Origin of the sequence: Burkholderia sp. AU31624, assembly GCF_020420065.1 — a bacterium.
In the GTDB taxonomy this organism is placed as follows: Bacteria; Pseudomonadota; Gammaproteobacteria; order Burkholderiales; family Burkholderiaceae; genus Burkholderia.
Window position 1 is genome coordinate 57,474 of record NZ_JAIZRT010000004.1, and the last position, 228,158, is coordinate 285,631.

Sequence of the window (228,158 nt, forward strand, 5' to 3'; positions counted from 1 at the left end):
GCCGGCTGATCTGCCAGAGCGAAAACATGCCGATCGCCAGCGTGCCGGCGAGCAGGATCGCGAAGGCGGCGCGCAACGTCGCCTTGACGGTCCACTGCCGGCGCTCGCGACGCGCCGCGCGCAGGCGCCGTGCGGCACGGCCGGCGGCAACGTCGGGGGCGGCGGCGGCCGCACCCGGCTGTGGATGCAAAGATGCTGCTTTCATCGAACTATCCCCGTATTGATCACGCGGCCGGAAAGGTCGGTCCCGGCATTCCCGCGATGGCTGGCCTTGCCGCGCGTCCTGCGCCCGCCCCGGCGGATAGCCGGTGCCGGGCGCGGCGCGCCTGTTGTCGTTGGGTCGTTCTACGGCCGCCATCGCCGTTTCTTGAGTCCGGGAAACCACGCACCGGCTCCGGGCGCGCCCTCCCATGACGGGCAGGCACGCCGCCAGCGTTATACCCGGTCAAAAAAACGCGCACCTGACGATCCATCAGATGAATGTCCGATTCACGATAAAAGTTGTCCGGACATTCTCGATACGCCACATTACACTTCTTTGACGCAGCAACGATTCAAGACGCGCCAATCCCCAGCAGAGCGCGCCCACCACCTCAACTCGTTCAGCTCTCACATGGAAACCAGCCTCGACTCCGGCTCCGCCGGCGCAGCCGCCGCCCAGCCATCCACGCCCCCCGTCGCCCGCACCGTGTACCCGGTGCTCGGCGCGATCAGCTTCTCGCACATGCTCAACGACATGATCCAGTCGTTGATCCTCGCGATCTATCCGATGCTCAAGAGCCAGTTCGCGCTGTCGTTCGCGCAGATCGGCCTGATCACCCTCACCTACCAGATCACCGCGTCGCTGCTGCAGCCGCTCATCGGCCTCTATACCGACAAGCGTCCGAAGCCGTATTCGCTGCCGGTCGGCATGGGCTTCACGCTCGCGGGGCTGCTGCTGATGTCGGTCGCGCCGAATTTCCCGATGCTGCTGGTGGCCGCCGCGCTGGTCGGCTGCGGCTCGTCGGTGTTCCATCCCGAATCGTCGCGCGTCGCGCGGATGGCGTCGGGCGGCCAGCACGGGCTCGCGCAGTCGGTGTTCCAGGTCGGCGGCAACGCGGGTTCCGCGCTCGGGCCGCTACTCGCCGCGCTCGTGATCATTCCGCACGGCCAGCACAGCATCGCGTGGTTCTCGGCGGCCGCGCTCGTCGCGATGATCGTGCTCACGCAGATCGGCCACTGGTACAAGAAGCATCCGTCGATGAAGAAGAAGGCCGCGGCGGCCGGCCACCCGACGCTGTCGCGCGGCCGCGTGATGAGTGCGATCGGCGTGCTGGTGCTGCTCGTGTTCTCGAAGTACTTCTACCTCGCGAGCATCAACAGCTATTTCACGTTCTACCTGATCGACAAGTTCCACCTGTCGGTGCAGGCCGCGCAGATCCACCTGTTCGTGTTCCTCGCGGCCGTGGCGGCCGGCACGCTGATCGGCGGGCCGGTGGGCGACCGGATCGGCCGCAAGTACGTGATCTGGGTGTCGATCCTCGGCGTCGCGCCGTTCACGATGCTGCTACCGTACGCAAACCTGTTCTGGACCAGCGTGCTGACCGTGATCATCGGCGTCGTGCTGGCATCGGCGTTCGCCGCGATCCTCGTCTATGCGACGGAGCTGATGCCCGGCAAGGTCGGGATGGTCGCGGGCCTGTTCTTCGGCTTCGCATTCGGCCTCGGCGGGGTCGGCGCGGCCGTGCTCGGCCAGCTCGCGGACGCGACGAGCATCCCGTTCGTCTACAAGGTGTGCTCGTTCCTGCCGCTGATCGGCGTACTCACCGTGTTCCTGCCGAACCTCGAAAGCAGCCGGCGCAAGCAGGCGTGACGCACCGGCCGCGGCGTGCGCGCCGCGGCCGGTCGAACGGCTCGAATGAAGGAATGAAGAAAACGGCGGCGGCTTCAGGCCGCCGTCGTCGCATGCAGCGTCAGGAAACGCTTGAGGATGCCCGACGAATAGCTGCTTGCGATCGCCGACAGGAAGTGCGAGAACGACTGCGTCGCATGATCGTCGGCCGTATCGGAGATCGTGCGCACGAGCGCGAACGGCACGTCGTGCTCCGCGCACACCTGCGCGATCGCGGCGCCTTCCATCTCGACCGCGAGCGCATCCGGCAGCGCATCGCGCAGCGCGACGACCTCGCGCTCGCTCGACACGAAGCGGTCGCCGCTGATGATGAGCCCCGCATGCAGCGTCGCACCGGCCAGGCCGAAACGCGCGGCGAACTGCGCGCCCTCTTCCTCGACGAACTGCGTGCACGCCGCCCGCAGGCCCGCGGTCAGCGCCGCGTCGGTCGCGAAACGCGTGATGCCGAGCAGCGGCACCTCGTAGCGCGGAAAGAGCGGCGACGCGTCGAGATCATGCTGCAGCAGCGTATCGGCCACGACGACATCGCCGACCCGCACCGTGCGCGACACGCCGCCCGCGACGCCGGTGAACACGACGCCCGCCACGCCGAACACGTGGATCAGCGCGCTGACCGTCGCGGCGGCCGCGACCTTGCCGACCCGTGCGAGCGTCACGACGCAGGCCGCGCCGTGCACGGTGCCGACGTGATAATCGCGACGGCCGAGCGTGACCGTCTTCATCGCGCCGTCGGCGCGCATCGCCGCGATCAGGTCGCCGAGTTCCTCGGGCAACGCGGCCAGAATACCGAGCGGACGAGCCGCAGGCGTCACATCCAGGTCGATGCCCATCATTCCACCGCCTGCAGTTTCGCGACCGCGAGCGCGAGCCACTTTTCGCCGTGCCGCTTGAATTTCACCTGCGCCTTCGCATCGGTGCCGTTGCCCTCGAGCGCGGTGACCGTGCCTTCGCCGAACTTGGTGTGGAACACCTGCTGGCCGACCCGGAAGCCGGCATCGGCGGCGCGCTGCTTGTCCGCGAACGCGGGCAGCGGCGCGGATACGGCCGGGTCGACGATCTGCTCGCGACTGCCGCCGCCCGGCCGCGCGAACCAGTCGCGCCCGTACCCGGCGTTGTCCGACCGGCCGCCCCAGCGCGAACCGGCCTCGACCTTCGGCGTCAGCCACTTCAACACGTGCTCGGGCAGTTCGTCGAAGAAGCGCGAGCGCACGTTGTAGCGCGTCTGGCCATGCAGCATCCGGCTCTGCGCGAACGACAGGTAGAGTCGCTCCTTCGCGCGCGTGATCGCGACGTACATCAGCCGCCGCTCTTCCTCGAGGCCGTCCGATTCGAGCACGCTGTTCTCGTGCGGGAACAGCCCTTCCTCGAGGCCCGTGATGAACACGGCCGAGAATTCGAGCCCCTTCGCCGCGTGCACCGTCATCAGCTGCACGGCGTCCTGCCCGGCCTGCGCCTGGTTGTCGCCGGCCTCCAGCGATGCATGCGACAGGAAGCCGGCGAGCGGCGTCATCGTGTCGGGGTTCTGCGCCGGATCGGCGGGCAATACCGGGTCGAGCACGTCGACCGCCGGATCGTCCGTCGCGGTGCCGAGCTCGGGCGCTGCGATCGCACCCGCGCGCAGCGGGATCGAACGGGCCGGCGTGTCGAGCCCGTAGCCTTCCTCGGCGATGAACGCGGTGGCCGCGTTCACGAGTTCCTGCAAGTTCTCGAGACGGTCCTGGCCTTCGCGCTCGCCCTGGTAGAAATCGGCGAGGCCGCTGGCGCGCACGATGTGCTCGACGGTGTCGGGCAGGTTCATGTGCTGCGTGTCGGCGCGCATCTTCGCGACCAGGTTCGCGAACCCGCCGAGGCTCGTGCCGGCCTTGCCCGTCACGTACGGAATCGCGGCGGCCATCGAGCAGCCGTACAGGCGCGCGGCGTCGGCCAGCTGCTCGATCGAGCGCGCGCCGATGCCGCGGGTCGGAAAGTTCACGACGCGCACGAACGCGGTGTCGTCGTTCGGGTTGTCGATCAGGCGCAGGTACGCGAGCGCATGCTTCACTTCCTGGCGCTCGAAGAAGCGCAGGCCGCCGTACACGCGGTACGGGATGCCCGACGACATCAGCGTGTGCTCGATCGAGCGCGACTGCGCGTTGCTGCGGTACAGGACGGCCACTTCGCTGCGCGCCATCCCGGTATTGATCAGCGAGCGGATCTCCTCGACGATCCAGCCGGCTTCCTGCGAATCGGTGCTCGCTTCGTACACGCGCACGGGCTCGCCGTGGCCCGCATCGGTGCGCAGGTTCTTGCCGAGGCGGTGCGCGTTGTTCGAGATCAGCTGGTTGGCCGCGTCGAGGATGTTGCCGTGCGACCGGTAGTTCTGCTCGAGCTTGATCAGGTTGCGCACGCGGAATTCGTCTTCGAAGTCGCGCATGTTGCCGACGTTCGCGCCGCGGAACGCGTAGATCGACTGGTCGTCGTCGCCGACCGCGAAGATCGCGTTCTCGCCGCCCGCGAGCATCTTGAGCCACGCGTACTGCAGCTTGTTGGTGTCCTGGAACTCGTCGACGAGGATGTGCTTGAAGCGCGCCTGATAGTGCGCGCGCAGCGGCGCGTTGTACGCGAGCAGTTCGTAGCAGCGCAGCAGCAGCTCGGGGAAATCGACGACGCCCTCGCGCTGGCACTGCTGGTCGTACGCCTGGTACAGCTCGACGAACTTGCGGTTGAAGTTGTCGGACGCGTCGACCTTGTCGGGACGCAGCCCCTGCTCCTTCGCGTTGTTGATGAAGTACTGGACGTTCTTCGGCGGGTACTTTTCATCATCGACGTTCGCCGCCTTCATCAGCCGCTTGATCGCGGACAGCTGGTCGGCCGTATCGAGGATCTGGAAGGTCTGCGGCAGGCCGGCATCGCGCCAGTGCGTGCGCAGCATCCGGTTGCACAGGCCGTGGAACGTGCCGATCCACATCCCGCGCGTGTCGATCGGCATCATCGCCGACAGGCGCGCCATCATCTCGCGCGCGGCCTTGTTCGTGAAGGTCACGGCGAGCACGGTGGGCGGCGACGCGTAGCCCTGCTGGATCAGCCACGCGATGCGGGTGATCAGCACGCGGGTCTTGCCGCTGCCCGCCCCTGCAAGGATCAGCGCCGGTTCGTTCGGCAACGTGACGGCGGCGAGTTGTTCGGGGTTCAGATTGGCGAGCAGGTCGGGCATGGAGCGGCAGCGGACGGGCGTGAGAAAAACGGACCCGCCATTATAAGTCCGACGGGAAGCTTGCCGTTCGCGATCGCTCGAACCTGCGGCAACGGCCGCAGCGCGCCGATGCGAGGACCGTCATGGCGAGCAAATATAGACGCGTCTATATCGCAAACTCGCCTTCGATATAGACGCGTCTATATAATTGTCAGATTCGGCATCCAATTCACGCATTTTTCGGCAGATTTCCAACATGAGCGACAACACGCTTGCGAAGAGCTTCGAGCCCCACACCATCGAGTCCCAATGGGGGCCGGAGTGGGAAAAGCGCGGCTACGCGGCCCCGGCCTTCGATCCGGCCCGCCCCGATTTCTCGATCCAGTTGCCGCCGCCGAACGTGACGGGCACGCTGCACATGGGCCACGCGTTCAACCAGACGATCATGGACGGCCTCACCCGCTACCACCGGATGCTCGGCGAGAACACGCTGTGGGTGCCCGGCACCGACCACGCGGGGATCGCAACCCAGATCGTCGTCGAGCGCCAGCTCGACGCGCAGGGTGTGTCGCGCCACGACCTCGGCCGCGAGAAGTTCGTCGAGCGCGTGTGGGAATGGAAGGAAAAATCGGGTTCGACGATCACCGGCCAGGTGCGCCGCCTCGGCGCATCGCCCGACTGGTCGCGCGAATACTTCACGATGGACGACAAGATGTCGGCCGCCGTGCGCGACGTGTTCGTCACGCTCTTCGAACAGGGCCTGATCTACCGCGGCAAGCGGCTCGTCAACTGGGATCCGGTGCTGCTGACCGCCGTGTCGGACCTCGAAGTCGTGAGCGAAGAGGAAAACGGCCACCTGTGGCACATCCGCTACCCGCTCGTCGACGGCTCGGGTTCGCTGACCGTGGCCACGACGCGCCCGGAAACGATGCTCGGCGACGTCGCGCTGATGGTCCATCCGGAAGACGAGCGCTACGCGCACCTGATCGGCAAGCTCGTCACGCTGCCGCTGACGGGCCGCGAGATCCCGGTGATCGCCGACGACTACGTCGACCGCGAATTCGGCACGGGCGTCGTGAAGGTCACGCCCGCGCACGACTTCAACGACTACCAGGTCGGCCAGCGCCACAAGCTCGCGCCGATCGAGATCCTGACGCTCGACGCGAAGATCAACGACAACGGCCCCGAGCAGTATCGCGGCCTCGACCGCTTCGACGCGCGCAAGGCGATCGTCGCCGACCTCGACGCGGAAGGCTTCCTCGACTCGGTGAAGCCGCACAAGCTGATGGTGCCGCGCGGCGACCGCACGGGCGTCGTGATCGAGCCGATGCTGACCGACCAGTGGTTCGTCGCGATGACGAAGCCGGCGCCGGAAGGCACGTTCAATCCGGGCAAGTCGATCACGGAAACGTCGCTCGACGTCGTGCGCAGCGGCCAGATCAAGTTCGTCCCCGAAAACTGGACGACCACCTACTACCAGTGGCTCGAGAACATCCAGGACTGGTGCATCTCGCGCCAGCTGTGGTGGGGCCACCAGATTCCCGCGTGGTATGGCGAGAACGGCGAGGTGTTCGTCGCGCGCAACGAGGAAGAAGCGCGCGCGCAGGCTGCCGCGAAGGGCTACACGGGTGCGCTGAAGCGCGACGAAGACGTGCTCGATACGTGGTTCTCGTCGGCGCTCGTGCCGTTCTCGTCGCTCGGCTGGCCGAACGAAACGCCTGAACTGAAGCACTTCCTGCCGTCGTCGGTGCTCGTCACGGGCTTCGACATCATCTTCTTCTGGGTCGCCCGGATGGTGATGATGACCACGCACTTCACGGGCAAGGTGCCGTTCCACACCGTCTACGTGCACGGCCTCGTGCGCGACGCGGAAGGCCAGAAGATGTCGAAGAGCAAGGGCAACACGCTCGACCCGATCGACATCGTCGACGGCATCGACCTCGACACGCTGGTCGCGAAGCGCACGACGGGCCTGATGAACCCGAAGCAGGCCGCGACGATCGAGAAGAAGACGCGCAAGGAATTCCCGGACGGCATCGCCGCGTTCGGCACCGACGCGCTGCGCTTCACGATGGCGTCGATGGCGACGCTCGGCCGCAACGTGAACTTCGACCTCGCGCGCTGCGAAGGCTATCGCAACTTCTGCAACAAGCTGTGGAACGCCACGCGCTTCGTGCTGATGAACTGCGAAGGCCACGACTGCGGCAGCGACAAGCCGGAAGTCTGCGGCGCGGGCGATTGCGGCCCGGGCGGCTACCTCGACTTCTCGGCGGCCGACCGCTGGATCGTGTCGCTGCTGCAGCGCACGGAGGCCGACATCGCGAAGGGCTTCGCCGATTACCGCTTCGACAACATCGCCAGCGGCATCTACAAGTTCGTGTGGGATGAGTACTGCGACTGGTATCTCGAACTCGCGAAAGTGCAGATCCAGAACGGCACGCCGGAACAGCAGCGCGCGACGCGCCGCACGCTGCTGCGCGTGCTCGAGACGGTGCTGCGCCTCGCGCATCCGATCATCCCGTTCATCACCGAAGCGCTCTGGCAGAAGGTCGCGCCGCTGGCGGGCCGTTATCCGCAAGGCAAGGCCGAAGGCGAAGCGTCGCTGATGACGCAGGCGTACCCGGTCGCGAACCTGCAGAAGATCGACGAGGTGTCCGAACAGTGGGCGGCCGACCTGAAGGCGATCGTCGACGCGTGCCGCAACCTGCGCGGCGAGATGAACCTGTCGCCGGCCACCAAGGTGCCGCTGCTCGCAGCCGGCGATGCCGAGCGCCTGCGCTCGTTCGCGCCGTACGTCCAGGCCCTCGCGCGCCTGTCGGAGGTGCAGATCCTCGCGGACGAAGCGACGCTCGACAAGGAAGCGCACGGCGCGCCGATCGCGATCGTCGGGCCGAACAAGCTGGTGCTGAAGGTCGAGATCGACGTCGCGGCCGAACGCGAGCGCCTGTCGAAGGAAATCACGCGCCTGACGAACGAGATCACGAAGTGCAATGCCAAGCTCGGCAACGAGGCGTTCGTCGCGAAAGCGCCGCCGGCCGTGGTCGAACAGGAGCAGAAGCGCGTCGCGGAATTCCAGAGCACGCTGGACAAACTGCGCGCGCAGCTCGATCGGTTGCCTGCGTAACAAAGGGTAAGGTCGTTTGCGTTCACTATAATAGGGACGTGAACATAGACTATCTGACAAGTCGATTACAGGAATAAAGGTTCGATCATGTTGAAAGTTACCAAGGCAGTGTTCCCCGTTGCTGGTCTCGGCACGCGGTTCCTCCCGGCAACGAAAGCGAGCCCCAAGGAAATGCTGCCGGTCGTCGACAAGCCGCTGATCCAGTACGCGGTCGAAGAAGCGATCGCCGCCGGCATCACCGAGATGATCTTCGTCACCGGGCGCAGCAAGCGCGCGATCGAGGACCACTTCGACAAGTCGTACGAGGTCGAGGCCGAACTCGAGGCGCGCGGCAAGGAAAAGCTGCTCGAACTGGTGCGCAGCATCAAGCCGAGCCATGTCGACTGCTTCTACGTGCGCCAGCCGGAAGCGCTCGGCCTCGGTCATGCGGTGCTGTGCGCGGAAAAGCTGGTGGCCGACAACCCGTTCGCGGTGATCCTCGCGGACGACCTGCTCGACGGCAACCCGCCCGTGATGAAACAGATGGTCGACGTGTTCGACCACTATCACAGCTCGGTGATCGGCGTCGAAGAGATCCCGCCGTCGGAGACGAAGTCGTACGGGATCGTCGACGGCAAGGAGTGGGAAGAGTCGATCGTCAAGATGTCGGCGATCGTCGAGAAGCCGGCGCCGGAAGTCGCGCCGTCGAACCTCGGCGTGGTCGGCCGCTACATCCTGAAGCCGCGGATCTTCGAGCACCTGCGTGCGCTGAAGCCCGGCGCGGGCGGCGAGCTGCAGCTCACCGACGCGATCCAGGCGCTGCTCGCCGACGAGCAAGTGCTGGCCTACAAGTACCAGGGCACGCGCTACGACTGCGGCAGCAAGCTCGGCTACCTGAAGGCGACGGTCGAATTCGCGCTGCGCCACGCGGAAGTCGGCGCGGAGTTCGACGCATACTTGCGCACACGCAACGGCGCACACCCGGCCGCCTGAACGCGGCAAGGGCACGACGGCCCGCTCCGGCGGGCCGGCCCTCACCTCACCGGCCGACGCTCAGCGCGCTTCGGCCGGCTTCACCGAGACGACGCCCGGCATCCCGCCCGCGTCGTCTTTTTTCGTCTTGACGAGCCAGCCGCCGCCGTCGCCGAACGGCAGCTTCGCGAGCGCGCTCTTCACGAGCGCCGGCGCGGCCTGCTGCGTGCCGGGATCGCGATCGCGCAGCGCGGCCGAAACCCGGTAGACGTCGGCGCCCGATTTCGCGTCGACGAAGCGCAACGTCAGCACATGGCGATACACGCGGCCCATGAACGGCAGCGCGAACGGCGCCGGCCCGTCGACCGTCACGCATGCGCTGCTCGCGGCCCCGCACCCGTCGGCGCGCGCCGCGACCGAGGCCGGCTGCGTCGCATACGCGATCGACAGCCGGTAGCGCGCGGCCGCGAGCGGCTTCGCATCGAAGCCGCGGTGCGCGAGTTCGTCACGCACGAGCGTCTCGATCTGCCGGTATTCGGCATCATCGGCCTGCGCGGCCGTCCGCACGAAATCGTAGCCGTGCGCACCGGATGCGAACGCGTTCGGCTGCCCGACCGCACTGACGCCGCTCGTCACGCCGGCGCAACCCGTCAACAGCGACGCCGCCAGCGCGGTCGCTGCCCATTCCTTTCTCATGGCTTTCCCCAAATGCCTGCCGTCGCGCCCGGCCCTGTCAGGCGGACGGCTCGTCGATCGCGGGCAGCGACACCGTCACCGCGGTGCCGACACCCACCTCGCTGTCGACCGACACGCTGCCCCCATGGCGCGTGACGACCGTCTTCACGAATGCCATGCCGAGCCCGGAGCCCGAGATTTCGGGCCGCTCGCCGGCATGGAATCGCTTGAAACGCTCGAACAGATGCCGCTGATCTTCCGGCGCAATGCCGTATCCCTGATCGCGAATCGTACAGAACATCCGTTTCGACGCGTGCTCGACCGCCAGCGTACACGTGATCACGGTATCGGACGGACTGTATTTGACTGCATTGTTCAGCAGGTTCACGAACGCGCGTGTGATCAGCGAGCGGTCCGCGCGCACCCAGCACATGTCGGTGCCGACGTCGGTATCGACGCGAATGTGCTTCGCCTGCGCCTGCGGCCACACCTCGTCGCTCGCATCGATCAGCACGTCGACGAGGCTCGTCACCTCGAGCTGGTACACCTGCGACTCCGCGCGCGCCAGCTGCACGAACTCGTCGGCCAGCGACAGCGCGCGGTGCGCATAGCGCTCGATCCGCGCGAGCAGCCCGCGCATCGCGTCGGTCTCGGCACGGTCACGCTCGATCTCGACGAGCGCGAGAATCGACGACTGCGGCGAGCGCATGTCGTGCGACAGCAAGTGCAGCGCTTCCTCGCGCTGCCGCTCGGCCGCGTGCAGTTCGGTCACGTCGACGAGGCCGGCGATCCAGCCCGTCACGCGGCCCTGCGCGTTCGTACACGCCGCGTAGCGTAGCAGATGGTCGAGCCCGTCACGATCGCGCACCTCGATGCCGCGCGCCATCGCGTCGTGCTCGGCCTCGAGCGTCGGGTCGAGTGCGGCCGGCCAGTGTTCGCGGATCGCCGCATCGTGTTCGGCGTTGCCGTCGACGGTCTTCATGAAGGTCAGCTCGCCGAGCGCGGTGCGCAGCGGCCGGCCTTCCGGCAGCGGCAGCGACAGGCGCGACCCGTAGCGCTTGGCCGCATGGTTCGCGATCAGCACGGTGCCGGCCAGGTCGGTCACGAAGATCGGCTCGGGCATGCTGTCGAGGCTGTCCCACACGAAGCGCTTCATGTCCTGCACGCGCTGCGCGGCTTGCGCCATCAGCGCCATCTGCCGCTCGAGCACGTCGCCGCCGACGCTGCGCGTGCGCGGCGCCTCGGGCAGCAGGTGCGGCTCGTCGGCGAGCCGCTGCAGCTCGCGGCGCAGATACGACATCGTCATTTCCAGACGCCGCCAGTTCCAGATCGGGTAGACGGCGATCAGCCCGAAGATCGCGGGCGCCGGCGACAGCCAGATGCGCGCCTCGAACAGCAGCGCCATGCTCGCGACGACGGCCAGCGCGGCCAGGCTCAGCGTCAGCAGCAGCGCGCGCCACGGCGACAGCATCAGGAAGCCGCCCAGCAGCACGGCGAGCGGCAGCAGCGACGCGACGAACAGCCCGGCGCGCGACGCCGGCGAGATCGCGCTGCCGGTCGCCAGCATGTCGAGCACGTTGGCATGGATATACACGCCGGCGAGCGGCCCGAACTCGCCGGATACGGGCGTGGCGAAGCGGTCGTACAGCCCCGACGCCGTCACGCCGACGACGACGATCTTGCCGCGCAGCGCGTCGGGTTTCACGCGCCCTTCGAGGACGTCGTCGAACGACAGCGTCGGATACGCGGGCGTGTTGCGGCTGAACGGGATCAGGTAGCGGCCCTCGCTGGTCGCGTCGCGCGACAGGTCGTGCGCATGCGCGCCGGGCGCACCGCCGACCGGATGCAGCTGGCCGCCCAGGATCGCGCGGTAGACGGGCACCATCAGCTGCGGCCAGCGCACGCGGCCGTCGCTTTCGTACAGCGCCACGCTGCGTACGATGCCGTCGCGGTCGACTTCGAGGTTGATGTGGCCGAGCCCGACCGCGCGCGCCGCGAGCGCGGCCACCGGCGGATCGACCGCGCGCGTGCCGTCCGCCTGCTCGGGGCTCAGCAGCACCGGCAGGAAGGTCGGCACGTGGGTCATGGCGTCCGCGAACGCGCGATCTTCCGGCGACGGTTCGGTAAACAGCACGTCGTAGACGACGGCGGCCGGCTGCGCGCGCGCCAGCGTGTCGAGCAGCCGTGCATGCACGTCGCGCGACCACGGCCAGCGGCCGAGCGCGGACACGCTCTGGTTGTCGATGTCGACGACGACCACGTCGGGTGACAGCGGCAGGCTGCGCAGCATCAGCAGCCGGTCGTAGATCAGACCGTCGACGCTCGCCGACAGCCGGCCGAGCGCGCACGCGAGGATCACCGCGATCCCGAGGCAGCCGATCGCGATCCATTCGATCAGGAAGCGGCGGCCGAGGCGCCGCCGCGGAGAAACGGAATCGGGTTTCATGCGCCGCGGATCAGCGCGACAGCGTGAACGCGCTGACCGGACTGGTCTTCTCGTAGAACTTGCCGCCCTCGAACTCCTCGACGGTCACGGCCCAGAAATAGTCGCCCGGCGGCAGGTGCGCGACGGTGATCTGGCGCGTATGCAGGCCGACCTGGTCGACGACCGGCGCGCTCAGGTCCTTCGAGCGCGACAGCACGAACCGGTAGCGCGCATTCTTGCCCGACCCGTTCGGCGACCAGCGGAACTCGTAGCCGCCGGCGCCGGGCGACGCGCTTGCGTCGAGCCCCATCACGCGGCGTTCGAACGCGTACGTCCGGGGCCGGCCCTCGAGACCGTTCGCGTCGATCGCGGCGACCCGCACGAAGTAGTTCCCGTTCGGGACGTCGCGGAAAACCGCGCGCGGCGAATCGGTGCGCGTTTCGCGGAACAGGTCGAGCAGCCCGGCGTCGTGCGCGAGTTGCACGCGGTACGCATGCGCGTCGGCGAGCGGCGCGACGTCAAAGGCGACCTCGGGCTCGTCCTGCACCTTGTCGGGATGCGCGAGCGCCGGCGCGGGCAGCAGCTCGACGGGCGCGCCGACCGCGCCGGACGACGTCGCGACGCTGCCGAAATTCGCATGCACGAGCGTCGGATCGGCGGGCTTCCGGCCGCCCGCGACGCCGACGGTGCCGTCGAGCACTTCGACGCGCGTCGACGCATTGCCGGCCGCGTCGTAGTTCACGCGAAAGTGCGTGCCGCGCACGCCGGCCACGACCGACGGCGACCGGATCTGGAAGCGGTCGTCGCGTTTCTTCAGATGGGTGACCTCGCTGTCGACCGAGCCGCGCGTGAGTTCGAACTCACGATCGAGCGTGCCGGTCAGCACCGTGCGGCGCAGCGCCTTCAGGTCGAGCTGGCTGTCGGGCGGCAGGCTCATGTGCGTGCCGTCGGCGAGCTCGAGCGTCACGAAGCCGTTCGGGCCCGTGCGCACGCGATCGCCCTCGGCGAGCGTCGCGTCGTTCGCGAGCGGCGCAAATGCATCGCCGGACGCGCGTTCGGCCGTGCCCTGCACCGCGATGACGCGCGCGGTCAGCTTTTCCTTGCGCAGGCGCGCCACCGGCAGCTTCAGCGCGATGCCGGGCTGCAGGTGCTTCGGCGCGGGCACGCCGTTGATCTGTTGCAGCAGTTGCCAGTCGTCCGCGCCCTGCAGATAGCGCGCGGCGACGTCGTACAGCGTGTCGCCCGCCTGCGTGCGGTAGACGACCATCTTGCCCGCCGCCGCGGGCGGCTGGGCCGCCGCATGCTGCGCGGCGAACGCAAACGCGACCGCGCAGGCTGCGCGCCGCGCGACCGTGCGCAGGTTCGCCGTGCGCTGCGTGATTCCCGTGGTCACTCCGGTTCTCCCTGCCCGACCCGTTCGAGCCGGTAGCCGTAGCCGTAGATCGGCGCGAGGCGATAACCGTTTTCGGGCCGCAGGCCGAGCTTGGTGCGCAGCATCGAGATGTGCGTATCCATCGTGCGCGACGGGATGTCGGTCGCCTGCTTCCACACCAGATCGAGAATGTGCGCGCGCGACAGCGGCCGGTCGAGGTGCTGGAACAGCAGCAGCGCGAGTTCGAATTCCTTCTGCGTGAGGCTCACGGCCTTGTCGCCGACGTAGGCCTGCTTCAGGTTCACGTCGAAACGGAATTGATCGAATTCGCGAACGGTGGCCTCGGCGTTGACCGGATACGCGCGACGCAGCAGCGAGCCGATGCGCGCGCGCAGGATCGGGCCCGACACCGGCTTGACCACGTAGTCGTCGGCGCCGGCGTTGAGGATCTGCGTGATCCCCGCCTCGTCGTCACGGCTCGTCATGAAGATGATCGGCAGGCTGTGCTCGGTCTGATTGGCGCGCACCCACTTCAGCACTTCCTCGCCGGACATGTCGGGCACGTTCCAGTCGAGCACCAGCAGATCGAACGTCTCGCGCTGCAGGCGCTTCTTCAGGGCCTTGCCTTCCTTGAACGCGTAGCACGTATGGCCAACGGCCGTCAGCGTTTGACTGACGAAATCCGTCTGGGCCGGATCGTCATCCAGTACAGCAATTCTCATAGCACCCCGCAAATCGAAATCGATTCGTCCTGTTCAGCTCCCCGCCCCACCCGGCCGCGCAGCACGTGCGCGGCTTCCGGATACCGGCCGGCGGGCCGTCGTTCGCCGCTCGCGTCACCTGCGCAAACCGGCGACCCCGGCAAATATCTCAAAAACGGGGCACGGACGAACCGGCGATTTCATCATAGTAGTATGAAATTCGCCAATAAATTGCGCGGACTACCGTCTTTTCTTCGAATAATCCTTCCTGCCGCGCAATCGAGCGTCTAATCGGCGCCCGCGATGCCCGCCACCGGCTCGGCGACGTCGTCGGCCGGCACGCGATGCGACAGCGGCTCCGGACGCGCCGGTTGTACAAGCATCCGCTGCAGCTGGCCGCGCACGCGCTCCCACGCGGCGGCCGCATAGTCCGGCTGGCTCGCTGCCCACGCCTGCGCCAGATCGAACACGCGCTCGATCGTCGCACCGCAGTAGGTCAGGCCCGAGCCGTCGTCCCGCGCGGCATCGCGCAGGCGTTCGTCGAGCCACTCGGCCAGCCACGGCATCTCGGCCGCGGCGGAATCCGCGTAGGCCTCCAGCGCGGCACGCGCGTGGCGATCCTGTTGCGGGTCGAGCTCGATACGGCTCAGTCCCGATACGCTGCGTTCCGCTCCGGACGGACTTCGAATGGTCCCTGGTCTGAAGGACATGTCCTCTCCCCGTTGTACGACGGTAGCATCAGGCATGGCCCCCGTGCCCGCCGTACGACGTACCGTGGCCGGCGCATCCGCTGGGAGCGGACGACCGGCCGGGTCAGTATACGCAGCCGATCACGCAGCGAGGTTTAAGAATTGTCAGAAAAGTGTGACCGGCGCCAGGCGCTGCCGGCACCGCGATACGGGCCGTCAGCGGCGGCGCATCAGGAACACGAAGGTCTTGTCCTGCGTCGTCGATTCGACGATCTCGTTGCCCGTCTGCTTCGCGAACGCGGCGAAATCGCGCTGCGAGCCGGGATCGGTCGCGAGCACCTTGAGGATCTGCCCGCTTTCCATATCGGCGAGCGCTTTCTTGGCACGCAGGATCGGCAACGGGCAATTGAGCCCGCGCGCGTCCACTTCCTTGTGAATCTGCATCGGCTGTCGACCTTCGAATGACGCGCCATTCAAGGCGCGGAAAGAAGCCGTGATTTTACCGCAGCGCCGCCGCGCCTGCCCGGGCCGCCAGCAGCCCGACGCCCGCGGACACCGGGCTCAGGTGCCCGAAAAGCCGCCCGCGAGCCGTTCGCGCAGGTGCCGCACGAGCGCGCGCACCGCGCTCGGCACGACCGGGCTGTACGGACGGATCGCGAAGATGTGGTCGCCGAACGCGCCCGACGGCCGCCAGCCGTCGAGCAGCGCGACCAGCCGGCCGGCGTCGAGATCGCGCTGCGCGCTGAAATCCGGCAGCAGCGCGATGCCGAGCCCGCCGAGCGCGGCCTCGCGCATCGCCTCGCTGTTGTTCGCCGCGAAGCTGCCGCGCACCGGCACGCTCACGCGCTCGCGCCGCCGGCCGTGCGGCTCGAAGCTCCAGGCGGCCGGCTCGTTGTCGCGCAGGTAGCACAGGCAGCTGTGCTCGACGAGTTCGCTCGGGTGCCGCGGCGCGCCGCGCGCGTCGAGATAGTCGCGGCTCGCGACGAGCAGCGAGCGCGTGTCGCACAGCTTCCACGCAACGTGGGTCTGCGGCGCGGTGGTCGTATGGCGGATCGCGAGGTCGAAACCCTCCTGCGTCAGCGAATGCAGCCGGTCCGACAGGTCGAGCTCGATCTGCACGCCCGGATGCTGCCGCAGGAAATCGGGCAGGTGCGGCACGACCTGCTGGCGCCCGAGCGCGACCGGCACCGTCAGGCGCAGCAGGCCGCGCGGCTCGCCGGCCAGGTCCTTCACGCGCGCGAAGTGCTGCCCGATCGACTCGAACGCATCGCGCGTGCTGTCGACGAGCGTCTGGCCCGCGTCGGTGAGCCGCACGCTGCGCGTCGTGCGCCGCACGAGCGGCACGCCGGCCGCCTTTTCGAGATCGGCAATGCGCTGGCTCATCGCGGCCTTGCTGATGCCGAGCCGCTGCGCGGCGGCCGTGAAACTGCCGGCCGCGGCCAGCACCGTCAGCGAATGGATATGCGGCCAGAGCGCCTGGACATTTTGCTGATTCATCCGGCGATTATTCAGAATTCTGAACAGTGAATCAAGCTGCGCGGCCTTCTCCCGCCCTGCCCGTTTGCCTAGACTGGGTGCTGTCCACCCTCACCCGATCCCCCAGGAGACACGATGAATCCGGTTCCCGCGTACACCTCCGACGCCGACGTCGGCCACTATGTCGACGGCGCGCCCGTCGCCGGCCGCAGCGGCCGCTTCCAGGACGTCCTCAACCCGGCGCTCGGCCGCGCGGTGCGCCGCGTGGCGCTCGCCGGCAACGACGAAGTCGAGCAGGCCGTCGCGTCCGCCCACGCCGCGTTCCCGGACTGGGCCGCGACGCCGCCGATCCGCCGCGCGCGCGTGCTGCACCGCTTCCTGCAACTGATGAACGAGCACCGCGACACCCTCGCGGCGATCATCACGGCCGAGCACGGCAAGGTGTTCTCCGATGCGCAAGGCGAAGTCGCCCGCGGCATCGACATCATCGAATTCGCGTGCGGCGTGCCGCAACTGCTGAAGGGCGACTTCACCGACCAGGTCAGCACCGGCATCGACAACTGGACGATGCGCCAGCCGCTCGGCGTCGTCGCGGGCATCACGCCGTTCAACTTCCCGTGCATGGTGCCGTGCTGGATGTTCCCGGTCGCGATCGCGACGGGCAACACGTTCGTGCTGAAGCCGAGCGAGCGCGACCCGTCGGCGGCCCTGTTCATCGCCGACCTGCTCACGCAGGCAGGTCTCCCGGCCGGCGTGTTCAACGTCGTGCAGGGCGACAAGGGCGCGGTCGACGCGCTGCTCGACCACCCCGACGTGCAGGCCGTCAGCTTCGTCGGCTCGACGCCGATCGCGGCCTACGTGCAGCAGCGTGCCGTGCAATCCGGCAAGCGCGTGCAGGCGCTCGGCGGCGCGAAGAACCACCTCGTCGTGATGCCCGACGCGAACCTCGAGCAGGCCGTCGACGCGCTGATCGGCGCCGCGTACGGCTCGGCCGGCGAACGCTGCATGGCGATCAGCGTCGCGGTGCTGGTGGGCGACATCGCGGACCAGATCGTGCCGCTGGTGGCCGAGCGCGCGCGCAAGCTGGTGATCGGCGACGGCATGTCGCCAGAAGTCGAGATGGGTCCGATCGTCACCGGCGAAGCACTCAAGCGCATCGAAGGCTATATCGAGCAAGGCGTGAACGAAGGCGCGCAACTGGTCGTCGACGGCCGCGGGCTGCGTGTGCCGGGCCGCGAGGCCGGCTTCTTCACCGGCGGCACGCTGTTCGATCACGTGACGCCCGACATGCGCATCTACCAGGAAGAAATCTTCGGGCCCGTGCTCGGCTGCGTGCGCGTGAAGGATTTCGGCGAAGCGGTCGACCTGATCAACGCGCACGAATTCGGTAACGGCGTATCGTGCTTCACGAGCGATGGCGGCATCGCGCGCGAGTTCGCGCGGCGCATCCAGGTCGGGATGGTCGGCATCAACGTGCCGATTCCGGTGCCGATGGCATGGCACGGCTTCGGCGGCTGGAAGAAGAGCCTGTTCGGCGACATGCACGCGTACGGCGAGGAAGGCGTGCGCTTCTACACGCGCCAGAAGTCGGTGATGCAGCGCTGGTCGTCGAGCATCGGCAAGGGTGCCGAATTCGCGATGCCGACCGCGAAGTAACCGCCTGACGGTACACCGCCCGCTGCGCTGTCGCGCGGGCGGCACACCAGCAACACCGGCAGGAGGCGTCAGCCGGCCTGCGTGCCGTGCGCGCCGTCGGCGGTCGGCAGGTACGACAGTTCGAGCCGGTACGCGAGCGCGACGAACAGGCTCTGCGCAAGGCCCATCGTGGCCGTCAGCGCGCGGAAGCCGAACGTCGCGCTGTCCTGCACCATCAGCGTCACCTCGGCCTCCCGCGCCAGCGGGCTCATCCGGCTGTCGGTGATCGCGATCAGCCGTGCGCCGCGCTGCACGGCCTGCTGCGCCACCTGCACGGTTTCCTCCGCATACGGCATGAACGAGATGACGATCATCACGTCGCCCTCGCGCACCGAACGGATCTGCCCGAGATGCATGCTGCCGAGCGCGCTGAACAGCCCGATGCGCTTGTCGGTGTGCTGCAGCGCATAGTCGAGATAGACCGCAATCGGAAACGCGCGCCGCGAGCCCGCGATCCAGATCGCCTGCGTCTCGGCGAGCAAGTCGACGGCCTGCGCGAGCGCCTGCGAATCGAGCGTCTGCCGCAGCTGCTGCATCCCGGCGATGCTGCCCTTGATGAATTCGTCGGCGATCTGCTCGGGCTGCAGGCTCGACGAGCCCGCTTCGATCACGTCACGTAGCCGCAGGTTGTACGCGCGCCCCGGCGCGATCTGCTGTGCGAGCCCTTCGCGGAACAGCTTCTGCATCTCGGAGAAGCCGGAAAAGCCGAAGTGCTTCGCGAAGCGCACGACGGCCGACGGCTGGACGCCGCACGCTTCCGCGAGCGACTGGATGCCCTCCAGGCCAAGCTGGTCCCGATGCGTTTCCACGTGGCGCGCAATCACCTTCAGGCGATTGCTGAGGCCGTCGTATTCCTGCGTCAGGTGCTGCAGGAACTGCTCGACGGTGGCGGGAGGTTTCTCGGATGAACTCATCGGATAGCGCGAAGTTGACGGCCCCGACGTGCGCGCGATGTTGACGAACGCGGCCCGGGGCTCACCTGGATACATGCATGAAGGGCGAATTTAATCACGTTTGCGGCACGGCCCGCGCCGCGTACTCGCTCCCACGCGCTCGATCATCACTTGCCTACGCTCCACGGCAACACTGGAAGCGATTGTCCAACGCGCTCGCGGCGTCGTAAAGATTAGGGTGTCTACCAACGCCGGCCGACGGCGCAAAGCCTTGCGCGACGGGCGCGCGGCGGCCGGCCCATGCCGCCGGTTCAACGATAGTCGACCCACACGCCGCCCGCATCGGCGGAGCGCACGCAGTTCTCGACCCAGCGCACGCCTTCCACGCCCGCATGGACGTCCGGATAGCGGATGTTCTTCAGTGCCGCGACGTCGCCGCGGTCGGCCGCATCCATCGCGAGCGCGAAGCGCGCATACAGATTCGACCAGGCCTCGAACAGCCCTTCCGGATGCCCGGCGCCGATGCGATCCTCGCGCAATGCATGCGGATGCAGATAACCCATCCCGCGATCGAGCACCTGCGCGGGCTGCCCCTGCACTTCGTAGCGCAGCTGGTTCGGATGCTCGTCCCACCACTCGACGCTCGCCTTCGAGCCGATCACGCGCACCTTCTGGCTGTGCATCGAGCCCGCGTTTACCGCGCTCGACCACACGTAGCCGACCGCACCCGTGTCGTATTCCATGATCGTGAACGCGTTGTCTTCCAGCGGCGCGCGGCTCTTCACGAAGCTCTGCCGCGAACACATCAGGCGCCGGATCTTCAGCTCGGGCGCCATCACCTCGGAGATGTACAGCGGATGCGTGCCGATGTCGCCGAGCACATAGCTCGGGCCCGCGAACTTCGGGTCGACGCGCCAGCGCGCGGCCGCGCTCGCGGCCTCGACACCCTCGCTGTGGAACCCGTGCGCGAACTGCATCTGCACGATGCGGATCTCGCCGAGATCGCCGCGCGCGATCATCTCGCGCGCCTGCTCGATCATCTGGTGTCCGGAATAACCGTACGCGACGCCGACGATCCGGTTCTTCTCGACCGACAGCCGCTGCAGCGCCTCGGCCTCCTCGGTCGTGAAGCACAGCGGCTTCTCGCAGACCACGTGCAGCCCCGCGTTCAGCGCGGCGCGGCAGATCTCGAAGTGCGTATTGTTCGGCGTCGCGATCGATACCGCGCGAATGCCGTCCGGGCGGCGCGCCTCGGCGTCGAACATCGTCGCGTAGTCGGGATAGCAGCGCTCGGCCGCGACGCCGAGTTTCACGCCGAACTGGCGGCCACGTTCGGGATCGATGTCGAACGCGCCGGCGACCAGCTGGAAGCTGCCGTCGCGCAGCGCGGCCGACCGGTGGCTGTAGCCGATCTGGCTGCCGAGCCCGCCGCCGACCATGCCCCAGCGAATCGAATGTCCAAGCAGAATCTGTCCGTCAATCATGATGAGGGTGTTCCTGGTCCGTGTTCAGTTCAGAGGGTGCGTGGTGCGGCGGATCACGCGAAGCCGGCCGATGCGAGAAACGCGCGGCTCGCGGCGACGTCGCGCAGGCTCGTGCCGGCATTGCGCGGGTCGCGCTCCTGCTCGATCGTGATGTATCCCGCGTAGCCGATGTCGTCGAGCGCCTGCCGGATCGACCGGTAGTCAAGCACGCCGGTGCCGATCGGGCACATCACGCCGCGCGCGCAGGCGGCGAAGAACGCGATGTGCTCGCCCATCACCGCGTCGTACACGGCCGCGTCGATGTCCTTGAAATGCACGTAGTCGAGGCGCGCCGCATGGCGGCGCAGCCAGGCTTCCGGATCCATGCCCGAGTAGTACAGGTGGCCCGTGTCGAGACAGAGGCCGGCCGTGTCGGCCGGAACGTCGGCGACGATCCGGTCGATCTCGTCCGCGAACTCGATGTAGCCGCCCGCATGCGGATGGATCACCGTGCGCACGCCGAATTCGTCGCGCGCGATCGTCGCAATCTGCCGGATGTGGTCGACCATCGCCGCCCAGCGTTCGTCCGACAGCCGCGGCGCGCGATCGCCGTGGCCCGCCGCGTAGTCGCGTTCGTCGTGGCCCCAGTCCATCACGACGAGGTACGGCGCCGCGTAGCGCTGGCCGTCCTGCGTGGGCAGCTTCGGCAGCCGCGTGATCAGCGCGCAGATCTCGCGCGTCTGGCGCAACAGGTTCGGCAGGTTCTCCGGCGACACCAGATCGTCGAAGATCGTGCCGGCGGTGATGCTCAGGCGCTGCCGCTCGAGCTCCGCGCTCACCACGTCGAGTTCGAGCGGGATGTAGCCGTACGGCCCGAGCTCGATGCCCGAGTAGCCGGCCTCGGCGGCTTCGGCAAGCACCTGCCGCCAGGGCGGCAGGTGCGGGTTCTTCACGTCGTCGACACCCCAGCAGCACGGTGCGCAACCCATCTTCATCGTCATGTCGGTCAGTCCGGCAGGTAGGCGGCTGCGGTTCAGCCGCGATAGAACGCAGGGCGTTCGGCCATCGCGATCGGCTCGACCGCCCCGCTCTTTTGCGCACGCACGCAGGCGTCGGCCGCGACCGCCGCCGCGTAGCCGTCCCACGCCGACGGCCCGGTGAGCGCATGCGCGCGCACGCCGTCGATGAACGCCTGCAGCTCGACGTCGTACGACGCGATGAAGCGCTCCTTCCAGTCGGTCATGATCTCGACCGACTGCCGCGCCGCATGCTTGAGCCCCACGGCCGGCGGATCGGGCAGCTTCGCGATGCCCTGCTCGCCCACCACCTCGCACTGGATGTCGTAGCCGTACTGGCAGTTCACGAAGATCTCGACGTCGATGCGCACGCCGCTCGCGGTTTCCAGCAGCACGATCTGCGGATCGGCGAGATGCGAGGACGCATGGCGCGTCTTCCTCGGATAGACGACCTGCGTGCTCACGTAGTCCTCGCCGAGCAGCCAGCGCAGCACGTCGAGCTCGTGGATCAGCGTGTCGGTGATCGCCATATCGGTCGTGTAGCGCTCGCCGACCGACTGGTTGCGGTGCGCGCAATGCAGCATCAGCGGCGCGCCGATCTCCCCGCTGTCGATCACGCGCTTCAGCGCGCGATAGCCTTCGTCGTACGGCCGCATGAAGCCGACCTGCACGAGCCGCTTGCCGTGCGCGACCTCGGCTTCGACGATCCGCATGCAGCCTTCGGCCGTCACGGCGAGCGGCTTCTCGCAGAACACCGGCTTGCCGTGCGCGATCGCGTCGAGCACGAACGCTTCATGCGTCGGCCCCCACGACGTGACGAGCACGGCCTGCACGTCGGCGGCGGCGACCACCTCGTGGCCGTCGCCGTAGATCTCCGCGTCGAGCCCATACTTCGCCACCGCGTCGCGCGCCTGCCGCGGATCGATGTCGTTGACGGCCACGACGCGCGCGCCGGACAGCGTGCGGGTCAGTCTGCGAATATGGTCCTGGCCGATCGCACCGCAGCCGATCACGCCGATTTGCAAGGTCATCTAACAGTCTCCAGTCGTTCATTGGCGGTGCGGCACGCGCCGCACCGGTCAGTCATCCGTCAGCGCGCGGTACGATCGAAATGACGATCGACGTAGCGCTGGATCGTGTCGCGCATGTAGCGCGACGATGCTTCCGCGCGGTCCTCCCACGCGAACACGCACGACGACATCACGCCGTCGAAGCCTGCCGCGCCGAGCGCGCGAAAGAACACGTCCCAGTCGATCTCGCCCTGCCCGATGTCGAGATGCTGGTGCACGCGAATCTGGTTCGAGCCCGGCGGGTTCACGATGTAGCGCTGCTGGCTGCTCTTGCGATGGTCGAAGGTGTCGGCCACGCGCACGTGCGCGAGGATCGGCGCGGCCTGCGCGATCATCGCGGCCATGTCGTCGCCGTAGTAGAACGTGTGCGGCGCGATGTACGACAGCTTCAGCGACGGCGAGCCGAGGTTCGTGACGATGTCGATCGCCGGCTGCAGCTGCTCGATCCAGTCCTCCGGATGCGGCTCGACCGACAGCACGATGCGTTCGCGCTCGAGGATCGGCAGCAACTCGTCCATCGACCGGAACCACGCGGCTTCGCACAACTCCTTCGGGTTCGCGCCCGGCCGTTCGCCGACCGAGCGCTCGGGCGATGCGCCGCGCCCGAACTCCGACACCATCAGCGCACACTCCATCTCGACCGCCACCTCGATCGCCTGCTTCCAGCAGCGCACCGCCCATTGCCGCTCGTCCTCGAACGGGCTCGCCCAGCGGTACATCGGCTGCAGCGATGCGAGGCCGACGCCGCTCGCGCGCATCGCCTGCCGGAACGCGGCCATCCGCTCGCGCGTGGCGCGGGGCATCACCCACCAGTCGAGAAAGTCGCTGCGCGGCGACAGCTCGATCTGGTCGTAGCCGAGCTCGACCACCGCGTGCGGCAGGCGGTCGAGCGGCAGGTGGCGAATCATGTAAGGGTCCAGCGCGATCTTCATCGAATATCCTCGACGATGGCGGGTAGCGGGTGCCGGACGCAGGCGACGGCACGTGCCGCCCTCGCCCGGCGATGCACGAAGGGTCAGCGGCGCTTCTTCTTGTTGCGGTACTGGTCGGCGATCACGGCCGCGACGATGATCGCGCCCTTGACCATCTCCTGGTAATACGCGTCGATGCGGATGAACGTGAAGCCCGACGTCATCACGCCGAGGATCAGCACGCCGATCACGGTGCCCGTCACGCGGCCGAGGCCACCCGACAGCGACGTGCCGCCGATCACGACCGCCGCGATCGCATCGAGCTCGTACATCACGCCCATGCCCGACTGGCCGGAGATCGCGCGCGCGGCCGTCACGGTGCCGGCGATCCCGCTCAGCAGACCCGCGATCGCATAGACGAAGATCAGGTGGCGCGTGACGTTGATGCCCGACACGACGGCCGCATGACGGTTCGCGCCGATCGCATACGTGTACTTGCCGAAGCGCGTGTAGCGCAGCACGACGTGGAAGATCGCGGCGATCACGAGAAAGATGATCACCGGGTTGGCACCGGCGCCGATGGCGGCGAACTGATCGGTCAGCATCGACACCGGCATCCCGTTGGTGAACCACTTCGCGAAGCCGCGCGCGGCGACCATCGTGCCGAGCGTCGCGATGAACGGCGGGATGCCCGTCATCGCGATCAGCGAGCCGTTCAGCAGGCCGACCAGCAGCCCGACGCACACACCGGCGAGCACGGGCCAGATGATCGGCAGGTCGGTCAGGTGCGGAAACACCGCGCGCGGGAAGTCGGACACCTGCGCGAGACTGGCCGACACGACCGCCGCGGCGGCCACGACCGAGCCCGAGGAGAGGTCGATCCCGCTGGTGATGATCACGAGGTTCACGCCGACCGCGATGATGCCGATCACGGCCATCTGCAGCACGATGATCTCGAGCCGCTCGGTGTTGAACAGGAAGCTCTGGCCGACGACGATCCAGCCGACGATCTCGAAGAACAGGCTGATGCCGACGAGCACGAGGAAGATGCTCAGCTCGGGCGGCCACTTCGTGTGCCGCGTCTTGAGGGTCATGGTCTGCGCATCCGCGACCGGGTTCAGGTTGCCCATTGCTTTGTCTCCAATCTTGGTTCGGCTCAGCGCGACGCGAGATCCATGATGCGGACCTGGTCGGCGTCCTTGCGATCGACGATGCCGGTCATGCGCCCTTCGTGCATCACCATCACGCGATCGCTCATTCCCAGCACTTCCGGCATCTCCGACGAGATCATCAGCACCGCGACGCCCTTGCCGGCGAGCGCGCTGACGAGCCGGTGGATCTCGGCCTTCGCGCCGACGTCGATGCCGCGCGTCGGCTCGTCGAGGATCAGGATGCGCGGCTGCGTGAGCAGCCACCGGCCGATCAGCACCTTCTGCTGGTTGCCGCCCGACAGGTTCTGGATTTCCTCGTGCAACCCGGGCGACTTCACGCGCAGCATGCGGCTCATTGCCTCGCAGTCGCGCTTCAGCTGCGCCTGCCGCACGAAATTGAACTTCACGTAGCGGTGGCTGAGCACCGCCGCTTCCATGTTCGCGAGCAGGTCGAGATTCAGGAAGCAGCCGGTGTCCTTGCGGTCTTCGGTGAGAAAGGCCATCCCGTGCTTCATCGCCTGCGCGGGCGTCGTGATGCGCACCGGCTTGCCGTCGATGCGGATCTCGCCCGACGTGGCCGGCACGACGCCGAACAGCGCCTCCGCGACGTTCGAGCGCCCCGAGCCGACGAGGCCGGCCACGCCGAGGATCTCGCCCGCGCGCAGCTCGAAGCTCACGTCGCGGAACACGCCGTCGACGCCGAGGTTCCGCACCGACAGCACGACGTCGCCGATCGGCACTTCCTCCTTCGGGAACATCTGCGTGATCTCGCGCCCGACCATCATGCGGATGATGTCGTCGCGCGTGACGTCGCTCGATGCATGCGTGCCGATGTACTTGCCGTCGCGGAACACCGAGAACTCGTCGGCGATCTCGAACAGCTCGTTCATCTTGTGCGTGATGTAGACGATGCCCTTGCCCTGCTCGCGCAGCTGGCGAATGATCCGGAACAGGTGCGTGACTTCCTTGTCGGTCAGCGCGGAAGTCGGCTCGTCCATGATCAGCACGTCGGAGTCGAACGACACGGCCTTCGCGATCTCGACCATCTGGCGGCTCGCGACCGTCAGCGTGCGCACGTCGGTTTCCGGGTCGATGTCGATCGACAGCCGCTCGAACAGCTCGGCCGTCTGGCGGCGCAACGCCGCGTGATCGATCAGGCCGAAGCGGTTCTTCGGTTCGCGGCGGATCCAGATGTTCTCCGCGACCGTCATGTACGGCATCAGGTTGAGTTCCTGGTGAATCATCGCGATGCCGCGGTCGAGCGCATCGAGCGGGCCGTTCAGCACGACCGGCTCGCCGTTGATCAGGATCTCGCCCTGGTCGGGCGTGTAGACGCCGGCAATGATCTTCATCAGCGTCGACTTGCCCGCGCCGTTCTCGCCCATCAGTGCGTGGACGGTGCCGCGGCGCACGCGGAACTGCACGCCGTCGAGCGCGACGACGCCGGGAAAGGACTTGCCGACACCGCGCACCTCGAGCACGCAGTCGGCCGCGGAAGAAGCCGGCGGGGCCGACGCGCCGGTCGAGCCGGCCGAAGCGGCCCGCGCATCGTCGCCGGCCATTGGGCGTGCGACTCTGGCTGTAAACATGGACGTTCCTCGACAAGTCGTGCGCGAACCCGGTCGTGCCGGGCCCGCGCCATTCAACGGATCACCGGTCAATGCTTCGCGTACTGGTTCATGTTCTCGGGCGTCACGAGCTCGAACGGCACGTTCACGTAGCGGTCGACGGGCTGTTTCTTCGCGAGCTTGAGCGCGGCCGCGACGGCCTGCTGCCCCTGCCCGGATGCGTTCTGGTACACCGACACCTTCAGCTCGCCGCTCTTCATCGACGCGAGGCCGTCCGGGGTCGCGTCGATGCCGGCGACGATCGTCTTCGGCGTCAGCTTGCGCGCGGCCTTCAGCGCGTTGATCGCGCCGATCGCCATCTCGTCGTTGTTGGAGATGATCGCGTCGAACTTCGTGCCGGAGCTGAGCCAGTTCATCGTGATGTCCTGGCCCTGCGTACGGCTCCACTTGCCTTCGCGCTTGTCGACGATCTTCATGCCCGCGCAATCCTTCGTCGCGATCACGTCCTCGATGTCTTTCGTGCGGGCGCGCGCCGATTCGTTGGACAACTCGCCCATCAGCACGAGAAGGTCGCCCTTGCCGCCGAGCAGCTTGCACACCTGGCGCGCCTGCAGCGTGCCCGACTGCTTCTCGTCGGACGCGACCACCGCGACGCCCGCCGGCAGCTTGTCGAAATCGACCGGCTTGCGGTTCACGTACACGAGCGGGATCTTCGCGGCCGTCACCATCTTGGTGATCTTCGGCGTCGCGTCGGTATCGACCGCGTTCACGATGATCGCGTCGACCTTCTGCGCGATCATGTTCTGGACCTGGCTCAACTGCTTGCCGACGTCGTTGCCGCCGTCCTCGATCTGCACCGTCGCGCCGTCCTTCTTCGCCGAATCGGCGATGCTGTTGCGCAGGATGGTCAGGAACGTGTCGTCGAACGACGCCATCGTCACGCCGATCTTCTCGGCATGCGCGAGCGGCGCAGCCAGGATCGCGGCGGCCGCGACGGCCATCAGCTTGGTCTTCATGATCAATCTGTCTCCTCATCTCCGGGGGGCGGAAGACGGCGCGTTGCGCGCCGCCGGGCCGAGTCCGATCGAATCCGATACGGACTGAAGCATCCGGATGAAACTGTAGATCACTTCCTCGAAAATTTGGAAATTTATTTCTACGTGATTTCACCTAGGGAACTGGATTTCCAAAAAGTCTAGACTCCGTTCCGTAGCCCGCTTCCTTGCGGCAGGCAGTCCCGCGTCGTGCCCCACACGGTGCGGATCGCCGCCGGAGGTTCGGTCCCCTAATCCGCCGGCATCGCCGAACGCCGGCCGCGAGCGTGACACGTGATATGAGCCTGCTGACCTTTCCGAGTGACCGCCCCATCGATCTCGCCTGCCTCGGCCGCGTGGCCGTGGATCTCTATGCGCAGCAGTACGGCAGCCGCCTGGAAGATGCGCGCAGTTTCCAGATGTATCTCGGCGGCTCGTCCGGCAACGTCGCGTTCGGCGTGGCCCGGCTCGGGCTGAAGACCGCGATGATCTCGCGCGTCGGCGACGAGCAGATGGGCCGCTTCCTGCGCGAGACGCTCGAGCGCGAAGGCTGCGACACGAGCCAGCTGCAGACCGACCGCGAGCGGCTCACCGCGCTGGTGCTGCTCGGGCTGAAGGACCGCGACACGTTCCCGCTGCTGTTCGTGCGCGAGAACTGCGCGGACATGGCCGTGCGCGCCGACGAGATCAGCGAGGACTTCATCGCCGGCTGCCGCGCGCTCGCGATCACCGGCACGCACCTGTCGACGCCGGGCACGCGCGAGGCGTCGCTGACCGCGCTCGGCTATGCGCGCCGCCATGGCGTCGTGCGGATACTCGACATCGACTACCGGCCGGTGCTGTGGGGGCTGACCGCGCGCGGCGCGGGCGAAAACCGCTACGTGCCGGACGCGCAGGTGACGCGGCAATTGCAGCAGGTGCTCGGCGAATTCGACCTGCTGGTCGGCACCGAAGAGGAATTCCTGATCGCCGGCGGCGTGCCGCACGACGTGATCGGCTCGTTGCAGGCGGTGCGCAAGATCACGAACGCGACGCTGGTCGTCAAGCGCGGCGCGCTCGGCTGCTGCGTGATCGAAGGCGACGTTCCCGAGCGCATCGACGATGCGCCGACCTATCTCGGCGAACGCGTCGAGGTGCTCAACGTGCTCGGCGCGGGTGATGCGTTCCTGTCGGGCCTGCTGTCGGGGCTGCTGCGCGGGCGCGACTGGGCCGAGTCGACGCGCATCGCGAACGCGTGCGGCGCGATCGTCGTGTCGCGCCATGCGTGCTCGGCCGCGATGCCGACGCCGGCTGAACTCGCGCACTGGTTCGACGGCAGCCGCAACCCGGTGGTCGACGCCGACCACACGCTCGCGCATCTGCATCGCGTGACGGTGCCGCGCCGCGAATGGGACGACCTGTGCGTGATGGCGTTCGACCATCGCAGCCAGTTCTACGAACTCGCGGTGCAGGCCGGCGCGGACGAATCCCGGATCAAGACGCTGAAGCGCCTGCTCGTGCGCGCGGTCGAACAGGTCGAGCGCGATCGTCAGATCGAAGGCCACGTGGGCGTGCTGATCGACGGCGGCGGCTACGGCAGCGACGCGCTGGCGTCGGCGACCGGACGCGGCTGGTGGGTCGGCCGCCCGGTCGAGCTGCCGGGCTCGCGGCCGCTGCGTTTCGACGAAACGCGCTCGGTCGGCTCGTCGCTCACGCACTGGCCGACCGAACAGGTCGTGAAGTGCCTCGTGCACTATCACCCGGACGATTCGGTCGACCTGCGCGTCGAACAGGAGCAGCGCGTGCTGGAGCTGTGGGAAGCCACGCGCGCCAGCGGCAACGAACTGCTGCTGGAAATGATTCCGCCGCGCGCGGTCACGCCGGCCGGCACCGAGGACGACGCGGTGCTGCGCACGATCGCGCGCTTCTACAACCTCGGCGTGAAGCCCGAATGGTGGAAGCTCACGCCGCTCACCGCCGACGGCTGGACGCGGCTCGCCGCGCTGATCGCCGAGCGCGACCCGCATTGCCGCGGCGCGGTGATCCTCGGGCTGAACCAGCCGCTGCAATACCTGGTCGACAGCTTCCGCTCGGCGACCAACCCGGTCGTCAAGGGCTTCATGGTCGGGCGCACGCTGTGGGCGGATGCGTCGCTGAACTGGTTCGCCGGCCGGATCGACGACCAGGCGCTGATCGACGAAGTCGCCGGCAACTTCGCGCAACTGGTCGACGCGTGGCTCGGCCGCCGTGCCGCGGCCGCCCGCGCCGCCGCGGCCTGACGCGACGCCTGCGATGACCCTTTCCTCTTCACCGACCGACATGACCTCTACCGTGAGACTGACCGTCAGCCAGGCGCTCGTGCGCTACCTGGCCGCCCTGCGCGCCGAAGTCGTCCAGCCCGACGGCCGCACCGAGATCCTGCCGTACTGCGGCGGCGTGTTCGCGATCTTCGGCCACGGCAACGTGGCCGGGCTCGGCGAGGCGCTACACGCGGAAAAGGACCGCCTGCCGACCTTCCGCGCGCACAACGAGCAAGGGATGGCCAATGCGGCCATCGCATTCGCGAAGGCGAACTTCCGCCAGCGGATGATGGCCGCGACGTCGAGCATCGGCCCCGGCGCGACCAACATGCTGACGTCGGCCGCGCTCGCGCACGTCGGCCGGCTGCCGCTGTTGCTGCTGCCCGGCGACGTGTTCGTGTCGCGGCTGCCCGACCCGGTGCTGCAGCAGGTCGAGGATTTCGAACAGGGCGACGTCAGCGCGAACGACTGCTTCCGGCCGGTGACGCGCTACTTCGACCGGATCACGTCGCCCGAGCAACTGCTCGTCGCGCTGCCGCGCGCGATCCAGGTGATGACCGACCCCGCGCAGTGCGGCCCCGTGTGCCTCGCGTTGCCGCAGGACGTGCAGACCTTCGCATACGACTGGCCCGAGGATTTCTTCGCGCCGCCGGTGATCCGGATGCGCCGGCCGCCGGCCGACGCGCTCGAACTCGCCGATGCGCTCGACGTGCTGAAGGCCGCGAAGAAGCCGCTGATCGTCGCGGGCGGCGGCGTGCTGTACAGCCAGGCGTGGGATGCGCTGCGCGCGTTCGCCGATACGCATGGCGTGCCGGTCGCCGAATCGCAGGCCGGCAAGGGCAGCCTCGCGTGGGACCATCCGCTGAATCTCGGGTCGATCGGCGTGACGGGCTCGCCGGCCGCGAATCGCGCGGCCGCGCAGGCCGACGTGGTGTTCGCGGTCGGTACGCGGCTGCAGGACTTCACGACCGGCTCGCATGCGCTCTACGGCCATGCGACGCTCTTGAGCCTGAACGTGCAGCCGTTCGACGCAGGCAAGAAACGCGGCCGTCAACTGGTGGCCGATGCGCGCACGGGCCTCGGCCAGCTGTCGGCCGCGCTGGCCGGCTGGCAAGCCGATCCGGCGTGGACCGCCAGCAACCGCGACCAGGCCGCCGCCTGGAACGCGCGCGTGACCGAGCTCACGACCCGCATTCCGAAGGACACGCTGCCGTACGACGCGGAAGTGATCGGCGCGGTGCGCGACTCCGCGGCCGACGCGGGCCGCGACAGCGCGCGCGACGACCTCGTCGTGTGCGCGGCCGGCACGCTGCCGGCCGAATTGCACAAGCTGTGGCGCAGCGGCGTGCCGGGCAACTACCACATGGACTACGCGTACTCGTGCATGGGCTACGAGGTCGCGGGCGGCCTCGGCGCGAAGCTCGCGCGGCCCGGACGCGAAGTGATCGTGATCGTCGGCGACGGCTCGTACATGATGCTCAACGCGGAACTCGCGACGTCGGTGATGCTCGGCCGCAAGCTCATCGTCGTGATCCTCGACAACCGCGGCTACGGCTGCATCGAGCGGCTGCAACTGAATTGCGGCGGCGCGAGCTTCAACAACATGCTCGACGACTGCGTGCCGGAGGGCGGCGAGCGCTCGACGATCGACTTCGCGATGCATGCGCGCGCGATGGGCGCCGAAGCCGTGCACGTGCGCGACATCGGCGAGCTGCGCAGCGAAATGAAGCGCGCCCGCGCGGCGACGAAGAGCCAGGTGCTCGTGATCGACACCACGCACCGCCGCACGACCGACGACGGCGGCGCATGGTGGGAAGTCGCGGTGCCGCAAGTATCCGAACGCGCCGGCGTCGATGCAGCGCACCGCGCGTATCTCGATGCGAAGACCCGGCAGCGGCGCTGATCGCGCGCGCTGCCCACGATCCCTCCCCGCGAAAAACACATTCGAACCAAGGAAGCACGTCATGAGCTGGAACGTCCGCATCGGTATCAATCCCCTGTCGTGGATGAACGACGACCTGCCGTCGCTCGGCGGCGAGACGCCGCTCGAAACGGCACTGAAGGAAGGCGCCGAAATCGGCTATGCGGGCTTCGAGCTCGGCAACAAGTTTCCGAAGACCGGCCCCGAGCTGAAGGCGAAGCTCGCCGAGTTCGGGCTCGTGTGCGTGTCCGGCTGGTATTCGGGCTTCCTCGCCGAGGTCGAGCCGGGCATGAGCGATGACGATGCGGTCGCCGCCGAGATCGAGCGCTGCCGCGCGCACCTGACGAAGCTGCAGGTCAACGACGTGAAAGTGGTGGTCTACGGCGAATGCGCGGGCACGATCCAGGGCAACATCGACACGCCGGTCGCGAAGCGGCCGCGCTTCGTCGACGACGCAGCCTGGCGGCGCTATGCGGCGCGCCTCGACGCGTTCGGCGCGCACCTGCTCGACACGTACGGCATCAAGCTTGCGTACCATCACCACATGGGCGCGTACGTCGAGTCGCCCGACGATGTCGACCGGCTGATGGCGCTCACCGACCCGGCGAAAGTGTTCCTGCTGTTCGACACCGGCCACGCGTATTTCGGCGGCGCGGCCGACCCGGTCACGCTGCTGAAGAAGCATGTGTCGCGCGTGGTCCACGTGCATTGCAAGGACGTGCGGCCGCAGGTCGTCACGCAGGCGCGCAACGACGGCTGGAGCTTCCTGAACGGCGTGATCAACGGCACCTTCACCGTGCCGGGCGACGGCGCGCTCGACTACGAGGCGACGCTGCGCACGCTGAAGGAGGCCGGCTACGAAGGCTGGCTCGTCGTCGAGGCCGAGCAGGATCCGGCCGTCGCGCCGAGCTATGCGTATGCGAAGAAGGGTTACGAATCGCTGCGCGCGATCGTCGACCGGTTGAGCGCGTGAACACATCAACGCGTGAACGCATGAGCCCTACCCTGTTGCGGAGCCCCACCCCATGACGATTTCTCCCCTGCTGATCAAGGCCTCGGCCGACCGCGAGATCTGCAACGTCACGCCCGAATCGGCCGGCTGGAAGCACGTCGGCTTCCGTGCGCTGCGCCTGAAGGCCGGCGACACCGAAACGCTCGACACCGGCGCGCGCGAGCTGTGCGTCGTCGTGCTCACGGGCACGGTGCGCGCGGAGGTCGACGGCAAATCCTACGACGCGCTCGGCAAGCGCGACAGCGTGTTCGAGGACATGTCGCCGGACGCGCTGTACGTGCCGGGCGGCAAGACGGTCACGCTGGTCGCGACGCGCGATGCGGAAGTCGCGCTGTGCACCGCGCCGTATGCGAGCGGCGACAAGCCCGTGCAACGCCTCGACGGCGAGCGGATGCGCCGCTCGGTACGCGGGCAAGGCACCAACACGCGCTACGTGTGCGACATCCTGATGGGCGACAACCCGGCGGCCGACCGGCTGCTCGTGGTCGAGGTCGTCACGCCGGCCAGCCATTCGAGCAGCTATCCGCCGCACAAGCACGACCGCGACGCGGCACCGGAAGAAACGTCGCTCGAGGAAACCTACTACCACCGGATCGATCCGCCGCAAGGCTTCGCGTTCCAGCGCGTGTACACGGACGACCGCAGCCTCGACGAAGCGTGCGCGGTCGAGGACCACGACGTCGTGATGGTGCCGCGCGGCTACCACCCGGTGGTCGCGCCGCACGGCTACAACCTGTACTACCTGAACGTGATGGCCGGGCCGAGCCGCGCGTGGGCGTTCAAGAACGATCCCGCGCACGAGTGGATGCTCGACGCCCCGAAGCGCTGATGGAAAGACGGGCCCGCGCGCGGCCCGCGACGATGCGACGCCCGGCACGCGCACCCAGCGCCGGCGACGCCACGGAGCCGCCATGGTGACGACCCTCTTTCGCCTCGAACCCCATCCCTTCGACGACGACGCGTCGAACCCGGCGCTGCCGCGCTTCGATGCGGCCGTCGCCCGCCGGATGGGTGAAATCGCTGTCAACCTTGCGTCGCGCCGCGGGCTGCCGATCGCGGTGAGCATCGTCGGCGAGCAGGCGCCGCTGTTCTACTGCGCGCTCGACGGCAGCGACGCCGGCGACAGCGACGCGATCCGCCGGCGGCAGAACACGGTGTTGCGCTTCGGCCTCAGTTCGCTCGCGGTCGGCGAGCGGTTTCGCCGCGCCGGCTGGTCGCTGCAGTCGCAGGGGCTGTCGGATCACGACTATGCGCTCGACGGCGGCGGCGTGCCGCTGCGGATCGCCGGAGCCGGCATCGTCGGCGCGATGACGATCGCGGGGCTCGACTCCGAGCACAATCACGCGCTCGTCGTCGAGAGCCTGCAGTGGCACGTCGGCGCGAACACGCTTGCGATGAGCACGTAGCCGCCGTTGCGCCATCACGCCGCCAGCCGTCACGAACGGCGCGGCGGCAACACGTCGAGCGAGCGCCCCGGCCGTTGCGCGACGGCGGCGTCGGCCGCCTCGTCCGGGATATCGTCGAGCGACCGGTTGTTGGTGCGCGGCCCGAACGCGCCGATCGACAGCATCACGATCAGCATGCTGCCGCCGATCAGCGCGAACACCGCCGACACGCCCGCGCGCTCGAGCAGCAGCGCGACGATGAAACTGCTGACGGCCCCGGTCAGTCGGCCGATCGAATGCACGAAACCGAGCGCGCGCCCGCGGATCGCGGTCGGAAACAGTTCCGACTGGTACGCGGTGCCGTTGCTCGCGAGCACCGTGCTCGACAGCGTGACGAGCAGGCCGAATGCAATCACGAACGGCGCTTGCGCCGACATCGCGAACGCACTGCCGAACAGCGCGACGCCGAACGCCGACGCGACGATCAGCCACTTCCGCTCGACCCGATCCGCGATCAGGCCGGCGACGAGCGGCGACACCGGATAGGCGAACGCGATCACGAACGCATAGCCGAGACTCTTCGCGACGGTTGCGCCCTGGGCGGCGAGCAGCGTCGGCAGCCATTGGCTGAAGCCGAAAAAGCCGATGCTCAGGAATCCGTTGAATGCAATCAGCATCGCGGTGCGACCGCGGTATCGCGCCCCCCACATCGACGGCGCACCCGGCGCAAGTGGCGTGGCGGCAGCCGGTAGCCGGACCGCGGGCAGCGGCCGGCCGGATTCGCGCTCCACCCTCTGCTCGAGTTGCCGCACGATGCGTTCGGCCTCGGCTTGCCGGCCCACGCCGACGAGCCAGCGCGGCGACTCCGGCAAGCGCGACTGCAGCCACCAGACGACCACCGCCCCGCTTCCGCCGAGCAGCACGACCCAGCGCCATCCGGACCAGCCGAGCGGATCGTGCGGCACCCAGAGCCACGACACGAGCGCCAGCACCGGCATCGCCACGTAGCCGACGGCGAAGCAGACGGCGAACGCCCGGCCCCGTACCGCCTTCGGCACCAGCTCGGTCAGGAACGCGCCGATCGTGATCAGCTCCGCGCCGACGCCGCAGCCTGCGACGAAGCGGCACACGAGCACGCCGAGCGCGCCCGACTGCACGCACATCATCAGGCTCGCCGCGGTATAGAGCAGCAGCGCACCGGTGAACAGCGCGCGGCGCCCGTAGCGGTCCGCCAGGCGCGACACGAACATTTCGCCGATGAACAGCCCGATGAACGTCGCCGCGCCGAGCGCGCCCTGGTCCGACATGCCGAGCACGCCGCGCGCGCCGGTGTGAAAGATGCCGTCGCGAATCAGCCCGGGCGGCAGATAGGTCATCTGGAACAGGTCGTAGACCTCGAAAAAGCCGCCGACGCTCAGGCACAGCACGAGCTTCCAGATACCGGCTGTCGCGGGCAGGCGATCGATGCGCGCGGCGAGCGATGCCGCAAGGGTGTCAGACATGGCGTGTCCTCGGTGGTCGCCCGCGCGGCGCGCGGGACGGCGGTGATGGCGCGGCGCCGGCCGCGCGGCGTGGCAATCACACGGTGGCAACCGGATTGACCGGCGAGCCGACGAGCCCGCGCAGATGCAGCGGCGGCGCGGTCAGCAGGAAGCGGCTGCGGTGATGTGCGTGCAGCCAGTCCGCGAGCGGCGTCAGGTGCCACAGTTCGCCGAGATGGATGCCGAGCTTGAACAGGCACAGCTCGTGCAGCGGCATCAGCGCACCTGGTTGAGCGAACGGCTGCGCGTCGCGCGGGCGCTCCTCGACCGCGTGGTTGTCGGCCGCGAGCGCCGCGAGCCCCGACGCGTCGATCCAGTTCAGCAGGCGCGCGTCGGCACCATCCAGCACGCAGCAGGCGTGCGGCGCACCGGTCTCGCCGCGCGCGGCCGCTTCCAGCAGACGGTCGGCGAAGCCCGTATGCACGCATACGATATCGCCGCGCTCGACGCTCACGTCATCCGCGCGCAGCACCGCCATCCAGTCGTCGAAGCCGACCTTGCGCCGCGCGTCGCCGAAGTGACGGCGCAGGTCGACCATCACGCCGCGCCCCTGCACGCCCGTTTGCGCCATCACCTCGATGCCGAGCGCCCGTGCGCCGCCTTCCGGCGCACCGGCCTCCGGCACGCGGATATGCTCGCCCATCCGGTAGCCGTTGTAGAACACCCGGGTCTTTTCACCGTCGCCCGCCGGATCGAACAGCGAGCCGACGTGCGACAGCGCGTCCCATTGCGTCGAGAACTGCGAATGCATGCAGAACGCGTCGTCGCACACGACATCGGTTGCGTTCGCAACCTGTTCGTCCGCGCGATAGCCGAAGTAAGGCTTGTCGCCCGCCAGCGCCGGCATGATCGCCGGCGGACGCCGCCGTGCGTTCAGTCCGCCGCCGCGCGGCACGTCGAGCGGCAGGCTCAGCGAAAAAACGCGGCCTTCGCGCACTTCCGCGACGCCGCGCAGCACGGCGTCGGGCGTCAGCCAGTTCAGGCGCCCTTTCTGGTCGTCCGGGCCGAAATCGCCCCAGTTCGAGCCGGGCGGCCGATGGGTCCAACGCGGATTCATGGTGTCTCCTCCATGCAATGTCCGGTGCATCCGGTTTCCGTCGTTGCGCGCTCCGCTTACCGCGAACGGATCACGCCCAGCGCAGCGAGCCGCGCGTACTCGAGCTCGCCGAGCAGCGGCTCGAGGATCTCGCGGTTGTGTTCGCCGAGCGCGGGCGCGGGCCGGCGGAACGCGCCGGGCGTGCCCGACAGGCGCGGCGTGACGTTGTGCATCGGCAGGCTGCCGACGTCGTCGTCGGGCAGCTCGACCAGCGCCTCCCGCTCGATCACGTAGCGATCCGCGACGATCTGCGCGATGTCCTGGATCGGCCCGACCGTCACGCCCGCTTCCTCGAAGAAGGCCAGATTGGCATCGAGATCGCGTGCGGCAATGAATTCGCCGACGATCGCGTCGAGCGCCTCCGCATGCCGCACGCGCAGCACGTTGGTGGCATAGCGCGGATCGTCGACCAGGTCCGCGCGGCCGATCGCGCGGAACAACCGTTCGGCCATCGCCTGCGTCGAACTCGACAGGCACAGCCATTTGCCGTCGCGGGTGCGATACGCATTGCGCGGCGCGGTGTTCGTCGAGCGGCTGCCGGTGCGCGGCTTGATCTCGCCGGTCATCACGTAGTTCGCCGCGGCCGGCCCGAGAATCGACAGCAGCGGCTCGAACAACGACACGTCGATCACCTGCCCCGCCGCATGCTGCGTCCCGCGCGCATGCAGCGCGACCAGCACGGCGAGCGCACCGGACATCCCGGCCGTCATGTCGGCAAGAAACATCGGCGGAAGGACCGGCTCGCGATCGGCGAACCCGTTGATCGCGGCGAAGCCCGCATAGCCTTCGGCGAGCGTGCCGAAGCCCGGCTTGTGGCGATACGGGCCGGTCTGCCCCCAGCCGGAAATCCGCGCGATCACCAGTTCCGGCCGGATCGCGAGCAGGTCGTCGGGCCCGAGCCCCATCCGCTCCGCGACGCCCGGCTTGAAGCTCTCGACGAACACGTCCGCGTCGCGCACCAGCCGGCGCACGATGTCGACGCCCTGCGGCGAACGCAGATCGACGCACACGCTGCGCTTGTTGCGTCCGTACACCTTCCAGTTCGTGCTGATTCCGCCCGCGCCGACCGCGCGCAGCGTATCCCCGCGCTCGCTTTCGACCTTCACGACGTCCGCGCCGAAGTCGGCGAGCTGCACGCTCAGCATGTTGCCGGCCATCAATCGCGACAGGTCGACCACGCGCACGCCGGACAGCGGCCCGCCCGCGCCTGCGTCGAACGATTTCTGACGGATCGGACCGGTGGGCGCGCGACGATGCGCGCCGGCCGCACGGGCGGCCTGCGTGTCGGGTACGGACATGACTGTCTCCTGGTAGGTGTCTGTCGGTGGGTCAGGGATGCGCGCGCCGCGCGCCTGCGCTATTCGAGCAGCGCGCCAAGCTGGTCGGCCGCCGGGAACGGCGCACCCGCCGCGGGCAGGTCGCCGCCGAGCGCATGCGTCAGCTCGGCAGCGGCGGCCTGCACGTACGGCAGGTAATCGGCCAGCACTTTCTTGTTGAAGCGATAGCGCGGCACGCCGAGCGAGATCGCCCCGCTCAGCACGCGGCCGACGCCGAACGCCGGACATGCGATCGCCGCGCTCTCCGGATCGCGCTCGGCAATCGACACCGTGTAGCCCTGCTCGGCCGTCTTCTCGTACTCGCCGCCGCGCGTGCCGGAAAACGCGAGCAGCACGCGCCCCGCCGCGCCGACGTCGAGTGGAAAGCGGTCGCCTTCGCGCAGATGCGTGCGCACCGCGCGCTGGGCCTGGATGCGGAACAGGCAGACGCGCTGGTCGCCCTCGCGCACGTAGAACGCGGCGGTTTCGCCGGTCTGCGCCGACAGCGTCGACAGGATCGGCATCACGTGCTCGCGCAGCTGGAACGACTCGCGGTACATCACGCCGAGCTGGAAGACGGCCGGTCCCAGCACGTAGCGCCCGTCGGGCAGACGCTTGATGAAGCGGAACTGTTCGAGCGATTCGAACATCCGCAGCAGCGTGCTCATGTTGAGCCCGGTCGCGTCGCTGACCTGCGCGAGCATCAGCCCGCCGGGTGCGCCGGAGAAAGCGAGAAGCGCGGTCAGCGCGCGATTGACCGCGGCCACGCCGCCTTCCGCCGGATTGTTCGTCTCCACCTTGCTCATGTCCGCCTCACGCTGTGCCGGGCGACCGGCGACCCGCCTCGCCCAGGATCATAAAAATGAAAGTCGCTTTCATTATACGCAGAGCGCCGATGACATCAACATGATTTCGCATGGCACAGATCGTTCATCTTCTTTCAATTCCCGTTATTTATAGGCGTTAACGATAATCTTGACGAATGCGCCAATCAGTCACAAAAATGAAAGTGGCTTTTATTTTATGAGAACGACGATGAATTCTGCTTCCCAACCGGTCTGGCGCTCGCTCCTCTACGTCCCCGCCCACGTCCCCCGTTTCGTCGCAAAAGCCGCGACCAGCGCAGCCGATGCGCTGATCCTCGACCTCGAGGACAGCGTCCCGTTCGCGTGCAAGCCCGACGCCCGCGCCGGCCTCGCCGACGCCGTGCCGATGCTGCGCGGCGCCGGCTGCGACGTGCTGGTCCGCGCCAACGGCCCGCTCGACCTGCTGGTGCCGGACCTGCGTGCGGCCGTGCGGGCCGGCGTGCACGGCGTCGTGCTGCCGAAGGTGCGTGGCGGCTCGCACGTCGAGGCGATCGACGAACTGCTGGGCACGCTCGAGGACGAAGCCGGTGCCGCGCCCGGCAGCACGCGTATCGTCGCGATCATCGAAACGCCGCGCGCGTTCCAGGCGATGGACCGAATCGCGCGCGCGTCGCCGCGCGTCGTCGCGATGATGCTCGGCGGCGGCGACTTCGCGCTGAACTGCGAAAGCGGCACCGGCGCCGACGTGCTGCGGGTGCCGAAGCAGTTGCTGATCATCGCCGCGCGAGCGGCCGGCATCCTGCCGCTCGGCCTGGTCGACGGTCTCGACGAACTGCGCGATCTCGATGCGTTCGAGCGCATCGCCCACGCGTCCGCGGCATTCGGCTATGCGGGCGCCACCTGCATCCATCCGCTGCAGGTCGATGCGCTGAACCGCGCGTTCCGCCCCGACGACGATGCGGTGCGCGACGCACGCGCCGTGCTCGCCGCCTACGACGACGCGCGTGCCAACGGCCGCGGCGCATTGCGCATCGACGGCCGGATGGTCGACGCCGCCGGCGTCGCCCAGGCGGCACGCGTGCTCGCGCGCGACGCCGCCGTACGCACGCGCGCACGCTGACCCGCGCGACGAGCCCGCGATGCGCCCGTCCCCCCGCGCGATCCCGCAGCCTGGCCTCGCCCGCGTACGTCGCCCGGCGCGCGCGAGCGGCCCGGCGCGGCACGCCCCGTTCGCCGTCCGCCCCGGATAGCGCTGCGGCGGTGCGCCTCTCGACCCGCGCGGCGCATGAAGAACAACAACCCCAAACAAGGAGACAGCCCCATGGGCAAGCGAATGTCCGCATTGTGCGGACTGGGCCTCGTATCGGCCGGCGCCTGCGCGCAAACCAGCCTCACGCTGTATGGCGTCGCCGACGTCTACACCGAATTCCTCACCGGGCAGGCCGCGCCGGACGGCAAATCATCGGCATCGCTCGTGCGGATGGCGTCGGGCGGCAAGAGCGGTTCGCGCTGGGGCCTGAAGGGCGTCGAGGATCTCGGCGGCGGCTGGCAGGCGGCGTTTCGCGTCGAAAGCAGCATCAACCTGACCAACGGCACCGGTGCCGGCTCGGGCGGCTTCGACCGCTCCGCGTGGGTCGCACTGCAGCACGACCGCTGGGGCGCGCTGCGGCTCGGCCGCCAGTACACGACGCTGTTCGACATCATGGAGCGCTATTCGCCGACGGGCGCCTATTCGACGCTGTACGAGCCGGACGGCGCGATCGTCGGCATCAACTATCGCGAGAACAACGTCGTCAAATATCTGGCGAAGCTCGGCGCGCTGACGCTCGAAACCCACTACGCACTCGGCGGCACGGCGGGCGCGTTCCAGTCGAACGCCGCGTACGGCGCGGGCTTCGACTATGCCGGCGACGCGTTCTCGTTCGCCGCGGCGTTCGACGACGTCCACACCCCGCAGCCCGGCGGCTTCGCGCATTTCCGCCGCTACGCCGCTTCCGCGCTCGTGCCGCTCGGCCGCGCCCAACTGCTGGCCGGTGTCGAACACGCGCGCAGCGACATCGCCGCGCCGTCGGTCGTGACGCACTTCACGTTCTGGTGGGCCGGCGTCCGTTACGCCGTCACCGATTTCCTGCAGGTGATCGGCGCGGTCTATTACGAACACATCCGTGCGCGGAATCCTGCCCATGCACCCGCGCCGGCGTCGCGTCCCGTCAGTCCGCAACAGGTCACGTTGCAGTTGAACTACTTCGTGTCGAAGACGGTGACGCTGTACCTGGCGGGCGGCTACGCGCATCGCGCCGCGCTCGATTTCGACAACGACAACTACAGCTTCCTGCACTACTCGCTCGCCGCCGATCGCTCGGGCAGCGCGGGCGTCGCGCTCGGCCTGCGCAAGGCGTTCTGACATCGCCGCCCCCCAACTTTCGGAGTCCAGAACCATGAACCGCCGCCATTTCCTTTCCGCCCTGACCGGCGCTGCGTTGACGCTGCCCGTGATGCGCGCCCGCGCCGACGCGTCACCTGCCGCCAGCGGCACCGTGCGTGCCGACCTGCGCGACACCGACCAGCCCGAACTCGCGCGGCAGCTCGCCGACTACGCAGCCGGGCTGCGGTATCGCGACCTCGACGCCGCGACCGTCGAGACGATCAAGGCGCATCTGATCGACGCACTCGGCTGCGCGATCGCCGCGTACGACGAGCCGCCCGTGCGCATCGCGCGCAATGCGGCGCTCGCCTCGCCCGGCGGCGTCGCGACCGTGATCGGGACGGACCGGCGCACGAACCCCGATCTCGCCGCATTCGCCACCGGCACGGCGCTGCGCTACTTCGATTTCAACGATGCGTATGCCGGCAAGGAGACCGGCCATCCAAGCGACAACGTCGCCGCGTGCCTCGCGGTCGCCGAAGCGCAGCACGCCACCGGCCGCGACCTGATCCTGTCGATCGCGATCGCGTACGAAATCGCGTGCCGGCTGATGGACGCCGCCGCCATCAGCCCGCGCGGCTGGGACCACACCTGCTACAGCCTGCCCGCCGTCGCGCTCGCCACGGGGAAACTGATGCGCCTGAGCGCGCCGCAACTCGTGCAGGCGGTCAACCTGTCGATCAACAGCCATCTCGCGCTGAACCAGACACGGGTGCAGCAGTTGTCCAACTGGAAGGCGCTCGCCGACGCGGACGCGGCGCGCAACGCGGTGTTTTCGACCGAACTCGCCCGCGCCGGCCTCACCGGCCCCGCGCCGATCTTCGAGGGGACGGCCGGGTTCTTCGAGCGGGTATCCGGGCCGTTCACGCTCGATACGGGCGAATTCGGCGGGCGCGGCGGCACGTTCCGGATCGGCCGATGCTTCGTGAAGCTCTATCCCGCGCAAGGGCTCACGCAAACGGCGATTCCGGCCGCGCTCGCGGTCGCCGCCCAGGTCGGCGACCTGCGGCGCATCCGCCGCATCGAGATCCACACGACCGAAGTCGGCTACGTGACGGCCGGCCGCGATCCGGAGAAATGGGCGCCGTCGACCCACGAGACCGCTGATCACAGCCTGCCTTACATCGTCGCGCGGGCGATGCTCGACGGCGACATCACGACCCGAAGCTATGCAAGCGCCGCGCTGCGCGATCCGGCCTTGCGCGCGCTGATCGGAGCCATCACGGTCAGTGCCGATCCGGCGCTGACGGCCCGCTATCCCGCGCATGCGCCGAATCGCGTGACGGCCGTGTGCAACGACGGCGCGATGCATGCGAAACAGGTGGACGACCTGCCGGGGTCGCCGACGCGACCGATGCAGCGCGACGACTACGAAGCGAAATTCATGAAGAATTGCCGGCCGCACTGGAGCGCGGCACGGATGCGTGCCGCGCTCGATTATCTGTGGCGGCTCGACGAACAGCCCGACGTCGCGACGCTGCCGCCGCTGCTCGTCATGGGCTGACCCGGGCACGGTCGGCACCACGCGGCTTCACGCTCAGCCGACGCTGAACGCGTCCGCCGCGACGTCGTCCTCGAGCGACTCCGCGACCGCGATGATCATGCGACGCATCCAGCCGTGCGCGTTGCTCGCATCGTACCGGTGATGCCAGTACAGCGACCACGTGACCGGCTCCATCGCGAGCGGCAGTTCGCGGATCACGAGGCGCGGATCGCCGAGGCTCAGCGCGTGCCGCTCCGACATGATCACCGCGTACGGCAGCGCATCGAGCATGTTCGGCACGACGAGCCAGTGCGGCACGTTGAGCACGATGCGGCGTTTGCAGCCCATGTTCGCGAGCAGGTTGTCGATCAGGCTGTGGTCGACCGGGTTGATCGATACGTTGAGGAAGTCGAGCGCGAGGAACCGTTCGAGCGTCAGCGGCTTGTCCGCGTCGGGATGGTTGCGGCTCAGCATGCAGACCAGCCGGTCGTGAAACACGGTTTCCGACGACAGCGTGCCGGAATGCTCGAGGCCCGCGCTGATCGCCATGTCGAGCCGCCCTGCCTCAAGCGCTTCGGCCGTCTTGGCCGCGCTCGGATGCACGACGTCCAGGCTGATATTCGGCGCCGCCGTGCGCATGCGCCGCAGCAATGCGGGCAGCAGAAGCAATTCGGTCAGATCCGACATGCGGACCGTGAAATGACGTTCCGATGTAAAAGGATGGAATTGATAATCCGATTCAAACAATTCTTCGATTTGTTGCATGATTTTCCGGACCGGCGAGATCAGCGCCTGCGCGCGCGGGGTCAGTTCCAGCCCTGTCGCGCCGCGCGCGAGGATCTCGTCGTTGAACAGATACCGCAGGCGCGACAGCGCATTGCTGACGGCCGGCTGCGTCAGGCCGACCTTCAGGCCGGCCCGTGTCACCTGTTTCTCGGTCAGCAGTGCATCGAGTATGACCAGCAGGTTCAGGTCGATCGAACGTAGATTCATGATTGTGACCATCCACTAAACGGGTTAATCGCCCTCCCCGGCTCACGATTATCGCAATGGGGAATTCCCCTGATATTTAGTGCAATAAACGAGAATAGTCCAATCTTGACGTTTCAATATTTTTTATATACCTGCCGCCATTGATTCGGTTTTTGATTTAAATGACCCGTTTTCCAGGAATTTTTCTGAAAAACGAGTCAATCGAAATCAGCCATCGATGGTGGAAACGGTTCGCTCCGGCCATCGTGCACGAGCCGCTGCCTGCCCGCGTATCAGACCGTCGCGACCGGATTCACCGGCGCACCGACCAGGCCCCGTATATGCAGCGGGGGCGCGGTCAGCAGGAACCGGTTGCGCCGATGCGCACGCAACCAGTTCGCGAGCGGCGTCAGATGCCACAGCTCGCCGAGGTGGATGCCGAGCTTGAACAGGCACAGCTCGTGCAGCGGCATCAGCGCACCCGGCTGCGCGAGCGGCTGCGCCTGCTGCGGCCGTTCCTCGATCGCATGGTTGTCGGCCACGAGCGCGGCGAGCCGCGACTCGTCGATCCACTGCAGCAGGCGGGCGTCGCTGCTGTCCAGCACGCACGCACTCGCGACGGTCGCGGGCGACCCGCTTTCGTCGTTCAGCAGCAGATCGGCGAAACCGGTGTGAATGCAGACGATGTCGCCCTGCTCGACACGCACGTCGTCTTCTTCCATCACGCGCATCAACTGCGCGTAGCCGACTTTCGTGCGGGCATCGCCGAAGTGATGCCGCAGGTCGATCAGCACGCCGCGCCCCTGCACGCCGGTCCGTGCCATCACCTCGATGCCGAGTGCGCGCGCGCCGCCGGTGGCGTCGCCTTCCTGCGGCACCCGCAGATGCTCGCCCATCCGGAAGCCGTTGTAGAACACGATCTCGGGCACGCCGTCGCCGTCCGCATCGAATACGCCGCCGACATGCGCGAGACCGTCCCATTGCGTCGAGAACTGCGAATGCATGCAGAAGGAATCGTCGCAGACCACGTCGGTTGCGTTTGCAACCTGTTCATCCGCGCGATAACCGAAGTACGGCTTGCCGCCCAGCAACGCCGGCATGATCGCCGGCGGCCGGCGGCGCGCGTTCAGGCCGCCGCCGCGCGGCACGTCGAGCGGCAGGCTCAGCGAGAACGACAGGCCTTCGCGCACCTCGGCGACGCCCTGCCGCACGTTGTCCGGGGTCAGCCAGTTCAGCCGCCCTTTCTGGTCGTCCGGACCGAAATCGCCCCAGTTCGAGCCGGGCGGCCGCTTGTTCCAGCGGGGTGTGCTCAAGATGGATCTCCTCCTTCCAGGTTCGCATGCGCGCCGGACGTCAACGCCGCCAGCCCGTCGAGCGGTGCGTCGTCGGCGAGCGCCTGCACCGCGTCGCGCAGTTCGAGCGCACGAGGCAGGCCGATCGTCGAACTCGCCGCGAGCACGAACTTCGCGACGAGTTCCTGTTCGGTCAGCGGCCGCGCATTGGTGCCCTTGCTCGACTCGACGCGCGCCTCGAGCACCTGTCCGTCGCGCCGTTCCACCCGCAGCACGGCGGGCAGGAAATGCGGGAACCGCTCGTCGCACCACGGATCGCCGACGCAACGCACCTTCGCGGCCAGCGCACGGCGCGCGGGATCCCGCACGAGCTTGTCGTCGAAATCGTCGAACCAGACCCCGAGCCCGCCGCCGCCGAGCAGCGCGGCCGCGACGGTGTACGGCCCCGAGAACGCCGCCGCGTACCCGTCCGGCGGGTTGGCCTTCAGCGCGGCGGGCTCGCCGATCGTGCGCAGCGTCGACGTCGCGACCCGCAGCTCGGCGGACACCACGTCGTCGGCCGTCACGCCCTGCGCCTTCAACTGCAATGCCGCGTCGATGCCCGGATGCGTGAAGTGGTTGCACGGATACGGCTTGAAGATGATCCGGCTCGTCTCCCAGTCGACACCGAGTTCGCGCAGCACCGCGTCGACGTCGGCCAGCTCGCCGCACCACGCGCGGAAGAAGCCGAAGCGGCCTTCGAGCGCGGTCGGCGGCGCGGTCACGCCCGCGCTCGCCAGTTCCGCCGCGCTCACGCCCGCATGCGCAGCCCAGCCGCAGTGGATCCGCTTCACGGAGCCGCCGGTGCGATTGGCTTCGAGCAGGCCCGCGCCCATGCTCGCGGCAATGCCGAGCGCGGCGGCGATTTGCGCGGCGTCGAGCCCGAGCAGCATCGCCGCGGCCGCGGCGGCGCCAACCGTCCCGCAGATCGACGTCGCATGCTGGCCGCGCTCGAAGAACACCGAATTGCCGATCTGCGGGTTGTAGGCGGCCACGCCCAGCCGGATGCAGATCTCGGTGCCGACCGTGATCGCATCGAGCAACGCCGTGCCCGATGCGCCGCTCGCCTGTGCGGCGGCAAGCGCGGCCGGAATCACCGACGCGCTCGGATGCAGCACCGACAGCATGTGCGAGTCGTCGAAATCCATCGCGTGCGCAAGCGTGCCGTTGACGAGCGCGGCGCTCGCGGCGGGCAGCCGGTCGGGCGCGCCGATCACGGTCGCCGGGCCGTTGCCGGCCCAGCGCCGCGCGACCTGCAGCACGGACTGTGCGACCGGTTCGTCGTGCGCGATCAGGCTGTTGCCGACCAGGTCGAGCACGCGCGCGGCGGCCTCGACGCGCAGCGTGCGGTCGAGCCCATCGTTGCGCACCGCCGCCGCGAAGCGACCGAGCGCGCCGACGATGCCGTCCGGACTCACGGGCCCGGCGGCCGCGGCCGGTGCGGAAAGCGTGTCGGGCGCGTTCATGCCGGTGCTCCGTCGCGCCGGAGATGGGTCGCCAGCGCGAGCGTCACGCGCGCGTTCGCGATCAGCGGCGGCGCCACCACGCGGCCGTCGGGCAGCACGAACACCGACGATTCGCCGTCCGCCGCAGCGACGGCCTCCAGCACCCGCTCGGCCGCGCGAATGTCTTCGTCCGACGGCGTGAACACCGCGTTGATGACCGGAATCTGCGAAGGATGAATCGCGAAGCGGCCGACGAACCCCATCGATTTCGCGCGCAACGTCGACTCCTTCAGACCGTCGAGATCGTTCAGCGTGTGATAAACCGTCTGAATCGGCCCGTTCAGCCCGGCCGCGCGCGACACCACCACGCAGCGCGCGCGACACACTTCGAGCGTGAAGTTGTCGACGCCGATCCGCAGGTCGGCGCGCAGGTCGCTTTCGCCGAGCCCGATCCGCTCCAGCCGCGGCGACGCGGTCGCGAGCTGGTAGGCCGTCTCCACGCCATACGCCGATTCGATCAGGATCTGGATCCCCGCGTCGCTGCCGAGCGCATCGAGCCAGCCCGCGACTTCCTGGATATGCGCGGGAAAATCGCACTTCGGCAGGCGCAGCGCCTGCAGCGCGGGCAGTGCGATCGCCTCGACGTCGTCGCGGCACCATGGACTCCCGATCGGGTTGACGCGCACGTAGGTCGGCTTCGGCGGGCGGCCCGCGAGGATCGCGGCGGCGGCCTTGCGGGCGTCGATCTTGTGGCTCGCCGGCACGGCGTCCTCGAGATCCAGCACGATCGCATCGGCGTCGCTCGCGTAGGCCTTCTCGACCACCTGCGTCTTGTGCGCAGGCACGTACAGATAGCTGCGGCAGGTTGCGCTCTGTTTCAAATCACACCTCGTTCGGTCAAATCGGCCAGGTCCTGCGGTTCCAGTCCCAATGCGCCGAATACTTCATCGTTGTGCGCGCCGCGCGACGGCCCGCCCCAGCGGATCGCGCCGGGGGTATCGGACAGCCGGAACGGCACGTTGTGCGTGCGGAACGCGCCCAGTTCGGCGTCGGCCACCGAGACGACCGAGCCGAGCGCCGCATACTGCGGATCGTCGAGCACGTCGGCCACGTCGTAGATCGGTGCGACAGCCGCCTCCGCGCGTTCGAACTCATCGAGCACCTCGGCGCGCGTGCGCTGCCCGATCCAGCCGCCCACCGCCGCGTCCAGCTCGTCCGCATGCTTCGCGCGCTCGACGCCGTTCGCGAACCACGGCTGGTCGATCAGGTCGGCGCGGCCGACGAGCCGCATCACGCGCTCGGCGATGCTGTGCGCCGAAGTCGACAGCGCGACCCACTTGCCATCCGACGTCCGATACACGCCGCGCGGCGAATTGTTCGGCGAGCGGTTGCCGGTGCGTTCGGGCACGCGCCCCGTCTGGTCGTAGCTCGCGACCTGCGCGCCCATCGCCGCGAGCATCGTCTCGATGATCGCGAGATCGACCACCTGCCCGCGTCCCGTGCGATCGCGCGCCTTCAGCGCCGTCATGATCGCGAACGCGGCGGTCAGCCCCGCCACCGTGTCCGCCAGCGGAAACGACGGCAACAGCGGCGGCCCGTCCGCCTCGCCGGTCGCCGCCGCCAGCCCGCTCATCGCCTCCGCGAGCGTGCCGAAGCCGGGGCGGCGGGCATACGGGCCGAACTGGCCGAAGCCCGTCACCCGCACGAGCACGAGCCGCGGATTGATCGCGGACAGCACGTCGTAGCCGAGCCCCCAGCGCTCCAGCGTGCCGGGCCGGAAATTCTCGACCACCACGTCGGCCTGCGCCGCCAGCTCGCGGAAGATCCGCTGGCCGTCGGCCGTGCCGAGATTCAGCGTGACCGCGCGCTTGTTGCGCGCGACCACTTTCCACCACAACGGGACGTCATCGCGGCGCGCGCCGTACTTGCGCGCCGGATCGCCCGTCGGATGCTCCACCTTGATCACGTCGGCACCGTAGTCGGCGAGCATCGTCGCCGCGAGCGGGCCGGCGAACAGCGTCGCGGCGTCGATCACGCGAATGCCGCCGAGCGGCGCGCGGCTGGCGCTGTCCGACGCCGTGTCGGCGTCGACTTCCCCGGTTTCCACAGAGGCCATGGCCTTCTCCTGCGAGATGGATTGCACGGGCGCGCCGTGCGCCGCCATCGTCTGCATGACTAATCATCGTGCGACGGGGCAGGCACGGCGCGCGACCCGCGGCTTAGACCGCGTTGATCCGATAGATCGGGAAGTACGTCTCGATCTTCCCGTTCAGGTAATCGGACGCCAGCTTCGGCACGTCGTCGAAATCGAAGATCTCGGTCGGTTCCTGGCCGATCCAGCCGGTCGACTCCTGGAAGTCGCGGATCGTGATGCTGTCGTCGTAACGCCACGCGTGCGTGTGGATGTGCAGGCGGCGGTTGATGCACTCCGTCGCGCGCAGGTTCCACAGGCGCATCCCGGTTTTCCAGCCGACGGTTGCGACGATGCCGGTGCGGCCCGTCACGCGCATCGTCGCGCGATACAGTGCGCCGCCGAGATTGTCGAGGAAGATCGAGACGCCGCGGCCGCCGCTCAGCTCGGCGATCGTGTCGGCGAACACGCGCTCCGACTCCCGGTAGCGTGCCTGATATTCCGGATCGGCCCGGTAGCGCGCCTCGTCATACGCGAGATCCGGAAACTTGCGGCGGTCGACCGGCGTGATGCCGAGCTTCGCGAGTTCCTCGAGCCGGCGATCGTTGCTCGCCGTCATCGCGACGCGAAAGCCCTCGCGCTTCGCCAGCTGCAGCTCGGCAAGCGTCGTGCCGCCGCCCCAGCCGAACACCAGGTTGTCGGCCGGATCGACGTCCGGCAGTTGCGAACGCCAGCACGCCGACGCGACCTTCCAGTTGTCCCATGCGGTGAAGTAGCGGCCGTAGGTCGCCCATTGCAGCAGCGAGTGGCGGCTGTCGGTCGGCACCGGCACCAGGTTGTCGGCGCGCATCTTGGTGCGCTGCGCCATCACGCCGATCGTGCCCGGCGCGTCGTACGCGTAGACGAGTTCGGCGAACCCGTATTCGTCGCGCTTGCCGAACGGCATCACCATGCAGATCTCGCCGTCTTTCAGCGCACTGACCGCGCTGCCGCGCTCGAGCACGCGCACCAGCGCGCCGTTGCCCAGCACGATCTTGTCCTCGCGGCGCTGGCGGCAGATATCGACCGGGTTGCGCGACAGCGCGTGGTCGAGGTTCGCTTCCCACGATCCGTACAGCGGCTCGACGAGCACCTCGTCGGCTTCGAGACTGGAAAATTCAAAGGTTTCGCGGCGCAGCTCGCCCGCGACGGGCGGCTGCTGTCGGGTCGGTTCCGGTCCCGCGTAGAGAACCCATGCATCGGTCTTGATCATCGTCATTCCTCGGTAAGCGATTGATGTTTGCAACAGCGCGCCGAACGATTCGCCGGCTTCAGCGCGATTGGGCCTGCTCGAGTGCCGCCTCCACGTCAGCCGCCGCGGCGACCTGCCCGAGCTTCGGGAAGATCTGGGTCAGCGCGAACGTCTGCGCATCGGCCGACGAGGTGCTGACCGCGTCGCTCACGATGACGACGTTGTAGTTGTTTTCGTATGCCTGGCGCGCCGTCGATTCGACGCCGATGTTGGTCGCGATCCCCGTCAGCACGATGTCGGTGATGCCGCGGCGGCGCAGCTGCACGTCCAGGTCGGTGCCGGTGAACGCGCCCCACTGATGCTTCGTCACGACGATGTCGGACGGCTGCACGCCGAGCGCCGGCGCGAACGCGCTCCATTCGGGATCGAGATTCGGCGGAGACGACGGCGCATCCGTCTTCACCTTCAGCGCGACGCCGCCGTCAGGCCGGTAGCTCGTGTGCACGTAGATCACGGGCAGCCCCAGCGCGCGGAAAGCCGCCGCAAGCTCGACCGTCTTCGCGACCACCTGCGCACCGGTATAGGGCGTGACCGGTAGCGAGACGATGCCGTTCTGCAGATCGATGGCGACGAGCGCGGCGGTGCGATTGAGCGTCGGAATGGACATGTAAAACCCTCACTTTTGTTGTGGAACGGAAGAAACGGCGGCGTCGAGGTGCCGGCTCGATACGGCATTGAGCAACAGCACCATGCTGATGACCGCCAGGACGACGGCAAGCTCGCGCAGGCCGTGATCGCTCGCCGGATGACCGAGCGCGAGACCGACGAGCGCGAACGACAGGCTGCCGCCGACGTACTGCGCGGTGCGGTACAGCCCCGAGGCCGTGCCGATCCGGTCGTGCGGCGTGCTCTGGTAGAGCGTGGCCTGGTTGCCGAGATTGTTGAAACCATTAGGAATACCGAACACGATGGACAGCAGGACGATCGCCGCGATCGGCAGACTGCTCGTCATCAGGCTCATCACGACGCTGCCGATGCAGAGCATCGCGGAACCGATGACCAGCACCGGGCGCGGGCCGTGACGGTGCACGATGCGGGTCGCGAGCATCGTCGTGACCGTGCCGATACCGGCGACCGGCAGCATCACGAGGCCGGCATCGGCGGCCGACAGCCCCCGCGCCTCCTGCAGCCACATCGGCAGCGCGTAGAAGATCGCGTAGAACACCGCATAGGTGCCGACGCAGCGCAGGTACGTGCCGAGCAGCGGACGGTTGTCCGCCAGCATGCGAATATCGATCAGCGGCGCCGCGGCCTGGCGCTCGCGGTGGATCAGGAGCGGCACCAGCACCAGCGTCGCGGCCAGCAGCAGCCAGTCGGGTTCGCGTGTCACCGATTGCAGGAACAGCAGCAGGCTCGCGAGTGTCAGCACGAACAGCACGACGCCCGGCAAGTCCAGCTCCTTCAGCGTGTCGCGTGCGTGCGCGCCGCGACGCACGGGGTCGGCCGGGATCCACAGCCACGCGAACAGGAAGGCGGCCAGCACGATCGGCACGTTGATCCAGAAGATCGCGCGCCAGCCGGCGAACTGCACGAGCGCGCCGCCGAGCGGCGGGCCGAACGCCACGGCCACCTGTGCCGCGATCGAGATCGCGCCGAGGCCGCCCGTCGGCGTCGCGCCGTTCGCGTGCCGCTGCGACCACGCACGAATCATCGCCATGCCGGCCGGATAGGCGGCGGACGTGCCGATGCCGAGCGCGACGCGCGAGGCGATCAGCCAGCCGAGCGTCGGCGCGAACGGCGCGAGCGACGACGCGACCAGCACGATCGCGAGGCCGATACAGAAGATCCGCTTCGCCCCGAAGCGATCGGCGAGTCGCCCCATCGTCGGCTGGCCGGCGGCCGTCGCCAGATAGAGACCCGACACGAGCCACAGCGTATCGATGCGCGCCTGCGCGGCGCCGTGCGGCGCGAATGCCTGCTGGATGCTCACGAGCGCGACCGCGATCATCGACGAGTTCAGCGCGTTGAGCAGCGTGCCGAGCACGATCGGACCGACCAGCTTCGCCGGCAGGCGCAGACCTGCGTTGCGTCGGTCGTCGCCGCCTTCGGGCGGACCACCGGCGGTCGGACGTGCCGCGTGCCCGGATCGATCGTGAGTCGTTTTCATGGCGCCTTCGCGTGGTGAATGTGCATCGGTCGATGAATGTCGAACGTGCGTTCACCATACCGCTCGGCGCGCCGCGGATGAAATGGATTGTTGCGATGCACACATTCGCAACTTGAATGGGTGGCATGCGCGGCGCGCACCGGACCGGCACCCGTCGATACGGCGGCGATGCACGAGAAACGCCCGTCAGCCTTGCGCGGCGGGCAGTCGAGGAGCATTCGGGGGGATGACTTCAGTCACGCGCGGCAGGCGGCATGCACCGTTGCCACGCACGTCGCATGACAGTTTTATGCCGCGGTGCGATGCGGGATCAGAGGGTGGCCTCTAGGAATCGTGTCCGTGCCGCATTCGTCCATCGAATGTCGTGGATCGCACGACAACCGGCGGCCCGCAGCGCGATCTGCCGAAGCAAGCTCGACGCGGCGTCCGCCGGATTTCACCACTTCAACACGCGTGCCGTCGGCGCGGCACGATCCGGTCAGTTCAACCCGCCGCTCACGACGACGTGCTCGCCGGTCATCCAGCGCGCATCGTCCGATGCGAGGAACACGGCGACCGACGCGATGTCGTCCGGCTCGCCGAGGCGGCCGAGCGGCGTCTGGCCGAGCACCTGCGCTTCGAGATCGGAACCGATGATGCCCGCGCTGTGCGTGCCCTCGGTCACGATCATCCCCGGGTTGATCGCGTTCACGCGGATCTTGCGCGGGCCGAGTTCCAGCGCGAGCACGCCGGTGATCGCGTCGACCGCGCCCTTGGTGCCGCTGTACACGGCGCTCGCGGGCGGCGTGATGCTGGTCACGACCGAGCTGATGTTGATGATGCTCGCGCCTTCGCCGAGGTGCTTGACCGCGGCCTGCGTGGTCAGCAGCACGCCGAACACGTTCGTGTCGAACTGCCGGCGGTAGTGCTCTTCGGTGATCGCTTCGATCGGCGCGAATTCGTACACGCCGGAATTGTTGACGAGCACGTCCAGACGCCCGTACGTGTCGATCGCGGTATCGACGATGCGCTGTGCGTCGGCTGCCTTCGACACGTCGCCGCCCACCGCGACCGCGCGGCCACCGGCTTCGACGATCGCGCTGACGACTGCGTCGGCGCCCGCCTTGCTGCTCGCGTAGTTGACGACGACCGACGCGCCTTCCGCGGCCAGTGCCTTCGCGATCGCCGCGCCGATGCCCTTCGAACCGCCCGTGACGATCGCTACCTTGTTTGCCAGCTTGCTCATGATCTCATTCCTCAGTCCAAGACTTTCGATGGAGGGTGCCGGTTGCCGCGTCGTTGCTCGTTGCGTCGATGTGCGACCGGTATGGCTGGCAATTTACTGTGCGGTACGGCGACGATAAAGCGGCTCGACACGAATTGACTGGCAGCGTTTTCCGAACAATCGCGCGCGCGCCGTCAGCCGGCGCTCAGCCATGCGTTCGCCACCTCGCCGCCCAGGCCGTCGAGCGCACCGTCGTAGACGATCCGTCCACGCCCCATGACCGCGACGCGCCGCGCGAGCCGCGGCGCGAACTGCAGCCGCTGCTCGATCAGCACGATCGCGACACCGTCGGCCTGCAGCGCGGCAAGGCATGCGCCGACTTCGTCGACGGCCAGCGGCGCGAGCCCTTCGGCCGGTTCGTCGACGATCAGCACGCGCGGTTGGCCGGCCAGCGCCCGTACCAGCGCGAGCACCTGCTGCTCGCCGCCCGACAGCCGCCCCGCTTTCACGTCCGCGCGCGCGGCCAGCAACGGGAAGCGGTCGAACAGCCGTTCGAGCGCCGCGCGTTCGGCCGCGCCGCTGGCGCCGCGCAGCCCGAGCCGCAGGTTGTCGCGTACCGTCAGCAGCGGGAACACGTCGCGGCTTTCGGCGACGTAAGCCACGCCGCGCCGCGCGATCTCGAACGTGCGTGCCCCCACGCATTCGGCACCGGCGATGCGCACCGAGCCGGCCGTGCGCACGAGCCCCATCACGGCCTTCGCAAGGGTCGAGCGCCCCGAGCCGTTGCGGCCGAGCAGCGCGAGCGTCTCGCCCGGCGCCAGCGCGAGATCGACGCCGTCGAGCACGGGTTGCAGCCCGTACCACGCGCGCAGATCGCGAATGTCGAGCAACGCGCTCATGGGCCGCCCTCGCCCAGATAGGCGGCCCGCACGGCCGGATCGGTGCGGATCGCATCGGGCGCGCCGGTCGCGACCACCGTGCCGCGCACGAGCACCGTGATGCGTTCGGCGAAACCGAACACCGCATCCATGTCGTGTTCGATCAGCAGGACCGTGCGCCCCTGCGTGGTCGCGCGAATCAGCGCGATCATCCGCGCTGCCTGCGCGCGGCTCATCCCGGCCGTCGGCTCGTCGAGCAGCAGCGTGCGCGCGCCGCTCGCGAGTGCAATCCCGAGATCGAGCGCACGCTGTTCCGCATAGCTCAGTTCGCCGGCCAGCGTGTCGCGGTGCGCATCGAGGCCGATGTCGTGCAGCACGCGAGCGGCCGCGAGATCGACCGACGCCGCTTCGCGCAGCCGGTTCCACCAGCGCCGCCGCTCAGCCGGCGCATGCAGCGCCGCGCAGCGCAGGTTGTCGAACACGGTCAGTCGCGCGAACGCGCTCGTCTGCTGGAAACTGCGGCCGATGCCGAGCCGGCTCGCGACGACCGGCCCGCGCCCGCGCAGCTCGACGCCGTGCAGCACGACGCGCCCGCGCGTGGGCCGCACCGCACCGGCGATCACGCCGAACAGCGTCGACTTGCCCGCGCCGTTCGGCCCGATCAGCGCGTGACGCTCGCCGGCCGCGATGCTCAGTTCGACGCCGTCGAGCACCGTCTGCGCGCCGAAGCGCTGCACCACGCCGTGAAGCGCGATCGCGTTGCCGTTCATCGCCCGTCCTCCCGCTGGCCGGCCTGCCGGCCCGGCGCGAGCCGCGCGCGCCAGCCCCACAGCAGCGTGCCGATGCCGAACGCCGAGCCCGCGACGGCCCAGCCGGCCGGCGTATCGGCGTCGATGCGCCAGGCGCCGAATGCAAAGCCCGCGCCGTCGTCCTGCGCGAAACGCCACGCGTAGCCGAGCTCGGCCGCGCAGACGACAGCGACGCCCCAGAACACGCACGCGCCGACCGCGCACAGCATGCGCCACCGCTCGGCCGCCGGCGCGCCGCGCCGCAATGCCTGCGCGAGCGCTGGCACGATCCCGGCGATCCCGCGCGGCGCGGCCACGACGACCGCGACGAACAGCACGCCGAGATACAGCGCCCACGCGCGCGACACGCCCGCGACGACGAGGCTCAGCACCGTGAGGACGGCCGCACCGGCCGCCGGCCCGAAGAACGCGCCGGTGCCGCCGATCACCGCGGCGATCAGCACGGTCGCCGAGCGCGCCATCGATACGCTGTCGGGCGTCGCGATCTCGACGTCGATCAGCGTCAGCGTGCCGGCGACGCCGGCGAAGAACGACGCGCAGGTGACCATCGCGAGCCGCACGCGGCGCGGATCGGACCCGAGCGCGGCGACGCGCACCGGGTTGTCGCGCACCGCATTCGCGAGCCGCGCGAGCGGCGTGCGCGTCAGCGCGTGCATCGCCCACGCCGACGCGAGGCACCACGCGGCGATCACCGCATACGCCTGGACCGGTGCGCCGAAATGCCAGCCGCCCCACGGCGTGCCGCTCGCGCGGTCGATCGGCACGCCGCCGATTCCGCCGAACCAGGCCGGCACGCTCCACGCGGCGGCCGCGACGCATTCGCCGAGCCCGAGCGTGATCATCGCGAACGCGGTGCCCGAGCGGCGCGTCGCGAGCAGCCCGGCGGCGAAGCCGAAAGCGGCGCCGGCCACGCCGCCGACGAGCGGCAACAGCGGCAGCGGGCCGCCAAAGTGGTTGAACCAGTGCGCGGCCGCGAACGCGCCGAGGCCCGCGAACGCCGCGTGCCCGAACGACAGCAGCCCGGTCGTGCCGAGCTGCAGGTTGTACGACAGGGCGAGCACGACGAGCGCGGCCGTCTGTGCGAGATAGCCGAGCACCGCGCCATGCGGCCACAGCCACGCGGGCAGCACGACGCATGCCGAGAACAGGGACCAGCGCATGACGCCGACGAGCATGCGGTTACGCATCGGCACGCTCGCCGAACAGCCCGCGCGGCCGCGCGACCAGCACCGCGACGAGCAGCAGGTACGGCACCAGCGGCGCCAGCTGCGCGATCGACACCGCGGCCACGCTGTCGGGCAGCGCGATGCCGGCCCATTCCGTGAGGTCGCGCAGCGACGTGTCGCTCGCGGCCGCGAAGGTCTGTGCGAAGCCGACCGCGAGCGACGCCGCGAACGCGCCGCCGAGCGAGCCGAGCCCGCCGATCACGACGACCGCGAACACGACCGACCCGACCGTTTCGGCCAGCGCGGGTTCGATCACCGCGAGCGGTGCGCCGATCACGCCGGCCAGCGCCGCGAGCGCGGTGCCCGCGCCGAACAGCGCCGTCATCACGCGCGGCACGTCATAGCCGAGCGCCTCGACGGCCGCACGGTGCGTGAGCGCCGCGCGCACGACGAGCCCGATGCGCGACGCGCGCAGCAGCGCGCCGAGCGCGACCAGCATCGCCGTGGACATCCCCATCATGAACAGCCGGTAGCGCGGCAGCGCGAGGCCGAATACGGTCACGGGCGCGCCGTCGAACAGCGCCGGCACGGGTGCCGGCAACGGCGCGAGGCCCCACACGAGTTTTGCGCCCTCGCCGATCAGGTACGCGAGGCCGAAGGTCAGCAGCAGTTCGCTCGTATGGCCGCGCGCCTGCACGCGGCGCAGCAGCACGCGTTCGCAGCCGGCGCCGAGCAGCCCGACCGCGAGCGGCGCGAGCACCAGCGCGGGCCAGAAACCCGCGCCGGCCGCGATGCTGTAGCCGACGTACGCGCCGAGCATGTAGAAGCTCGCATGCGCGAAGTTGAGCACGCCCTGCACGCTGAAGATCAGCGTGAGGCCGGCCGACAGCATGAACAGCAGCAAGCCGTAGCTGAGGCCGTTGAAGGCCTGGAGCACGAACGCGTGCACCGCGCCGTCAGGCCGCGAGCGGCTCGAGCGCGGCGCGCAGCGCATCGGGCAGCGGCACCGGCCGGCGCGTGCCGCGATCGACGTACACGTGCACGAAGTGCCCCTGCGCGGCGGGCGTGGCTTCGCCCTGCGCGAACAGCCCGACCTCGTAGCGCACGCTCGACGTGCCGAGCTTCACGACCCGCAACCCGGCGTCGACCGACTGCGGGAACACGAGCGGCGCGAAGTAGTTGCACTGCGTCTCGACCACGAGGCCGATCGTCTGGCCGTGCTCGACGTCGAGCACGCCGGCGCGGATCAGGTATTCGTTCACGACCGTGTCGAAGTAGCTGTAGTAGACGACGTTGTTCACGTGCCCGTAGACGTCGTTGTCCATCCAGCGGGTCGTGATCGGCAGGAAGTGGCGATAGGCGTCGCGCGGACGCGGTTGCGGCTTGTCGGACATGGCGATGGCGGTCAGGACGAGGGAAGCGAGGTGGACGACGCGCGGCGGCCGCGGGACACGGCGCACCGGCAAGAAGCGGAACGCCGCGCCGCGATCGCGCGCGGCACGGCGGAGGCAACGCGGCTGACGGGCCGGCCCGTCACTGCCCCGGCCGGTCGACGAACTCGAAGTCGAGGCCGCGCGCCCGCATCCAGTCGGCGAGCGCGACGCCCGTGCCGGCGCGCCACGGGCGCAGCAGCGGCGGATCGACGAGCTTGTATTCGAGCAGTTCCGGCGACAGCGCGACCGTGCCCGACGCCCGCACGTGGTACGCGATGATCAGCTCGTTCTTGCGGATGAATTCGTAGACGCCGACCAGCGACACGTGCTCGGCCTTCAGCGCCGTTTCCTCGAACACCTCGCGCGCGATGCCGTCCTCGGGCGTCTCGCCGTTCTCGAGGAAGCCGGTGATCAGCGCGAACATGCCTTCGGGCCAGGCCGCGTTGCGCGCGAGCAGGATCTTGCCGTCGAGCTCGACGATCGCCGCGACGACGGGCAGCGGGTTGTTCCAGTGCACATAGCCGCAGCTGTCGTCGGGGCACGCCTGGCGAATGCGGCCGCCTTCATGGTCGGGATCGGCGCGCTCAGTGAGCGGGCTCGCGCAGCGCGGGCAAAAGCGGTAATCGGCGGTGGTCATCGATGGGGATCTGGCAGGCGCCGGACGGCCGCCTGCCGGCTGCCCGCGCACCCGCTCGGCGCGGGAAAGGCTTCATTCTAGCGAGTTTGCCCGTGCCGCAGACGATCCGGCCCCGCCGACATCAGGGTTGCCGGCGCCCGCGCGCGGCGGTCGCCGCGAAACCGGCGGCGCCCAGCAGCAGCGCGGCCACCGCGACCCACAGCGCGGGGGAAAACGACCCGAAGCGCGCGGCCAGCGGCGCCGCGACGAGCGGGCCGAGAATCTGCCCGACCCCGTACGACGCGGTCGCATAGCCCATCAGCCCGGCAGCCCGTTCGCCGTGCAGACGCCGCGCCTCGCGCATCGCGAACAGCGTGATCGCGGTGAACGGCAGGCCGAGCAGCGCGCTGCCGACCGAGAAGCCGGCCGCGTTCGGCCACACGATCCCGGCGGCAATGCCGAGCGCCTGCGTCGCGCAACCGGCCGCCAGCAGCAGCCGGTTGTCCCAGTGCCCGGGCAGCCGCGCGGCGGTGATCGCGCCGACGATCAGCGCCGCGCCGAACATCGGCCAGAACAGGTCGGGCCACGGCGAGCCGGCCGGCAGCGCCGCGCGCGCGATCACCGGCAGGAACGTCGCGGTGATGATGTAGCCGAAGCCCGGCATCCCGTACAGCACGACGAGCCATGCGGCGTCCGCGCGATGGCGGCGCTGGTGCGCGTGGTGCGACGCGGTTGCGGCAGCCGCCTGCGGTGCGGCGCCGCCCGACGGCACGGCTTGCGCCGGGGTGGCCGCAAACGTGCGCCAGATCACGACCGACAGCACCGCGGACAGCGCGGCAAAACCGAGCCAGCCCGACGCCGCGCGCTGGCCGGCCAGTGCGCTGCCGATCAGCCCCGTCACGACGATGCCGACGCCGGGCCCCGCGTAGATCACCCCGCTCCACTCGGGCGCGTGCAGGTCGGCTAGCCGGCGCAGCCCCCATTGCGACACGAACACGAACGTCCATGCGCTGACGACGCCCGCGACGAAGCGCACCGCGAGCCACACCGGCAGCAGGTGGCCGACACCCATCGCGGCGGTAAGCAGCACGGTGGCCACGAGCCCGACGCGCACCATGCGCGCGGGCGCCACCCGCAGCGCCGCGCAACTGACCGCACCGACGAAGTAGCCCGCGTAGTTCGCCGACGCGAGCCAGCCGCCGGCCTTCAGGCCAATCGAGCCGTCCGCGAGCATCAGCGGCAACAAGGGCGTGAACGCGAAGCGGCCGACGCCGAGCACGACCGCGAGGCCGACCATGCAGGCCAGCGCGGCCGCGCGGGCGCGGCGGTCGGCATCATCGACGAAAGGCGCGCCGGCGGCGGCGGTCGGGGCATCGGAGCGGGACATGGCGGCAAGGACCGGCGTTCAATGCGCCGGCCGGATCGGAAATCGGAATGCTTCCATCCTAGCTTGACCAAACGTTCTCGAAAAATGAATAATTGAGAATCCAATCATCGCTCGGAGAGAATCATGGACCTGGCGGCGCTGGCGATTTTCCGGGCCGTGGTGCGCGAGAACGGCGTGACGCGCGCGGCGGCCAAGCTCAATCGCGTGCAATCGAACGTCACGACGCGCATCAAGCAGCTCGAGGAGGAACTCGGCGCGGCGCTGTTCGTGCGCGACGGCCGCCGGCTCGTGCTGACGCCGGCCGGGCATACGCTGCTGCCGTATGCGGAGCGCCTGCTCGCGCTCGCCGACGAGGCGCGCGACGCGGTGCGCGAGGACACGCCGCGCGGGCGGCTGCGGCTCGGCACGATGGAGAGCACGGCCGCGAGCCGATTGCCGACCATACTCGCGCGCTATCACCACGCGTGGCCCGACGTGTCGCTGGAGCTGCTGACGGGCACGACGGGCTGGCTGATCGACCGCGTGCGCGACTTCGAGATCGACGCCGCGCTGTTCGCCCGCCCGCCCGCGCCGGAGACGCTCCCCGATACGTTCGAGACGGTACCGGTCTTCCGCGAGGACCTGGTGCTGCTCACGCCGCGCGGCCACCCGCCGGTACGCACGCCGCGCGACGTGATCCTGCCGACGCTGATCGCGTTCGAGCGCGGCTGCACGTATCGCAAGTACGTCGAGCAGTGGTACGCGGGGCACGGCGTCAAGCCGGCGCGCGTGCTCGAGCTCGGGTCGTATCACGCGATCGTCGCGTGCGTCGCGGCGGGTGCCGGCATCGCGGTCGCGCCGCGTTCGGTGCTCGACCTGCAGCCCGAGACCGGCACCATCACCGCGCATGTGATCCCCGAACTGGAAGGCATCGATACGCTGCTCGCGTGGCGCCAGGGGTATGCGTCGGCCGCGTTGGCCGCGTTGCGCGATGCGCTCACCGAGGCCGCACGGCAGGCGGATGGTGCGGCGAAGCCGCCGGTCACCGTGCCGGCCTGAATCGTCGTGCGGCGGCCGGCACGCATCGTTCCGGCGTACCAACAAAAAGACCCGACCGGCGCACGCCGATCGGGTCTTTCTTGATTCAAGCGATGCCGTAACGAGACGGCATCGCATCGGTCGCGACGATCAGAGCCGCTCTTCGACCCAGCCCTTCACGCCGGCCAGCGCGCCCGGCAGGTTCGCCGGCTCGGTGCCGCCTGCCTGCGCCATGTCCGGACGGCCGCCCCCCTTGCCGCCGACCTGCTGCGCGACGAAGTTCACGAGCTCGCCGGCCTTGACCTTCTTGCTCGCGTCGGGCGTGACACCCGCGATCAGGCTGACCTTGCCGCCTTCGACGGCGGCCAGCACGATCGCCGCGCTCTTCAGCTTGTCCTTCAGCTTGTCGACCGTTTCGCGCAGCGTCTTCGCATCGGCGCCGTCGAGCGTCGCGGCCAGCACGAACACGCCGCCGATTTCGACCGCCTGCTGCGCGAGCTCGTCGCCCTGGCTCGACGCGAGCTTCGACTTCAGCGCGCCCAGCTCCTTCTCGAGCGACTTCACCTGGTCCTGCACCTGCGCGATCCGCTGCGTGAGCTCCGACGGCTGCGCCTTCAGCGCGGCCGCGGCTTCGTTCACGCGCGCGTCGAGTTCCTGCACGTAGCGCACCGCGTTATCGCCGGTGATCGCTTCGACGCGGCGGATGCCGGCCGCGACGCCGCCTTCGACGACGATCTTGAACAAGCCGATGTCGCCGGTGCGATGCACGTGCGTACCGCCGCACAGTTCGCGCGAGAAGCCGAGGTCGAGCACGCGCACTTCATCGCCGTACTTCTCGCCGAACAGCGCCATCGCGCCGCCCTTCACCGCTTCGTCGTACGGCATCACGCGCACGATGCCCGGCGCGTTGGCCAGGATTTCGTTGTTGACGATCTGCTCGACGCGACGGATTTCGTCGTCGGTCATCGGCGCGTTGTGCGCGAAGTCGAAACGGGTCTTTTCCGCGTCGACCAGCGAACCCTTCTGCTGCACGTGCGCGCCGAGCACTTCGCGCAGCGCCTTGTGCATCAGGTGGGTGGCCGAGTGGTTGCGCTGCGTGCGGGCGCGGCGATGCGCGTCGATTTCCGCGCGCAGCACGTCGCCGACCTTCAGCGTGCCCTGCTCCAGCGTGCCGTGGTGGCCGATCACGTCGGCCTGCACCTTCAGCGTGTCGGCCACCGCGAAGCGCGTCGCGGCGTTCGCGAGCACGCCCTGGTCGCCGACCTGGCCGCCCGATTCCGCGTAGAACGGCGTGTGGTCGAGCACGACGACCGCGTCCTGGCCCGTCTTCACTTCGTTGACCGACGAACCGTCGACGTACAGCGCGACGACCTTCGCGTCGTCGAACGCGATTTCTTCATAGCCGTGGAAGGTAGTCTTCGCGCCCGTGTATTCGAGGCCCTGCGCGGCCTTGAACTTGCCGGCCGCACGCGCCTGCTCGCGCTGGCGCGCCATCGCGTCGTCGAATGCCGGCTCGTCGACCGTCATCCCGCGCTCGCGGCACACGTCGGCCGTGAGGTCGAGCGGGAAGCCGTAGGTGTCGTGCAGCTTGAACGCGAGCTCGCCGTCGAGCACCTTGCCGCCTTTCGCCTCGACGTCGGCCAGCGCGGCTTCGAGGATCGACATGCCGTGCTCGATCGTCTCGAAGAAGCGCTCTTCCTCCTGGCGCAGCACGTCGGTCACGCGCTGTTCGGCTTCCTTCAGTTCCGGATAGGCCGTGCCCATCTCGGCGACGAGGTCGGCCACCAGCTTGTGGAAGAACGAGCCCTTGCGGCCGAGCTTGTAGCCGTGGCGGATCGCGCGGCGCACGATCCGGCGCAGCACGTAGCCGCGGCCTTCGTTGCCGGGAATCACGCCGTCGACGATCAGGAACGAGCACGCGCGGATGTGATCGGCGATCACCTTCAGCGAGTTGTTCGTGAGGTCGCTGATTTCGGTCACGCGCGCGGCGGCCTTGATCAGGTTCTGGAACAGGTCGATCTCGTAGTTGCTGTGCACGTGCTGCAGCACCGCGGCGAGACGCTCGAGGCCCATGCCGGTGTCCACCGACTGCTTCGGCAGGCGCGTCATGTTCCCCTGCGCATCGCGGTTGAACTGCATGAACACGAGGTTCCAGATCTCGATGTAGCGGTCGCCGTCTTCTTCAGGCGATCCCGGCGGGCCGCCCCACACGTCCGGGCCGTGGTCGTAGAAGATTTCGGTACACGGGCCGCACGGGCCGGTGTCGCCCATCGTCCAGAAGTTGTCCGACGCGTAGCGCGCGCCCTTGTTGTCGCCGATGCGGATGATGCGCTCGGTCGGCACGCCGACTTCCTTCGCCCAGATGTCGTACGCCTCGTCGTCTTCCTGGTAGACCGTGACCCACAGCTTCTCCTTCGGCAGCTGGTAGACCGTGGTCAGCAGTTCCCACGCGAACTTGATCGCGTCGTGCTTGAAGTAGTCGCCGAACGAGAAGTTGCCGAGCATCTCGAAGAACGTGTGGTGGCGCGCCGTGTAGCCGACGTTCTCGAGGTCGTTGTGCTTGCCGCCCGCGCGCACGCTGCGCTGCGCCGTCGTGGCGCGCGAGTACGGACGCGGATCCGTGCCGAGGAACACGTCCTTGAACTGGACCATGCCCGAGTTCGTGAACATCAGCGTGGGGTCGTTACCGGGCACGAGGCTCGACGAGCGGACGATCGTGTGGCCCTTCGATTCGAAGAATTTGAGGAATTTCTCGCGGATTTCGGCAGCTTTCATGGCGTGCGGGGACAGTCTGGCAAAGACGGCTTCAAACGCCGGCGCCCTTGTCGGGGCGCGCGGCGGCATGGATTCGGAAACGATCGATTATACGGGATCGGGGCCGGCTTCCGGGCAAAGCGCCGGAAAGCGGCTCGGCCCTCCCGCCGGGCCGGGTGGGCCACTCGCGCAGCCGATTCGCCTTAAGATGCTCGGCATGCCAACCGGCCTTGCCCGACCAGGCGAGCCATGAAAGGAGACGATTCGACGATGGGTGCCCTGAGCCATATCCGCGTGCTGGACCTCACCCGCGTGCTCGCGGGCCCGTGGTGCGCGCAGACGCTTGCCGATTTCGGCGCGGACGTGATCAAGGTCGAGCGCCCGCGCGCCGGCGACGACACGCGCCACTGGGGGCCGCCGTACCTGAAGGACGCGGACGGCGCGGATACCGCCGAGGCCGCGTACTACCTCGCGGCGAACCGCAACAAGCGCTCGGTGACGGTCGACATCGCGACGCCCGAGGGCCAGCAGATCGTGCGCGAGCTCGCCGCGCAGAGCGACGTCGTGCTCGAGAACTACAAGGTCGGCCAGCTGAAGAAATACGGGCTCGACTACGACGCGCTGCGCGCGGTGAAGCCCGACCTCGTCTACTGCTCGGTCACCGGGTTCGGCCAGACCGGCCCGTACGCGCACCGCGCGGGCTACGACTTCATCATCCAGGGCATCGGCGGCTTCATGAGCATCACCGGCGAGCGCGACGGCGCGCCGGGCGGCGGCCCGCAGAAAGCCGGCGTCGCGATCGCCGACCTCGCGACCGGCCTCTACTCGACGGTCGCGGTGCTCGCCGCGCTCGCGCACCGCGACCGGACCGGCGAAGGCCAGTACATCGACATGGCGCTGCTCGACGTGCAGGTCGCGCTGCTCGCGAACATGAACACCAACTTCCTCGCGAGCGGCAAGCCGCCGGTGCGCTGGGGCAACGCGCATCCGAACATCGTGCCGTACCAGACGTTCCAGACGCGCGACGGCTGGATCATCGTCGCGGTCGGCAACGACGGGCAGTTCCGCAAGTTCGTCGAGGCCGGCGGCCGGCCCGAGCTGGCGGATGACGAGCGTTTCGCGACGAATCCGTCGCGCGTGCGCCATCGCGACACGCTGGTGCCGATCCTCGCGGAGATGGTGAAGGCGCGCGACAAGGCCGACTGGATCGGTGCGCTCGAAGCCGCTGGCGTGCCGTGCGGCCCGATCAACGATCTCGACGAGGTGTTCGACAACGAGCAGGTGGTCGCGCGCGGGATGCAGGTGTCGCTGCCGCACCCGTGCGGCGCGGACGCGAAGCTCGTGCGCAACCCGATCCGGATGAGCGCGACGCCGCCGGAAGCACGCACGGCCCCGCCGCTGCTCGGCGCGCAGACCGACGACGTGCTGCGCGACATGCTCGGCTACGACGACGCGAAGATCGCCGCGCTGCGGGCGAAACAGGCGATCTGAACGCGGTGGGTGGTGCGGGTGCGGGTGCGGACGGCCGGCGTGGCAGCGGCCTCAACCGCCGCCTTGCCCCGCGCGATCAATCGAGCGGTCAATCATGACGGGCGAGCGCGTCGAGCCAGCCGCGCGCCTCGGGCCAGTCGCCGAGCCCGCTGTCCGCATTGATGTGGCCGCGTGGGCCGATGTCGTGGAATGCACTGCCCCATGCGTTCGCGCAGGTGCGGGCGAACGCGAGCGAGCCATACGGATCGTCGCTGCTGGCGACGACGCAGGTCGGAAACGGCAGCCGTTCATACGGCACGGGCCCGAAGCCGTGCGCGTCGGCCGGAAAGGCGGGACCGTCGGGATCGGGCAGCGCGACGAGCAGCGCGCCGCGCACTTTGGCGAGCGCGGCCGGGCGCGCATAGCGCGTCGCCCACCACGCGGTGGTGAGCGTACCGAGGCTGTGGCCGGCAATCAGCACCGGCCCGCGCGCGGCTTCAACCGCGCGATCGAGCGCGCGACACCAGCCGTTGCGGAACGCGCGGTCCCAGTCGGGCATCGCGACGCGCGAGAAGCGTGCATCGGCACGCTCCCAGCGGCTCTGCCAGTGAAGCGGGCCCGAATTGGCGTAGCCCGGCAGGACGAGAACGGGGAATCGGCTCATGGAAAGTGCGTCGACGAGTGAAATCGTTATATGGCGTCGGCGCAGTGTCGCACACCCGTTCCTCCCTGATGCTGCCTGTCTGATACCGGAAGGATGTGCGTGGGGTCGGGACGCGCTGAGCGCAGCGTCGCGACCGGACGTCAAGCCGCCGTTTTGCAGGCGGCTCGCGTCATGTCTGTCGGTCAGCGCACGTTCGCGCCGACGATACCGCCTGCCGCTGCGCCGGCGACCGTGCCGAGCGGGCCGCCCGTGACCAGGTAGCCGAGCGCGCCGCCCGCGGCTGCGCCGATACCGGCATTGCGCTGCGTATGCGTCATGGCGCACGCGCCGAGTTGCGACAGGGCCGCGACGATCACGGCGGTACGAACGATAAACGTGGTCTTCTTCATCATGATTTTTTTGTCCTCCCGCCGCGCGGCATCCCGAACGGCGGCATTGATTCGGTGAAGCCATCATAGGCAACGCCAAACGGCCCGGGCAATCCGATTTACGTCGTGTTACAGCCGACACAATATCGAGATAATCGGTCGAAACCCGCCCCCGTCATGCCGCAAGCCGCGCGGGACGGACCCCGGTCAGGTAGAATCACGGGATTAAACCGGCGCGACGCGCCGACACAACCTGACGCCATCCGCATGAGCACCGAACGCAACGACGCCCCCGCGGCTTCCAATTTCATCCGCAACATCATCGACGACGACAACCGCACCGGCAAATGGGGCGGCCGCGTCGAGACGCGCTTTCCGCCCGAGCCGAACGGCTATCTGCACATCGGCCATGCCAAGAGCATCTGCCTGAACTTCAGCGTCGCGCGCGACTACGGCGGCGTGTGCCACCTGCGCTTCGACGATACGAACCCGGAAAAGGAAAGCGTCGAGTACGTCGACTCGATCGTCGACGCGGTGCGCTGGCTCGGCTTCGACTGGCGCAAGGACGCGGTCGATCATCAGTACTTCGCGAGCGACTACTACGACAAGCTGTACGAGTTCGCCGAGCTGCTGATCCAGCGCGGCAAGGCCTATGTCGACAGCCAGAGCGCCGATGAAATGCGCGCGAACCGCGGCTCGCTGACGGAAGGCGGCAAGCCGTCGCCGTTCCGCGATCGCACGCCGGCAGAAAACCTCGACCTGTTCCGCCGCATGAAGGCCGGCGAGTTCAAGGAAGGCGAGCACGTGCTGCGCGCGAAGATCGACATGGCTTCGCCGAACATGAACATGCGCGACCCGGTGATCTACCGGATCCGCTACGCGCACCACTACCGCACCGGCGACGCATGGTGCGTGTACCCGATGTACGACTACACGCACTGCATCTCGGATGCGCTCGAAGGCATCACGCATTCGCTGTGCACGCTCGAATTCGAGGATCACCGCCCGCTGTACGACTGGGTGCTGAACGAACTCGCGGAAGCCGGCATGTTCACGCGTCCGCTGCCGCAACAGATCGAATTCTCGCGACTGAACCTCACGTACGCGATCACCAGCAAGCGCAAGCTGCTGCAGCTCGTGACCGAGGGCCACGTCGACGGCTGGGACGACCCGCGGATGCCGACGATCGTCGGCGTGCGCCGCCGCGGCTTCACGCCGGAGAGCATCCACCTGTTCTGCGAGCGGATCGGCGTGACGAAGATCGACTCGTGGATCGACATGAGCATCTTCGAAGGCGCGCTGCGCGACGACCTCGACGACAAGGCAGCGCGTACCGTCGCCGTGCTCGATCCGCTGAAGCTTGTGATCGACAACTATCCGGAAGATCTCGAGGAAGCATGCACGGCGCCCGTGCACCCGCACCACCCGGATCGCGGCGTGCGCACGTTCCCGATCTCGCGCGAGCTGTGGATCGAGCGCGAGGACTTCGTCGAGAACCCGCCGAAGGGCTATTTCCGCCTGTTCCCGGGCAACAAGGTGCGCCTGCGCTACGGCTACGTGATCGAATGCACGGGCTTCGACAAGGACGCCGACGGCAACGTGACGGCCGTGCACTGCAACTACTTCCCGGACAGCAAGTCGGGCACCGAAGGCGCGAACACGTACAAGGTCAAGGGCAACATCCACTGGGTCAGCGCGAAGCATGCGCAGCCGGCCGAAGTGCGGATCTACGACCGCCTGTTCAAGGAGCCGCATCCGGACGCGGGCGGCGCGAACTTCCTCGAGGCGCTGAATCCCGACTCGAAGAAGATCGTGCAGGCCTACATCGAACCGGGCAACGACGACATCGCACCGGAGACGCGCCTGCAGTTCGAGCGTCACGGCTACTTCGTCGCCGATCGGGTCGATTCGAAGCCGGGCAAGCCGGTGTTCAACCGGATCGTCGGGCTGCGCGACAGCTGGGGCAAGCCGGCGTAACGGCATGCTTCGCACGCGGCTCGCGGCTTCGCAAGCCGCCGCCGCGTGAACATAAAAAAACCGGCTCCAGGGCCGGTTTTTTGTTGCGTGCCTTGAAGCGAAGCCCGGTCACGGAGCAGCGGAAGCCGCCGCGCCCGTTCACCCACCCATCAACCGCCGATGCAAGTCCGCGAGCGACAGCTTCGTGCGAAACAGCCGCGCGAGGCTACGGCTCGCATACGCGTCGATGTCGGCGGGCACGGTCCAGCGATACGCATCCATCTCGGGGATCATCGAGCCGTCGCGACGGCTCGGAAACAGCGACGTGCACGTACAGTGCGCGAGATCGACTTCGTCGTCGGCCACGCGCACCGCGAACAGGTGCAGATCCTTGTCGTGCCGGTACGCGAAGCGGCCAAGATCGAGCAGCCGCTCGGCGCCGATCACGATGCCGGTTTCCTCGAGCAGTTCACGCAGCGCCGCGTCGGCCGGCGTCTCGCCCGGCTCGCCCTGCCCCTTCGGGATGTCCCAGTGCGTGGTATCGGTCGCGTGCGCGAGGAACACGCGGCCGGCCGCATCGAGGATCACGACGCCGCACGACACCGTGCGCGGCGCGGCGCCCCGCTTCATCACGCGCGTGCTCAGCGCTTCTGCAGCTGCCACTTGCCCGCGGCCGTCTTGCAATAGACGGGCTTGAGCGTCATCGTCTGGCCCTTCGCGGTGATCTCGGTCGCGATTTCGCGGCAGGTCTTGCCGTCCGTCTCGGTCGTGCTCGGCGTGAGCTTCGCATCGATCTGCGTGCCGCGGCCGCTGCTCTGCCACGTCGTGGTTTCGCCGTCCTTGCCTTCGTCGCGCACCTGCACGACCGCCTTGGACAGCGATGCGCGGTCGGTCTTGCTGAAGTAGCTGATCGGCGTGTCGTTCAGGAAGTTCAGGTTGTTCTGCGCATGGGCGGGCAGCATCGCGGCTGCGCACGCGGCGCCGGCCAGCACGCGCGTGACGATGGAAAGGGATGCACGCATCGACATGTTTTTTCTCCTTGGATGTTCGATCGAACGGCGCGGTGCATGCCGGCGAACCGGGGGCCGGCCATCCGGCACGCACCACGCCCGTCAGCGAGCGAGCATAGCATGCGTGCTGTAATGAATGCCTCTACGGCTTGGCCGGCGCGGCCGTTTGCTGATATCCGTCAGTCAGCGTGCCGAGGAACGCGATCACGTCCTTGATCTCGGCCGCGTTCAGCGCCGGCTGCTCGCCACGCTTGCGGTCGAACGGCGGCTCGCGGTTGATGTTCGGCCAGTAGCGCTTCGGCAAATCGTCGTAGATCTGCACCTTGCCGTGCACGACCGGATAGAACTTCTCCGGGTGGATGTCGCGTTCGACGTAGAAGCGCATCACGTCCTCGAGCGAGTGATACACGCCGTTGTGGAAGAACGTCTTGCGCAGCGCGACGTTGCGCAGCGACGGCGTGCGGAACAGCCCGCAGAATTCGTCGCGGCCCTTCAGGTCGGTCCGCTCGGGGCCGCAGGCGCCGAGATCGTGGAAACGCGGGTCGTGATTGACGGGCAGCGCACGATTGCGCGGCACCGCGATCGCGATCAGCCCGAAATCGCTGAACTGCGGCGGGCCACCTTCGAGCGTGCGCTGGCTGATGTGGCAGCTCGCGCAGTTGCCCTTCTTCTCGTCGTTGAACAGCTGCAGCCCGCGCAACTCCGCGGGCGTGAGCTGCGCATGGCCGGCCAGGTACGCGTCGTACTTGCTCGTGTACGGATCGAACAGCGCCGGCTGTTGCTGGAAGGCGTCGAGCGCGCGCAGCACCGCGTCGAAGGTCGCCTGGTCGTCGCCGAGCACCTGGTCGCCGAACGCCTGGCGGAACGCGTCCGCATAAGGTGCGGCGCGAACCGCCTGCGCGACCCTCGCCGGCGAGCTGCTCATCTCGAATGGCGACGTGAGCGGAATGCGCGCCTGCGCGTCGCGGGTATCGACACGACCGTCCCAGGTGAGCCCGCCAGTCGGACCCGCGTCGATGCTTTCGTCACCTTCGTCCGGCGAATCGTGGAAGTGCTCGCTGAACGGCGGAATGCCGCGCAGGTACTTCAACGACGGCACCGCGCGAAAGCCCGTGCGGTGCATGTCGTCGCCGCCGAGCTGCACCGACAGCGCGTTCGGCGGCCCGAACGCATGCTCGGCGCTATGGCACGACGCGCAGGCGAGCTTGCCGGAGCCCGACAGCGACGGATCGAAGAACAACTGCTTGCCGAGCGCCGTCATCTGCTTGACGCCCTCGAATACCTGCGCGCGCGTCTGCGGCTGGCTGGCCGGCGCCACCGCGGGCGCGGCCGGGGCCGCTTGCGCCGCCGGCACGACGGACGCGGCCGGCGTATTCGCGCCGGGCCGCGCATCGCAACCGGCGAGCGCCGCGAGCCCGGCGGCCAGCGCCAGCGCGGCCGCGGCAGGGGTCAACGATCGCGCGAACGCGCGGGGTTTCAGAAGGCTGTGCATCGTCGTTCTTCTTGTAGCGGTGGGCAATCGGCCGGAGCTTATGTCAGTTCCATGACCGTTGCATGACGTTCCACCGACAGTCAATTGAAAGCAGCCCTACACCCGCCTGTCAAATCGGTTCCAGATAATGCGCGCAACCGGTCGGTGCCTCGCAATGCCCGCACCGGCCGTACCTCAACCCGGTTCCCACACGCGACAAACGACGAAAGAGAGAACATCGCATGAAGAAGCACGCCTGGATTCGCTATACGCCGATCGCCCTCGCGGCCGCGCTCAGCCTGACCGCCTGCGGCGGCGACGATGTCACGCAGCAAGGCCTGTCGGCCGTCAAGAACGTGGTCGTGATCTACGCGGAAAACCGCAGCTTCGACAACCTGTATGGCAACTTCCCCGGCGCGAACGGCCTGCAGAACGCAACGGCCGCGAACTCGGTGCAAAAGGATCGCGACGGCTCGACGATGGCGACGCTGCCGAAGATCTGGGGCGGCCTGACCGCGACCGGCATCACGCCGGCGGTGACCGAGGCGATGACGGCGAACCTGCCGAACACGCCGTTCGCGATCGACGATCCGAAAGGCTTCAACCAGTCGATGAGCATCGCGACGCGCGACATCGTGCACCGTTTCTACCAGGACCAGATGCAGATCAACGGCGGCAAGAACGACATGTATGCCGCGTGGACCGATGCGGGCGGCCTGACGATGGGCCACTACACCGCCGATCCGTCGAAGCTGCCGCTGTGGAAGATCGCGCAGCAGTACGTGCTGGCCGACAATTTCTTCATGGGTGCGTTCGGCGGCTCGTTCCTGAACCACCAGTACCTGATCTGCGCGTGCGCGCCGTTCTATGCGAACGCGGACAAGAGCCCGGCGGCCGGCAAGATCGCAGTCCTGAACGCCGACGGCAAGTCGCTGAAGGTCGCCGCGAACTCGCCGGCCTCGGCGCTGAGCGGGCCGCCGAAGTTCGTCAACGACGGCGCGCTGACGCCTGACTTCTACGGCATCAACACGATGCAGCCGGCGTACCAGCCGAGCGGCAACAAGGCGGCCACGGGCGGCGATCCGCTGCTCGCCGACCCGGCCAATCCGTCGACGATGCCGCCGCAGACGGCGACCAACATCGGCGACCTGATGACCAACGCGGGCGTGTCGTGGGCGTGGTACAGCGGCGCGTGGGGCCAGGCGCTGCAGGCGAGCCAGAACGGCACGTCTAACGTGATCTACGGTGCCGATCTGTCGACGCCGAACTTCCAGCCGCACCACCAGCCGTTCAACTACTTCGCGAACCAGGCGCCGGGCACCGCAAGCCGCGCGCAGCACCTGCTCGACGGCGGCGCGAACGGCGCCGAGTTCATCAAGGCGATCGATGCAGGCACGCTGCCGCAGGTCACGTTCTACAAGCCGCAGGGCAACCTGAACGAGCACCCGGGCTACACCGACGTCACGTCCGGCGACCAGCACATCGCCGACGTGATCGCGCACCTGCAGGCAAGCCCGCAGTGGAAGAACATGGTCGTGGTCGTCACGTACGACGAAAACGGCGGCTTCTGGGATCATGCCGCGCCGCCGAATGCCGACCGCTGGGGCCCGGGCACCCGCATTCCGGCGCTGATCGTGTCGCCGTACGCGAAGAAGGGCTTCGTCGACCATACGCAATACGACACGGGCTCGATCCTGCGCTTCATCACGCGCCGCTTCTCGCTGCCGCGCCTCGCGGGCCTGCAACAGCGCGACGACGCGCTGAAGGCCAACGGCGCGCAGCCGATGGGCGACCTGACGAACGCGCTGCAACTGTCGCCGAACCTGTAACGGCATCGCCGTCACCGCGAACGGGCCGGCCACGCCGCCGCCCCGGACGAACGAAGGGCAGCCCCACGGGGCTGCCCTTTTTCACGTCGCGTGCGGCTGGCTGCGCGCCGCCGTCACCACCCATACTTCAGCTCGACGCCGACATAGTCGGCGTTGTGCCCGCCCGCCTGGCGGATCGCGTCGCCGACCTGGAAGTGCACGGCCTCGATCGCACCGATCAGGTTCGCGGCGATGGTCCAGTCCGCGCGCAGCTGCACGTACATCCCGGTCCACAACCCGCCCTTGCCCGCCGTGCCCGGCACCGGGATGTTCGGCTGCTGATAGACGGCGTCGCCGGTCGTCTCGCGCCACTGGAAGCCGAGCGCACCGAGCAGCGACAGGTTCGCCGACGGCTTCAGCGTCACGGACGGCTTCACGTGAATCAGGTTCGCATAGCTCGTATAGCCGGCCAGCGTGAAGTAATAGCCGTTCGGAAACAGCGGGTTGAAGGTGCTCACGCGGCCATCGTGCGGATGCCGGTCGCCCGACGCCGCGTCGACCTGCAGCGCGATGCGCGGCGACCACGGCGCGTCGAGCTTGTAGCCGGCGATCGACCCGACGGCCCACGCCCCGATCGTCGCGTTGCCGACCGTGCCGGTCTGCAGCATCGTTTCGAGGTCCCAGTCGAAGCGCCCCAGCGTGCCCGTGTAGCGCACGTCCCACACGTCGCGATGCTCGGGACCGCTCGCGTCGAGGAACCGCGCGTTGTTGCGGTTGTAGCGCGACCAATAGCCGGACAGGTCGCCCGGCCCGACCGACTGCCGCTCGACGCGCACGCCGCTGAACGTGAGATCGCGATTCGACACGTCGTCGAAATCGGACGCGTTGCGGTTCTGCACCGGCTGCGTCGCATAGCCGATGAAGCGCCACTTCTGGTACTCGTAGACGGCCCAGACCGCATCGAACGCCTGCCGTACGTTCGGGCCGTCGCGCGTGGCGATGAAACGCTGCAAGTCGAACGCCATCTCCTGCCGGCCCACGCGGAACTTGAACGTGCCGCCGCCGAGCGCACCCGTGTAGGTCGCGAACGCCTGCTCGAGATCGAGCGGGTTCTTGTCGACCGGCGACACGGTGTTCTTGCCGAACGCGCGGGCGTCCTGCAACTGCACGAAGAACTGCCAGTGCTGGCCGAGATGCGCATCGGCATGCACTTCGATGCGCTGGATCAGGTACGTATCCGATTGCGCGGAACCGATCCCGAACAGCGGCGCGTCATTGGTCTCGAGACGCTCGCGCAGGTTCACGCCGAGCGACAGATAGGAGGACGGATCGTTGCCGAGCGGAAGGTATTTCAGGCCGTCGAGGGGTGCGCGCGGCACGCACGGATTCGCGAGCACCGACCAGTCTTCCTGCCAGCGGTTGAACAGCACCACGGGGCGCTTGGCCGCGCAGGTCGATGCGGCAGCGGCGGTTGGCGTTACCGATGTCGTTGGCGTTGGCGTTGGCGTTGCCGTTGACGCGGCCGCCGCCGGCTCCTGCACCGGCGTGGAAGCCGGCGTCGATGCCGGCGCCGTTTGCGCGCATGCCGCGTCGGCGCCCGCGAACAGCAGCCCCGCGACGATCGACGCGCGCGCGGCCCGTGCGGCGTGCGGGCCGTGATGCCTTCCCCGTCCCCGCTCGATCATGCGCGCTCCTGTGTGGTCGTACCCGCCGTTTGTGCCGCGCACAGGGCAAGCGTCGCGAGCGCGCCGACCGGCGCGAGCAGCGCGAAAAACCCGACGAAGCGGAACCCGAGCGCGCCGCATGCGGCACCGAGCGCGAACGCGACGATCGCCGGCAGCATCTTGCCGAAGCGCGCCCGCGCCGCCGCGCGCGCGGCCTCGGCCGTGCCGGCGGACAGCATGTCGACGACGTCGAGGATCGCCTGCGTCACGTTGCCGGTCATCACCGTGTTCGGCACGCCGCCGGCGCGCGCAATCACGCGCGGATGCGCGTTCTGCACGCCCATCGCGAACGTGCCGACGATGCCGGCCACGAGTGCCGGCAGGCTGTCGGGCTGCGTGACGGGCGTCGCCCATACGCCGGCCGCGCAGAAGCCGAGCAGCAGCACGGCCTGCACCGCATGCAGCGTGCGCGCGCCCTGCCAGGCGGGGCGCCCGGACATCGACCGCGCGATCAGGCTGCTCGCGATCACGCCGCAGACGAACGCGGGAAACACGCTGAGCTTCAGCACGACACCCTGGCCGAAGCCCGCGATGCCCGCGCCGATCAGCACGAAGTTGCCGGTCACGTGCGCGGTGAACAGCCCGAACAGCGCGACGAAGCTCAGCGTGTCGACGAAGCCGGCCACCGCGGCAAGGATCGTATCCTCGTGCTTCATCGCGCCGCGCTCGCGTGGATTTCGGCGACGTAGCCACCCGGGAACTGCACGAGCGCCGCGTCACGGCCGTCCGACGTGAACGGCGGCACGAGCACGGTCACGCCGGCTGCCTTGGCTTTCTCCAGCGTCGCGGCGAGATCGTGCACTTCGTAACCGGTCATTTCGCGGCCGAACGGGTAAGGCAGGTGGCCGTCGGTCACGAGCACGGTCATCTTGCCGAAGCCCGATTCGATGCGGATGCGGCGATACGTGTCGTTCGGCCGGCCGATCTCGATCCCGGGCGCCTTGAGGGTGTCGGATACCACCTTGCCGTTCGAGAACTTCACGAAATCGTGCACCAGCTTGCGCACGCTTTCCGGCGACACGTACACGCGGTTCTCGGGCACCGTCTCCAGCGTGTCGTAGCGCGGCGCTTCGGTATGCCAATAGAGCTGCATGTTCAGGCCACCGGTCCAGCGGATGATCGCGTCGCGGCCGATCGGATCGGGGAACGTGTCGACGATCACGTCTGCACCGTGCGCGCGCGCCGTCTTCATCGCGACGTCCATGTCGGTGACGAGATAACCGGTGCGCTCCGCGCAGAACGGATACGGGATCGGCGTCTTGAAGCCGAACACCGAGATCGTGCCGACCGGCGTGAGCACGAGCTGCGACATCGTCTGGCTCGGCGTGGGCGTGACCTGGAACACGCCCTGCTTCGACTTCTTGCCGCCGAACGTCGCGACGAAGCTGTCGGTGAAGCGGTCGAAGTCTTCCGGCGCCACGCACACGTGTGTCGTGTCGTATTGCGGACCCACGGCCAGCACCGGCACCGGCGCGGGCGGCACCGGCGGTTTCGCGAACGTCGCCGGCGCCGCGACGCAGCCGGCCGCGATCGTCAGCGCGCACAGTGCGGATCGAATGGTCATCATGATCAGGTTTCCTTGTTGTGTCATCGAATAGTGCAATCGGTCACGCGCGGACATCGCCGTCCACGCGCTTCGCATCGGCGAGCACGGTCGCGAGCACGAGTGCGGCGATCAGCCCGAGATGCTCGAAAAAGCTGTTGAGCGCCATGAAATGCTCGGCGCCCGTACGGTTCCAGAAATCGTTGGCCACCCCCATCGCGACCAGCGTCAGCATACCGAGGCTGCCCGCGCCGAGCCACGTGAAGCGGCCCAGCACGATGCACAGCGAGCCGGCGATCTCGACTGCGATCGCGAGCGCCGCCCACAGCGCGGCCGGCTGCAGCCCGAAATGCGCCTGCTCGGCGACCGCGCCATGGAAGTCCAGCGCCTTCGCGATACCGCCGATCAGGTACGCGGACACCAGCGCCAGCCGCGCGAGCGGCAGGACCCACGGCTGCGCGAGCAGCGCGCGGACCCACGCCGGGTTGCCGGCGCCGACGTGTTGGGTCGGGGTCGCCATGTCAGACCGCCCAGCACGAACAGCCGAACGCGCCCCAGAAGCCCTTCGCGTCCGACGTCGGCAACGCGCGGCTCCACGCGTTCGCGTGTGCATGGCCGTGCAGGCCGCACGCGCTTGCGCAACCGCACTGCGCGGCGGCCGCCGCGGCCCGCTGCAGCGGCGCGCCGTTGCGCTGCGTCGCGCCCCAGCCGCCGTAGCCGCCGTACTCGCGCACCGGCGACCAGTCGGGCATCGCGGGCGGAATCGGCGCATCGTGCGACGCGAACGGCCCCGCGCCCCACACGATCCGGCCGCCGACCACCGTCAGCAGTGCAGTCGTATCGACGATATCGTCCTCCGCGCACGTGAAGAAATCGCGATCCGGGACCATCAGGTCGGCGAGCTGGCCCACCGCGATGCGCCCTTTCTTGCCTTCCTCGTTCGAGAACCACGTCACATACTCGGTCCACATGCGCAGCGCGGTCTCGCGATCGAGCAGGTTGCGCTGCGGATACATCCGCATCCCGCCGACCGTCTTGCCCGTCACCAGCCACGCGAGCGACACCCACGGGTTGTACGACGCGACCCGCGTCGCGTCGGTGCCGGCCGACACCTTGAGCCCCTTCTCGAGCATCTTCGCGACCGGCGGCGTCGCCTCGGCCGCCTGCGCGCCGTAACGCTCGACGAAGTATTCGCCCTGGTACGCCATCCGGTGCTGCACCGCGATGCCGCCGCCGAGCGCGGCGATGCGGTCCATCGAGCGTTCCGAGATCGTTTCCGCGTGATCGAAGAACCAGTTCAGCCCGTCGAGCGGGATGTCCTCGTTGACCTTCTCGAACACGTCGAGCGCGCGGCTGATCGTTTCGTCGTAGGTCGCATGCATGCGCCACGGCCAGCGGTTCTGCGCAAGCACGCGCACGACGCCTTCGAGATCGTCCTCCATCTGCGCCGGCAAGTCGGGGCGCGCGACGCGGAAATCCTCGAAATCGGCCGCCGAAAACACCAGCATCTCGCCCGCGCCGTTGTGGCGGAAGTAGTCGGTGCCATCGTGGTACTTGACGCTCTTCGTCCAGTTCACGAAGTCTTCCTTCTCCGCGTTCGGCTTCTGCGTGAACAGGTTGTACGCGATCCGCACCGTCATCTCGCCCGCGTCGTGCAGCTTGCGGATCACTTCGTAGTCGTCGGGATAATTCTGCGATCCGCCGCCCGCGTCGATCACGCCCGTCACGCCAAGACGATTGAGTTCGCGCATGAAGTGGCGCGTCGAGTTGTACTGGTACTCGAACGGCAGCTTCGGGCCTTTTGCGAGCGTCGCGTAGAGGATCGTCGCGTTCGGGTTCGCGAGCAGCAGGCCGGTCGGGTTGCCCGCGGCGTCGCGCAGGATCGTGCCGCCCGGCGGCTCGGGCGTGTCCTTCGTGTAGCCCACCACGCGCAGCGCGGCCGCGTTCAGCAGCGCGCGGTCGTACAGGTGCAGGATGAACACGGGCGTATCGGGCGCGACCGCATTGAGTTCGTCGATCGTCGGCAGGCGCTTCTCGGCGAACTGGTGTTCGGTGAAGCCGCCGACCACGCGCACCCATTGCGGCGCAGGCGTGATCGCGACCTGGTGCTTCAGCATCTCCATCGCGACCGCGAGCGAACGCACGCCATCCCAGCGCAGCTCGAGGTTGTAGTTCAGGCCGCCGCGAATCACGTGCGTATGGTTGTCGATCAGGCCAGGCAGCACGCTGCGGCAATCGAGATCGACGACCTTCGTCGCGCGGCCTGCGAGCGGCATCACGTCCGCGTCGGCGCCGACCGCGACGAAGCGGCCGTCCTTGATCGCCACGGCGGTGGCGACGGGGTTCGCACGATCGAGCGTCGTGATGCGCCCGTTGTGCAGGATCAGATCCGGTTGATTATCAGTTGAGCTCATTAATATGTCCTCGATGCGGTCAGAAGCCGAGCCAGTGACGGATGGAGCCGATGGCCTGCGAGCCGATCAGCATGCCGGCCAGCCCGATCAGCGCAATGAGTGGCGGCGCTGGCGAACGCACCTTGATCACGCTGTATACGACGCCGACCAGTACGCCGGCCGACAGCGACCATAGATAAGATTCCATAACGATTTTTCTCCCTGACCGGATTAGAATGAGTCGCTTCGCGCCGGCCGCATGCTGCGCGCCGTATCCACTTCGCTTCCCTGCCACTCTTTCCGACCATGCAACACCTTCCCGATCTCGAAGCCTGGGCCATCTTTGCGCGCGTCGCGGAGACGGGCTCGTTCGCGAAAGCCGCCGACCTGCTCGGCGTCACGCAGCCGACGGTGTCGAAAGCCATCGCGCGCCTCGAAAAGCGCCTTGGCGCGATGCTGCTGTACCGCACGTCGCGCAAGCTGTCGCTCACGCCGACCGGCGAACTGCTGCGCGACCGCGCGATCCGGCTGCTCGCCGATGCGGAACTGATCGAGAGCGAAGCGTCCGCGCAGGCGCTCGAACCGCATGGCCTCGTGCGCGTGAATGCGCCGATGTCGTTCGGGGTGCGCCACCTGTCGCCGGTGCTGCCCGCGTTTCTCGAGCGCTATCCGCGCGTCGACATCGACCTCGTGCTCTCCGATCACATCGTCGACATCGTGTCCGGCGGCTTCGACGTCGCGATCCGCATCGCCGAGCTGAGCGATTCGTCGCTGCGCTCGCGCCGCCTGTGCGCGGTGCGCCGCCCGCTCGTCGCGTCGCCGGCGTATCTGGACCGTCATGGCCGGCCCATGCATCCGCGCGACATCGAGAAGCACGTGTGCCTCACCTACACCAACCTGCCGACACCCGAGCACTGGCGCTTTCGCCACCCGGACTCGGGCGACGACTTCGGCGTGAACGTGCACGGACGCATCCGCACCAACAACGCCGACGTGATCGTCCCCTCGCTCATCGCCGGTCATGGCCTCGCCCTTCAGCCGGAGTTCCTGGTGTGGGAAGCCATGCAGAGCGGCGAGCTCGAGGAAGTGATGGCGGACTGGAAGATCGCCGACATCAACGTCAACCTCGTCACGCCGCCCGGCATGCTGCGCGCCGCGCGCGTGACGGTGCTGCTCGACTTCCTGGCGGAACACTTCGCGCACGCGCCGTGGGCACTGCCGGCAGCCTGAGCGGGCGACGGCCGGCGACAGCAGATCGCCGCGGCCGACCGTTGCCACGATCGCGGCCGGTCGCCCGTTACTTCGCCGGTACGGCCGGGATCGACTCGTGCGGCGTCGCGGTACGCTGCGCGGCCTTGTGAACCATCGTGTATGCGTAGTCGACGCCCATCCCGTACGCGCCCGAGTGCTCCTTCACGACCGCCATCACCGCGTCGTACGTGTCGCGACGCGCCCAGTCGCGCTGCCACTCGAGAATGACCTGCTGCCAGGTCACGGGCACCGCGCCGGCCTGCACCATCCGCTGCATCGCGAAATCGTGCGCGGCCTGCGACGTGCCGCCCGATGCGTCGGCCACCATGTAGATCTCGTAACCGCCTTCGAGCATCGCGCACAGCGCGAACGTCGTATTGCAGACTTCGGTCCACAGACCCGACACGATCACCTTCTTGCGGCCGTTCGCGGCCAGTGCGTCGCGCACCTTCTGGTCGTCCCACGAGTTCATCGACGTGCGTTCAAGCGTCTTCTGGTTCGGGAAGACGTCGAGCAGTTCGGGATAGGTATGACCGGAGAACGCCTCGGTCTCGACCGTCGTGATCGTGGTCGGGATATTGAACGCCTTCGCAGCCTTCGCAAGACCGACGACGTTGTTCTTCAGCGTCTGGCGATCGATCGACTGCACACCGAACGCCATCTGCGGCTGCTGGTCGATGAAGATCAGCTGGCTGTTCTGCGGAGTAAGTACTTCAAGCTTCGGGTTGCTCATGGCGTGATCATCCTTGGAACGGAAAGGGGAATCTTTCCTCGCCGCGAACGCGGGAGGATTCGAGTTGGGTACGACGCTTGATCTGCTTCGTCCGTCTCGATTCATTAAAACCGCAATCCTCTGACGCGAACACCCAAAAAATGGAATCACTCGGATTCCAGAATAGGTGGTCGCCCAAGGGCAATCCGCCCTTTTTTTCTTCACGTAAACCCGATACTCTTCGAGAGACCTCGACGATGCACTCGTCGCCACCCGTCGTTCGATCACGAGACCACGAGACGCCCATCATGAAAGCCTATGTCCTGTCGCTGCTCGCCGGCGTCCTCGCTGGCGCCATCTACGGCACGATCGGCGTGAATTCGCCGGCGCCGCCGATCATCGCGCTCACCGGCCTGCTCGGCATGCTCGCCGGCGAACAGATCCTGCCGGTCGCGCGGCGCATGCTCGCGGGCCACCGGCTGAACACCGCATGGCGCGACGCGAAGTGCAGCCAGCACATGTTCGGCGCGCTGCCCGGCGGCACCACGAACGACCGCAAGCCGTCGTGATGCAATCGCTCATCACCTATCACGCATGACCAACGTCGAGCTGTTTCATTACCTGCTGCTGTTGATCTGCGGGGCCGGCGCGCTCACGTGGCTCGCCGAACGGATTTCGATTCCCCCGGCCGTCGTGCTGCTGCTCGGCGGCTGTGTCGTCGCGGTCTTCGGCAAGCGCGTGCCCGACATGGACCCGGCGCTGCTGCTCGCGGCCGTGCTGCCGCCGCTGCTGATGTCGAGCGGGTTCTACACCGCGTGGAAGGAATTCCGGCAGGAGCTTGCGTCGATCGCGTCGCTCGCGCTCGGCGCGGTGGTGTTCACGACCGTCGCGGTCGCGTTCGCGGTGCATGCGGTGAACCCCGCGCTGCCATGGGCCGCGTGCTTCACGCTCGGTGCGATCGTGTCGCCGCCCGATGCGGTCGCCGCGAAGGCGATCCTGCAGCGCCACCCGCTGCCCGCGCGGCTCGTCGCGGTGCTCGAAGGCGAAAGTCTCGTCAACGATGCGTCGGGCCTGCTGCTGTACCAGATGGCCGTGTCGGCCGCGCTCGCCGTGTCGATCACGGCCGCGAGCGCCACCGGCCTGTTCTTCTCGCTCACGCTGATCGGCATCGCGGTCGGCCTCGCGTGCGGCCATGCGATGAGCTGGGTGCTGCCGCGCCTGCGCGATCCGATGCTCGGCATCGTCGTGACCTTCGCGATGGCATGGGGCAGCTACGGTGTCGCCGAAGCCGTCGACGGCTCGGGCGTGCTGTCGGTCGTCACCTGCGGCCTCGTGCTCGGCGTGCGCCAGCATCGCGTGTTCGACGCCGACATGCGGATCAAGGCGAAGGCGACCTGGGAAGCGATCGTGTTCGTGCTCGACGCGCTCGTGTTCATCCTGATCGGCCTCGCGCTGCATGCGATCCTCGCGCGCGTGAACCACGAAGGCGCGGTGCTGCTGGCCGGCCTGCGCGTCGCACTGCCCGCCACCGCCGCCGCGATCGCCGCGCGCATCGTCTGGGTGTTCGTCGCGATGTGGCTGCCGGGCCGCCTGCGCGCGCCGCGCGCCGGCCACGCACCGTGGTCGTGGCGTGAGGCCATCGTGCTCGGCTGGTCGGGCATGCGCGGCGTCGTGAGCCTCGCGGCCGCGATCGCGCTGCCCGCCAATTTCCCCGGCCGCGACCTGATCCTGTTCAGCACGTTCCTGCTGATCATCGCCACGCTCGTCGTGCAGGGCGGCACGCTCGCGCCGCTGATCCGCGTGCTGAAGCTGCGCCCGGCCGCGCGCCACACGATGTCCGAGCACGCGGTGCGCGCGCATGCGTTCGGCGCGGCGCTCGCCGAACTCGACGCGCTCGAACAGCGCGGCTCGACTCTCGAGCGGCCGTCGCTCGACCGCCTGCTCGCCGAATACCGGAACCGCGTCACCTTCAACGACCGCGCGCATCGCCAGGGCGCCGAGCCGGCCAACGTGCGCTCGCGCATGCTGCGCGTCGAACTCGACCTCGTCGGCGTGTCGCGCCGCGCGCTGCTCGACCTGCATCGCGACGGCAAGGTCGACGACGCCGTGCTGCACCGGATCGAATCGGAGCTCGATTTCGAGGAACTGCGGCTGCAGCGGCTGCTCGAACCGTAACGCCCGGCCCGGCCGCCGGCCTCCCTTTTTTTCACATGGAACTGCAATGAGCGAACTGTCTGTCGAAGCGAGCATCGGCTCGGTCGATTACCTCGTCCACTTCAGCGATGGCGTCCACCAGTGGCGCGCCGACGAACCGGCGTCGCTCGGCGGCGGCGATGCGGCGCCCGCGCCCGTCACGCTGCTGCTGTCGAGCCTCGGCGCGTGCACCGCGATCACGCTGAAAATGTACGCGCAGCGCAAGGGCTGGCCGCTCACCGAAGTGCACGTGAAGCTCGCGCACGAATCGGGCAGCGCGGGCAGCACGATCGTGCGCCGCATCACGCTCGAAGGCGACCTGTCCGGCGAACAGCGCGAACGGCTGCTGCAGATCGCGAACGCGTGCCCGGTGCACAAGATCCTCACGCATCCGATCGCCATCGACACGGCGATCGCCTGACGCGCCCCGCCTCGACTACAAGAGCCCCACCATGTCCGCCTCGATCAAGACCCTGCTCACGCCGCGCGAAAGCGACATCGGCAACCTCGTCGTGCGCCGCGTGCTGCCCGCGCGCGCCGCCCGCCTCGTCGGCCCGTTCATCTTCTTCGACGAGATGGGGCCGGCCGTGCTGCCGGCCGGCCGCGGCATCGACGTGCTGCCGCATCCGCACATCGGCCTCGCGACCGTCACCTACCTGTTCGACGGTTCGCTGATGCACCACGACAGCCTCGGCTTCCGGCAGAAAATCGTGCCGGGCGACGTGAACTGGATGACCGCCGGCCGCGGCATCGTGCATTCGGAGCGCTCGCCCGACGAAGACCGGCCGCGCGATCAGCCGGTCCACGGAATCCAGACCTGGGTCGCACTGCCGGTCGAGCATGAAGACACCGCGCCCGCGTTCGTCCATCATGCGGCCGACACGCTGCCGTCGTTCACGCGCGACGGTGCGAGCGTGCGCGTGATCGCGGGTACCGCGTTCGGGCTCACGTCGCCGGTCGCCGTGTTCTCGCCCACGCTCTATGCGTACGCGCAATTCACGGCAAACGGCACGCTGGCGCTCGATGCCGAACATGAGGAACGCGGCGTGTACCTCGTTGACGGCGACCTCTCGATCGACGGCACGCCGCTCGCCGCCGCGACGATGGCCGTGCTCGAACCGGGTGCGACCGTGACGCTCGCGAGCACGAACGGCGCCCGCGTGATGCTGCTCGGCGGTGCCCATCTGCCGGGCGAGCGGTTCATCGAATGGAATTTCGTATCGAGCGCACGTGCGAAGATCGATGCGGCCCGCGCGGCGTGGGCCGACCAGACCTTCGGCAAGGTGCCGGGCGAAGAAAACGAGTGGACGCGCCAGCCGGAACGCAAGGCGCACCAAGGTAACAACGCGCAGTAAGCAGGTTCGCCCGCAGGCACGCAACGCAACGGCCGGCACACATGCCGGCCGTCGTGCGTTTACCGCTTCAACCCCATCAGCTTCGCGAGCGTCGGCCACCGGTCGAGCGACTCGATGAACGCGCGGCGCGCCTGCTCGTCGACGTAACGCTCGGGATCGAGCGCGGGCAGATGCCGCGCGAGGCCGAGCACGTCGTTCGGTTGCGACAGGCGCGCATCGTCGCTGTCGGCGGGGAGCATTACTGTTCGTCGATCCATACGCCATCCGGAGTTTTCACCGCGTAGCCCGCGGCCGTCTGCATCGTCACCGTGCCCTCGTTCTCGCCCACCATCCGCGTGCGCGGCAGGTCGGCCGCGTACTGTGCGAGCGTCGTGCCCGGCTTGAACGGGCTGTTCGACACGAGGTTCGACAGCAGTTGCGCGAGCGCGAGGAAGCTGGTCGGCTGGTCGATCACGGTCGTCGCGCCGTGGTTGCCGGTAAAGCCGACGAGCCGCACGCCGACCGGCCCGTGCACGATGCGCGGCGTCGGGATCTCGCGCAGGCCCGCGACCTGGTACTTGTCGCCGCGCAGCGCGGCGCCGTGCTCGGGCACGAACACGATCACCGCGCGGCGGCCCGATTGCGCGATCAGGTCGGCCAGGTGATCGAAGTCGTCCATCAGCTTCGTCACGCGCTGCGGATACGAGTCGATGCTCGTCAGCGCACTGCCGACGACGCGGTTGCCGTCGTGCAGGCTGATCGTGTTGTAGTACAGCGCGACCGGGCCCGGCACCGACGCGCGCTGCGCGTACCAGTTCGCGAGCGTCGCGTAGTCGCTCTTGATCTCCGAGCCGTCGAACGCGTGCATCGCGACCGGCGCGGCCGCGTTCGACACGGGCGGCGCGTCGGGCACGCCGATGTTGTCGTGGATCACCTGCAGGAAGTTGTCGAAGTGGCCGTCGTGGTTCAGCAGCGACTGCACCTTGTAGCCCGCGCTCGCCAGTTGCGAGAACAGGTAGCACTGCTGCGGCGCCGGCTTGTACAGATCGGCGTGAGCCTCCTGCCCGCAGCTCGCGCGCAGCACGCGGATCGCGGCCGGGCCGCTGTAGCTCGCGGCCGTGCTGAAGTTATTGAACAGGTAGTCGAAGTGACTCAGCATCGGGTGGTTGCGTACCTTCGCGGCATCGAGGTCGTCCCACGACAGCGAGCAGATGTGCAGCACGATCACGTCGAACTGCGCGGATGGATCGTTGCCGAGGTGGCCGAACGCGACCTGCCGCTGCGATTCCTGCGTGCGAAACGTCGCGAGCGCGGCGTTGTGATCCTCCGGCTGGCCGGCGAGCGTCGTGCCCGTCGCGCTCGCCTGCTGCGGAAGCGGTGCGACGACGCGCGCCATCAGCCCGGTGCCGGCCTGCCACAGCGGCATCACGACCAGCACGGCCAGCACGAACGTCGCGACGCGCAGCCAGCGATTGACGATGAAGTAGACGATCAGCGCACCGGCCACCGTCAGCAGCAGCACCGGCGGCAGCAGGCGCGGCAGCAGCTCCATCCAGTAGTCGAAATTGAACGTGCTCACTTCACGCGCGGCCTCGACGAGACGGGCGAGCGGCGGCGCATGCATCTCGCGCGCGAGCAGCGGCACCGCGATCGCGATCGCCGCGACCTGCCGGACGATGCGCCACGCGCGTCGCCGGATCGGCGCGCTCGCCGCGAGCGCCACCGCGAACGCGAGGTTCGCGAGCCAGAACGGCTGCAGGTGCCCGGTCGCGAACAGCGCGAACTTCAGGATGAAATACAGATTCCAGAACGTCATCTAACCCACTCCATGATGAGCGCCGCGTCAGTCGCGCGCCCGATCGAGTTTCGGCGCCAGCATGGCCAGCAGGCCGCGCGCCGCACCCTTCCACATCCGTACGTTGCCGTCCAGGCCGATCCGCAACACTTCCTTCAGCCCGCCGAGCGGCGTGTCGACCCGCTGCCCTTCGTGCCAGTCGAGCCACGCGTCCGCGCGGCCGAACGTGCATTGCACGAGCTGGCGCTCCTGTTCGAGCGTGAGTTCGTCGAAGCTCACGCCGACATGGGTCGGCGTCACGCGGCTCACGCGCACCGGGAACGGGAACGGCCGGTCGCCGCGCGTCACGCACACCGTCAGCGTGTCGCCGACGGCAAGCGAGAGCCCCGGCACCGCTTCGAGGCCGAGGCCGCCGGTCGAGTAGTCGCTCGTGAAGCACGCGGCGGTCGAGCCGTCGGCGAGCAGCAGCATCGCCGGCACGCGCATCGCGATCCGGTGCGTGACGCGCACCTGCTTGGTCTCGCGCGCCACGGCCAGCGCCGCGCCGAGCATCGCGAGGTTGTACACGGTCCAGCCGAGCGTGATCAGGATCGTCGACGCCTCGTCGCCCTGGTCGGCCACGAGCCGCCACAGGCCGGCGAGGATCGCGAGCACGTTCATCCCGAACAGCACCAGATACGGCTTCGACGTCGACCAGTCGACGTAGCCTTCGTCGATCTTGCCGCCCTTGTCGGTCACGTTGAACTTGCCGTGCTTCGGGCTGAAGAACGCGACGGTGGTCGGCAGCGCGATGTACCACGCAAGCACCGATTCGTAGACCTCGGCCCAGAACGAATGGCGGTAGCGCCCCTGCATCCGCGAGTTCGCGACGTTCGCGAGCACGAGATACGGGATCACGTAGCTCGCGAGCGCGAGCGCCGACGCGTTGATGAAGTACAGGTGGAAGAACAGGTACGCGAGCGGGATCGTCAGGAACACCAGCCGCGGAATCCCGTAGAAGAAGTGCAGCATCGCGTTGCCGTAGCAGATCCGCTGGATGAGGCCGAGCCCGCGCCCGAGGAACGGGTTGTCGATGCGGAAGATCTGCGCCATCCCGCGCGCCCAGCGCGTGCGCTGCTTCACGTGGCCCGCGAGGCTTTCGGTCGCGAGGCCGGCCGCCTGCACGGTCGGCAGGTATGCCGACGTATAGCCGCGCCGGTGCAGCTTGAGCGCCGTGTGCGCATCCTCGGTCACGGTCTCGACCGCGACGCCGCCCACCTCTTCCAGCGCGCTGCGCTTGAGCACCGCGCACGAGCCGCAGAAGAACGTCGCGTTCCACAGGTCATTGCCCGACTGCACGAGGCCGTAGAACAGGTTGCCCTCGTTCGGGATCTCGCGGAACGTGCCGAGGTTGCGCTCGAACGGATCGGGCGAGAAGAAATGGTGCGGCGTCTGCACGAGCGCGCACTTCGGGTCGCGCAGGAACACGCCCATCGTCGTCTGCAAGAACGAGCGCGTCGGCACGTGATCGCAATCGAAGATCGCGATGTATTCGCCGTGCGTCTTCGGCAGCGCGCGGTTGATGTTGCCGGCCTTCGCGTGGCGGTTGTCGTCGCGCGTCACGTAGTCGATGCCGGCCTCGCGCGCGAACGCCTCGAATTCGGGGCGCTTGCCGTCGTCGAGCAGATACACGCGCAGCTTGGCCGTCGGCCAGTCGATGCTCTGCGCGGCGAAGACGGTCGGTTTCACGACCGACAGCGGCTCGTTGTAGGTCGGGATGTAGATGTCGACGGTCGGCCAGGTGTCGGGATCGTCGGGCAGCGGCACGATCGGCCGGTCGAGCGGCCAGGCGGTCTGCACGAAGCCGAGCAGCAGGATCATCCACGTGTAGGCTTCCGCGCCGTACAGCAGATAGCCGGCGACGGCCTCGATCGGGCTGCGGAAATCGAGCGTCTGCGTGGTGCGCCACCACATGTAGCGCACCGTCGCGAGCAGGGCGAGCGACGCGAGCGCGAGCGTCGGCAGATGGCCCGGCAGGCGGCGCAGCGCGAGCGCCAGCACCGCGACGATCGCGAAGAACGCGAACTGCGCGCCCGGCATCAGCGGCGACATCCCGGCCGCGGCCCACAGCAGCGCGCCGGCCACCAGCAGCAGCGGCGCGAGCCAGCGGTGTCGGCCGACGCCGTTCGCGCGCGCATCGAGCCAGCCGCCCCAGCGCACCCACGGCAGGCGCGCGAGCAGCGCGTCGATGCGCCGGCCGACCGCGCGCCCGGCCAGATAGACGGGCACGACATACTTGTCGAACCACGCGAGCGGATCGCGCGCGGGCCGGCTGTCCGCCGCACGCGGCGCCCGCACGATCGCGCGCCACAGCCATTCGCGCGGGCTGAGCGGCTGCAGCACGCCCCACTCCTGCGCGAGCCGAAGGGACGCGACGCGCACCCAGCGGCGCACGTGATCGGGCCGGCCCGGCGGCGGCGCGTGGAAGAGCAGCCGCACGATCCAGTCGACCCGCGTGCGCTGCGCCGGCAAACCGATGCCGCGTGCGAGCCAGTCGGCCGCACGACGGCCGAGCGCACGCAGGCGCAGCGCGAAGCCCGCGTTCATCGCGCCGCTCCGCGGCGACCGGCGGCGCCCGCCGCCAGCCACGTATCGACCCAGTTCGCGACGCCGTTCAGGTCGTGCGACGCCTGCGAATACGGCGCATCGTCGAAGATCCAGCTGCCGCGCGCGAGCGCTTCGGGCACGGCCGCATCGACGTGGATGCGCTGCTCGAGCATCGACGCCGGCCCCGCGACCGCGCGCAGCATGCCGAGCGCGTCGCGCTGCATGTCGCGCGCCGGATTCAGCCGGTTCACGACGATCTGCAGTTCGCCGCCGCCGGCCCGCAGCGCACCGAGCCGCGCGGCCGTCGTCGCGCACGCGGTCGGCTCGGGCGGCACGACGACGAGCGTCAGGTCCGCGCAGCGAATCGCCTGCTCGGTCTGCGTCGACGGATAGCGCGCGGTGTCGATCAGCACGACGCCGTCGGCCGGCAGCGCAATCTCGTCGAGCGCGCGCGACAGCCACGCGGGATCGGCCGCGAGCCGCGCATCGCACGCGGCGGCGCCGGCCGCGTCGACCTGCCCGTACGGGACGAACAGCACGCCGTCGGCGTTACGCCACGTATGGGCATGCCATGGCTCGCCGCCGCCGAGCAGGCTCTGCGCGAGGCCATGCTCGGCCAGCGAATCGAGGCCGAGCGTCGCGCCCATCAGGTTCTGTGCATCGAATTCGACGGCGACGACCGGCCGGCCGCGACGCGCGAGCAGCACCGCGAGCGCGGCCGTGAGCGTCGTGCGGCCCGCGCCGCCCGTCGTCGACGCAATGGCGATCGTCCTCATCGGGCCGCCTCGCCGCTATGCTCGCCGCGCGCCGCATCGGGCAGCAGCCGCCCGCGCAGCGCGACGGGCACGAGTTCGCACGGCACCGCATCGCGCCGGTCGATACCGCGCGGCGCATGAAAACCGCGGCCGATGCCGAGGTGCTGCGCGACGATCCACACCGGCACCGCGATCACGATGCCGACGATGAAACCGATGACGATTTCAGCAATCATGCGACTCCCTCCTTGCGCAGCGGCATCGCGCTGCGGACGGCGCTGCGCTTGCGCGCGGCGGGAATGACGGGCTCCGGCGCCGAGGCACCGACAGCCGCGGCCGCCGGTGTCGCACCAATCGCCTCGAGCGCGACGATCGTATCGATTGCGTCGATCGCGCCGCTCACTTCGCTCGCGTCGGGCAACGCCGCGCCGGGGTCGGTGCGAACGGACGGTTGGCGCGTCGCGCCCGCCGGCGGTGTGGCCGCGAACAGGTCACTGTAGTCGGCGATCGGCGCGCGCCGGTTCTCCGCCTTCAGCGCATTGAGCTCGGTGTCGATGCTGCCGTGGCCGAGGCATACGACGCGATCGGACAGCGTGTCGACCGGCACGTCGAAGATGCGCGCGAGCGCGTCCTCCGCATCGGCCGGTTCGCACGCGAACAGGAACACGTACAGGTGCGCGGCATCGGCCGTCACGACGTCGCCCGCGCGGCGCGGCTTGCAATGGCGCAGCGCGTCGACGTGCGACACGCCCGGCAGCAGCGTGATCTTCGCGAGCGTGTGCGGCAGCGCGAGCACGGCGCCGCGATCGAGCACCGCGCGAATCCGCAGGCAGAACGCGCCGACCGGCAGGTAGCCGAGCACCGAATCGCCGAGCGCGGCCGCGAGCGCCGCGCGATAGTCGGCCGCGACGGGCCGCGCATAGAGCTGGCCGCGCAACGCGTGCACGGCGGCCTGCATCCGCGAGACCGGCAGGTCGCGCGCGACGACGCGGCTCGCGCCGACGCTCAGCACGAGCATCTCGAACTGCTGGCGCAGCACTTCGCCGCGCTCGACGACCGCGATCTTCAGCGCACCGCCGCACTGGCGGCGCAGCGCGTGCACGTCCGCGCACAACGCTTCGAGCTGCGCATGCGAGCGGAACACGAGCACCGCGGTGGCGGCCTGCGCATGCGCGCAGGCGGCGACGACGGCCGCGTTGTCCTCGACGATCTCCCAGCCGTCCGGCACGCGGTTCGTGCCTTCGAGCACCGCGCGGCTGACGACGACGCGATCCTCGTCGCTCGCGAGCTTCATCCGGTGCGCGGGCTCGGTCGCGCCGCCGTCGACGTGCGCCGACAGCCGGCCGCCCGGCGCAAAGCGCAGCGGCCGCACCTCGCCAGCCGCGAGCGTGTCGCCCGCCCGCCAGAAATCGACGACCCACAGCAGCTCGCCGTGCGTGCGCTGCAACTGCGCGACGCCCGAGCAGATACCGTGGAAACCGCTGCGCGGCGTGCGATCCGCATCGCGCACGAGCGGCGCATCGTCGGTGCGCACGGCGCCGCCCGCACGGGTCGCTTCGGGATCGAGCAGCAGCACCAGCGCGATCCGGCGCATGCGGCACCAGTCGGCGAGTGCGTGCGCCTCGTCGGCGAGCGCGATCGGGTCGTCCCAGCTGAACCAGCGCTGCGCGCCTTCGACGAAATACAGCGAGCGCGCGCGAAAGCCGTAGCGCTTCAGCGCGCGCAGGCCGCCGGTCAGCCGTGCGAACGGGCCCGGTGGCGCGCGGCGCGGGGCGTCCGCGGTTGCGCCGGCGCCAGTGCCAGTGCCGGTGTGGTCACCGTCGGCCGGCTCGGCCGCGGGCGGCATCGCCAGCACGTTCAGGTTACGCGGCCAGCCGGCCGGCTGCGCGCCGCCCGCGAAGCCGCGCGCCTGCATCTGGTCGGCGACGTGCGCCGCGTCGCGCGCGAGCACCACCGTCACGTCGCGCGTGCGTGCCTGTCGCGCGCTCTCCCACACGAGCGCGTCGCACGCCGGCGTGCCGCCGGCCGCGTAGATCGCGTACAGGCCGCCGGCTTCCAGTTGCGTCCACGCATCGGGCAAGCCGTCGATCGCGAGCCGGCTCACCGTGCCGGCGCGGCCGCCGGCCGGCCCCACGTGCAGCAGCGCGCGCAGGCGATCCACCAGGCCGGTGGCGCCGAGCGCGGAGCGGGTGGCATCGAGTTCCGTATTCACGGCGCGTTCCCCTAGTAATCCGAATAAAGCCGCACCGGCGTCGGCGTGACGAGCCAGCTGCGTTGTGCGCGCGCGTCGAACGCATAGCGCAGGTACACGAGCGCCGAACTCGGCGCGTAGTCGTGCGACCGGTCGACCTTCAACTGCGCGCCCACGCTCAGGTGCGGGTTCACGCGGTACTCGACGATCCCGTTGATCCCGTACGAGAACGACACGCCGCGCGTCGAGCTGCCCGTGTACACGAAGCCGGCCGCCACCTGCGCGGCCCGCTGGTCCGACGACATCGGGTAATACAGCGAATCCTTCTCGTAGCTGTTCGAGATCCCGCCGGTGACGGTCAGGTCCCACGACAGCGCATCGTGCCGCCCCGCCCATTCGATCGGCACGCCGAGCGACAGGTAGCGTTGCGGGCTGTAGTAGCCGCCCTGCCCGTACGTGTAGTAGCGCAGGTTCTCCGCGTAGTGCCATGCATTGCCGACGAGCCCGGTGCTGAGCTTCATCGTCGCGCGCTCGTACACGGGCACCGTGAAGCCGGTGCGCAGCGTGACTTCCGCGTTGCGTTCGACGTTGCGGCCGGACAGCACGCCCGCGCCGAGTTCCGCGAACAGGTTCGTGCGGCCGACGTCGACCGACGCGCGCAGGGTCACGCCGTCGCGGCGCACGCCGCCCCAGACCGCGCCCGTCCACGGGTCGCGCATCCCCGAGTACGACAGCACGCTGCTCGTTTCCGGCCGCCGCGACGCATTCACCGAGAAACTGGCCGGACCGGCGTCGAAGCGATAGCGCACGCCGCCGACCAGGTAATGCACGGGGAAACCGAGCGGCGACGTGCCGAGATCGAAGCGCCATGCGTCCGTCAGGTAGCCGGCGCCGAGCGCGACGCCGGTGGCCGTCTGGTGCAGCGAACCCGGCGGATTCGCGATCGATGCGGGGGTCAGCGCGTTCTGCGCCTTGAGCGCCGCGTAGCTGCCGAACGTGCTGAGCGAATACGCGTTCGGGTTGCTCGTGTCGAGCGTGCCCGGGTCGAGATGCACGGTGTCGATCTGCGCGAACACGTGCCCGTCGTAGCGGATCGGCATCTGCATGTAGATCGGGACCTGCTGCGCGCGATACGACGAGATGCCTTCGTCGCCCGACTTGTACGCGGGCGTCCAGCCGGTTTCGATCTCGGGATTGCGCCGCTGCTGGAGATCCGCGAACGCGGCCTGCGCGGGCGTCAGCCCGTCACGGCCCGGGCTCACGCCCGTCGTGCGCTCCTGCGACTGCGACAACCGGTACAGCGACGCCGCATCGTCATAGCGCCCCTGCGCCTCGGCCACGCGGCCGGCCGCGACCGTCACGTCCGGGCGCGACGGATACGCGGCATGCAGCCGGTCGGTCACCTGCCCGGCTTCGTCCGGACGGCGCAGCGCATTCAGGCGGCGCACGGCCGACAGTTGCGTGTCGACGTCGTCGTCCGGCGTGCGGGCCAGCACCGCCTGCACGCGTGCAAGCGCCGCGGCCCGATTGCCGCTGTCCTCGTCGATGCGGGCCAGCGCGAGCTGCGTATCCGCATCGTCCGGCGTGCGCGCGACGGCCGGCGCAAGCGCGGTGCGCGCCGCATCGTAATGGCCTTGCGCGCGTTCGAGATCGGCCAGTTCGAGCGCATAACGCTTGTCCGCGCGGCCGGCCGGACTCGCGCGATCGAGCAGCTTGCGTGCCTGCGCGTAATCCTGCTGCGCGATCGCGTCGTCCGTCTGACGCAGCACGAGCCGCAGCGACTGGTCCTCGATCCTCGCCGTCTGTGCGGGCGTCAGCGACGGTTCCCGGCGCAGCGTGTCGAGCCATGCGGCGAGCGCGTCGTCGCGCCCCGCGCTGCCGAGCAGGTCGCCGTAGCGCAGCCGCACGTCCGCGTCGGCGTCGCGCGGGTGCGCGGCGATCCAGTCGTGCAACGGTGCGAGCCCGCGGTCGGGTTCGCCCGCGTCGATCCATTGCGCACCGATCGCAGCGAGCATGTCGGGATCGTCCGGCGCACTCGCCCGCGCCTGTGCGAGCGACGCGGCAAACGCCGTGCGGTCGCCGCGCGCGAGCGCGCCGCGTGCGTCGGCCAGCGCGCGTTGCGCATCGAGCTTGCGCGCAAGCGCGCGCATCCCGTCCGAACGGTGCGCGTCGTCGACCGGCGCAAGCGCGGCCTGCGCGCCCGCGACGTCGTCGAGCGAATTGCGGTACAGCGCGCTCGCGTAGCGCATCTCGGGCGTCGCGCTCTGCGCCAGCCCGTCGTCCATCACCGTGCGGCCGAGCTGCGGCAGCCCCATGTCGCGATAGAGGCGCGCGAGCGCGAAGCGCGTCCACGGCGCGTCGGGCGCCGCGCGCACGGCCGCCTCGTAACGCTGCGCGGCGGGCCCGCGTTCGCCCTTGTCCGCCAGCGCGCGCGCCTGGTTCGCGAGGAGGTCGGCACGCAGGCCGTCGAGCGCGCGTCGATCGTCACGGCCCGTCACGCGGCCTTGCAGCGCATCGAGCAGCGGGCCGATCTGGTCCGCGCGGCCGGTGTTCTCGTACAGCGTGGCCGTGCCGCGCACGGCCGCGAGGTCCGGCGAACGTGCGGCCAGCAACTCGCGCAGCAGCGGCTCCGCGCGCGTCCAGTCGCGCTGCGCGAGCAATGCGTCGGCAAGCTGCAGCTTCGCGTCCGGGCTGTCCGGCTGCATCGCGAGTGCCGCGCGTGCGGCACGCGCCTCGTCCTGCGGACGACCTGCCGCCGCCGCCGCGCGGCCTTGCGCGAGCAGCCCCCAGAACTGCGCGGTGCGCGCGAGGCCCTGCCATTTGCCGCGCTGGTCGGTCGACAGCGTCGCGGCACGCGTGAACAACGTGCGCGCTTCGTCGTGCCGCCCTTCGCGCAGGCGCAGCAGGCCGAGCCCGCCGACCGCGTCGGCGTCGTCCGCCCGCGTCCGCGCGGCACGCGTGAGCAGCGGATCGGCGCCGGCCAGGTCGCCGCGCGCGAGCGCCTGCAGGCCGCGCTGCTGCGCGATGTAGTCGGGATTGCGTTCGAGCTGGCGCTGCGCGTCGCGCTGGCGATCCAGTTCCGCGACGCGGTCGACGAACTCGGTATCGTCCGGCACGAGCACGAGGTACGCATGCAGTGCATCGAGATACGCGGGATCGCTGCCGGCCGACTGCAGCACGCGCCGCCACAGCGCCATCGCCTCCGTATGGTCGGCATCGGCGCGCTTCGCGAGCGCCCAGGCGATCCGGTTCGCCTCCGGCCGCGTCTCGGCGCGCTGGTTCAAAAGCCGCGCGAGCGCCATCGTCGCGCTCGTGTCCTGCGGATCGGCCGCGACCGCGCGGCGCAGCGCGGCGATCGCCGGCTCGCGTCCACCCGGCGCATTCGACACGATCTGGTAATACTCGGCGCCGAGCGCACCCGACGGCGCGCCGTTCGGAAACAGCGCGACGATCCGCCGGGCCGCTTCGTCCGCGCGGCCGCTGCGCGCGAGCAGGCGAATCTGCGCCATCTCGCCGCGCCCGCTCGTCGCGACACGATATTCGTCAGCCACCCGCCGCGTGGCAGGCGCATTCGGCGACTGCGCCTGCAGGCGCGCGAGCGACGCCTGCGCGCCTTTCGCATCGCCGAGCCGCAGCAGCACGCGCACTTGTTCAGCCAGCAGCTCGGGATCGCCCGGCGCGATCAGCAGCCCCTTGCGCAGCGCGTCGCGCGCGAGGTCGTCGCGATGCTTGACGCCCCACATCCGCGCGGTGTCGAGCTGACGCTGCGCGTCGGCGGACGCGGCAGTCGCCGGCGCTGCGGGGTTCGCCAGCGGCGCGTGCGCGGCGGTGCCCGGTGCCGCCGCGCACACCGACGACGCGAGCCATGCGAATCCCGCGACGTGCGGCGCGGCGCGCTTCAGCGGGCGGCGCACGAGCGGCCTCCCCAGCGGGTGTCGAGCGTGCCGTCCGCGCCGAACCGGTAGCGCCCGTCGCGCCAGCCGAGCCCGAACAGCGTCAGCACGCTCGTGTAGTAACCGGGCGGCGACTGGCGCGCGAGCGTATCGACACGCGCTGCCTGGGCATCGGCCAGCGCGCGCTGGCCGCGCGCGTCCAGGAACGGCACGGCCGCCGCCGAGAAGCCGCCGTTGCCGTCGTTCGGCCCGGCGACGCCGGTCGTCGTGTCGACCTTCTCCGGCGGCGCGCCATGCGCGGCGATATGGTCGGCGAACGGCGCAAAACGCGCGAGCATCGGCGCGGCGAGCGGATCGGCGCGATCGAGCATGCCGGCCCACAGATACACGCGGATCGCGTTGTACGCGCTCTCCGCCTGCGTGTCGCGATCGGGCCCGAAACCCGTGCCCGCGCGATACAGCGCCCAGTCGGGCGAAAAGCCTTTCGGTGCGGTGTCGAGCAGCACGCGGCCGGTGCTGGCGGCGAGCGCGGCCCAGCGCTTGTCGTCGGGCAGGCGCGCGCCGAGCGCACGGATCACCTGCGGCGGCGAATAGCTCGGGTTCACGCGCCACTGGCCGTCGGCGAGCTTGAACCCAGTCGGCCCGGGCAGCAGCGTGAGGCCGAGGCCCGGCACGGTCGCCGTCTCGACATCGAGCACGCGCTTCGCGAGCAGCGCGCCGCGCGCCGTGTAGCTGCGTTCGTGCCACAGCCGCCCGGCCTCGACGAGCGCATACGCGATCCACAGGTCGGCGTCCGACGCCGCGTTCGCGTCGAGCACGCGCCACGCGCCGTCGGGCGCGCGGCCCCACAGCCACGCGGGCAGGTGCGCGCTCAGGTCGCCCTGCGCGAGATTGTTCTCGGTCCATGCGAGGATCGTGTCGAACATGCGCCGGTCGTTCGCGACCAGCGCGAAGAAAAGTCCATACGCCTGCCCCTCCGATACCGTGCGTGAATCGGCCGAGCCGACGTCGATCACGCGGCCGTCGGCCGAGATGAAATCGCGCTTGAACGCGTCCCAGCGCGGCCACGACGCACTGCAGCCCGCGTCGGCCGCACCGGCTCCCGCGGCCTGCGCGCGCGTGGCCATGCCGGCCGCCGCGCACGTCATCGCCACCGCCAGCGCGAGGGCCGCGCCGACGCGCCGCGCCGGCCGCGTTGCCCGTCGCTTCGCCATTGCCCGCGCCATCCGTTACATCCCCCGTCGACGCGCGGCGATTCTCTGCAGCACGCTGAACACGCCGAGCGCGAGCAGCAGCCCCGCCACGACGCCGACCGCGCCCAGCACGACCGGATGCCGCGCCGCCTGCGTCCACACCCGCGCATACCACGGCACGAACCCGACCACGTAAGGCTCGCCGACGCGCAGGCTGTCGACCTGCCCCGGCCGCACGAGCGCCAGGTCGCCCTGCAGCTGCGACACGAGCCCGGCGTTCTCGAACACGTTGAGCAGATCGCCGAGGCGCGGCTGGTCGGTCGCCGTCAGCGCGACGACACTGCGCCCCCGGCTGCCCGGCAGCTCGAACCCGGCAAGCGCCGCGAGCGAGCCCGTCTGCTCGATGTGCGCGCCGCCTTCGGTCAGGCCGACGCCGTTGCGCCAGCGCTCCTTCACCGAGAAGGCGATGCGCGCGGCGCCCTCGCCGCCCGCGCTGCCCTGCTCGCCGATCACGAGCGGCAGCGCCGAGCGCCAGTGCGCGAGCAGCGGCGACGCGGGCGAGCCGTCGATCACGAGGAGATCCTTGCTGCCCGACAGCGCGGCGACGTCGCCGGGCCGCGCGACCTGCACGCGCAGCGCCGGGAAGCCGGTCCATTCGCCCATATGGCCGAGCATCGTCAGGTAGGCCTCGAGCTCCTGCGGCGACGGCCGGTCGGGCATCACGACGGCCGTCTGCGACAGGTCGGCGAAGCGCGTGAACGGGAAGCCGCTGTTCGCGAAGAACGCGAGGTTCGGCAACTGCGCGTAATGGACGAAGTGCGAGAAGTCGATCGTCGAATCGGGATCGATCGCCGCACGCTGCGGCTCGGTCGCCGTGCTCGAGCACAGGCCCGTCTTCTGCGAGTCGAGCGTGAAGCGGAACTGCAGCTGGTTGCCGCTGCCGACCCGGAATGCCGGGATGTCGACGTCGCTCGTCACGCGCCCTTCCGGCACCGACAGCAACGGCAGCTGCATGCGGCCGTGCGCGTCCTCGGCGTGGGCCGGCCCGAGCCGGTACGACTTCACGAGCTGGTCGTTGATCTCGACGGCAAGCGTCGAGTTGTCCTGCACCGTCGGCGCCGTGTAGCGGTAGCGCAGCGTGATCGGCACGCCCGCGCCGTTCCACGAATGCAGGTCGGACGGCACGCGCAGGTTCAGGCGAATGGCGTCGGGCGACGTGCCGCGCACTTCCAGCTCGCGCGTATCGGACACGAGCTCGCGGAACGTGATCGGCCGGTTCACCGGCAGCCAGCGCGGCGCGTCGTACGGTTTGCGCGGCGCGCCGAGATCGACGTGCGCGACCGTCGCCGACGGCCCCGACAGCGCCGCGCGGCCCAGCACGAGCGTCGCGACCGCATCGTCGACCTCGGCCGCCGTGCGGCCCGTGACGACGAGCAGCTTGCGCCCCGGCGCGGCCGGGTTGTCGGCCACCGCGAGCAGCGGGCCGTTGATCGACGGCAGCGCGAGGCCGGCCGGCAGCGTCGCGGCCGTGCCGATCACCACCGCCTGGTCGTCGGCCGGCAGCCCGGTCGATACCGGGAAGCGCGCATGCCGGTAGTCGGCCAGCGCGCCGAACCACGACGCGAGCACGCCCGCGCTGCGCAGCGTCGCCGAATCGGGCGACGCCGGCAGCACGAACGGCAGCCGCACGCGGCCGTTGTCGCGCCGGTCGAAGAACGGCGCGGGCAGCAGCGCGAGATCGTTCGGCAGGCGGACCGGCGATTCGTCGAGGATCAGCTCGCTCTTCGGGCTCACGTCGGCCCACAGCGCCGAGTTCGACGGATCCTCGCAATGGTCGAGCGTGTAGTGCGCGATCAGGCGCAGGCCGATCTGGTTGAAATCCGAGAAGTAGCGCGGATCGATCGCGATCTCTTGCGTGACCGTGCGGCCCGCCTGCGCGGCGTCGAACGGGACGGTCGCGATGACCTCGCCGTTCACCGACACCTTCAGGTGCGACATCGGGAACACCAGCGACGGCGAATACGCGTAGGTCAGGCGCAGCCGCGCGCCGGTGACCACGCGGTCGAGCCGCACGCCCGCATTGATCGTGCGTGCGTCGTCGGCGCCGCGCAGGCGCAGCGGATCGAACGCGCCGAGCGACGCGAACGGCAGGCGCACCGTCGTCACCGGCAGCCCGGCCGCGGTCGCGCTGACCGCCGCGGGCGCGGCCGCGAGCACCGGCGCCGGCGCAGCGCCGGACGCGGCCGCAACTGGCACGACCGGCACGGCCGGCATCGGCGCGGCCGACAGCGCGGCGGCATGAAAAGCGCCGGCCATCGCGGCCGAGAGGACGAGCAGCGACACGGCCGGCTTCATGCGGCACTCCGTTTCATCAGGATCATCCGGTCGTCCGTCGCATCGCAATCGATGCACGCAAAGCAGCTATGCCCGTGAGTGAACATCCCCACTGCTTCCCTCATATGTATCCAACTGGCCTGATTCATTTATCGAAACGATGCGGCGATTTCTTTAATCGCGCGGCATCGTGCTACGCGCGCCTGGCACCGGCACACGCCCATTCGTCACACTATCTCAAAAACAGGGCAAAACTCACCCCGATTCGCGACATTGAAGCGAAAAAACCTCAATCCGGTCGGAAATGCTGCGCGAGAGGGATGAATGGTAAGAATTGCGCCGTTGTCGCCCGGCAGGTCAAACGGCATACTGCCGGCGCGGATCGGCTGGCCGGCGGCGATCCGTTGCAGACCGCCCGGCCTGAACGCGCAGCCGCGAGGCGGCGCGTATGCTACCGCAATCCGACGCCGCCGGATGTGCTTTCTTTCACGGAAAACGGACTTGAATCAAATCGTCGACACTGCCACCCCGTCCCCCGATACGCTGCTGCGCATCATCACCGTGCAGACCGAGATCGCGAAGCTCGGCCTCGATCTCGGCAGCGTGATGGCCTATGTAACCGAGCAGGTGCCGCAGCTCACCGGCGCGAGCGCCGCCGCGGTCGAATTCGCCGAGGGCGACGACATGGTGTACCGCGCCGCGTCGGGCACGGCCGCCGGGATGCTCGGCCTGCGGTTGCGGCGCTCGGGCAGCCTGTCGGGCCTGTGCGTGCAGCAAGGCGCGTTGCTGCACTGCATCGATTCGGAAACCGACCCGCGCGTCGATCGCGACGCCTGCCGGCGGGTCGGCCTGCGCTCGATGCTCGTGATGCCGCTCACCCATGCCGACACGACCGTCGGCGTGCTGAAAGTGATGTCGCCGGAAGTCGACGGCTTTTCGCCAGCCGACGCGGCCACGCTGCGGCTGACGGCCGACCTGATCGCCGCCGCGATGTTCCACGCGGCGCGCAACGAGGCGAACGAACTGTACCTGCGCGCGACGCACGACGCGCTCACGGGCCTGCCCAACCGCGCGCTGTTCTACGACCGCCTGCGGCAGTCGATGCACACGACGCTGCGCGCGAACGGCCGGCTCGGCATCCTCAACATCGACATGGACGGGCTGAAGCCGATCAACGACGGGTTCGGCCATCGCGCGGGCGACGCGGCGCTGCGCGAGATCGCCACGCGGATGCAGGGGGCGGTGCGGCGCTCGGACACGGTCGCGCGCATCGGCGGCGACGAATTCGCGGTGATCCTGCCGAACATCGGCAATCGTGACGATGCGCATGCGCAAAGCACGCGGCTCGCGCGCCAGGTCAGTGAACCGTTCGAATTCGAGGGGCGCCCGATGCGGCTCGGCGTCAGCGTCGGGATCGCGCTGCTGCCCGACGACGGCACCGACATGAACGCGCTGATCGAGCATGCGGACCAGGCGATGTATGAAGTGAAACGCACGCGGTCGCAGCGGGTCGCTCACGCGTAACGCGGCTCGACCAGCCGGCGGCGGCTGCCCTGCGCGAGCGCTAGCCGATCTGCGGCACGGCGATCGCGAGCCCGACCACGAGCCACTGGACGATCGCGACGAGCACACCGGCCCGGCACAGCCCGACCGCACCGCGCACGCGTGCGTCGAGTGCGCGTCCGGCCTTCGACGCATCGATCCAGCCGAGATCGGCGAGGGCGCGGTCGAGCGCCGCGAGGCCGTCGTCGACCGATCCGTCGCCCGCGGCCGCACGCGCGAGCGCGGCGAACAGCCGGCGGTCGATCTCGATGCGCACCGCGTACCACAGCGCCGCGATCCCCGACCCGGTGCTGACCCCCGCCAGCAGCACGCGGGCGATCGTCGCCGGCGCCCAGCCCGACGCGATCCACCAGCCGGCACCGGCCGCGGCCAGCGCGGCCGCGATCGCCCACGCACCCGCATCGAGCGCGCCGCGCGCGGCGGCAATCCTGAATGGCGCGGACGGGTCGCGCATCACGCGCCTCCCGCGCCGCGACGGCGATCGATCCACTGCTGCAGCACGGCCACGCCGTCGTCCGACCACACCGCGTGCGGCCGCACCGCACGCACCGCGGCCAGCGCGTCGCGCGCATCGCCGAGCCCGCGTCGCGCCGCCAGCCACGCGGCCGCGCACAGTACGCTGCGCCCGTAGCCGAGCGCACAGCAGACCAGCACGTCGCGCCCTTCCCCATGCAGGCGTTCGAGCGCCGCGACGGCCTGCGCGAGTTGTCCGGCGGTCGGCGCGACGAGATCGAGCTGCGGCACCGTCGCATACGCGAGCGACGCATCCACCGACGCCCAGCGCGGCATCTCGGCGGTCAGGTCGACCAGTGCCGTGAAGCCGTGGCGGCGCACGTCGCGCGTGGTCGGCGTGCGCCCGATCGACACGCGTTCGTCGATCCGCACCGGCGCCGGCTGCCGGAACGTCCACAGCCGCGAATTGACGAACGCGCCCGCAATCGTCGGCGCGAGCAGCCAGCGCATGACGACCGGGAACCGCCCGAGCGCGTCCTTCTGGAAAGCGTCGGGCGCGCCGCGCCGGTAGATCCACGCGACACAGGCGAGCGCCAGCGCGACCCACCCTGCCGCCAGCGCCCAGCCGGGCGCGCGCGGCACGCACCCGAGCGCCACGAGCGCGAGCGCCGCCGCGCCAAGCGCATAGCGACGCGCGAGCGCACGGCCGGCCGCGCCCGGCGACGCATCGGCGCCCGGCAGCCGGCCCGCGGCGTCGCGCAGCGGAAACAGGAACAGCGCGAGACAGCCGACGGCCGCGCCGGTCGGCACGTCGATCGCGTGATGCTGGTAGGTGGTCAGCACCGACACGCCGATCGCCGCGAACCACAGGTGCAGCACGCCGCGCGCGAACGTGCCGCGCAGGTGCTGCGCATAGACGGCCCACAGCACGACGAGCAGCCCGATGTGCAGCGACGGCGCCTGGTTGAACGGCTTGTCGAAGCCCATCAGCAGCGTGAACAGCGCACCGGCCACGCCGCCGGCGTCGGGCCGCTCGAACCCGAAGCGCAGCGGCCACGCAATGAAGCACGCGACCGAGATCAGTTGCACGGTCAACAGCCGCTTCACGTGATCGAGCAGGTCGGCGCGGCGCGTCCAGAAGAAGAACGACAGCGCATACAGCAGGTCGATCGACCAGTACGGCACGATCGTCCACGGCACGAACGGGATCGCGTGTTCCCAGCCGAACGCGAAGGTCGGCACCGCCGCGCGGCGCGCGGCGAGCCAGTTCGCGAAGCCGTAGGTCGAGAAGAACACGGCCCCCATCACCGCGAGCCAGCCGAAACGCAGCGCGAGCGACGCGTCGCGCGCGTCGGCGCCGGCATCGGCCGCGGAGGCCGGTTCGGCGAGGTCGCTCGCGCCGCCGTCGAGCGCGCTCATGACGCGTCGACCCGCTGCGCGAGGCTGACCGTGAAGATGCCCATTTCGTCGATCCGCTGGTCGAGCTTGCGGAAGCCCGCGCGCGCGACGAGCTCGTCCATCTCGGCCTGCGAGCGGCGGCGCATCACCCAGGTCGCTTCGCCGCGGTGATTGTTCAGCGCACGGGCGATGAACTCGAGCTGCGGATGCCACGGCTGCCCCGTATAGACGAGATAGCCGCCCGGCGGCACGGCCTGCGCGAGCCCGCGCAGCGAGCGCTCGATCAGCGCGTTCTCGCCGAACAGTTCGTAGAGGCCCGACACGATCGCGAGCGTCGGACGCGGCTCGAGGGTCGCGAGCGACGCCTCGTCGAACGCATCGCCGCGCTCGAAGCGCGCGATCGACTCGAGGCCGCGCTGCGCGATCAGCACGCGCCCGGCCTCGACGTTCGGCGGGCTGTAGTCGCGCAGCGTGATGTCGTCGGGCGCCGCGCCGTCGCGCTCGGCGGCCGACGCGATCGCGTCGAGCACGTAGCGCCCGTGCCCGGCCGCGATGTCGACGATCCGCACCGGTGCGCCGTGGCCGCGCAGGCGGCCGATCGCCGCGCCGATCAGTTCCTGCAGATGCACCTTGCGCTGGCGGATGCCGACCCAGCCCGGCGAATCGAGATAGGTGCGGTCGATCAGCGCGCCGACGCCGAGCCGCCCTTGCGCGCGGTTGCGGTACACGTAGTCGAGCGTCGAGCCCGAATCGAAGCCGAGCCGCAGCCCGAGCGCGATGCCGTCCGACAACGCGCCGCCGGCCTTCAGGCCGGCGCGCGTCAGCGCCCAGTACGCCCGCGCGAACGCATTCGCGGGCGGCCGGCCGAGCGCCGCGTATTCGTCGTGGAACGCGCCGCGCCGGTCGGCGTCGGCGAGCGACACGCGCGGGCTCGGCGCATCGAATTCGCGCAGCACGAAGGCGCGCAGCGGAGCGAGCGCCTGCGCGCGGTCGCGTTCGCCGAGCGTGTCGTGATAGAAGCCCGGCAGCACGATGCGCTCCTTGCGCGCGGCGCCGAGGCGTTCGAAGAAGCGGTCCTGCGGGCCGCGATGCACGACCCAGTCGGCGCCGGAGATCAACAGTTGCGTCGGCACGGTGATCGCGGCCGCGTCGGCGACGATCCGCTGCGCGGTGTCGTGCAGGTCGAGCAGCATGTTGACCGCGATCGGCCGCGTGATCAGCGGATCGGACGCATAGCTCGCGATCCGCTCGGGATCGTGCGTGAGGAATTTCGGCTTCACGTAGCTGTTCACGTAGAACAGCCCGCGCAGCTTGTGCATCAGCCGCAGGCCCGGCCGCGCGAACGGCACGTAGAGCTTGATGTGGAACGCCGGCGACGCGACGACGAGCGCGCGGATCGGCGGCGCATAATCGTGCGCCCAGGTGGCCGCGAGCACCGCGCCGACGCTCTGGCCGACCACCGCCATGTCCTCGATCGCGATGCCGTGCGTGTCGCGGATATGTTCGACGAAGGTCTGCAGGTCACGCACCGACGCGGCCGCGCTCGGGCTGTAGCCGCGCGCGCCGGGCGAGCGGCCGTGGCCGCGCGCATCCCATGCGAAAAATGCGAAATCGGGTAGGTCGAGCTCGTCGACCAGGTGCGCGACGCGCGCCGAGTGTTCGTGGCCGCGATGCAGCAACACGATGGCGCCGCGGCAGCGCGGGCCCGTGGCGGGCCAGTGACGATAGAACAGCGTTTCGCCGTCGTGCGTGATGAAGTCGGCCTCGCGGGCCATGCGTGCGCTCATGCGTTTTTCTCTCGTTTCGTTATTCGAATCCTGGTGCGCCGCCCTCCGGCGCCCGATACCGCAACTGCGTTGACGACTGTTTCAACCGCCCTTTCAACCGCCCTTTTCCGCGATGCCGGCCTGCACGCGCCGCACCACGGTCACGATCGACAGCACGATCAGCAGCCGCCACAGCCAGGCTGCAACGCCGCCGACCGGAAAGCCGAACCCGATCCACAGCGCGAACGCCCCGAGCGCGAGCGCACGGTCGCTCTTGCCGAACGGGCCGTCGTAGCGGCGGCTCACGCCGACCAGCGGACCGATCAGCCCCGCGCATTCGACGATCACCGCCGTCAGCGCGAACAGCCAGACGTCTGCCGGAGCGAACGCGGAAATCGCGAGAAACGGCAGCACCAGCGCGACATCGGACACGACGTCGCCGAGCTCGTTCAGGTACGCGCCGAGCGTGCTCTTCTGGCCGTGCTCGCGCGCGAGCATCCCGTCGATCGCATTGAGCGCCATCCGTGCGAACAGCCACAGCGGGATCAGCAGGAACAGCGCGCGGGCAAACACGCCGAGCCCGGCGAGCGCGCCGACGACGATCGAGCCGCCGGCCGCGAACAGCGTGACCTGGTTGGCCGTCACGCCGCGTTCCGCGAGCGAGTTCGCGAACGGGCGCAGGGTGTTCTGGAATTTGGGTTTGAGTGCGTAGAGGCTCATCGTTTTATTTGCGCGGCACAGTCGGATACATTTCCCGCCGCCATGCCCCGGGCGGCGAAACGGCCTTGGACGGCCTTCCATGGACGGCCCTAATCGTCGCCGAGCGGCCCCGATGCGTCAAGCGCGCGCCCGGCCCGCACGCGCGGCGCCAATCTGGCGTTTTTGACGGAAACTCGCGATAATCCGCTGGCCCAATCGCGGCGAGATCCATTCGAACTGCAAACGGGCACGCGTGCAACAGCCGATTATCACGCCGCCGACCGGCGCATTCGCCGCGACGCAACAGCGTGTGACGGCGAATCGTCCGATTATCGCGGACCTGCGACAGGCAGCCACGAATTTGAAAAAATTTAAACAAGGGCCGTCCGGCGCGCATCCTGCCGCACCGGCATTCCGGGGTCCCGCCCGCCGCTCACGCGCAGCGGGCCATGCAGGCACGCAGGAGGCGCAGCGCCGATGAACATCCTCAACGTCTGGCAGCGCGATTTCCTGCTGTCCATCGTGCGGCTCGTGGCCGGTGCGTATCCGGTCTGGCATCAGGCGCCGCCGTCCCCGACGCAGAAGATCTACTTCTCGAACCACACGAGCCACATCGACACGCTCGCGATCCTCGCCGCGCTGCCGCGCAACGTGCGCGCGGTCGTGCGGCCGGTCGCCGCGCGCGACTACTGGGACAGCAGCGACATGAAGCGTCACATCGCGCAGAAGCTGCTGAACGTCGTGCTGATCGACCGCCACCGCGAATCCGGCGGCGACCCGCTGGACCCCGTGCGCGACGCGCTCAAGCAGGGCCATTCGATCATCATCTTCCCGGAAGGCACGCGCGGCGCCGAGATCCTGCCGCAGCCGTTCAAGAGCGGGCTGTTCCACCTCGCGACCGAGTTTCCGGACGTCGCGCTCGCGCCCGTCTATCTCGAGAACCTGCAGCGGATCATGCCGAAGGGCGCGATCTGGCCGGTGCCGCTGATCTGCAAGGTGCACTTCGGCGCGAACGAACAGCGCGGCGCCGACGAGGACAAGCCGACTTTCCTCGCCCGCATGCGCGACGCGGTCGTCGCGCTCGCACCGCCGCAGCGGCCGGCCGGCTGAACGCGGCGCCCTCTTCTCCCCTTTCCGGATATCGATAATGCGAACCATTTTCTGGGAACTGGTCGCGGGCGTCACGGGCGTGCTCGTCGTCGCGACCGTGATCGGCGCGATCCTCGGCGCACGCAGCGGCGGCACGAGCGCGACCATCGTCAACCTGAACCAGCGCATCCGTGCGTGGTGGGCGATGATCGCGATCATGGCCATCGCGATCGGCCTCGGCAACAACATCACCTATCTCGTGTTCGCGGTGCTGTCCTACCTGACGCTACGCGAATTCATCACGCTCACGCCCACCACGCCGAGCGACCACACGACGCTGTTCATCGCGTTCTTCGTCGCGATCCCCGTGCAATACCTGCTGCTCGGGATCAACTGGTACGGGATGTATTCGATCTTCGTGCCCGTGCACCTGTTCTTCGCGATGTCGCTCGTGTCGGCGCTCACGCAGGACACGCGCGACTTCCTGAGCCGCAACGCGAAGATCAACTGGGCGCTGATGGTGTGCGTGTACGGGCTGAGCCATGCGCCGGCCGTGCTGATCCTCGACATTCCGCACTACGCGGGGCAGAACGCGCTGCTGCTGTTCTTCTTCCTGTTCGTCGTGCAGATCAGCGACGTGCTGCAGTACGTGGTCGGCAAGCTGTTCGGCAAGCGCAAGATCGCGCCGCAGCTGTCGCCGTCGAAGACGATCGAGGGTTTCATCGGCGGCGGGCTGCTGGCCACGCTGTGCGGCGCATCGCTGTATCGCGTGACGCCGTTCAGCTTCGGGTCGGCGTTCGGCATCTCGCTCGCGATCGTGATCGCGGGCTTCGTCGGCGGCCTCGTGCTGTCGGCCGTCAAGCGCTCGCTCGGCACCAAGGACTGGGGCTCGATGATCGCGGGCCACGGCGGGATGCTCGATCGCGTCGACTCGATCTGCTTCGCCGCGCCGGTGTTCTTCCACCTCGTGCGGTATCTGTACGTGTGATGCGCGGGCGGCGCCACGCCGCCCGTTCCTGCGCGCGATGGATCAGTACCCTTCGCGCAATGCCTTCGGCACGACGTAGCGGCCACGCGCCGCGTCGAACTTCACCGTATGGCGCGCGCGGATCGTCTTGTCGCCGCGCGTGCCCGTTTCCGTGACCGTCAACGGATAGACGTCGCCGGCACCGGTCAGGTCCGGCGCGATCTCGAAGCGGCGTTCCTCGCAGCGCGCCCGCGCGTTCGCACATTCGGTCGACTCCGCGTTGTCGAGCGCCTCGTCGATGCGCGCCGCCGCCAGCACCAGTGCATTGCCGACCGGCAGCCAGATCGCGCGGAAGCGTTGCGAATAACCTTGCCGCGTGTCGCTTTCGCCGATGACGAACCCGAACAGATGCGGCCCGAGCCGCTCGATACGCACCGTGCCCGGCTCGCCGCGCCCGCCCGACGCGATCTCCGTTTTCTTCATGACCGGCTCGAGCGTCTTGCCGTCCGCCGCCGGTTTCAGCACGTACAGGTCGATCGTGCCGGTCGTCGCGTCCGTATCCATGCCAGGCATCCCGTTCTGCACGGCCGCCTCGGTCTCGCCGCACATCGCGAGCAACGTGCGCGGGCCCTCCGCGGTCGCGACGCGCAGCGAGCCGCATGGTGCATAGACAAGATCGCCGCCGTCCGCCTGCCAGCCCTTGCGGTCCGCGCGCCAGCTGCCGTATGTGTCGTGGATGAAGGTCTTCAACAGACGATCAGGCTGGACCGGCTCGGCCGCATGGACGGGCGACATCGCGGAAAGTGCGGTGAGCACCGCGAGCGCGCCAGGCGCGGCGAGCGAAGCCGCGAGCGGCTTCAGACGTGTGTTCCGGGGCGGGACTGTCATGACGTGGTTCGTTCTGGTCGAAAAGAAGTGTAGCGAATGGTGGCGGGCCTTCCCGATCACGGTTGCCGTGATGCGATGCCGGTGCCGTCCGGCTTCAGCCGCGCGGTTGGCACCCACCCTTCGGCGGTGACGCGCGTGCGCGGATTCAGGTAGACGACCGACGTGAAACGGCCATAGTCGGCACGCGCATCGACGTGGTCGTGCTCGACGATGAACCGCCCGTCGATCCGGCACGTGTCGTCCGGCGCGGAATAGAACGGCAGGCGCCCCTTGCCGGTGACGACGCGCCCGGCATCGCTGCCCATCACGTAATCGCCCTGCACCTGCGCGCGGCGGTTCAGCGCATCGCAATCGACGGCGTTGCGCACGGGTGTAGCCGGTGCGGCCGGTGCAACCGGCGCAACGCACGCCGACACGAAACGCGACAACGCGCGCCGGTCGATCTTCAGCACGTCCGGCCGGTCGGGATCGCGCGTGACGTCGAGCGCCCGCATCGCCTGCGTATCGAGCGTGACCCAGCCGATCGTCGCGTCGCGATTCGGCGTGCCCGGATGATCCGGCATCGTGAACAGCCTGACGCGGTAGACGTTGCCGTCACGCTCGTCCACGTCGGCATGAATGTCACGCCGGCTCATCTCGGTCTGCCGCAATGCCGGTACGATCAACCGGGTCAGTTGCTCATTGCACGACGCCGGCGGCATGGCGGCGGCCGTTTGCACGGCCATCGCGCCCAGGCATGCCATCGCAGCAGGCACGGCGACAGCCGCCGCGAACCGGCGGCGGCATCCGGCCTCGCCATTCGCGCCGGCCGGCGTTACGATCTCGTTCTTCACCCAGGCTCCGTTCGATGCGTGCGGGGATCGGCCCGCGAGCCCGTAGCGTACACGCACGGCGCGGCACCGCAAGCGCGCATCGCACCTGCCCGACATGGACCCACGCATGAACCTCACGTTGCAGGACGTCGCCTGGCACCGCTCGGTCGGGCGGCTCATCGAGTCGCTCGACCAGCCGGGCTTCTGGCTGGCGCTGATCCGGCTGATCGAGGAATACGTCGCGGTCGACAGCTGGGTCGCGCTGACGTTCGGCGACGGCCGCCCGCAGGTGTTCGCCGAATGCCCGTACGAAGGCGGCGGCCCCGACCCGCTGTTCCGCGACTACGTGCAGGGCCTGTACCAGCTCGACCCGTTCTACATCGCGAACCGCGACGCGCCGAAGAGCGGCCTGTTCCGGCTGTCCGACGTCGCGCCCGAATGCTTCCGCGATACCGAGTACTACACGCTCTATTTCACGCACAACGTCGTCGAGGACGAGGTGCAGTTCAACGTCGTGCTCGACGATGCGCGCACGCTGTGCCTGTCGCTCGGCAGCAAGCGGCGCTTCAGCCCCGAGCAGGTGGCGCTGCTCGACCTGATCCGGCCATGGGTGGCCGGGCTGATGCGGCAGCGGCTCGCGTTCGAGCCGGCCGCCGTCGAAGCCGCGGTGCCGCCGCGGGCCGGCAACCATGCGCAGGACGGCTTCGAGCGCGCGATGGCGCGGCTCGGCACGCCGCTCACCGCGCGCGAACTCGACGTGATCCGGCTGATCCTGAGCGGGCGCTCGAACAAGGAAGTCGCGAACAAGCTGGCGATCTCCGCCGAAACGGTCAAGGTCCATCGCCGCAACATCTACGGGAAGCTCGCCATCAACTCGCAATCGGAGCTGTTTTCGCTGTTCCTGAACGCGCAAGCCCGCACCTGACACGCATCGAGGGTCGCGCGTGCCGGTGCTCGCCGGCACCGGCGGCATCACGGATCAATACCCCCGAAGGGTTAACGCGCCGGCGGGATGGGCAATCCGCCGCTTCGGCGCATACTGGTGCCTCCCTACCCACCCTTCCGGCGCCATCGGCGACGGGCCCCTGCATACCGACATCGCCATGAAACTGAAGCTCGATATCGTCCAGCTCGCCGGTCGCGACGGCGACACGCCCTACAACCTGCAACGCACGCTCGACGCGATCGCCACCTGCGCACCGGGCACCGACATCGTGATGTTTCCTGAAGCGCAGCTCACCGGCTTCCTCGATTCGTCGAATCTCGCGGAATGCGCCGAGCCGCTCGACGGCCCGAGCGTCGGCGCGGTCATGGCAGCCGCTCGCGCACGCGAGGTGGCGGTCGTGGTCGGGCTGATCGAGAACGACGGCGGCCGCTTCTACAACACGACCGTCTTCGTCACGCCGGACGGCATCGCGCTGCGCTATCGCAAGACGCATCTGTGGGTGAGCGAGCACGGCGTCGTGCTGCCCGGCGACCGTTACGCGACGATCGAATGGCGCGGCGTGCGGATCGGCCTGCTGATCTGCTACGACAACGAATTCCCCGAAACCGGCCGCGCGCTCGCCGCGCTCGGCGCCGAGCTGATCCTCATCACCGACGGCAACATGGAGCCGTACCGCCCCGTCCACCGCACGTCGGCCACGGCGCGGGCGATGGAGAACCAGGTGTTCGCGGTGGTCGCCAACCGCGTCGGCGGCAGCGCGCACGACGTCGTGTTCGCGGGCGGCAGCCTCGCGGCCGATCCGTTCGGTAACCTGATCTTCGAGGCCGGCAATACCGAATCGCGTCATGCGGTCGAACTCGATTTCGACCAGCTCGCCGCGTCGCGCGCGGTCTACGACTATCGCCGCGATCAGCGCCTGCACGTCGCAGGCGAACGCATCGAGCATGCCAACGGCCTGCGCGAACTGCTGATTCCTTAAGCGGCTGCCCGCCTCCGGCGGCGACATCCGTCACGCCGGGGCGGGCACCTCGATCGCCAGCAGCGCCGAACTGACCGACTTGCCGTGCGCGTCGAGCGCGAGCGAGCGCGTGACGCCGCCGCCGAGCGCATCGCGCAGCACGAAATTGAATGCGCCGAGCGCCGGCAGTTCATAGCGCACGACGTCGCCGTGCACGATGCCCGCGAGCCACGCCTTCACGGCGTCGGCATCCAGATGCGTGCGCAGGTGATCGTAATGACGCGGATCGTGGCAGATCACCGACACGTTCAGCGTATTGCCCTTGTCACCGGTGCGCGCATGCGCGAGTTCACGCAGTTGCATCATGCCTCCACGAATGAAAACGACGGCGTCACGGCCGCGCGCGGCAGCAGCACCGACTGCACCGCGATCACCTCGCGCGTCGACTTGAACGCGCCGCCGCCGCCGGCCGGCCCGTTCGTATAGAGCGTCTCGACTTCGTTGCCGATGCGCGCGGCTTCGGCGGCGCTCGCCGCACGGCCGGCCACCCGCACGCGCACCTCGGCCGGTTCGCCGCGCACGGCCGGCGTCGCGTCGCCATACAGCGCATCGACACCGATCAGGTCGAAGCGCAACTCGGTCGCGGCGACGCCGGTCAATGCCAGCCGTTCCCGGACAATGTCGAGCGCGAGACGCGCGCGTTCGAGCGCGCCCGGCCCGCCGTACGAGATCTGGCCTTCACCGATCCAGCCGTCGACGTAAGCCACCGATACCTTCAGCGTGTCGGGCCGCGCGGCGCCGCGCCCGCCCGTCACGCGCACGCGATCGGTCGCCTCCTCGGCGACGGTAACCTGCGTGAAATCCGCGACGACATCGGGCTGCAGATAGCGCGCCGGGTCGTGAATCTCGTAGAGCAGCTGTTCCTTGCAGGTCGCCGCGCTCACGCGGCCGCCCGCGTGCGGCACCTTGGTGATCACGAGCGTGCCGTCGGCCGCCACTTCGCCGATCGGAAATCCGAGCCGCGCGAGGTTCGGCACGTCCTTGTAGCCGGGATCGGCGAAATAGCCGCCGGTCACCTGCCCCGCGCATTCGAGCAGGTGGCCGACGACCGTCGCGGCGCCAAGCGTGTCCCAGTCATCCATCCGCCAGCCGAACGCGTGAATCAGCGGCGCGGCGAACAGCGACGGATCGGCGACGCGCCCGGTCAGCACGACGTCCGCGCCGGCCGCGAGCGCATCGACGATCGGCGCGGCGCCGAGGTACGCGTTCGCGGACACGATGCGGTCGCGATACGCGGCGACGTCGTCGCCCGATTCCTCGAAGCGGAATGCGCCGCGCAGCACGACGTCGAGCACGTCGTCGCCCTCGACCGCCGCGACCTTCAGCTTCGCGAAACCCAGCGATTGCGCGATTTGCGCGGTGCGCCGCGCGGCCGCACGCGGATTCGCCGCGCCCATGTTCGACACGATGCGCACGCCCTTTGGTGCTGCAACCGGCAGCACCGCCTGCATCCGCGCGTCGAGCAGCGGGTCGTAGCCGAGTGCCGGATCCTGGCGCCGCGCCTGCTGCGCGGTCGCGATCGTGCGCTCGGCCAGGCATTCGAAGACGAGATAGTCGAGCTGCCCGTGTTCGGCCAGTTCGACCGCGGGCTCGATCCGGTCGCCCGAGTAGCCGGCGCCCGCGCCGATGCGCACGCGCCGTTCAGGTTGCTTTGCTGTCATGTCCTTACCGTCGTCCGGCGGCGGTCACCGCCGGGAAAGATCAAAAGATGCCCAGCACGACGCACGCGATCGTCATCACGATCGAGGCGCCGAACAGCAGCGGGAACGTGAATTTCTGGTGCTCGGCCAGCTCGATGCCGCACAGGCCGACGACGAGGAAGGTCGCGGGCGTCAGCGGGCTGACCGGGAACCCGGTCGTCATCTGGCCGAGCAGCGCAGCCTGCCCGACCTGCACGGCCGGCACGCCGAGCTGGCCTGCCACCTCCGCGATCACGGGCAGCACGCCGAAGTAGAACGAATCGGGATCGAACAGCATGCTGAGCGGCATCGACGCGAGGCCGAGCACCACCGGAATGTGGCCGGCCATCGACGGCGGCACGAAGCCGACCGCCGCCTGCGCCATCGCCTTCAGCATTCCGCTGCCCTGCATGATCCCCGTGAACACACCGGCCGCGAGCAGGATGCCGGCCATCATCAGCGCGGCGCGCGCATGCGCGTCGATGCGCTTTCTCTGCATGTCGACGTCCGGGTAGTTCACCATCAGCGCGATGCACAGCCCGACCATGAACATGATCGCGGGCGGAATCTTCTCGCCCATCACGACCATCGTGCCGAGCACGACGAGCGTCAGCACGAGGTTGAACCAGAACAGGTGCGGCCGGCGCAGCGCCTGCTCGTCGGGCGTCAGCTCGCGCTTCGGCAGCGGAATCGACGCGTCGTCGCGCGACAGGCCGAGCCGCTTCTCCTCGCGCCGCCCGAGCCAGTACGCGACGCCGAACACGAACACGAGCCCGATCGCCTGCACCGGGATCAGCGGATTGAACAGCGCGGACACCGGCAGGTGCAGCGACGCCGACGCGCGGATCATCGGCCCCGTCCACGGCAGGAAGTTGATGCCCGCGGCCATCGACACCGCGGCGGCCAGCACGCGCCGGTCCATCTTCAGCCGGTCGTACAGCGGCAGCACGGCCGGAATCGTCACGAGGAAGCAGACGGCGCCCGAGCCGTCGAGGTGAATCAGCAGCGCGAGCAGCGTCGTACCCATCACGATGCGCGTGGGCCGCGTGCCGACCGCGCGCAGGATGCGGTCGATGATCGGGTCGAGCGTGCCGGCGTCGGTGATCGTCCCGAAATAGAGGATCGCGAACACGAACATCCCGACGACGGGCGCGAGCCCCTTCAGCCCGTCGATGACGAACTTGCTGGTGTGCAGCCCGAAGCCGCCGATCAGCGACGCGGCGATCGGCACGATGATCAGCGCGACGAGCGGCGACATCCGCTTCGACAGAATCGCGGCCAGCAGCACGACGATCGTGCCCAGCCCGAGTAACGGCAGCATCCGTGTCTCCTACCTTGTCTTTTGTTGGAGACGAGCGTAAGGTCGGCGCAGCGATAGCACAATTGAAATGATTTGATCGCAGCAATCACGAACCGTTATGGATCTGAATCTTCGCGACATTCGCGCGTTCGTCACCGTCGCGCAGGCCGGCAACTTCACGCGTGCGGCCGCGCGCCTGCACCTGTCGCAGCCGGCGCTGACCGTGCAGATCCGCCGGCTCGAGGAGATCGTCGGCGCGCGCCTCTTTGACCGCAACAGCCGCAGCGTCGCGCTCACGCAGACCGGGCGCGAGCTGCTGCCGCTGCTGCAACGCTCGCTCGACGACATGGAGCGCGTGCTGCGCGACGCGCGTGCGCTCGGCGAAGGCACGAGCGGCACGGTGCGGCTCGCGTGCCTGCCGACCTTCGCGTCCAGCGTGCTGCCCGAGCTGATCCAGTCGTTCCGGCGCGAGGTGCCGCTTGCGGGCTTCGAGATCCGCGACGGCGTCGCGAGCCTCGTCACCGCGCTCGTGCGCAACGAGGAAGCCGATCTCGGCTTGACGGGCGGCGACACCTTCGATGCGTCGCTGGAGGTGCTGTATGCGGGCGCCGACCGGCTCGTCGCCGTGTGCCCGAAGGATCATCCGCTCGCGCGCAAGCGCCGCTTGACCACGGCGGACGTCGCGGCCGTGCCGCTCGTGCTCACCGCACAGGGCACGAGCGTGCGCAGCGTCGTCGATGCCGCGCTGGACGCGGCCGGCTGCACGCCCGCCATCGCGTGCGAACCCACCTACATGATGACGGCCGTCGCGATGGTGCGCGGCGGCCTCGGCGTGACGATCCTGCCCGCAACCGCGCGCGAGGTGCGCGCCGAGCCCGAGCTGGTCGCGAAGCCGATCGACGACCCTGCGTTCGTGCGGCCGATCGCGCTCGTCACGAAGCGCGACCGCACGCTGCCGCGCGTCGCGCAGGCGTTCGCAGAAACCATGCTGACGGAATTGAACAAGCGCGCATGAACCGCGCGCCCGGATCGGTGCTTACTTCGCGTCCGGATCGACGTGCAGCGATTCGCCGATCGCATAGAAATTGCCGCCCGCGATGTAGTGCAGGCTGCGCAGCGCCGGATCGGCCGATTCGAAATACCAGTGGCCGTCGCGGAACACGCGCGTGTCGGACCACGCCGCGACCACCTCGCCGATGAACAGGTCGTAGGTCTGCTGGTTGTGCGGCTCCGGAATCAGCTTGCACGCGAGCCAGCCCGAACAGCCGGCGACGAACGGCAGGTCGTGGCCTTCGACGTCGAACAGCGTGACGCCCGCTTCGCGCAGCTTGTCGGGCCGCTCCGCGAGACTGTGGCTGCCGACCGCATGCGTGAGCCGCAGCTGCGCGGCGGTCGGCACCTGGATCACGAACGTGCCGCTGCGCTCGACGAGCTCGCGCGTCTTCGCGGTCTTGTCGAGCACGACCGTCAGCTTCGGCGGCAGGAAATCCAGCGCGCACGCCCACGCGGCAGCCATCACGTTGTCGACGCCAGCGTGGCGGGCCGACACGAGCACGGTCGGGCCGTGGTTGAGGAGACGGTAGGCCTTCTTCAGCTCCACCGGAGCGATGTGACTGTCCATACGGGTTCCTTGGAGAACGGCTCGCACGGACGGATGCCGTGCGGCGCGGCGCCGGCCGGTGCGCAGGCGCGCAGCCGGGCCGGAGGCCGCATTCTCGCACCCAATGTCGATCGGTGCTGACCGCGCCGCCGGTCACTTCGCGAACAACTGGCCGATGTCGCGGAACGCCTTGAATTCGAGCGCGTTGCCGCACGGGTCGAACAGGAACATCGTCGCCTGTTCGCCGACCTGCCCCTGGAACCGCACATACGGCTCGATCACGAAGGTCACGCCGAACGACTTCAGCCGCTCGGCCAGCGCTTCCCAGCTCGGCCAGTCGAGCACGATCCCGAAATGCGGCACCGGCACGTCGTGACCGTCCACCGCGTTCGTATGCGCGCCTTCCTGCGACGCGGTCTTCGGATGTTCGTGGATCACGAGCTGGTGCCCGTAGAAGTCGAAGTCGACCCACTGCGCGCTCGAGCGCCCTTCTGCCAGCCCGAACACACGGCCGTAGAAATCGCGCGCGGCCGGCAGGTCGTAGACGGGAATCGCCAGGTGAAACGGGGAAAGACTCATGGTGGCCTCGTGATGGAACGCTCGCGTGGCGCGAGGACGGCACCATGGTAGTCAAGGTCAAGCAGAAATTAAATCAATATATAGTTGCGTCATTCACAAACAGAATTGATCAATGATCCGCGAACTGAAAACCCTCGTCGCCGTCGCCCGGGAAGGCACGTTCGCCGCGGCCGGCAACCGTATCGGGCTCACGCAGGCGGCTGTCAGCGCGCAGATGCAGCGGCTCGAAGCCGAGCTCGGCTTCGTGCTGTTCGACCGGCAAGGCCGCTCGGCGCGGCTCAACGAGATGGGTCATCACGTGCTCGACCAGGCGCAGGCGCTGATCGGCCTGTACGAGAACCTGAGTTCGACGTCGCCCGGCTCGCCCGCCGCCGTGCGCGTGACGATCGGCGCGATCGCGTCGGTGCAGAGCGCGCTGCTGCCGGCCGCGCTCGCCGATTTCCATCGCCGGCATCCCGCGTGCCGCACGCGCGTGATACCGGGGCTGTCGATCGAGCTGGTCAACCGGGTCGATGCGGGCGAGCTCGACATGGCCGCGATCATCCGGCCGCCGTTTTCGCTGCAGAGCGACCTGCACTGGACGACCCTCGTGCAGGAGCCGTTCCGGCTGATCGTGCCGCGCGGCGTGAAGGGCAAGGACTGGGCCGAGCTGCTCGCGCGCGAGCCGTTCGTGCGCTACGACCGCGCGTCGTTCGGCGGCCGCCAGGTCGACCGCTTCCTGAGGAAGATGCACATCGCGGTGCGCGACACGTGTGAGCTCGACGAGCTCGACGCGATCGTCAAGCTCGTCGAGAACGGCGTCGGCGTCGCGCTCGTCCCGCAGACGGCCGTGTATCGCCGCTGGCCGGCCGGCGTGCGCGCGCTCGACCTCGGGCATCACACGTTCCACCGCGACATCGGGCTCGTGCATCGCGCACGGCGCACGATGTCGGAGCCGGCGCAAATGCTCGCGCAACTGATCGAGGCGGCGGCGCGGCAGCCGGCCTAGCGCCGAGGCTGACGATCAGCGCCGCCCGGCCGCCCAGTCGACGGCCGCGTCGAACAGCGCGACACCGGCCGGCGACAGGTTCACGAACGTGTCGTTGTCGAGGAAGAACATCACACGACGCGCCGGCGCGAGCGCTTCGTAGTCCATCGTCGCGCCCTTCTCGTACGCGAAGATCGCGGCCTTGTCGGGCTGGCCGTACACGGTCGCGATCGTGATCGCGCCGAGCCCCGGCTTGCCCCAGCTCATCGGCGCCTGCTTGCCGTACACGTTCGTCGTGCCGGCCGGCAGCCCGGCCGAGATCGGGTGCGGTGCATTGACGAGCCACAGGTAGCGCTCCTTGCCCGTTTCGCCGAAGTCGACGTCATGACGCTTGCCCGTCATCGCGAAATCGTCGAGCAGGTCGTTTTCCCAGGTCACGAGCGGCTTGTCGAGCGTGCGCCAGCCCGGCCGCACGTTCTTCGACGACACCGTCGACGAAATCACGACCAGGTCGGCATCGCGCGCCGCATCGGGCGTCGACGACTCGTCGATCAGCCGCACCGCGTAGCCGCGTTCGCCGAGATGCTGGACGATGCGTTCATCGACCTTCAGGTTCGGGCCGCGCAACTGCACGAGCATCGCGACGCGCGTGACGGCCTGCTGCGGCGCATCGGCCGCCCACGCGGGGGCGACCACCCCCGCGCCGAGGCCCAGGCCCGCGCCGATCGCGAGCACCGAGCCCGCGATCGCACGCAAGGCGCGACGCCGCGCGCTCGCGGCCACGGCGCGCACGGCGCCGGTCTTCATGTTCCGGTTCATCTGGATCTTCTCCGAAGCCGCGCGCCGCCGTGACGGCCGCGCGGCGATTGCGTGGTCAGAACTGCAGCGTGGTGAGCAGCGACACCTGTCGTGCATCGCCGATCGCGACGAAGTAACGGTTCGCGCTCGACGGGTAGTACGTGCGATTGAAGAGGTTCTTCACGTTGAGCTGGAACGACAGCTTCTGCTTGCCGATCCGCGTGTCGTACGTGGCGAATGCATCGGCGAGCACGTACGACGGCAGTGTGAAGCTGTTCGCCGAATCGCCGGGCCGCGCGCCGACGTAGCGCACGTCCGCGCCGATGCGCAGGTCGTCGCCGCCGGCCACCGTGCCGAAGTCGTAGACGGCCGCGAGCGACGCGGTGTGGCGCGCGACGTTCCACAGCTGGTTGCCCGCGTACAGCGGATCCTCGGTCGTCTTCGCGTCGATGTACGCATAGCTCGCGATCACGTTCACGCGCTCGCCGAGCTTGCCCGACACGTCGAGCTCGATCCCGCGCGAGCGCGCCTTGCCCGACGTGCGCCAGTCGGTCAGCTTGGTCGCGTCGTTGTACTGCGAGACGAGCACGTTCTTCTTGTCGATATTGAAGAGCGCGAGCGTGCCCGTCATCCCGCCCGGCAGGTCGAGCTTGCCGCCCACTTCCCACGCGGTCGCTTCCTCGGGCGGCGTCGCGCCGTCGATGATGTAGCCCGTCATCGGCGCGATCGACGACGACGGCTTCAGCGATTGCGAATAGCTGCCGTACAGCGAGAACGTGTCGGTCCACTTGTAGACGACACCCGCGCGCGGCAGCCACTTCGAGCCGCTGAGATCGGTGTTCGCGACGAATGGCCGCCCGCGCCCCGCGACCTGGTTGTACGTGATGTAGCGCAACCCGCCCGACACGATCCACTTGTCGGTCAGGTGGATCGTGTCCTGCACGAACGCGGACGCATCGTGCAGCGTGTCGGTCTGGTCGCTGTCGCTCGCCGACACCGTGCTCGATGGCGGCAGCAGCCCGTAGACGGGGTTGAGATAGTTGAACGGCGTCTTCACGGCCTGCCGCAGCATGTCCTTGCGGTAGATGCGGCGGTATTCGGTATCGAAGCCGACCTGCACGTCGTGCCGCATCCCGCCCAGCACCAGCTTGCCGTTCACGTAGCCGATCCCGTAGCTGTCGGTGCTGAGCGAGCCGTGCGTCGCGTCGTTGCTGCGCGTCATCGTGCCCTTCACCGGATCGACACCTGTCGTGCGCAACTGGTTCGCGTCGTACGTCTCGCGGTTGTAGCTGTAGCCGAAATGCGCGCTCCAGTCGGCGTTGAACTGGTGATCGACGCTCACCTGCGCGAGGTGCGATTCGCCGTCCATGTTGTTGAACGGCTCGTCGATGCGCCGCCGCGCGGGAATGTCGAGCGGCGCGTTGGTGCGCGGATCGAGCGCGGTGCCGCGATCGAACGGCGAATGGAATGTGCGGTACTGGTAGGACACCGCGACCTGCGTATCGCGGCCGTACCACGCGAGCGACGGCGCGACGAAGGTCTGCCGGTATTCGCCGAAGTTGCGCCAGTACTGCTCGTTCGACTGGTCGACGATCAGCCGGTACGCGAGCCGCGAATCGCCGACCGGCCCGGTCGAGTCGAAGGTCGCGCTGCCGCCGTTCTTGCCGTGCCCGAACGTCGACGCGCCGAGCGAGATCGCGTTGTAGCGCTTGAGCTGCGGCTGCCTGGTGACGACGTTGACCACGCCGCCCGGGTCCATCAGCCCGTACAGCAGCGACGTCGGCCCCTTCAGCACCTCGACGCTGTCGACCGCCGCGTTGAACGCGCGCCCCTGCACGAGCGGCATCCCGTTCTGCATGATCGAGCCGTCGCGGTTGCCGCCGAAGCCGCGCTTCATGATCGTGTCCTGCGTGCCCGCGAGCGTGTTGCCCTGCGTGATGCCGCTGACGTTGCCGAGCGCGTCGTCCAGGTTGCGCGGGCGCTGGTCGCGCAGCACCTGCGCGGGAACGATGTTGACGGCCTGCGCGGTGTCGAGCAGCGGGATCTCGGAACGCAGCACACCCGCTTCCTTCGGCGCGCGATAGCTTTCGGCACGCAGCGCGCGGGTGCGTACATTGATCGCGGGCAACTCCGCGCCCGCCGCGACGCCGGCCGCCGCGGGCCGTGCGACCGAACCGTCCGCGCGCTTGAGCGTGTAACCGCCGCCCGATTGCCGCAACGCGACGAGCCCCGTGCCCGCGAGCAGGCGGTCGAGCGCGCCGTCGACGTCGAAGCGCCCCTGCACGCCGCCGCTCGTCAGGCCGGCGGTCAGCTCCGCCGGAAACGCGAGCAGGATCCCCGCGTCGCGGCCGAACCGGTTCAGCGCCGCTTCGAGCGGCCCGGCCGGAATGTCGAACGCACGGCGCGCCGCGCGCTGCGCGGCCGGCGCCGCATCGGTGTCGGTGTCGGCCAGCGCGGGCAGCGGCAGCAGCGCCGACACCAGGACGGCGCCGGCCAGCCGGCGCGCGAGGCGACCCGGCGCGGCGGATGCGGCGGATGCGGCCGGGTGCGATGCGCGCGGCAGAGGTCGGGCAGGCGCCGGACGGCGCCGATACGTGAGACGGATGGAAACCATGATCGGGAGGTCGGTGGACGATGGGCCAGTGCTGCTTTCATTACCCATGTCACGCGAACATCGAGAAACAGCTCAGGTCAGCGGAAAATTTTTTCGACGGGCTCACGAACGGGCCGGTACGACCGTCGCCCAGTAGCGCGTCAGGTAGTGAACGTCGATCGGCAGCGTCGCCTTCAACGTGTCGAGCACGCGCGCGGGATCGTCGAGCGGATAGGTGCCCGACACGCGCAGGTCGGCCACGGCCGCGTCGCAGCGCAGACTGCCGCGGCGGTAGCGGTCGAGTTCGGCGACGAGGTCGGCCAGCCGCATGCGCGATGCGACGAGCATGCCGCCCGTCCACGCGGACGCATACACATCGAGCGGCGCCGGCGCACCGATCATGTCGCGCGTGAAATCCGCGCCCTCTCCGGCCGCGATCACGCGCGCGTCGGCCGTCGCATCGTCGGGCTGCACGCGCACGGCCCCGGCGAACACCTCGACACGGGTCGCGCCGTCGCGCTGCCGCACCGCGAAGCGCGTGCCGAGCGGCCGCAGTTCGCCCTGTGCCGTCGCGACGACCAGCGGCCGCGCGGGCACGCGATCGTCATGGCCGCTCGTCACCATGATCGTGCCGCGCAACAGGCGCAGGCCGCGCGTCGTATCGTCGAAGCGCACGTCGAGCGCCGTGTCGGTATCGAGGACGACGACCGTGCGATCCGCGAGCGTCACCGTGCGCCGCTCGCCGACCGCCGTGCGCAGGTCCGCCGGCCAGATCGCCGCGCGCCGCGCGGGTTCGGCCATCCATGCGGCACCGCCCGCGCACAGCAGCACGGCCAGCGCCTTCACGGCCGCGCGACGGCGGCCCGCCCGCGGCGGCAGCAGCGCCGCCTGCGCGGCCTGCGGGTCGAGCCCGGCCGCCAGCCCGCCGAACCTGCGCTGCATCGTTTCGATATGACGCCATGCCGCGTCGTGCGCCGGATCCTCGGCGCGCCAGCGCGCGAGCGCGGCGTCGAACGCTTCGTCGGTGCGGCCGGCCTGCCGGTCGACCCACCATTCCACCGCGCGCCGCGCCACCTGCGGCGGCACCGCCGGCGCTCCCGGGGCGGCCATCGGTCAGGCCGCCATCGCGAAGAAGCACTGCGTGCCGGCCTTCACGAGATAGCGTTTCACCGTCGCCAGCGACACGCCGAGTTCGCGCGCGATCTCGGCCTGCGTGAGCCCGTCGAGCTGCGCGAGCAGGAACGCCCGCTTCGCCGCGAGCGGCAAGCCGTCGAGCAGCCGGTCAATTTCAAGCAGGGTCTCGAGCACGACGGCCCGCTCCTCCGGCGACGGCGCATGCGCTTCGGGGCGCAGCGCGAGCGCATCGAGATACGCGCGCTCGATCTGTTCGCGCCGCCAGTGATTGCTCAGCACGCGCTGCGCGACCGTCGTCAGGAATGCGCGCGGCTCATCGGCGCCGATCGGCTCGTCGCGCGCAAGCAGGCGCATGAACGTGTCATGCGCGAGATCGGCCGCGCGGTGCGCGCAACCGAGCTTCCGGCTCAACCAGCCGCGCAGCCACGCGTGGTGGCCGGTGTAGAGGGCGTCGATTTCTCGATGGAGAGACAGCTTGTCAGCAGACATGGCCGGGTTCCGGGAGGCGCAGGCGTCAACGATTTTGTAAATGAGAATGATTATTATATACAAAACCAGATCGGCGACCGGCGTTTCGGTGCGCGGGGGGTGGTGGCTGCGCTGGGGCGGGCGGCGTGGTGCTGTCGGTCACGCCGGCGTGACACACGCACGACGTTCCACACGCGCAGCACCCGTGATGATGAATCGGTCACCCAACCGTGAGGCCGTCGCCGGCCGCACGCGCCGCGTAATTAACACATTCATTACCCCCGGGCCAATTCGATTCATTCAATAATTATTTGACGGATCGATAACAATATCCCGGCCATCCCGATTCCTCCGCGAAATGCCCGAAATTATCGCGAGATATGCAAGCCGCAATGGCCAAATCGCGAAATGTCAATCGATTGATACGCAATTTTCAACAATTCAAATCCCTCGATCGCGGTAATCGGAGGACATCCCTGTCTGCGTCAGGCCACAAAAGAGAATTTCATTTTTGCCGTTTTAATCGGGCTCGGTAGTCTCCTGCCATTCCGGATCACGCACACAAGCCAATGCGCAAGGAGATGACAATGAAACGCACGACCCTCTCGCTGATTTCCGTCGCGTCATTCGCGGCGATACCCGTCGCGCAGGCGCAGTCGAGCGTCACGCTGTATGGCGTGATCGACACGTCGATCACCTACGTGAACCATGCGCAGGGCAAGGACAATGCGTGGATGCTCGGCAACAGCAGCGCGGGCAACCTGGCCGGCAGCCGCTGGGGCGTGAAAGGCACCGAGGATCTCGGCGGCGGGCTCAAGGCGCTGTTCCAGCTCGAGAACGGCTTCGACCCGAGCAACGGCCGGATGGGCCAGGGCGGCCGCCTGTTCGGCCGGCAGGCGTTCGTCGGCCTGACGAGCGACCGCTACGGCACGCTCACGTTCGGCCGTCAGTACGATCCGCTCGTCGATCTCGTGCAAGGCATCACCGCCGACAACTATCTGGGCAGCGTGTTCGCGACGGCGGGCGACGTCGACAACTACGACAACAGCTTCCGCGTCGACAACGCGGTGAAGTACACGTCGGCCGTCTATTCGGGCCTGCAGTTCTCGGCGATGTACTCGTTCGGCGGCATCGCCGGCAGCACCGGCGCCGCGAATTCGTATTCGGCCGCCGTGTCGTACAGCAACGGGCCGTTCAGCGTCGCGGGCGGCTACTTCCACACGACCAACAGCCCCGCGTCGAACACGCAGCGCACCGGCTGGACCAGCTCGTCGGACGGCACGTTCGACGGCCCGGTCAACAGCGGCTACGCGAGCGCGCATTCGATCGGCATCGCGCGCATCGCGGGCCAGTACGTCGCCGGCCCGTTCACGGTCGGCCTCGGCTACAGCAACGCGCAGTACCGCCGCGATGGCAGCTCGGTGTTCGGCTCGAACGAGCACTACAACACGGGGCAAGGCTTCGTGAACTACCAGGCAACGAACGCATTGCTTGTCGGCGTCGGCTACAGCTATACGCGCTCGGGCGGCGACACGTCGGCCACCTATCACCAGGTATCGGCCGGCGCGGACTACACCCTGTCGAAGCGCACCGATGTCTACCTGAGCGCCGCGTACCAGCACGCCAGCGGCCAGACCGGCGACGGCCAGGGCGGCTCGATGGCCGCGCAGGCGTCGATCGGTTCGTACGGCTATGCGGGCACGAGCTCGCAGACGATGGTCAACCTCGGCCTGCGGCACCGCTTCTGATGCGAGACGGCCGGCTGCGCGCCGCGCGGCCGGTCGGGTGCGCGTTCACCGATACGGCGGCTTCGGCCGCCGTTGCTTTTGAATCGCCCTTCCCTTTTCATCCCGGATATCGACTTCTGCGCGATTTCCATCCGGTTTGATTCAGCACCGATTTCCGCAAGTAAATGACGCGACGCGTCAGTATTCCGGCCCCGCCATTACGCTGGTATTCGCGCGAAAATCCGGCCATTTTTACCGATAATGCTTCGCCGAACCGCGTGATCCGACGCGATAAAAATGCGTGGCGAACGCATGGGCAAATGCAAAGGAAAGTTTGACGCGAGCCATTTGCGTGCGCGCTATGGCACACTTCGCGTCTGCGTAATTTCCTTGCACCGGGCGGCCGGTTTCCGCCCCATCCTGCCATGCCGCGTCAGACAACCCGTTCGATCAGCCGAGATACGCTGAAAATCGCCGCGACGATTGCGCTGTCGTGCGCGCTCGCCGGCGTCGCGCGGGCCGATTGCCTCGACGACGCGGCCGCGTTCCAGCACGTGAGCGTCAGCCTGATGCGCGGCATCGCGCAGGTCGAGTCGGGCATGAATCCGAGCGCCGTCAACACCAACACGAACGGCACGGTCGACATCGGCCTGATGCAGATCAACAGCACCTGGCTGCCGACGCTCGCGCGCGAAGGCATCACGCGGGAGAGCCTGTTCGATGCCTGCACGAACGCGTACGTCGGCGCGTGGATCCTGTCGCAGAACATTCGCCAGCTCGGCGCCAACTGGAACGCGATCGGCGCGTACAACTCCGCCTCGCCCGACAAGCGCCTCGCGTATGCGCGCAAGGTCTATGATGCAATCCGGACCATGCCGGATTCGCCGGATACTCCCATGCCCATCCTTCCACCGTCCTTTACGCCGCCGCAACAGGCCCAGGCGTACAACCCGTTCGCGAGCCTGAGCGTGTCCGCCCCGCAGCAGGTCACGCGTCCGCGCACGATTTCGTCGGCTCCGCCGCCTCCGCCGCCGCAGGGCGGCCCCGCCGGCCCGGCCGGCTCGTACAACTTCGGATGGACGGTCACGGGGGCGGACCAGGCGAAGCCGACCCAGGTCTTCGACGACGGCGCGCGGATCTACGTGCAGTTCAGCGACATGAAGCACGTGCCGGCGATCTTCACCGAGACGTCGTCCGGGCGCGTGCTGATGTCGTGGGAGCTGCAGTTTCCGTATGCCGTCCTGACGCGTCCCGCGCAAACGTTAATCTTCCAGCTCGGGCCGTTCGAGGCGCGCGCGCAGCGTAGCGCGGGCAATGGCGCCGGGATGACGGCGCAGGCCGGGACGGGGGGCGCGGCTGCGGCCGCCGGATCGAAAAAGTCGGCGAATACGGCGACGAGTACGGCAGCCAATCCGGCCGCAGCGACCGCGGCAAAACGCACGGCGTCGGCCGATGCGCTGTGGTACGTGAATACGCCTTCGACGTCGGGAACCGCGGCGGCCTCGCCATCGACCGCGAACATGCCGGCCACGCTGCCGACCGCGATCACGTCGAACACGCCGCCGCCCGCGCCGGCCCAGGTGCCGGCTGCAGCCGCTCAGCCGTCGCGCGCCAGCGCGGATGCGCTGTGGTACATCTCGAAGTAGCGCACCGCCGATCGCGCGCGTCGCGCGGCGATCATTACGCCACGGTCGGCGGCAGCTTGGGCGCGTTCATGTCGTCCACCCGGTCCGGATAGCGCGACGTCGACGGCGCGCGCTCGTGTACCCGCACGCACGCCGCCACCGGCCACCCCCTCACCCGCGCCGCACCCAGATCACCTTGCCGTCGCGAATGCCGAGATTGCGGCGTTCCTGCCGGTAATCCATCGTGCCCGGCAACGACTTGCCGTCACGCTCGAGCACGCGCCACAGGCAGCCGTCCAGTTGCGCCGCCGCATCGGCCTCGGTCTTGCCGACCAGCGCGTCGTCCGGCCCCGCGTCCGCCTTGCAGGCCTGCGACGTGCGTGCCGGCTCGCCATTCATCACCATGCCGCCCGCGGTCGCATTCTTCGTTTTCATGTCCGTGCATCCCGCAAACGTTGCGCCCGCAACCAGCGCCATCATCACCGCGATCGTCTTCTTCATCGGATACTCCCTGTTGCGCCCGGTGGAACCTGTGCGGGGTTTCCGCCGACCGGGCGTTGCATGCATGTTCGGTCCGCGCGCCCGGGCCACGCCGATTTCGCATGTCCGAGCCGCGGGTTCGGCCTGCCGCCGAAGCCGCCTGCATGTTACCGCACGCCGCGCGGCGTGACGGCACGTGCAGGCCGGCTGCGCCACACGATGCATGCCGCGACGATTCGCTCAGAACTTGTAGGTCGCGCCCGCGATGGCGTAGTAGTTGCTGCGCGACTGGACGATCGGGCTGTCGCCGTAGCGGCCGAGCAGCCGCGTCACACCGCCGGTCGCGAGCACCGACCAGTGCTGCGACAGCGTCCAGTTCCACGCGAGCGCCATCGACGCGCTGTCGATCCCGCCGCGCGTCGAATACGGGCGGAACCGGCTCGTCATCGACTGCGCATCGGTCACGCCGTAGAACGTCTGCGTGTAGCGCCCCGAGCCCGCGTGCACGGTGCCCGTCACGATGATCTCGTGCTGCGCGGTCTTGAACACCGGCACCGCGAGATCCATGTGCCCCGACACGCCGCGCGACGTGTGCGTCACGGGTGTGTCGATCGTGACGCTCAATTCTGCCGCGTTGAACAGCGTCACGCCCGCGCGCACGCCGACCAGCACCGAGCCCGGAACCCGGCCCATGCCCTTCAGGTAATCGGAGCCCGGCATGTCGAGGCGGTTCTCGTCGGCTCGACCCACGTCGTAGCTCACCGCCGCCGACACGAACGCGCCGTGCGGCAAGTCCAGCCGGTAACCGGCGCCCTGGGTGCTGTCGATGAAGAAGCCATTGCCGAACTTCGCGGCAAACCCCGGCGCGACGACGCCGCGAGACTGGTTGCTGCCCGGGTAGCGCGGCGCGATACCGCCACCCAGCGACAGCGAATACTGGTTTTCCGCGTGGGCGGCGGCGGCAAGGGTCAGGCCGGCGAGCGGCATGCAATAGCGGTAGCGGCGGAGTATTGGGCGCACAATATTGAGATAAAAGTGACGGAGCCCGCAGTCTAGGTGTCGCCCCGCGCCGCGACTGTCCTGAATATTCGGGGAATCTGTGCTCAATTGTGTTCGATTGTTCGAGATTGTCGCCCCGCTCCCCCGGCCTTCGATGCGCCGGATAGAATTCGCGTGCCGCGCCGCGCACCGGCCTGCCCGGGTGTGAAACGGCGCGTGCACATTGACGAGACCATGAACGAAGATCCGCTCAAATACCGCGTACTGCTGATCGAGGACGACGACCGCCTGGCGCAGCTCGTCCGCGAATACCTCGACGGTTATGAATTCACGGTGACGGTCGTCCGGCGCGGCGACCTCGCCGTCGCCGCGGTGCGCGAGCACCAGCCGGCCCTCGTGATACTCGACCTGATGCTGCCGAACCTCGACGGCATGGAAGTCTGCCGGCGCATCCGCGCGTTCACCAACGTCCCCGTGCTGATCCTGACCGCGCGCCTCGATGTCTACGACCAGGTCGCGGGCCTCGAGACGGGCGCCGACGACTACGTGACGAAGCCGATCGAACCGCGCGTGCTGGTCGCCCGCGCCCGCGCGCTGCTGCGCCGCGCGCAGCCGGCCGTCGCGGAAGCGCCGGTGGCCGCGCCCGAGGCGCTCGTGTTCGGCGAACTGGCGATCTCGCCGCCGAACCGCACCGTCACGTGGCGCGGCGAGCCGGTCGACCTGAAGACCGCCGAATTCAACCTGCTGCTGATCCTCGCGCGCGCGGCCGGCACCGTGCTGAGCCGCGACGACATCCTGAAGCAGCTGCGCGGAATCGAGTTCGATGGGCTCGACCGCTCGGTCGATTCCGGCATCTCGAAGCTGCGCCGCCGCTTCGAGGATGCGTCGTCGGAGCCGCACAAGATCAAGACGATCTGGGGCCGCGGCTACCTGTTCAGCCCTTCCGCGTGGGACGAATAAATGCTCCGCCCATTGATTCGGCTGTACCTCGTCGTGATCCTGTTCGTCGCGGCGTCGATCATCTTCATCCAGCTGTCGTTCGACCGGATCTTCTACGATCGCAGCGCGCAGGCGGAGCGCGACGCGTTGACGACCTACGCGTTCGTGCTGAACGACTACCTCGAACGCCATCCGGGCGAGCAGCGCAAGGTGGCGCTGCGCGAGCTCGCGAAGCACGGCAACGAACGGTTCGACTTCATGCCGATGGCCACCGCCCGCGCGCAATTGAGCGGCGAGCCGCTGCGCGATCTCGACGCCGGCCTGATCGCGATCAGCTACGACGCGAAGGATTACTACATGCCGCTCGCGGATGGTTCGGTGCTGCATGCGCGGCCGATCGAAGCATTCAGCCTCGACATCAGGATCTATGCATACATGCTGCTCGCGCTCAGCACGCTGTTCGCGGTGGTGCTGTGGATTCACTATCACTGGCGCGACCTGCGCAGGCTGCAGGAAGCCGCCCGCGCATTCGGCGCCGGTACGCTGTCGACGCGCGTGAAACTGTCCGGCAAGTCGAACATCTACGAGCTGTCGCAGCAGTTCAACGACATGGCCGAGCGCATCGAGGCGTCGATCAAGCAGCAGCGGGAAATGATGCACGGCATCTCGCACGAACTGAAGACGCCGCTCGCGCGGCTCGAATTCGGGCTCGCGCTGCTCGCCGAGCCTGACGAAACGGCCCGGATGCGCGAACGCCGCGACGCGCTGCGGCGCGACGTGCGCGAGCTCGACGAGCTCGTCACGGAGCTGCTGACGATCGGCCGGCTCGAACAGGGTGCCAGCCAGCTCGCGCCGATGGAAGTCGTCGTCGACGCGCTGCTCGACAGCGTCGCCGGCAACGTCGCGAACGACATCGTCGATCGCGGCATCACGCTCGACGTGTCGGCCCTCGACGCGCCCGCGACCCACGTATGCGACCCGAAGCTGGTCGCCCGCGCGTTGCTGAACCTGATCCGCAACGGCGCGCGTTATGCGTCGCGCACGGTGCTGCTCGCCGCCGAGCGCAACGCGTCTGGCGCGCTCGTGTTGAGCGTCGACGACGATGGCCCCGGCATTCCGGCCGCCGAACGCGCCCGCGTGTTCGAACCGTTCCAGCGGCTCGACTCCAGCCGCGACCGGCAGACCGGCGGCTTCGGGCTCGGGCTCGCGATCGTGCGGCGCGTCGCGCAGGTGCACGGCGGTGACGTGCGGCTCGAGGATTCACCGCTCGGCGGCGCACGCTTCGTGATCACGCTGCCCGCGCTGTCGCTGCCGGACAACCTGTTCGACTTGCCGGAGCCCCTCGCGCATGCCGACGCGTTCGGCGGCAGCACCGGCATGGCCCTCCCCCGGCAATGACGCGCGCGGCGGGCGGCGCCCCGGCGGCCCTCGCCTGACCTGCGCGCCGCTCAGCGGCGGCGCAGCAGCGCGACGAAGAACAGGCTGCCGAACATCGCGGTCACGATCCCGATCGGCAGATCCTCCGGCGCCGCGAGCGTGCGGGCGGCCACATCGGCCCAGACGAGCAGGATCGCGCCCGTCAGCGCGGCCACCGGCAGCAGCCTGCCATGCTCGGCGCCGACGACGCGACGGCACAGATGCGGCGTCACGAGCCCGACGAAGCCGATCGCTCCGCTCACCGCCACCATCGCGCCCGTCGCGAACGACGCGACGACGAACACCTCGCGCCGCATCCGCCCGCTCGGCACGCCGAGCGCAGCCGCGGCCACATCGCCCGACATCAGCGCATTCAGTTCGCGCCGGCGCGCATACAACGCGCCGCCGGCGAGCGCCGCGCAGACGGCCGGCACCGGCAGCAGATCCCAGCGCGCCAGCCCGACGCCGCCCAGCATCCAGAACAGCACGGAGGACGCCGCGCGCTGGTCGCCGAGATACAGCAGCAAGTTGCCGAACGCGGCCATCATGAACGACACCGAGACGCCCGCGAGCAGCAGCCGGTCCGATTCGAGCCGGCCGCGCCGGTAAGCGAGCGCGACGACGCAGGCGGTCGCCGCGAGCGCGCCCGCGAACGCGGCAGCCGACAGCGTGAACGGGCCGAACGCCGCACCGGCCATCACGGTGACCGCGACGGCGCCGAGCATCGCCCCCGCGCTCACGCCGAGCAGGTGCGGATCGGCCAGGCGGTTCGCGGTCGCGGCCTGCAGCGCCACGCCGACCGCCGCCAGCGTCGCGCCGACGAGCGCGGCCAGCAGCGCGCGCGGCATCCGGATCAGCCAGACGATGCTGTCGTCGCCCGCCCCCGCCGCAACCGCGCCGGCCTCGCCGAACGCCGACACGATATGCGTGGCGACGATCCGCACCGCCGCCGGCATCGCGATCGGCGCCGGCCCGAACGCGGCCGACGCGACGATCGACACGATCAGCAGCAGCGCCAGCGCCGGCAGCACCGCGCGCATGGCAGGCCGCGCTGCACGCACGTGCATGCTCATCGCGCCGGCCCGGCGAACGCGGCCGGATACAGCGCGCGCGCCAGCGTCTCGACGGCCGCGACGTTCTCGGGGCCCGGCGTCGCCGCATCGTACGGAATCACGACGAAGCGCCGGTCGCGGATCGCGGCCACGCGCGCGAGCGACGGCTGGCTCAGCAGGAATTGCTGCTTCTGCGCGGCCGTCACGGCCGAATAGTCGACGATCACGATCACCTGCGGATCGCGCGCGACCACGCTTTCCCAGCTCACCTGCGTCCAGCTGCGCGGCAGGTCGGCCATCACGTTGCGCGCGCCGGCCGCCGCCAGCAGCGCGGTCGGCATCGCGAGCCCGCCGGCCGTCATCGGCTTGTCGGTGCCGCTGTCGTAGACGAACACGCGCAGCGGCTCCGGATGCCCGATCGCGCGCGACACCGCCGCGAGACGCGTGCGCATCGACGCGACGACCTGCGCGGCGCGCGCGTCGACGCCGAAGATCCGGCCGAGATTGTTCAGGTCGCGGAACACGTCGTCGAACGACGCGGCTGCCTGCTTCATCACGTGCGAACACGATTCGGTCAGCTCGTACGCACGGATGCCGAACGGCGCGAGCGTCGCGGGCGTCACCGGGCCGCCGACATGCATCCCGTAGTTCCAGCCCGCGAGATAGAAGTCGGCGCGCGCGGCCGCCAGCACCTCGAGCGACGGATACTGGCTCGCCAGTTCGGGCACGCCGCGCAGCGCATCGCGCACGCGCGCGGTGCCCGTCTTCCAGCCGCCGATCCCGGTGTAGCCGACGAGCCGGTCCTTCAGGCCGAGCACGAGCATCATCTCGGTCAGGTTCACGTCGTTGCTCACCACGCGCGTCGGCGCGCGCTCGAACGTCACGTCGCGATCGCAGCTGCGCACGGTGACGGGATAGGCGCCCGCCTGAGCGGCCGCGCAGCCGAGCACGGTCGCGGCAACCAGCCGGCGGGATAGAGATGACAACGTGGGGGACAAGACAGGAAACGGCATGGCAATCATTCCGGATGAAGCGGCGTGATGCGCGGCCGGCCCGTGACGGGATGGCGATCGACGAGCGCGGCGACGCCGAACACGTCGCGCAGCAACGCTTCGGTCAGCACGTCGGCCGGCACGCCCGATGCGACGACCCGGCCGCGCGCGAGCACGTGGAGCCGGTCGCAATACGCGGCCGCGAGATTGAGGTCGTGAATCGTGGCGAGCGTCGCGATGCCGAGGCGCCGCACGCGCGCGAGCAGTTCGAGCTGATGGCGCAGGTCGAGATGGTTGGTCGGTTCGTCGAGCAGCAGCAGTTCGGGCTGCTGAGCGAGTGCGCGGGCCAGCAGCGCGCGCTGCTTCTCGCCGCCCGACAGCGACGCGAAGCGTTGCGCACGGCGCTCGACGAGGCCGACGTCGTGCAGCGCGGATTCGACGATCCGGCGATCGTCCGCCGTCTCCGCATCGAACGGCCGCTGGTGCGGCGTGCGCCCCATGCCGACCAGCTCGTCGACCGTCAGCCCGAAATCGTCCGGCGTCTCCTGCTGCAGCACCGCGATGCGCTGCGCGACCGCGCGCGGCCGCATGCGCCATACGTCCTGCGCATCGAGCACGACACGGCCGGTGTCGGGCCGCGCGTAACGGAACACGCAGCGCAGCAGGCTCGTCTTGCCGCTGCCGTTCGGGCCGACCAGCCCGACGAACTCGCCTTCGGCCACGCTCAGCGTGACGGAATCGAGCACGGTGATCGCGCCGCCGGGCGACCAGCTCACGCGTTCGATGTCGAGCATGTGCATCACGGGACGCGCGCCGTGCCGCATCAGAAGCGCATCGTCGCGACGAGCTCCGCCGAGCGCGAGGGGCCGAGCAGCCATTGCTCGCCGCCGTTCGACGTCGTCACCGCATACGTGCGGTTCGCGAGGTTGCGCAGGACCAGCGCCAGCTCGGTGCGCGACGTCGGCTGCCAGCGCAGCGACGCGTCGAACACCGTGTATGACGGCACCTGCACGCGGTTCGCGTCGTCGCCGTAGGTCGCGCCGACGTAGCGCACGCCCGCGTTCGCCTGCCAGCGCTCGGCAAACGCCCAGCCGAACCACAGGTTCGCCGTCTGCTGCGGCACGTTGGCCGGCGCATTGCCGGCGCGCGACACCGTCGTGCTGCCGACCTTCTGGTTGAACGCGTCATAGCGTGCGCGCAGCAGCGCGACGTTCGCATCGACCGTCAAGCCGTGCGGCAGCCGCGCGCCGCCCGTCAGCTCGATGCCGCGCGACGATTGCCGGCCGACCTGCTGGCGCAGCGCGGGATTGAACGGATCGGTGGTGAGCAGGTTGCGCTTCGTGATGTCGTACACGGCGACCGTCCAGAATGCGCGGCCGTCGAGCAGCGTCTGCTTGACGCCGGCTTCCCACTGTTCGCCAGTCGCGAGCCGGTAGCCCGCCTGCGACGCGGACAGCGTCACGAGCGAGCCGAGGCCCTCCGCGCCCGTCGTGTACTGCGCATACGCGCTGAGCGTCGGCGCGACCTCGAACACGAAGCCGGTGCGCCAGCCGACGTTCGCGAAACGCTTGTCGAAGCCCGCGCCGGTCGCTGCCTGCTCGCGGCTGAACGCGATGTGGTCGTAGCGCAGCCCGCTCACCCACGCGAGCCGCGGCAGCACCTCGAGCCGGTTCTCGGCGAACACCGCCGCCTGCCGCGTGCGCGTGCTGAACTGCGGCACCGTCGGGTCGGGGCTCGTGAACACGCCGGGATCGAAGCCGTGCGCGGGCACCGTCGACTCGCCGCCGTACGGCGCATTGTTGGTGCCGCTGAACGTGATCTGGCTGAATTCCGTGCCGACGACGAAGCGGTTCGCGCGGCCGAACAGCGTGCCGTCGAAGCGTGCGCTCAGCCGATCGCCGATCTGCCGCTGGTGGTGGCCGATGTCGAGATAGTCGCCGCGCGTGACGCGCCCCGTCGCGGCATCGAGCGCATACGATTCGGCGTTGCGCCACTGGCGGTTCGACGTCAGGTAATAGAGCTGGTTGTCGATCGTCACGCCGGCCATCGGCCGGTAGGTCGCCGACAGGCGCGTCCACTGGTCGTAATAGGAAATCGACGCGTCGGCGACGTTGTAGTTGCGCTTGCGCAGCGACGGATCGAGCACGCCGTTCGGCGCCGGCACGCCATAGTAGGTCGCCGGCATCTGGCGGCCGTAGTCGAAGTCGAGCGTCAGCGTGAGCGTCGGGCTCACGTCGAACTTCAGCGCGCCGCCGACGGCCGTCGTATGCGTATCGGCCCGCTCGGCGAGTCCGTTCGCGCGCGCATCGCTTGCATGGAAGCGATACGACAGCCGCGGGCCGAGCGCGCCCGTCGTATCGAACGCGGCGCGCTTCGCACCATCCAGGCCAACACCGACCTGCAGCGTCGTCTCGCGCGTGCGCTGCGGCCGCTTCGACACCACGTTCACCACGCCGCCGATCGCCCCTTCGCCGTACAGCACCGACGCCGGGCCGCGCAGCACCTCGATGCGCTCGACCGACCACGTATCGAACGGGAACGTGATCGTGCCGGCAGCCGGCATCAGCCGCACGCCGTCGAGCAGCGTCATCACCGATTCCTGCCCGCTGAAACCGCGCACGCTCAATGCGGTGCCGCCGGTGCCGGGCGCCATCGCACTCGAGAAACCCGCGGTGCGTGTCACCGCGTCGAGCACCGTGCGATCGCCGCGTGCGTCGATCGTGTCGGCCGTGACCGTCTCGACGCTCGCGGGCGTGTCGAGGCTCGCGAGCCCGAGCCGCGAGCCGGTTTCGAGCGGTTGCGTCAGCGGGTCGGCCGGTGCGGATGGCGCGCTGACGTTGATCGCCGGCAGTGCATGCCGTTCGTCCGGTGCGGGTGCGGCCGCTTCGGCGGCCCACGCGCCGGAGCTCGCCATCGCGCAGCCCAGCAGGGTCGTGCAGCCGCGGGCCGCGCGAACGCGCCAGGCGTCGGCGTTCCGGCGCGACGCGGCGTGGTGCCGCTCCCCGCGCGCCGGGGTGTGTCTGGTTTTCGTCACGTCGTATCGATCTTCGGAGGGTGGCGTCGCACGCGGCCGTGCCAGGCAGCCCGGCCCGTCGGTGGCGCAAACCCCGGATGATACAATATATCATCTTGATTCGTCAGGATTTCGTCAGGTTGTCCCGGCCGGGTGCGCGGCCGGGGCCGTACGCCGCGCCTACAACGGAAAACTGAACTGCACCCACAGCTTGTCGCCCTGCGGCCGGTTGCGCACCGCGAACTCGTGCTGGTACTTCACGACCACGCCCGACGCCGGCCCCCACATGACACGCAGTTGCGGGCCGATCGCGACCGATTGCCCGCGAAAGCCGTCCGACGCGACCTTGACGCCGTCCTGCGTATCGTCGGTGAACTGCTTCAGGAACGTGCCCTGCACGCCGAGCTGCACGCGCCGGTCGATCGCATAGCCGATCAGGTAGTCGAGCACGGCGACCGCCCCCGAGTGGTAGCGCGTCGCATGGTTCGGCGAATTCAGCTCCAGCAGCGTGGTCGTCGAGATCTCCCAGTCGCGGCCCGGAAACCAGGTCGTGCTGACGTACGGCAGGAACGCAACCGTGTTCAGCCCGGTGTTCGCGATCCGGTTCGCCGCATACGCACCGGTCGGCACCGCGAACGACGGCGAGAAGAACGCGAAGAAGGTCTTCGATGCGTTCGCATAGTTGATCATGAACGGCTCGAGGATCACGTCGCCGAGCGACGTGCGGTTTCCCGTCCCGCCCGGCGCCGACAGATGCAAATGCACGATCGGCACGATCGCGCTGCTCGACAGCGAGAACGGCCCGAGCGTCGCGCCCCAGGTGTGAACGACGCGCGGCGTTTCCGCGACGACGCTCAGGTGGAACCCCGGCACCGCATTGCCGCCGTCCGGCCCGGCGAACCGGTTCGACGCGTAGTAAAGCGAATAGTTGAAGTACTGCGTGTTGCCGGGTGGCGGAAGCAGCCCGTTCAGCACCGTGTTGACGCCGAACGGATAGCTGATCTGCCCGTTCTCCGTGGCCGACGCCGGAACCTGAATGGCTCCGGCGATCAGGAGTGCCAACGGCACCCGTCGCAAGGTGAATCTCATGTCGTCTCCAGACCGGATTGTTATCGTGTCATCGCGAGCCGGGCATCGCAGGCCCGGGGAGACGCAATGTAAAGCGCACGACAGCGGCGAAAAAGACGACGTTCGGGAGAACAGTTCTCCGTCACACGGAGAAATACGCGACGGTGCAGCGCCGGCCTGCGATCAGCGGCCGACTGCCTTCCATTTGCGCGCGAGCCCGAGGCGTTCGAAGCGCTCGATCAGGAACTCGGCGAACACGCGGATCTTCGCCGGCTGATGGCGGCGGCTCTGGTACGCGATGTTGACGGTGAGCGCCGGCAGTTGCCAGTCGGTGAGCACCGGCACCAGCTTCCCCGCGACGATATCGTCGTGAATGATGTAGAGCGGCTGGATCAGGATGCCGAGCCCGGCAAGTGCCGCGGCGCGGATCACCTGCCCTTCGTTCGCATCGAGCACGCTCTTGATCGTGACCGACTGCTTCTTCGCGCCGTGGCGGAAATGCAGCACGTACGGATCGTTCGCAAGGTTGTAGACCAGCAGCCGGTGGTCGCACAGCGCATCGGGCGTCGCCGGCGCGCCGTGCTTCGCCAGATACCCGGGCGACGCGGCCAGCACGCGCCGCGTCTCGGCGAGCTTGCGCACGGTGATGCCCGAATCCGCTTCATGCTCGCGCGTGCGGATCGCCACGTCGATGCCGGCCTCGATGAAATCCGGATAGCGGTTCGCCGCGACGATCTGCACGTTCAGGTTCGGGTAGCGCCGATGGAACTCGGGCAACGCGGGCGCGATATAGATCGACGCGAACGATACCGATGCGGTCACGCGCAGCGTGCCGGCCGGATTGACGCTCGCTTCGTTGACCGCCGCATCGGCCTCCGACAGTTCCATCAGGATCGCGACACAACGCCGGTGGTATTCATGCCCGGCGTCGGTCAGCCACAGGCGGCGCGTGGTGCGCTCGACGAGCCGCGCCCCCAGCCGCTCCTCCAGCGCGTTCAGGCAGCGGCTCGCCGCCGCGCTCGACATCCCGAGCCGCTCGGCGGCCTTCGACAGGCTGCCCAGCTCGGCGACCTGCACGAAAAATTCGATCTGCGTCCACTTGTCCATGCGTTCGATTCTTCCACCTGGCGGAGAACAAAACTCCTCCAAACCCTCTTTTTTACGATCCGGGGAAGAATTAATGTTACGTCAACGCGTTATCCAACGACATCAGGAGACACCCCCTATGCGCAATCTCAACGAAGACACCATCACACAGGCCGTGATCGCGTCGCTGGGCGGCTGTCGCGACGAGCGGTTGCGCACGGTGATGACCAGCCTCGTCCAGCATCTGCACTCGTTTGCCCGGGAGACGAAGCTCACCGAGGCCGAATGGCAAGCCGCGATCGGCTTCCTGACGGCCGTGGGCCACATCACCGACGACAAGCGCCAGGAGTTCATCCTGCTGTCCGACGTGCTCGGGCTGTCGACCCTCGTCACCGCGCAGAATCACGCGAAGCCGGCCGGCTGCACGGAGGCGACCGTATTCGGTCCGTTCTACGTCGAAGGCAGCCGCGACTTCGGGATGTTCGACGACATCGCGAACGGCGCCTGCGGCGAGCCGTGCTTCGTGTCGGGCCACGTGCGCGGCATCGACGGCCTGCCGATCGCGCACGCCTCGCTGGAAGTCTGGCAAGCCGACGAGGACGGCCACTACGACGTGCAGCTTCCGGCCGACGACGGCTCGGTCACGCACCGCGCGCGCGGCCGGCTGCGCACCGATGCCGACGGTCGCTACGCATTCCGCTCGATCCTCGCCGAGCCGTATCCGATTCCGCACGACGGCCCCGTCGGCGCGATGCTCGACGCGCTCGGCCGTCATCCGTGGCGGCCCGCGCACCTGCACTTCATGATCGAGGCGCGCGGCTACGAAACGCTGATCACGCACGTGTTCCGCGACGGCGACCGCTATCTCGACTCCGATGCGGTGTTCGGCGTACGGTCGACGCTCGTCGCCGACTGGGTCCGGCACGCGCCCGGCATCGCGCCGGACGGCTCGCGCATGGACACGCCGTTCTACACGCTCGAGTACGACTTCGTGCTCAATCCCGCGGAGCGCGCCGCATGATCCGCCACGTCGTGATGTGGAACGTCGCCGGCGCGACCGAACCCGAGCGCGCGGCGGCACGCACCACCGTCAAGACCGCCTTCGAAAGCCTGCGCGGCCGGATTCCGGGCATGACGCACCTCGAAGTCGGCGCGGATTTCAGCGCGGCCGACCACGCGTGCGACCTGATTCTCGTCGCCGATTTCGAATCGCGCGCAGCACTCGACGCATACGCGACGCATCCTGAACACACACGTGTACGCAACGCACTGACGGGCCTGCGCATCGCGCGCCATCAGGTCGACTACGCAACGGAGTAACAACGACATGAACTTCATCTACCAGGCCCGCCCCGCCCGCGTGATCTTCGGCGCAGGCAGCCTCGAGCATCTCGAACGCGAAGTGCTGGAACTGGGCGCGCAACGCGCGATCGTGCTCTGCACGCCGGAGCAGCGCGACCTCGCGCAACGCCTCGTCGAGCGGCTCGGTGCGCGCGCGGCCGGGCTGTACGATCGCGCGACGATGCACGTGCCGATCGAGATCGCCCGCGATGCGCAGACGTTCGCCAGGTCGTGCGATGCGGATTGCGCGATCGCGATCGGCGGCGGTTCGACGATCGGCCTCGGCAAGGCGATTGCGCTCGAAAGCAGCCTGCCGATCCTCGCGATTCCGACGACGTACGCCGGCAGCGAGATGACGCCGATCTACGGCCTGACCGAAGGCGGCCTCAAGCGCACGGGCTCCGACGCTCGCGTGTTGCCGAAAACGGTGATCTACGATCCCGCGCTCACCGTCACGCTGCCCGTCGAGCTGTCCGTGACGAGCGGCCTCAACGCGATCGCGCACGCGGCGGAAGGCCTCTACGCGAACAACGCGAATCCGGTGATGAGTCTCATGGCCGAAGAAGGCATTCGCGCGCTCGCGCGCGGCCTGCCCGGCGTGCGGCGCGACCCTGCCGATCTCGCCGCGCGCAGCGACGCGCTCTACGGCGCGTGGCTGTGCGGCATGGTGCTCGGCAACGTCGGCATGGCGCTGCACCACAAGCTCTGTCACACGCTCGGCGGTAGCTTCAACCTGCCGCACGCGCCGACCCACACGGTCGTGCTGCCGCATGCGCTCGCGTACAACGCCGCGCACGCGCCGGACGCGATGCGGCGGATCGCCCGCGCGATCGGCACCAACGACGCCGCACGCGGCCTCTACGCGCTGGCGCTCGACAACGGCGCGCCGGTCTCGCTGAAGGCGATCGGCATGCAGGAAGCCGACCTCGATCGCGCCGCCGATCTCGCGGCCGCCAATCCGTACTGGAACCCGCGCCCGATCGAACGCGACGGCCTGCGCGCGCTACTGCAGGACGCGTTCGACGGCAACCTGCCCGGCTCGACCGCGCGCTGAGCCGGCTACACGACAAACCAACAAAAGACACCGTCATGGAGACACCCCGCATGAACACCGAATCAAGCGCGCACGGCGACAGCACCGTCGAACACTACGACGTCGCCATCGTCGGCTACGGCCCGACCGGCCTCGTCGCCGCCTCGATGCTGGGCCGCGCCGGCCATCGCGTGATCGTCGTCGAACGCTGGCCGACGCCCTACGGCCTGCCGCGCCTCACGCACATCGACGGCGAAACCGCGCGCATCGTGCAGGCGAGTGCCGATGTCGATCACGCGCTGCGCAACGCGAAGGCCGTCGACACCTACCATTACCGCGATGCGAACGGCGACCTGCTGCTCGAACTGAACTGGGCCGGCCGCGCGTGCGGCTACCCCGCGCACATCTCGATCTACCAGCCCGACATCGAGGACGCGATCGATGCGCGCGCCAGCACGTTCAGGAAGGTGACGATCCTGCGCGGCTGGGAAGTCGATACGCTGCTGCAGGACGACGACGGCGTGACGCTGACCGCGCATCCGTCGCGCGGCAGCCAGGACGCGCAATGGACCGGCAAGCCGCGCGCGATTCGCGCCCGCTACGTGATCGGTGCCGACGGCGCGAACAGCTTCGTGCGCCGCACGCTCGGCATCGAACGGTCGGATTTCGGCTACAACGAGCGCTGGCTCAATCTCGATTCGGAGAACCAGCGCGATCTCGGCGACGGCTGTGCGCGCACGACGATCTACTGCGATCCGGCACGCGCGTACATGCACATGCCGATCGGCACGAAGCGCACGCGGTTCGAGCTGCGCGTGCTGCCGGACGAATCGACCGCCGAATGGGAAACGGAAGAAGCCGGCTGGAAGTGGCTCAACGACCACTACGGCTACGGCCCGGACGACCTGAAGCTGCTGCGCCACGTCGTCTACACGTTCGAGACGCGCATGGCCGAACGCTGGCGCGCCGGCCGCGTGCTGCTCGCGGGCGATGCCGCGCACACGATGATGCCGTACATGGGACAAGGCGCGTGCTCCGGCATGCGCGACGGCATCAACCTCGCGTGGAAGCTCGACCTGGTGCTGACCGGGCGCGCGTCCGACGACCTGCTCGACACGTTCGAAGCCGAGCGTCGCCCGCACGTGACCGCGATCACGCAGATGTCGCTGTTCCTCGGGCAGGTGGTCAACGAGGACGACCCGCGCAAGGTCGCCGAGCGCGACGCGGCCTTCCGCTCCGGCAACATGCCGCCGATGCCGCCGTTCCCGAAGCTCGAGCACGGCATCGTGCACGACGAAGCCGACGGCACGCGCGTGCCGACGACCGGCGCGCCCGCACCGCAGGGGCGCGTGCGCCGCGGCGCGGCCGAGGGCCGCTTCGACGACGTGGTCGGCCGCGGATTCCAGCTCGTCGCACGCGAACACCCTTCCCGCTACCTCGACGACGCGCAGCGTGCGTTCCTTGCGCGGCTCGGCTGTCGCGTGGCCGTGCTGTCCGACGACGTGAGCGAACCGGATGCCGTGGTCGACCTCGACGGCGAACAGCACGCGTTCATGCACGCGCACGGGATCGGCGCGTATCTCGCGCGGCCGGATTTCATCGTATTCGGCTCGGTGGCCGACCTGCGCGACCTCGGCACGCTCGTCGATGCGCTCCGCGACAAGCTGTACTGGTCCGCCGCGTCGGCCGAGCCGTCCGCCGCTTCGGCAGCTTCGGCGGCCGTCACCCACGCATCGTGAAGGAGGGTTGCGCATGACGACCGAACTGTCACCGTTCGCGCTGTCCCTGCAACGCGCGATGCCCGTCACGCGCCTGCTCGACTGCGGGATGGACCATGCGGACGCAATGGCACTGCACGCGCGCACGTCCGCGGGCGAACCGTGGGACATCGCGGCCGAAGCGCTGGCCGACGCGCAGCTCGCGCGCGCCGCGCAAGCGGCGGAAGCCGGCCACCGGGTCACGGCCGCCGACGCGCAGGCGATGGCCATCGCGAACCTGCTGTTTGCGCAGATGGCGTTCAACCACGACGTGCCGCGCAAACGCGCGCTCTATGCGCGGCTGGTCGACGCGTCGCACGATCTCGCGCGCTGGTCCGACAAGCGCATCGAGCGCGTGGAAGTGCCGTTCGGCGACGCGCACCTGATCGGCTGGCTGGTCCGGCCGCCGACCGACCGCGTACGCGGCACCGTCATCCTGTTCGGCGGCCAAAGCGGCTGGGGTTTCGCGTACTGGCCGATCGCGCGCGCACTCGCGGCGCGCGGCGTCGCCACGCTGCTTGCCGAAGGGCCCGGCCAGGGCGAGACGCGGCTCGAACAGCGGATCTTCGTCGACGTCGACATGCGCGCCGCGTACCGGCGTTTCGTCGATGCGGTCGCCGACCGCGTGCCCGGGCCGATCGGTATCTGGGGAAACAGCATCGGCGGGTTGTGGGCGGCCGCGACCGCCGCGAGCGACCAACGGATCGCCGCCTGCTGCGTGAACGGTGCACTCGCGGCGCCGACGCTGCTGCCGTTCCGCACGTTCGTCGAACAGGCTGCGGCCATGCTCGGCAACGACGATCCCGATGCGGTCACGGCAAACTTCGCGCGGATGCGCTTCTCGTCCGAACGCGACCGCATCGCGTGCCCGCTGCTGGTGCTGCACGGCGGCGACGACCCGCTGATCCGGCTCGACGATCAGCAGCCGTTTCTCGATGCGGCGACGTCCGGCGATGCGACGCTCAGGGTCTGGCCGGACGGCGAGCACACGATCTACAACCATGCGTCCGAGCGAACCGCGTTCGTCTGCGACTGGTTCGTCGAGCGGTTCGCGCGGGCGTGACGACGCCAGGCAGTGGGTCGGGAACCGGGCGGCCCGGCGGCCCGACTCAACCGCCGAGCTTGAACGACGGCAACTGCTGCGCGAGCCGCGCGCCCATTTCCGCGCCGAGTGCCTGCAGCGCATTGAACGGCCGGATCATGACTTCGAACTCGACGATCCGCCCTTCTTCGTCGAAGCGGATCATGTCGATCCCCTTCAGCGCCTTGTCGCCGATGGCCGCACTGAACTCCAGCACCACGCTCTTGCCGTCGTCGGTGACGAACTGGCGGTGATAGGTGAAATCCTCGAGGATCGTGATCACCGTGCGCAGCGCCAGCAACAGCGCGGGCGCCGGCCCGTACGGCTTGAACGCCATCGGCGAACGGAACACGGCGTCCGGATGGACGATCGACTCCAGTGCGCCAAAATCCTTGCGTTCGACCATCGCGTGCCACGTGTCGAGCGATTGCGCGACAGCGGATTGAAGGTGCAGCGGTGCGTTCGTCATCGAAGGCTCCTGTATCGTCGGGCGGAAAAGAAACGAATCGGTCTGAAATCTCAAAGGGTCGCGGCCAGCGTCGTGCCCTGGTGAATCGCGCGCTTCGCGTCGAGCTCGGCCGCTTCGTACGCGCCGCCGATCACATGGACCTTGCGCCCGGCGGCCTCCAGTTGCTCCGCCAGTTCGCGCAACGGCTCCTGCCCCGCGCAGATCACGACGTGGTCCACCGGCAGCGTCTGCTCGACGCCGTCGATCGTCACGTGGAATCCTGCGTCGTCGATACGCCGGTACGTCACCGCCGACGACATCCCGACACCACGCGCCTTCAGCGCCGTGCGGTGGATCCATCCGGTGGTCTTGCCGAGCCCGTCGCCGACCTTCGATGCCTTGCGCTGCAGCAGATGGATTTGCCGTGCCGCCGGCTCGGGGTGCGCATGACGCAAGCCGCCTGCGTTCGCGTACGACGGGTCGACACCCCACTCGGCGAAGAAGCGGTCCGCATCGACGTGCCCGGCGCCCGCACGATGCACGAGATATTCCGCGACGTCGAAGCCGATCCCGCCGGCGCCGACGATCGCAACATTGCGGCCCACCGCCTTGCCGTCGCGCAGCACGTCGAGATAGCCGAGCGCCTTGGCGTGCCCGACCCCGTCGATCGGCGGTGTGCGCGGCACGATGCCCGTCGCGATCACCACTTCGTCGAATTCGCGTTGCAGCAGCAGCTCGGCGGTCGCGCGCGTATTGAGGTGGAGCGTCACGCCGCGCAATTCGAGCTGCCGGCGGAAATAGCGCAGCGTCTCGTTGAACTCTTCCTTGCCGGGCACCTTCTTCGCGATGTTGAACTGGCCGCCGATCTCGGCGCCGGCTTCGTACAGCGTCACCGCATGCCCGCGTTCAGCCGCGGTGACCGCGAAGCCGAGGCCCGCCGGCCCGGCGCCGACCACGGCGATCCGCTTGCGCTGCTGCGCGGGGCGAATCACGAGCTCGGTTTCATGGCACGCGCGCGGATTCACGAGGCACGACGTGATCCGGCCGCTGAACGTATGGTCGAGGCAGGCCTGGTTGCAGCCGATGCACGTGTTGATTTCGTCCGCGCGCCCTTCCCGTGCCTTGCGGACGAACTCGGCATCGGCGAGAAACGGCCGCGCCATCGACACCATGTCGCAATAGCCGTCGGTCAGCAGTTGCTCCGCGACGTCCGGCGTGTTGATCCGGTTGGTCGCGACGAGCGGGATGCCGACCTTGCCCATCAACTGCCGCGTGACCCAGGCGTACGCGGCGCGCGGCACCTTCGTCGCGATGGTCGGAATGCGCGCCTCGTGCCAGCCGATACCCGTATTGATGATCGTCGCACCGGCCGCTTCGATCGCCTGCGCGAGCCGGATCACTTCGTCGAGCGTCGAGCCGCCTTCGACGAGATCGAGCATCGACAACCGGTAGATGATGATGAAGTTCGTGCCAACCCGCTCGCGCACGCGCCGCACGATCTCGACCGGGAAACGGATGCGGTTCTCGTACGCGCCGCCCCATGCGTCGTCGCGATGGTTCGTGCGCGATGCGATGAATTCGTTGATCAGGTAGCCTTCGGATCCCATGATCTCGACGCCGTCGTAACCCGCATGCTGCGCGAGCGCCGCACATCGGACGAAATCGGCGATCGTCTCGTCGACTTCATCGCTCGTCAACGCATGCGGCGTGAACGGGTTGATCGGCGCCTTCAGCGCGCTCGGCGCGGCAAGCGCCGGGTGATACGCGTAGCGCCCGAAATGCAGGATCTGCAGCGCGATCTTGCCGCCCTCCGCATGCACCGCGCGCGTCACGACACGATGACGCTCGGCTTCCGCTTCGGTCGTCAGCATCGCGCCGCCGGGCGCCGGACGGCCCCGCTCGTTCGGCGCGAAGCCGCCCGTGACGATCAGGCCGGCCTCGCCGCGCGCCCGCTCCGCATAGAACGCCGCCATCCGCTCGAAGCCGTTCGGCGCTTCCTCGAGGCCCACGTGCATCGACCCCATCAGCACGCGGTTCCTGAGTGACGTGAAGCCGAGCTCGAGCGGGGTCGTCAAATGCGGATAACGCGACGTCATGGGGTGTCTCCAATTTTTATGCAACAAGTTGCACAGATAGTAGTCGACCGCTTTCGTTTATGCAACCCGTTGCATAAACGCATCCGTCATCTTGTACTGTGTCCCCGATATGGCAAGATGCGGTTCATTCCGCGGCCTCCTTCGATCCGACATGTCCCTGCCCCACGCCCTCCTCACCGCGCTCGCCGAACGCCCCGGTTCAGGCTCCGAACTCGCGGACCGTTTCGATCGCTCGATCGGCTATTTCTGGCAGGCGACGCATCAACAGATCTATCGCGAGCTGGGACGTCTCGAGGAAACGGGCTGGATCGAATCGCTGCCGGCCGAATCGGGGCGCGGCCGCAAGCGCGCGTACCGGATCCTGCCGGCCGGCAAGAAGGAGTTGCGGCGCTGGATCGCCGAACCGGAAGACCCGACGCCGCTGCGCGAAGCGTTGATGGTGCGCCTGCGCGCGGAAGCGGTGCTCGGCCCGGCCGGCCTCGAGGACGAAATCAGGCGGCGCATCGCGTTGCACCAGGAGAAGCTCGACCTGTATCTGCAGATCGAGGCACGCGATTTTTCGGAAAGCGCCGATTCGCGCACGAAGCGCCTTCAGCACCTGGTCCTGCAGGCCGGCATCGCGAACGAGCGGTTCTGGGTCGAATTCTCGCAGCACGCGCTCGACGTGCTGCGCTTGCCGAAAGACTGAACGACTGACGGAGGAAGGGACGATGACGCAGAAAACCGTGCTCTGCTACGGCGATTCGAACACGCACGGCACACGCCCGATGACGCGTGCCGGCGTACTGGAGCGGTTCGCACGCGAAGAACGCTGGACCGGCGTGCTGGCGCAAACGCTCGGCGCGAGCTGGCGGGTCATCGAAGAAGGATTGCCCGCGCGTACGACCGTGCATGACGATCCGATCGAAGGCCGGCACAAGAACGGTTTGTCGTATCTGCGCGCGTGCGTCGAAAGTCACTTGCCCGTCGATGTCGTCGTGCTGATGCTCGGGACCAACGATCTGAAGACACGCTTCTCGGTCACGCCCGCCGACATCGCGACGTCGGTCGGCGTGCTGCTTGCCGAGATCGCCGCGTGCGGTGCGGGCCCGTCCGGTGCGTCACCGACGCTCGTGCTGATGGCGCCTGCGCCGATCGTCGAGGTCGGCTTCCTCGGCGAGATCTTCGCGGGCGGCGCCGCGAAGTCGCGGCAGCTCGCGAAGCGGTACGAACAGGTGGCAAGCGATGCCGGCGCGCACTTTCTCGATGCCGGCGCGATCATCGAGGTGAGCCCGGTGGACGGCGTTCACTTCGCGGCCGATCAGCATCGTGCGCTCGGGCAGCGGGTCGCCGCCCTTCTGCAGCAGATCGCGTAACGCGCACGAGCGCCGAACCGCAGCCGCGCGGCGTGTGCCGGAACACGGCACGCCGCGCGCGGAAAGCCGGTCACGCGTCCGGCAGGATCACCACCTTGCCCTTCACCTGCCGGTTGGCCATCCGCGCGATCGCATCGGCCGCATCGGCCAGCGACACACGCTCGGTGATCGCGGGTCGTACCTTGCCGGCCGCGAACCATTCGGCCAGCAGGCGCATGTTCGCGACATGCTGCTTCGGATCGCGGCGCACCGCATCGCCCCAGAACACGCCCAGAATGTCGCGCTCCTTGAGCAGCGCCAGGTTCAGCGCGAGCTTCGGAATCTCGCCGGCCGCGAAGCCGACCACGAGGAACCGGCCGCGCCACGCGGTCGCGCGCAACGCCGCTTCGCTGTAGGCACCGCCCACCGGATCGTAGACGACGTCCGCACCGCGCCCGCCGGTCAACTCGTCCACGCGGCGGCGCAGGTCTTCGGTCGCATAGTCGATCGTCTCGTCGGCGCCCGCTTCGCGGCACAGCGCCAGCTTGTCCGCGCTCGACGCCGCCGCGATCACGCGCGCGCCAAGTGCCTTCGCGATCTCGATCGCGGCGAGGCCAACGCCGCCCGCCGCGCCCAGGACGAGCAACGTCTCGCCTGCTTGCAGCCGCGCCCGCTGCTGCAACGCGTGTAGCGACGTGCCGTACGCGAGCACGAGCGCCGCGCCCTGCTCGAATGTCATCCCCGGCGGCAGCGCGGCAAGCTGGTGCACGTCGGCCACGCACTGCTGCGCAAAGCCGCCGTGCCCGGTGAACGCGACCACCGCATCCCCCGGCTGCCACGCGGTCACGCCCTCGCCCACCGCGTCGATCTCGCCGGCAAATTCCGCGCCCGGCGAAAACGGCAGCGCCGGCTTCACCTGGTACAACCCCTGGACGATCAGCGCGTCGGGGAAATTGAGCGACGCAGCCTTCACCCGAACCCGGACCTGGCCCGCGGCCGGCTCGGGAATCGCCACGTCCTCGATGCGCAAGCTGTCGATTGGGCCGAATGCGGTACACAACAGGGCTTTCATGTTCGTCTCTCTCCTTGAGCGGCGTCGCCGCGCATCGAATCATCCCGCGGGGCGCGCCCGCACGGCCGGCTTACGACGAATCCGCGGTAGCCGACGGAATCGGCATCCACGACATCGTCTGCATTCCGGAATGTCGGTGAAGCCATGATCAGAACCACGCGTCGCGCATGTCGAGCGTCGTCGTGTCGACGCGCGCGAGCAGATCGAGCTGCGCATCCACTTTAGGCAGTTCCCAGTTGAAGAAATAGCGGGCCGCCGCACGCTTGCCGTCGTGGAAATCGTCGGCGTGCCCGTGCGCGGCGAGCGTCACGTCGAGCCACAGCCACGCGACGACGAGATGGCCGAACGCTTCCAGGTAGACGCTCGCATTCGCGAGCCGCGCCTGCGGATCGCCGATCGCACCGAGTTGCCGCGTGACGTCGACCAGCCGCGCCCAGCGCCGCGCCAGCGCATCGGCCCGCTCGCGCAGGTCGGCATCGAGCGTCCGCGCGCGTTCGACAGTCGCGCCGATCCGCGCATCGAGCGCGTGCAGCGACGCGCCATCGTCCTGGGCGACCTTGCGGCCCAGCAGGTCGAGCGCCTGGATGCCATGCGTGCCTTCGTGGATCGGGTTGAGACGATTGTCGCGATAGAGCCGTTCGACCGCATAGTCGCGCGTGTAGCCATAGCCGCCGTGCACCTGGATCGCGAGGTCGTTCGCCGCGAGACACCACTGCGACGGCCAGCTTTTCGCGATCGGCGTCAGGATGTCGAGCAGGCGCGTGGATTGAGCGCGCACGTCCGCATCGTCGTGCGCGCGTGCTTTATCGACCAGTTTCGCGCAATACAGGATCAGCGCGAGACCGCCTTCGACATAGGCCTTCTGCGCGAGCAGCATGCGCCGCACGTCCGGATGGTCGACGATCGGCGCCTGCGGCGCGGCGGCATCCTTGCCCGCCGGCCCGAGCGGGCGCCCTTGCGGCCGGTTGCGCGCATAGTCGAGCGCGTGCAGATAACCCGTGTAGCCGAGTGCCACCGCGCCCGCGCCGACACCGATGCGCGCTTCGTTCATCATGTGGAACATGTAGGCGAGGCCGTGATTCGGCTGGCCGACCAGATAGCCGATCGCGCCTGCGCGCCCTTGCGGTCGGTAGCGCGTGCCTTCGCCGAAATTCAGCAGGCAGTTGGTGGTGCCGCGGTAACCCATCTTGTGGTTCAGTCCGGCGAGCACCACGTCGTTGTGCTCGCCCTGCGTCACGCCGTCGGCGCCCGGCAGGTACTTGGGCACGATGAATAGCGAGATGCCGCGCGTGCCGGGCAGCAGCCGGCCGTGTTCGTCGGGAATCTTCGCGAGCACGAGGTGGACGATGTTCTCCGTCAGCTCGTGTTCGCCACCCGAGATCCACATCTTGTTGCCGGTCAGCCGGTAGCGCGGGCCGAGCGGCGAGTCGCCTTCGAAATCCGCGCGCGTCGCGATGTCGGACAGCGACGAACCGGCCTGCGGCTCGGACAGGCACATGGTGCCGAGATAGCGCCCTTCCAGCTCCGGGCGCGCAAATGCGTCGATCTGCGCGGGGCTGCCGTGCGCGACGAGCAGGTTCGCGTTGGCGGCGGTCAGGAACGGATAGGCGGACGTGGCGATGTTCGCGGCCTGGAAGAACAGGAACGATGCGGCTTCGACCAGCTTCGGCAAGCGCATGCCGCCGAGCGCTTCGTCGTGGCCCGCGGCGATCAGCCCGGCGTCCGCGAACGCGCGCACGGCCGGTTCGACGTCGGGGATCAGCGTCACGCGCTCGCCGTCGAACTGCGGCTCCTCGCGATCGCCACGCGCCGCGTGCGGCGCGAACAGGTCTTCGGCAATCCGCTCGCTGGTGTCGAGCACCGCGTCGAACGTCTCGCGACTGTGCTCGGCGTAGCGCGGCAACGCGACGAGCGCTTCCGCGTCGAGCCAGTCATACAGCAGGAACGCGAGATCGCGTCGCGACATCAACAAGCTCATCGTGCTGCCTCCCGGGGCCGGCTTCGTCAGCCGAATGAAGGATTCCGTGACGGAAAGTGCTGGCAGGAATTTAGCACGGTCGTTCTAAAACGACAACGATGGATGCGCTAGTCCGCGTAACCGGGATTGCGCCGATCGAGCCGGCGCAGCAAGCCGGGCCAGACGAGCGCCCCGGCGCCCATCCCGCGCGTCACCGCGGCGATTTGCTGCTTGATGCCGTCGAGAATCGGCTGGCCGATCGGCAACAACGCCGAACCGCCCGCCTGCGCGCGGACCTGGATCATGCAGGCCGCTTCGAAGAAGTACATCGCGACGAACGCGTCTGCCGGCGTCGCGCCGACGGTCAGCAGGCCGTGGTTGCGCAGCATCAGGTTCGTGTTGGCGCCGAGGTCGTGCACGAGGCGCGCCTTCTCGCCTTCGTTGAGCGCAATGCCCTCGTAGTCGTGATACCCGAGCGACGCCAGCACGCCGAGCGACTGCTGCGACAGCGGCAGCAAGCCACCTTCCTGCGCCGACACGGCGACGCCGTTGATCGAATGCGTATGCATCACGCACAGTGCGTCGTCGCGGGCCGCATGCACCGCGCTGTGAATGGTGAAGCCGGCCGGGTTGATCTCGTCAGATGATTCGGACACCTTGCGTCCGTCGAGATCGACCTTCACCATCGACGATGCCGTGATCTCGTCGAACATCATCCCGTACGGGTTGATCAGGAAGTGGTGCTCCGGGCCGGGCACGCGCGCGGAAATATGGGTGAACACGAGATCGTCCCAGCCGAACAGCGCGGTGAGGCGATAGGCCGCCGCGAGGTTGACTCGCGCATCCCATTCGGCGGGGGAAACCGACTGCTTCACACTGACTTCGGAAGAGGCCACGTCACGCTCCTTGCTCAGGGGTCGATGTGCACCGGGCCGCACGATGCGGCCCGGCGTGGGGAATATCGTGCGTCAGCCCGCGTGCGGCTTCGCGAGCTGATCGGCAACCGGCAGGCTGCGGATGCGCGTGCCGGTCGCCGCGAAGATCGCATTGGTCAGCGCCGGCGCGACGGGCGGCAGCCCCGGTTCGCCCACGCCGCCGAGCGGCGTCGCGAAATCGTCCGGCGCGACGAGATGCACGCGGATTTCGCGCGGCGCCTCGTTCATGCGCAGCACCTGGAAGCCGTTGAAGTTGCTCTGCTCCGGATGGCCGTCCTTGAACGTGATCTCGCCGTGCAGCGCGATGCCGAGCCCCATCACCACCGCGCCCTCGAGTTGCGAGCGTACCCGCTCCGGATTGACCTGCGCCCCGCAGTCGATCGCGATGTCGACTCGCGGCACCGTGATCTTGCCGTCGGCATCGACCTGCACCTCGCACACCGCCGCCGTGTACGACACGAAGCTGCGATGCGCGGCGATCCCGAGCCCATGCCCCTTCGGCAGCTTGCGCCCCCAGCCGGCGCCGCGCGCGACCGTCTCGACCACGCGCCGCAGCCGGCCGGTATCGATCGGATACAGCGCCGGATCCTCGCCGTAGTTCGCGTTCTTCACCGTGATGTGCGGCTCGAAACGCCGCGCGGGCCCGATCAGTTCGAGCAGGAAATCCTTCGGGTCGCGACCGGCCGCGTGCGCCAGCTCCGACACGAAGCTCTGGATGCCGAACGCATGCGGGATGTTGTAGACCGAGCGGAACCAGCCGATCCGCGTGTGCGCTTCCGCGGCCGGATTCTCGATCCGTACGTTCGGAATCGCGAACGGCAGGTCCGCGATCCCTTGTGCGAGTTCCCCCGGCTGCTCATGCACGACACCGGCCCTGAACGTCGACTGGATCGACGGCGCGACCGTGCGATGCTGCCACGCGACCACTTTCCCCGACGCATCGATCGCGCCGTCGAACGCCTCGAGCGACACCGCATGGAAATAGTCGTGCGCGATGTCGTCCTCGCGCGTGAACGTCAGCTTGACGGGCGCGCCGACAGCCTTCGACAGCAACGCCGCCTCCACCACGTAGTCGGGCTTCGACTTGCGGCCGAAACCGCCGCCGAGCAGCGTCACGTTGACCGTCACGCGCTCCGTCGGCAACCCGAGCGCCTTCGCGACCTCGTCGCGCGTGGTCTGCGGCGCCTGCGTGCAGGTCCACACTTCGCAGCGGCCGTCGGCCACGCGCGCGACGGCCGCGGGCGGCTCCATCGTCGCGTGCGCGAGATGCGGGATGTAGTACGTCGCGCGCACGCGCTTCGCGGCGCCGGCCAGCGCCGCCGCCGCATCGCCGTCGTTGCGGATCACGTCGCCCGGTTGCGCGGCAGCCGCTTCGAGCGTCTTGCGATACACGGCCGAATCGTAGTTCGCGTTGGGCCCGTGTTTCCAGTCGATCTTCAGTTGCGCGCGCGCCTGGATCGCCGTCCACGTATCGCGCGCGACGACGGCCACGCCGCCGAGCGGCTGGAAACCGGACGGCAGCGGTGTCGGCGCAAGCTGCACGACCTTGACGACACCCGGCAGCTTCTCCGCCGCCGATGCGTCGAACGACGCCACCGTATCACCGTAGGCCGGCGGTCGCGCGACGACCGCATACAGCATCCCGTCGAGCCGCGTGTCGATCCCGTAGTGCGCGCGGCCGCCGACGATGTCGCGCCCGTCGATCAGCGCCGTTTCGCCCTTGCCGATATAGCGGAATTCGGCCGGCGCCTTCAGCGCCACCGTGGCAGGATCGGGCGCCGACAACGCGGCCGCCTTCGCCGCCAGTTCGCCGAAGCCGAGCTTGCGCCCGCTCTTCGTGTCGACGACCTCATGCACCGTCGCCTTGACCTGACGCGCATCGACGCCCCACGCCGCGGCTGCCGCCTGTTCGAGCATCGTGCGCGCGGCCGCACCCGCGCGGCGCAGCGCGGCGAAGCTTTGGCGCAGGCTGCGTGATCCGTCGGTGTTCTGGTTGCCGTAGCGCGGCTCGTCGCCCACGGCCTGCGCGACCTTCACGCGCGCCCAGTCGGCGCCCAGCTCGTCCGCCACCACGAGCGCGACGCTCGTGCGCACGCCCTGCCCCATCTCGGAGCGGATGCAGGTCACGGTGACCGTGCCGTCCGGCGCGATCGCGACGAACAGGTGCGGATCGTCGCGCAACCCGTGCGGCATCCCGGCGCCGCCATACTGCTGATTCGCGCTGACGGGCGGCTGCACCGGTGTCGCCGCGTGGACGAGCGACGGCACGCCGAACGCGAGCAGCAGCCCGCCGGATGCGAAGCCGAGCAGCCACGCGCGACGGCTTTCGTTATGGACGGAGAGTTCAGGCGCGCTCATGCGGCACCTCCGCGGCGTACGGCCAGGCGGATCGCCGCACGAATGCGCGTGTAGGTGCCGCAGCGGCAGATGTTGCCGGACATCGCATCGTCGATGTCGGCGTCGGTCGGATGGGGATTCGTCTTCAGCAGCGACGCGGCCTGCATGATCTGCCCGGACTGGCAGTAGCCGCACTGCGCGACGTTCAGTTCCTGCCAGGCCTGCTGCAGCGGATGATCGACGTCCGTCGACAGTCCCTCGATCGTCGTCACGCGCTTGCCGGAAGCGGCGGCGACCGGGGTGATGCACGAGCGGATCGCGACGCCGTCGAGGTGCACGGTGCATGCGCCGCACAGCGCCATGCCGCAGCCGAACTTGGTGCCGGTATCGCCGAGGACATCGCGCAGATACCAGAGCAACGGCATGTCGGGATTGCCGTCGAAGTGCTGCTCGCTACCGTTGACGGTCAGCGTGATCATCGTTCACCTCCTGGTCGAGGCGCCCGCGTCGCACCACGGGTGCCGGGTGGGGATTCGAACGGTGCCGAGCCGGCACCGCCTGGTGGACTGCTTCGCCGGAAGAACCGGCGCTCGATGTGTTTCCCGGTGCTGCGGGCTGCCGAGGGCTGCCGCGCGTACGATTCCGCTCGAAGGCGGGTGCCCGCGGGTCCCGATTCTGCCCCATGCAAACCGTCACGCCGGCAACGCGAACCTGTCGAGGCTGCCAGAAACGGCGCGCCGGATCGCCGTTACCCGCGCGCGACGTTCGGCCCGGACGGGCGGATTCGTATGGGGATTGAGCCGAGCTCCGACTTTAACCGATGTGCGACGGTTTTGCGCCGGCGCGCCGGCGCGCCGGATGCAGCGCCTCGCGCGCGTCGATCGCTTCCGCTATCCGACAAGCACCACCGGCTTGCGCAGGAACTGCCGCGTTTTGAACCCGGCGGGAAAATGCGTTCCGGGTCGCACACATGCAAGGATCCGGCGGGCCTGGCGGCCGGACCGGATCCTTGTGCGACGGCAGCGAACGATACGGAAGACGCTATCGCGTGCTCCCGCTCACGGCGACCGCAACGCCTGCAACCCCAGCGTGAGCGCATTGAACGGCATTTCCGCGGCCCCCAGCGAAAAGCTCGTCGTCTTCGTCGTCACGCCCGGCGTGCGCATCAGCGCGTGAACGATCCGCTCGCTCGCGTGACCGTCGCCATACGGATTGCTCGCGCGCGACATTTCCTCGTAGGCGCTCTCGCTGTCGAACAAGCGCGATGCCTCCCAGATGATCCGCTCCTGGTCGGTGCCGACGAGTCGTGCGGTGCCCGCCTGGATCGCTTCGGGCCGCTCGGTCGTCTCGCGCGTGACGAGCACCGGCTTGCCGAGCGCCGGCCCTTCTTCCTGAATGCCCCCCGAATCGGTGATGATGAAGTGCGCGCGGGACATCAGGAATACGAACGACAGGTATTCCTGCGGCTCGATCAGGTAGATGTTCGGCACACCGCCGAGCCGCGCACGCGCCGGTTCACGCACGTTCGGGTTCATGTGCAGCGGATAGACGAACTGCGCGTCGCGATAGCGGCCCGCGAGCGTACAGAGCGCTTCGCAGAATTGCTTGAACGGCTCGCCGAAACTCTCGCGGCGATGGCCGGTGATCAGCACGACGCGCCGCGACGGCTCGAGAAACGGAAAATACGCGGCGACCTTGTCCGACAGCGTCGACGTTCGGTCCAGCATGCGTTTGACCTCGTGCAACGCATCGATCACGGTATTGCCGGTCAGCGAGACGCCGCTACCCGGCACACCCTCGCTGAGCAGGTTGTCACGCGCCTGCCCGGTCGGCGCGAAATGCCACGACGACACTGCGTCGGTCACGCGGCGATTCAGCTCCTCCGGCCACGGCGACCAGATGTCGCCGCTGCGCAGCCCGGCCTCCACGTGCCCGACCGGCAGATAGCGGTAGAACGCCGCGAGGCTGACCGCGAGCGTGGTCGTCGTATCGCCGTGCACCAGCACGACGTCCGGACGCAGATCGTCGAAGACCATGCCGATCGATTGAAGAATGCCGGTCGTCACGTCGGTCAGCGTCTGGCTTTGCCGCATCAGATTGAGATCGTAGTCGGGCTTGATGTCGAACAGCGTCAGCACCTGGTCGAGCATTTCACGATGCTGCGCGGTCACGCACACCCGGGCGTCGACATCCGCTTGCGCCTTCAGCGCGCGCACCAGCGGTGCCATCTTGATGGCCTCCGGCCGAGTCCCGAACACAAGCAAAATCTTCTTCATCGTTATCCTCGTTTAGCCACTTCGCGCGGACGACCCTGCACGTGGCGCGAAGCATGTATCCGGACGGCGCTTCCCGTACTCGCACGCGGTCAGCACGCGGCGGTGCCGAGGGGCGAGCGCGCCGTCTTGTCCGTGCGGTCCCGGCCGCGCGAATCGTCGTTCTACCGGCATCTCGTTGCACTGATCAGTCACGTCATGAGTCGTTCCTCGCTGTGTCGAGCACCACGCCTGTCCGTCACGTCGCTTCCACACCAGCAATATTCAAACCAGCCGCACTACAGCCGGGCCCGGTTCGCGCGACGCGCGCCGCACATACGCGTTGCGCAACGGAATGTTTCACAACTGCTACGGGACGTCTCATCTCCGGGTAGGCGCGACAACGATAAACAGCCGGCCGACCGCACGATCCGTCTGACGACGTCGTCCGATGAATCACGACTGCATGTCCGATACCCGTCATGTATCGATCCGCCTGGATCTTTCGAAACGCTTTACGTCGTCTCGATTCGGCACTTTTGTCTGTGCAGCGCCCGGCGTGCACGCGACCGCCGGCCAAGGTCGCGTGCGCACGATTAATCGGGCATGCAGTGTCGCTTGCGTCGCACGAATGGACGTGCGGGAAACGTTGCGAATGTGTAACGCGGATCCGGAGCAGTCGGATACATCGGAGTCCGGTCCATTCCGCACGGACGACGGCGATCGCCGTTTCGATCTTCGGGGCAACGCGTGCGCGGCGAACGATGCACGCCAGTGCCTCTCGCGAAGCCGCATCGAGCAAGGAGGATGCGACTCGTCACACAAACCGCCGGCCGTGCGACGTACGCGGGACAGGCCGCAGACTGCCTGCGGCCGAACGGCATGCGCCTACGCTGATTCGTCAGTGAATCAAAACACGTCGCCGCGACCGCGACTGCGCGCGCACCTCGCGCCCGGCCCCTTGCGGCACGGGGCATCGCGACCCATGGCTCACGCCTTGCTTAATGTCGGACAGGTGCGTCCCGAAGCACTCGCACGGCAGCAGCAGACAGACGGGGACGCCAATGCAACGAAGCCGGGAGGCGACGCGACGCGTCCGCCGGGGCGAACGACATCCGCCCTCGCGCGACGAACAGGCGGCCGCGTCCCATTGACAACCGCGCGATCCCCGGGCGCCTTCAGCTCTCATCGGTCGTCGTCGCGGACATCGGGGACCAGGACATGAAGAAAACGCGGATGGCGTCGCTCTGCGAGCAAGGCATTCTGCTGCTGATCGTGCTTGCCTTCTCGCTGGCCGTGCGCGACACCGCATCGCAGGCGATCGCCGAACCGGCGCGGATCATCGTGCCTGCCGCAAACGCCGCAGTCGCCGTCGAGCGCACGGCCCTCGACAACGTGCCGTTCGCCGTCGCCGTACCGGCATCGCACGATGCGGACGTGTCGCTCGAGCCGCCGCCCGCCGGTACGCCAGGTTTCACGTTCGACCCCGACCTGCTGCTGATGCCCTGCGTCGCGTACCTGTGGCTCTTCATGCTGTTGACGTGCGTCTACGCCGGACGGCATTACGTGTTCAGCATCGACCGCCTGTTCAAGCCGCAATGCGCGCCCTACCGAACGATTACCCATGGCGAATGGCCGCGGCTCACGGTGTTCGTCGCCGCCCACAACGAAGAAGCCGTCGTCGTCGATTGCCTGATGGCGCTGCTGGCGACGACCTACCCGCGCGACAGGCTGACGATCATTCCGGTCAACGACCGGTCGACCGACAACACCCGCGCGCTGATCGACGAGGTCCAGGCACTTGCGCCCGACCTCATCCAGCCCTTTCACCGTGAGTCGGGCAAGCCGGGCAAGGCGGCCGCGCTGAAGGATGCGCTGCACTTCATCCGCGGCGACATCATGGTGGTATTCGACGCCGACTACCTGCCGCGCCCGGGGCTGCTGAAGGAACTCGTCGCGCCGTTCTTCGATCCGGAAGTCGGCGCGGTGATGGGCCGCGTCGTGCCGCAGAACGCCGACAGCAACCTGCTCGCGCGGCTGCTCGACCTCGAGCGCGCGGGCGGCTACCAGGTCAACCAGCAAGCCCGCAACAACCTCAGCCTGGTGCCGCAGTATGGCGGCACGGTCGGCGGCATCCGCAAGGGCGCGCTCGACGCGGTAGGCGGGTGGCGCGACGACACGCTCGCCGAGGACACCGACATGACCTATCGCCTGCTGCTGAGCGACTGGCGCACGGTCTACCTGAACCACGCCGAATGCTATGAGGAAGTGCCGGAGCACTGGGCCGTGCGGGCCCGGCAATTGACGCGCTGGGCGAAAGGCCACAACCAGACGTTGCTGCGCTATCTGGTCCCGGTGCTGCGCAATCCGCTGATCTCGCGGCGCTGCCGTCTCGACGGCGCGCTGCTGCTCGGCGTGTTCGTGATGCCCGCGCTCCTCGCCGTCGCATGGAGCGCGGCGCTCGCGCTCTACCTGTTCAACGGCGTCAACTCGACCGCGCTCGGCCTGATCGTGTCGCTGTTCGCGCTGTTTTCGTTCAGCACCTTCGGCAACTTCGGCGTGTTCTTCGAGATCGTCGTCGCGGCCCGGCTCGACGGCCGCGCGACGCGGTTGCGCCTCGTGCCGATCAACGTCGTCGGCTTCTGCGTGACGATCGCGGCCGTCGTCTCCGCGCTATGGGGGCTCACGCTCGACGCCGCATTCCGCCGCGAACTGAAATGGGACAAGACCGAGCGTTTCCGCCGGCAACTGAAACCGGAGCGATGAGCGATGACGACCTTCAATGTGATGGTGCCGGTGGCCGGTGTGCTCAGCCTGCCGTTCCTGCCGATGCTGCATGAACTGATCCGGCGCAGCGACGTCGCGGCGCTGCCGATCGGCGACGGTCCGTTCGTCGATCAGGCATTGCTCGCCACGCGATGGCACGATGCGCTGCGGGCGGACGCGGCCGGCGAACCGCCGGCCGATCCGTCCGCCGCACCACCCTGGCAAACACTCGGGCTGACCGTACAGCACGCCGACATGATTCACGTCGCACACGACGAGCATCGCGACGACGTGCTCCATGCCGATCGCGCGATCACGCTCGACGACGGCGCCCGAGCGGCGTATGCGTTCGCCGGTGAACGCATCGACGTTCATGCCGGCGCGACGATCGGTGCGCTTGCGCACGCGCCGCGGATCGACATCGACATCGACGGCGCGGTGCTGCGTGGCGTAGTGGTCGGCGGCACCGTGCACCTGCATGGCGCCGGCGGCTTCGCATGCCTGTACGGCGAACCGATCGTCTTCGGTGCCGCGTCGGGCACACGCGCTGCCGACATGCCTGTCGCACCACGCCGCGCGATCTCGCTCACGCGCCACTTCGCGACGCTGCCGCATCGCTTCCTGCACGGCCGCTACCTGCTGCATTGCGATGTTCGCCTGCCCGCGCACACGGTCGTGCAAGGCAACCTCGTCGTCGACGGCACGCTCGTGCTCGGGGAAGGCTGCGTGCTGCGCGGCAGCGTCAAGGCGCATCGTGTCGAACTCGAACGTCATGCGTTGCTGCACGGCGCCGTGTTCGCGCGCGACGACGTGCTGCTCGCCGATGCGAGCTGCATCGACGGCGTCGTGTCGGCCGGCGGCCTGCTCCGGCTGACCGGTGCGCGCATCGGGGTCGCCGGCCATCCTGTCAGCGCGTGTGCGCGCGATGTCTCGGTCGCCGGTCATGCATGCGTGCATGGCGACCTCGTCGCGTGGCGCAGCGGCTGGTTCCACGCATCCCGTTAAGGAGCGCCTTCATGTCCGATCGCCCCTGCCATCGCGGCCCGCGCGCGCCGGTTGCCACCCTCGCGGTGCTGTGCGGCGTCGCCTTCGGTGCGCCACCGGTAATGGCTGCCCTGCCGGATGACGCCGCCGCGCCGCCCGTGCAGGCGCCCGACGTTCCGACCGTCATCACGCCGCGGCCGCTCGACGAATCCACGTTCGTGCGCGTCAGCGCCGACGGCCTGCCCGACGGCGTGCCGCTCGCCGAGTTCACGCCCGACGATACGAACCGCCCGCCGCTGCCCGACGCAATCGTCACGCATGTCCAGGCGCCGAAAGAATCGCATACCGAACTGTCGCTCGGCTATTCGAGCGCGCACTTGACGCACGGTTACGGCGACTGGTACGGCGTGCATCTGCGTGGCGTCTATCAGGACGGCGGGCGCACCGTGCTCGGCGAACTCGCTCAGCTTCATCGCTTCGGCGAGAACACGCAACTCGGCGCCCTGACCTACGTGCAGGATATCGGCCCCGACTGGTTCGGCGGTGTCGGCTTCGCCGGCACCACGTCAGGGACGATCCTGCCGAGCGCACGCGTCGACCTGTCGATCAATCGCAAGTTATTGTCGGATCGTTCGCTGGTCGTGTCGCTGGGTGCCGGTTACGCATGGAACCGCAGTGGCCATCGCGATCAGCTTTATCACGCCGGCGTGATCTGGTACGCGCTGCCGAAATGGATCTTCGAGGCCGGCACGAACTACACGGTCGATTCGCCCGGATCGGTGAAGGCGCCCGCCTATTACGGCGCCGTCACCTACGGCGAAGTCGGCAAGAGCGTGATCGTGCTGCGCGGCGGGTTCGGCCGCGAGGCCTATCAGGTCACCGGTTCCGGCTCGCAGATCGCCGATTTCCGCAGCCACGAGATCGACGCGAAATGGCGCTACTGGTTCACGCGCAAGTGGGGAACGCAGCTCGAGTTCGACTACTACCACAACCCGTACTACTCGCGGATCGGCGGCGAGCTGAGCGTGTTCTATCGCTGGTAACCGGGCGCGCGACATGCAGACGCGTCCCGTCCGTCCTCCCGCCGACCGTTCGCTGCGAATCCACGCGTATCCGCAGCGCTGGCTGCTGTCGATCGTACTGCTGACGCCCGCGCTGTATGCGTTGCTGTGGGTCGTCCTGCCGCTCGCCTGGCGCTACTGGCGCGCGGTGATGGCCTGGGGCGCGCAGCAGATCGATCCTGCGCTCCACGTGATCGTGATCGGTTATCCGCCCGACGCGCCGCGCGTGCCGCTGCTGTCGATCGACGTCGCCGCGCGCATGCCGGGCGACGTGCTGCTGGCCGCCACCGCGGCACTCTGCGCGATCGGCTTCGCCACCTCCTTCATGCGACACAAGCACTGGCTGCCTGTTGCATATCTGTTACGTATCGCGAGCTTCACCCAGTTGCTGATTTGCGCGTACTTCTGGCTCGCGCCCGGCACGTTTCCCTATGTCCCGTTGCTGCATCTGCGCGACATGTTCGTGCTGCACGGCGCGGCGATCGCGATGATCCCGCTGGTGATGGCGGCGTTGTACTACCCGCTCGATTTCTCGCTGCTGCAGAAGGCTTGTGCGTCGGTGCTGGTACTCGGCTACTTCATCGTCGCGCTGCCGTTCGTGATGCTGCTGCACGCGATGATCATCCATCACGGCACGTTGCTGTTCCTGCCGTTCTGCTATTTCCTGCTCGGCGGACCGCTGCTGATCGGCCTGCTGGTCACGCTCTACACCTACTGCGCGAGCTGGCCCGGCGCGCTGACGAACGGCGCCGATTCTGTCTGCTGATTTCGCGCGCAAACGCGCCGTATCAGCGATGAAACGAATCCATCGCGTTTGCCGCCGTGCCGCGCGACTCGCGTTACATGAAGCCAACAGGACCGGGCCTCCGCAGCGAATGGCACGTTGTTCGCTTCACTCAATGTGTCGCATCGGGTCCTTTCGTCAATGACGACAGCGCGGCGCACCGACGTGCCTCGTTGTTCCAGCTGCCATCGACAGGTACCACTCGATGTTCGACGCACCGGACAGCCGCACACACCTATGGGGCAGGACTGGTCGACCTGGCGGCACGCGCATCACGGCTGCCGCGCGCCCCATTCCTTGAGCGAGGAGTACACCATGTTGGCAAAGTCAGGCAAGTTCTTGCGGATCCTGTTCGCGTTGTTCGCGCTCGCGTTCGCATTCAGTCCGGGCGGCGTTCAGGCGGCCACCAACCAGCTCATCCTGCTGGTGCCGAATACGCTGACGTTGCCCGATCCGCGCGTGTCCGCATGGCTCGACACCGCGCAAGAGGAAGGGCTGCAGATCACGGTGATGACCGACAGCCAGTTCATGACGGCCGGTGCATCGTTGTCGCAGTATCCCGGCCTGATCCTGCCCGATCAGGTGCATACGACAGCCGACGACACGCTCGTCACGGCGATCCAGAACTATGCGCTGAACGGCGGCAAGGTGATGCTCGTCTACGATTTCGGCGTGCTGAATTCCGCCGGCTTCTACGTGAGCCCGAAATCCCGCTTCAGCAACATGGTCGGTGTGGACTACGTACTGTATGACCAATTGGGCGGCAACATGATCGGCCTCGGCAACGTGACCGGCATGAGCAGCTGGCTGCGCACGCTCCAGGTGCCTCCCGGCAAGTCGATGGCATGGACCACGACGGCTTCTACCACGACGACCGCCAGCGTCATGGCGGCGGCGACCACCAGCGGCTCGAAGACGAACAACTCGTCGAAGCCGGCTACCGGTACCGCGCTCTACCTGTCCGGTAGCCCGTCGAACCCGGGCGGCCTCGCCAACTACAACCACGGCGCATGGTTCCAGTACGACACGCCGCCGGCAGGCAGCGGCCTGTTGAACCAGACGGCGCCGAAGCTGACCGGCGTCGCGAACGGCAAGCAGGTGAAGTCCGGTACGTATAGCGCCAACTCGCTCGTCAGCACGACGACCGGCAAGGCAGCCACCATGCTCGCGTCGACCACGGCGACGACCACCGACACGCTCGAAGGCATCTCCGGCTATGTGTACGGCTTCCTCACCTATCCGAGCTTCGTCACGCAGGGGACGTACACCGGCACGACGATCCTGACCTCGCCAACGTTCGGGCTGGTGTCCGGCTACAACACGTACGGCAACGGCGGCGTGCTGTTCGTCAACCTGCCGCTCGCCTACCTCGACGGCCAGACTGATGGCATGCTGATCCACGGCTACCTGCATTATTTCGGCACGCAGATGCTGAACCTGCCGTCGCTGTCGCCGCTGCCGAAGGCAATGGCCGGGCTGGTGTTCAACTGGCACTTCTGCGCAGGCGACCAGATCCAGCCCGCGCTCCAGCTGAAGAACCTCGGCGTGTGGAACAACGGGCCGTTCTCGCTCGTGATCACGGCCGGCCCCGATGAAGCGACGTTCGGCGACGGAAACGGCATCAACCTCGCCAACAACCCCACCGCGCTGAATCTCGTGAAGTATTTCCTGAGCAAGGGCCATCACGTCGGCAGCCACGGTGGCTGGATTCACGACTACTGGGGGGCGAACGCGAGCGAAACGAACGCGAGCACGTTCACGCAGTACCTGGTGATGAACCATCAGGCCGTTCAGGCAGCCACGGGCCAACCCGATGTCGAGTACGCAGCGCCGGAAGGCAACACGCCGACCTGGTCGGTCAACTGGCTCGAAAGCAACGGCTTCAACGGCTACTACTTCACCGGCCACACCGGCTCGGCACCGACCCGCGCATACCGCAACGGCGCGCTGCTGAACCCGGGCCTGTGGGCTTACCCCGTGATGCCGTTCGGCAAGTACGCGACGTTCGAGGAGTTCCAGCAGTATGCGGTGCCGACGAGCGACGTGAACAACTGGTATGCATCCCTGATGAACTTCGTCGTCGCGAACCGTACGAGCCGACTGATCTATGCGCACCCGCTCGGCGCGTCGTCCTATACGTCGACGTTGAACGCGATCTTCTCGCAAGCGAATACGCTGAAGCTGCTCGGCCAGTTCAAGTGGTACACGATGAGCGACATCACGATCTTCGATCGGGCACGCCTGAACGTTACGTGGTCAGCCACCGACACGGGCAGCGGCTGGTCATTTGCCGCCAGCCACCCGACGAGTCTGGCGAACATGACGTGGCTGCTGCCGAAGAAGGCCTACGCACTGCCGTTGATCACGCAAGGCAGCGGCAGCATCGTCATCACCGATGCGACGTACTGGCTCGTCACCGCGAACGGCGGCACCAGCCTCAAGTTCACCAGCGCCAAGGTGAACTGACCCGCAACGTCGACACACTCGCCGGCGCGCGACGCGGCCAACGCCGCGCCCGGCGAGCATTGCGCACGAACACCGCGCAGGAGCCCCCGATCATGAACCGGCCCGCGCTTTCCCCGGCCGCACGCGCCCGCGTGGCGGCCACCGCCCGGCTATGCCGCCTGTGGTGCGTTGCCTGCTGTGTCGCGGCATTCGGCTTCGCGCTGCACGCGGGCGCCGCCGAGCTCCAGCTCAACGGACTCTACCAGCGCCCCGACGGCGCGATCACCGTGCGCCTGAACGGCGCCGGCGTCGATCCGTATTTCGCGGCGAAAGCGCTGCTCGCCGCCACCGATGCCGGGCTCGACACCCACCAGGCCGCACTCGCGTGGATCGCGTGGCTGTTGCCGCGTCAGCGCCCCGACGGCGGCTTCGATCGCTACTGCCTGAAGAGCGGCCAGTACAGTGCTTGCGCGGAAGCCGACGCCGACGACGCGATGATGGCCACCTGGATCGAGCTGCTCTCCCGCTTCGCGCCGCCGGACGGCATGCCCGCCGCATGGGAGCTCAGCCTGAACCGCGCGGGCGCGCATCTGGACACGCTGCTCAGCAAGCCCACCGGCGTCTATCAGATCTCGTCGACACTGCACGTCGCGCTGCTGATGGATAACGTCGAGGTCCACAGCGCATTCCAGGCGCTCGCCGCGTACTACGTCCGGCATGCCGACACCGCGCACGCGAGCCCGTGGCGCCAGCGCGCCGACCGGCTCTCGTCCGCGATCCTGAAGGTGTTCTGGCGCGGCACGCAATCCGGCTTTCGCGCGAGCACGCAGCGCATCAGCGACGCGACCTTCTATCCGGCGAAGGTCGCGCAGATCTTCCCGCTCCTGTCGGGGATTCAGGTTCCCGATCAATCGAACGAGGCCATCTATGCGCAGTGGATGCAGAAATACGGCAAGACGTGGCTGCAACTGGCCGGCAGCGATTATCCATGGGGCTTGATTGCGCTGGTCGCATTCAAGATGAACGACTGGAACACGGTCGCCTGCTGGCATGCGCGATCGGGCCCGTACCGGCATGGTGCGCACTGGAACGTACTGGAGGAATCGCTTTATCTCGCATTCGAAAGCAGGATGGCCGACCCCGTCGCGCCCGCTCAATGCGGCTTCACGACGGCGGAGGCAACGGAGACTGCGTCGCGCTGACACGGCGTGCATCCGATCCGGCAAAAATGTCAGGGAAGGAGGCGTGTCATGTGTGGCATCGTCGGCGCGGTCGCGCAACGGGACATCGTCCCGATTCTGATTGAAGGTTTGCGCCGCCTTGAATATCGCGGCTACGATTCATGCGGGGTCGCGACGGTCGTCAACGGCCAGCCGCGCCGGGAGCGCAGCATGTCGCGCGTCGCCGATCTCGACGCCCACGTGCGCAGCGCCGGCCTGACCGGCAGCACCGGTATCGCGCACACGCGCTGGGCGACCCATGGCGCGCCGGCAACCTGCAACGCGCATCCGATCTTCTCGCGCGACGAAATCGCGCTCGTGCATAACGGCATCATCGAAAACCACGAAACGTTGCGCAAGCAACTTTCCGACGCGCACTACGAATTCGACGGCCAGACCGACACCGAGGTCGTCGCGCACCTGATCCACAGCCAGTACCGCGGCGATCTGCTCGCCGCCGTCCGTGCAGCGACTTCGCAGCTTCATGGCGCGTACGCGATCGCCGTGTTCAGCAAGCACGAGCCGCAGCGGCTGATCGGCGCGAAAGTCGGCTCACCGCTCGTCGTCGGCGTGAAGGACGGCGAATGCTTTCTCGCCTCCGATGCGCTCGCGCTCGCCGGCATCACCGACCGCTTCATCTTTCTCGAGGAAGGCGACGTCGTCGAGTTGACGCCGGGCGGCGTACGCGTGCTCGATCGCGGCGGCGCACCGGTCGAGCGCGCGGTGCAAACCATTTCCTCCGCGCAGGCCGCGGTCGAACTCGGGCCGTACCGGCACTTCATGCAGAAGGAAATTTTCGAGCAGCCGCAGGCCGTGGCCGCGACCATCCCGGATGCGGGGCTGTTCGATCCGGCCGTATTCGGCCCGGATGCCGCGCGGGCGTTCGACCAGATCGACAACGTGCTGATTCTCGCGTGCGGCACGAGCCACTATTCCGGCCTGACCGCGCGCCGCTGGCTCGAAACGATCGCGCGCATCCCCGCGCAGGTCGAGATCGCGAGCGAATACCGTTACAGCGATGCGCTCGCGATGCCGAACACGCTGGTGGTCAGCGTGTCCCAATCCGGCGAGACCGCCGACACGCTCGCCGCGCTCAAGTACGCGCAGGCGCTCGGCCATATCGACACGCTGGCGATCTGCAACGTGCCGACCAGCGCGATGATGCGCCAGACCGGCCTGCGCTTCCTGACGCGGGCAGGCCCGGAAATCGGCGTCGCGTCGACCAAGGCGTTCACGACGCAGCTCGTCGCGCTGTTCATTCTCGCCGTCACGCTCGGACGGCTGCGCGGCTACGTCGACGATGCGCAGCTCGCGCGCTACACGATGCAATTGCGGCGGCTGCCGGGTGCGCTCCAGGATGTGCTCGGGCTCGAACCGCAGATCGCGCGCTGGGCGGCGGAATTCTCGCAGCACGAAAACGCGCTGTTTCTCGGGCGCGGGCTGCACTACCCGATCGCGCTCGAAGGCGCGCTGAAGCTGAAGGAGATTTCGTATATCCATGCGGAGGCGTATCCTGCGGGCGAGTTGAAACATGGGCCGCTCGCGCTCGTGACGCATACGATGCCCGTTGCCACGATCGCGCCGAACGACGCGTTGCTCGAGAAGCTGAAGTCGAACATGCAGGAGGTGCGGGCGCGCGGCGGGCAGCTTTACGTGTTCGCCGATGCCGATACGCGGATCGACAACAGCGAAGGCGTGTCGGTGCTGCGGATGCCCGATTACTACGGGTTGTTGTCGCCGATCCTGCATGTGGTGCCGTTACAGCTGCTTGCGTATCACGCGGCGTGTTTGCGTGGCGCGGATATCGACAAGCCGAGGAATCTGGCGAAATCGGTGACGGTGGAGTGAGGGGGTTGGGTAACCTGGGGCGGACTGGTGAGGGTCTTCTAGGGATCAAACTGGCCCGCCCTACACGATTCGAACGTGTGACCTACGGCTTAGAAGGCCGTTGCTCTATCCAACTGAGCTAAGGGCGGTCGGGGAGAAAAGACACGGCCGGCGCGGGCTGCGTTTGACACAAAGCTTCAGGCGGCAGCAAAACCACCAACCTCGAAGCCCCGAAGCAAAACGGGCCCGGCATGAAGCCGAGCCCGAAATTATACCCGATCATCGCGCCACATCACGCGAGATCGGCCTTCGCAGCATCAAACCGGCTGCGGATGCAGCATGAACCAGCCAAGGCAGAACACACCGGCGATCACGCAATACACGCCGAACGAAGCCAGCCGGCCACGCCCTTCGAAGTAACGCATCAGGAACCGCACGCTCAGATACGCGGCGATCGCCGTCAGCACGCCGCCGAGCAGCGCATCGGCGAGCTGGTCGCGCGCATGGAACAGCTTCGGCAGCTCGAGCACCCCCGCCGCGAAAATGATCGGCGTACCGAGCAGGAACGAGAATTCCGCGGCCTTCTCCGCCGTCAGCCCCGCGGCGTTGCCGGCGATCATCGTCAGCCCGCTGCGCGAGAAGCCCGGAATCAGCGCGCCGATCTGCGCGAGGCCCACAAAGAACGCCTGCTTGAACGTCATCTTCTCCGGAGCCTGATGCGCGCGGCTGCGCTGGATGCGATCGCCGAGCCACAGCAGTACGCCGTTCACGATCAGCGCGACCGCGACGATCCGCAGGTCGTGGAACACGCGTTCGATGCGCTTCTCGAGGAGCAGCCCGACGATGCCGGTCGGGATCGTACCGATGATGAGCGCCCACATCAGGTGCCCGTCGTCGTTCTTGCGGCCGCCGAGCTGCGCGAAGAAGCCGCTGATCAACGCGATCCAGCGCGCGCGGAAATACCACAGCAGCGCCAGCGCGGTGCCGAGGTGCAGCGCGACGAGGAACGGCAGCAGTTGCGGTGCGTGCTTGTCGATGTGCATGCCGAACAGCGCCGGCACGAGCAGCGTATGGCCAAGGCTGCTGACGGGGAAGAGTTCGGTGACGCCCTGCAGGACGCTCAGGAATACCAGAAACCAGAGACTCACGCGTCGGTCCTTTTAGTGAAAATCAAGCGGAAAGAGAAGTGGACGACGCGATGCGCGTCCGTAAAAACGCGCCCCGATTATGCCGAGCCCGGATTACTGCGCCAAGGCATTTGGCTGGATATTGCGGCAATGCACACAAACGCTTGCAATTTGTAAGCACCCAGAAAGCAAAAAGCCCGCCATTTGCATGGCGGGCCTTTCGACTTCGGCAGGAATTGCCGTCAGCGGCCGAGCTGATAGAAAAATAATACCGTGCTGCCGGTAAACATGCCGAACAGTGCGATACCCATTGCCATTGCCAGATCCATGGCCCCCTCCACGAAGTGTCATGACCCGGCAACATCACCGGTTTAGAGCCATTATCCCGACCGATGACAGTCTTAAAAACTCGCGATTTCCCGAGAAGGGTTTTCCCCGAGCCGCCACGGCCCGATAATGGAGCGCGTCACTCCCGTCCACCCGCCTAACCCGATTCGCCATGCCGACCTTCCAGCAACACGACATTCACGAACTTCACGCCGGCCCGTCGCTCGTCCGGGTCGCTCCGCAATTCGGCGGCCGCCTGCTGTCATGGGATGTCGACGGCGAACCGGTGATCTTCTGGCCGGACACGGCCGACTGGAGCAACCTCGCACGTGTGCGCGGCGGCAACCCGCTGCTGTTCCCGTTCCTCGGCCGACACCGCGTCGACGGCGAACTCGGCCGCTGGCGCGATGCCGCCGGCGTGGTGCGCGACCTGCCGATGCACGGGTTCGCGCGCGACCTGCCGTTCGCCGCGCAACCGTCGGCCGATGGCGCAGCGCTGTCGATGACGCTCGACGCAACCGACGCGCTGCGCGCCAGTTACCCGTTCGACTTCCGGTTCGAAACGACCTACCGGCTGGCCGACTCGCACACGCTCGAAGTCGCGCTGACGACGACCAATCGCGGCGACACGCCGCTGCCCTACTACGCCGGCCACCATTTCTATTTCGCGCTGCCGCACGGCGAACGCGCCGACACCACGCTCGAGCTGCCGCCCACGCATCGTTGCGCGCAGCAGGCCGACGGTTCGATCAGCACGCCCGAACCGGGCGAAGCCCGTTATCACCTCGACAACCCGGACATCCTCGACCGCTTCCACTGCCTCGACAGCGTGCCGGCCATGCCGGTGCGCATCGTGATGCCGGGCCGCCGCCGCACGATCGAGATCGCGCTCGACGTGCCGGGCTCGATCCCGTGGTACGCGGTGACGACCTGGACCGAGAAGCCGGATTCGGACTTCTATTGCGTCGAACCGTGGCTCGGCCTGCCGGATGCGATCCACAACGGCCTCGGGCTGCGCCTGCTCGCGCCGGGCGCGACCGAAACGGCCACGCTGCGGATTCGCGTCCTTCCGCTCGCCGGCTGATACGCAAGCTTGATACGCAGGCTGAAACGCCATCAGGCAACGCGTGGAACCGGTGCGCCGCAGTCCCGATAACGGCCCAAACTGCGGTGCGCGGGTCGAACCCGTTAAAATCGGACGTTTTGTGTTGCCTGCCGCGTCACGCGCGGCAGGGTTTTGCGAGGTTCAATGTTCGGAACAACAACGAAGCGACTCTTCGCAGCCGCCTGCGCCGCCCTGCTCGTCGCATGCGGCTCCGCGCCCGTCGGCCCCGGGTTCTATCGCGTCGAGCGCGGCGATACGCTCTACAAGATCGCGCGCGACAACCGCACGTCGGTATCGAACATCGTGCGCTGGAACCAGATGACGAACCCCGATGCGATCGAAGTCGGCCAGGTGCTGCGCGTCGTGCCGCCGCCCGGCACGACCACCGCCTCGACGCCGTCGACCACCGGCACCGGCAGTGCCGGCCGGGCCCGCCCCGCGCCGTCCGCTCCGGTCGAATCGGCCGTCAAGCCGGCCACGAGTATCGCGCTGATCTGGCCGGCCGCCGGCAATGTGGTCCGCACGTTCGACGGCTCGAAATCGAAGGGCATCGACATCGCGAACTCGCCGGGCACGCCGGTGGTCGCGGCTGCGCCGGGTGTGGTGGTCTATGCGGGTAACGGGCTGCGCGGCTACGGCAACCTGATCATCCTCAAGCACAACGCCGATTACCTGACCGCCTACGCGCATAACCGCGCGCTGCTGGTGAAGGAAGGCCAGTCGGTCACGCAAGGGCAATCGATCGCCGAGATGGGCAACAGCGACAGCGATCGGGTCGCGCTGCATTTCGAGTTGCGCTACGGCGGCCGATCGATCGACCCGTCACGCTACCTGCCGGCGCGCTGAGCACCCGATGGACGACACGCGATGCCGGCACGCATCGCGTGTCGTCGCGGTGAAAACCGGGAAAGGTGATGTCAGCGCTTGCGCAGACGTCCGGTGAACCGGCCGGACAACGGATCGACGTGACGGGCAAACGCTACCAGTACGCCGATTCCGATCAGGCTGAACCCCGCAGCTATCAGAAGCAAATCCATGGTCACACACTGATTTTTTCGTGATCTTATGCGTCATTGTGGAATCGTGCACTGAGCCGAGGCTATTGGACGAGTACGAAGATTCCCTACCCTCGGACGCCATTGTGGATTCGTTTGCGTGAAATCCTGATGTAAGCCGCTCGCGCGACGCCACGTTCGTCCCCAGGAGACACCTCGATGCTGCCCGCCGCCGACCACTACGACGACCTGCTCTCCCGCTTCGCGTGGGACGTTCCGGCGCGTTACAACATCGGCGTGGACGTCTGCGACAAGTGGGCGGACGGCAGCGGACGCCTCGCGCTGATCCATGAAACCGCGCGAGGCGACGTTTTCCGCATCACGTTCGACGACCTGAGGAATGCCTCTAACCGGCTCGCGAACAGCTTTGCGCGCGCCGGCCTTCGGCGCGGCGACCGGATCGGCATCTTTCTCGCGCAGGGCCCCGAAACGGCCGTCGCGCACCTCGCCGCGTACAAGCTCGGCGCAATCGCGGTGCCGCTCTTCACGTTGTTCGGCGTCGATGCGCTCGAATACCGGCTCGCGAACAGCGAGGCGGCCGCGCTCGTCACCGATGCGGCCGGCTACGCGAAAATCGCGCCGCTGCGCGCCCGGCTGCCGGCACTGCATACCGTCTACTGCATCGGCGACGATGCGCCCGATCAACCCGATACGCCCGATTACCCGGGCGTGCTGCGCTACGACGCGGCGATCGCCGCCGAAACACCCGACTTCGTGCCGGCCGATACGGCCGCCGACGATCCGGCGGTCATCATCTATACGTCCGGCACGACGGGCAAACCGAAAGGCGCACTGCACGCGCATCGCGTGCTGCTGGGCCACCTGCCGGGCGTCGAGATGTCGCAGCAGCGCTTCCCGCGCGACGCGCGCCTGTTCTGGACGCCCGCTGACTGGGCATGGATCGGCGGCCTGCTCGACGTGCTGCTGCCGTCATGGCATCACGGCGTGCCGGTGCTTGCGCGCCGCTTCGAGAAATTCGACGGCGACGCGGCGTTCGCGCTGATGGCGCGGCACGGTGTCACCCACGCATTCCTGCCGCCCACCGCGCTGAAGCTGATGCGCACCGTCGCGGCACCGCGCGAACGCTACGCGCTGTCGCTGAAATCCGTCGCGAGCGGCGGGGAATCGCTCGGCACCGAGCTGACGGCCTGGGGGCGCGACGCGCTCGGCGTGACGATCAACGAGTTCTACGGGCAGACCGAGTGCAACATGGTGCTGTCGTCGTGCGCCGCGCTGTTCGATGCGCAGCCCGGCGCGATCGGCAAGGCGGTGCCCGGCCATGCGGTCGCGATCGTCGACGCGGACGGCACGCCGCTGCCGCCCGGCGTCGAAGGGCGCATCGCGGTGCGCCGCCCCGACCCGGTGATGTTCCTCGAATACTGGCGCAACGCCGACGCGACGCGCGACAAATTCGCCGGCGACTACCTGCTCACCGGCGACACCGGCATGATCGACGCCGACGGCTTCGTGCGCTTCGTCGGCCGCGACGACGACGTGATCACGAGCGCCGGCTACCGGATCGGCCCGGGCCCGATCGAGGACTGCCTGCTCACGCATCCGGCGGTGCGAATGGCCGCCGTCGTCGGCGTGCCCGACGCGACGCGCACCGAGATCGTCAAGGCGTTCGTGGTGCTGAATCCCGGCCACGCCGGCGACGAGTCGCTCGTGCAGGCGCTGCAGGCACATGTGCGCACGCGCCTCGCCGCGCACGAGTATCCGCGCGCGATCGCGTTCGTCGACAGCCTGCCGATGACCGCGACCGGCAAGATCGTGCGCCGCGCGCTGCGCGACGCGTAGGCTGGCCGCCCCCGTGCCGCCGGCCCGGCCGGATGGTTTATAGTGGCGCCACCACGCAGTCTTTCCTAGAAAACGATGTCCTCTGATCACCACTCCGACGCGGGCGCGTCGCACAGCCCGCTCTACGCCAAACTCCTCGGCGAAACCGCCAAGATCGACTGGTGCGATCTCGAACGCTTCTTCGCGCAGGGCAAGCTGCTGTCCGTCGCACGCGACCTCGATCTCGTCAGCGTCGCGGAAGCCGTTGCCGACGACGATGCCGAGCAGGTCACGCGCTGGCTGTCGTCGGGCCTCGTCGCGCGCATGCCGGCCGAAACCGCTGCCGATTACGCGGCGCGCAACCCGGAGCTGTGGGCGGTCGTCGTCTCGCCTTGGGTCTGCGTGCAGGAACGCGCCTGACGCGTCCGCCATGTCCGAAGCCGCGTTACCGCACGGGGCCGGCACGGCCGCCGTCACGCACCGGCGTGTCCTCGCGCTCGCGTTCCCGATCGTCCTCGCGAACCTGACCCAGCCGATCCTCGGTGCCGTCGACACGGCCGTCGCGGGCCACCTCGACGGCACGCAGTACCTGGGCGGCGTCGCGCTCGGCGGGCTGTTCTTCAATTTCGTGTTCTGGGGGTTCGGTTTCCTGCGGATGGGGACGACGGGCCTCGTCGCGCAGGCGCATGGCGCCGGCGACGCCGCCGGGATCCGCCTGAACCTGCTGCGCGCGTTGATCGTCGCGTTCGCACTCGGCGCCGCGGTACTGGCGCTGCAGGTGCCGCTGCTGTCATGTGCGCTGTCCGCGCTCGGCGGCAGCGATGCCGTCCGCACCACGGCGCTTGCCTACAGCCACGCGCGAATCTGGAGCGCCCCGTTCGCGCTCGCGAACTACGTCGTGCTCGGCTACCTGCTCGGCATGCAGCGCGTGCGGCTCGCGCTCGTCGCGCAGGTGTTCATCAATGCGGTGAACATCGGCGCCGTGCTGCTCTACGTGTATGGCTTCGGCTGGGGTATCGCCGGCATCGGCGCCGCGACGGCCACCGCGGACGCATGCGGTTTCGCGCTCGGCGCATGGATGCTGTGGCGGCTGCGGCCGCGCGGCCTTGCGCCGATCGCGGTACGTGCACTCGCCGACCGCGTCGCGCTCAAGCGGCTGATCGTGCTCAATCGCGACATCTTCCTGCGCACGCTGTGCCTGCTCGGCGCATTCGGCTGGTTCGCGCACCTCGGTGCAAAACAGGGCGATGCGACGCTCGCGGCAAACGCGCTGCTGCTGAATTTCCAGACGTTCATGGCGTACGGCCTCGACGGCTTCGCGCATGCGGCCGAAGCGCTCGTCGGGGCTGCGGCCGGCGCACGCGACCGCCGCGCTTTCCGGCAGGCCGTACGCGTCACGCTGTTCTGGTCGGCGCTCGGCGCGCTGCTGTTCGCACTCGTGTACTGGGCCGGCGGCGGCTGGATCGTCGCGCGCCTGACCGACCAGGCCGAGATCCGCGAAATGGCGCTGCGCTACCTGCCGTGGGCCGCGCTTTCTCCGATCGTGTCGGTCTGGGGGTTCCTGCTCGACGGCGTGTTCATCGGCGCCACGCAGACGCAATCGCTGATGCGTGCGATGGTCGCGTCGTTCTCGATCTTCGTCGTGGCCACGCTCGCCGCCGTCGGCACGTTCGGCAATCACGGCCTCTGGTTCGCGCTGCTGCTGTTCATGGCCGCACGCGGCGCGACGCTGGCGCGCTACCTGCCGGCGCTGTTGCGGCACATCGGCGCCGACGCGCCCGCGGCCCGCGCCTGACGGCGGGCCGACCCGGCCATTATTGCGTGGGTTTCGGCGGCGGCGCGTCGAGCATCGACGGCGGCGTCATGTCGGTGGGCACGCCGTGATAGTCGGCCGGATCTTCCGGCGGATGGCCGCGACGGGCCTGATGCGGATCGCTGGTGCAGCCGGCGAGCAAAGATGCGGCCAGCACGGCCAGCATGAAACGGTTCATCGGGTAGGGCTCCGGAAAGCGGCGCGCCCATCGCACGCCGGGACCGCGCCGAGTCTAGCGGAAATCTCGGTTCGGAGTCGCGCCGCGCATGTCCTACTATGTACGCATGGCGCTGTGCCGTGGAAAGGAGGCTGCCATGTCGTCTGAAGAAATCGCCGGCCTGATCGGGCTGTTCGTCGGTCTGATGGTGCTCGTCGCCCTGTCGTTCTTCGAGTCGCGCGAATACAAGCGCAGCCATGAAGGCGAAGGGATGATCCACCACTGGATGGCCGAACACCACCTGCTCGACTGGCGGCGCAAGCATTAAGCGCGCCGCTGGCGTCCGGCTCATACCCGGGCCGTTCACGAACGTGCCGTCACGCGGCACGGTGGTGATCGCGTATCGCCGAAATTAACAGGGTCCGACTCACACACATCGATCAGATGGACAAACGCCGTCACGCGGCGCGTGCCACGCGACGGCGTTCGCTTGCGCGCGCCCGGGCGAGCGGGCGCGACGCGATTCCGACGGCTCAGCCCAGGAAGTGGCGGGCGTAGCGCGCGTTGATGTCGGACAGGCGGAACAGCGTCAGGAAATCCGCACAGTTGAAGTCGGGATCCCAGGCCGGCGCACCGCAGATCTTCGCGCCGAGACGCAGGTAACCCTTGATCAGCGGCGGCGGCGCCACGACGGTGCCCGTCTGCAGTTCGTCGACCGGCAGGGCCGTGTGCGGGAACGCGCGATATTCCGGCGCCGTCAGCGAGCCTGCCGACAGCGACTGGTACAGATTCGCCGCGTAGTGGCCGCCGTCGGCCATCGACACGCTCGCGCAGCCGAGCATCGTCTCGTAGCCGTTCTGCATCATGTACGCGCCAAGGCCGCCCCACAGCGCCATGATGACGGCGCCGCTGCGGTAGTCGCTGTGCACGCACGAGCGGCCGACCTCGACCATCTTGCCGCGCAGATGCGTGAGGCGCGACAGGTCGAATTCGCCTTCGGCGTACAGGCGGCCGACACGCGCCGCCTGGTGCGGCGGCAGCACGCGATACGTACCGACGACCTTCAGGGTGTCGAGATCGCGAACCAGCAGGTGGTCGCAGTACGCATCGAACGGATCGACGTCGAGACCGGAGGGGCCGCTGACCTGCGCGCCCATCTCTTCGGCGAACACGCTATAACGCAGGCGCTGGGCTTCGCGCAATTCGTCTTCGGTACGCGCCCACGCGGCGCGCAGGCGATACTCCGATGTGACGGTTTCAGCAGCGCGCGGCAGGTGGCGCCGCGACGTGTCGAGGGGCAGCGAGGCAAAAGGGAGCGTAGGCGTCGGCAGTTCTCGCATTAGGCTTTCCTGGTCGTAAGGAATAGGGCGACATGCCCGCCAATGTAGTAATCGGCCGTGACCGTTATGTGGCACGACCGTGTCCTTTCAATGACGTGTCGCCGAATTGACTTTAGCAGAAAGCTTGCGAAACCGTATGATCAATCCCTTCAAAGCTCTTCAGGCGGGCCTCACAGCAGGTCGGGCGTCAATACCGCACGCAATACGGCCTGCCGGCTGCCGTCACGCGTGCGGCTCGCCAGCCACACGATTCCGCCCTTCTTGACGCTCCAGCTGTCGTCGCCGCCGGCGATCAGCTGCGCGGCAACGCTGCCGAGCGTCGGCTGGTGACCGACGATCACGACCGTCGGCGCGATGCCCTCCGGCCAGCCGGCCGCCGCCAGCACGTCGTCGACGCCGCCGCCCGGCGCGAGCGTGTCGACCGTCCGGTACTGGTCGGTCAGCGCCTCGACCGTCTGCACGGTGCGGGCCGCCGGGCTCGCGAGGATCACGGCGTTCGTCTCGAGCCGGCCACGCAGCCATTTGGCCATCGCCTGCGCGTCCTTGCGGCCCCGGACGGTCAACTGACGCGCGAGATCGCTCGTCGCGTAGTCTTCGGCTTCGGCGTGGCGCCACAGGATCAGGTTCATCATGATGTTCTCCTTGCTTCGGCGAGCGGGCCGCCGATGATCGGGCGAATTGTCGCAAATTGCGGGCGTTTGCCGCCGCGGCATTTGCCCGCATATAGGGATTGACCGGATCGGATATTCAACGATACAATCTTTGGCTCGTCGGAGCGTAGCGCAGCCTGGTAGCGCATCTGATTTGGGATCAGAGGGTCGTAGGTTCGAATCCTATCGCTCCGACCACGTATTAGTACCGCGAAACCCCCGCGCCGTAAGGCTTCGGGGGTTTTTCGTTTCTGGATCACCCGCGCGTTACCTCAATAAAACGGCAATAAGGTAACACTACAGGTAACAGCTACGAGGACAGCCCAACGACTGAGGCCCCGGCTAGACTACTGTTCACTTTGGGAAACTATCCACGACCGTGCGGATCGCTTCGGACGAGTACACGACACCCAGTCCCATGCGCTGGGTTGAACCCAGTGCGTGATCAGTGATCGGTATCGAATCCGCTACGATGCCCAAGATGTAAGGAGTCTTCTTAGCGCGACTCAGAACCATAGCGGCTTGCGATCCGACTGCGGCAGCCTGTTGCTTAAGTATGACGACGCTGCCGCTCGACCCCGGGTACACATTAGCGTCAATCAGAAACCCATCGATGCGGTCTGGCAAGCCGAACTGTTGCCTCAGCGAGTCGTTGAACGCGTATCCTTCAGACGGGACCGTCGCGATTACACCCGTGCGGAGAATTGGCGATATGTTGCGCGCGTCGAAGATCGCGTTCGGGTAGCCAAGCAAATAAATTTCGTCGCCAACCGTGATGTTCTCGTTTTTTAGCCGCTCTGGGGTCGACAGGAGACCCTCCGGAATCCACGCGCCTTGGATATGGTGGGTAACAATAGCCTCCGTGACGTTGACCGCTGCGACATCGAAGCCTGGATTTGGGTGTAACCGCACTGTCGGCAGATATTTGCCATCGGAACCTACAACCGGAATTTCAACACCCTGAACAGTCGCTGTGCCGCCGTCCGCGACGGTGACTCTGACTTGTATGCTGGTCGCTGCCCCTTCCGGCGGAAGTACATGTTTGTTGGTGATGAGCAGTACTTGTCCCCCATCTCCCTTGGTCGAGCGGAAGATAAAGAACCCACTGCCAAAGGAAAAGCTCGAAGGCCCCTTTTGATAGGCGATCAGAACGGTACTTCGCAAGAATGCCGGATTCAGTGCCTGCGCCTCGGAAAGCGAGGGTAAAGCCGCAAGCAATGTAATCAAAATAGCCGCGCAGCGTGACAGTAGCCTCACTTTGTTTCCCCGGTTTAGATTTTGTAGACGCTCGATTCTAGGCTATCGGCAATTGTCGCGAACGCCGGTCGTATTTGATCGCAGGTGTTCGCGTTCGAAAGCTTCGATCTCGGGCAACGGGTACAAAACTTTTCGGCCCATCTTGATATAGCGCGGCCCTTGGCCTTTCACTCGCCACACTGCAAGTGTTCCGACCGTCGTGCGCAACCGCTCCGCTGCCTCCTTCGGCAGCAAGTTCAATACCTTTTCCATTGTTCTCTCCCTAAAGCAAAAGCCGCGCGGGCCAGTGGCCGGCGCGGCGGATGTGTCGCAGGTTGGTTAAAGCCTCATTCGTGATCGATCGACGGCGACACGTGCGGCCCGCACGCAGTGGTACTGCGGGGCGTCCGGATCGGGCCGCGCGTCTTCGGCCGCCTGGTACATCAAACCGAACTGCTCGTGCCCACGCTTAACCCTGTATCGAAACCAGTCGCCGCCGTTTATTTCCCGCAGCTCGACGCGTTTCCACGTGCTGTCCTTCAACTTCTCGAAGGCGTACGCGTCGATGCTGATTTGCCCCATGTCGGTAGCCGGCCGCAGGCACATGTCTTCTCGCTTCATCACTCCCCCGTCACCAAGATTAACCGTCGTTAACGTTGATTAATCATAGTGCCGCCACGGCATCTTAGCAAGAAAATTCCATATTCCAGTGTTTTTGTAGAATTTTGTTGCTCTCATCGCAACCGGTTGCGACGAGAGCAACGAGTCGCGGCCGTTGTTACTTGAAGGCCGTGCTCAGATCCGGTGCGGTTGGCTCGCTATCCGGCCCCGGCGCCCACCAGTACGACGCGCCCCGCGCTTCCATTCGCTGTCGCTGCTTGTCCGACGAGCCCGGCGCCAGGTTCTCTTGCAAGGCGTCATACACCAGCCGATTGAATGCAGCCTTGGCGTACCAGAGATTCGCGAACGGCACGGCGTTGCGGCGAATCCACCGGATCTCGCTCAGCAGGTACGGATGCGAGGTTTCCCCATTCAGTGCATCGCCTTCCGCTTGGCGGATCTGCTGGACCTGATCCCAAAGTGCGCCGACACTCCCGGCCCAAGCAACGTCTCGACGCCGGACTGGCCGGCCGTCTGCCCGTTGAGGAACAGGTCCCCGTACAGGCCGAAGCCGCCGCCGGCCGCCGCCGACTCGAGCCAGAACTTGCGGCCTTCCGGCGTCGAGATGTTCATGGTGCGCGGATTCTGGCCATTGATCATCGCCTTAATCTCGGTGGCAAGCGCGCCCATCAGCGCCGAGTAGGCCACGAAGCGCGCGCCGTATGCTGCCTTGGCGCCCCACGTGGTGTGACTCTGCATGCGCTCCCAGTGCGCGCGGAAGATGCCGACCGGCACGGACTTGAACTGCAACGCGAAGCGCGCCAGTTCCCCGGCGATCGTGCCCGCCGGCAGCCGCGCCACGCCCATCGCATCGCGGTCTTCCATGCTGCTGCGCGACGCGCCGCGCGCACCGTACTGCATCTGGCCGTAGGTGACTTCGAGCAGCTTCTCAGCGGCGGCATCTTTCATCGCTGGCGTCACACTCGGGTCCTTGATGTCGTAGATCGATTGCGGCGTCAGCAGGTGCTCGTTGCCGTGGTAGCCCTTGTCGAGTTCGGCTTTGCGCCACACCTGCCAGTGGTTCTCCGTAATGCCGTTCTCTTGCAGCAATCGCGCTTCGCCTTCAGCGCTCGCCAACGTGTCGTGCTCACGCGTGAAGCGACCGAGCGTATCCATGACCGTGCGCCCCATGCCGGCACGCATCCCGCGGTCGTAGGCGTTCAGCCCCATCAGCCGGTGCGTCATCTCGTTGAGCCAAGTGCCGTAGCCCGACTTGATGTTTTCCTCTGCCATCCGGCTATTCAGGTGGGTAAAGCCTTCCTGCCAGATGCCGAGCTTGTTCAGGAATGCCTTCTTCTCGCCGCCCGCGAGCACGCTGTCGACGCTGTTGCGGAACATGCGGAACGCCGGCAGACCACTGTGCTCGGCGGCCAGCTTCATGCCGGCGAGATCCGGCAGCGCGCCGAACAGCGAGCCGAGCTGGCTGGACGCCATCAGGCCGCGCAACTGCACCATTGCGTTCGCCCACCCCTCGCTGCCGGGGCGCATCGGGTGCAGGTAGGTGTCGAACAAGCGCGCCGTCTTGGCCTGCATCGACGCGAGACGCGACCGATCCTTGTCGGTCGTGAGCGCACGCTGATCGTTCTCGTAGGCGCGTGCCATCGCCTGCCGCACGTTGTCTTCGGCGTTGCGCCCGAACTGCTCGGCCACTGCGATGTCCTTCGTCATCGACCGGACGTGCGAATTCAGCAGTTCGTACATATTCGTCGTGCCGCCGTACTTCTGCATGGCGTCCGACCATGCTGCCGAGTTCTTGAAGAACAGCTGCCGCGGCGCGTTCTTGCCGCTGCCCACGATGGCCGAGCCGCCGCGCGTCGTTTCCTCCGCGCGCTTGTTCGCGCCATCCGTGGCGATCGAGCGCCACGACTCGCCGAGCATCCGGCGCAGCTCGTCATCGTTCATCGGGCGCCCGTCTGCGTTGACGTAGGCGCGGCGATCAACCCAGTTCAGATGGTCTTCGACCCACGCGTCGCGGCTCGCCGCCACCTTGAGCGGATCTTGCGGCTGCGGCATCCGGTAGTCGTCCCGCTTGTTCAGCGTCAGGCCGGCGCGCTGGAAGCGATCGGCCAGCGTGTCCATCATCGACTTGATGCTGTCGGCAGCCGTGCGCGCTTCCGGGCTGGACTGCTCGCCGAACAGCGCGGCGGCGATGTCGCGCTGCTTCTCCGGGTTCTGCAACGTGCCGAGTAGCCGGCCAGGGTCCACCTCGTGCAGCCCATCGAGCAACCGGAAGTGGTTGGCCGCCATCGCGTCGACGCGCGACTCGAGCGCCACGATCTTGTTCTTCAGCGTGTGCACCTGCCCGCGCAGCCCCGGCTTCACGCTGTCGAGATCGGATTGCAGCGACGCTTTGCGCGACGCTTCGAGAATCGACTGTTCGTGCGCACGCACCCGATCCTGGAGCATCCACTCCTTCGCCATCTTGGCCGCTTCGGTGGCACGCTCGGTCGGCGACATCGCCATGAAGCCGGCGTGATCCTTGAGGCTCATCTCGCGCAGCGCGCCGTGCAGGCGCTCGTCGATCGCATCGATCTCTGCGTTGGAGAGTTGACGGCCAGCTGCCGCGTTCAACGCGGATACGCATTCAGGTTTCATAGGGTTCCCTGCCAATGCCACTTTGTGGCGTTACATGCTGGTTGTAAGTCGGGATTTCTGTTCAGCCACCGAAACCGTAAGTGGGCGAGCCGCCATAGCCGCCATACCCGTAGCCGGGGATGGGGTAACCGCCACCGCCCTTGCTCATGTAGGTAGCTTGCCCCGCTGCGCCGGCCAGGCCACCCGCTGCCGACAGGTAGCTTGCCGTCGATGCGTTCGACGCCTGCGCTTGGTCGAGCGATGCTTGATCCTGAAAACCGAGCCCGCGCAACTTGTAGTTGTACTGCGTAGTGAGGTTGTCGAGCGTGGCGTTCTGGACGTTATCGGCCAGCACGTCGGTCGGCGAGCCTGTCGAGCCCTGCACGCCCGAACCACCGAACGCAGCGATCGACGAGCCAATGCGGCGCTCGGCATTGCGCCACTGTGCGTCGGCAGCCGCCACGCCCTGCGCGTTGGTGATACCCGCGTTCTGCTGCGCCACCAGGGCGTTGTAGTTCGCCGCGCCGGCCTGCGCCTGCCCGGCGCGTACGGCGCCTACAGCGCCGATGACCGCGCTTGATGCCATCAGTACGGTGCTCATTGAGATCGGATCAGCCATGGTCCTTCACCTTTGCGTAGAGAGCGTTGTCTCGACCGTCTGCACCCTGGCAGCGCATGCGTTCACATTCCATCGTGAAGCCGAGCATCCGTGCCCAACGGTGCCCGGCTTCAAACTCGCAATCGACTTCCATCTCGATGCGACGGAATGGCGACGCATCGAGATAACGCTGGATAGCGCGGTGGATCAAAAGCATGTGGCGCCCCGCGTGACGACTGACCAGCGACCAGGCGAGCGCGCGGTGCGTCCACAACTCGGTCAGGCCGCCGCAGGCATACACTTCGCCGTCGTCACCGACCACCGAAAACGACCGCGGATTCTCGAGCGCCTTCGCGTTGGCGCCGTTTATCAGCGCGTGCGCGAACGCCTGCGCATCCTGCAATTGCAGCCGATGCAGGTGGCCCGCTTCATACGGGACGACAATGGTTTTCATCAGCCAATCCCCGCGAGACTTGCATTGGTCGACATGCCGCTGCCGCCATTGATGGCCACGCGCACGGTGCACGCCGGTAGCACAACGGGCGAAACCATGAACGGCAGCGTGATCGTCTTGACAAGCGCATTTCCCGCCAGCGCTCCGACGTCGCACCAAGTACCGTCCGGGTGCTGGATCTGAAGGCTGATCGTTGCGCCGCCCGCGATACCATCCGCCATAAAGGTGTAGTAGCCGCCGCGGATTGCGACACCGTTACCGGTGGCCGACAGTCCGTCGCCAAGGTCATAGACTTGTGAATCAGCTCGCACGATGAGGCTCCTTAGTCGAAGATGCTGTATTCGGTGCCGTTCGCGATGCGCGGCCGGCTGTCTCGTTCGTTGCGGTACGTCTCGCGCGTCGGATTACCCCATCGCACACCGACCTTTCCGGGGTCGCGCGGGGGTGCGTTGTCGCGGTTCAGCAAGTCGTAGTCAACATCGCGCGCTTGCGCCGGGCGCATACGCTCGCGGCGACGTTCGCGATTCGTCACAAGATCCGCGCCGCCAGCACCAAGCACCATGTATTGAAGGGCGTCATGGCAATGCGAATACCGATTCTTGTTGGGTTCCTCGCTGTAAACGCCACCCGTTGCAGTAGCAACCTTCTTGAAGTGGTAGCCACCAGCGAAGCCCTTACGCAGTTGCGGGCAATTCGAACTCAAAAGAAACGAGGGCTTGCCGTTCACCATGCGGCCGAGCAGTTCGGCCACCGCAGCGATGCGGATGGGGATTTCGTTGGTGCCGGCTGGCTTCCAGCGCCACGGCGTCGAGGCATTGATCATGTCGAACACCGTGTCGCCACTCGGGCCCTTCGCAGTGCCGGCAGGGTCGCCGGTCGCCGCGGCGACTTCGTGATCGGGGTATGTCTGCCGAACGAAGCGGGTGAGCGCGCGGCCGAAGTCGGGAATCGACATGGTTTCGCCTTCCGCCGTGACCAGTTCGGCGAGCGTGAGCACAGTGCCGTCCGGCAGCATCTGACCGATCGCCGCAGCGGGCGTGTTGCCCCAGTCCGCGCCCAGAATGAGCGGCACGTTTGGCACGGCCGGGAGGGGCTGCACGGGAACGTGCGTGCTGTCGCTGAACGACGGATAGACGACGGCGCCTTCCTGAAGGAAGCCCCACTGCCCGTGAACATAGACCTTGATCCACTCTTCGGTCTTGCCGGCCATCTGGCGCTTGTAATAGTTGGCAGGCAGGTTGTCGACGTTCTCGGCAGCAGCCGACACGCCGCTCGGCTGATGGAACAGTTCGTATCCTTCAGGCAAGTTCGTCGCGAGCTTGTAAAACCAGCTTTCCATGTCAGACGGGTTCGACACCATCGTGATACCCGACCACGTGCAGCCACCTTGAAGGCGCGAAGGGTAGCGCCCGACACGCCCGGTAAGCGCGTCCAGAATCGCCTTGTCGATTTGGCGCGCCTCGTCGATCATCGCCCAGGTCAGTTCGAGCGACAGCAGCTTCTTCACATCCTCTTCGCCGTCGAGCGGGATGAAGAAGACTTGCAAGTCCAACTCCGCATCCGTGTACCTGAATTCAATCGGCGATGTGCCCATCGTCAGCTTGCCGTACTGCGGCGGGCACCACTGGTTCCACGAAGGGATGGTTGTCGACTTCAGTTCCGCGAACGTGTTCCGCACGATGGCACCGCGCACACGGCGCACGCCATCGGGGCCGGGTGCCTGCATCCTCGAGCGGATCAGTGCATCGACGATGCCGGCCGCTGTCTTGCCACTGCCGAACGGGCCGACGATGATGCGCACGAAGGCATCCGATTCAAGGAAGCGCTTCGCCACCGGACCAGGGGGCGTATAGACCAACGTGTTAGACATCAGTTGCTCCCGAGGTCGGCTTGTCGATCCCGTTGATAATGAGCTGGAATCCCGCCGTAGCGACCTTGTTCTCTTTGAGCAAACCCATCAGCTTCATTTTCAATTCCCGGATGCGTGCCAGCGCCGTGGCGTTGTTCGTTTTGATTGCAAAGGCCGCGGCTTCCTCGAGTTCCTTCAGCGCTTGGTCCGTGTCGTACCCGACTTTCTCGCGTAGCGCTGCGCGCTGCTTATCCAGCTCGGACACGACGAACGGGTTGCGCATCAAATCGCTGGCACGGCCTTCTGGATAGCCGGCTTCGCGCGCAGCCTGCGGGCCGGACTTCCCCGCGGCGACTGCCAACGCGAACTTGAGTTGGCGGTCGCTGATTCGTGTTTGACGCGGCATTACGTCCTCCCGCGCGCCTGCGCGAGGTGCACGATCGTAGAGATCAGCCACGGGTTGTTGCCAAGCCCGGACACTTCCAACATGTTGTGGATGTTCGGGTTCGCCTTTGCCATGCGCTGCACTTCGCGCTGCGCCAACGCGATATTGCTATCGAACTGCTCGCCCCACTGGCGGCGTAACGTGGTTTCAGCCTGCTGCGCGGCGATGGCGCGCTGACCTTCGGTTGGCGGGTTCGTCGCTGCTGCGTTCCAGAGTCGCCCGATCTCGTTACCGATCGAAGCGGGCACGCCTTCATTCACGAACAGCTGACGCGCGGCCATGTCCTGCGCTTGGTCGGTCTGCGCGTTCGCGGGCACCGTGCCGAAGTTGTACGCGTCCGGATTGGTCGGCGCTTCGAAAATCGCCGCGTTGAGCGGATCGACGCCTTCGGGCGCGGTCGGCGCTGCGTCGGTCGGCTTGATCCCGTCCTGTGCGAGCGCGGCGCCGGCCTGTTCCTTCGTCCAGTAACCACGCGCCACCATCTCGGCGGCCATCATCTGCTCGACGCCGGAATCGGGCGCCCGCTCGGCCAGCATGTCGGCCGGCTGCACTGCGGTTGTGTGTACATCGTTCACGGCTCACCCCTTGTGGTCGGTTTCACGACGGAACACGTCAACCAGAATCAGGCCCGTCCCGGATTCCTCTCGACGGCGCGCGTAGTACATCCCGAAGTCCGGATGCTGCTGAGGCTCGAACGCAATAGGCCCGGTCCCGGTGGTGCCTACAACGCCACCCTGGAAATGCACGTCGAGGAAGTGCTTGAGCGCCGTTTCGGGCTTCACATCCGGCGCGATTGCGCGCAGGGTTTCAACGAGAACGTCTGCCATGATTTACCCCTTCAGTTGCGATTGAAGCCACGCGCCGACGCGTTCTGCCTTTTCGGTCAAAGTCTCTTTGATGTGCGGGAGGCTCATGTCGAGAACGGGACTATTTACAAACGGGCATCCCTGCTTCGCCAATTCCAGCTTCACCGCACCGACCATCTCTTCCGGGTGTATCAGCGCAACTTTCGGATCGAGCGGCAGACCACCGGGGAGCGAAGCCGCCAGCGCGCGGTTAGCTTCGTCCAGAGTGCGCCACGCCTCGGCGACACTCACTACCGCCTTGTCCATTGCTTTTAGCGCTTCTTCGCGCACCTTCGCCTTATCCGCCGCTTCCTTGAGACGTACCTGTATCTTGGCTCGCTGCTCGGCTTCGATCGCGTTCGCAATCCTCTCGTTTGCATCGGCCACAGTGCGCTCGATGCCATGGATTCGTTGCTCGATGGCCCCGGCTTCGCGCATCAGGGCGCTGGCGCGCTCCGTCAACGAACCATCTTCCAGAATGGCGTCGCTGTATTCGCCGCGCTTGGCAGCCAGTTGCGCGTGAGCGCTCTGCAATTCATCCAGCAGCGTGGCCTTCGTCGCTTCCAGCTTTTCCCTGCTCGGTTTGCCGATCATGTCGCTTGGTCCTTGTTACGAACTTCGTAACACTAAGTTATTGATTTAAAAAGAAAAATTCATCAATGACTCGACTATACCAAGGGAGTGCCCCGTAAACAAGAAATTTTAGGAGTGCTTGACAGATGAAGAAGCCGATGATCTCCCGCTACAAAAATTCAAATCGCGGGCGCAGGTACCCCCGGGCGGAACGATCGCGACGTCAATCTCGCCCCCACCCACCCCGGCGCCCCCCGGGTAGTCAATGGGGCCCCCCGAGACGCGTCCCGATGCATTGGCTGTTGAGCGGAGGGTGGCATGGTCAGCGGAGCGCCAGGGGGCGCGCCTGATTGCGCATCAGTGGGCCGATGGCTGCGAACGCTTGAGTGACGGGGGATGGCGCAACGAGTGCGCCGCGCTGGTCGCGTATTGGTCGCGGTCACCGAGGGGCGCGCTGTTACCTGTGCGTTACCTGGCACGGTGTATCGCTGCGACGTTGTGCGTGTCGAGCGTTTAGCAGCAAGGCTCCGTGCCAGGGGATTGCGCATCGAGCAGCGCATCGCAGATCAGAAGGCCCACCAAATCGACGGATGCGCAATGATGTTGGATGCACGCTCGATCGCCGGGGTGATTGATCGCCACAGCCCTCGCGCACGACCACCGCTTTGCGGGCATCGCGCACCCCAGAGCCGACGAACGCAGTGTGAACGCACTGGACGCGCTTCTCAGCCACTGGGCGCGCGACACCGCTGTGGTTGTCCAGTAGTGCCACTGGACTGCGGCAGCACATTGGACGGCTAAATCCCTTGCTGCGTATGGTTTGGTCTAATCTGTCCAATCAGTCCAATATAAATAGAAGGTGGTAGATAGCCTGTTTTCCGCCCGCCCGATGGCGCCAGTAGAGCGCTGCGCGCACAATTCCGCGGCGAAATGCGAACCCGGACAGTGGACCGCGGACCAATTGGACACAGCCTTATCTGGCAAGGCTTTGCGCCCGTCCAGTGAGAATTGGCACATTGGACAGGTCCAGTTGATCGGCCCCAAAAGAAAACCGCCCCGTAGGGCGGCTTAACCACACGCAAACAGCGCAATGCTCAACCGAAAATGTCGATTTCCCCCCAGTCGATCGTGGCTTTAAGGTTCGCTTCGAACGCTGAACGCGCCTTTGGCAGCGGAGGAAACACCTTTTGTCGTTCGCGGTCCTCGCCAACGCGCGGCCTGCTGTCGCGCAACATCGTGCCGTCCGCACTCTGCAACAGTCGTTTCACTTCCTTCCAAAATATCCGCGGATCCACCGGCCTGAATTCGCGCGTGTCTTTCGTGCTGTTCGTGTAGGTCTGGTACGCGAGCGTCTTCGACACGGCAAGCGGTTCATCGCCCCATGCCGATGCGCCGATCGCCGCATCATAGAGCCTGTCGTGCAGCCACCGCGCCGGGCCTTCGAGACTTGCTGTTTTCTGCTCGGCGAGCGCCTTCGTCTGCGGAACCTGGCGAACATCGAACGCGGATAGGTCGTAGTGCAGCAGATCATGCAGCATGGCATCAAAGCCACCGTGCCGCATCTGCTCGCGCAGGGCGTCGAAATACTTTCCGTCTTGGCGTTTCGTGTCGGCCACGTCGAGCACGCAGAACCGCCTCGCGTTAGCGCTGGCCGGCACCACCCAGTCGTGATTCGAAGCCATCATGAGATGGATGCAGTTGTCCTGTGCAACGGCGTCGCGGCCCTTTGCTTCGATCATCAGCTTGTCTTCGGTGATGAGCGCGAACAGCGCGCCGCGGCCCTGCTTGTCGCCCGACCAAAACGCCTCGTCAGCGAACACGAAAGCCGCGGCGCGCAGGTGGCTGTTGAAACTGCCGGTCAGATGCTTGCTTTGCGTCAGGTGCCTGGCGTGATGACCGAACAGTTGCCTGATTGCCCACGCCAGCGTGCCCTTGCCGACGCCTTCATCGCCGCGGAGTACCAGCGCGACTTCGCCAGGTTCGCCAGGCTGCTGCACCATGCGTGCAAGCCAACCCATCACGTATCGGTCGACCTTTGCATCACCCGAGCTGATGACGTCTCGAATGTGTGCTCGCATCAGCGACCAGTCGCCCGGTTTCGGCTCGACGGCGAATCCCCGCCACATATTGTAGAAGCGCGTGGGCACGGACTTCCCTGGCTTGAACACCACCTTGTCATAGCTGCGGCGCCGCGGCGAACCCATCCACGCCTCGGTCAGCGGCATCGCCCGCTTTCCGTCCTGAAACGTCAGTGCAGCATGCTTTCGGTGGAACGCTTCAACGGATAGGAATTCGAGCGTAGGCAACTCGTCTTCGTCGGTCGTCTCCCATCCGATCACGCTCTGTCCGCCGTGCAACGTGTAGAAGAACTCGTTGTTGAGCTTGTCGAACGGATGGGTGCCGGCGTCAGCTTCCGCCGCGGGCTCGGCACTGAACACCGCTTCCGGCGCCTGAACGCCTGCCGGCTCTTTGGCATAGCGGTACGCGTGCGCCACCTTTTCGGCCAGTCGTTCAGGCGACCAGCCGCAGCCATTGTGCCAGCGCGTCGACAACATCAGATCGAGCGCTTGTGGCTCGGTCAGTCCACAATCGCGCACGCCGCACGCGACGCGGTACGCGGTAGCGTCTCCACCTTGGCCTTTGACCGACAACGGCGCCGTTTTCAGGTACTCGACGGCACGCTGGTGCGCGCGGTCGGGATCGACCGTGGCGGGCTGCTCGCGGACTTCGCTACGTTCACGCGCGGCGGCCGCGCCGGCCAGCTTGAACGCCCAGTTAGATCCGTCGAGCCGGGCCGGCTTCTTGTCGTTCAGCCAGCGATATTGCTTGCCGTTAACAATCGATCCCGCAGCCACTACATACCCGCGATCGCTCTTGATGTCGACGCCTGATGCAAGCGAATCGGTGCGGCTGGAAGTAGCGCGCGGCACCAGATAGAACTGATGCAGGCCGCCGCTGGCGGACTCCGCTGTCAACGTTTCGGGCAACGCGCCGTACTCGCTCTCCAAACGCGCCAACTCTGACAAGCCGTCCTTGCCGTTTTTAACGTCCAGATCTACGACCATCGTGGGCGCACCGCGGCACTCGGACGCCAGAATGGCGACGTTGTGATCCGGGTGCGCGCGCCAGTGCTCGCGAATCTCGGCTTCGGTCGAGAACGCCTTGTTCGGCCAGTCCTTCAGAACTGCGTCCTTCGTACCCTTCGCGCAAGGAATGACCCGGAAGCCGCGGCGGTGATGCGCGAGCGCATGATCCATCATTGTCATGTTCAAGCGTCACCCCCGATCGGCCCCTCGGCGGAAACGATGGCAAACAAGTCGGCCGACGCCGGAATCGGGTTCCAGTTGGCGGGGTTGTTCAGATAGTCCATCATCGCGAAGCCGATACGTGACCTCGTAGTATCCGCGGCCCGCAATTCGTCGCGCACCACGAGCCGCTCCGCGATCAATTGGCGGGCAGTTGTGGGCCCGCCAAGGGCATCTGCTACCGAGTCGGCCTCCGCCCCCGTGTTGAGCATCCTTTGCAGATCGTCGCTCCACCGCGCCGCATCAACCTTCACTGCCGGTTTCCATTCCGGCGAGTGCAATTCGATGTGCTCGCCAAAGCACGTGAATGCCAGTGTGCAGCCGCGTTCACACCATTCCTGCGGCGCACCGTCGGGTGGCGGGCAGACCGACAGATCCTCGAACATCGGAGTGTGCGGGTCGTAGCTGCCCGATCGGATGATGTGGTTGAGAACGTCGCGAAGGGTATAGACCCATCCGCACGGCATCCATGCGTAGCCATCCGGCAGCGCGGGGCCTTGTTTACCCTCGGGCGCGCCGATAAAATCGTAACCGGAACCGTAGTTTTTCGACGCCTGCTGCGCCTTGCCGTGGTAGGCGTTTTTCTTTTCGGACATATCACACCCCCACAGAAGCGGCTTCCAGCGCGTCGATCCACGATTGGATCGCGCTGGCTTTCCACGCAACGCACTTCGCTGATAGCTTGATCGGTTGCGGGAACTTACCCGCCTTCCGCAAGCGGTTGATGTGAGTCTGCGAGTACGGAATGCCGTATTCCGGCTTGAGCTGCGGATAGAGGACGAGACGGTGCGGGTTGGCCGGCTGTCCGGCCTGTTCGGAGACAACAGTAGTCATGGCGCGGTCCTTCAAGGTTCAGTGTTCAGAACCTCGGCAGACGCAAACGGCGACGGAAATGAAAAACGCCCCGATGCGTGGCCGATGGTCGGCTTTCGCTATCGGAGCGTCTTGGGGGCGGCGATCGTAGAGTCTGTGCCCCGCGACATCTCAGCTAGTGAGATAGTTGGGTGATCGCGCGCCTTAACCTTTCGCTCGGACAGGCATCGCGAGGCATGACCGGACCATACATTGCTGAACATTGGACGGTCAAGAACAACGCGTATAGCTGTTGCGGTTTTCGTAACATCAAGCAGAGCGCACCGCCTGCATCTCGATAACCTTCGCGCCTGTCGGCGAGGGATTCATTAGATTCTCGATGTGGCGAGCCCACATTTCGAGCGCAGCGCGGCGCTCGGGCATATACAGCGCGTGGTTGTAGACGCCAGCGACACCCGCTTTGGCTGCGCCGCTCACGTGGTTCACTACCGCCTCGACCACGTGCGGCGCGACGCCTTTGCTATTGAGCCCGGTAACGAGCGTGCGGCGCAGATCATGCAGGCGCCAAGCGTCGTCGAGCAAGTGTGTGAGCCGCTGTACTTCGTCTTCGTCCCCGGCCTTTTCGGCCGTAGCCAGGGCTTCGCGCAGCTGGTCATGGTGGCGCTCGGCGAAGAATGCACGGTTCAGCGCTTCGGCTCGATCGACGTCGCCGGACTCGCGCGCCGCTGCAATCGCTTCGTCCGCATGCTGCACGATCGCACCGTCGAGCGTTCGCTTGATCCGGCTGAATCCGGACAGGGGCGTCTTGCCGGTGGTCGTGAAAACGTACGGGCATTCGTCCGGGGACGTCCGCGCCTCCTTCACTTTGCGCAGGAGATTGGCAGCCAACGGCGCGAGCGGGACAACATGAGGAAGCTTGTTCTTTGCGCGCTTCGGTGGGAACTCGATCCGCGGGTCGGCACCATCCAGGTCGCGTATCTCGTCCCACCGCAGCGAAACGATTTCGTCCCGCCGCTGGCCAGTCAGTGCGAGCAGCTTGTAAGGCACTTCGAACACGCCGGCTGCGGGCAGCGCGGCCCACAGGATTCGCAACTCATCGTCAGACAAGACCCGCGTGCGCGCCTCGGCGCCAGCAGGTGGCTCCATCCGGTCAGTCGGCGCGGCGGTTAGGACGTCCTTCTCCACCGCCCAATTGAGCATCGCTCGCAGGTAAACGAACGCCTTGTTCGCCGTCACGCTCGAGACGCGTCCCTCGATCTGGTCGATCACGGAGCGCACCTGCGCGCGGCTGATTACTTTGAGCGGCCGATTTTCCCAGTCGGCGAAGTCGGCGCTCTTTAAGACGCGCTCGTACTCATCTAGGGTATTAGCTTTCAAAGCCTTCACCCCTTTGGCCTTTTCTTTCAAAAACCTATCACGCACTGCGCCGAACGTGTTCCGGCTTTCCTCGACCTTCGCCGCTTCCCTGGCTGCTTTGGCGGCCCGCGGGTCCACGCCTTCCTGCACCGCGCGCATATAGGCGGCCGCCGCGTCGCGAGCCAGCGCCAGCTTCATCGCAGGATAGTGGCCCAAAGTGGTTCGCACCAACTTCTTCTCGCCGGCGACAAGTGCGCGAGTCAGCACCGTCCACGTCTTTGCCCCCTTGCTCGAGACGCGAAGCCGCAGCCCCGGCATCAACGTGTCGAGATATTCCACCTGCGTGACTTCGCTCGGCAAGGGCATGTTCTCGACTTTTTTATCGTCCAGCTTGATTCGGTTAGGGGCGGCCTTAGCCATGGTCATCTCGCTATCAGGTAACACTCAGGTAACAAAATCTGTGTGCAGAAACGTTCTGAATTGTTACCTATGATGCGTTCAAGATAGGGCAAAGTCAATCTGGAAAAGGCACACATCGGATATGGCTCTCTGATATGTTCAGCAATGTTCGCCAATGTTTTCCATCAATTTCTGATTTGGGATCAGAGGGTCGTAGGTTCGAATCCTATCGCTCCGACCAAGGAATCAAGGGGTTACGGTTAATACCGTAGCCCCTTTTCCGTTTCTGGGCCCTTCAAGCGTCAACCGGGATTCCCGGTTCGCAGCGCCTCGATTCATTGTAGGGATCAATTGGGGCATCGACGCTACAACGATCCACGCAGCCCCCGGCAGCCGTATTTCGAAGGCCGGCACAAAGCAAATGGCTGACGACCTTGCGCTTTCAATGCAGGAAAGGATCGAGCGTCAGCCTGTCCGGCCCGTCGAATCACCGACGGCATACGGGCCAACGCGCCATCCGCAGCCCGCATACGGCACTTGCCGGAACACGCGATAATGCGCGTGGACAACCCCGCCTTCGCGCATGAAAAACAACATTCTGAAGACCGCCCTCTGCGCATCGCTGCTCGCGCTCGCGACTGCCGGCACCGCGTCGGCCAAGGCACTCGACGACGCACTCGACTGCCATTCGACCGGCCACAAATTCGTCGCGCCGCTGCTCGCCGCCGGCGACATCCAGTCGGAGCCGATGCATGTCGAATCGAACTCGGTCAATGCATTCCGCACGAGCCACGCGCTGACGGCGTACGGCTTCGGCGTCTACGTCGTGCTCGGATACCAGGCGAACGATCCGATCTTCCGCCCGGGCGACGGCACGCCGATCGGCGACTGGGCCTATGGCGTCGTGGTGCGGGGCACGAAAAGCGCGGTGGAAGAAGCCGTGCGCAAGGCCGGCAGTGACGCGACCGTCAAGCAGGCGTTTCCGTTCCTGACTGCGATCGTCTGCTCGTCGGACTGAGCGGCCGCCACGACGATCACGCGGCAAGCCTGAAGGGCGCCAAGCCTGCCTGCTGCCCGGCCCCTCCCAGCCCCGCTGTCGACCTCGCTGCGGCCAGTTACGCGCCGGTATACACCACGCGATACGGGATACCGACCTTCTCCCACTCGGCCGCCTCCTGGCTGAGGCTGTAGTCGGTCAACGGGTTCTGCTCGACCCACGCGCTCGGCAGGCGCACTTCATACCCGCCCTTCTTCATCTGCGAAACGGAAATGTCCGGCAGCCCGGCATCGGTCCGGCGCCGGCACAGCAGCGCCGCGAGCCGCAGGCAGAACAGCAGCGGCCACTCGACCTCGCGCGCCTGCGACAGCTTGCCGAGCTTGCCCGCGTGACCGAGCACGAGCGCGGCGAGGCGCGCCTGGTCGGTGCGCGAAAAACCCGGCATGTCCGCGTTGCTCGCGATATACGCCGAGTGCTTGTGATACGCGCTGTGCGAGATCGACAAACCGATCTCGTGCAACGCGGCCGCCCAGCCGAGGAACATCCGCCCTTCCTCGCGCGCTTCTTCGTCGGCTTCCTCGAGTTCGTCGTAGAAGCGCCCCGCCAGCGCGCCGATCCGCTCGGCCTGCGCACGATCGACACCGTAGCGGCGCGTGAAGCCCTCGACGGTCACCGCACGCATGTCCTCGTGCTGCGTCCGGCCGAGCAGGTCGTACAGCACACCGAGGCGCAATGCGCCATCGGTCGTATCGACGTAGTCGACACCGAGTTCCTCGAACACTGCGAGCATGATCGCGAGGCCGCCCGCGAGCACCGGCACGCGATCGGGCTTCAGCGCGATCAGCTTCAGCCGGTTGACGTTCTCCGACTTGATCAGCGCACGCTTGAGCCGCTCGAGGCCGCCGCGCGAAATGCCGTGCGTGATGCCCGGATCGTTGAAGCCGTTCGCCTCGACGAGTTCCGCGAGCGCACGCGCGGTGCCCGACGAGCCGATCGCCTGGTCCCAGCCGGCCTTCTTGTACTCGCTCGAAATGATCTGGATCTCGCGCTTGGCCGCGAGCTCGGCCTGCCGCATCGTGTATTCGTCGACGTTGCCGGCCGGGAAGAAGGTGCGGCTGTGGCTCACGCAGCCGATGTAGAGGCTCTCCATCACGATCGGCGTGTAGTGCGAGCCGATGATGAATTCGGTGGAGCCGCCGCCGATATCGACGACGAGCCGCTTGCCCGCGCTCGCCGGCACCGAGTGCGCGGCGCCCGCGTAGATCAGCCGCGCTTCTTCGCGGCCCGCGATCACTTCGATCGGGAAACCCAGTGCCGCTTCGGCTTCGCCGAGAAATTCGGCCGCGTTCTTCGCGACGCGCAGCGTGTTGGTCGCCACCGCGCGCACGTGATCGGGATGGAAATCGCGCAGGCGCTCGCCGAACCGCTTGAGCGCTTCCCAGCCACGCTCCTGCGACGCGCGATCGAGCATCTTGTCGCTCGACAGGCCCGCGGCCAGCCGGACGGGCTCGCGCAGCGCGTCGACGGGATAGATCTGGCTGCCCGCCGGCGTTTCCTCGACACGACCGACGATCAGCCGGAAGCTGTTCGAGCCGAGATCCACGGCAGCCAGCAAGTGGGGGGTTGTAACCATCAGAAGGGGCTCCGTGCGCGTTCGCCCGCGGCGGCCGGTGCGGCAACCGCGGGCGATCAATCAAAGGCGACATTTTAAGCGTGGAACGCTTGCCATTGCCACGCTTCACGGGCATGCATCCTGCTCGATTGCATATAGCCGAAACATTTATGAGACGAAACGGTTACAGCGTAGAATTTCCCGATATAAATACATCATTGTCATTCGCACGTCATCGTACCGTGAGAGTTTCCGAGCGTCCTTTCGAATCATCGCCTGAATCACCCCCTACTCTGCCGATGTCCGTCCGTTACCCGCTTCTCAATCGTGAACTCGGCATCCTCGGTTTCAACGAGCGCGTGCTGGCCCAGGCAGCTGATCCGCAAGTCCCGTTGCTCGAGCGCCTCCGCTTCATCTGCATCACCAGCAGCAACCTCGACGAATTCTTCGAAGTCCGGATGGCCGGCCTGCAGGAGCAGATCCGCGACAACCCCGGCGCACTGACGCCCGACGGCATGTCGTTACAACATGCTTACGATCTCGTCGTCGAACGCGCGCAGCGGCTCGTCCATCGACAGTACACGATGCTGCACGAAACCGTGCTGCCCGCGCTCGAACAGGAAGGCATCTACTTCCACGCAAGCGACACGTGGAACGACGAGCAGCTCGAATGGGCGCGGCACTACTTCCTCGACGAGCTGTTGCCGGTGCTGACGCCGATCGGCCTCGATCCCGCGCATCCGTTCCCGCGCGTGCTGAACAAGAGCCTGAATTTCGTCGTCGAGCTCGAAGGCCGCGACGCGTTCGGACGCCAGGCCGTGATGGGCATCGTGCAGGCGCCGCGCGCGCTGCCGCGCGTCGTGCGCATGCCGCACGCGCTGTCGGGCTTCGAGCACGGCTTCGTGCTGCTGAGCTCGTTCATGCAGCGCTTCGTCGGCGAGCTCTTCCCGCAACTGACGGTGAAGAGCTGCAACCAGTTCCGCATCACGCGCAACAGCGAGCTGTTCGTCGACGAAGACGAAATCACGAACCTGCGCGTCGCGCTGCAGGGTGAACTGCCCGCGCGCCACCTCGGCAATGCAGTGCGCCTCGAAGTGTCGGCCGACTCGCCGCCGCACATCGTGCGCCGCCTGCTCGTGGAAAGCGAACTCGGCGAGAAGGACTGCTATCGCGTGGCCGGTTCGGTGAACCTCGTGCGGCTGATGCAGATTCCCGATCTCGTCGACCGTCCCGACCTGAAGTTCACGCCGTTCACCGCGTCGACCCCGTCCGCGATCACGAACGCGCCGACGATGTTCGACGCGATCGACAACGGCGACATCCTGCTGCACCACCCGTACGAAAGCTTCCAGCCGGTGCTCGAACTGCTGCAGCAGGCCGCGAGGGATCCGAGCGTCGTCGCGATCAAGCAGACGATCTACCGCACCGGCACCGATTCGCCGCTGATGGACGCGCTGATGGAAGCCGCGCGCAACGGCAAGGAAGTGACCGTCGTCGTCGAACTGCTCGCGCGCTTCGACGAGGAAACCAACATCAACTGGGCGTCGCAGCTCGAAGCCGTCGGCGCGCATGTCGTGTACGGCGTGGTCGGCCACAAGTGCCACGCGAAGATGATGCTGATCGTGCGGCGCGTCGTGCAGGCCGGCAAGGCGTCGCTGCGCCGCTACGTGCACCTCGGCACCGGCAACTACCATCCGCGCACGGCACGCCTCTACACCGATTTCGGGCTGATGACGGCCGACCAGAAGATCTGCGAGGACGTCCATCACGTGTTCCAGCAACTGACCGGCATCGGCGGCGAACTCACGCTGCACGAGCTGTGGCAGTCGCCGTTCACGCTGCATCCGCGCATCATCGATTCGATCCGCGCGGAGATCGACAATGCACGCGCCGGCAAGCGCGCACGCGTCGTCGCGAAGATGAACGCGCTGCTGGAGCCGACGGTGATCGCCGCGCTGTACGAAGCGTCGCAGGCCGGCGTCAAGGTCGACCTGATCGTGCGCGGTGTCTGCGCGCTGAAACCCGGCGTGCCGGGGCTGTCGGAAAACATCACCGTGCGCTCGATCGTCGGCCGCTTCCTCGAGCACCACCGGATCTACTACTTCCACGCGAACGGCGCCGAGGAGGTCTATCTGTCGAGCGCCGACTGGATGGACCGCAACCTGTTCCGCCGCGTCGAAGTCGCGTTCCCGATCCGCGATCGCAAGCTCAAGCGGCGCGTGATCGCCGAGGGCCTGTCGGTGTGCCTCGGCGACAACCAGTCGGCGTGGCAGATGCATAGCGACGGTCACTACCGCCGCCGTCGCACCGGCAAGACGATCCGCAACGCGCAACTCGGGTTGCTCGCGAAGTTCTGCGCCTGAAGAATCGGCCGCGCGGCGCGAGTCGCGCGCCGCGTCGCTCCCAATAAAAAACGCAGCCGACTGGCTGCGTTTTTTATTGCGGAGCCGGCATACCTCCGCTCACCGAACGAGCGACGGATGCCGTTACGCGATCATGCCTCGTAAGCGGCCGGCCGGATCGCGATGATGCGCGAGCCCGGGAAGCGCGCGGTGAACGTGCTGCCGCGCCCTTCCTCGCTCTGCACGTACAGGTGCGCGTCATGCCGTTGCAGCACGTGCTTGACGATCGCAAGGCCGAGCCCCGTGCCGCCGGTGTCGCGCGAACGGCTGCGGTCGACGCGGTAGAAGCGTTCGGTGAGCCGCGGCAGGTCGGCGGCCGGAATCCCGAAGCCGCTGTCCGTGACGGAAAACACACCCTGCGCGCCTTCGCGCCGCCACGTCACGACGATCTTGCCGCCTTCCGGCGTATAGCGGATCGCGTTCGTGACGAGATTCGCGAACGCGCTGAACAGCTCCGTCTGCGCACCGGTGACGCCGAGCGTTTCGTCGATCGAGAACGCGATATCGTGATGCCCGTTCGACAGCGTCTGCGCGTCCTCCTTCAGATGGTCGAACACGGCCCGCATGTCGATCGCGCGATCGAGCGGCGGCTTGCTCTCGCCCTCCAGCTTCGCGAGCACCAGCAGGTCGGTCACGATGTGCCGCATCCGCGAGGCCTGCTGCTCCATCATGTCGAGATAGCGCGCGCGATCCTCCTCGTTCAGCGGCAGCTCGCGCATCGTCTCGAGGAACCCCGACAGCACGGTGAGCGGCGTCTTCAACTCGTGCGACACGTTCGCGACGAAGTCACGTCGCATCGCATCGGTCCGCTCGAGCTCGGTGATGTCCTGCGTGAGCAGCAGCTTGCGATTCTCGCCGTACGGAAACACCTGCACTTCCAGCACGTTCTGCCGCGAATCGCCCATGCCGCGCATCACGAGCGTCTCCTCGTAATGCTGCGCGTTCAGGTAGCGGACGAACTCGGGATGGCGTACCAGGTTGGTGATGTGCTGGCGCAGGTCGCGCTTCGCGTCGAGGCCGAAATGGACCTCGGCGATCGCATTGCACCACTCGATCTGGTCGTGATCGTCGAGCATCGCGACGCCGTTCGGCGACGCCTGGATCGCCTGGATGAAGCGCGAATGCTGCTGCTCGACCTGCCGCACCTGCGCATGCCACTGCTTCGCGAGTTTGTGCAGGCGATAGTAGATCTCGCCCCAGATGCCCGGCGCGCTCGGCACCTCGCCGTAGACCGGTGCATCGAGCAGCCGCCACAGACGCTGCGTATGAAAGGTGCTGAAAAAGCCTTGCGCGACCAGCATCACGACCACGAACACGAGGCCCGCGGTCGGGCCGGCGAAGACGCCGACCAATACGCCGATCAGCACGAGCAGCACGAGCGACACCAGAAAGCGCGCCCAGATGATGTTCATGATTCAGCGCCCGAAAGAATGAACGGCATGCCGTGGCACACGGCATGCGTGGATACGTTACGCGTGCTTGGCGAGCCGGTAGCCGCTGCCGCGCACGGTCTCGATCATCGCATCGCAGCCGGCCGGTTTCAAGGCCGCGCGCAATCGTTTGATGTGCACGTCGACGGTGCGCTCCTCGACGAATACATGGTCGCCCCACACCTGGTCGAGCAGTTGCGTGCGGCTGTGCACGCGCTCCGGATGCGTCATGAAGAAATGCAGCAGGCGGAACTCGGTCGGGCCGAGATCGAGCTTGATCTCGCTGCCTTCCGCATGCGCGGCGACGCGATGCGTGGCCGGGTCGAGGCGCAGCCCGTTGATCGACACGACGTCCTCGGTCAGCTGCGGCGCGCGACGGCGCAGCACGGCCTTGATCCGCGCCATCAGCTCCTTCGGCGAGAACGGCTTCGTCACGTAGTCGTCCGCGCCGATTTCGAGGCCGAGCACCTTGTCCTGCTCATCGCCACGTGCGGTCAGCATGATGATCGGGATGTGCTTGGTCCGTTCGTTGTTGCGCAGGTCGCGCGCGAACGCAATACCGGACTTGCCCGGCAGCATCCAGTCGAGCAGCACGAGATCGGGCAGCACGTCGCTGATCAGGTTCTGCGCCTGTTCGGCGTTGTACGCCCGAATCGGGCAGTGACCGGCGTGCTGGAGATTCACCGAGATCAGTTCGGAAATCGCGGGCTCATCTTCAACGACGAGAATGTTGCTGGGCATCGGCACCTCTGTTCTTCCTTACGGAGTCGATTAACTGTTGGCTTCGCGATCGAGCGTGTCGCGCGGCTGGTGCCGCACGTCGGTGCCCTTCACGATGTAGATGATGAATTCGGCGATGTTCTTCGCGTGGTCGCCGATCCGCTCGATCGCCTTCGCGATGAACAGGTACTCGAGGCCCACCGAAATCGTGCGCGGATCTTCCTGCATGTACGACACGAGCTTGCGCACGAACGCACGGAATTCCTGGTCGATTTCCTTGTCGTCCTTGACGATCTGTGCGGCGGCCACCGTATCGAGACGCGCGAACGCGTCGAGCGCGCGGCGCAGGATCGTCACGGCCATCTCGCCCGACACCTTGATCTCGGCGATGTTGACCGTGCGCGCGGCCGGCTCGTCGACCAGGCGGCGCACGCGCTTCGCGATCTTCTCGGCCTCGTCGCCTGCGCGCTCGAGGTTCGTAATCGTTTTCGAAATCGACATCAAAAGGCGCAGGTCACGCGCGGCAGGCTGTCTCCGCGCGATGATGTTGCCGCACTCCTGGTCGATGTCGACTTCCATCGTGTTCAGGACTTCTTCGTTCGCGATCACCTTCTCGGCCGCATCGCGATCGAATTCGTTCAGCGCGTGCATCGCGCCGACGATCTGCGACTCGACGAGCCCGCCCATTTCCAGCACTTTCGACGACACCGCGTTGAGATCGGCGTCGAACTGGCTCGACAGATGTTTATCCGACATGGCTGTTGTTCTCCGTCATCAGCCGAAGCGGCCGGTGATGTAGTCTTCCGTTTCCTTGCGCACCGGCTTGATGAAGATCTTTTCGGTCTCGCCGAACTCGATCAGCTCGCCCAGGTACATGTAGGCCGTGAAATCCGAGCAGCGTGCGGCCTGCTGCATGTTGTGCGTGACGATCACGACCGTGTAGTCGCTCTTCAGCTCCGCGATCAGCTCTTCGATGCGGCCCGTCGAGATCGGGTCGAGCGCCGAGCACGGTTCGTCGAGCAGCAGCACTTCCGGACGGATCGCGATGCCGCGCGCGATGCACAGACGCTGCTGCTGGCCGCCCGAGAGGCCGTAGCCGCTCTGGCTCAGCTTGTCCTTCACTTCGTTCCACAGCGCGGCCTTCGTGAGCGCCCACTCGACGCGATCGTCCATTTCCGAGCGCGTGAGCTTTTCGAACATCTTCACGCCGAACGCGATGTTGTCGTAGATCGACATCGGGAACGGGGTCGGCTTCTGGAACACCATGCCGATCCGCGCGCGCAGCAGCGAGATGTCGCGCTTCGTCGTCAGCAGGTTCTCGCCGTCCATCAGGATTTCGCCTTCGGCGCGCTGCTCCGGATAGAGCGCGAACATCTTGTTGAACGTGCGCAGCAACGTCGACTTGCCGCAGCCCGACGGGCCGATGAACGCCGTCACCTTCCCTTCGGGAATGCTCAGGTTGATGTTCTTCAGCGCATGGAACTTGTTGTAGAAGAAGTTGAGGTTGTTGACCTCGATCTTCGCGTTCAGCGGCTCGAGCGGACGGCCGTGCGCCGCGTCGTGCGTGCCGGCGGGCGCAGCGGTGCGCTCGACGGGATTCAGGTGGCTTTCTGCCATATTCATCGGATTGCTCCGCCGTTACTTTTTCGAGAAGATCGAGCGCGCCAGGATGTTGAGTCCAAGCACCCCGAGCGTGATCAGGAACACGCCCGCCCAGGCGAGCGACTGCCATTCCGCGAACGGGCTCATCGCGAACTTGTAGATCGTGACGGGCAGGTTCGCCATCGGCTGGCTCATGTCGACCGAGAAGAACTGGTTCGACAGCGCGGTGAACAGCAGCGGCGCCGTTTCGCCGGCGATCCGCGCGACGGCGAGCAGCACGCCCGTGATGATCCCGCCGACCGACGCGCGCAGCGTGATCTTCAGCACCATGCGCCACTTCGGCGTGCCGAGCGCGAAGGCCGCTTCGCGCAGCGCGTTCGGCACGAGCTTCAGCATGTTCTCGGTCGTGCGGATCACGATCGGAATCTGCAGCAACGCGAGCGCGATCACGCCGGCCCAGCCCGAGAAGCGCCCCGACTTTGCAACGACGATCGCGTACACGAACAGGCCGATCACGATCGACGGCGCGGACAGCAGGATGTCGTTGATGAATCGGATCGTGCTCGCCAGCAGGTTCTTCTGGCCGTATTCGGCGAGATAGACGCCCGCCAGGATGCCGATCGGCGTGCCGACCAGCGTGCCGAAACCGCACAGCAGCAAGCTGCCGACGATCGCGTTCGCGAGACCGCCGCCTTCCGTGTTCGGTGCCGGCGTCGATTCCGTGAACAGTTGCAGCGACAGGCCGCCGACGCCGAGATGCACTGTCGTGTAGAGAATCCACACGAGCCACAAGAGGCCGAATGCCATCGCACCGAGCGACGCGGTGAGCGCGATCGCGTTGACGGCCTTGCGCTTGCGCTGCAGGCGGTTGCGCATCGCGTCGAGCACGGCGCCGTCCGGACCCGGGAAATTCATGATGGGCTCGCTCATTTCTTGCCCTCTCCCTTCTCGAGACGAAGCAGCAGCAGTTTGGAGATGGACAGCACGATGAACGTGATCACGAACAGGATCAGGCCCAGCTCCATCAGCGCGGACGTATGCAGGCCCGGTTGCGCTTCCGCGAATTCGTTCGCAAGCGCCGACGTAATGCTGTTGCCCGGCGCGAACAGAGAAATGCTGTCGAGCAGGTTCGTATTGCCGATCACGAAAGTCACGGCCATCGTCTCGCCGAGCGCGCGGCCGAGGCCGAGCATCACGCCGCCGATCACGCCGGTCTTCGTGTAGGGCAGCACGACCTTCCACATCACTTCCCACGTCGTGCAGCCGATCCCGTACGCCGATTCCTTCAGCAGCACGGGCGTGACTTCGAACACGTCACGCATCACCGATGCGATGTACGGGATGATCATGATCGCGAGGATCACGCCGGCGGCCAGGATGCCGATACCGATCGGCGGGCCGGCGGTCAGCGGGCCGAGCACCCACACGTCCTTGAACAGGCGGCCGATCGGCTTCTGGAAATATTCCGCGAAGATCGGCGCGAACACGAGCAGGCCCCACATGCCGTACACGATCGACGGAATCGCGGCGAGCAGCTCGATCGCGATGCCGAGCGGGCGGCGCAGCCACACGGGCGACAGCTCGGTGAGGAACAGCGCGATGCCGAAGCTGACCGGCACCGCGATGACGAGCGCGATGACCGATGTCACGATCGTGCCGTAGATCGGCACGAGCGCGCCGTAGATGTCCGAGTTGGGATCCCACTCGGATTGCCACAGGAAGCCGAGGCCGAACTTCTGGATGGTCGGCATCGACGCGATGATCAGGGAAACGATGATCCCGCCGAGCAGCAGCAGGGTCACGATCGCGGCAAGCCGTGCAAGACCGCCGAACACGACATCCCCGAGGCGGCTCGGCGCGCGTTGCTGCGCAACGTCGGCGGACCGTGAGGACGTATAGGAAATATCAGACATGGGTGCCTGCTTTTGATTGCCGGGCGCCGTAACGCCCGGCTTTACCGCACACACTGCCCGACCGGCACGGCCGGGCAGCGAACCGCTGCAATGCTTACTCGGCGGCGACCGGCTTGCCCGAAGCGTCCGTCACCTTGATCTTCCACTGCTTGCGGATTTCCGCTTCGACTGCCGGCGGCAGCGAGATGTAGTCGAGGCTGTCAGCAGCCTTCTCGCCGTTCTTGAACGCCCAGCTGAAGAACTTCAGCGTTTCCACGCCCTGCTCCGGCTTGTCCTGCTTCGCGTGCAGCAGCACGAACGTCGCGCCGACGACCGGCCATGCTTCCTTGCCCGGCTGGTTCGTCAGGATCTGGTAGAACGACTTCGACCAGTTCGCGCCGGCAGCCGCCGCCTTGAACGTTTCCGTCTTCGGCTCGACCACCGTGCCCGTCGAGTTCTTCAGAGCCGTGTAGACCATGTTGTTCTTCTTCGCGTACGCCCATTCGACGTAGCCGACTGCGCCCGGCAGGCGTTGCACGAACGCTGCGACGCCGTCGTTGCCCTTGCCGCCCGTGCCCGTCGGCCAGTTGACCGTCGTGCCTTCGCCGACCTTCGACTTCCACTCGTCGTTGACCTTCGACAGGTAGTTCGTCCAGATGAAGCTCGTGCCCGAGCCATCAGCGCGGCGAACCACGGCGATGTCCGTGTCCGGCAGCTTGACCTTCGGGTTCAGCGCGGCGATCGCCGGGTCGTTCCACTTCTTGATCTTGCCGAGGTAGATGTCGCCGAGCACCGGGCCCGACAGCGTCAGTTCACCCGGCTTCACGCCCGGCACGTTGATGACCGGCACCACGCCACCGACCACCGTCGGGAACTGGAACAGGCCTTCCTTCGCGAGCTCTTCATCCTTCAGCGGAGCGTCCGAACCGGCAAAATCGACCGTCTTCGCGACGATCTGCTTCAGGCCGCCCGACGAGCCGATACCTTGATAGTTGACCTTCGCGCCGCCGGTCTGCTGGTAGTCAGCAGCCCATTTCGTATAGATCGGCATCGCGAACGTGCTGCCTGCGCCCGTGATGTCGGCAGCGTGGGCGGCGACGGCGAAAAGCGCGCCAGCCAGGCCGGCAATCGCGGTTTGCATCAATTTCATGAGACCTCCAGTGTGTGAGCGGATGACTACGGCACCGCGAAGGTTAGGGGCTCCTCATGACGGTAATGTGACAATCGATGAAACTGGCGTGACAGTAACATGACTGGTTGAAAGGGAGTATCGGGTGCGGCGGAGACGGCGCCCGGGCGGCGCCTGAACGGCGGCGGCGGCAAGAATTGCCCGCCTGGAAGGGACGGGAGACGTCCCGTTTTACATCGGTGCGAGCGGATCGTAGCGCGGTGTCTGCGTCCGGGAAAGCCCCCGCTTGGGGCTGGCCCGATATCAGGGGTCTGACGATTTTTCGCCCCTGAATTGCGGGGGCGACGCGCCCGTCTCTTTATCGGTATCGCAAACCTTTGCGTCCGACGAAATCACGGCGCCCCGAAGGCGCCGTGTGCGGATTCACCGGAACACCGGCGCGCAGGTGTTTGACCTGACACGCCGGGCCCGCGCGTCAGGTCGTCGCCGCGCGCACCGCGTCGGCGATCGTCTCCGCATGGCGCACCGCGTCGGCCGCCTGCTGTGCTTCGACCATCACGCGCAGCACGGGCTCCGTGCCCGATGCGCGGATCAGCACGCGGCCGCTGCCGGCGAGCGCGGCTTCGGCTGCGTCGATCGCGGCGCGAATCGACGTGCTGCCCTTCCAGTCGGCACCCGGCTTCATCCGCACGTTGATCAGCTTCTGCGGGAACAGCGTGACGCCGTCGAGCATCTGCGCGAGGGTCCTGCCGCTGCGCTTCAACGCGGCCAGCACGAGCAGCGCAGACACGATGCCGTCGCCGGTCGAGTGGCGATCGAGCGACAGGATGTGGCCCGAGCCTTCCGCGCCGAGCTGCCAGCCGTGTTCGCGCAGCTGCTCGAGCACGTAGCGATCGCCGACTGCCGCGCGGACGAACTTCACGCCCTCGCGCTGCAGCGCGACTTCGACCGCGAGGTTCGTCATCAGCGTGCCGACCGCGCCTTCGACCTTGCCGTCGGTCGCGATCCGGTCCTTCACGAGCACGTAGAGCAGCTCGTCGCCGTTGTACAGGCGACCGGCGGCATCGACCACTTGCAGGCGGTCGGCATCGCCGTCGAGCGCAATGCCGAGATCGGCGTGGTTCGCACGCACCGCGCGCACCAGCGCGTCCGGCGCGGTCGCACCGACACCATCGTTGATGTTGAAGCCGTTCGGCGCGACACCGATCGGAATCACGTCCGCGCCGAGCTCGTGGAACACGTGCGGCGCGATCTGATACGCGGCGCCGTGCGCGCAGTCGATCACGAGCTTCAGCCCGCGCAGGTTGAATGCGGCAGGGAACGTGCTCTTGCAGAACTCGATGTAGCGGCCGGCCGCGTCGTCAAGGCGGCGCGCCTTGCCGAGACCGTCGGACGATGCGCACTCGAGCGGCTTGTCGAGCCACGCTTCGATCGCGGCTTCGGTGTCGTCCGGCAGCTTGTTGCCGTCGGCGGAGAAAAACTTGATCCCGTTGTCGTGATAAGGGTTGTGCGATGCGCTGATCACGACGCCCGCCGACAGGCGCAGCGCGCGCGTCAGGTACGCGACGCCCGGCGTCGGCATCGGGCCGGCCAGCATCACGTCGACGCCGGCCGCCGAGAACCCAGCCTCGAGCGCGGCTTCGAGCATGTAGCCGGATACGCGCGTGTCCTTGCCGATCAACACGGTCGGGCGCGAGCCTGCCGCGACATCGGCCGAGCTGGCCAGTACCTTGCCGGCTGCGTAACCGAGACGCAACACGAAATCCGGCGTGATGGGCGCCTCGCCCACCGTGCCGCGAATGCCGTCCGTGCCGAAATATCGACGTCCCATGGTGAATCTTCCTCCTTCGTCTTCTGCTTTATCGTTGCCGCGCGGCTTCGCGCACGGCATTCAAGATCTTCAGCGCGTCGACCGTTGCCGCGACGTCGTGCACGCGCACGATCGCCGCCCCACGCTCGACCGCGCACACCGCGGCCGCCACGCTCGCCGCGACGCGCTCCATCGGCGGCTTGCCGCCGATCACCGCGCCGAGCATCGACTTGCGCGACATGCCCGCGAGTATCGGATACGCACGGCCGTCGGGCCGCAAGGGTGCCGTGTCCGGCAACGCGGCCAGCAACGCGTAGTTGTCGTCGACGACCGCCTTGCCGAATCCGAAACCGGGATCGACGCAGATCCGCTCCGGCACAATCCCCGCATCGCGCAGCGCCTGCGCGCGCTCGGCGAGAAAATCGCGCACGTCGGTCACGACGTCGCCGTAATCGGGTTCGCCGACCTGCATCGTCTGTGGCTCACCCAGCATGTGCATCGCACACAGCCCGCAGTTGCCGTCGCGCACCGCGTCGATCGCGCCCGGCTGGCGGAACCCCCAGATATCGTTGATCAGGTCGGCGCCGGCGGCCAGCGCGGCACGCATCACGGCCGGCTTGTAGGTATCGATCGACAGCGGCACGTTCAGCGGCCGCAGCGCTTCGACGAGCGGGATCACGCGTGCGAGTTCCTCGTCGAGCGGCACGGGCGGCGCGCCGGGACGCGTCGATTCGCCGCCGATATCGAGAAGGTCGACGCCTTCGGCAATCATCCGCTCGGCCTGGCGCAGCGCATCGTCGCGCGCGAGGAAGCGGCCGCCGTCGGAGAACGAATCGGGCGTGGCGTTGAGGATGCCCATCACGAGCGGGCGTTCGAACGTCAGTTCGAAGCGGCCGCACCGGAGCGGCGCGGGAATGAATGGGGAAACAGCGGAATCGGACACGAGCAACTGGCGTGAATGAATGCAAAACGGGCCGGTGTGAAGCCACACCAGCCCGTGAACGGCGCTAAAGCGGAGATTATGCCGCCGGCGAAGCAGGCGCCGGCGCGTTGGCAGGCTTCACCTCGGCGCTGCTGCCACCACCCGACGAATCGCCGCCGACAGCCGGCGAGCTCTTCGGGGAACGCGGCGGACGGCCTTCCATGATGTCGTTGATCTGATCGGCATCGATCGTCTCCCACTCCATCAGCGCGGCGGTCATCGCTTCGACCTTGTCGCGGTTCTCTTCGAGCAGGCGGCGCGCAAGGCCGTACTGTTCGTCGAGCACACGGCGGATTTCCGAATCGACCTTCTGCTGCGTCGCTTCCGAGATCGTGCGCGTGAAGCCGCGGCCGAACGGCGATGCATCGTTCTCGTCGTCGACGTAGACCATCGGCCCGAGCGCGTCGGTCATGCCGAAACGAGCCACCATCGCACGCGCCGTCTGCGTTGCCTTGTTGAAGTCGTCCGATGCGCCGGTGCTGACCAGGTTCATGAACAGCTCTTCCGCCACCCGGCCACCGAACAGGATCGCAAGGCGGTCCATCAGGTAGTCCTTCGAGTACGTTTCGTTGTCATGCTCCGGCAACTGCCACGTGACACCCAGTGCGCGACCGCGCGGGATGATCGTGACCTTGTGCACGGGGTCCGCCTTCGGCAGCAGCTTCGCGATCACCGCGTGGCCCGACTCGTGATAAGCGGTCGCACGCTTCGCTTCTTCGCGGATCACGGCCGACTTGCGCTCCGGACCCATGAAGATCTTGTCCTTCGCGTCTTCGAAATCCTGCATCTCGACGATGCGCTTGCCGCGACGTGCGGCGAACAGCGCCGCCTCGTTCACGAGGTTCGCGAGATCGGCACCCGAGAAACCCGGCGTGCCGCGTGCGATGACCGCCGCATCGACGTCGTTCGCGATCGGCACCTTGCGCAGGTGCACGCGCATGATCTGTTCGCGGCCGCGGATATCCGGCAGACCGACGTAGACCTGGCGGTCGAAACGGCCCGGACGCAGCAGCGCCTTGTCGAGCACGTCGGAACGGTTGGTGGCGGCGATCACGATCACGCCCGAGTTCGCCTCGAAGCCGTCCATCTCGACGAGCATCTGGTTCAGCGTCTGCTCGCGCTCGTCGTTACCGCCGCCCATGCCGGCGCCGCGATGACGGCCGACCGCGTCGATTTCGTCGATGAACACGATACAGGGTGCATGCTTCTTCGCCTGCTCGAACATGTCGCGCACACGCGCCGCGCCGACACCGACGAACATTTCGACGAAGTCCGAACCCGAGATGCTGAAGAACGGCACCTTCGCTTCACCCGCGATCGCGCGGGCCAGCAGCGTCTTGCCGGTACCGGGAGGGCCGACCAGCAGCACGCCGCGCGGAATGCGGCCGCCCAGCTTCTGGAATTTCTGCGGATCACGCAGGAAGTCGACGAGCTCGGACACTTCTTCCTTCGCTTCGTCGCAGCCCGCGACGTCGGAGAAGTTCACCGCATTGTTGTTCTCGTCGATCAGCCGCGCGCGCGATTTCCCGAACGAAAATGCACCGCCTTTGCCGCCCCCCTGCATCTGCCTCATCATGTAGAACCAGAACACGATGATCAGGATCGTCGGCCCGAGGTAGTACAGCGCGGACATCAGCGCGTTCGGCTCGTCGTCGGCCTTGCCGCTGACCTGCACGCCGTACTTCATCAGATCGCCAACCATCCAGATGTCGCCGGGCGACACGATCTGGTATTTCTGGCCATCAGCCGGAGTGACGGTGAGGTTGCGCCCCTGAACGATGACGTTCTTGACCTTGCCGTTCTTGGCGTCGTCCATGAACTGCGAATAGGACACGCCTTCCTGGACGCGGGGCTTGTCGAACTGCTTGAACACCGTAAACAGCACCAGTGCGATCACCAGCCACACCGCTGCCTTCGAAAACATATTGTTGTTCAAAGCACCACTCCTTCACTCGTAGACGAGCGCCTACATTTTCCTTGCGGCGCCCCTCGGTCATTCTAATCCAGTCCGACCACCCTCGCCATAAGCATTGACAACCGCCGCGATAGCGCTTCGCTTGTCTGGCAAGGGCCGGAGCCCGTTTGCGGCACCTCGCTGCGCGTCAGCGCGGACGTTTCAGATGCCGACCCAAAATGAACGTTTCGGACGATTTGTCGCGGGACGCCTTCGGCTTGCGCGGCGCGACGGTCTTAAACTGCTGTTTGAATTTCTCGACGATCTGGCTGTAGCCGCTGCCGTGAAAGCATTTCACGAGCAGCGCACCATCCGGCTTCAGATGATTCTGCGCAAATTCGAGCGCCAGATCGCACAGATGCTCGATGCGCGCCGCGTCTGCCGAGGCCACGCCAGAGAGGTTGGGGGCCATGTCGGAAATAACAAGGTCCACCGCGCGCCCTTCGAGCACTTCTTCGAGCTGATGAAGGACTTCGTCCTCCCGGAAGTCGCCCTGCAGGAAGTGGACGTCGGCGATCGGCTCCATCGGCAGGATGTCGAGCGCCACGATCGTGCCGTCGATGCCGCCTTCGCGTTCCGCGTCACGCTTCTTGCCCTGCGCGAGCTTGTTGCGGGCATACTGGCTCCAGCTGCCCGGCGTCGCGCCGAGGTCGACGATCACCTGGCCCGGACGGATCAGCTTGTCCTGCTCGTCGATTTCCTTCAGCTTGTACGCGGCGCGCGCGCGATAGCCCTCCCGCTGCGCCATTTTGACGTAGGGGTCGTTGATGTGGTCGTGCAGCCAGTGCTGGTTGAAGCGGTTTTTTGCCATTCGAGAGAGAGATTGCTGCTATTGCTTCGTGAAGCCGCGCTTTTAGCGGATAATACGCGTCTTCTTCGCGCGGCTGCGGCCCCTTTTCAGGCCCAAGCCGCGATTTTACGTGGTTTCGGCGCACGGCTGACGCGGTAACTTCCCGCGATCGCTATTCAGTCAGCGCGCCCTTATTTAGATTTCGACATTTCCATGCCCGCCCTTTCGCTTTCTCCCGCCGAGCGCTCCGCGCTGCGCTCCCAGGCCCATGCGCTCAAGCCCGTCGTGCTGATCGGCGCCGAAGGGCTCACCGACGCCGTGCTGAAGGAAATCAAGGTGCACCTCGACGCGCACCAGCTGATCAAGATCCGCGTGTTCGGCGACGAGCGCGACGAACGCATCGCGATCTACGACGAGATCTGCGACCGCCTGAGCGCGGCGCCGATCCAGCACATCGGCAAGCTGCTGGTGATCTGGAAGCCCGAAGCCGCCGCAGCGGCTCCGGCTCGCGGCCGTCGTGCCGGCACCGTGCCCAGCGCGGCCGAAGCCGTCGACGACAAGAAAGGCCGTGCACCGCGCACCGTCAAGGTCGTCAAGGTATCGCCGAACGCGAGCCCCGTGCGTCGCCCGCGGCCGGTCAAGGTCACGGTGCGCGGCAACGAGCGCGTGACGGCAGGCGGTAACGTGAAGCGCGCCAAGAAGCGCCAGGCCAGCACGAAGCGTCCGTTCCAGGACAAGTAAGCATCGAGGCTGCACGGCTCGCCGTGCAGCCACCCTGCCCGCGGGCCCGGCCTCGACCGGGCCCGCGCGGCATTCGCGTCAGGCGTCGCGCGCCGGCAGACGCCAGATCAGCATCAGCCCCAGCACGCTCTCGACGAGGTAGAACACGCTCGAGACGCCGTGCAGCATCCCGAAGCGGCTCGCATACGGCGAGTTCGCGATATCGGTGCCCGCGTCCATCGCGGCCACCCGCAGCGCATTCATGAACGGCTGCAGCGCGAAATACCCGACCAGCACGCACACGACCATCGCGGCGACGACCCAGCGCACGCGGCGATATTCGCTGCTGCCGCGCCGCACCTGCTGGTTCGACAACGCGAGCAGCAGCACGCCGCACACGACACCGAGGATCGCCTCGATACGGAACAGCTGGGCGGCGACCGAACCGGCCGTCATCCGCTCCAGCGTCTTGAACAGCACGGGCGCGACCGCATACCCGATCGTCAGCAGGCTGCCGACCCACACGGCCGACAGCAGACGGAACACGCGATGCGGCATCACGTCGCCCCGCTTCAGATGTAGCTGACCGAGATGATTTCGTACTCGCGCACGCCGCTCGGCGCCTGCACGGCCGCGACGTCGCCTTCGGACTTGCCGATCAGTGCGCGCGCGATCGGCGAGCTGACCGAGATCAGGCCGTGGTCGATATCGGCTTCGTCGTCACCGACGATCTGGTACTTGACGGTGTCGCCCGACTCGAGATCCTCGAGTTCGACGGTCGATGCGAAAACCACGCGGCCTTCGGCATCGAGCACGGTGGGATCGATGACTTGCGCGGCCGACAGCTTCGATTCGAGTTCCGCGATACGACCCTCGATGAAGCCCTGCTTTTCCTTCGCGGCATCGTATTCGGCGTTTTCGGACAGGTCGCCCTGTGCGCGGGCCTCCGCGATCGCGTTGATCACGGCCGGCCGCTCGACGGACTTGAGGCGCTGCAATTCATCGCGCAGGAGTTCCGCGCCACGCTTTGTCAACGGAATGGTGCTCATAAACGGCTCAATCGCTAAAAACGGCTTTAAAAAAAATCACCGCGATTAAGCGCGTTTCCGATGCACTGGAAACACCGCCTAATCGCGGCACGTGTTGCTTCGACAGGTAACTGACTGCTTAGTTTAGGCGAGCGTGAAGACCTTGTAAATCATAGACTTCCAGATCCTTCAGGTAGCGCAAGCCTTCAACCGCCGCGCGCGCGCCCGACATCGTCGTGTAGTACGTGACCTTGTGCGCCTGCGCGCTCATGCGGATCGAACGCGAATCGGCGATCGCCTGGCGCGTTTCGTCGACCGTCGTGAACACCAGTGCGATCTCGCCGTTCTTGATCATGTCGACGATGTGCGGACGGCCGTCCTTCACCTTGTTCACGACCTTCACCGGCACGCCGGCCGCTTCGATCGCGGCAGCCGTGCCCTTGGTCGCGACGATCGGGTAGCCGAGGTCGTGCAGCATGCGCGCGACTTCGACCGCCTTCGGCTTGTCGGCGTCCATCACGGTCAGCAGCACCGTGCCCGATTCCGGCAGGCGCGAGCCGGCCGCGAGCTGCGACTTGAACAGCGCTTCGCCGAACGTCTGGCCGACACCCATCACTTCGCCGGTCGAACGCATTTCAGGCCCGAGGACCGGATCGACGGTCGGGAACTTGACGAACGGGAACACCGCTTCCTTCACGCTGAAGTACGGCGGCTCGACTTCCTTCGTCACGCCCTGCTGCGCGAGCTTCTGGCCGACCATCGCACGCGCCGCGATCTTCGCGAGCGGCAGGCTGGTCGCCTTCGACACGTACGGCACTGTGCGCGAGGCGCGCGGGTTCACTTCCAGCACGTAGATGATGTCCTGCTTCGAACCGTCCGCCTGCGGCACCTGCTGGATCGCGAACTGCACGTTCATCAGGCCGACCACGTTCAGCGCCTTCGCCATCGCGCCCGTCTGGCGCTTCAGCTCGGCCACGGTTTCCTTCGACAGCGAGTACGGCGGCAGCGAGCATGCCGAGTCGCCCGAGTGGACACCCGCCTGCTCGATGTGCTCCATCACGCCGCCGATGAACACGGCTTCACCGTCGCAGATGCAGTCGACGTCGCACTCGATCGCGTCGTTCAGGAAGCGGTCGAGCAGCACCGGCGAATCATTCGACACCTTCACGGCCTCGCGCATGTAGCGCTCGAGGTCGCGCGGCTCGTGGACGATTTCCATCGCGCGGCCGCCCAGCACGTACGACGGGCGCACGACCAGCGGGTAGCCGATCTCTTCCGCGAGCGCGAGCGCTTCGTCTTCGGCGCGTGCGGTGCGGTTCGGCGGCTGGCGCAGGCCGAGGTCCTGCAGCAGCTTCTGGAAGCGTTCGCGGTCTTCGGCTGCGTCGATCATGTCCGGCGACGTGCCGACGATCGGCACACCGTGCGCCTCGAGGTCGAGCGCGAGCTTCAGCGGCGTCTGGCCGCCGTACTGGACGATCACGCCAACCGGCTTTTCCTTGTCGACGATCTCGAGCACGTCTTCCAGCGTCAGCGGCTCGAAGTACAGGCGGTCGGACGTGTCATAGTCGGTCGACACCGTTTCCGGGTTGCAGTTGACCATGATCGTTTCGTAACCGTCCTCGCGCATCGCGAGGGCCGCGTGCACGCAGCAGTAGTCGAACTCGATGCCCTGGCCGATCCGGTTCGGGCCGCCGCCCAGCACCATGATCTTCTTGTTGGTGGTCGGCTGCGCCTCGCACTCTTCCTCATAGGTCGAGTACATGTACGCGGTTTTCGTCGCGAACTCGGCCGCGCAGGTGTCGACGCGCTTGTAGACCGGGCGCACGTTGAGTTCGACGCGGCGCTTGCGGACGTCTTCCGGGCTCGCGCCAAGCAGCTTCGCGAGGCGGCGGTCGGAGAAGCCGCTCTGCTTCAGGTAGCGCAGTTCGTCGAACGACAGCGATGCCAGCGTGCGGCCGCCGAGCGCCTTTTCCTTCAGGATGATCTGCTCGATCTGCTCGAGGAACCACGGGTCGATCGCGGTTTCCGCGAAGATTTCCTGGGCCGTCATGCCGATCCGGAACGCATCGCCGACGTACCAGATGCGGTCCGGGCCCGGCTCGTGGATCTCGATCGCGATCTCGTCGCGGTTGGTCGACTTCTCGTCGAGACCGTCGACGCCCACTTCGAGGCCGCGCAGCGCCTTCTGGAACGATTCCTGGAACGTGCGGCCGATCGCCATCACTTCGCCGACCGACTTCATCTGCGTGGTCAGGCGCGAATCGGCTTCGCGGAATTTCTCGAACGCGAAGCGCGGGATCTTCGTGACGACGTAGTCGATCGTCGGCTCGAACGACGCCGGGGTCTGGCCGCCGGTGATTTCGTTCTTCAGCTCGTCGAGCGTGTAGCCGACCGCCAGCTTCGCCGCGACCTTCGCGATCGGGAAGCCCGTTGCCTTCGACGCGAGCGCCGACGAACGCGACACGCGCGGGTTCATCTCGATGACGACCATGCGGCCGTCCTTCGGGTTGATCGAGAACTGCACGTTCGAGCCGCCCGTGTCGACGCCGATCTCGCGCAGCACCGCGAGCGATGCGTTACGCAGGATCTGGTATTCCTTGTCGGTGAGCGTCTGCGCCGGCGCGACCGTGATCGAGTCGCCGGTGTGCACGCCCATCGGGTCGAGGTTCTCGATCGAGCAGACGATGATGCAGTTGTCGGCGCGGTCGCGCACGACTTCCATCTCGTATTCCTTCCAGCCGAGCAGCGATTCTTCGATCAGCAGCTCGCGCGTGGGCGAGAGGTCCAGGCCGCGCTTGCAGATCTCTTCGAACTCTTCGCGGTTGTAGGCAATGCCGCCGCCCGAGCCGCCGAGCGTGAACGACGGACGGATCACGACCGGGTAGCCGCTGCCGCCGGTGAGCGCCATGATCTCGGCGTGCACCTGGGTGGCTTCCTCCATCGAGTGCGCGATGCCCGACTTCGCGGAACCGAGACCGATCTTGGTCATCGCTTCCTTGAACTTCTGGCGGTCTTCGGCCTTGTCGATCGCTTCCGGCGACGCGCCGATCAGCTCGACGCCGAACTTCTCGAGCACGCCGTGGTGGTGCAGGTCGAGCGCGCAGTTCAGCGCGGTCTGGCCGCCCATCGTCGGCAGGATCGCGTCCGGGCGCTCCTTCTCGATGATGCGCGCGACGACTTCCCACGTGATCGGCTCGATGTAGGTCACGTCGGCCGTGTTCGGGTCGGTCATGATCGTCGCCGGGTTGCTGTTGACGAGAACGACCTTGTAGCCCTCCTCACGCAACGCCTTGCAAGCCTGCGCGCCCGAATAGTCGAACTCGCACGCCTGGCCGATGATGATCGGGCCGGCGCCGATGATGAGGATGCTCTTGATGTCTGTGCGTTTTGGCATGGCTCTGTCAATCAATAAATAAACGTTAATGCTGCATGTCGCGACCGGTTCGCCGGCCGCCGACTTCACAGGGGAGGCGCGCTGGCCTCCCGCTGCTCTGCCTGCTTCAAATCTTCATTCAGGACGCGAAGTAGCGCCTGGAGTCCCTCCAGATCACTCTCCGCCATCTGGTTCTGCACCTTCTCGAACTGCCCGAGCAGCCCCTTGAGACCCGCCTCGATTTCGCGCATGTGTTCCGCTCGGGACGGGTTCGATTCCGTCAATCCGTCAGCCTTGGTGAAAAACCAACCAAGCCTGATCGCGTTGGGCAATTGCGACGCGAGAAAGTGGTTCAACAGGCTGTACCGCTCGGCATCGGTGCCCACCATTCGATGGATACGCTGGCTGGTCCCGATCAGCGCGCTCCATTCGTCCTCGATCACACTGCCCTTCAGTTGCTCGTACATCCGGCTCATCTCGGCCATTTGTTCGTCGAGGAGGCTTGACGCCAGTCCGTGCCGGTTCGCCGCCGTACCAGCCACGGACGAAAGCTCGGCTTGCTGCAACGGCTGCGGCGCCGGTCGAGACGACGACATCCACGCGGTCAGGACGTATTCCCGAATCCAGTCCTGCAGTTCCGGGAACCCGCGGTAATACTTGTGCAACAACCACTCGATCCGCGCGGAGTCCGGGGTTTCCAGCGCGCGCAGCCCCAACCAGACGAGCAGCGCAGCCGGCAACACGATCCATCCTACGCTCAGCCAGACCGTCGGCAGAAAATAGGCAAAAGCGGTCAGAAGCCCGATGCCAAGATGGATGCGCGGCACCAGGTACAGGTGGCGAAACGCCAACCCCATCACCGCTCCCATCAGGAAGAGCGACATGCCTGCACCCGCAATCATCACCGCGATCACCCACGGCCCAAAATCCACGAAGCGGGCGTGCTTGTCGAATTCCTGCAACTTGTCCACCAGACCGACTGCGGCGACCAGCGACGCCGCGCCGACCCCGACCGCCGTTCCCGCGAACGCGGAACCGTAAGCCACGAATCCGTGCCACAAGCTCATCCACAGCGCACGGACAAAAAGCCGGGTGCCGCCTTTCGGCCGCACCTTGGGCAATTGAAGACGTCCGCCCCAGCGCAGCATTACGCCCCCGCCGCCTGACGCGCCAACGACGTCCGCAGATCCGATTCGAGCTTCTTCAATTCGACCTCGACCGCTGCGCGGTTCTTCCGGCCTTCCGCCTGGATTTCCATCACGTCACCGACCGTGCGCAGCAGCAATTCATTCGCATGACGCACCGATTCGATATCGATGACGCTACGCTGGCTTGCCTGCTCGATCGACGTAGCGCTGCGGTGCAGTTGCTCGGCATTCTTGCGCAGCAATTCATTGGTCATGTCGACCACGGCCTGTTGCGTCTCGTACGCCTGCTTCTGCCGCTCAAGCGCAAGCGCGGTGATGAACTGCGCCTTCCATGCGGGAATCGCGGTATGAATCGCCGTATGGATCTTGTCCACCAGCAGGGCATCGCCGTTCTGCACGATGCGGATCTGCGGCAGGCGCTGCAACCCGACCATTCGCGCGAGCTTCAGGTCATGCACCTTGCGCTCGAGCCGATCGATGTTGCGTGCGAGATCCTGCACCTTCTCCTGCTGGAGCGCGCGCTCATCGTCCGACAAGCCGCTCATCGCGGCCTGCAGTTCCGGCATACGGCTTTGCCGGAATTCGGCGACGTACTGCTCGCCCGCCGTGATGTAGGTGTCCAGGTTCTTCACATACTGGACGCCGTTCGCGTGCAGGTCGTCCAGCATCGCGATGTCGCGACGCATCGCCTCGCGCCATATCTCGAGCCGCAGCGCCACCTCGTTGATCTGGGCCGACACATCCTCGTAGCGGCGCACGAAACGCTCGACTGCCCGCTGCGCGGTGCCGAGCATGCGCGAAACGAAACCCTGCTTCTGCAACGACTCCGGATCCAGTGAACGGATCTGGTCCTGCAGATTCGACAGGAGCGCCCCCGCTTCGCCTACATCCTTGCCTTTCACGTCTGCCAGGATGCGATCCGAATACGCGCTGAGCTCGCGCATCGCGTCGTCGCCGAAGGACAGCACGGCTGTGGACGACTCGATGTCGATCGACGTCCGAATGCGCGCGACCGCCCCGTCCGCCTCGTTCCGCGGTGCGGCAGCCGCGGATGCGGCCGTCAAATCGATCGATGCAGTGCTCTCGCTCAATGAATTGCTTCCTGGCGTGTCAGTCAAAATGGTTTCCCCGGATGATTGGTCGATTCTTTTTATTGGTCCGACACCCAACCTGCAAACGCGCAGGCGTTCGCTCGTCGGGTGACTCGCTCAGCTCATCGTGGCGAGCGCGAGCTTCACCGAAAATCCGATGAACAGGCCGCCCACGCTGCTCGCCGCGCCTGCTGCAAGCTTGCGGCGGCGGCGGAAGTGCTCGGCAAGCCGCGCACCCGCGAAGATCAGCGTGCTCAGGTACAGGAAGCTCGCGCATTGCGCGATCGCCCCGAGCACGACGAACGACAGCGCGGGATGCGGGAATGCCGGGTCGACGAACTGGATGAAGAACGAGATGAAGAACAGGATCGCCTTCGGATTCAGCAGGCTCACGATCAGCGCCTTGCGGAACGGCCGCTCGCCATCGACCGCGGGCGCCGCCGCGACCGGCGCATTCGCCGGCGCGCGCAGCTTCTGCCACGCGCTGCGCAGCATGCCGGTGCCGATGTAGAGCAGATACGCGGCGCCGCCGTACTTGACGACGGAGAACAGCAGCGGGTTCGCCTTCAGCAGCGACGCGACGCCGGCGGCGGACAACACCATCAGCACCGTGTCGCCGACGAACACCCCGCACGCCGCGCGATAGCCGGCCTTCACGCCGCGCTGCGCCGCGAGCGACAGCACGTACATCGAGTTCGGCCCCGGCAGCAGGATGATGAAGATCACGCCGAACACGTAGGTCCAGATATCCGTGATGCCGAGTGCGTGGCCGAACATGATGCGAATCTCCCGTTCTTCGGTTGCGTCGTTGACGTCAGGCGTTGCGCTGCTTCGCCGCGTCCATCAGCGCGGTGAAACGGTCGAACAGATAGCCGATGTCGTGCGGGCCGGGCGACGCTTCCGGGTGGCCCTGGAAGCAGAAGGCCGGCTTGTCGGTCAGCTCGAAGCCCTGCAGCGTGCCGTCGAACAGCGACACGTGCGTCACGCGCGCGTTGGCCGGCAGCGAATCCGCATCGACCGCGAAGCCGTGGTTCTGCGACGTGATCACCACGCGACCGTCGCCGAGATCCTTCACCGGGTGGTTCGCGCCGTGGTGGCCCGTCTTCATCTTCAGCGTCTTCGCGCCGACCGCGAGGCCCATGATCTGGTGACCCAGGCAGATGCCGAAGGTCGGCACGCCGCGCTCGATGAACTGCTTCGTGGCCGCGATCGCGTAGTCGCACGGTTCCGGATCGCCGGGGCCGTTCGACAGGAACACGCCGTCCGGATTCAGCGCGAGCGCATCTTCCGCGCTCGCCTGTGCCGGCAGCACCGTCACGTGGCAGCCGCGCTCCGCGAGCATGCGCAGGATGTTGTACTTGACGCCGAAATCGTACGCGACGACGCGGTACTTCGGCGCCTCCTGCATGCCGTAGCCGCCTTCGAGGCGCCATTCGGTCTGCTTCCACTCGAACGGCTTCGTGGTCGACACGACCTTCGCGAGATCCATGCCCGCGAGACCCGGGAACGAGCGCGCGAGCTCGATCGCCTTCGCTTCGTCGTCCGAGCCCGTCAGGATGCAGCCGTTCTGCGCGCCCTTGTCGCGCAGGATACGGGTCAGCTTGCGGGTGTCGATGCCGGCGATCGCGACGACGCCTTCGTCGCGCAGGTAGTCGCCGAGCGTGCGGTCCATGCGGAAGTTCGATGCGAGCGACGGCAGATCACGGATGATCAGGCCGGCGGCATGGACTTTCGTGGCTTCGACGTCTTCGGCGTTGACGCCGACGTTGCCGATATGCGGATAGGTGAGCGTGACGATCTGGCGCGAGTAGCTCGGGTCAGTCAGGATTTCCTGATAGCCGGTGATCGCGGTATTGAACACGACTTCGCCGATCGTGTGGCCTTCGGCCCCGATCGAATAACCACGAAAGACCGTGCCGTCGGCGAGTGCAAGCAAGGCGGGAGTAAAAGACGGCAACACGGGAGGCTCCTTGGGGAACACCCTGCTGCCGACCTGTTTACCCTGCCGCGCGAGCGCCGCGCTGCGTGGGCGCGCGTGGTCGCTTGCTGGACGCGACCTGCGTTGTCGAGACGCGAACCCGGCGCGTGGCGCACGAGGCTTCGCGGCATCGCCCGGCAGGCGGCGTGCGGCGGATGAACGGGATGAATGAGGTAGGCGCTAGGGTGCGAGGTTGATCAGCACAAACTTTCAAATTATAGCCTGAAAATGGCCCTATCTTCAATTGATATGGCCGTCCGATCGTGCGCGCGCCGCGTCCGGCGACGCGGCGCAACGCGCTGCGGCCCCGTTTACGCGGCCGCCCTACCCGTCAGCGTACCGCCGGATCAGTGCGCTTGACCAGCGCCGCGCGCGGGCCAGACGTACCAGACCGCGCTCGCGAGCTGCAGCGCGAGCAACACGCCCCATGCGGTGAAATGCGCGGCGGCCGGGTAGCGGCCGTCGACCGCCGGCCAGTGCGACAGCACCGCGCCGACCCCGATCTGGAACGCAAAGATCAGCAGGAAAATCACGAGCGTGAGCGTCGTGTTCGCGCGGCCGATCAGGTGAGCGGGAAAATGCCCGGCCATCACCGCGTAGGTCAGGATGCCGACGCCGCCGAACATTCCGTATGCAGCCCACAGCACGGCCGGCGGCAACGGCACGCGCGCGACGATCGCGGCCTGCGTCGCGACGAACAGCGCCATGCCGGCGCCGCAGAATGCGTACACGGACACGCCGCGCCGCTCGAGCACCCGCGCCGCGGCGCCGAAGCCGACGCAGCCGGCCATCATCGCGAAGCCGAGCACCGACACGAGGCGCGCGGCATGCGCTGCATCGAACCCCGCGACGTCGCGCAGGTACGGCCCGACCCACAGCGACTGCATCGCGTAGAACACGCCCTGCGTGACGACGGAGAACGACGAGATCTTCCAGAACGCGCGGCTGCTCAGGATATGCCACGTGCCCTTGAACTGGCTGACGATCCCGCCCTGGTGGCGCACCTGCTGTGCTTCCGGTGCGCCCAGCCCGATCGACGCCGCGACGATCACCGTCAGTACCGCGAGGCCGAAACAGATCGCGCGCCAGCTCGTCCAGCCGAGCAGCCAGGTCAGCGGCGAGCCGACCATCACGCCGCCAAGGCCGCCCACGGCCATCACGAGGCCGTTGACGAGCGGCAGCCGGCCGACCGGGAAATGCTGCGCGAGCGCCTTGAACGCCGCGCCGAGACACACCGAGACGCCAACGCCGATCAGCAGCCGGCCGACCATCATCGTGCCGAGACCGTGCGCGGCGCCGAACACGGCCGCGCCGGCGGCCGCGAACAGCAGCATGCCGGCCGTCACGCGGCGCGGGCCGAAGTGGTCGAGCATCACGCCCGCCGGGATCTGCGCGCCCGCGAAGCCGAGGAAATAGAGACTGGTGAGCAGGCCGAGATCGGCGGCCGACAACCCGAGCTCGTGCGTGACGAACGGCGCGAAGCCGAGATTGACACCGCGAAACACGTACGACACGAAATACCCGACCGAAAACAGCGCGAGCACCCTCAGCTGCACCGACGACATCTCTTCCCCTTGTTATATGAAGACCTTCGAAGCAGCGCCCCCGCGCCGCGCACAAACAAAAACGCCGTCACCTCGGTGACGGCGTTTCTTGCATTTCGTCCGATGATACCGCAACCGCGCGAACCGGGCTGGCCGCACGATGCGCGCGACTGCGTTACTTCTTCTTGCCCTTGTGCGCGGCGGCCTTGGCCGGTGCCGCTTTCGCGGGGGCCGCCTTCGCCGATTTGGCCGCCGGCTTCGCCGCGCCGCGCTTCGCGCCGTGCGACTTGCCGCCCACCGCCAGGCTCGCGCGCTCGATGTGCGCCCCGCCGGCCGACGTCGCGATCCGCTCCGGGCCGGGTTCCGCCGGCACCGAACGGCCGACCGGCACGTGCAGCACGAGCGCCTGGCCCGGCATCACGAGATCGCGGTGCGTACGGTTCCACGCCTTGAGCTGGCCGACCGACACGCCGTAGCGGCCGGCGAGCGCCGCCATCGACTGCTTGCGGCGCACGCGGATCAGCATCTTGCGCGTGTCGGGTACGTCGGGTTCCATCGCGAGCGCGCCGTTTTCGGCGACGTCGGCGCTGATGTCCTCGTCGTCGTCATCGCCGCGCGGCACGACGATCGTCGAGCCCGGCTTCAGGCGCATGCCGGCCGGAATCTTGTTGATCGACATCAGCGTATCGGCGTCCACGCCGATCTTCTCGGCGATCGCGGCCGGCCGTGCCCGCTCGCTGACCGTATAGGTGGTCCACGACGACAGCTGGCCGTTGTACGCCTTCAGGTTCTTCTCGAATGCCGACGCGTTGTCGAACGGCAGCAGGATCTGCGGCTCGGTCGCGCCGAGAATCACCGGCTTCGAGAACGACGGGTTCAGCGAGCGGAATTCGTCGAGCGACAGGTTCGCGAGCTTCGCGGCCACCGCCACGTCGATGTCGCGCGACGTCGTGACCGTCACGAAATACGGGTGGTTCGGGATGTCCGGCAGCGCAAGGCCGTACTGCTGCGGGTTCGCGATGATGTTCTTCACCGCCTGCAGCTTCGGCACGTAGTTGCGCGTCTCGTTCGGCATCCGCAGGTTCAGGTAGTCGGTCGGCAGGCCGGCCGCCTGGTTGCGGGCGATCGCGCGCTGCACGTTGCCCTCGCCCCAGTTGTACGCGGCCAGCGCGAGATACCAGTCGCCGAACATGTCATGCAGGCGCGACAGGTAGTCGAGCGCGGCGCTGGTCGACGCGAGCACGTCGCGGCGCTCGTCCTGCCACATGTTGCGCTTCAGGTTGTACGTGCGGCCCGTGCCGGGCATGAACTGCCACATGCCGGCCGCCTTCGCGACCGACAGCGCCTGCGGGTTGTACGCGGACTCGATGAACGGCAGCAGCGCGAGCTCGGTCGGCATGTGGCGTGCCTCGAGTTCCTCGACGATGTGGTACAGGTACTTCTGCGAACGCTCGGTCATGCGTTGCACGTAGTCCGGGCGCTGCGTGTACCACGTGGTCTGCATGTCGACGAGGTCGGTCTGCAGGTCGGGCATCTGGAAACCGCGGCGGATGCGACCCCAGAGATCGGAGTCCGCACTGGTCAGATCGCCGACGGATTGCTTGTCGACGTCGACAGTTTCTTTGGCGGTGGCGGATTTACGGAGGTAGGTGGACGTCGCCTGCGAATCGGCGGCGTTGTTGGCGACAGGGGCCTGGCTCGCACAAGCGGCGAGCAGCAGAACCACCATCGCACTCAATATAAGTCGCATGAAAATCTCTGCTTCCGACGGCTGGAAATTGCAGGCGATACTACGGAAGTGCGTGCTTCACGTCAATAAAAACACCGAAAACTCAGCGAAATCCTACATTTGGAGCAATTTTTACAGACTCCGCTTGAGCTTTGGAGTCCTCCGGAAATCATCATCGGAACCGGTTTTTCCACTCGCGCATCAGCGTGAACGCCGTCAGACGATCCGGCACCGTTTCATGCAGTTCCGCTTCGAGCGTCGCGCGGATCGCCTCGCTGTCCGCCCGCATGAACGGGTTAACGGCACGCTCGTGCGCGATCGTAGTGGGCAGCGTCGGCACGCCGCGCGCGCGCAGCGCCTGTGCGTCGTCGCGCCACGTGGCGAGCGCCGCATTGCCGGGTTCGCACGCGAGCGCGAAGCGGATGTTGGACAGTGTGTATTCGTGTGCGCAATGCACGTGGGTGTCGCCCGGCAACGCCGCGAGCGCGTCGAGCGACGCGAGCATCTGCGCGGGCGTACCCTCGAACAGGCGCCCGCAACCGCACGAGAACAGCGTGTCGCCGCAGAACACGTGCGGCGCCGCGTTGCGCTGCCCGGCCGCCTGGAAATAGGCGATGTGGCCGCGCGTATGGCCGGGCACGTCGAGCACGTCGAACGTGGCGGCCGGCGCGTCGAGCGTGACGCGCGCGCCGCCCGAAAGCGGCCGCGTGACCACCCCGATCGCCTCGGCCGCGGGGCCGTAAACGACGAGCGGAACATCGTCCGGTTGGCTATCGCGCAGGGCCGCGACACCGCCGACGTGGTCGGCGTGGTGGTGCGTGAGTAAAATAGCGGTCAACCGCCAGCCTCGTTCGGCTAGAACCCGGCGCACCGGCGCGGCTTCCCCCGGATCGACGGCGATCGCATCGCGGCCGTCCGAGACGAGCCAGATATAGTTGTCATCGAATGCCGGAACCGGCACGTATTCCAGCTCGTTCATGGGCGCGCAATCATCGTTATGTCTGACCGTCAAATTATAGACTGGCCCGCCTGGACCGACTCACCGCCCGGCCGCTACGTGCTGGGCTGGGAGCAGGCGCAGCTCGACCGGATCGTGTCCGACGTCTTCGGGTTCCACGCGCTGCAGCTCGGCCTGCCGCAGCTCGACGCGCTGCGCGAGAACCGCATGCCGTATCGCGGCCTCGTGCTCGATCCGGCGAGCGGCGCGAGCGCGCCGTACCAGTATCCGTGGGCGCGCGAAGCGCATGCGCCCGAGCACGCGCCCGACGGCCGCAGCACGACGTGGTGCGACCTGCTCGACCTGCCGTTCGAGTCGCAGAGCGTCGACCTGATCGTGATGCCGCACACGCTCGAATTCACGTCCGATCCGCACCGGCTGCTGCGCGAGGCCGAGCGCGTGCTGATGCCGGAAGGCCAGCTCGTGATCACCGGCTTCAATTCGCTCAGCCTGTGGGGCATGCGGCAATCGTTCGGGCGCATGGCGAACCGCCCGTTCGTGCCGGCCACGCGCGACCAGATCGCGTTCATCCGGCTCAAGGACTGGATCAAGCTGCTCGGCTTCGACCTCGAACGCGGCCGCTTCGGCTGCTACCGGCCGCCGCTCGTCACCGACAAGTGGCTGGCCCGCTACGGCTTCATGGAGGCCGCCGGCGACCGCTGGTGGCCGATCTTCGGCGCCGTCTACATGGTGACGGCCGTCAAGCGCGTGCGCGGCATGCGCCTCGTCGGCCAGATCCGGATGAAGAAGCCCGTGCTCGCACCGGGCCTGACGCCGGCGGCCTCCCCGACCACCCATCAAGAACATTCATGACTACCGATATCATCGACATCTATACCGACGGCGCCTGCAAGGGCAACCCTGGCCCCGGCGGCTGGGGCGCACTGATGCGCTACGGCGACAAGGAGAAGGAGCTGTTCGGCGGCGAGCCCAACACGACCAACAACCGCATGGAGCTGATGGGCGTGATCGCCGCGCTCGAAGCGCTGAAGCGGCCGTGCCAGGTGATCGTGCACACCGACTCGCAATACGTGCAGAAAGGCATCAGCGAGTGGATCCACGGCTGGAAGAAGAAAGGCTGGGTCACCGCGGCGAAGACGCCCGTGAAGAACGCCGACCTGTGGAAGCGGCTCGACGCGCTCGTCGCGCAGCACGAGGTCGAGTGGCGCTGGGTCAAGGGCCACGCGGGTCATCCCGAAAACGAGCGCGCGGACGCACTCGCGAATCGCGGCGTCGAATCGCTCACGGCCTGAACACGGGCCGCTCCCCTGTTTCCTACGTATTTCCCGACATGCGCCAGATCATTCTCGATACCGAAACCACCGGCCTGAACGCCCGCACGGGCGACCGCCTCATCGAAATCGGCTGCGTCGAGCTGCTGAACCGGCGGCTCACCGGCAACAACCTGCACTTTTACGTGAACCCCGAGCGCGACAGCGATCCGGGCGCACTGGCGGTGCACGGGCTCACGACCGAATTCTTGAGCGACAAGCCGAAATTCGCGGAAGTCGCCCACCAGATCCTCGACTTCGTGAAGGATGCCGAGCTGATCATCCACAACGCGCCGTTCGACCTTGGCTTCCTCGACGCGGAATTCGCGCGGCTCGGCCTGCCGCCGTTCACCGAGCATTGCGGCGGCGTGATCGACACGCTGGTGCAGGCCAAGCAGATGTTCCCCGGCAAGCGCAACTCGCTCGACGCGCTGTGCGACCGCTTCGGCATCAGCAACGCGCACCGTACGCTGCACGGCGCACTGCTCGACTCGGAGCTGCTCGCCGAGGTGTATCTGGCGATGACGCGCGGCCAGGACAGCCTCGTGATCGACATGCTCGACGACGCGGGCGCCGACGGCGGCGCGGGCAACGGCCAGCGCGTGTCGCTCGCCGCGCTCGACCTGGCCGTGGTGACCGCGAGCGACGACGAACTCGCCGCGCATCAGGCGCAGCTCGACGAACTCGACAAGTCGGTCAAGGGCACCTGCGTGTGGCGCACGTCCGCCGACGCGGGCGCCGCCGAAGCGGCTTGAAGCAGGCGGCCGGCGGCACGCGCCGCCGCCGCGCTCACGCGCGCGGCTGCAGCGCGATGACCGCCATTCCGCCGAGCGCGAGCACCGCGCCGGCCACGTCCCAGCGGGTCAGCGCAACACCGTCGACCACCCGCAGCCAGACCAGCGCCACCGCGATATACACGCCGCCGTACGCGGCATAGGTGCGCCCCGCCGCACTCGGGTGCAGCGTCAGCAGCCACGCGAACAGCGCGAGCGACAGCACGGCCGGCACCAGCAGCCACACCGGCCGGCCCTCCTTCAGCACGAGCCACGGCAGGTAACAGCCGACGATTTCGGCCAGCGCGGTGGCGGCAAACAGCGCCGCGATCCTCATCAGTTCGGTCATCCGGTTCCTCGTGAATTCGGCCCCGTCACCCGGGGCCGCACGGCCCCGCCGTGCGCCGCCGATCATACCCGAGCCACCCCCGCCGGACGCCCCGCCAGCCGGGCGTTTCCCGGCAATTTGCACGATCATCCGTCATCGTGCTATCATGTCGCCTGTTTCAACATTCAATCTCTGTCTATTCGATTTCGAAAGAAGTCCGTCCGCGCGTTGCGGGCCGGCGCTTCGACCGAAATTGCACACACAGAAAAGCCCGCCCGACAGGCCCGCTTTTCTCGTTTCGTTGCCCCTCCGGGGCGCTTGCCGGAACGCCGGACACCGTCCGCACCGGCATCTGCCGCCAGCATCACGCGGCCCATTCTTCATGAGCGCACTGTCGCGACGGCCCATCGGGCCCGCGTCGAAGCAGCCCCTTACGGCCCTTTACCGCCCGCAATGCAGTAAGTGCTTAAAGGTCTGCCCCGACGCGCCGCATCCGACACCGCGCTCGCCGGCAAACCGTGTCGGACGGCCCGCCCGTTCGGCGCAGTCAAAGGAGTGCATGACCTTGACCGCAACACACGTCAGCCCGACCGCTGCTTCTTCCACCGCTTCGTCGTCCGGCGAAGCCCCGCTCGTCGCGGACGACATCACCGTCGTCGACCAGAGCCTCCTCAAGCGCGCCGTCAGCGCCATGGCCATCGGCAACGCAATGGAATGGTTCGACTTCGGCGTCTACAGCTACATCGCCGTCACGCTCGGCAAGGTGTTCTTCCCGTCCAGCAGCCCGTCCGCGCAGCTGCTCGCGACCTTCGGCACGTTCGCGGCCGCGTTCCTCGTGCGCCCGCTCGGCGGCATGGTGTTCGGCCCGCTCGGCGACCGCATCGGCCGCCAGCGCGTGCTCGCCGCCACGATGATCATGATGGCCGTCGGCACCTTCGCGATCGGCCTGATCCCCAGCTACGCGTCGATCGGCATCATGGCGCCGGTGCTCCTGCTCGTCGCCCGCCTCGTACAGGGCTTCTCGACCGGCGGCGAGTACGGCGGCGCCGCCACCTTCATCGCCGAATTCTCGACCGACAAGCGCCGCGGCTTCATGGGCAGCTTCCTCGAGTTCGGCACGCTGATCGGTTACGTGATGGGCGCGGGCGTCGTCGCGCTGCTCACCGCGTCGCTGTCGCAGGAAGCGCTGCTGTCGTGGGGCTGGCGCGTGCCGTTCCTGATCGCCGGCCCGCTCGGCCTGATCGGTCTCTACATCCGGATGCGGCTCGAGGAAACGCCCGCGTTCAAGCGCCAGGCCGAAGAGCGCGAAGCGCAGGACAAGGCCGTGCCGAAGGCGCGCTTCCGCGAAACGCTGATGCGCAACTGGCGTGCCCTGCTGCTGTGCGTCGGCCTCGTGCTGATCTTCAACGTGACCGACTACATGGTGCTGTCGTACCTGCCGAGCTTCATGTCGTCGACGCTGCACTTCGACGAATCGCACAGCCTCGTGCTCGTGCTGATCGTGATGGTGCTGATGATGCCGCTCACGCTCGCCGCCGGCCGCCTGTCGGACAAGGTCGGCCGCAAGCCCGTGATGCTCGCCGGCTGCGTCGGCCTGCTCGCGCTGTCGATCCCGGCGATGATGCTGATCCATGCAGGCACCACGGCGTCGGTGTTCGGCGGGCTGCTGATCCTCGGCGTGCTGCTGTCGTGCTTTACCGGCGTGATGCCGTCGGCGCTGCCGGCGCTGTTCCCGACCGAGATCCGCTACGGCGCACTCGCGATCGGCTTCAACGTGTCGGTGTCGCTGTTCGGCGGCACGACGCCGCTCGTGACCGCCTGGCTGGTCGACGTCACGCACAACCTGATGATGCCCGCGTACTACATGATGGGCGCCGCCGTGATCGGCATCGTGTCGGTCGTCGCGCTTGCCGAAACCGCACGCCAGCCGCTCAAGGGTTCGCCGCCGGCCGTCGCGTCGCGCCGCGAAGCCCACCAGCTCGTGCGCCAGATGCGCGAGGACGACGAAGCGGATATCTACAGTGTCGGGTCGCCGGCACGCGCCTGAGCCTCGCCCATGAAAAAGCCCCGGCCGAAGCCGGGGCCCGATCGAACCCGATCCGCCCGACCGGCTTGCGCCGGCCGGGCTTTTTTTCATCCATTCGACGCCAGCGCGCTCACGCCTGCGCTTCGCAGTGGCGGCAGAAAATCAGCGCACGCGAGCGCGACACGGCGGCCTGCGCACCGCGCGCCGCGACGATCAGCCCGACCTGACCCAGATTGAAATCGCGCTCGACCATCAACTGCGTCAGCGCGGCAAGCGGCAACACGAGGGACGGGTGGTACAGGCTCGATTCGATCAGGGCTTTCATCTGCGGCTCCATCAGGCAAGGCGTCATTCGATGGAGTGGATTCTAGGGACCGGCCGCGTCCGGATAAACAGCGCGAATGCGAAGTCACTTGTCAGCCGCCGAGAACAATCGACAGCGCCTTGCCTGACAAGGCTGAGCGGGCGACGGGCCGCGGCGCGGGGCCCCGCCGCAGGTCGCCGCTGCGCCTAGACGAGCGGTGTTTCGACGAACGCCGGCAGCGCTTCCGCCCGCGCCGAATGCGCGGCCAGTGCCGGATAACGGGCCGGATCGATCCGCGCGAGCACCGGGTAGTCGGCCGCCATGAACTGCGTGAAGCGCCATGCGACCGCGACCGTCACGTCGGACTGCAGCAGGCGCGCGCCGCCGAACCAGCCGTTCGCGGCCGCGACGAGCGGCTCCAGTGCGCCGTATGCGCCCTCGATCTGGCTCAGCACGCGCTCGAGCCACGGCGCATGCTGCTTGTCGGCCGGACGCAGTGCCTGCTCGTAGACGACCTGCACGGTCTTCTCGGCGGCCGCCAGCGCGAAACCGACCGGCACGAGCGCGCGCAGCCGTGCATCGGCGGTATCGGGCAGCAAGCGCCGCTCGGGCGCGACCAGGCGATCGAGATAGTCGACGATCAATGACGAATCGAGCAGCGTCGCGCCGTCGTCGGTCACGAGCGTCGGCGCCTTGACGACCGGGTTGGTCGCCCTGAACTGCTCGAAATGACGGAACACCGAGATCGACTCGTGTTCGAACGGGAGGTCGAGCAGTTTCGCCGAAATGGCGACCCGACGCACGAACGGGGAATCCAGCATGCCGATCAGCTTCATCGCGAACGCTCCGCTTCAGGGGAATGGGAGCGACGACTGTAGCAGCGTCGCGCGGCATCGCCTAGGGCTAGGGCCCATTGCCGCCCGCAACGAGCGGGGGCCGGCGCCGCGACCGCGTTTGCCGAAATAGCAGAACGTGCTCGGCCGGCCTTCGCGCCCGTGCGCCTGATGCACATCAACCCGCCGCGCGCGAGACTCACGATGTCCGGCCACAGTGACCATAATGCAAGTTCACCCCCCTTCCGCCCCAAGGTTCGCCATGTGGTATGCCCTCGTCGAGCAGCAGCGGGAATGGATGCGCGCGTGGCGCGCGGCGACGCGGCATGCGTTCGACGCCTGGCCCGCGGCCACGCTGCCGCACGCTGCGTCGTCCTGCTACGACGACCTGTTCGAGCCGCTGCTCGGGCCGCCGGACGGGCCCCCGCACTTCGACATCGGATGGCCGGCGCTCGGCGAGCGCGTCGTCGCGCGCACGCCGTTCTGCGACCTGCGGCGCTTCACGCGGGCCGACGCGCCGCGCACGGTGCTGCTGTGCGCGCCGCTCGCCGGGCATGCGGCCGTGATGATGCGGGAAACCGTCGAGACGCTGCTCGCGGACGGCGATGTCTGCGTGACCGACTGGCGCAATGCGCGCGACGTGCCGCTCGCGTCGGGCCGTTTCGGGCTCGACGAGTATGTCGCGACGCTCGACGGCTTCGTCGACGGGCTCGGGCACGACGACCGGCCGCTGCATGTCGTCGCCGTGTGTCAGGCGACCGTGCCGGCGCTCGGCGCGCTCGCGCTGCGGGCGGCGCGCGGTCTCCCGTCGCCCGCGAGCGTCACGCTGATCGGCGGCCCGCTCGACGCGCGCCGGAATCCGAGTGCGCTCGGCACCGCCGCTGCCGCGCATTCGCTCGGCTGGTGCCGCCGCCACCTGATCGACGTCGTGCCGCCCGGCTTCGCGGGGCACGGCCGCCACGTGTTTCCCACCTATCTGCAACAGGGCGAGATCGCGCTCGTGTACCCGCAGCGCTTCCTGTCGCTGATCGAAGCGTACGCGCTGGCCGCGTCGCGCTTCGACATGACCGGACTCGCCGGCGCGCGGCGCGCACTGCTCGAATACACGGCGCTGCTCGACATGCCGGCCGAGTATTTCCTCGATACGGTCGACATCGTGTTCCAGCGCATGAGCCTTGCGCTCGGCACGTGGGACGTGGGCGGCCGGCGCGTCGAGCCGGCGGCTTTGCGCGGCCTCGTCCTGCTGACCGTCGAAGGTGCGTGCGACAAGGTCACGGGCGCCGGCCAGACGCACGCGGCGCTCGACCTGTGCAGCGGCCTCGCCGACGACGAGCGCTTTCGCATCGACATCGACGACTGCGATCACTACGGGCTGTTCACGGGGGCGCGCTGGCACGGGGACGTGCATCCGATGCTGCAGCGCGTGTTCGCGTGGGCCGAAGCCCGCCGCCCTCGCCCGCGCCGCATCCGGCGGACGTGATGCCGAATCAGCGCCGCGCCGCGTCGAGCAGTGCGCGCACCTCGTCGTCGCTCGTCTGATCGAAGCGCGCGTAGAACTGGCTGATCCCGAAGAACGGCAGCGGCAGCGTCACCGTGACGAACGCGTCGGCCAGATCGTCGAACACGTGCCGTGTACCCGCCGGCGCGACCGGTGCAGCCGCGATGATCCGCGCCGGACGACGCTCGCGTAACGCCTGCAGCGCGACGTGCATCGATGCGCCGGTCGCGACGCCGTCGTCGACGACGATCGCGATGCGCCCTTCGACCGGCAGCGGCGGCTCGGCACCGCGGTACAGCGCTTCACGGCGATGCAATTCGGCCGTCTCGCGCGTGATCACGTCGGCGAGCTGCGCGTCGGACACCTTCATCGAACGAAGCACCGAACGCTGCAGATGAATCGCCCCGCCCGTCGCGATCGCGCCCATCGCGAGCTCGGGATCGTACGGCACGCCGAGCTTGCGCACGACCAGCACGTCGAGCGGCGCATGCAGCGCACACGCGACCGGATAAGCGACGGGCACACCGCCGCGCGGCAACGCGAGCACGACGACATCGCCACGCCCCGCGTATTCGCGCAATGCACCGGCCAGCTGGCAGCCGGCATCGGCGCGATCGGCAAAACACTCGAACACGATCGGCTCCCTGCCGTTGCGCCGGATGCGCGAAACCCGCGCCGGCGCCTGTCAACGAGCATGGTTCATCGGCCGCGCCGATGCAAGCAGGGTCACACCGGCACGCGCGGGCCGACGGAAAAGGTCAGAGGCCGCCGGCCTGCCGGTACAGCCGCCAGAACGACTGGGCATAGGATTGCGCGAGCTCGGGCGCACGCTGGAACACGTTCACCGTTTCCGCGTGCGTGGCCGCGCCTTCGGACAACGTGGTCAGCGCGACGCTGTCGTCGACGATCACGAAGCGCGGCGCGGGATCGCCGTGCCGCGAATCGATCGCCACGTCGATCCCGGAAGATTTCAGATAGCCCGCGCCGCTGTACCGGCCCGCGCGCGGCGAACGCACGAGCACGACACGCACCTCGATCCCGCGCGCGCGGGCCGCGCGCAGCGCGCTCGCGACCGCCGGCGGCACGTGCGTGTAGCCGGCCAGCAGCACGCGACGCTGTGCCTGCCCGATCAGGTCGACGGTCGCGTCGGCCGCCGCATTGTCATACGAAAAGTATGTGCCGACCGATGCGGCATCGGACGGAATCTGGGCGGCGTGGGCGCTCGCCGCACAGCAAAGCGCGGCGAGAAGGAAGGCGGCTGGTCTCATGGCGGGCGCCATTTTAGCGATGCCAATTCGCGTGGCAAGCCCCACCTGAGAGGCTGCTGCGCCGGCGCAACACACAGCGCAAAACCGGGGCCCGGCGAACGGGCTAGCGCCCGTCTTTCATGCGGTCGATCAGCCCGTCGCGACGCGTGAGAGCCAGCTCGCCACGCCGTCGACGGAGCGGAAGTCCGCGAGGCTGCGCGCCGGCAGCGCCGGATAGGCGCCGCCAGCCATCTCGGCCAGCGGGCGGCCGGGACCGAGCTCGAGGAACGCGGTCGCACCGGCCTCCACGCAGGCGGCCAGACAGGCGGCCCACTCGACCGGCTCCGCGATCTGCCGCGCAAGCTTGTCGAGGCCGGCGTCGACGTCCAGCACCGATGCGCCATCGATCCCCGAAAACAGCCGCGTACCGGGCAGCGGCCGCCGCACGTCGGTCGCGGCGAGCGACGCGTGAAACACCGGCACGGCCGCGGCGAGCCGGCGCGTATGCGATGCGATCCGCACGCAGACGGGCGCGACGCGCAACGCGCCGGCGCGCGACGCGTCGTCGGCCACCGCGTCGACATCGGCCTGCCGCCCCGCGACCACGAACGCGTCGCCGGGATTCGCGATCGCGATCGCCGCCTCGCGACCGTCGCACAACCGCGCGAGTTGCGCGCGCGTCAAGCCGCGTACGAACACCATCCGCTCGTCGCCGCCGCTCGCGGCATCCATCGCGCGCGCACGGGCATCGGCCAGGTCGAGCGCGGCGTCCGGCTCGATCATTCCCGCGACGCTCCACGACGCGACTTCGCCGACGCTGTAGCCGGCGACGCAGCGCCGGCGCGGCCACACCGCGTCGAGCAGCGCGGCGGCGGCAAGCGCCTGGACCGTGCAGAGAATCTGCGCGGCACGGTTTTCGCGCA

General features: G+C 67.7%; 201 protein-coding genes and 2 tRNA genes (2 of these 203 cut by a window edge). 63 read left to right on the top strand and 140 right to left on the bottom strand.

The annotated features are described in order from the left end of the window. Positions 1–205, bottom strand: partial view of a methyl-accepting chemotaxis protein gene (locus LGM89_RS15405; RefSeq protein ID WP_089494688.1) — the beginning only. 1,469 nt of this gene lie to the left of the window's left edge; the window shows 205 of its 1,674 coding nt (coding positions 1–205); its start codon is at positions 203–205; its stop codon lies off the left edge, out of view. 408 nt (positions 206–613) lie between these two features. Between LGM89_RS15405 and LGM89_RS15410 the strand changes: the two genes are divergently transcribed. Continuing rightward, on the top strand, positions 614–1,852 hold the full coding sequence (locus LGM89_RS15410; RefSeq protein ID WP_226273341.1) for an MFS transporter: 1,239 nt from the start codon (positions 614–616) through the stop codon (positions 1,850–1,852). A 74-nt stretch (positions 1,853–1,926) separates the two neighbouring features. On the opposite strand, the gene LGM89_RS15415 is transcribed toward LGM89_RS15410, so the two are convergent. Continuing rightward, the gene (locus tag LGM89_RS15415) at positions 1,927–2,724 is read right to left on the bottom strand and encodes a 5'-methylthioadenosine/adenosylhomocysteine nucleosidase (RefSeq protein WP_226273342.1); all 798 of its coding nucleotides are present in this window, start codon (positions 2,722–2,724) and stop codon (positions 1,927–1,929) included. Next, positions 2,721–5,084 carry a UvrD-helicase domain-containing protein gene (locus LGM89_RS15420; RefSeq protein WP_226273343.1) on the bottom strand — a complete coding sequence of 788 codons (2,364 nt, stop codon included), beginning with the start codon at positions 5,082–5,084 and terminating at the stop codon, positions 2,721–2,723. Before LGM89_RS15420 ends, LGM89_RS15415 begins: the two co-directional genes overlap by 4 nt. Before the next feature lie 235 nt (positions 5,085–5,319). On the opposite strand from LGM89_RS15420, the gene LGM89_RS15425 reads away from it, so the two are divergent. Together LGM89_RS15425 and galU are read left to right on the top strand one after the other, a co-directional pair. Then, positions 5,320–8,187, top strand: a complete 2,868-nt coding sequence (locus LGM89_RS15425; RefSeq protein ID WP_175237259.1) for a valine--tRNA ligase — start codon at positions 5,320–5,322, stop codon at positions 8,185–8,187. A gap of 87 nt (positions 8,188–8,274) precedes the next feature. Beyond that, entirely contained in the window at positions 8,275–9,159 is an 885-nt protein-coding gene (galU, locus tag LGM89_RS15430; protein WP_089456070.1) for a UTP--glucose-1-phosphate uridylyltransferase GalU, read from the top strand. 60 nt (positions 9,160–9,219) lie between these two features. Here galU and LGM89_RS15435 read toward each other — a convergent pair whose 3' ends face one another. From LGM89_RS15435 to LGM89_RS15465, 7 genes are all read right to left on the bottom strand, one after another. After that, on the bottom strand, positions 9,220–9,834 hold the full coding sequence (locus tag LGM89_RS15435) for a DUF4136 domain-containing protein (protein WP_089494684.1): 615 nt from the start codon (positions 9,832–9,834) through the stop codon (positions 9,220–9,222). A 37-nt stretch (positions 9,835–9,871) separates the two neighbouring features. Beyond that, positions 9,872–12,259, bottom strand: a complete 2,388-nt coding sequence (locus tag LGM89_RS15440) for a CHASE2 domain-containing protein (protein WP_226273344.1) — start codon at positions 12,257–12,259, stop codon at positions 9,872–9,874. 10 nt (positions 12,260–12,269) lie between these two features. Next, complete coding sequence (locus tag LGM89_RS15445) at positions 12,270–13,631, bottom strand: FecR domain-containing protein (protein WP_226273345.1); 1,362 nt, start codon at positions 13,629–13,631, stop codon at positions 12,270–12,272. Further along, positions 13,628–14,332 carry a response regulator transcription factor gene (locus tag LGM89_RS15450; RefSeq protein ID WP_006490421.1) on the bottom strand — a complete coding sequence of 235 codons (705 nt, stop codon included), beginning with the start codon at positions 14,330–14,332 and terminating at the stop codon, positions 13,628–13,630. Before LGM89_RS15450 ends, LGM89_RS15445 begins: the two co-directional genes overlap by 4 nt. A 266-nt stretch (positions 14,333–14,598) precedes the next feature. After that, positions 14,599–15,021 carry a peptidase gene (locus tag LGM89_RS15455; protein ID WP_226273346.1) on the bottom strand — a complete coding sequence of 141 codons (423 nt, stop codon included), beginning with the start codon at positions 15,019–15,021 and terminating at the stop codon, positions 14,599–14,601. Positions 15,022–15,216: 195 nt separating this feature from the next. Beyond that, positions 15,217–15,444 carry a sulfurtransferase TusA family protein gene (locus LGM89_RS15460; RefSeq protein WP_006402122.1) on the bottom strand — a complete coding sequence of 76 codons (228 nt, stop codon included), beginning with the start codon at positions 15,442–15,444 and terminating at the stop codon, positions 15,217–15,219. A gap of 117 nt (positions 15,445–15,561) precedes the next feature. Next, positions 15,562–16,497, bottom strand: coding sequence for a LysR family transcriptional regulator (locus LGM89_RS15465; protein WP_089439849.1), 936 nt, complete (start codon positions 16,495–16,497; stop codon positions 15,562–15,564). 114 nt (positions 16,498–16,611) lie between these two features. On the opposite strand from LGM89_RS15465, the gene LGM89_RS15470 reads away from it, so the two are divergent. After that, complete coding sequence (locus LGM89_RS15470) at positions 16,612–18,132, top strand: CoA-acylating methylmalonate-semialdehyde dehydrogenase (RefSeq protein ID WP_226273347.1); 1,521 nt, start codon at positions 16,612–16,614, stop codon at positions 18,130–18,132. Between the two features lie 68 nt (positions 18,133–18,200). On the opposite strand, the gene LGM89_RS15475 is transcribed toward LGM89_RS15470, so the two are convergent. From LGM89_RS15475 to LGM89_RS15510, 8 genes are all read right to left on the bottom strand, one after another. Further along, a complete protein-coding gene (locus LGM89_RS15475; RefSeq protein WP_089495281.1) occupies positions 18,201–19,085 on the bottom strand; it encodes a MurR/RpiR family transcriptional regulator in 885 nt (294 codons plus the stop codon). A gap of 290 nt (positions 19,086–19,375) precedes the next feature. Then, positions 19,376–20,548, bottom strand: a complete 1,173-nt coding sequence (locus LGM89_RS15480) for a Gfo/Idh/MocA family protein (protein ID WP_089425171.1) — start codon at positions 20,546–20,548, stop codon at positions 19,376–19,378. Positions 20,549–20,601: 53 nt separating this feature from the next. Then, positions 20,602–21,528, bottom strand: a complete 927-nt coding sequence (locus tag LGM89_RS15485) for a TIM barrel protein (protein ID WP_226273348.1) — start codon at positions 21,526–21,528, stop codon at positions 20,602–20,604. Positions 21,529–21,560: 32 nt separating this feature from the next. Then, positions 21,561–22,574, bottom strand: a complete 1,014-nt coding sequence (locus tag LGM89_RS15490) for a Gfo/Idh/MocA family protein (RefSeq protein WP_226273349.1) — start codon at positions 22,572–22,574, stop codon at positions 21,561–21,563. A gap of 59 nt (positions 22,575–22,633) precedes the next feature. Further along, positions 22,634–23,545 carry a sugar phosphate isomerase/epimerase family protein gene (locus tag LGM89_RS15495; RefSeq protein WP_226273350.1) on the bottom strand — a complete coding sequence of 304 codons (912 nt, stop codon included), beginning with the start codon at positions 23,543–23,545 and terminating at the stop codon, positions 22,634–22,636. Between the two features lie 83 nt (positions 23,546–23,628). Further along, complete coding sequence (locus LGM89_RS15500) at positions 23,629–24,654, bottom strand: ABC transporter permease (protein ID WP_089425167.1); 1,026 nt, start codon at positions 24,652–24,654, stop codon at positions 23,629–23,631. A gap of 26 nt (positions 24,655–24,680) precedes the next feature. Beyond that, a complete protein-coding gene (locus tag LGM89_RS15505; protein ID WP_226273351.1) occupies positions 24,681–26,264 on the bottom strand; it encodes a sugar ABC transporter ATP-binding protein in 1,584 nt (527 codons plus the stop codon). A 68-nt stretch (positions 26,265–26,332) separates the two neighbouring features. Then, positions 26,333–27,259, bottom strand: a complete 927-nt coding sequence (locus tag LGM89_RS15510; RefSeq protein ID WP_089495280.1) for a sugar ABC transporter substrate-binding protein — start codon at positions 27,257–27,259, stop codon at positions 26,333–26,335. A 317-nt stretch (positions 27,260–27,576) separates the two neighbouring features. Here LGM89_RS15510 and LGM89_RS15515 point away from each other — a divergent pair, with 317 nt between their 5' ends. The 5 genes from LGM89_RS15515 (at position 27,577) to LGM89_RS15535 (ending at position 33,895) form a co-directional block, all read left to right on the top strand. Beyond that, on the top strand, positions 27,577–29,535 hold the full coding sequence (locus LGM89_RS15515; protein WP_226273352.1) for a bifunctional 5-dehydro-2-deoxygluconokinase/5-dehydro-2-deoxyphosphogluconate aldolase: 1,959 nt from the start codon (positions 27,577–27,579) through the stop codon (positions 29,533–29,535). Positions 29,536–29,575: 40 nt separating this feature from the next. Continuing rightward, positions 29,576–31,459, top strand: coding sequence for a 3D-(3,5/4)-trihydroxycyclohexane-1,2-dione acylhydrolase (decyclizing) (gene iolD, locus LGM89_RS15520; protein WP_226273353.1), 1,884 nt, complete (start codon positions 29,576–29,578; stop codon positions 31,457–31,459). Positions 31,460–31,520: 61 nt separating this feature from the next. After that, on the top strand, positions 31,521–32,450 hold the full coding sequence (gene iolE / locus LGM89_RS15525) for a myo-inosose-2 dehydratase (protein WP_226273354.1): 930 nt from the start codon (positions 31,521–31,523) through the stop codon (positions 32,448–32,450). Between the two features lie 52 nt (positions 32,451–32,502). Next, the gene (iolB, locus tag LGM89_RS15530; RefSeq protein ID WP_226273355.1) at positions 32,503–33,318 is read left to right on the top strand and encodes a 5-deoxy-glucuronate isomerase; all 816 of its coding nucleotides are present in this window, start codon (positions 32,503–32,505) and stop codon (positions 33,316–33,318) included. Between the two features lie 82 nt (positions 33,319–33,400). Next, a complete protein-coding gene (locus LGM89_RS15535) occupies positions 33,401–33,895 on the top strand; it encodes a heme-degrading domain-containing protein (protein ID WP_226273356.1) in 495 nt (164 codons plus the stop codon). Positions 33,896–33,924: 29 nt separating this feature from the next. On the opposite strand, the gene LGM89_RS15540 is transcribed toward LGM89_RS15535, so the two are convergent. From LGM89_RS15540 to LGM89_RS15555, 4 genes are all read right to left on the bottom strand, one after another. Further along, a complete protein-coding gene (locus tag LGM89_RS15540) occupies positions 33,925–35,376 on the bottom strand; it encodes an MFS transporter (protein ID WP_226273357.1) in 1,452 nt (483 codons plus the stop codon). Between the two features lie 76 nt (positions 35,377–35,452). Then, entirely contained in the window at positions 35,453–36,472 is a 1,020-nt protein-coding gene (locus tag LGM89_RS15545; RefSeq protein WP_226273358.1) for a cyclase family protein, read from the bottom strand. A 56-nt stretch (positions 36,473–36,528) separates the two neighbouring features. Next, positions 36,529–37,809 (bottom strand): CaiB/BaiF CoA transferase family protein, encoded by a 1,281-nt coding sequence (locus LGM89_RS15550; RefSeq protein ID WP_226206507.1) that lies wholly within the window; start codon positions 37,807–37,809, stop codon positions 36,529–36,531. 59 nt (positions 37,810–37,868) lie between these two features. Next, positions 37,869–38,633: an IclR family transcriptional regulator gene (locus tag LGM89_RS15555; RefSeq protein ID WP_089460937.1), complete on the bottom strand. Its 765-nt coding sequence runs from the start codon at positions 38,631–38,633 to the stop codon at positions 37,869–37,871. Between the two features lie 229 nt (positions 38,634–38,862). Here LGM89_RS15555 and LGM89_RS15560 point away from each other — a divergent pair, with 229 nt between their 5' ends. The 3 genes from LGM89_RS15560 to LGM89_RS15570 all read left to right on the top strand — a co-directional run bounded on the left by LGM89_RS15560 (position 38,863) and on the right by LGM89_RS15570 (position 42,562). Next, positions 38,863–39,753 carry an HpcH/HpaI aldolase/citrate lyase family protein gene (locus LGM89_RS15560; protein WP_226206509.1) on the top strand — a complete coding sequence of 297 codons (891 nt, stop codon included), beginning with the start codon at positions 38,863–38,865 and terminating at the stop codon, positions 39,751–39,753. 201 nt (positions 39,754–39,954) lie between these two features. Beyond that, positions 39,955–41,037 (top strand): porin, encoded by a 1,083-nt coding sequence (locus tag LGM89_RS15565; protein ID WP_089494665.1) that lies wholly within the window; start codon positions 39,955–39,957, stop codon positions 41,035–41,037. A 34-nt stretch (positions 41,038–41,071) separates the two neighbouring features. Continuing rightward, positions 41,072–42,562, top strand: coding sequence for an MmgE/PrpD family protein (locus tag LGM89_RS15570; protein ID WP_226273359.1), 1,491 nt, complete (start codon positions 41,072–41,074; stop codon positions 42,560–42,562). A gap of 33 nt (positions 42,563–42,595) precedes the next feature. On the opposite strand, the gene LGM89_RS15575 is transcribed toward LGM89_RS15570, so the two are convergent. The 16 genes from LGM89_RS15575 to LGM89_RS15650 form a co-directional block, all read right to left on the bottom strand. Continuing rightward, a complete protein-coding gene (locus tag LGM89_RS15575; protein ID WP_089494664.1) occupies positions 42,596–43,534 on the bottom strand; it encodes a LysR family transcriptional regulator in 939 nt (312 codons plus the stop codon). Between the two features lie 272 nt (positions 43,535–43,806). Continuing rightward, a complete protein-coding gene (locus LGM89_RS15580) occupies positions 43,807–44,826 on the bottom strand; it encodes a cyclase family protein (RefSeq protein WP_089494663.1) in 1,020 nt (339 codons plus the stop codon). Continuing rightward, entirely contained in the window at positions 44,823–46,310 is a 1,488-nt protein-coding gene (locus tag LGM89_RS15585) for an MmgE/PrpD family protein (protein WP_089494662.1), read from the bottom strand. The genes LGM89_RS15580 and LGM89_RS15585 overlap by 4 nt, the downstream gene beginning before the upstream one ends. Continuing rightward, on the bottom strand, positions 46,307–47,170 hold the full coding sequence (locus LGM89_RS15590) for an HpcH/HpaI aldolase/citrate lyase family protein (RefSeq protein WP_089494661.1): 864 nt from the start codon (positions 47,168–47,170) through the stop codon (positions 46,307–46,309). Before LGM89_RS15590 ends, LGM89_RS15585 begins: the two co-directional genes overlap by 4 nt. Next, positions 47,167–48,405, bottom strand: coding sequence for a CaiB/BaiF CoA transferase family protein (locus LGM89_RS15595; protein ID WP_089495278.1), 1,239 nt, complete (start codon positions 48,403–48,405; stop codon positions 47,167–47,169). The genes LGM89_RS15590 and LGM89_RS15595 overlap by 4 nt, the downstream gene beginning before the upstream one ends. Before the next feature lie 103 nt (positions 48,406–48,508). Further along, positions 48,509–49,672, bottom strand: a complete 1,164-nt coding sequence (locus tag LGM89_RS15600; RefSeq protein ID WP_089495277.1) for a quinone oxidoreductase family protein — start codon at positions 49,670–49,672, stop codon at positions 48,509–48,511. 58 nt (positions 49,673–49,730) lie between these two features. Then, positions 49,731–50,318 carry a hydrolase gene (locus LGM89_RS15605; RefSeq protein ID WP_089494660.1) on the bottom strand — a complete coding sequence of 196 codons (588 nt, stop codon included), beginning with the start codon at positions 50,316–50,318 and terminating at the stop codon, positions 49,731–49,733. A 9-nt stretch (positions 50,319–50,327) separates the two neighbouring features. Further along, the gene (locus tag LGM89_RS15610) at positions 50,328–51,818 is read right to left on the bottom strand and encodes an MFS transporter (protein ID WP_226273360.1); all 1,491 of its coding nucleotides are present in this window, start codon (positions 51,816–51,818) and stop codon (positions 50,328–50,330) included. Positions 51,819–52,296: 478 nt separating this feature from the next. Further along, positions 52,297–53,043 carry a glucose 1-dehydrogenase gene (locus LGM89_RS15615; protein WP_089494658.1) on the bottom strand — a complete coding sequence of 249 codons (747 nt, stop codon included), beginning with the start codon at positions 53,041–53,043 and terminating at the stop codon, positions 52,297–52,299. Positions 53,044–53,216: 173 nt separating this feature from the next. Continuing rightward, entirely contained in the window at positions 53,217–53,921 is a 705-nt protein-coding gene (locus LGM89_RS15620; protein ID WP_175014648.1) for an ABC transporter ATP-binding protein, read from the bottom strand. Further along, positions 53,918–54,670, bottom strand: coding sequence for an ABC transporter ATP-binding protein (locus LGM89_RS15625; protein WP_226206521.1), 753 nt, complete (start codon positions 54,668–54,670; stop codon positions 53,918–53,920). Before LGM89_RS15625 ends, LGM89_RS15620 begins: the two co-directional genes overlap by 4 nt. After that, positions 54,667–55,896 (bottom strand): branched-chain amino acid ABC transporter permease, encoded by a 1,230-nt coding sequence (locus LGM89_RS15630; RefSeq protein WP_226273361.1) that lies wholly within the window; start codon positions 55,894–55,896, stop codon positions 54,667–54,669. The genes LGM89_RS15625 and LGM89_RS15630 overlap by 4 nt, the downstream gene beginning before the upstream one ends. Beyond that, positions 55,889–56,824, bottom strand: coding sequence for a branched-chain amino acid ABC transporter permease (locus LGM89_RS15635; protein ID WP_226206525.1), 936 nt, complete (start codon positions 56,822–56,824; stop codon positions 55,889–55,891). Before LGM89_RS15635 ends, LGM89_RS15630 begins: the two co-directional genes overlap by 8 nt. Positions 56,825–56,831: 7 nt before the next feature. Beyond that, positions 56,832–57,269, bottom strand: a complete 438-nt coding sequence (locus LGM89_RS15640; protein ID WP_069249274.1) for an acyl-CoA thioesterase — start codon at positions 57,267–57,269, stop codon at positions 56,832–56,834. 139 nt (positions 57,270–57,408) lie between these two features. Then, positions 57,409–57,945 (bottom strand): NUDIX domain-containing protein, encoded by a 537-nt coding sequence (locus tag LGM89_RS15645; protein WP_089456050.1) that lies wholly within the window; start codon positions 57,943–57,945, stop codon positions 57,409–57,411. A 121-nt stretch (positions 57,946–58,066) separates the two neighbouring features. Then, positions 58,067–59,311, bottom strand: a complete 1,245-nt coding sequence (locus tag LGM89_RS15650; protein ID WP_089494652.1) for a YbfB/YjiJ family MFS transporter — start codon at positions 59,309–59,311, stop codon at positions 58,067–58,069. Between the two features lie 123 nt (positions 59,312–59,434). On the opposite strand from LGM89_RS15650, the gene LGM89_RS15655 reads away from it, so the two are divergent. Next, positions 59,435–60,349, top strand: a complete 915-nt coding sequence (locus LGM89_RS15655) for a LysR family transcriptional regulator (protein WP_226273362.1) — start codon at positions 59,435–59,437, stop codon at positions 60,347–60,349. Positions 60,350–60,478: 129 nt separating this feature from the next. Here LGM89_RS15655 and alaS read toward each other — a convergent pair whose 3' ends face one another. After that, complete coding sequence (gene alaS, locus LGM89_RS15660; protein WP_089494650.1) at positions 60,479–63,103, bottom strand: alanine--tRNA ligase; 2,625 nt, start codon at positions 63,101–63,103, stop codon at positions 60,479–60,481. A 249-nt stretch (positions 63,104–63,352) separates the two neighbouring features. Here alaS and LGM89_RS15665 point away from each other — a divergent pair, with 249 nt between their 5' ends. Then, positions 63,353–64,573: a CaiB/BaiF CoA transferase family protein gene (locus LGM89_RS15665; RefSeq protein ID WP_226273363.1), complete on the top strand. Its 1,221-nt coding sequence runs from the start codon at positions 63,353–63,355 to the stop codon at positions 64,571–64,573. An 88-nt stretch (positions 64,574–64,661) separates the two neighbouring features. On the opposite strand, the gene LGM89_RS15670 is transcribed toward LGM89_RS15665, so the two are convergent. Together LGM89_RS15670 and LGM89_RS15675 are read right to left on the bottom strand one after the other, a co-directional pair. Beyond that, positions 64,662–65,216, bottom strand: a complete 555-nt coding sequence (locus tag LGM89_RS15670) for an RBBP9/YdeN family alpha/beta hydrolase (RefSeq protein ID WP_226273364.1) — start codon at positions 65,214–65,216, stop codon at positions 64,662–64,664. 182 nt (positions 65,217–65,398) lie between these two features. After that, positions 65,399–65,608 carry an ornithine acetyltransferase gene (locus LGM89_RS15675; RefSeq protein ID WP_011351716.1) on the bottom strand — a complete coding sequence of 70 codons (210 nt, stop codon included), beginning with the start codon at positions 65,606–65,608 and terminating at the stop codon, positions 65,399–65,401. Positions 65,609–65,851: 243 nt separating this feature from the next. On the opposite strand from LGM89_RS15675, the gene LGM89_RS15680 reads away from it, so the two are divergent. Continuing rightward, entirely contained in the window at positions 65,852–67,561 is a 1,710-nt protein-coding gene (locus LGM89_RS15680) for a glutamine--tRNA ligase/YqeY domain fusion protein (RefSeq protein WP_089425149.1), read from the top strand. A 138-nt stretch (positions 67,562–67,699) separates the two neighbouring features. Here the strand turns inward: LGM89_RS15680 and LGM89_RS15685 are convergent, their stop codons facing one another. From LGM89_RS15685 to LGM89_RS15695, 3 genes are all read right to left on the bottom strand, one after another. After that, positions 67,700–68,170, bottom strand: a complete 471-nt coding sequence (locus LGM89_RS15685; protein WP_089494647.1) for an NUDIX hydrolase — start codon at positions 68,168–68,170, stop codon at positions 67,700–67,702. Positions 68,171–68,181: 11 nt separating this feature from the next. Continuing rightward, positions 68,182–68,568 (bottom strand): hypothetical protein, encoded by a 387-nt coding sequence (locus tag LGM89_RS15690; protein WP_226273365.1) that lies wholly within the window; start codon positions 68,566–68,568, stop codon positions 68,182–68,184. A 124-nt stretch (positions 68,569–68,692) separates the two neighbouring features. Then, a complete protein-coding gene (locus LGM89_RS15695; protein WP_226273366.1) occupies positions 68,693–70,042 on the bottom strand; it encodes a cytochrome-c peroxidase in 1,350 nt (449 codons plus the stop codon). 221 nt (positions 70,043–70,263) lie between these two features. Here LGM89_RS15695 and LGM89_RS15700 point away from each other — a divergent pair, with 221 nt between their 5' ends. Beyond that, positions 70,264–71,850 (top strand): acid phosphatase, encoded by a 1,587-nt coding sequence (locus LGM89_RS15700; protein WP_179254805.1) that lies wholly within the window; start codon positions 70,264–70,266, stop codon positions 71,848–71,850. A 113-nt stretch (positions 71,851–71,963) separates the two neighbouring features. On the opposite strand, the gene LGM89_RS15705 is transcribed toward LGM89_RS15700, so the two are convergent. Further along, complete coding sequence (locus tag LGM89_RS15705) at positions 71,964–73,370, bottom strand: alginate export family protein (RefSeq protein WP_226273640.1); 1,407 nt, start codon at positions 73,368–73,370, stop codon at positions 71,964–71,966. On the opposite strand from LGM89_RS15705, the gene LGM89_RS37310 reads away from it, so the two are divergent. Then, positions 73,270–73,488, top strand: coding sequence for a hypothetical protein (locus LGM89_RS37310; RefSeq protein WP_226273653.1), 219 nt, complete (start codon positions 73,270–73,272; stop codon positions 73,486–73,488). The genes LGM89_RS15705 and LGM89_RS37310 overlap by 101 nt on opposite strands. A gap of 22 nt (positions 73,489–73,510) precedes the next feature. Here LGM89_RS37310 and LGM89_RS15715 read toward each other — a convergent pair whose 3' ends face one another. The 5 genes from LGM89_RS15715 to LGM89_RS15735 are packed head-to-tail and all read right to left on the bottom strand — an operon-like array spanning position 73,511 to position 77,697. Beyond that, positions 73,511–74,209 carry a YoaK family protein gene (locus tag LGM89_RS15715; RefSeq protein ID WP_226273367.1) on the bottom strand — a complete coding sequence of 233 codons (699 nt, stop codon included), beginning with the start codon at positions 74,207–74,209 and terminating at the stop codon, positions 73,511–73,513. Then, positions 74,206–75,120, bottom strand: a complete 915-nt coding sequence (locus LGM89_RS15720) for a VOC family protein (protein WP_226273368.1) — start codon at positions 75,118–75,120, stop codon at positions 74,206–74,208. Before LGM89_RS15720 ends, LGM89_RS15715 begins: the two co-directional genes overlap by 4 nt. Before the next feature lie 40 nt (positions 75,121–75,160). Next, positions 75,161–75,616: a DoxX family protein gene (locus LGM89_RS15725; RefSeq protein ID WP_226206546.1), complete on the bottom strand. Its 456-nt coding sequence runs from the start codon at positions 75,614–75,616 to the stop codon at positions 75,161–75,163. Between the two features lies 1 nt (position 75,617). Further along, complete coding sequence (locus LGM89_RS15730; protein WP_226273369.1) at positions 75,618–77,510, bottom strand: amidohydrolase; 1,893 nt, start codon at positions 77,508–77,510, stop codon at positions 75,618–75,620. Between the two features lie 19 nt (positions 77,511–77,529). Then, a complete protein-coding gene (locus tag LGM89_RS15735) occupies positions 77,530–77,697 on the bottom strand; it encodes a DUF1427 family protein (protein ID WP_089456038.1) in 168 nt (55 codons plus the stop codon). A gap of 98 nt (positions 77,698–77,795) precedes the next feature. On the opposite strand from LGM89_RS15735, the gene LGM89_RS15740 reads away from it, so the two are divergent. After that, positions 77,796–78,719: a LysR family transcriptional regulator gene (locus LGM89_RS15740; protein ID WP_226273370.1), complete on the top strand. Its 924-nt coding sequence runs from the start codon at positions 77,796–77,798 to the stop codon at positions 78,717–78,719. A gap of 67 nt (positions 78,720–78,786) precedes the next feature. On the opposite strand, the gene LGM89_RS15745 is transcribed toward LGM89_RS15740, so the two are convergent. Next, complete coding sequence (locus tag LGM89_RS15745; RefSeq protein WP_046545426.1) at positions 78,787–79,473, bottom strand: hydrolase; 687 nt, start codon at positions 79,471–79,473, stop codon at positions 78,787–78,789. A 287-nt stretch (positions 79,474–79,760) separates the two neighbouring features. Between LGM89_RS15745 and LGM89_RS15750 the strand changes: the two genes are divergently transcribed. Genes LGM89_RS15750 through LGM89_RS15765 form a run of 4 tightly spaced genes read left to right on the top strand, consistent with a single transcriptional unit; the run spans position 79,761 to position 83,000 of the window. Next, the gene (locus tag LGM89_RS15750) at positions 79,761–80,021 is read left to right on the top strand and encodes a XapX domain-containing protein (protein WP_071334320.1); all 261 of its coding nucleotides are present in this window, start codon (positions 79,761–79,763) and stop codon (positions 80,019–80,021) included. A gap of 25 nt (positions 80,022–80,046) precedes the next feature. Further along, a complete protein-coding gene (locus LGM89_RS15755; protein WP_226273371.1) occupies positions 80,047–81,627 on the top strand; it encodes a Na+/H+ antiporter in 1,581 nt (526 codons plus the stop codon). A 46-nt stretch (positions 81,628–81,673) separates the two neighbouring features. After that, positions 81,674–82,066, top strand: coding sequence for an OsmC family protein (locus LGM89_RS15760; protein ID WP_226206556.1), 393 nt, complete (start codon positions 81,674–81,676; stop codon positions 82,064–82,066). 31 nt (positions 82,067–82,097) lie between these two features. Next, a complete protein-coding gene (locus LGM89_RS15765) occupies positions 82,098–83,000 on the top strand; it encodes a pirin family protein (protein WP_226273372.1) in 903 nt (300 codons plus the stop codon). Positions 83,001–83,059: 59 nt separating this feature from the next. Here the strand turns inward: LGM89_RS15765 and LGM89_RS15770 are convergent, their stop codons facing one another. From LGM89_RS15770 to bcsB, 9 genes are read right to left on the bottom strand one after another with little or no spacing between them, the layout of a single operon-like run. Continuing rightward, the gene (locus LGM89_RS15770; protein ID WP_089456034.1) at positions 83,060–83,257 is read right to left on the bottom strand and encodes a hypothetical protein; all 198 of its coding nucleotides are present in this window, start codon (positions 83,255–83,257) and stop codon (positions 83,060–83,062) included. Further along, positions 83,239–84,795: a cellulose biosynthesis protein BcsG gene (gene bcsG, locus LGM89_RS15775; RefSeq protein ID WP_226273373.1), complete on the bottom strand. Its 1,557-nt coding sequence runs from the start codon at positions 84,793–84,795 to the stop codon at positions 83,239–83,241. Before bcsG ends, LGM89_RS15770 begins: the two co-directional genes overlap by 19 nt. Positions 84,796–84,822: 27 nt before the next feature. Further along, positions 84,823–87,360 (bottom strand): UDP-forming cellulose synthase catalytic subunit, encoded by a 2,538-nt coding sequence (bcsA, locus tag LGM89_RS15780; RefSeq protein WP_089495276.1) that lies wholly within the window; start codon positions 87,358–87,360, stop codon positions 84,823–84,825. Further along, on the bottom strand, positions 87,357–88,136 hold the full coding sequence (gene bcsQ, locus LGM89_RS15785) for a cellulose biosynthesis protein BcsQ (protein ID WP_089494632.1): 780 nt from the start codon (positions 88,134–88,136) through the stop codon (positions 87,357–87,359). Before bcsQ ends, bcsA begins: the two co-directional genes overlap by 4 nt. After that, the gene (locus tag LGM89_RS15790) at positions 88,133–88,351 is read right to left on the bottom strand and encodes a hypothetical protein (protein ID WP_089439809.1); all 219 of its coding nucleotides are present in this window, start codon (positions 88,349–88,351) and stop codon (positions 88,133–88,135) included. Before LGM89_RS15790 ends, bcsQ begins: the two co-directional genes overlap by 4 nt. Continuing rightward, positions 88,348–90,327 carry a cellulose biosynthesis protein BcsE gene (gene bcsE / locus LGM89_RS15795; RefSeq protein ID WP_226273374.1) on the bottom strand — a complete coding sequence of 660 codons (1,980 nt, stop codon included), beginning with the start codon at positions 90,325–90,327 and terminating at the stop codon, positions 88,348–88,350. Before bcsE ends, LGM89_RS15790 begins: the two co-directional genes overlap by 4 nt. 11 nt (positions 90,328–90,338) lie before the next feature. Further along, entirely contained in the window at positions 90,339–94,220 is a 3,882-nt protein-coding gene (locus tag LGM89_RS15800) for a cellulose synthase subunit BcsC-related outer membrane protein (protein ID WP_226273375.1), read from the bottom strand. Continuing rightward, positions 94,205–95,425, bottom strand: a complete 1,221-nt coding sequence (gene bcsZ, locus LGM89_RS15805; RefSeq protein WP_226273376.1) for a cellulose synthase complex periplasmic endoglucanase BcsZ — start codon at positions 95,423–95,425, stop codon at positions 94,205–94,207. Before bcsZ ends, LGM89_RS15800 begins: the two co-directional genes overlap by 16 nt. A gap of 3 nt (positions 95,426–95,428) precedes the next feature. After that, positions 95,429–97,747, bottom strand: a complete 2,319-nt coding sequence (gene bcsB, locus LGM89_RS15810) for a cellulose biosynthesis cyclic di-GMP-binding regulatory protein BcsB (protein ID WP_226273377.1) — start codon at positions 97,745–97,747, stop codon at positions 95,429–95,431. Between the two features lie 480 nt (positions 97,748–98,227). Between bcsB and LGM89_RS15815 the strand changes: the two genes are divergently transcribed. Next, positions 98,228–99,250 carry a diguanylate cyclase domain-containing protein gene (locus LGM89_RS15815; protein ID WP_373452535.1) on the top strand — a complete coding sequence of 341 codons (1,023 nt, stop codon included), beginning with the start codon at positions 98,228–98,230 and terminating at the stop codon, positions 99,248–99,250. A gap of 40 nt (positions 99,251–99,290) precedes the next feature. Here the strand turns inward: LGM89_RS15815 and LGM89_RS15820 are convergent, their stop codons facing one another. The 4 genes from LGM89_RS15820 to LGM89_RS15835 all read right to left on the bottom strand — a co-directional run bounded on the left by LGM89_RS15820 (position 99,291) and on the right by LGM89_RS15835 (position 103,626). Next, positions 99,291–99,743, bottom strand: coding sequence for a hypothetical protein (locus LGM89_RS15820; RefSeq protein ID WP_226273379.1), 453 nt, complete (start codon positions 99,741–99,743; stop codon positions 99,291–99,293). Beyond that, positions 99,743–101,161 carry a phosphatase PAP2/dual specificity phosphatase family protein gene (locus LGM89_RS15825; RefSeq protein WP_226273380.1) on the bottom strand — a complete coding sequence of 473 codons (1,419 nt, stop codon included), beginning with the start codon at positions 101,159–101,161 and terminating at the stop codon, positions 99,743–99,745. The genes LGM89_RS15820 and LGM89_RS15825 overlap by 1 nt, the downstream gene beginning before the upstream one ends. Further along, positions 101,158–102,927, bottom strand: a complete 1,770-nt coding sequence (locus LGM89_RS15830) for a bifunctional alpha/beta hydrolase/class I SAM-dependent methyltransferase (protein WP_175237296.1) — start codon at positions 102,925–102,927, stop codon at positions 101,158–101,160. The genes LGM89_RS15825 and LGM89_RS15830 overlap by 4 nt, the downstream gene beginning before the upstream one ends. Positions 102,928–103,020: 93 nt before the next feature. Continuing rightward, positions 103,021–103,626: a CDP-alcohol phosphatidyltransferase family protein gene (locus LGM89_RS15835; protein ID WP_226273381.1), complete on the bottom strand. Its 606-nt coding sequence runs from the start codon at positions 103,624–103,626 to the stop codon at positions 103,021–103,023. A gap of 456 nt (positions 103,627–104,082) precedes the next feature. On the opposite strand from LGM89_RS15835, the gene LGM89_RS15840 reads away from it, so the two are divergent. Together LGM89_RS15840 and LGM89_RS15845 are read left to right on the top strand one after the other, a co-directional pair. Continuing rightward, on the top strand, positions 104,083–104,715 hold the full coding sequence (locus LGM89_RS15840; protein WP_071334306.1) for a lysophospholipid acyltransferase family protein: 633 nt from the start codon (positions 104,083–104,085) through the stop codon (positions 104,713–104,715). Positions 104,716–104,752: 37 nt separating this feature from the next. Then, a complete protein-coding gene (locus LGM89_RS15845; protein ID WP_089425119.1) occupies positions 104,753–105,682 on the top strand; it encodes a phosphatidate cytidylyltransferase in 930 nt (309 codons plus the stop codon). A 42-nt stretch (positions 105,683–105,724) separates the two neighbouring features. Here LGM89_RS15845 and LGM89_RS15850 read toward each other — a convergent pair whose 3' ends face one another. Further along, entirely contained in the window at positions 105,725–106,549 is an 825-nt protein-coding gene (locus LGM89_RS15850) for a topoisomerase IV (RefSeq protein ID WP_226273382.1), read from the bottom strand. A 56-nt stretch (positions 106,550–106,605) separates the two neighbouring features. Next, the gene (locus tag LGM89_RS15855) at positions 106,606–107,382 is read right to left on the bottom strand and encodes a hypothetical protein (RefSeq protein WP_226273383.1); all 777 of its coding nucleotides are present in this window, start codon (positions 107,380–107,382) and stop codon (positions 106,606–106,608) included. 106 nt (positions 107,383–107,488) lie between these two features. Between LGM89_RS15855 and LGM89_RS15860 the strand changes: the two genes are divergently transcribed. Further along, complete coding sequence (locus LGM89_RS15860; RefSeq protein ID WP_226206578.1) at positions 107,489–108,286, top strand: response regulator transcription factor; 798 nt, start codon at positions 107,489–107,491, stop codon at positions 108,284–108,286. Between the two features lie 178 nt (positions 108,287–108,464). Continuing rightward, the gene (locus tag LGM89_RS15865) at positions 108,465–109,286 is read left to right on the top strand and encodes a carbon-nitrogen hydrolase family protein (RefSeq protein WP_226273384.1); all 822 of its coding nucleotides are present in this window, start codon (positions 108,465–108,467) and stop codon (positions 109,284–109,286) included. A gap of 30 nt (positions 109,287–109,316) precedes the next feature. On the opposite strand, the gene LGM89_RS15870 is transcribed toward LGM89_RS15865, so the two are convergent. From LGM89_RS15870 to LGM89_RS15880, 3 genes are read right to left on the bottom strand one after another with little or no spacing between them, the layout of a single operon-like run. Further along, complete coding sequence (locus LGM89_RS15870) at positions 109,317–109,628, bottom strand: hypothetical protein (RefSeq protein ID WP_089425890.1); 312 nt, start codon at positions 109,626–109,628, stop codon at positions 109,317–109,319. Next, complete coding sequence (locus LGM89_RS15875; RefSeq protein ID WP_226273385.1) at positions 109,628–110,986, bottom strand: acyclic terpene utilization AtuA family protein; 1,359 nt, start codon at positions 110,984–110,986, stop codon at positions 109,628–109,630. Before LGM89_RS15875 ends, LGM89_RS15870 begins: the two co-directional genes overlap by 1 nt. A 40-nt stretch (positions 110,987–111,026) precedes the next feature. Beyond that, the gene (locus LGM89_RS15880; RefSeq protein WP_089430929.1) at positions 111,027–112,325 is read right to left on the bottom strand and encodes a CitMHS family transporter; all 1,299 of its coding nucleotides are present in this window, start codon (positions 112,323–112,325) and stop codon (positions 111,027–111,029) included. Positions 112,326–112,422: 97 nt separating this feature from the next. Between LGM89_RS15880 and LGM89_RS15885 the strand changes: the two genes are divergently transcribed. Then, positions 112,423–113,319: a LysR family transcriptional regulator gene (locus LGM89_RS15885; protein WP_226273386.1), complete on the top strand. Its 897-nt coding sequence runs from the start codon at positions 112,423–112,425 to the stop codon at positions 113,317–113,319. A 21-nt stretch (positions 113,320–113,340) separates the two neighbouring features. Here LGM89_RS15885 and LGM89_RS15890 read toward each other — a convergent pair whose 3' ends face one another. Both LGM89_RS15890 and LGM89_RS15895 read right to left on the bottom strand, forming a co-directional pair. Further along, positions 113,341–113,925, bottom strand: coding sequence for a flavin reductase family protein (locus LGM89_RS15890; protein ID WP_089472574.1), 585 nt, complete (start codon positions 113,923–113,925; stop codon positions 113,341–113,343). A 132-nt stretch (positions 113,926–114,057) separates the two neighbouring features. Continuing rightward, entirely contained in the window at positions 114,058–114,483 is a 426-nt protein-coding gene (locus LGM89_RS15895) for a VOC family protein (protein ID WP_011351673.1), read from the bottom strand. 112 nt (positions 114,484–114,595) lie between these two features. Here LGM89_RS15895 and LGM89_RS15900 point away from each other — a divergent pair, with 112 nt between their 5' ends. Then, positions 114,596–115,471 (top strand): LysR family transcriptional regulator, encoded by an 876-nt coding sequence (locus tag LGM89_RS15900; protein WP_226273387.1) that lies wholly within the window; start codon positions 114,596–114,598, stop codon positions 115,469–115,471. Positions 115,472–115,486: 15 nt separating this feature from the next. Here LGM89_RS15900 and LGM89_RS15905 read toward each other — a convergent pair whose 3' ends face one another. The 4 genes from LGM89_RS15905 to LGM89_RS15920 are packed head-to-tail and all read right to left on the bottom strand — an operon-like array spanning position 115,487 to position 120,464. After that, the gene (locus LGM89_RS15905; RefSeq protein WP_226273388.1) at positions 115,487–116,269 is read right to left on the bottom strand and encodes a hypothetical protein; all 783 of its coding nucleotides are present in this window, start codon (positions 116,267–116,269) and stop codon (positions 115,487–115,489) included. Positions 116,270–116,324: 55 nt separating this feature from the next. Next, positions 116,325–118,910, bottom strand: coding sequence for a TonB-dependent siderophore receptor (locus LGM89_RS15910; RefSeq protein WP_226273389.1), 2,586 nt, complete (start codon positions 118,908–118,910; stop codon positions 116,325–116,327). A 54-nt stretch (positions 118,911–118,964) separates the two neighbouring features. Then, on the bottom strand, positions 118,965–119,951 hold the full coding sequence (locus LGM89_RS15915) for a FecR domain-containing protein (RefSeq protein ID WP_226273390.1): 987 nt from the start codon (positions 119,949–119,951) through the stop codon (positions 118,965–118,967). Between the two features lie 3 nt (positions 119,952–119,954). Next, the gene (locus LGM89_RS15920) at positions 119,955–120,464 is read right to left on the bottom strand and encodes a sigma-70 family RNA polymerase sigma factor (RefSeq protein WP_089425105.1); all 510 of its coding nucleotides are present in this window, start codon (positions 120,462–120,464) and stop codon (positions 119,955–119,957) included. A 566-nt stretch (positions 120,465–121,030) separates the two neighbouring features. On the opposite strand from LGM89_RS15920, the gene LGM89_RS15925 reads away from it, so the two are divergent. Both LGM89_RS15925 and LGM89_RS15930 read left to right on the top strand, forming a co-directional pair. Further along, positions 121,031–122,191 carry a porin gene (locus LGM89_RS15925; RefSeq protein ID WP_089472568.1) on the top strand — a complete coding sequence of 387 codons (1,161 nt, stop codon included), beginning with the start codon at positions 121,031–121,033 and terminating at the stop codon, positions 122,189–122,191. Positions 122,192–122,595: 404 nt separating this feature from the next. After that, on the top strand, positions 122,596–123,816 hold the full coding sequence (locus LGM89_RS15930; protein ID WP_226273391.1) for a transglycosylase SLT domain-containing protein: 1,221 nt from the start codon (positions 122,596–122,598) through the stop codon (positions 123,814–123,816). A gap of 150 nt (positions 123,817–123,966) precedes the next feature. On the opposite strand, the gene LGM89_RS15935 is transcribed toward LGM89_RS15930, so the two are convergent. Beyond that, entirely contained in the window at positions 123,967–124,296 is a 330-nt protein-coding gene (locus LGM89_RS15935; protein WP_089494611.1) for a hypothetical protein, read from the bottom strand. Between the two features lie 219 nt (positions 124,297–124,515). Next, positions 124,516–125,262, bottom strand: coding sequence for a MipA/OmpV family protein (locus LGM89_RS15940; RefSeq protein ID WP_226206693.1), 747 nt, complete (start codon positions 125,260–125,262; stop codon positions 124,516–124,518). Between the two features lie 246 nt (positions 125,263–125,508). On the opposite strand from LGM89_RS15940, the gene LGM89_RS15945 reads away from it, so the two are divergent. Continuing rightward, positions 125,509–126,234: a response regulator gene (locus LGM89_RS15945; RefSeq protein WP_089472565.1), complete on the top strand. Its 726-nt coding sequence runs from the start codon at positions 125,509–125,511 to the stop codon at positions 126,232–126,234. Then, positions 126,235–127,611, top strand: coding sequence for an ATP-binding protein (locus LGM89_RS15950; RefSeq protein ID WP_226206590.1), 1,377 nt, complete (start codon positions 126,235–126,237; stop codon positions 127,609–127,611). 50 nt (positions 127,612–127,661) lie between these two features. On the opposite strand, the gene LGM89_RS15955 is transcribed toward LGM89_RS15950, so the two are convergent. The 6 genes from LGM89_RS15955 to LGM89_RS15980 all read right to left on the bottom strand — a co-directional run bounded on the left by LGM89_RS15955 (position 127,662) and on the right by LGM89_RS15980 (position 134,861). Then, positions 127,662–128,702 carry a FecCD family ABC transporter permease gene (locus LGM89_RS15955; RefSeq protein ID WP_226273392.1) on the bottom strand — a complete coding sequence of 347 codons (1,041 nt, stop codon included), beginning with the start codon at positions 128,700–128,702 and terminating at the stop codon, positions 127,662–127,664. Beyond that, the gene (locus LGM89_RS15960; protein ID WP_413227467.1) at positions 128,699–129,694 is read right to left on the bottom strand and encodes an ABC transporter substrate-binding protein; all 996 of its coding nucleotides are present in this window, start codon (positions 129,692–129,694) and stop codon (positions 128,699–128,701) included. The genes LGM89_RS15955 and LGM89_RS15960 overlap by 4 nt, the downstream gene beginning before the upstream one ends. Before the next feature lie 5 nt (positions 129,695–129,699). After that, on the bottom strand, positions 129,700–130,497 hold the full coding sequence (locus tag LGM89_RS15965) for an ABC transporter ATP-binding protein (RefSeq protein WP_413227474.1): 798 nt from the start codon (positions 130,495–130,497) through the stop codon (positions 129,700–129,702). Continuing rightward, positions 130,497–132,587 (bottom strand): TonB-dependent receptor, encoded by a 2,091-nt coding sequence (locus tag LGM89_RS15970; protein ID WP_226273642.1) that lies wholly within the window; start codon positions 132,585–132,587, stop codon positions 130,497–130,499. The genes LGM89_RS15965 and LGM89_RS15970 overlap by 1 nt, the downstream gene beginning before the upstream one ends. 279 nt (positions 132,588–132,866) lie before the next feature. Then, entirely contained in the window at positions 132,867–133,775 is a 909-nt protein-coding gene (locus tag LGM89_RS15975) for a transporter (RefSeq protein ID WP_226273394.1), read from the bottom strand. 162 nt (positions 133,776–133,937) lie between these two features. Beyond that, positions 133,938–134,861 carry a LysR family transcriptional regulator gene (locus LGM89_RS15980; RefSeq protein ID WP_226273395.1) on the bottom strand — a complete coding sequence of 308 codons (924 nt, stop codon included), beginning with the start codon at positions 134,859–134,861 and terminating at the stop codon, positions 133,938–133,940. A gap of 118 nt (positions 134,862–134,979) precedes the next feature. Here LGM89_RS15980 and LGM89_RS15985 point away from each other — a divergent pair, with 118 nt between their 5' ends. From LGM89_RS15985 to LGM89_RS16005, 5 genes are read left to right on the top strand one after another with little or no spacing between them, the layout of a single operon-like run. Further along, entirely contained in the window at positions 134,980–135,861 is an 882-nt protein-coding gene (locus LGM89_RS15985; RefSeq protein WP_089494603.1) for an intradiol ring-cleavage dioxygenase, read from the top strand. Continuing rightward, positions 135,858–136,160 carry a Dabb family protein gene (locus LGM89_RS15990; RefSeq protein ID WP_226273396.1) on the top strand — a complete coding sequence of 101 codons (303 nt, stop codon included), beginning with the start codon at positions 135,858–135,860 and terminating at the stop codon, positions 136,158–136,160. The genes LGM89_RS15985 and LGM89_RS15990 overlap by 4 nt, the downstream gene beginning before the upstream one ends. A 7-nt stretch (positions 136,161–136,167) precedes the next feature. Continuing rightward, a complete protein-coding gene (locus LGM89_RS15995; protein WP_226273397.1) occupies positions 136,168–137,235 on the top strand; it encodes a maleylacetate reductase in 1,068 nt (355 codons plus the stop codon). A gap of 50 nt (positions 137,236–137,285) precedes the next feature. Next, a complete protein-coding gene (locus LGM89_RS16000; protein ID WP_226273398.1) occupies positions 137,286–138,953 on the top strand; it encodes a bifunctional 3-(3-hydroxy-phenyl)propionate/3-hydroxycinnamic acid hydroxylase in 1,668 nt (555 codons plus the stop codon). Positions 138,954–138,966: 13 nt separating this feature from the next. Continuing rightward, complete coding sequence (locus LGM89_RS16005; protein WP_226273399.1) at positions 138,967–140,034, top strand: alpha/beta hydrolase; 1,068 nt, start codon at positions 138,967–138,969, stop codon at positions 140,032–140,034. A 46-nt stretch (positions 140,035–140,080) separates the two neighbouring features. On the opposite strand, the gene LGM89_RS16010 is transcribed toward LGM89_RS16005, so the two are convergent. Both LGM89_RS16010 and LGM89_RS16015 read right to left on the bottom strand, forming a co-directional pair. Then, positions 140,081–140,521, bottom strand: coding sequence for a nuclear transport factor 2 family protein (locus LGM89_RS16010; protein WP_226273400.1), 441 nt, complete (start codon positions 140,519–140,521; stop codon positions 140,081–140,083). 50 nt (positions 140,522–140,571) lie between these two features. Next, entirely contained in the window at positions 140,572–142,596 is a 2,025-nt protein-coding gene (locus LGM89_RS16015) for an FAD-dependent oxidoreductase (RefSeq protein ID WP_226273401.1), read from the bottom strand. 151 nt (positions 142,597–142,747) lie between these two features. On the opposite strand from LGM89_RS16015, the gene LGM89_RS16020 reads away from it, so the two are divergent. Further along, positions 142,748–143,284 (top strand): PadR family transcriptional regulator, encoded by a 537-nt coding sequence (locus tag LGM89_RS16020; protein WP_174975641.1) that lies wholly within the window; start codon positions 142,748–142,750, stop codon positions 143,282–143,284. A gap of 22 nt (positions 143,285–143,306) precedes the next feature. Continuing rightward, positions 143,307–143,951, top strand: coding sequence for an SGNH/GDSL hydrolase family protein (locus LGM89_RS16025; protein WP_226273402.1), 645 nt, complete (start codon positions 143,307–143,309; stop codon positions 143,949–143,951). 70 nt (positions 143,952–144,021) lie between these two features. On the opposite strand, the gene LGM89_RS16030 is transcribed toward LGM89_RS16025, so the two are convergent. From LGM89_RS16030 to wecB, 6 genes are all read right to left on the bottom strand, one after another. Further along, entirely contained in the window at positions 144,022–145,002 is a 981-nt protein-coding gene (locus tag LGM89_RS16030; RefSeq protein WP_226273403.1) for an NADPH:quinone oxidoreductase family protein, read from the bottom strand. A 148-nt stretch (positions 145,003–145,150) separates the two neighbouring features. Next, the gene (locus LGM89_RS16035) at positions 145,151–146,980 is read right to left on the bottom strand and encodes an acyl-CoA dehydrogenase (RefSeq protein WP_226273404.1); all 1,830 of its coding nucleotides are present in this window, start codon (positions 146,978–146,980) and stop codon (positions 145,151–145,153) included. 107 nt (positions 146,981–147,087) lie between these two features. Beyond that, positions 147,088–147,855 carry a class II aldolase/adducin family protein gene (locus LGM89_RS16040; protein ID WP_226273405.1) on the bottom strand — a complete coding sequence of 256 codons (768 nt, stop codon included), beginning with the start codon at positions 147,853–147,855 and terminating at the stop codon, positions 147,088–147,090. A gap of 72 nt (positions 147,856–147,927) precedes the next feature. After that, positions 147,928–150,252: a xanthine dehydrogenase family protein molybdopterin-binding subunit gene (locus LGM89_RS16045; RefSeq protein WP_226273406.1), complete on the bottom strand. Its 2,325-nt coding sequence runs from the start codon at positions 150,250–150,252 to the stop codon at positions 147,928–147,930. After that, positions 150,249–150,710, bottom strand: a complete 462-nt coding sequence (locus LGM89_RS16050; protein ID WP_175237329.1) for a (2Fe-2S)-binding protein — start codon at positions 150,708–150,710, stop codon at positions 150,249–150,251. Before LGM89_RS16050 ends, LGM89_RS16045 begins: the two co-directional genes overlap by 4 nt. Before the next feature lie 579 nt (positions 150,711–151,289). Beyond that, complete coding sequence (gene wecB / locus LGM89_RS16055; protein WP_089494591.1) at positions 151,290–152,507, bottom strand: non-hydrolyzing UDP-N-acetylglucosamine 2-epimerase; 1,218 nt, start codon at positions 152,505–152,507, stop codon at positions 151,290–151,292. 1,197 nt (positions 152,508–153,704) lie between these two features. Between wecB and LGM89_RS16060 the strand changes: the two genes are divergently transcribed. From LGM89_RS16060 to glmS, 7 genes are all read left to right on the top strand, one after another. Further along, positions 153,705–155,249, top strand: coding sequence for a glycosyltransferase family 2 protein (locus LGM89_RS16060; protein WP_089494590.1), 1,545 nt, complete (start codon positions 153,705–153,707; stop codon positions 155,247–155,249). Between the two features lie 3 nt (positions 155,250–155,252). Next, positions 155,253–156,254, top strand: coding sequence for a polymer-forming cytoskeletal protein (locus LGM89_RS16065; protein WP_089494589.1), 1,002 nt, complete (start codon positions 155,253–155,255; stop codon positions 156,252–156,254). An 11-nt stretch (positions 156,255–156,265) separates the two neighbouring features. After that, positions 156,266–157,276 carry a YaiO family outer membrane beta-barrel protein gene (locus LGM89_RS16070; RefSeq protein ID WP_226273407.1) on the top strand — a complete coding sequence of 337 codons (1,011 nt, stop codon included), beginning with the start codon at positions 156,266–156,268 and terminating at the stop codon, positions 157,274–157,276. Between the two features lie 13 nt (positions 157,277–157,289). Then, on the top strand, positions 157,290–158,060 hold the full coding sequence (locus LGM89_RS16075; RefSeq protein WP_226273408.1) for a hypothetical protein: 771 nt from the start codon (positions 157,290–157,292) through the stop codon (positions 158,058–158,060). 333 nt (positions 158,061–158,393) lie between these two features. Beyond that, positions 158,394–160,544 (top strand): polysaccharide deacetylase family protein, encoded by a 2,151-nt coding sequence (locus tag LGM89_RS16080; protein WP_226273409.1) that lies wholly within the window; start codon positions 158,394–158,396, stop codon positions 160,542–160,544. A 92-nt stretch (positions 160,545–160,636) separates the two neighbouring features. Next, positions 160,637–161,725 (top strand): hypothetical protein, encoded by a 1,089-nt coding sequence (locus tag LGM89_RS16085; RefSeq protein ID WP_226206609.1) that lies wholly within the window; start codon positions 160,637–160,639, stop codon positions 161,723–161,725. 48 nt (positions 161,726–161,773) lie between these two features. After that, a complete protein-coding gene (gene glmS, locus LGM89_RS16090) occupies positions 161,774–163,591 on the top strand; it encodes a glutamine--fructose-6-phosphate transaminase (isomerizing) (RefSeq protein ID WP_089494584.1) in 1,818 nt (605 codons plus the stop codon). Between the two features lie 51 nt (positions 163,592–163,642). Here glmS and LGM89_RS16095 read toward each other — a convergent pair. Next, positions 163,643–163,719, bottom strand: a tRNA-Arg gene (locus tag LGM89_RS16095). 168 nt (positions 163,720–163,887) lie between these two features. Continuing rightward, positions 163,888–164,718 carry an undecaprenyl-diphosphate phosphatase gene (locus tag LGM89_RS16100; protein WP_039347620.1) on the bottom strand — a complete coding sequence of 277 codons (831 nt, stop codon included), beginning with the start codon at positions 164,716–164,718 and terminating at the stop codon, positions 163,888–163,890. Between the two features lie 478 nt (positions 164,719–165,196). Between LGM89_RS16100 and LGM89_RS16105 the strand changes: the two genes are divergently transcribed. The 5 genes from LGM89_RS16105 (at position 165,197) to LGM89_RS16125 (ending at position 170,755) form a co-directional block, all read left to right on the top strand. Next, positions 165,197–166,108 (top strand): aldose epimerase, encoded by a 912-nt coding sequence (locus LGM89_RS16105; RefSeq protein WP_226273410.1) that lies wholly within the window; start codon positions 165,197–165,199, stop codon positions 166,106–166,108. Between the two features lie 165 nt (positions 166,109–166,273). Continuing rightward, the gene (locus LGM89_RS16110) at positions 166,274–166,975 is read left to right on the top strand and encodes a peptidoglycan DD-metalloendopeptidase family protein (protein WP_089494582.1); all 702 of its coding nucleotides are present in this window, start codon (positions 166,274–166,276) and stop codon (positions 166,973–166,975) included. A 368-nt stretch (positions 166,976–167,343) separates the two neighbouring features. Further along, positions 167,344–168,981, top strand: a complete 1,638-nt coding sequence (locus LGM89_RS16115; protein ID WP_226273411.1) for an acyl-CoA synthetase — start codon at positions 167,344–167,346, stop codon at positions 168,979–168,981. Positions 168,982–169,056: 75 nt separating this feature from the next. After that, the gene (locus LGM89_RS16120) at positions 169,057–169,380 is read left to right on the top strand and encodes a DUF2288 domain-containing protein (protein ID WP_043182308.1); all 324 of its coding nucleotides are present in this window, start codon (positions 169,057–169,059) and stop codon (positions 169,378–169,380) included. A gap of 10 nt (positions 169,381–169,390) precedes the next feature. Further along, positions 169,391–170,755 carry an MATE family efflux transporter gene (locus LGM89_RS16125; RefSeq protein ID WP_226273412.1) on the top strand — a complete coding sequence of 455 codons (1,365 nt, stop codon included), beginning with the start codon at positions 169,391–169,393 and terminating at the stop codon, positions 170,753–170,755. Between the two features lie 19 nt (positions 170,756–170,774). On the opposite strand, the gene LGM89_RS16130 is transcribed toward LGM89_RS16125, so the two are convergent. After that, positions 170,775–170,951: a hypothetical protein gene (locus LGM89_RS16130; RefSeq protein WP_089439761.1), complete on the bottom strand. Its 177-nt coding sequence runs from the start codon at positions 170,949–170,951 to the stop codon at positions 170,775–170,777. 136 nt (positions 170,952–171,087) lie between these two features. On the opposite strand from LGM89_RS16130, the gene LGM89_RS16135 reads away from it, so the two are divergent. Then, positions 171,088–171,258 carry a hypothetical protein gene (locus LGM89_RS16135; protein ID WP_011351621.1) on the top strand — a complete coding sequence of 57 codons (171 nt, stop codon included), beginning with the start codon at positions 171,088–171,090 and terminating at the stop codon, positions 171,256–171,258. Between the two features lie 205 nt (positions 171,259–171,463). Here LGM89_RS16135 and LGM89_RS16140 read toward each other — a convergent pair whose 3' ends face one another. Further along, on the bottom strand, positions 171,464–172,270 hold the full coding sequence (locus tag LGM89_RS16140) for a GNAT family N-acetyltransferase (RefSeq protein WP_011351620.1): 807 nt from the start codon (positions 172,268–172,270) through the stop codon (positions 171,464–171,466). A 170-nt stretch (positions 172,271–172,440) separates the two neighbouring features. Then, complete coding sequence (sixA, locus tag LGM89_RS16145; protein ID WP_089461378.1) at positions 172,441–172,902, bottom strand: phosphohistidine phosphatase SixA; 462 nt, start codon at positions 172,900–172,902, stop codon at positions 172,441–172,443. 139 nt (positions 172,903–173,041) lie between these two features. Between sixA and LGM89_RS16150 the strand changes: the two genes are divergently transcribed. Continuing rightward, positions 173,042–173,118, top strand: a tRNA-Pro gene (locus LGM89_RS16150). Positions 173,119–173,274: 156 nt separating this feature from the next. Here LGM89_RS16150 and LGM89_RS16155 read toward each other — a convergent pair. From LGM89_RS16155 to LGM89_RS16230, 16 genes are all read right to left on the bottom strand, one after another. Further along, on the bottom strand, positions 173,275–174,177 hold the full coding sequence (locus tag LGM89_RS16155) for a S1 family peptidase (RefSeq protein ID WP_226273413.1): 903 nt from the start codon (positions 174,175–174,177) through the stop codon (positions 173,275–173,277). A gap of 42 nt (positions 174,178–174,219) precedes the next feature. Then, positions 174,220–174,429, bottom strand: coding sequence for a helix-turn-helix transcriptional regulator (locus LGM89_RS16160; protein ID WP_226273414.1), 210 nt, complete (start codon positions 174,427–174,429; stop codon positions 174,220–174,222). Between the two features lie 66 nt (positions 174,430–174,495). After that, positions 174,496–174,777 carry a hypothetical protein gene (locus tag LGM89_RS16165; protein ID WP_226273415.1) on the bottom strand — a complete coding sequence of 94 codons (282 nt, stop codon included), beginning with the start codon at positions 174,775–174,777 and terminating at the stop codon, positions 174,496–174,498. Positions 174,778–175,188: 411 nt separating this feature from the next. Continuing rightward, positions 175,189–177,279, bottom strand: coding sequence for a hypothetical protein (locus LGM89_RS16170; RefSeq protein WP_226273416.1), 2,091 nt, complete (start codon positions 177,277–177,279; stop codon positions 175,189–175,191). Positions 177,280–177,472: 193 nt separating this feature from the next. Continuing rightward, on the bottom strand, positions 177,473–178,009 hold the full coding sequence (locus LGM89_RS16175) for a hypothetical protein (protein ID WP_226273417.1): 537 nt from the start codon (positions 178,007–178,009) through the stop codon (positions 177,473–177,475). Next, entirely contained in the window at positions 178,002–178,442 is a 441-nt protein-coding gene (locus LGM89_RS16180; protein WP_226273418.1) for a hypothetical protein, read from the bottom strand. The genes LGM89_RS16175 and LGM89_RS16180 overlap by 8 nt, the downstream gene beginning before the upstream one ends. After that, positions 178,442–178,753, bottom strand: coding sequence for a hypothetical protein (locus LGM89_RS16185; protein ID WP_226273419.1), 312 nt, complete (start codon positions 178,751–178,753; stop codon positions 178,442–178,444). The genes LGM89_RS16180 and LGM89_RS16185 overlap by 1 nt, the downstream gene beginning before the upstream one ends. An 11-nt stretch (positions 178,754–178,764) precedes the next feature. After that, positions 178,765–180,312: a hypothetical protein gene (locus LGM89_RS16190; RefSeq protein WP_226273420.1), complete on the bottom strand. Its 1,548-nt coding sequence runs from the start codon at positions 180,310–180,312 to the stop codon at positions 178,765–178,767. Continuing rightward, on the bottom strand, positions 180,305–180,697 hold the full coding sequence (locus LGM89_RS16195) for a terminase small subunit (protein WP_226273421.1): 393 nt from the start codon (positions 180,695–180,697) through the stop codon (positions 180,305–180,307). The genes LGM89_RS16190 and LGM89_RS16195 overlap by 8 nt, the downstream gene beginning before the upstream one ends. Then, the gene (locus LGM89_RS16200; RefSeq protein WP_226273422.1) at positions 180,697–181,230 is read right to left on the bottom strand and encodes a hypothetical protein; all 534 of its coding nucleotides are present in this window, start codon (positions 181,228–181,230) and stop codon (positions 180,697–180,699) included. Before LGM89_RS16200 ends, LGM89_RS16195 begins: the two co-directional genes overlap by 1 nt. A gap of 84 nt (positions 181,231–181,314) precedes the next feature. Next, positions 181,315–181,563, bottom strand: a complete 249-nt coding sequence (locus LGM89_RS16205) for a hypothetical protein (RefSeq protein ID WP_226273423.1) — start codon at positions 181,561–181,563, stop codon at positions 181,315–181,317. 3 nt (positions 181,564–181,566) lie between these two features. After that, positions 181,567–182,175: a hypothetical protein gene (locus tag LGM89_RS16210; protein WP_226273424.1), complete on the bottom strand. Its 609-nt coding sequence runs from the start codon at positions 182,173–182,175 to the stop codon at positions 181,567–181,569. A 1,073-nt stretch (positions 182,176–183,248) separates the two neighbouring features. Next, the gene (locus LGM89_RS16215) at positions 183,249–185,420 is read right to left on the bottom strand and encodes a bifunctional DNA primase/polymerase (protein WP_226273425.1); all 2,172 of its coding nucleotides are present in this window, start codon (positions 185,418–185,420) and stop codon (positions 183,249–183,251) included. A gap of 2 nt (positions 185,421–185,422) precedes the next feature. Next, positions 185,423–186,055, bottom strand: a complete 633-nt coding sequence (locus tag LGM89_RS16220; RefSeq protein ID WP_226273426.1) for a hypothetical protein — start codon at positions 186,053–186,055, stop codon at positions 185,423–185,425. A 1-nt stretch (position 186,056) separates the two neighbouring features. Further along, positions 186,057–186,293, bottom strand: a complete 237-nt coding sequence (locus LGM89_RS16225; protein WP_226273427.1) for a helix-turn-helix transcriptional regulator — start codon at positions 186,291–186,293, stop codon at positions 186,057–186,059. A 288-nt stretch (positions 186,294–186,581) separates the two neighbouring features. Further along, positions 186,582–188,048 carry a tyrosine-type recombinase/integrase gene (locus tag LGM89_RS16230; RefSeq protein WP_226273428.1) on the bottom strand — a complete coding sequence of 489 codons (1,467 nt, stop codon included), beginning with the start codon at positions 188,046–188,048 and terminating at the stop codon, positions 186,582–186,584. A gap of 562 nt (positions 188,049–188,610) precedes the next feature. Between LGM89_RS16230 and LGM89_RS16235 the strand changes: the two genes are divergently transcribed. Next, entirely contained in the window at positions 188,611–189,045 is a 435-nt protein-coding gene (locus tag LGM89_RS16235; protein WP_089425010.1) for a hypothetical protein, read from the top strand. A gap of 97 nt (positions 189,046–189,142) precedes the next feature. Here the strand turns inward: LGM89_RS16235 and ppx are convergent, their stop codons facing one another. Beyond that, the gene (ppx, locus tag LGM89_RS16240) at positions 189,143–190,657 is read right to left on the bottom strand and encodes an exopolyphosphatase (protein ID WP_089455972.1); all 1,515 of its coding nucleotides are present in this window, start codon (positions 190,655–190,657) and stop codon (positions 189,143–189,145) included. A gap of 278 nt (positions 190,658–190,935) precedes the next feature. Between ppx and ppk1 the strand changes: the two genes are divergently transcribed. After that, positions 190,936–192,999 (top strand): polyphosphate kinase 1, encoded by a 2,064-nt coding sequence (gene ppk1, locus LGM89_RS16245; protein ID WP_226206615.1) that lies wholly within the window; start codon positions 190,936–190,938, stop codon positions 192,997–192,999. Between the two features lie 131 nt (positions 193,000–193,130). Here the strand turns inward: ppk1 and phoR are convergent, their stop codons facing one another. From phoR to LGM89_RS16300, 11 genes are all read right to left on the bottom strand, one after another. Then, positions 193,131–194,450, bottom strand: coding sequence for a phosphate regulon sensor histidine kinase PhoR (gene phoR / locus LGM89_RS16250; protein WP_089425008.1), 1,320 nt, complete (start codon positions 194,448–194,450; stop codon positions 193,131–193,133). Positions 194,451–194,507: 57 nt separating this feature from the next. Further along, a complete protein-coding gene (gene phoB / locus LGM89_RS16255; protein ID WP_027787869.1) occupies positions 194,508–195,209 on the bottom strand; it encodes a phosphate regulon transcriptional regulator PhoB in 702 nt (233 codons plus the stop codon). 30 nt (positions 195,210–195,239) lie between these two features. Further along, the gene (phoU, locus tag LGM89_RS16260; RefSeq protein WP_089425007.1) at positions 195,240–195,944 is read right to left on the bottom strand and encodes a phosphate signaling complex protein PhoU; all 705 of its coding nucleotides are present in this window, start codon (positions 195,942–195,944) and stop codon (positions 195,240–195,242) included. Between the two features lie 18 nt (positions 195,945–195,962). After that, entirely contained in the window at positions 195,963–196,811 is an 849-nt protein-coding gene (gene pstB, locus LGM89_RS16265) for a phosphate ABC transporter ATP-binding protein PstB (protein WP_089425006.1), read from the bottom strand. 15 nt (positions 196,812–196,826) lie between these two features. Further along, a complete protein-coding gene (pstA, locus tag LGM89_RS16270; protein WP_089460774.1) occupies positions 196,827–197,720 on the bottom strand; it encodes a phosphate ABC transporter permease PstA in 894 nt (297 codons plus the stop codon). Next, entirely contained in the window at positions 197,717–198,703 is a 987-nt protein-coding gene (gene pstC / locus LGM89_RS16275) for a phosphate ABC transporter permease PstC (protein WP_089494578.1), read from the bottom strand. The genes pstA and pstC overlap by 4 nt, the downstream gene beginning before the upstream one ends. Before the next feature lie 94 nt (positions 198,704–198,797). After that, on the bottom strand, positions 198,798–199,832 hold the full coding sequence (gene pstS, locus LGM89_RS16280) for a phosphate ABC transporter substrate-binding protein PstS (protein WP_089439706.1): 1,035 nt from the start codon (positions 199,830–199,832) through the stop codon (positions 198,798–198,800). A 454-nt stretch (positions 199,833–200,286) separates the two neighbouring features. Continuing rightward, positions 200,287–201,642: a phosphoglucosamine mutase gene (glmM, locus tag LGM89_RS16285; protein WP_089494577.1), complete on the bottom strand. Its 1,356-nt coding sequence runs from the start codon at positions 201,640–201,642 to the stop codon at positions 200,287–200,289. Positions 201,643–201,670: 28 nt separating this feature from the next. Continuing rightward, positions 201,671–202,564 (bottom strand): dihydropteroate synthase, encoded by an 894-nt coding sequence (gene folP, locus LGM89_RS16290; protein ID WP_413227468.1) that lies wholly within the window; start codon positions 202,562–202,564, stop codon positions 201,671–201,673. Positions 202,565–202,640: 76 nt separating this feature from the next. Beyond that, positions 202,641–204,539: an ATP-dependent zinc metalloprotease FtsH gene (ftsH, locus tag LGM89_RS16295; RefSeq protein WP_039347669.1), complete on the bottom strand. Its 1,899-nt coding sequence runs from the start codon at positions 204,537–204,539 to the stop codon at positions 202,641–202,643. A gap of 166 nt (positions 204,540–204,705) precedes the next feature. Beyond that, on the bottom strand, positions 204,706–205,368 hold the full coding sequence (locus LGM89_RS16300) for an RlmE family RNA methyltransferase (RefSeq protein ID WP_046545366.1): 663 nt from the start codon (positions 205,366–205,368) through the stop codon (positions 204,706–204,708). Between the two features lie 192 nt (positions 205,369–205,560). On the opposite strand from LGM89_RS16300, the gene LGM89_RS16305 reads away from it, so the two are divergent. Next, complete coding sequence (locus tag LGM89_RS16305; RefSeq protein ID WP_089439703.1) at positions 205,561–206,088, top strand: YhbY family RNA-binding protein; 528 nt, start codon at positions 205,561–205,563, stop codon at positions 206,086–206,088. A 78-nt stretch (positions 206,089–206,166) separates the two neighbouring features. Here the strand turns inward: LGM89_RS16305 and LGM89_RS16310 are convergent, their stop codons facing one another. The 5 genes from LGM89_RS16310 to LGM89_RS16330 form a co-directional block, all read right to left on the bottom strand. Beyond that, on the bottom strand, positions 206,167–206,625 hold the full coding sequence (locus LGM89_RS16310; RefSeq protein WP_021163361.1) for a DUF4149 domain-containing protein: 459 nt from the start codon (positions 206,623–206,625) through the stop codon (positions 206,167–206,169). A gap of 14 nt (positions 206,626–206,639) precedes the next feature. Beyond that, on the bottom strand, positions 206,640–207,116 hold the full coding sequence (gene greA, locus LGM89_RS16315; RefSeq protein ID WP_057927897.1) for a transcription elongation factor GreA: 477 nt from the start codon (positions 207,114–207,116) through the stop codon (positions 206,640–206,642). A 118-nt stretch (positions 207,117–207,234) separates the two neighbouring features. Next, complete coding sequence (gene carB / locus LGM89_RS16320) at positions 207,235–210,489, bottom strand: carbamoyl-phosphate synthase large subunit (RefSeq protein WP_089494575.1); 3,255 nt, start codon at positions 210,487–210,489, stop codon at positions 207,235–207,237. A gap of 65 nt (positions 210,490–210,554) precedes the next feature. Next, positions 210,555–211,616, bottom strand: a complete 1,062-nt coding sequence (locus tag LGM89_RS16325) for a 5-bromo-4-chloroindolyl phosphate hydrolysis family protein (RefSeq protein WP_226273430.1) — start codon at positions 211,614–211,616, stop codon at positions 210,555–210,557. Then, on the bottom strand, positions 211,616–212,584 hold the full coding sequence (locus tag LGM89_RS16330) for a toxic anion resistance protein (protein ID WP_319001502.1): 969 nt from the start codon (positions 212,582–212,584) through the stop codon (positions 211,616–211,618). Before LGM89_RS16330 ends, LGM89_RS16325 begins: the two co-directional genes overlap by 1 nt. A 16-nt stretch (positions 212,585–212,600) precedes the next feature. Here LGM89_RS16330 and LGM89_RS16335 point away from each other — a divergent pair, with 16 nt between their 5' ends. Then, on the top strand, positions 212,601–212,819 hold the full coding sequence (locus LGM89_RS16335) for a hypothetical protein (protein ID WP_226206701.1): 219 nt from the start codon (positions 212,601–212,603) through the stop codon (positions 212,817–212,819). A 5-nt stretch (positions 212,820–212,824) separates the two neighbouring features. On the opposite strand, the gene leuE is transcribed toward LGM89_RS16335, so the two are convergent. The 5 genes from leuE to gloB form a co-directional block, all read right to left on the bottom strand. Further along, a complete protein-coding gene (gene leuE / locus LGM89_RS16340) occupies positions 212,825–213,484 on the bottom strand; it encodes a leucine efflux protein LeuE (RefSeq protein ID WP_089494572.1) in 660 nt (219 codons plus the stop codon). A 37-nt stretch (positions 213,485–213,521) separates the two neighbouring features. Continuing rightward, entirely contained in the window at positions 213,522–214,667 is a 1,146-nt protein-coding gene (gene carA, locus LGM89_RS16345) for a glutamine-hydrolyzing carbamoyl-phosphate synthase small subunit (RefSeq protein ID WP_041492797.1), read from the bottom strand. 365 nt (positions 214,668–215,032) lie between these two features. Next, positions 215,033–216,250, bottom strand: a complete 1,218-nt coding sequence (locus LGM89_RS16350) for an MFS transporter (RefSeq protein WP_226273431.1) — start codon at positions 216,248–216,250, stop codon at positions 215,033–215,035. A 154-nt stretch (positions 216,251–216,404) separates the two neighbouring features. Continuing rightward, positions 216,405–217,979 (bottom strand): transglycosylase SLT domain-containing protein, encoded by a 1,575-nt coding sequence (locus LGM89_RS16355; protein WP_089424996.1) that lies wholly within the window; start codon positions 217,977–217,979, stop codon positions 216,405–216,407. Positions 217,980–218,130: 151 nt separating this feature from the next. Beyond that, positions 218,131–218,937: a hydroxyacylglutathione hydrolase gene (gene gloB, locus LGM89_RS16360; RefSeq protein ID WP_226273432.1), complete on the bottom strand. Its 807-nt coding sequence runs from the start codon at positions 218,935–218,937 to the stop codon at positions 218,131–218,133. Positions 218,938–218,955: 18 nt separating this feature from the next. Between gloB and LGM89_RS16365 the strand changes: the two genes are divergently transcribed. Genes LGM89_RS16365 through dnaQ form a run of 3 tightly spaced genes read left to right on the top strand, consistent with a single transcriptional unit; the run spans position 218,956 to position 220,981 of the window. After that, positions 218,956–219,768: a class I SAM-dependent methyltransferase gene (locus LGM89_RS16365; protein ID WP_089430881.1), complete on the top strand. Its 813-nt coding sequence runs from the start codon at positions 218,956–218,958 to the stop codon at positions 219,766–219,768. Next, entirely contained in the window at positions 219,765–220,208 is a 444-nt protein-coding gene (rnhA, locus tag LGM89_RS16370) for a ribonuclease HI (protein ID WP_226273433.1), read from the top strand. Before LGM89_RS16365 ends, rnhA begins: the two co-directional genes overlap by 4 nt. A 38-nt stretch (positions 220,209–220,246) precedes the next feature. Beyond that, the gene (gene dnaQ, locus LGM89_RS16375; RefSeq protein ID WP_226206620.1) at positions 220,247–220,981 is read left to right on the top strand and encodes a DNA polymerase III subunit epsilon; all 735 of its coding nucleotides are present in this window, start codon (positions 220,247–220,249) and stop codon (positions 220,979–220,981) included. A gap of 34 nt (positions 220,982–221,015) precedes the next feature. Here the strand turns inward: dnaQ and LGM89_RS16380 are convergent, their stop codons facing one another. Next, the gene (locus tag LGM89_RS16380; RefSeq protein ID WP_089494568.1) at positions 221,016–221,348 is read right to left on the bottom strand and encodes a YnfA family protein; all 333 of its coding nucleotides are present in this window, start codon (positions 221,346–221,348) and stop codon (positions 221,016–221,018) included. Between the two features lie 538 nt (positions 221,349–221,886). On the opposite strand from LGM89_RS16380, the gene proP reads away from it, so the two are divergent. Next, entirely contained in the window at positions 221,887–223,374 is a 1,488-nt protein-coding gene (gene proP / locus LGM89_RS16385) for a glycine betaine/L-proline transporter ProP (RefSeq protein ID WP_089495272.1), read from the top strand. A 109-nt stretch (positions 223,375–223,483) separates the two neighbouring features. On the opposite strand, the gene LGM89_RS16390 is transcribed toward proP, so the two are convergent. Continuing rightward, complete coding sequence (locus LGM89_RS16390) at positions 223,484–223,678, bottom strand: hypothetical protein (protein ID WP_069249260.1); 195 nt, start codon at positions 223,676–223,678, stop codon at positions 223,484–223,486. 185 nt (positions 223,679–223,863) lie between these two features. Continuing rightward, the gene (locus LGM89_RS16395) at positions 223,864–224,493 is read right to left on the bottom strand and encodes a glutathione S-transferase family protein (RefSeq protein WP_089494567.1); all 630 of its coding nucleotides are present in this window, start codon (positions 224,491–224,493) and stop codon (positions 223,864–223,866) included. A 259-nt stretch (positions 224,494–224,752) separates the two neighbouring features. Between LGM89_RS16395 and LGM89_RS16400 the strand changes: the two genes are divergently transcribed. Next, entirely contained in the window at positions 224,753–225,970 is a 1,218-nt protein-coding gene (locus tag LGM89_RS16400; protein WP_226273434.1) for a polyhydroxyalkanoate depolymerase, read from the top strand. A gap of 7 nt (positions 225,971–225,977) precedes the next feature. On the opposite strand, the gene LGM89_RS16405 is transcribed toward LGM89_RS16400, so the two are convergent. The 3 genes from LGM89_RS16405 to LGM89_RS16415 all read right to left on the bottom strand — a co-directional run. Continuing rightward, complete coding sequence (locus LGM89_RS16405; protein WP_226273435.1) at positions 225,978–226,622, bottom strand: phosphoribosyltransferase; 645 nt, start codon at positions 226,620–226,622, stop codon at positions 225,978–225,980. A 124-nt stretch (positions 226,623–226,746) separates the two neighbouring features. After that, positions 226,747–227,268, bottom strand: coding sequence for a phospholipase D-like domain-containing protein (locus LGM89_RS16410; protein ID WP_226273436.1), 522 nt, complete (start codon positions 227,266–227,268; stop codon positions 226,747–226,749). Between the two features lie 117 nt (positions 227,269–227,385). Further along, positions 227,386–228,158, bottom strand: the 3' portion of a protein-coding gene (locus tag LGM89_RS16415) for an acyltransferase domain-containing protein (protein WP_226273437.1). Its footprint extends 160 nt past the window's final position; the window shows 773 of its 933 coding nt (coding positions 161–933); its start codon lies off the right edge, out of view; it ends in the stop codon at positions 227,386–227,388.

What these genes read in the sequence shown, in the direction of transcription:
- LGM89_RS15410 (WP_226273341.1), top strand. Translation starts at nt 614, where the DNA reads ATGGAAACCAGCCTCGACTCCGGCTCCGCCGGCGCAGCCGCCGCCCAG.
- LGM89_RS15415 (WP_226273342.1), bottom strand. Translation starts at nt 2,724, where the DNA reads ATGATGGGCATCGACCTGGATGTGACGCCTGCGGCTCGTCCGCTCGGT.
- LGM89_RS15420 (WP_226273343.1), bottom strand. Translation starts at nt 5,084, where the DNA reads ATGCCCGACCTGCTCGCCAATCTGAACCCCGAACAACTCGCCGCCGTC.
- LGM89_RS15425 (WP_175237259.1), top strand. Translation starts at nt 5,320, where the DNA reads ATGAGCGACAACACGCTTGCGAAGAGCTTCGAGCCCCACACCATCGAG.
- galU (WP_089456070.1), top strand. Translation starts at nt 8,275, where the DNA reads ATGTTGAAAGTTACCAAGGCAGTGTTCCCCGTTGCTGGTCTCGGCACG.
- LGM89_RS15435 (WP_089494684.1), bottom strand. Translation starts at nt 9,834, where the DNA reads ATGAGAAAGGAATGGGCAGCGACCGCGCTGGCGGCGTCGCTGTTGACG.
- LGM89_RS15440 (WP_226273344.1), bottom strand. Translation starts at nt 12,259, where the DNA reads ATGAAACCCGATTCCGTTTCTCCGCGGCGGCGCCTCGGCCGCCGCTTC.
- LGM89_RS15450 (WP_006490421.1), bottom strand. Translation starts at nt 14,332, where the DNA reads ATGAGAATTGCTGTACTGGATGACGATCCGGCCCAGACGGATTTCGTC.
- LGM89_RS15455 (WP_226273346.1), bottom strand. Translation starts at nt 15,021, where the DNA reads ATGTCCTTCAGACCAGGGACCATTCGAAGTCCGTCCGGAGCGGAACGC.
- LGM89_RS15460 (WP_006402122.1), bottom strand. Translation starts at nt 15,444, where the DNA reads ATGCAGATTCACAAGGAAGTGGACGCGCGCGGGCTCAATTGCCCGTTG.
- LGM89_RS15465 (WP_089439849.1), bottom strand. Translation starts at nt 16,497, where the DNA reads ATGAATCAGCAAAATGTCCAGGCGCTCTGGCCGCATATCCATTCGCTG.
- LGM89_RS15470 (WP_226273347.1), top strand. Translation starts at nt 16,612, where the DNA reads ATGAATCCGGTTCCCGCGTACACCTCCGACGCCGACGTCGGCCACTAT.
- LGM89_RS15475 (WP_089495281.1), bottom strand. Translation starts at nt 19,085, where the DNA reads ATGAGTTCATCCGAGAAACCTCCCGCCACCGTCGAGCAGTTCCTGCAG.
- LGM89_RS15480 (WP_089425171.1), bottom strand. Translation starts at nt 20,548, where the DNA reads ATGATTGACGGACAGATTCTGCTTGGACATTCGATTCGCTGGGGCATG.
- LGM89_RS15485 (WP_226273348.1), bottom strand. Translation starts at nt 21,528, where the DNA reads ATGACGATGAAGATGGGTTGCGCACCGTGCTGCTGGGGTGTCGACGAC.
- LGM89_RS15490 (WP_226273349.1), bottom strand. Translation starts at nt 22,574, where the DNA reads ATGACCTTGCAAATCGGCGTGATCGGCTGCGGTGCGATCGGCCAGGAC.
- LGM89_RS15495 (WP_226273350.1), bottom strand. Translation starts at nt 23,545, where the DNA reads ATGAAGATCGCGCTGGACCCTTACATGATTCGCCACCTGCCGCTCGAC.
- LGM89_RS15500 (WP_089425167.1), bottom strand. Translation starts at nt 24,654, where the DNA reads ATGGGCAACCTGAACCCGGTCGCGGATGCGCAGACCATGACCCTCAAG.
- LGM89_RS15505 (WP_226273351.1), bottom strand. Translation starts at nt 26,264, where the DNA reads ATGTTTACAGCCAGAGTCGCACGCCCAATGGCCGGCGACGATGCGCGG.
- LGM89_RS15510 (WP_089495280.1), bottom strand. Translation starts at nt 27,259, where the DNA reads ATGAAGACCAAGCTGATGGCCGTCGCGGCCGCCGCGATCCTGGCTGCG.
- LGM89_RS15515 (WP_226273352.1), top strand. Translation starts at nt 27,577, where the DNA reads ATGAGCCTGCTGACCTTTCCGAGTGACCGCCCCATCGATCTCGCCTGC.
- iolD (WP_226273353.1), top strand. Translation starts at nt 29,576, where the DNA reads ATGACCTCTACCGTGAGACTGACCGTCAGCCAGGCGCTCGTGCGCTAC.
- iolE (WP_226273354.1), top strand. Translation starts at nt 31,521, where the DNA reads ATGAGCTGGAACGTCCGCATCGGTATCAATCCCCTGTCGTGGATGAAC.
- iolB (WP_226273355.1), top strand. Translation starts at nt 32,503, where the DNA reads ATGACGATTTCTCCCCTGCTGATCAAGGCCTCGGCCGACCGCGAGATC.
- LGM89_RS15535 (WP_226273356.1), top strand. Translation starts at nt 33,401, where the DNA reads ATGGTGACGACCCTCTTTCGCCTCGAACCCCATCCCTTCGACGACGAC.
- LGM89_RS15540 (WP_226273357.1), bottom strand. Translation starts at nt 35,376, where the DNA reads ATGTCTGACACCCTTGCGGCATCGCTCGCCGCGCGCATCGATCGCCTG.
- LGM89_RS15545 (WP_226273358.1), bottom strand. Translation starts at nt 36,472, where the DNA reads ATGAATCCGCGTTGGACCCATCGGCCGCCCGGCTCGAACTGGGGCGAT.
- LGM89_RS15550 (WP_226206507.1), bottom strand. Translation starts at nt 37,809, where the DNA reads ATGTCCGTACCCGACACGCAGGCCGCCCGTGCGGCCGGCGCGCATCGT.
- LGM89_RS15555 (WP_089460937.1), bottom strand. Translation starts at nt 38,633, where the DNA reads ATGAGCAAGGTGGAGACGAACAATCCGGCGGAAGGCGGCGTGGCCGCG.
- LGM89_RS15560 (WP_226206509.1), top strand. Translation starts at nt 38,863, where the DNA reads ATGAATTCTGCTTCCCAACCGGTCTGGCGCTCGCTCCTCTACGTCCCC.
- LGM89_RS15565 (WP_089494665.1), top strand. Translation starts at nt 39,955, where the DNA reads ATGGGCAAGCGAATGTCCGCATTGTGCGGACTGGGCCTCGTATCGGCC.
- LGM89_RS15570 (WP_226273359.1), top strand. Translation starts at nt 41,072, where the DNA reads ATGAACCGCCGCCATTTCCTTTCCGCCCTGACCGGCGCTGCGTTGACG.
- LGM89_RS15575 (WP_089494664.1), bottom strand. Translation starts at nt 43,534, where the DNA reads ATGAATCTACGTTCGATCGACCTGAACCTGCTGGTCATACTCGATGCA.
- LGM89_RS15585 (WP_089494662.1), bottom strand. Translation starts at nt 46,310, where the DNA reads ATGAACGCGCCCGACACGCTTTCCGCACCGGCCGCGGCCGCCGGGCCC.
- LGM89_RS15595 (WP_089495278.1), bottom strand. Translation starts at nt 48,405, where the DNA reads ATGGCCTCTGTGGAAACCGGGGAAGTCGACGCCGACACGGCGTCGGAC.
- LGM89_RS15600 (WP_089495277.1), bottom strand. Translation starts at nt 49,672, where the DNA reads ATGATCAAGACCGATGCATGGGTTCTCTACGCGGGACCGGAACCGACC.
- LGM89_RS15605 (WP_089494660.1), bottom strand. Translation starts at nt 50,318, where the DNA reads ATGTCCATTCCGACGCTCAATCGCACCGCCGCGCTCGTCGCCATCGAT.
- LGM89_RS15610 (WP_226273360.1), bottom strand. Translation starts at nt 51,818, where the DNA reads ATGAAAACGACTCACGATCGATCCGGGCACGCGGCACGTCCGACCGCC.
- LGM89_RS15615 (WP_089494658.1), bottom strand. Translation starts at nt 53,043, where the DNA reads ATGAGCAAGCTGGCAAACAAGGTAGCGATCGTCACGGGCGGTTCGAAG.
- LGM89_RS15620 (WP_175014648.1), bottom strand. Translation starts at nt 53,921, where the DNA reads ATGAGCGCGTTGCTCGACATTCGCGATCTGCGCGCGTGGTACGGGCTG.
- LGM89_RS15625 (WP_226206521.1), bottom strand. Translation starts at nt 54,670, where the DNA reads ATGAACGGCAACGCGATCGCGCTTCACGGCGTGGTGCAGCGCTTCGGC.
- LGM89_RS15630 (WP_226273361.1), bottom strand. Translation starts at nt 55,896, where the DNA reads ATGCGTAACCGCATGCTCGTCGGCGTCATGCGCTGGTCCCTGTTCTCG.
- LGM89_RS15640 (WP_069249274.1), bottom strand. Translation starts at nt 57,269, where the DNA reads ATGTCCGACAAGCCGCAACCGCGTCCGCGCGACGCCTATCGCCACTTC.
- LGM89_RS15645 (WP_089456050.1), bottom strand. Translation starts at nt 57,945, where the DNA reads ATGACCACCGCCGATTACCGCTTTTGCCCGCGCTGCGCGAGCCCGCTC.
- LGM89_RS15650 (WP_089494652.1), bottom strand. Translation starts at nt 59,311, where the DNA reads ATGTCCCGCTCCGATGCCCCGACCGCCGCCGCCGGCGCGCCTTTCGTC.
- LGM89_RS15655 (WP_226273362.1), top strand. Translation starts at nt 59,435, where the DNA reads ATGGACCTGGCGGCGCTGGCGATTTTCCGGGCCGTGGTGCGCGAGAAC.
- alaS (WP_089494650.1), bottom strand. Translation starts at nt 63,103, where the DNA reads ATGAAAGCTGCCGAAATCCGCGAGAAATTCCTCAAATTCTTCGAATCG.
- LGM89_RS15665 (WP_226273363.1), top strand. Translation starts at nt 63,353, where the DNA reads ATGGGTGCCCTGAGCCATATCCGCGTGCTGGACCTCACCCGCGTGCTC.
- LGM89_RS15670 (WP_226273364.1), bottom strand. Translation starts at nt 65,216, where the DNA reads ATGAGCCGATTCCCCGTTCTCGTCCTGCCGGGCTACGCCAATTCGGGC.
- LGM89_RS15675 (WP_011351716.1), bottom strand. Translation starts at nt 65,608, where the DNA reads ATGATGAAGAAGACCACGTTTATCGTTCGTACCGCCGTGATCGTCGCG.
- LGM89_RS15680 (WP_089425149.1), top strand. Translation starts at nt 65,852, where the DNA reads ATGAGCACCGAACGCAACGACGCCCCCGCGGCTTCCAATTTCATCCGC.
- LGM89_RS15685 (WP_089494647.1), bottom strand. Translation starts at nt 68,170, where the DNA reads ATGAAGCGGGGCGCCGCGCCGCGCACGGTGTCGTGCGGCGTCGTGATC.
- LGM89_RS15690 (WP_226273365.1), bottom strand. Translation starts at nt 68,568, where the DNA reads ATGTCGATGCGTGCATCCCTTTCCATCGTCACGCGCGTGCTGGCCGGC.
- LGM89_RS15695 (WP_226273366.1), bottom strand. Translation starts at nt 70,042, where the DNA reads ATGCACAGCCTTCTGAAACCCCGCGCGTTCGCGCGATCGTTGACCCCT.
- LGM89_RS15700 (WP_179254805.1), top strand. Translation starts at nt 70,264, where the DNA reads ATGAAGAAGCACGCCTGGATTCGCTATACGCCGATCGCCCTCGCGGCC.
- LGM89_RS15715 (WP_226273367.1), bottom strand. Translation starts at nt 74,209, where the DNA reads ATGAAGCACGAGGATACGATCCTTGCCGCGGTGGCCGGCTTCGTCGAC.
- LGM89_RS15720 (WP_226273368.1), bottom strand. Translation starts at nt 75,120, where the DNA reads ATGATGACCATTCGATCCGCACTGTGCGCGCTGACGATCGCGGCCGGC.
- LGM89_RS15725 (WP_226206546.1), bottom strand. Translation starts at nt 75,616, where the DNA reads ATGGCGACCCCGACCCAACACGTCGGCGCCGGCAACCCGGCGTGGGTC.
- LGM89_RS15730 (WP_226273369.1), bottom strand. Translation starts at nt 77,510, where the DNA reads ATGAGCTCAACTGATAATCAACCGGATCTGATCCTGCACAACGGGCGC.
- LGM89_RS15735 (WP_089456038.1), bottom strand. Translation starts at nt 77,697, where the DNA reads ATGGAATCTTATCTATGGTCGCTGTCGGCCGGCGTACTGGTCGGCGTC.
- LGM89_RS15740 (WP_226273370.1), top strand. Translation starts at nt 77,796, where the DNA reads ATGCAACACCTTCCCGATCTCGAAGCCTGGGCCATCTTTGCGCGCGTC.
- LGM89_RS15745 (WP_046545426.1), bottom strand. Translation starts at nt 79,473, where the DNA reads ATGAGCAACCCGAAGCTTGAAGTACTTACTCCGCAGAACAGCCAGCTG.
- LGM89_RS15750 (WP_071334320.1), top strand. Translation starts at nt 79,761, where the DNA reads ATGAAAGCCTATGTCCTGTCGCTGCTCGCCGGCGTCCTCGCTGGCGCC.
- LGM89_RS15755 (WP_226273371.1), top strand. Translation starts at nt 80,047, where the DNA reads ATGACCAACGTCGAGCTGTTTCATTACCTGCTGCTGTTGATCTGCGGG.
- LGM89_RS15760 (WP_226206556.1), top strand. Translation starts at nt 81,674, where the DNA reads ATGAGCGAACTGTCTGTCGAAGCGAGCATCGGCTCGGTCGATTACCTC.
- LGM89_RS15765 (WP_226273372.1), top strand. Translation starts at nt 82,098, where the DNA reads ATGTCCGCCTCGATCAAGACCCTGCTCACGCCGCGCGAAAGCGACATC.
- LGM89_RS15770 (WP_089456034.1), bottom strand. Translation starts at nt 83,257, where the DNA reads ATGGATCGACGAACAGTAATGCTCCCCGCCGACAGCGACGATGCGCGC.
- bcsG (WP_226273373.1), bottom strand. Translation starts at nt 84,795, where the DNA reads ATGACGTTCTGGAATCTGTATTTCATCCTGAAGTTCGCGCTGTTCGCG.
- bcsA (WP_089495276.1), bottom strand. Translation starts at nt 87,360, where the DNA reads ATGAACGCGGGCTTCGCGCTGCGCCTGCGTGCGCTCGGCCGTCGTGCG.
- bcsQ (WP_089494632.1), bottom strand. Translation starts at nt 88,136, where the DNA reads ATGAGGACGATCGCCATTGCGTCGACGACGGGCGGCGCGGGCCGCACG.
- LGM89_RS15790 (WP_089439809.1), bottom strand. Translation starts at nt 88,351, where the DNA reads ATGATTGCTGAAATCGTCATCGGTTTCATCGTCGGCATCGTGATCGCG.
- bcsZ (WP_226273376.1), bottom strand. Translation starts at nt 95,425, where the DNA reads ATGGCGCGGGCAATGGCGAAGCGACGGGCAACGCGGCCGGCGCGGCGC.
- bcsB (WP_226273377.1), bottom strand. Translation starts at nt 97,747, where the DNA reads ATGAAGCCGGCCGTGTCGCTGCTCGTCCTCTCGGCCGCGATGGCCGGC.
- LGM89_RS15820 (WP_226273379.1), bottom strand. Translation starts at nt 99,743, where the DNA reads ATGCGCGACCCGTCCGCGCCATTCAGGATTGCCGCCGCGCGCGGCGCG.
- LGM89_RS15825 (WP_226273380.1), bottom strand. Translation starts at nt 101,161, where the DNA reads ATGAGCGCGCTCGACGGCGGCGCGAGCGACCTCGCCGAACCGGCCTCC.
- LGM89_RS15830 (WP_175237296.1), bottom strand. Translation starts at nt 102,927, where the DNA reads ATGAGCGCACGCATGGCCCGCGAGGCCGACTTCATCACGCACGACGGC.
- LGM89_RS15835 (WP_226273381.1), bottom strand. Translation starts at nt 103,626, where the DNA reads ATGAGCCTCTACGCACTCAAACCCAAATTCCAGAACACCCTGCGCCCG.
- LGM89_RS15840 (WP_071334306.1), top strand. Translation starts at nt 104,083, where the DNA reads ATGAACATCCTCAACGTCTGGCAGCGCGATTTCCTGCTGTCCATCGTG.
- LGM89_RS15845 (WP_089425119.1), top strand. Translation starts at nt 104,753, where the DNA reads ATGCGAACCATTTTCTGGGAACTGGTCGCGGGCGTCACGGGCGTGCTC.
- LGM89_RS15850 (WP_226273382.1), bottom strand. Translation starts at nt 106,549, where the DNA reads ATGACAGTCCCGCCCCGGAACACACGTCTGAAGCCGCTCGCGGCTTCG.
- LGM89_RS15860 (WP_226206578.1), top strand. Translation starts at nt 107,489, where the DNA reads ATGAACCTCACGTTGCAGGACGTCGCCTGGCACCGCTCGGTCGGGCGG.
- LGM89_RS15865 (WP_226273384.1), top strand. Translation starts at nt 108,465, where the DNA reads ATGAAACTGAAGCTCGATATCGTCCAGCTCGCCGGTCGCGACGGCGAC.
- LGM89_RS15870 (WP_089425890.1), bottom strand. Translation starts at nt 109,628, where the DNA reads ATGCAACTGCGTGAACTCGCGCATGCGCGCACCGGTGACAAGGGCAAT.
- LGM89_RS15875 (WP_226273385.1), bottom strand. Translation starts at nt 110,986, where the DNA reads ATGACAGCAAAGCAACCTGAACGGCGCGTGCGCATCGGCGCGGGCGCC.
- LGM89_RS15880 (WP_089430929.1), bottom strand. Translation starts at nt 112,325, where the DNA reads ATGCTGCCGTTACTCGGGCTGGGCACGATCGTCGTGCTGCTGGCCGCG.
- LGM89_RS15885 (WP_226273386.1), top strand. Translation starts at nt 112,423, where the DNA reads ATGGATCTGAATCTTCGCGACATTCGCGCGTTCGTCACCGTCGCGCAG.
- LGM89_RS15890 (WP_089472574.1), bottom strand. Translation starts at nt 113,925, where the DNA reads ATGGACAGTCACATCGCTCCGGTGGAGCTGAAGAAGGCCTACCGTCTC.
- LGM89_RS15895 (WP_011351673.1), bottom strand. Translation starts at nt 114,483, where the DNA reads ATGAGTCTTTCCCCGTTTCACCTGGCGATTCCCGTCTACGACCTGCCG.
- LGM89_RS15900 (WP_226273387.1), top strand. Translation starts at nt 114,596, where the DNA reads ATGATCCGCGAACTGAAAACCCTCGTCGCCGTCGCCCGGGAAGGCACG.
- LGM89_RS15905 (WP_226273388.1), bottom strand. Translation starts at nt 116,269, where the DNA reads ATGAACCGGAACATGAAGACCGGCGCCGTGCGCGCCGTGGCCGCGAGC.
- LGM89_RS15910 (WP_226273389.1), bottom strand. Translation starts at nt 118,910, where the DNA reads ATGGGTAATGAAAGCAGCACTGGCCCATCGTCCACCGACCTCCCGATC.
- LGM89_RS15915 (WP_226273390.1), bottom strand. Translation starts at nt 119,951, where the DNA reads ATGGCCGCCCCGGGAGCGCCGGCGGTGCCGCCGCAGGTGGCGCGGCGC.
- LGM89_RS15920 (WP_089425105.1), bottom strand. Translation starts at nt 120,464, where the DNA reads ATGTCTGCTGACAAGCTGTCTCTCCATCGAGAAATCGACGCCCTCTAC.
- LGM89_RS15925 (WP_089472568.1), top strand. Translation starts at nt 121,031, where the DNA reads ATGAAACGCACGACCCTCTCGCTGATTTCCGTCGCGTCATTCGCGGCG.
- LGM89_RS15930 (WP_226273391.1), top strand. Translation starts at nt 122,596, where the DNA reads ATGCCGCGTCAGACAACCCGTTCGATCAGCCGAGATACGCTGAAAATC.
- LGM89_RS15935 (WP_089494611.1), bottom strand. Translation starts at nt 124,296, where the DNA reads ATGAAGAAGACGATCGCGGTGATGATGGCGCTGGTTGCGGGCGCAACG.
- LGM89_RS15940 (WP_226206693.1), bottom strand. Translation starts at nt 125,262, where the DNA reads ATGCCGCTCGCCGGCCTGACCCTTGCCGCCGCCGCCCACGCGGAAAAC.
- LGM89_RS15945 (WP_089472565.1), top strand. Translation starts at nt 125,509, where the DNA reads ATGAACGAAGATCCGCTCAAATACCGCGTACTGCTGATCGAGGACGAC.
- LGM89_RS15950 (WP_226206590.1), top strand. Translation starts at nt 126,235, where the DNA reads ATGCTCCGCCCATTGATTCGGCTGTACCTCGTCGTGATCCTGTTCGTC.
- LGM89_RS15955 (WP_226273392.1), bottom strand. Translation starts at nt 128,702, where the DNA reads ATGAGCATGCACGTGCGTGCAGCGCGGCCTGCCATGCGCGCGGTGCTG.
- LGM89_RS15960 (WP_413227467.1), bottom strand. Translation starts at nt 129,694, where the DNA reads ATGCCGTTTCCTGTCTTGTCCCCCACGTTGTCATCTCTATCCCGCCGG.
- LGM89_RS15965 (WP_413227474.1), bottom strand. Translation starts at nt 130,497, where the DNA reads ATGCGGCACGGCGCGCGTCCCGTGATGCACATGCTCGACATCGAACGC.
- LGM89_RS15970 (WP_226273642.1), bottom strand. Translation starts at nt 132,587, where the DNA reads ATGGCGAGCTCCGGCGCGTGGGCCGCCGAAGCGGCCGCACCCGCACCG.
- LGM89_RS15975 (WP_226273394.1), bottom strand. Translation starts at nt 133,775, where the DNA reads ATGAGATTCACCTTGCGACGGGTGCCGTTGGCACTCCTGATCGCCGGA.
- LGM89_RS15980 (WP_226273395.1), bottom strand. Translation starts at nt 134,861, where the DNA reads ATGGACAAGTGGACGCAGATCGAATTTTTCGTGCAGGTCGCCGAGCTG.
- LGM89_RS15985 (WP_089494603.1), top strand. Translation starts at nt 134,980, where the DNA reads ATGCGCAATCTCAACGAAGACACCATCACACAGGCCGTGATCGCGTCG.
- LGM89_RS15990 (WP_226273396.1), top strand. Translation starts at nt 135,858, where the DNA reads ATGATCCGCCACGTCGTGATGTGGAACGTCGCCGGCGCGACCGAACCC.
- LGM89_RS15995 (WP_226273397.1), top strand. Translation starts at nt 136,168, where the DNA reads ATGAACTTCATCTACCAGGCCCGCCCCGCCCGCGTGATCTTCGGCGCA.
- LGM89_RS16000 (WP_226273398.1), top strand. Translation starts at nt 137,286, where the DNA reads ATGAACACCGAATCAAGCGCGCACGGCGACAGCACCGTCGAACACTAC.
- LGM89_RS16005 (WP_226273399.1), top strand. Translation starts at nt 138,967, where the DNA reads ATGACGACCGAACTGTCACCGTTCGCGCTGTCCCTGCAACGCGCGATG.
- LGM89_RS16010 (WP_226273400.1), bottom strand. Translation starts at nt 140,521, where the DNA reads ATGACGAACGCACCGCTGCACCTTCAATCCGCTGTCGCGCAATCGCTC.
- LGM89_RS16015 (WP_226273401.1), bottom strand. Translation starts at nt 142,596, where the DNA reads ATGACGTCGCGTTATCCGCATTTGACGACCCCGCTCGAGCTCGGCTTC.
- LGM89_RS16020 (WP_174975641.1), top strand. Translation starts at nt 142,748, where the DNA reads ATGTCCCTGCCCCACGCCCTCCTCACCGCGCTCGCCGAACGCCCCGGT.
- LGM89_RS16025 (WP_226273402.1), top strand. Translation starts at nt 143,307, where the DNA reads ATGACGCAGAAAACCGTGCTCTGCTACGGCGATTCGAACACGCACGGC.
- LGM89_RS16030 (WP_226273403.1), bottom strand. Translation starts at nt 145,002, where the DNA reads ATGAAAGCCCTGTTGTGTACCGCATTCGGCCCAATCGACAGCTTGCGC.
- LGM89_RS16035 (WP_226273404.1), bottom strand. Translation starts at nt 146,980, where the DNA reads ATGAGCTTGTTGATGTCGCGACGCGATCTCGCGTTCCTGCTGTATGAC.
- LGM89_RS16045 (WP_226273406.1), bottom strand. Translation starts at nt 150,252, where the DNA reads ATGAGCGCGCCTGAACTCTCCGTCCATAACGAAAGCCGTCGCGCGTGG.
- LGM89_RS16050 (WP_175237329.1), bottom strand. Translation starts at nt 150,710, where the DNA reads ATGATCACGCTGACCGTCAACGGTAGCGAGCAGCACTTCGACGGCAAT.
- wecB (WP_089494591.1), bottom strand. Translation starts at nt 152,507, where the DNA reads ATGAAGAAGATTTTGCTTGTGTTCGGGACTCGGCCGGAGGCCATCAAG.
- LGM89_RS16060 (WP_089494590.1), top strand. Translation starts at nt 153,705, where the DNA reads ATGAAGAAAACGCGGATGGCGTCGCTCTGCGAGCAAGGCATTCTGCTG.
- LGM89_RS16065 (WP_089494589.1), top strand. Translation starts at nt 155,253, where the DNA reads ATGACGACCTTCAATGTGATGGTGCCGGTGGCCGGTGTGCTCAGCCTG.
- LGM89_RS16070 (WP_226273407.1), top strand. Translation starts at nt 156,266, where the DNA reads ATGTCCGATCGCCCCTGCCATCGCGGCCCGCGCGCGCCGGTTGCCACC.
- LGM89_RS16075 (WP_226273408.1), top strand. Translation starts at nt 157,290, where the DNA reads ATGCAGACGCGTCCCGTCCGTCCTCCCGCCGACCGTTCGCTGCGAATC.
- LGM89_RS16080 (WP_226273409.1), top strand. Translation starts at nt 158,394, where the DNA reads ATGTTGGCAAAGTCAGGCAAGTTCTTGCGGATCCTGTTCGCGTTGTTC.
- LGM89_RS16085 (WP_226206609.1), top strand. Translation starts at nt 160,637, where the DNA reads ATGAACCGGCCCGCGCTTTCCCCGGCCGCACGCGCCCGCGTGGCGGCC.
- glmS (WP_089494584.1), top strand. Translation starts at nt 161,774, where the DNA reads ATGTGTGGCATCGTCGGCGCGGTCGCGCAACGGGACATCGTCCCGATT.
- LGM89_RS16105 (WP_226273410.1), top strand. Translation starts at nt 165,197, where the DNA reads ATGCCGACCTTCCAGCAACACGACATTCACGAACTTCACGCCGGCCCG.
- LGM89_RS16110 (WP_089494582.1), top strand. Translation starts at nt 166,274, where the DNA reads ATGTTCGGAACAACAACGAAGCGACTCTTCGCAGCCGCCTGCGCCGCC.
- LGM89_RS16115 (WP_226273411.1), top strand. Translation starts at nt 167,344, where the DNA reads ATGCTGCCCGCCGCCGACCACTACGACGACCTGCTCTCCCGCTTCGCG.
- LGM89_RS16120 (WP_043182308.1), top strand. Translation starts at nt 169,057, where the DNA reads ATGTCCTCTGATCACCACTCCGACGCGGGCGCGTCGCACAGCCCGCTC.
- LGM89_RS16125 (WP_226273412.1), top strand. Translation starts at nt 169,391, where the DNA reads ATGTCCGAAGCCGCGTTACCGCACGGGGCCGGCACGGCCGCCGTCACG.
- LGM89_RS16130 (WP_089439761.1), bottom strand. Translation starts at nt 170,951, where the DNA reads ATGAACCGTTTCATGCTGGCCGTGCTGGCCGCATCTTTGCTCGCCGGC.
- LGM89_RS16135 (WP_011351621.1), top strand. Translation starts at nt 171,088, where the DNA reads ATGTCGTCTGAAGAAATCGCCGGCCTGATCGGGCTGTTCGTCGGTCTG.
- LGM89_RS16140 (WP_011351620.1), bottom strand. Translation starts at nt 172,270, where the DNA reads ATGCGAGAACTGCCGACGCCTACGCTCCCTTTTGCCTCGCTGCCCCTC.
- sixA (WP_089461378.1), bottom strand. Translation starts at nt 172,902, where the DNA reads ATGATGAACCTGATCCTGTGGCGCCACGCCGAAGCCGAAGACTACGCG.
- LGM89_RS16160 (WP_226273414.1), bottom strand. Translation starts at nt 174,429, where the DNA reads ATGGAAAAGGTATTGAACTTGCTGCCGAAGGAGGCAGCGGAGCGGTTG.
- LGM89_RS16165 (WP_226273415.1), bottom strand. Translation starts at nt 174,777, where the DNA reads ATGAAGCGAGAAGACATGTGCCTGCGGCCGGCTACCGACATGGGGCAA.
- LGM89_RS16170 (WP_226273416.1), bottom strand. Translation starts at nt 177,279, where the DNA reads ATGGCGATGTCGCCGACCGAGCGTGCCACCGAAGCGGCCAAGATGGCG.
- LGM89_RS16175 (WP_226273417.1), bottom strand. Translation starts at nt 178,009, where the DNA reads ATGGCTGATCCGATCTCAATGAGCACCGTACTGATGGCATCAAGCGCG.
- LGM89_RS16180 (WP_226273418.1), bottom strand. Translation starts at nt 178,442, where the DNA reads ATGAAAACCATTGTCGTCCCGTATGAAGCGGGCCACCTGCATCGGCTG.
- LGM89_RS16190 (WP_226273420.1), bottom strand. Translation starts at nt 180,312, where the DNA reads ATGTCTAACACGTTGGTCTATACGCCCCCTGGTCCGGTGGCGAAGCGC.
- LGM89_RS16195 (WP_226273421.1), bottom strand. Translation starts at nt 180,697, where the DNA reads ATGCCGCGTCAAACACGAATCAGCGACCGCCAACTCAAGTTCGCGTTG.
- LGM89_RS16200 (WP_226273422.1), bottom strand. Translation starts at nt 181,230, where the DNA reads ATGGCCGCCGAGATGGTGGCGCGTGGTTACTGGACGAAGGAACAGGCC.
- LGM89_RS16205 (WP_226273423.1), bottom strand. Translation starts at nt 181,563, where the DNA reads ATGGCAGACGTTCTCGTTGAAACCCTGCGCGCAATCGCGCCGGATGTG.
- LGM89_RS16210 (WP_226273424.1), bottom strand. Translation starts at nt 182,175, where the DNA reads ATGATCGGCAAACCGAGCAGGGAAAAGCTGGAAGCGACGAAGGCCACG.
- LGM89_RS16215 (WP_226273425.1), bottom strand. Translation starts at nt 185,420, where the DNA reads ATGACAATGATGGATCATGCGCTCGCGCATCACCGCCGCGGCTTCCGG.
- LGM89_RS16220 (WP_226273426.1), bottom strand. Translation starts at nt 186,055, where the DNA reads ATGTCCGAAAAGAAAAACGCCTACCACGGCAAGGCGCAGCAGGCGTCG.
- LGM89_RS16225 (WP_226273427.1), bottom strand. Translation starts at nt 186,293, where the DNA reads ATGACTACTGTTGTCTCCGAACAGGCCGGACAGCCGGCCAACCCGCAC.
- LGM89_RS16230 (WP_226273428.1), bottom strand. Translation starts at nt 188,048, where the DNA reads ATGGCTAAGGCCGCCCCTAACCGAATCAAGCTGGACGATAAAAAAGTC.
- LGM89_RS16235 (WP_089425010.1), top strand. Translation starts at nt 188,611, where the DNA reads ATGAAAAACAACATTCTGAAGACCGCCCTCTGCGCATCGCTGCTCGCG.
- ppx (WP_089455972.1), bottom strand. Translation starts at nt 190,657, where the DNA reads ATGGTTACAACCCCCCACTTGCTGGCTGCCGTGGATCTCGGCTCGAAC.
- ppk1 (WP_226206615.1), top strand. Translation starts at nt 190,936, where the DNA reads ATGTCCGTCCGTTACCCGCTTCTCAATCGTGAACTCGGCATCCTCGGT.
- phoR (WP_089425008.1), bottom strand. Translation starts at nt 194,450, where the DNA reads ATGAACATCATCTGGGCGCGCTTTCTGGTGTCGCTCGTGCTGCTCGTG.
- phoB (WP_027787869.1), bottom strand. Translation starts at nt 195,209, where the DNA reads ATGCCCAGCAACATTCTCGTCGTTGAAGATGAGCCCGCGATTTCCGAA.
- phoU (WP_089425007.1), bottom strand. Translation starts at nt 195,944, where the DNA reads ATGTCGGATAAACATCTGTCGAGCCAGTTCGACGCCGATCTCAACGCG.
- pstB (WP_089425006.1), bottom strand. Translation starts at nt 196,811, where the DNA reads ATGAATATGGCAGAAAGCCACCTGAATCCCGTCGAGCGCACCGCTGCG.
- pstA (WP_089460774.1), bottom strand. Translation starts at nt 197,720, where the DNA reads ATGAGCGAGCCCATCATGAATTTCCCGGGTCCGGACGGCGCCGTGCTC.
- pstC (WP_089494578.1), bottom strand. Translation starts at nt 198,703, where the DNA reads ATGTCTGATATTTCCTATACGTCCTCACGGTCCGCCGACGTTGCGCAG.
- pstS (WP_089439706.1), bottom strand. Translation starts at nt 199,832, where the DNA reads ATGAAATTGATGCAAACCGCGATTGCCGGCCTGGCTGGCGCGCTTTTC.
- glmM (WP_089494577.1), bottom strand. Translation starts at nt 201,642, where the DNA reads ATGGGACGTCGATATTTCGGCACGGACGGCATTCGCGGCACGGTGGGC.
- LGM89_RS16300 (WP_046545366.1), bottom strand. Translation starts at nt 205,368, where the DNA reads ATGGCAAAAAACCGCTTCAACCAGCACTGGCTGCACGACCACATCAAC.
- LGM89_RS16305 (WP_089439703.1), top strand. Translation starts at nt 205,561, where the DNA reads ATGCCCGCCCTTTCGCTTTCTCCCGCCGAGCGCTCCGCGCTGCGCTCC.
- LGM89_RS16310 (WP_021163361.1), bottom strand. Translation starts at nt 206,625, where the DNA reads ATGCCGCATCGCGTGTTCCGTCTGCTGTCGGCCGTGTGGGTCGGCAGC.
- greA (WP_057927897.1), bottom strand. Translation starts at nt 207,116, where the DNA reads ATGAGCACCATTCCGTTGACAAAGCGTGGCGCGGAACTCCTGCGCGAT.
- carB (WP_089494575.1), bottom strand. Translation starts at nt 210,489, where the DNA reads ATGCCAAAACGCACAGACATCAAGAGCATCCTCATCATCGGCGCCGGC.
- LGM89_RS16325 (WP_226273430.1), bottom strand. Translation starts at nt 211,616, where the DNA reads ATGCTGCGCTGGGGCGGACGTCTTCAATTGCCCAAGGTGCGGCCGAAA.
- LGM89_RS16335 (WP_226206701.1), top strand. Translation starts at nt 212,601, where the DNA reads ATGTCGATCGACGTCCGAATGCGCGCGACCGCCCCGTCCGCCTCGTTC.
- leuE (WP_089494572.1), bottom strand. Translation starts at nt 213,484, where the DNA reads ATGTTCGGCCACGCACTCGGCATCACGGATATCTGGACCTACGTGTTC.
- LGM89_RS16350 (WP_226273431.1), bottom strand. Translation starts at nt 216,250, where the DNA reads ATGTCGTCGGTGCAGCTGAGGGTGCTCGCGCTGTTTTCGGTCGGGTAT.
- LGM89_RS16355 (WP_089424996.1), bottom strand. Translation starts at nt 217,979, where the DNA reads ATGCGACTTATATTGAGTGCGATGGTGGTTCTGCTGCTCGCCGCTTGT.
- gloB (WP_226273432.1), bottom strand. Translation starts at nt 218,937, where the DNA reads ATGAACGAGCTGGAATACGTGCCGGTTCCGGCATTCGATGACAACTAT.
- LGM89_RS16365 (WP_089430881.1), top strand. Translation starts at nt 218,956, where the DNA reads ATGTCTGACCGTCAAATTATAGACTGGCCCGCCTGGACCGACTCACCG.
- rnhA (WP_226273433.1), top strand. Translation starts at nt 219,765, where the DNA reads ATGACTACCGATATCATCGACATCTATACCGACGGCGCCTGCAAGGGC.
- dnaQ (WP_226206620.1), top strand. Translation starts at nt 220,247, where the DNA reads ATGCGCCAGATCATTCTCGATACCGAAACCACCGGCCTGAACGCCCGC.
- LGM89_RS16380 (WP_089494568.1), bottom strand. Translation starts at nt 221,348, where the DNA reads ATGACCGAACTGATGAGGATCGCGGCGCTGTTTGCCGCCACCGCGCTG.
- proP (WP_089495272.1), top strand. Translation starts at nt 221,887, where the DNA reads ATGACCTTGACCGCAACACACGTCAGCCCGACCGCTGCTTCTTCCACC.
- LGM89_RS16390 (WP_069249260.1), bottom strand. Translation starts at nt 223,678, where the DNA reads ATGAAAGCCCTGATCGAATCGAGCCTGTACCACCCGTCCCTCGTGTTG.
- LGM89_RS16395 (WP_089494567.1), bottom strand. Translation starts at nt 224,493, where the DNA reads ATGAAGCTGATCGGCATGCTGGATTCCCCGTTCGTGCGTCGGGTCGCC.
- LGM89_RS16400 (WP_226273434.1), top strand. Translation starts at nt 224,753, where the DNA reads ATGTGGTATGCCCTCGTCGAGCAGCAGCGGGAATGGATGCGCGCGTGG.
- LGM89_RS16410 (WP_226273436.1), bottom strand. Translation starts at nt 227,268, where the DNA reads ATGGCGCCCGCCATGAGACCAGCCGCCTTCCTTCTCGCCGCGCTTTGC.